At 66.6% G+C, this 227,389-nt stretch carries 206 protein-coding genes and 2 tRNA genes (2 of these 208 running past the window's edge); 110 read left to right on the forward strand and 98 right to left on the reverse strand.

Features of this window, described 5'->3' with window-relative positions; all coding sequences use genetic code 11:
• The 4 genes from AC1RJ5_RS05815 to AC1RJ5_RS05830 form a co-directional block, all read left to right on the forward strand.
• Positions 1–590, forward strand: the 3' portion of a protein-coding gene (locus AC1RJ5_RS05815; RefSeq protein WP_342249449.1) for a class I SAM-dependent methyltransferase. The gene continues 256 nt to the left of window position 1, outside the view; 590 of the gene's 846 nt are visible here — the last part of the coding sequence; the start codon falls outside the window, past its left edge; its stop codon occupies positions 588–590.
• A 389-nt stretch (positions 591–979) separates the two neighbouring features.
• Entirely contained in the window at positions 980–1,702 is a 723-nt protein-coding gene (locus AC1RJ5_RS05820; RefSeq protein WP_184168350.1) for a hypothetical protein, read from the forward strand.
• Between the two features lie 50 nt (positions 1,703–1,752).
• A complete protein-coding gene (locus AC1RJ5_RS05825; RefSeq protein WP_269574713.1) occupies positions 1,753–2,097 on the forward strand; it encodes a hypothetical protein in 345 nt (114 codons plus the stop codon).
• 38 nt (positions 2,098–2,135) lie between these two features.
• Positions 2,136–2,393, forward strand: a complete 258-nt coding sequence (locus AC1RJ5_RS05830) for a hypothetical protein (RefSeq protein ID WP_493112217.1) — start codon at positions 2,136–2,138, stop codon at positions 2,391–2,393.
• 21 nt (positions 2,394–2,414) lie between these two features.
• On the opposite strand, the gene AC1RJ5_RS05835 is transcribed toward AC1RJ5_RS05830, so the two are convergent.
• Positions 2,415–2,822 (reverse strand): (deoxy)nucleoside triphosphate pyrophosphohydrolase, encoded by a 408-nt coding sequence (locus AC1RJ5_RS05835; protein WP_342249446.1) that lies wholly within the window; start codon positions 2,820–2,822, stop codon positions 2,415–2,417.
• 61 nt (positions 2,823–2,883) lie between these two features.
• On the opposite strand from AC1RJ5_RS05835, the gene AC1RJ5_RS05840 reads away from it, so the two are divergent.
• The 4 genes from AC1RJ5_RS05840 to AC1RJ5_RS05855 all read left to right on the forward strand — a co-directional run bounded on the left by AC1RJ5_RS05840 (position 2,884) and on the right by AC1RJ5_RS05855 (position 3,855).
• Positions 2,884–3,072: a Flp family type IVb pilin gene (locus AC1RJ5_RS05840; protein WP_269574710.1), complete on the forward strand. Its 189-nt coding sequence runs from the start codon at positions 2,884–2,886 to the stop codon at positions 3,070–3,072.
• A 144-nt stretch (positions 3,073–3,216) separates the two neighbouring features.
• The gene (locus AC1RJ5_RS05845; protein ID WP_184167918.1) at positions 3,217–3,384 is read left to right on the forward strand and encodes a Flp family type IVb pilin; all 168 of its coding nucleotides are present in this window, start codon (positions 3,217–3,219) and stop codon (positions 3,382–3,384) included.
• Between the two features lie 80 nt (positions 3,385–3,464).
• Positions 3,465–3,635 carry a Flp family type IVb pilin gene (locus AC1RJ5_RS05850; protein WP_184167920.1) on the forward strand — a complete coding sequence of 57 codons (171 nt, stop codon included), beginning with the start codon at positions 3,465–3,467 and terminating at the stop codon, positions 3,633–3,635.
• A gap of 67 nt (positions 3,636–3,702) precedes the next feature.
• Complete coding sequence (locus tag AC1RJ5_RS05855; protein WP_184167922.1) at positions 3,703–3,855, forward strand: hypothetical protein; 153 nt, start codon at positions 3,703–3,705, stop codon at positions 3,853–3,855.
• Positions 3,856–3,874: 19 nt separating this feature from the next.
• On the opposite strand, the gene AC1RJ5_RS05860 is transcribed toward AC1RJ5_RS05855, so the two are convergent.
• The 4 genes from AC1RJ5_RS05860 to AC1RJ5_RS05875 form a co-directional block, all read right to left on the reverse strand.
• Positions 3,875–4,822, reverse strand: coding sequence for an acetyl-CoA carboxylase carboxyltransferase subunit alpha (locus AC1RJ5_RS05860; RefSeq protein WP_184167924.1), 948 nt, complete (start codon positions 4,820–4,822; stop codon positions 3,875–3,877).
• A gap of 188 nt (positions 4,823–5,010) precedes the next feature.
• A complete protein-coding gene (locus AC1RJ5_RS05865; RefSeq protein WP_342249445.1) occupies positions 5,011–5,928 on the reverse strand; it encodes a tyrosine-type recombinase/integrase in 918 nt (305 codons plus the stop codon).
• Positions 5,925–7,685 carry a hypothetical protein gene (locus AC1RJ5_RS05870; RefSeq protein WP_493112222.1) on the reverse strand — a complete coding sequence of 587 codons (1,761 nt, stop codon included), beginning with the start codon at positions 7,683–7,685 and terminating at the stop codon, positions 5,925–5,927. Before AC1RJ5_RS05870 ends, AC1RJ5_RS05865 begins: the two co-directional genes overlap by 4 nt.
• A 28-nt stretch (positions 7,686–7,713) precedes the next feature.
• Complete coding sequence (locus AC1RJ5_RS05875; RefSeq protein ID WP_165828499.1) at positions 7,714–7,851, reverse strand: hypothetical protein; 138 nt, start codon at positions 7,849–7,851, stop codon at positions 7,714–7,716.
• 75 nt (positions 7,852–7,926) lie between these two features.
• On the opposite strand from AC1RJ5_RS05875, the gene AC1RJ5_RS05880 reads away from it, so the two are divergent.
• Entirely contained in the window at positions 7,927–8,466 is a 540-nt protein-coding gene (locus AC1RJ5_RS05880) for a shikimate kinase (RefSeq protein WP_184167925.1), read from the forward strand.
• Complete coding sequence (aroB, locus tag AC1RJ5_RS05885; protein WP_342249443.1) at positions 8,463–9,551, forward strand: 3-dehydroquinate synthase; 1,089 nt, start codon at positions 8,463–8,465, stop codon at positions 9,549–9,551. The genes AC1RJ5_RS05880 and aroB overlap by 4 nt, the downstream gene beginning before the upstream one ends.
• A gap of 51 nt (positions 9,552–9,602) precedes the next feature.
• On the opposite strand, the gene AC1RJ5_RS05890 is transcribed toward aroB, so the two are convergent.
• The gene (locus tag AC1RJ5_RS05890; protein WP_493112225.1) at positions 9,603–11,537 is read right to left on the reverse strand and encodes a TonB-dependent siderophore receptor; all 1,935 of its coding nucleotides are present in this window, start codon (positions 11,535–11,537) and stop codon (positions 9,603–9,605) included.
• A 141-nt stretch (positions 11,538–11,678) separates the two neighbouring features.
• On the opposite strand from AC1RJ5_RS05890, the gene AC1RJ5_RS05895 reads away from it, so the two are divergent.
• The 3 genes from AC1RJ5_RS05895 to AC1RJ5_RS05905 all read left to right on the forward strand — a co-directional run bounded on the left by AC1RJ5_RS05895 (position 11,679) and on the right by AC1RJ5_RS05905 (position 16,605).
• Positions 11,679–12,524, forward strand: a complete 846-nt coding sequence (locus tag AC1RJ5_RS05895; RefSeq protein WP_493112227.1) for a LytTR family DNA-binding domain-containing protein — start codon at positions 11,679–11,681, stop codon at positions 12,522–12,524.
• Between the two features lie 96 nt (positions 12,525–12,620).
• Positions 12,621–14,633, forward strand: coding sequence for a hybrid sensor histidine kinase/response regulator (locus AC1RJ5_RS05900; protein ID WP_493112229.1), 2,013 nt, complete (start codon positions 12,621–12,623; stop codon positions 14,631–14,633).
• An 88-nt stretch (positions 14,634–14,721) separates the two neighbouring features.
• Positions 14,722–16,605: a M1 family metallopeptidase gene (locus AC1RJ5_RS05905; protein WP_493112231.1), complete on the forward strand. Its 1,884-nt coding sequence runs from the start codon at positions 14,722–14,724 to the stop codon at positions 16,603–16,605.
• A 120-nt stretch (positions 16,606–16,725) separates the two neighbouring features.
• Here AC1RJ5_RS05905 and AC1RJ5_RS05910 read toward each other — a convergent pair whose 3' ends face one another.
• From AC1RJ5_RS05910 to radA, 8 genes are all read right to left on the reverse strand, one after another.
• Positions 16,726–17,364: a class I SAM-dependent methyltransferase gene (locus AC1RJ5_RS05910; protein ID WP_269574703.1), complete on the reverse strand. Its 639-nt coding sequence runs from the start codon at positions 17,362–17,364 to the stop codon at positions 16,726–16,728.
• Entirely contained in the window at positions 17,346–17,684 is a 339-nt protein-coding gene (locus tag AC1RJ5_RS05915; RefSeq protein ID WP_269576588.1) for a DUF423 domain-containing protein, read from the reverse strand. Before AC1RJ5_RS05915 ends, AC1RJ5_RS05910 begins: the two co-directional genes overlap by 19 nt.
• A 5-nt stretch (positions 17,685–17,689) precedes the next feature.
• Positions 17,690–19,471 (reverse strand): cation:proton antiporter domain-containing protein, encoded by a 1,782-nt coding sequence (locus AC1RJ5_RS05920; RefSeq protein WP_269574702.1) that lies wholly within the window; start codon positions 19,469–19,471, stop codon positions 17,690–17,692.
• The gene (locus AC1RJ5_RS05925) at positions 19,471–19,896 is read right to left on the reverse strand and encodes an iron-sulfur cluster assembly scaffold protein (protein ID WP_493112234.1); all 426 of its coding nucleotides are present in this window, start codon (positions 19,894–19,896) and stop codon (positions 19,471–19,473) included. The genes AC1RJ5_RS05920 and AC1RJ5_RS05925 overlap by 1 nt, the downstream gene beginning before the upstream one ends.
• 42 nt (positions 19,897–19,938) lie before the next feature.
• The gene (locus AC1RJ5_RS05930) at positions 19,939–20,511 is read right to left on the reverse strand and encodes a CvpA family protein (protein WP_269574700.1); all 573 of its coding nucleotides are present in this window, start codon (positions 20,509–20,511) and stop codon (positions 19,939–19,941) included.
• Between the two features lie 213 nt (positions 20,512–20,724).
• Positions 20,725–21,288: a lipocalin family protein gene (locus AC1RJ5_RS05935; protein WP_269574699.1), complete on the reverse strand. Its 564-nt coding sequence runs from the start codon at positions 21,286–21,288 to the stop codon at positions 20,725–20,727.
• 39 nt (positions 21,289–21,327) lie between these two features.
• Complete coding sequence (locus tag AC1RJ5_RS05940; protein WP_269574698.1) at positions 21,328–21,876, reverse strand: hypothetical protein; 549 nt, start codon at positions 21,874–21,876, stop codon at positions 21,328–21,330.
• Positions 21,877–22,009: 133 nt separating this feature from the next.
• A complete protein-coding gene (gene radA, locus AC1RJ5_RS05945) occupies positions 22,010–23,380 on the reverse strand; it encodes a DNA repair protein RadA (RefSeq protein WP_493112237.1) in 1,371 nt (456 codons plus the stop codon).
• Positions 23,381–23,501: 121 nt separating this feature from the next.
• Here radA and AC1RJ5_RS05950 point away from each other — a divergent pair, with 121 nt between their 5' ends.
• Positions 23,502–24,653, forward strand: a complete 1,152-nt coding sequence (locus tag AC1RJ5_RS05950; RefSeq protein ID WP_269574696.1) for a glycosyltransferase family 4 protein — start codon at positions 23,502–23,504, stop codon at positions 24,651–24,653.
• Positions 24,654–24,696: 43 nt separating this feature from the next.
• Here AC1RJ5_RS05950 and AC1RJ5_RS05955 read toward each other — a convergent pair whose 3' ends face one another.
• The 3 genes from AC1RJ5_RS05955 to ubiM all read right to left on the reverse strand — a co-directional run bounded on the left by AC1RJ5_RS05955 (position 24,697) and on the right by ubiM (position 27,098).
• On the reverse strand, positions 24,697–25,020 hold the full coding sequence (locus AC1RJ5_RS05955) for a DUF2218 domain-containing protein (protein WP_493112240.1): 324 nt from the start codon (positions 25,018–25,020) through the stop codon (positions 24,697–24,699).
• A gap of 69 nt (positions 25,021–25,089) precedes the next feature.
• Positions 25,090–25,680 carry a PadR family transcriptional regulator gene (locus AC1RJ5_RS05960; protein WP_493112242.1) on the reverse strand — a complete coding sequence of 197 codons (591 nt, stop codon included), beginning with the start codon at positions 25,678–25,680 and terminating at the stop codon, positions 25,090–25,092.
• Between the two features lie 257 nt (positions 25,681–25,937).
• Entirely contained in the window at positions 25,938–27,098 is a 1,161-nt protein-coding gene (ubiM, locus tag AC1RJ5_RS05965; protein ID WP_493112244.1) for a 5-demethoxyubiquinol-8 5-hydroxylase UbiM, read from the reverse strand.
• A gap of 105 nt (positions 27,099–27,203) precedes the next feature.
• Here ubiM and AC1RJ5_RS05970 point away from each other — a divergent pair, with 105 nt between their 5' ends.
• The 4 genes from AC1RJ5_RS05970 to AC1RJ5_RS05985 all read left to right on the forward strand — a co-directional run bounded on the left by AC1RJ5_RS05970 (position 27,204) and on the right by AC1RJ5_RS05985 (position 30,265).
• A complete protein-coding gene (locus tag AC1RJ5_RS05970; protein WP_493112246.1) occupies positions 27,204–28,526 on the forward strand; it encodes a replication-associated recombination protein A in 1,323 nt (440 codons plus the stop codon).
• Positions 28,527–28,682: 156 nt separating this feature from the next.
• Positions 28,683–28,916, forward strand: a complete 234-nt coding sequence (locus AC1RJ5_RS05975; protein ID WP_269574692.1) for a DUF7336 domain-containing protein — start codon at positions 28,683–28,685, stop codon at positions 28,914–28,916.
• Entirely contained in the window at positions 28,913–29,260 is a 348-nt protein-coding gene (locus tag AC1RJ5_RS05980; protein ID WP_269574691.1) for a hypothetical protein, read from the forward strand. Before AC1RJ5_RS05975 ends, AC1RJ5_RS05980 begins: the two co-directional genes overlap by 4 nt.
• 141 nt (positions 29,261–29,401) lie before the next feature.
• Positions 29,402–30,265 carry a hypothetical protein gene (locus AC1RJ5_RS05985; RefSeq protein WP_269574690.1) on the forward strand — a complete coding sequence of 288 codons (864 nt, stop codon included), beginning with the start codon at positions 29,402–29,404 and terminating at the stop codon, positions 30,263–30,265.
• 116 nt (positions 30,266–30,381) lie between these two features.
• Here AC1RJ5_RS05985 and AC1RJ5_RS05990 read toward each other — a convergent pair whose 3' ends face one another.
• On the reverse strand, positions 30,382–31,038 hold the full coding sequence (locus tag AC1RJ5_RS05990) for a DsbA family oxidoreductase (RefSeq protein WP_493112249.1): 657 nt from the start codon (positions 31,036–31,038) through the stop codon (positions 30,382–30,384).
• A 198-nt stretch (positions 31,039–31,236) separates the two neighbouring features.
• On the opposite strand from AC1RJ5_RS05990, the gene AC1RJ5_RS05995 reads away from it, so the two are divergent.
• Positions 31,237–32,280 (forward strand): alpha/beta fold hydrolase, encoded by a 1,044-nt coding sequence (locus tag AC1RJ5_RS05995; RefSeq protein ID WP_493112251.1) that lies wholly within the window; start codon positions 31,237–31,239, stop codon positions 32,278–32,280.
• A 4-nt stretch (positions 32,281–32,284) separates the two neighbouring features.
• Positions 32,285–32,818, forward strand: a complete 534-nt coding sequence (locus AC1RJ5_RS06000) for a cytochrome P460 family protein (RefSeq protein WP_342251588.1) — start codon at positions 32,285–32,287, stop codon at positions 32,816–32,818.
• A 76-nt stretch (positions 32,819–32,894) separates the two neighbouring features.
• Here AC1RJ5_RS06000 and AC1RJ5_RS06005 read toward each other — a convergent pair whose 3' ends face one another.
• Entirely contained in the window at positions 32,895–33,251 is a 357-nt protein-coding gene (locus tag AC1RJ5_RS06005) for a hypothetical protein (protein WP_493112253.1), read from the reverse strand.
• 362 nt (positions 33,252–33,613) lie between these two features.
• On the opposite strand from AC1RJ5_RS06005, the gene AC1RJ5_RS06010 reads away from it, so the two are divergent.
• On the forward strand, positions 33,614–33,961 hold the full coding sequence (locus AC1RJ5_RS06010) for a hypothetical protein (protein ID WP_269574686.1): 348 nt from the start codon (positions 33,614–33,616) through the stop codon (positions 33,959–33,961).
• A gap of 95 nt (positions 33,962–34,056) precedes the next feature.
• Here the strand turns inward: AC1RJ5_RS06010 and AC1RJ5_RS06015 are convergent, their stop codons facing one another.
• From AC1RJ5_RS06015 to AC1RJ5_RS06025, 3 genes are read right to left on the reverse strand one after another with little or no spacing between them, the layout of a single operon-like run.
• Positions 34,057–34,836: an alpha/beta fold hydrolase gene (locus tag AC1RJ5_RS06015; RefSeq protein ID WP_493112255.1), complete on the reverse strand. Its 780-nt coding sequence runs from the start codon at positions 34,834–34,836 to the stop codon at positions 34,057–34,059.
• 13 nt (positions 34,837–34,849) lie between these two features.
• The gene (locus AC1RJ5_RS06020; RefSeq protein WP_269574684.1) at positions 34,850–35,263 is read right to left on the reverse strand and encodes an organic hydroperoxide resistance protein; all 414 of its coding nucleotides are present in this window, start codon (positions 35,261–35,263) and stop codon (positions 34,850–34,852) included.
• Positions 35,264–35,289: 26 nt separating this feature from the next.
• Positions 35,290–36,561: an epoxide hydrolase family protein gene (locus AC1RJ5_RS06025; RefSeq protein ID WP_493112257.1), complete on the reverse strand. Its 1,272-nt coding sequence runs from the start codon at positions 36,559–36,561 to the stop codon at positions 35,290–35,292.
• 185 nt (positions 36,562–36,746) lie between these two features.
• On the opposite strand from AC1RJ5_RS06025, the gene AC1RJ5_RS06030 reads away from it, so the two are divergent.
• From AC1RJ5_RS06030 to AC1RJ5_RS06060, 7 genes are all read left to right on the forward strand, one after another.
• Positions 36,747–37,856: a redoxin domain-containing protein gene (locus AC1RJ5_RS06030; protein ID WP_342251584.1), complete on the forward strand. Its 1,110-nt coding sequence runs from the start codon at positions 36,747–36,749 to the stop codon at positions 37,854–37,856.
• A gap of 13 nt (positions 37,857–37,869) precedes the next feature.
• On the forward strand, positions 37,870–38,703 hold the full coding sequence (locus tag AC1RJ5_RS06035) for an oxidoreductase (RefSeq protein ID WP_269574681.1): 834 nt from the start codon (positions 37,870–37,872) through the stop codon (positions 38,701–38,703).
• Positions 38,704–38,989: 286 nt separating this feature from the next.
• The gene (locus AC1RJ5_RS06040; RefSeq protein WP_493112260.1) at positions 38,990–41,758 is read left to right on the forward strand and encodes an ATP-binding protein; all 2,769 of its coding nucleotides are present in this window, start codon (positions 38,990–38,992) and stop codon (positions 41,756–41,758) included.
• 75 nt (positions 41,759–41,833) lie between these two features.
• A complete protein-coding gene (locus AC1RJ5_RS06045) occupies positions 41,834–42,211 on the forward strand; it encodes a BlaI/MecI/CopY family transcriptional regulator (RefSeq protein WP_493112262.1) in 378 nt (125 codons plus the stop codon).
• A gap of 3 nt (positions 42,212–42,214) precedes the next feature.
• The gene (locus tag AC1RJ5_RS06050) at positions 42,215–43,825 is read left to right on the forward strand and encodes a M56 family metallopeptidase (RefSeq protein ID WP_493112264.1); all 1,611 of its coding nucleotides are present in this window, start codon (positions 42,215–42,217) and stop codon (positions 43,823–43,825) included.
• A gap of 87 nt (positions 43,826–43,912) precedes the next feature.
• Positions 43,913–44,857: a hypothetical protein gene (locus AC1RJ5_RS06055; RefSeq protein WP_493112266.1), complete on the forward strand. Its 945-nt coding sequence runs from the start codon at positions 43,913–43,915 to the stop codon at positions 44,855–44,857.
• Positions 44,858–44,879: 22 nt separating this feature from the next.
• Complete coding sequence (locus tag AC1RJ5_RS06060; protein ID WP_493112268.1) at positions 44,880–46,943, forward strand: TonB-dependent receptor plug domain-containing protein; 2,064 nt, start codon at positions 44,880–44,882, stop codon at positions 46,941–46,943.
• Between the two features lie 51 nt (positions 46,944–46,994).
• On the opposite strand, the gene AC1RJ5_RS06065 is transcribed toward AC1RJ5_RS06060, so the two are convergent.
• Positions 46,995–48,314 carry an Nramp family divalent metal transporter gene (locus tag AC1RJ5_RS06065; RefSeq protein WP_493112270.1) on the reverse strand — a complete coding sequence of 440 codons (1,320 nt, stop codon included), beginning with the start codon at positions 48,312–48,314 and terminating at the stop codon, positions 46,995–46,997.
• 223 nt (positions 48,315–48,537) lie between these two features.
• A complete protein-coding gene (locus AC1RJ5_RS06070; RefSeq protein ID WP_493112272.1) occupies positions 48,538–49,284 on the reverse strand; it encodes a siderophore-interacting protein in 747 nt (248 codons plus the stop codon).
• Between the two features lie 320 nt (positions 49,285–49,604).
• On the opposite strand from AC1RJ5_RS06070, the gene AC1RJ5_RS06075 reads away from it, so the two are divergent.
• The 12 genes from AC1RJ5_RS06075 to AC1RJ5_RS06130 all read left to right on the forward strand — a co-directional run bounded on the left by AC1RJ5_RS06075 (position 49,605) and on the right by AC1RJ5_RS06130 (position 59,144).
• Positions 49,605–50,381, forward strand: coding sequence for an AraC family transcriptional regulator (locus AC1RJ5_RS06075; protein ID WP_269574674.1), 777 nt, complete (start codon positions 49,605–49,607; stop codon positions 50,379–50,381).
• A 116-nt stretch (positions 50,382–50,497) separates the two neighbouring features.
• Positions 50,498–50,866 (forward strand): YbaN family protein, encoded by a 369-nt coding sequence (locus tag AC1RJ5_RS06080; RefSeq protein ID WP_493112274.1) that lies wholly within the window; start codon positions 50,498–50,500, stop codon positions 50,864–50,866.
• Positions 50,867–50,912: 46 nt separating this feature from the next.
• Positions 50,913–50,988, forward strand: a tRNA-Thr gene (locus AC1RJ5_RS06085).
• Positions 50,989–51,248: 260 nt separating this feature from the next.
• The gene (locus tag AC1RJ5_RS06090) at positions 51,249–52,169 is read left to right on the forward strand and encodes a hypothetical protein (protein WP_269574672.1); all 921 of its coding nucleotides are present in this window, start codon (positions 51,249–51,251) and stop codon (positions 52,167–52,169) included.
• 2 nt (positions 52,170–52,171) lie between these two features.
• On the forward strand, positions 52,172–53,065 hold the full coding sequence (locus tag AC1RJ5_RS06095) for a hypothetical protein (protein WP_493112277.1): 894 nt from the start codon (positions 52,172–52,174) through the stop codon (positions 53,063–53,065).
• A gap of 14 nt (positions 53,066–53,079) precedes the next feature.
• Positions 53,080–53,586, forward strand: coding sequence for a hypothetical protein (locus AC1RJ5_RS06100; RefSeq protein WP_493112279.1), 507 nt, complete (start codon positions 53,080–53,082; stop codon positions 53,584–53,586).
• A gap of 292 nt (positions 53,587–53,878) precedes the next feature.
• A complete protein-coding gene (locus tag AC1RJ5_RS06105) occupies positions 53,879–54,256 on the forward strand; it encodes a hypothetical protein (protein WP_184168005.1) in 378 nt (125 codons plus the stop codon).
• Positions 54,253–55,671, forward strand: coding sequence for a hypothetical protein (locus AC1RJ5_RS06110; protein ID WP_269574669.1), 1,419 nt, complete (start codon positions 54,253–54,255; stop codon positions 55,669–55,671). The genes AC1RJ5_RS06105 and AC1RJ5_RS06110 overlap by 4 nt, the downstream gene beginning before the upstream one ends.
• A 164-nt stretch (positions 55,672–55,835) precedes the next feature.
• Positions 55,836–56,225: a hypothetical protein gene (locus tag AC1RJ5_RS06115; RefSeq protein ID WP_269574668.1), complete on the forward strand. Its 390-nt coding sequence runs from the start codon at positions 55,836–55,838 to the stop codon at positions 56,223–56,225.
• A 34-nt stretch (positions 56,226–56,259) separates the two neighbouring features.
• Positions 56,260–57,729, forward strand: a complete 1,470-nt coding sequence (locus AC1RJ5_RS06120) for a hypothetical protein (protein WP_493112281.1) — start codon at positions 56,260–56,262, stop codon at positions 57,727–57,729.
• Positions 57,726–58,739 carry a hypothetical protein gene (locus AC1RJ5_RS06125; protein ID WP_342248737.1) on the forward strand — a complete coding sequence of 338 codons (1,014 nt, stop codon included), beginning with the start codon at positions 57,726–57,728 and terminating at the stop codon, positions 58,737–58,739. Before AC1RJ5_RS06120 ends, AC1RJ5_RS06125 begins: the two co-directional genes overlap by 4 nt.
• A gap of 12 nt (positions 58,740–58,751) precedes the next feature.
• Positions 58,752–59,144 carry a hypothetical protein gene (locus AC1RJ5_RS06130; protein WP_269574665.1) on the forward strand — a complete coding sequence of 131 codons (393 nt, stop codon included), beginning with the start codon at positions 58,752–58,754 and terminating at the stop codon, positions 59,142–59,144.
• 50 nt (positions 59,145–59,194) lie between these two features.
• Here AC1RJ5_RS06130 and AC1RJ5_RS06135 read toward each other — a convergent pair whose 3' ends face one another.
• The 7 genes from AC1RJ5_RS06135 to AC1RJ5_RS06165 all read right to left on the reverse strand — a co-directional run bounded on the left by AC1RJ5_RS06135 (position 59,195) and on the right by AC1RJ5_RS06165 (position 67,496).
• Entirely contained in the window at positions 59,195–59,878 is a 684-nt protein-coding gene (locus AC1RJ5_RS06135; protein WP_493112284.1) for a response regulator, read from the reverse strand.
• On the reverse strand, positions 59,875–62,529 hold the full coding sequence (locus AC1RJ5_RS06140; RefSeq protein ID WP_493112286.1) for a DUF4118 domain-containing protein: 2,655 nt from the start codon (positions 62,527–62,529) through the stop codon (positions 59,875–59,877). Before AC1RJ5_RS06140 ends, AC1RJ5_RS06135 begins: the two co-directional genes overlap by 4 nt.
• On the reverse strand, positions 62,526–63,125 hold the full coding sequence (gene kdpC / locus AC1RJ5_RS06145) for a potassium-transporting ATPase subunit KdpC (protein ID WP_342248740.1): 600 nt from the start codon (positions 63,123–63,125) through the stop codon (positions 62,526–62,528). Before kdpC ends, AC1RJ5_RS06140 begins: the two co-directional genes overlap by 4 nt.
• 129 nt (positions 63,126–63,254) lie before the next feature.
• Entirely contained in the window at positions 63,255–65,267 is a 2,013-nt protein-coding gene (gene kdpB / locus AC1RJ5_RS06150) for a potassium-transporting ATPase subunit KdpB (protein WP_493112288.1), read from the reverse strand.
• Positions 65,268–65,278: 11 nt separating this feature from the next.
• On the reverse strand, positions 65,279–66,982 hold the full coding sequence (kdpA, locus tag AC1RJ5_RS06155) for a potassium-transporting ATPase subunit KdpA (RefSeq protein WP_493112290.1): 1,704 nt from the start codon (positions 66,980–66,982) through the stop codon (positions 65,279–65,281).
• Between the two features lie 12 nt (positions 66,983–66,994).
• Positions 66,995–67,084, reverse strand: coding sequence for a potassium-transporting ATPase subunit F (locus AC1RJ5_RS06160; protein ID WP_116840353.1), 90 nt, complete (start codon positions 67,082–67,084; stop codon positions 66,995–66,997).
• A gap of 106 nt (positions 67,085–67,190) precedes the next feature.
• Positions 67,191–67,496 (reverse strand): hypothetical protein, encoded by a 306-nt coding sequence (locus tag AC1RJ5_RS06165; RefSeq protein ID WP_184168019.1) that lies wholly within the window; start codon positions 67,494–67,496, stop codon positions 67,191–67,193.
• 176 nt (positions 67,497–67,672) lie between these two features.
• Between AC1RJ5_RS06165 and AC1RJ5_RS06170 the strand changes: the two genes are divergently transcribed.
• On the forward strand, positions 67,673–69,562 hold the full coding sequence (locus AC1RJ5_RS06170; RefSeq protein ID WP_342248743.1) for a potassium transporter Kup: 1,890 nt from the start codon (positions 67,673–67,675) through the stop codon (positions 69,560–69,562).
• Positions 69,563–69,822: 260 nt separating this feature from the next.
• Here AC1RJ5_RS06170 and AC1RJ5_RS06175 read toward each other — a convergent pair whose 3' ends face one another.
• From AC1RJ5_RS06175 to AC1RJ5_RS06225, 11 genes are all read right to left on the reverse strand, one after another.
• Positions 69,823–73,149 (reverse strand): TonB-dependent receptor domain-containing protein, encoded by a 3,327-nt coding sequence (locus AC1RJ5_RS06175; RefSeq protein WP_342248744.1) that lies wholly within the window; start codon positions 73,147–73,149, stop codon positions 69,823–69,825.
• Positions 73,150–73,472: 323 nt separating this feature from the next.
• Positions 73,473–74,507 (reverse strand): LacI family DNA-binding transcriptional regulator, encoded by a 1,035-nt coding sequence (locus tag AC1RJ5_RS06180; protein WP_184168023.1) that lies wholly within the window; start codon positions 74,505–74,507, stop codon positions 73,473–73,475.
• A 196-nt stretch (positions 74,508–74,703) separates the two neighbouring features.
• Positions 74,704–76,290: a carboxylesterase/lipase family protein gene (locus tag AC1RJ5_RS06185; RefSeq protein ID WP_493112294.1), complete on the reverse strand. Its 1,587-nt coding sequence runs from the start codon at positions 76,288–76,290 to the stop codon at positions 74,704–74,706.
• Complete coding sequence (locus AC1RJ5_RS06190; RefSeq protein ID WP_493112296.1) at positions 76,287–77,615, reverse strand: methyl-accepting chemotaxis protein; 1,329 nt, start codon at positions 77,613–77,615, stop codon at positions 76,287–76,289. Before AC1RJ5_RS06190 ends, AC1RJ5_RS06185 begins: the two co-directional genes overlap by 4 nt.
• A gap of 45 nt (positions 77,616–77,660) precedes the next feature.
• Positions 77,661–78,668, reverse strand: coding sequence for a PfkB family carbohydrate kinase (locus AC1RJ5_RS06195; protein WP_493112298.1), 1,008 nt, complete (start codon positions 78,666–78,668; stop codon positions 77,661–77,663).
• Complete coding sequence (gene kduD / locus AC1RJ5_RS06200) at positions 78,665–79,420, reverse strand: 2-dehydro-3-deoxy-D-gluconate 5-dehydrogenase KduD (protein WP_269574654.1); 756 nt, start codon at positions 79,418–79,420, stop codon at positions 78,665–78,667. Before kduD ends, AC1RJ5_RS06195 begins: the two co-directional genes overlap by 4 nt.
• Before the next feature lie 95 nt (positions 79,421–79,515).
• Positions 79,516–80,349: a 5-dehydro-4-deoxy-D-glucuronate isomerase gene (gene kduI, locus AC1RJ5_RS06205; protein WP_493112300.1), complete on the reverse strand. Its 834-nt coding sequence runs from the start codon at positions 80,347–80,349 to the stop codon at positions 79,516–79,518.
• A gap of 37 nt (positions 80,350–80,386) precedes the next feature.
• Entirely contained in the window at positions 80,387–81,043 is a 657-nt protein-coding gene (locus AC1RJ5_RS06210) for an RpiB/LacA/LacB family sugar-phosphate isomerase (protein ID WP_342248748.1), read from the reverse strand.
• A 63-nt stretch (positions 81,044–81,106) separates the two neighbouring features.
• Positions 81,107–82,549 carry a glucuronate isomerase gene (gene uxaC, locus AC1RJ5_RS06215; RefSeq protein ID WP_493112303.1) on the reverse strand — a complete coding sequence of 481 codons (1,443 nt, stop codon included), beginning with the start codon at positions 82,547–82,549 and terminating at the stop codon, positions 81,107–81,109.
• Positions 82,550–82,565: 16 nt separating this feature from the next.
• Complete coding sequence (locus tag AC1RJ5_RS06220; protein ID WP_269574650.1) at positions 82,566–83,876, reverse strand: MFS transporter; 1,311 nt, start codon at positions 83,874–83,876, stop codon at positions 82,566–82,568.
• A 39-nt stretch (positions 83,877–83,915) separates the two neighbouring features.
• A complete protein-coding gene (locus tag AC1RJ5_RS06225; RefSeq protein WP_342248751.1) occupies positions 83,916–84,719 on the reverse strand; it encodes a 2-keto-4-pentenoate hydratase in 804 nt (267 codons plus the stop codon).
• Between the two features lie 407 nt (positions 84,720–85,126).
• Here AC1RJ5_RS06225 and AC1RJ5_RS06230 point away from each other — a divergent pair, with 407 nt between their 5' ends.
• The 3 genes from AC1RJ5_RS06230 (at position 85,127) to AC1RJ5_RS06240 (ending at position 93,386) form a co-directional block, all read left to right on the forward strand.
• Positions 85,127–88,894, forward strand: a complete 3,768-nt coding sequence (locus tag AC1RJ5_RS06230; RefSeq protein WP_493112306.1) for a LamG-like jellyroll fold domain-containing protein — start codon at positions 85,127–85,129, stop codon at positions 88,892–88,894.
• 14 nt (positions 88,895–88,908) lie between these two features.
• Positions 88,909–90,393: a DUF885 family protein gene (locus AC1RJ5_RS06235; RefSeq protein ID WP_342248753.1), complete on the forward strand. Its 1,485-nt coding sequence runs from the start codon at positions 88,909–88,911 to the stop codon at positions 90,391–90,393.
• A 107-nt stretch (positions 90,394–90,500) separates the two neighbouring features.
• On the forward strand, positions 90,501–93,386 hold the full coding sequence (locus AC1RJ5_RS06240; protein ID WP_493112308.1) for a TonB-dependent receptor: 2,886 nt from the start codon (positions 90,501–90,503) through the stop codon (positions 93,384–93,386).
• A gap of 119 nt (positions 93,387–93,505) precedes the next feature.
• Here the strand turns inward: AC1RJ5_RS06240 and AC1RJ5_RS06245 are convergent.
• The 6 genes from AC1RJ5_RS06245 to AC1RJ5_RS06270 form a co-directional block, all read right to left on the reverse strand.
• A tRNA-Leu gene (locus AC1RJ5_RS06245) sits at positions 93,506–93,590 on the reverse strand.
• A gap of 90 nt (positions 93,591–93,680) precedes the next feature.
• Positions 93,681–94,994, reverse strand: coding sequence for a lipopolysaccharide biosynthesis protein RfbH (gene rfbH / locus AC1RJ5_RS06250; RefSeq protein ID WP_184168049.1), 1,314 nt, complete (start codon positions 94,992–94,994; stop codon positions 93,681–93,683).
• A gap of 8 nt (positions 94,995–95,002) precedes the next feature.
• Entirely contained in the window at positions 95,003–96,100 is a 1,098-nt protein-coding gene (gene rfbG, locus AC1RJ5_RS06255) for a CDP-glucose 4,6-dehydratase (protein ID WP_269574645.1), read from the reverse strand.
• Positions 96,088–96,858 (reverse strand): glucose-1-phosphate cytidylyltransferase, encoded by a 771-nt coding sequence (gene rfbF, locus AC1RJ5_RS06260; protein ID WP_184168051.1) that lies wholly within the window; start codon positions 96,856–96,858, stop codon positions 96,088–96,090. Before rfbF ends, rfbG begins: the two co-directional genes overlap by 13 nt.
• 12 nt (positions 96,859–96,870) lie before the next feature.
• On the reverse strand, positions 96,871–97,860 hold the full coding sequence (locus AC1RJ5_RS06265) for an FAD-binding oxidoreductase (protein ID WP_493112311.1): 990 nt from the start codon (positions 97,858–97,860) through the stop codon (positions 96,871–96,873).
• The gene (locus AC1RJ5_RS06270; RefSeq protein ID WP_493112313.1) at positions 97,853–98,329 is read right to left on the reverse strand and encodes a hypothetical protein; all 477 of its coding nucleotides are present in this window, start codon (positions 98,327–98,329) and stop codon (positions 97,853–97,855) included. Before AC1RJ5_RS06270 ends, AC1RJ5_RS06265 begins: the two co-directional genes overlap by 8 nt.
• Here AC1RJ5_RS06270 and AC1RJ5_RS06275 point away from each other — a divergent pair.
• From AC1RJ5_RS06275 to AC1RJ5_RS06320, 10 genes are all read left to right on the forward strand, one after another.
• Positions 98,294–99,076 (forward strand): aldolase/citrate lyase family protein, encoded by a 783-nt coding sequence (locus tag AC1RJ5_RS06275; protein WP_493112315.1) that lies wholly within the window; start codon positions 98,294–98,296, stop codon positions 99,074–99,076. The genes AC1RJ5_RS06270 and AC1RJ5_RS06275 overlap by 36 nt on opposite strands.
• A 5-nt stretch (positions 99,077–99,081) precedes the next feature.
• Positions 99,082–100,938, forward strand: coding sequence for a thiamine pyrophosphate-binding protein (locus AC1RJ5_RS06280; protein WP_269574641.1), 1,857 nt, complete (start codon positions 99,082–99,084; stop codon positions 100,936–100,938).
• Positions 100,935–101,594, forward strand: a complete 660-nt coding sequence (locus AC1RJ5_RS06285; protein ID WP_342248757.1) for an HAD family hydrolase — start codon at positions 100,935–100,937, stop codon at positions 101,592–101,594. The genes AC1RJ5_RS06280 and AC1RJ5_RS06285 overlap by 4 nt, the downstream gene beginning before the upstream one ends.
• Entirely contained in the window at positions 101,587–102,543 is a 957-nt protein-coding gene (locus AC1RJ5_RS06290) for an NAD-dependent epimerase/dehydratase family protein (protein WP_493112318.1), read from the forward strand. The genes AC1RJ5_RS06285 and AC1RJ5_RS06290 overlap by 8 nt, the downstream gene beginning before the upstream one ends.
• Before the next feature lie 75 nt (positions 102,544–102,618).
• Positions 102,619–104,598 (forward strand): SLBB domain-containing protein, encoded by a 1,980-nt coding sequence (locus tag AC1RJ5_RS06295; RefSeq protein WP_269574638.1) that lies wholly within the window; start codon positions 102,619–102,621, stop codon positions 104,596–104,598.
• Positions 104,598–105,698, forward strand: a complete 1,101-nt coding sequence (locus AC1RJ5_RS06300; protein ID WP_269574637.1) for a GumC domain-containing protein — start codon at positions 104,598–104,600, stop codon at positions 105,696–105,698. The genes AC1RJ5_RS06295 and AC1RJ5_RS06300 overlap by 1 nt, the downstream gene beginning before the upstream one ends.
• Positions 105,695–106,639, forward strand: a complete 945-nt coding sequence (locus AC1RJ5_RS06305) for a glycosyltransferase family 2 protein (protein ID WP_342248760.1) — start codon at positions 105,695–105,697, stop codon at positions 106,637–106,639. Before AC1RJ5_RS06300 ends, AC1RJ5_RS06305 begins: the two co-directional genes overlap by 4 nt.
• Before the next feature lie 4 nt (positions 106,640–106,643).
• Positions 106,644–107,033, forward strand: coding sequence for a GtrA family protein (locus AC1RJ5_RS06310; RefSeq protein ID WP_493112321.1), 390 nt, complete (start codon positions 106,644–106,646; stop codon positions 107,031–107,033).
• Positions 107,030–108,412, forward strand: a complete 1,383-nt coding sequence (locus AC1RJ5_RS06315; protein WP_269574634.1) for a glycosyltransferase family 87 protein — start codon at positions 107,030–107,032, stop codon at positions 108,410–108,412. Before AC1RJ5_RS06310 ends, AC1RJ5_RS06315 begins: the two co-directional genes overlap by 4 nt.
• A 25-nt stretch (positions 108,413–108,437) precedes the next feature.
• Positions 108,438–110,072 (forward strand): ArnT family glycosyltransferase, encoded by a 1,635-nt coding sequence (locus AC1RJ5_RS06320; RefSeq protein ID WP_493112324.1) that lies wholly within the window; start codon positions 108,438–108,440, stop codon positions 110,070–110,072.
• Here AC1RJ5_RS06320 and AC1RJ5_RS06325 read toward each other — a convergent pair.
• The gene (locus AC1RJ5_RS06325; protein ID WP_269574632.1) at positions 110,069–111,577 is read right to left on the reverse strand and encodes a YifB family Mg chelatase-like AAA ATPase; all 1,509 of its coding nucleotides are present in this window, start codon (positions 111,575–111,577) and stop codon (positions 110,069–110,071) included. The genes AC1RJ5_RS06320 and AC1RJ5_RS06325 overlap by 4 nt on opposite strands.
• A gap of 78 nt (positions 111,578–111,655) precedes the next feature.
• Positions 111,656–113,257, reverse strand: coding sequence for a glycosyl hydrolase family 18 protein (locus AC1RJ5_RS06330; protein ID WP_493112326.1), 1,602 nt, complete (start codon positions 113,255–113,257; stop codon positions 111,656–111,658).
• Between the two features lie 143 nt (positions 113,258–113,400).
• Between AC1RJ5_RS06330 and AC1RJ5_RS06335 the strand changes: the two genes are divergently transcribed.
• From AC1RJ5_RS06335 to AC1RJ5_RS06375, 9 genes are all read left to right on the forward strand, one after another.
• Positions 113,401–113,724 carry a hypothetical protein gene (locus tag AC1RJ5_RS06335; RefSeq protein ID WP_493112328.1) on the forward strand — a complete coding sequence of 108 codons (324 nt, stop codon included), beginning with the start codon at positions 113,401–113,403 and terminating at the stop codon, positions 113,722–113,724.
• A gap of 87 nt (positions 113,725–113,811) precedes the next feature.
• Positions 113,812–113,946, forward strand: a complete 135-nt coding sequence (gene rpmH / locus AC1RJ5_RS06340; RefSeq protein WP_086128886.1) for a 50S ribosomal protein L34 — start codon at positions 113,812–113,814, stop codon at positions 113,944–113,946.
• Between the two features lie 17 nt (positions 113,947–113,963).
• The gene (rnpA, locus tag AC1RJ5_RS06345; RefSeq protein ID WP_493112330.1) at positions 113,964–114,296 is read left to right on the forward strand and encodes a ribonuclease P protein component; all 333 of its coding nucleotides are present in this window, start codon (positions 113,964–113,966) and stop codon (positions 114,294–114,296) included.
• Positions 114,297–114,435: 139 nt separating this feature from the next.
• Positions 114,436–114,648, forward strand: coding sequence for a membrane protein insertion efficiency factor YidD (gene yidD / locus AC1RJ5_RS06350; RefSeq protein ID WP_184168079.1), 213 nt, complete (start codon positions 114,436–114,438; stop codon positions 114,646–114,648).
• Positions 114,649–114,670: 22 nt separating this feature from the next.
• Entirely contained in the window at positions 114,671–116,383 is a 1,713-nt protein-coding gene (gene yidC / locus AC1RJ5_RS06355) for a membrane protein insertase YidC (protein ID WP_269574628.1), read from the forward strand.
• A 17-nt stretch (positions 116,384–116,400) separates the two neighbouring features.
• Positions 116,401–117,018 (forward strand): ribosome biogenesis GTP-binding protein YihA/YsxC, encoded by a 618-nt coding sequence (gene yihA / locus AC1RJ5_RS06360; RefSeq protein WP_221416431.1) that lies wholly within the window; start codon positions 116,401–116,403, stop codon positions 117,016–117,018.
• A gap of 13 nt (positions 117,019–117,031) precedes the next feature.
• Positions 117,032–117,370 (forward strand): gamma-glutamylcyclotransferase family protein, encoded by a 339-nt coding sequence (locus tag AC1RJ5_RS06365; RefSeq protein WP_493112333.1) that lies wholly within the window; start codon positions 117,032–117,034, stop codon positions 117,368–117,370.
• A gap of 281 nt (positions 117,371–117,651) precedes the next feature.
• Positions 117,652–118,785, forward strand: coding sequence for an acyltransferase family protein (locus AC1RJ5_RS06370; RefSeq protein ID WP_493112335.1), 1,134 nt, complete (start codon positions 117,652–117,654; stop codon positions 118,783–118,785).
• 37 nt (positions 118,786–118,822) lie between these two features.
• Complete coding sequence (locus AC1RJ5_RS06375; RefSeq protein ID WP_493112336.1) at positions 118,823–120,415, forward strand: methyl-accepting chemotaxis protein; 1,593 nt, start codon at positions 118,823–118,825, stop codon at positions 120,413–120,415.
• Here AC1RJ5_RS06375 and AC1RJ5_RS06380 read toward each other — a convergent pair.
• The 3 genes from AC1RJ5_RS06380 to AC1RJ5_RS06390 form a co-directional block, all read right to left on the reverse strand.
• Entirely contained in the window at positions 120,412–121,695 is a 1,284-nt protein-coding gene (locus AC1RJ5_RS06380) for an MFS transporter (protein WP_493112338.1), read from the reverse strand. The two genes, AC1RJ5_RS06375 and AC1RJ5_RS06380, sit on opposite strands and share 4 nt — an antisense overlap.
• Positions 121,692–122,135, reverse strand: a complete 444-nt coding sequence (locus AC1RJ5_RS06385) for a MarR family winged helix-turn-helix transcriptional regulator (protein ID WP_493112340.1) — start codon at positions 122,133–122,135, stop codon at positions 121,692–121,694. Before AC1RJ5_RS06385 ends, AC1RJ5_RS06380 begins: the two co-directional genes overlap by 4 nt.
• Positions 122,136–122,215: 80 nt before the next feature.
• Positions 122,216–124,186, reverse strand: a complete 1,971-nt coding sequence (locus tag AC1RJ5_RS06390) for an alpha/beta hydrolase family protein (protein ID WP_269574623.1) — start codon at positions 124,184–124,186, stop codon at positions 122,216–122,218.
• A gap of 127 nt (positions 124,187–124,313) precedes the next feature.
• On the opposite strand from AC1RJ5_RS06390, the gene AC1RJ5_RS06395 reads away from it, so the two are divergent.
• The 3 genes from AC1RJ5_RS06395 to AC1RJ5_RS06405 all read left to right on the forward strand — a co-directional run bounded on the left by AC1RJ5_RS06395 (position 124,314) and on the right by AC1RJ5_RS06405 (position 125,984).
• Positions 124,314–124,976 (forward strand): glutathione S-transferase family protein, encoded by a 663-nt coding sequence (locus tag AC1RJ5_RS06395; protein ID WP_269574622.1) that lies wholly within the window; start codon positions 124,314–124,316, stop codon positions 124,974–124,976.
• Positions 124,977–125,063: 87 nt separating this feature from the next.
• Complete coding sequence (locus tag AC1RJ5_RS06400; protein WP_342248800.1) at positions 125,064–125,678, forward strand: glycoside hydrolase family 19 protein; 615 nt, start codon at positions 125,064–125,066, stop codon at positions 125,676–125,678.
• A gap of 81 nt (positions 125,679–125,759) precedes the next feature.
• Positions 125,760–125,984 (forward strand): DUF6289 family protein, encoded by a 225-nt coding sequence (locus tag AC1RJ5_RS06405; protein WP_269574620.1) that lies wholly within the window; start codon positions 125,760–125,762, stop codon positions 125,982–125,984.
• A gap of 25 nt (positions 125,985–126,009) precedes the next feature.
• On the opposite strand, the gene AC1RJ5_RS06410 is transcribed toward AC1RJ5_RS06405, so the two are convergent.
• The gene (locus AC1RJ5_RS06410; RefSeq protein ID WP_342248801.1) at positions 126,010–126,456 is read right to left on the reverse strand and encodes a cupin domain-containing protein; all 447 of its coding nucleotides are present in this window, start codon (positions 126,454–126,456) and stop codon (positions 126,010–126,012) included.
• 14 nt (positions 126,457–126,470) lie between these two features.
• Between AC1RJ5_RS06410 and dapE the strand changes: the two genes are divergently transcribed.
• Positions 126,471–127,601: a succinyl-diaminopimelate desuccinylase gene (gene dapE / locus AC1RJ5_RS06415; RefSeq protein WP_342248802.1), complete on the forward strand. Its 1,131-nt coding sequence runs from the start codon at positions 126,471–126,473 to the stop codon at positions 127,599–127,601.
• Positions 127,602–127,729: 128 nt separating this feature from the next.
• Here the strand turns inward: dapE and AC1RJ5_RS06420 are convergent, their stop codons facing one another.
• The 4 genes from AC1RJ5_RS06420 to AC1RJ5_RS06435 all read right to left on the reverse strand — a co-directional run bounded on the left by AC1RJ5_RS06420 (position 127,730) and on the right by AC1RJ5_RS06435 (position 132,064).
• Entirely contained in the window at positions 127,730–129,406 is a 1,677-nt protein-coding gene (locus tag AC1RJ5_RS06420; RefSeq protein ID WP_269574617.1) for a putative bifunctional diguanylate cyclase/phosphodiesterase, read from the reverse strand.
• 80 nt (positions 129,407–129,486) lie between these two features.
• On the reverse strand, positions 129,487–130,053 hold the full coding sequence (locus AC1RJ5_RS06425; RefSeq protein WP_269574616.1) for a Smr/MutS family protein: 567 nt from the start codon (positions 130,051–130,053) through the stop codon (positions 129,487–129,489).
• Positions 130,050–131,378 (reverse strand): murein transglycosylase A, encoded by a 1,329-nt coding sequence (gene mltA, locus AC1RJ5_RS06430; RefSeq protein ID WP_342248803.1) that lies wholly within the window; start codon positions 131,376–131,378, stop codon positions 130,050–130,052. The genes AC1RJ5_RS06425 and mltA overlap by 4 nt, the downstream gene beginning before the upstream one ends.
• An 11-nt stretch (positions 131,379–131,389) precedes the next feature.
• Positions 131,390–132,064, reverse strand: coding sequence for a Tim44/TimA family putative adaptor protein (locus AC1RJ5_RS06435; RefSeq protein ID WP_493112346.1), 675 nt, complete (start codon positions 132,062–132,064; stop codon positions 131,390–131,392).
• A 130-nt stretch (positions 132,065–132,194) separates the two neighbouring features.
• Between AC1RJ5_RS06435 and secB the strand changes: the two genes are divergently transcribed.
• The 5 genes from secB (at position 132,195) to AC1RJ5_RS06460 (ending at position 137,298) form a co-directional block, all read left to right on the forward strand.
• Positions 132,195–132,707: a protein-export chaperone SecB gene (secB, locus tag AC1RJ5_RS06440; protein WP_184168113.1), complete on the forward strand. Its 513-nt coding sequence runs from the start codon at positions 132,195–132,197 to the stop codon at positions 132,705–132,707.
• 183 nt (positions 132,708–132,890) lie between these two features.
• A complete protein-coding gene (murJ, locus tag AC1RJ5_RS06445; protein WP_493112348.1) occupies positions 132,891–134,459 on the forward strand; it encodes a murein biosynthesis integral membrane protein MurJ in 1,569 nt (522 codons plus the stop codon).
• Positions 134,460–134,793: 334 nt separating this feature from the next.
• Positions 134,794–135,783 carry a tryptophan--tRNA ligase gene (gene trpS / locus AC1RJ5_RS06450; RefSeq protein WP_269574612.1) on the forward strand — a complete coding sequence of 330 codons (990 nt, stop codon included), beginning with the start codon at positions 134,794–134,796 and terminating at the stop codon, positions 135,781–135,783.
• A 126-nt stretch (positions 135,784–135,909) separates the two neighbouring features.
• Positions 135,910–136,950: a CAP domain-containing protein gene (locus AC1RJ5_RS06455; RefSeq protein ID WP_493112350.1), complete on the forward strand. Its 1,041-nt coding sequence runs from the start codon at positions 135,910–135,912 to the stop codon at positions 136,948–136,950.
• A 90-nt stretch (positions 136,951–137,040) separates the two neighbouring features.
• The gene (locus tag AC1RJ5_RS06460) at positions 137,041–137,298 is read left to right on the forward strand and encodes a hypothetical protein (RefSeq protein ID WP_184168121.1); all 258 of its coding nucleotides are present in this window, start codon (positions 137,041–137,043) and stop codon (positions 137,296–137,298) included.
• Between the two features lie 153 nt (positions 137,299–137,451).
• On the opposite strand, the gene dnaA is transcribed toward AC1RJ5_RS06460, so the two are convergent.
• From dnaA to mutM, 4 genes are all read right to left on the reverse strand, one after another.
• Positions 137,452–138,807 (reverse strand): chromosomal replication initiator protein DnaA, encoded by a 1,356-nt coding sequence (gene dnaA / locus AC1RJ5_RS06465; RefSeq protein WP_269574610.1) that lies wholly within the window; start codon positions 138,805–138,807, stop codon positions 137,452–137,454.
• A gap of 456 nt (positions 138,808–139,263) precedes the next feature.
• Positions 139,264–139,527, reverse strand: coding sequence for a 30S ribosomal protein S20 (rpsT, locus tag AC1RJ5_RS06470; protein WP_183994207.1), 264 nt, complete (start codon positions 139,525–139,527; stop codon positions 139,264–139,266).
• Positions 139,528–139,624: 97 nt separating this feature from the next.
• The gene (locus tag AC1RJ5_RS06475; protein ID WP_493112353.1) at positions 139,625–140,272 is read right to left on the reverse strand and encodes a hypothetical protein; all 648 of its coding nucleotides are present in this window, start codon (positions 140,270–140,272) and stop codon (positions 139,625–139,627) included.
• Positions 140,273–140,281: 9 nt separating this feature from the next.
• Complete coding sequence (gene mutM, locus AC1RJ5_RS06480; protein WP_269574608.1) at positions 140,282–141,091, reverse strand: bifunctional DNA-formamidopyrimidine glycosylase/DNA-(apurinic or apyrimidinic site) lyase; 810 nt, start codon at positions 141,089–141,091, stop codon at positions 140,282–140,284.
• A gap of 176 nt (positions 141,092–141,267) precedes the next feature.
• Here mutM and AC1RJ5_RS06485 point away from each other — a divergent pair, with 176 nt between their 5' ends.
• The 11 genes from AC1RJ5_RS06485 (at position 141,268) to AC1RJ5_RS06535 (ending at position 150,898) form a co-directional block, all read left to right on the forward strand.
• Positions 141,268–141,999 (forward strand): class I SAM-dependent methyltransferase, encoded by a 732-nt coding sequence (locus AC1RJ5_RS06485; protein ID WP_269574607.1) that lies wholly within the window; start codon positions 141,268–141,270, stop codon positions 141,997–141,999.
• Positions 142,000–142,004: 5 nt separating this feature from the next.
• The gene (gene ubiB, locus AC1RJ5_RS06490) at positions 142,005–143,540 is read left to right on the forward strand and encodes a 2-polyprenylphenol 6-hydroxylase (RefSeq protein ID WP_493112356.1); all 1,536 of its coding nucleotides are present in this window, start codon (positions 142,005–142,007) and stop codon (positions 143,538–143,540) included.
• Positions 143,537–144,652: a hypothetical protein gene (locus AC1RJ5_RS06495; RefSeq protein ID WP_493112358.1), complete on the forward strand. Its 1,116-nt coding sequence runs from the start codon at positions 143,537–143,539 to the stop codon at positions 144,650–144,652. Before ubiB ends, AC1RJ5_RS06495 begins: the two co-directional genes overlap by 4 nt.
• A complete protein-coding gene (gene coaBC, locus AC1RJ5_RS06500) occupies positions 144,649–145,833 on the forward strand; it encodes a bifunctional phosphopantothenoylcysteine decarboxylase/phosphopantothenate--cysteine ligase CoaBC (RefSeq protein WP_493112359.1) in 1,185 nt (394 codons plus the stop codon). The genes AC1RJ5_RS06495 and coaBC overlap by 4 nt, the downstream gene beginning before the upstream one ends.
• On the forward strand, positions 145,823–146,629 hold the full coding sequence (locus AC1RJ5_RS06505) for an alpha/beta hydrolase (RefSeq protein WP_269574603.1): 807 nt from the start codon (positions 145,823–145,825) through the stop codon (positions 146,627–146,629). Before coaBC ends, AC1RJ5_RS06505 begins: the two co-directional genes overlap by 11 nt.
• A complete protein-coding gene (gene dut, locus AC1RJ5_RS06510; protein WP_269574602.1) occupies positions 146,629–147,075 on the forward strand; it encodes a dUTP diphosphatase in 447 nt (148 codons plus the stop codon). Before AC1RJ5_RS06505 ends, dut begins: the two co-directional genes overlap by 1 nt.
• On the forward strand, positions 147,072–147,437 hold the full coding sequence (locus AC1RJ5_RS06515) for a hypothetical protein (RefSeq protein WP_269574601.1): 366 nt from the start codon (positions 147,072–147,074) through the stop codon (positions 147,435–147,437). Before dut ends, AC1RJ5_RS06515 begins: the two co-directional genes overlap by 4 nt.
• Entirely contained in the window at positions 147,434–148,207 is a 774-nt protein-coding gene (locus AC1RJ5_RS06520; RefSeq protein WP_493112362.1) for a HesA/MoeB/ThiF family protein, read from the forward strand. Before AC1RJ5_RS06515 ends, AC1RJ5_RS06520 begins: the two co-directional genes overlap by 4 nt.
• The gene (locus AC1RJ5_RS06525; RefSeq protein WP_342248812.1) at positions 148,204–148,410 is read left to right on the forward strand and encodes a hypothetical protein; all 207 of its coding nucleotides are present in this window, start codon (positions 148,204–148,206) and stop codon (positions 148,408–148,410) included. The genes AC1RJ5_RS06520 and AC1RJ5_RS06525 overlap by 4 nt, the downstream gene beginning before the upstream one ends.
• A gap of 90 nt (positions 148,411–148,500) precedes the next feature.
• Positions 148,501–149,499 (forward strand): NAD-dependent epimerase/dehydratase family protein, encoded by a 999-nt coding sequence (locus tag AC1RJ5_RS06530; protein ID WP_493112364.1) that lies wholly within the window; start codon positions 148,501–148,503, stop codon positions 149,497–149,499.
• A gap of 52 nt (positions 149,500–149,551) precedes the next feature.
• Entirely contained in the window at positions 149,552–150,898 is a 1,347-nt protein-coding gene (locus AC1RJ5_RS06535; protein ID WP_342248814.1) for a nucleotide sugar dehydrogenase, read from the forward strand.
• A gap of 22 nt (positions 150,899–150,920) precedes the next feature.
• On the opposite strand, the gene galU is transcribed toward AC1RJ5_RS06535, so the two are convergent.
• A complete protein-coding gene (galU, locus tag AC1RJ5_RS06540; protein WP_269574596.1) occupies positions 150,921–151,793 on the reverse strand; it encodes a UTP--glucose-1-phosphate uridylyltransferase GalU in 873 nt (290 codons plus the stop codon).
• 114 nt (positions 151,794–151,907) lie between these two features.
• On the opposite strand from galU, the gene wecB reads away from it, so the two are divergent.
• Together wecB and wecC are read left to right on the forward strand one after the other, a co-directional pair.
• Positions 151,908–153,044, forward strand: coding sequence for a non-hydrolyzing UDP-N-acetylglucosamine 2-epimerase (wecB, locus tag AC1RJ5_RS06545; protein WP_269574595.1), 1,137 nt, complete (start codon positions 151,908–151,910; stop codon positions 153,042–153,044).
• Complete coding sequence (gene wecC, locus AC1RJ5_RS06550; RefSeq protein WP_269574594.1) at positions 153,028–154,323, forward strand: UDP-N-acetyl-D-mannosamine dehydrogenase; 1,296 nt, start codon at positions 153,028–153,030, stop codon at positions 154,321–154,323. The genes wecB and wecC overlap by 17 nt, the downstream gene beginning before the upstream one ends.
• A 4-nt stretch (positions 154,324–154,327) precedes the next feature.
• Here wecC and AC1RJ5_RS06555 read toward each other — a convergent pair whose 3' ends face one another.
• The gene (locus AC1RJ5_RS06555; protein ID WP_342248816.1) at positions 154,328–155,374 is read right to left on the reverse strand and encodes a M48 family metallopeptidase; all 1,047 of its coding nucleotides are present in this window, start codon (positions 155,372–155,374) and stop codon (positions 154,328–154,330) included.
• A gap of 426 nt (positions 155,375–155,800) precedes the next feature.
• Here AC1RJ5_RS06555 and AC1RJ5_RS06560 point away from each other — a divergent pair, with 426 nt between their 5' ends.
• The 5 genes from AC1RJ5_RS06560 to AC1RJ5_RS06580 all read left to right on the forward strand — a co-directional run bounded on the left by AC1RJ5_RS06560 (position 155,801) and on the right by AC1RJ5_RS06580 (position 159,881).
• On the forward strand, positions 155,801–156,034 hold the full coding sequence (locus AC1RJ5_RS06560) for a hypothetical protein (protein ID WP_184168150.1): 234 nt from the start codon (positions 155,801–155,803) through the stop codon (positions 156,032–156,034).
• 139 nt (positions 156,035–156,173) lie between these two features.
• Positions 156,174–156,929, forward strand: a complete 756-nt coding sequence (locus AC1RJ5_RS06565; RefSeq protein WP_269574592.1) for a metallophosphoesterase family protein — start codon at positions 156,174–156,176, stop codon at positions 156,927–156,929.
• 191 nt (positions 156,930–157,120) lie between these two features.
• Positions 157,121–157,816 carry a class I SAM-dependent methyltransferase gene (locus AC1RJ5_RS06570; RefSeq protein WP_493112368.1) on the forward strand — a complete coding sequence of 232 codons (696 nt, stop codon included), beginning with the start codon at positions 157,121–157,123 and terminating at the stop codon, positions 157,814–157,816.
• Between the two features lie 71 nt (positions 157,817–157,887).
• The gene (locus AC1RJ5_RS06575) at positions 157,888–159,180 is read left to right on the forward strand and encodes a sugar transferase (protein ID WP_493112370.1); all 1,293 of its coding nucleotides are present in this window, start codon (positions 157,888–157,890) and stop codon (positions 159,178–159,180) included.
• Positions 159,181–159,206: 26 nt separating this feature from the next.
• Positions 159,207–159,881, forward strand: coding sequence for an FkbM family methyltransferase (locus AC1RJ5_RS06580; RefSeq protein ID WP_184168156.1), 675 nt, complete (start codon positions 159,207–159,209; stop codon positions 159,879–159,881).
• Between the two features lie 76 nt (positions 159,882–159,957).
• On the opposite strand, the gene AC1RJ5_RS06585 is transcribed toward AC1RJ5_RS06580, so the two are convergent.
• The 15 genes from AC1RJ5_RS06585 to AC1RJ5_RS06655 form a co-directional block, all read right to left on the reverse strand.
• Positions 159,958–161,091 carry a DUF1972 domain-containing protein gene (locus AC1RJ5_RS06585; RefSeq protein WP_493112372.1) on the reverse strand — a complete coding sequence of 378 codons (1,134 nt, stop codon included), beginning with the start codon at positions 161,089–161,091 and terminating at the stop codon, positions 159,958–159,960.
• On the reverse strand, positions 161,084–162,139 hold the full coding sequence (locus AC1RJ5_RS06590) for a glycosyltransferase family protein (protein ID WP_493112374.1): 1,056 nt from the start codon (positions 162,137–162,139) through the stop codon (positions 161,084–161,086). Before AC1RJ5_RS06590 ends, AC1RJ5_RS06585 begins: the two co-directional genes overlap by 8 nt.
• A 1-nt stretch (position 162,140) precedes the next feature.
• Positions 162,141–163,640, reverse strand: a complete 1,500-nt coding sequence (locus AC1RJ5_RS06595; protein WP_269574588.1) for a lipid II flippase MurJ — start codon at positions 163,638–163,640, stop codon at positions 162,141–162,143.
• Positions 163,641–164,951 carry a glycosyltransferase family 4 protein gene (locus tag AC1RJ5_RS06600; RefSeq protein ID WP_269574587.1) on the reverse strand — a complete coding sequence of 437 codons (1,311 nt, stop codon included), beginning with the start codon at positions 164,949–164,951 and terminating at the stop codon, positions 163,641–163,643. It lies immediately after the preceding gene.
• On the reverse strand, positions 164,951–166,078 hold the full coding sequence (locus AC1RJ5_RS06605; RefSeq protein ID WP_493112377.1) for an EpsG family protein: 1,128 nt from the start codon (positions 166,076–166,078) through the stop codon (positions 164,951–164,953). Before AC1RJ5_RS06605 ends, AC1RJ5_RS06600 begins: the two co-directional genes overlap by 1 nt.
• Before the next feature lie 28 nt (positions 166,079–166,106).
• Complete coding sequence (locus tag AC1RJ5_RS06610) at positions 166,107–167,108, reverse strand: glycosyltransferase (RefSeq protein ID WP_269576585.1); 1,002 nt, start codon at positions 167,106–167,108, stop codon at positions 166,107–166,109.
• A 2-nt stretch (positions 167,109–167,110) separates the two neighbouring features.
• Positions 167,111–168,115: a glycosyltransferase family 10 domain-containing protein gene (locus AC1RJ5_RS06615; RefSeq protein ID WP_269574585.1), complete on the reverse strand. Its 1,005-nt coding sequence runs from the start codon at positions 168,113–168,115 to the stop codon at positions 167,111–167,113.
• A gap of 1 nt (position 168,116) precedes the next feature.
• Positions 168,117–168,863 (reverse strand): O-fucosyltransferase family protein, encoded by a 747-nt coding sequence (locus AC1RJ5_RS06620; RefSeq protein ID WP_269574584.1) that lies wholly within the window; start codon positions 168,861–168,863, stop codon positions 168,117–168,119.
• Positions 168,863–170,035, reverse strand: a complete 1,173-nt coding sequence (locus tag AC1RJ5_RS06625) for a DegT/DnrJ/EryC1/StrS family aminotransferase (protein WP_342248826.1) — start codon at positions 170,033–170,035, stop codon at positions 168,863–168,865. Before AC1RJ5_RS06625 ends, AC1RJ5_RS06620 begins: the two co-directional genes overlap by 1 nt.
• Positions 170,032–170,973 carry a GDP-L-fucose synthase family protein gene (locus tag AC1RJ5_RS06630; protein WP_493112380.1) on the reverse strand — a complete coding sequence of 314 codons (942 nt, stop codon included), beginning with the start codon at positions 170,971–170,973 and terminating at the stop codon, positions 170,032–170,034. The genes AC1RJ5_RS06625 and AC1RJ5_RS06630 overlap by 4 nt, the downstream gene beginning before the upstream one ends.
• 4 nt (positions 170,974–170,977) lie before the next feature.
• Positions 170,978–172,084 carry a GDP-mannose 4,6-dehydratase gene (gene gmd, locus AC1RJ5_RS06635; protein WP_184168178.1) on the reverse strand — a complete coding sequence of 369 codons (1,107 nt, stop codon included), beginning with the start codon at positions 172,082–172,084 and terminating at the stop codon, positions 170,978–170,980.
• A gap of 85 nt (positions 172,085–172,169) precedes the next feature.
• Positions 172,170–173,378, reverse strand: coding sequence for a hypothetical protein (locus AC1RJ5_RS06640; protein WP_269574581.1), 1,209 nt, complete (start codon positions 173,376–173,378; stop codon positions 172,170–172,172).
• 44 nt (positions 173,379–173,422) lie between these two features.
• A complete protein-coding gene (locus tag AC1RJ5_RS06645) occupies positions 173,423–175,621 on the reverse strand; it encodes a GumC family protein (protein WP_269574580.1) in 2,199 nt (732 codons plus the stop codon).
• 28 nt (positions 175,622–175,649) lie between these two features.
• Entirely contained in the window at positions 175,650–176,378 is a 729-nt protein-coding gene (locus tag AC1RJ5_RS06650) for a polysaccharide biosynthesis/export family protein (protein ID WP_269574579.1), read from the reverse strand.
• Positions 176,379–176,380: 2 nt separating this feature from the next.
• Positions 176,381–177,781 (reverse strand): O-antigen ligase family protein, encoded by a 1,401-nt coding sequence (locus tag AC1RJ5_RS06655; RefSeq protein WP_493112383.1) that lies wholly within the window; start codon positions 177,779–177,781, stop codon positions 176,381–176,383.
• Positions 177,782–177,969: 188 nt separating this feature from the next.
• Between AC1RJ5_RS06655 and AC1RJ5_RS06660 the strand changes: the two genes are divergently transcribed.
• On the forward strand, positions 177,970–179,451 hold the full coding sequence (locus AC1RJ5_RS06660; RefSeq protein ID WP_493112385.1) for a glycosyl hydrolase family 28-related protein: 1,482 nt from the start codon (positions 177,970–177,972) through the stop codon (positions 179,449–179,451).
• A gap of 16 nt (positions 179,452–179,467) precedes the next feature.
• Here AC1RJ5_RS06660 and rfbD read toward each other — a convergent pair whose 3' ends face one another.
• The 7 genes from rfbD to AC1RJ5_RS06695 all read right to left on the reverse strand — a co-directional run bounded on the left by rfbD (position 179,468) and on the right by AC1RJ5_RS06695 (position 184,642).
• A complete protein-coding gene (gene rfbD / locus AC1RJ5_RS06665; protein ID WP_493112387.1) occupies positions 179,468–180,343 on the reverse strand; it encodes a dTDP-4-dehydrorhamnose reductase in 876 nt (291 codons plus the stop codon).
• Entirely contained in the window at positions 180,340–181,395 is a 1,056-nt protein-coding gene (gene rfbB, locus AC1RJ5_RS06670; protein ID WP_493112389.1) for a dTDP-glucose 4,6-dehydratase, read from the reverse strand. The genes rfbD and rfbB overlap by 4 nt, the downstream gene beginning before the upstream one ends.
• On the reverse strand, positions 181,392–181,967 hold the full coding sequence (gene rfbC / locus AC1RJ5_RS06675; RefSeq protein ID WP_342248833.1) for a dTDP-4-dehydrorhamnose 3,5-epimerase: 576 nt from the start codon (positions 181,965–181,967) through the stop codon (positions 181,392–181,394). Before rfbC ends, rfbB begins: the two co-directional genes overlap by 4 nt.
• Positions 181,964–182,842: a glucose-1-phosphate thymidylyltransferase RfbA gene (gene rfbA, locus AC1RJ5_RS06680; protein WP_269574574.1), complete on the reverse strand. Its 879-nt coding sequence runs from the start codon at positions 182,840–182,842 to the stop codon at positions 181,964–181,966. The genes rfbC and rfbA overlap by 4 nt, the downstream gene beginning before the upstream one ends.
• 164 nt (positions 182,843–183,006) lie before the next feature.
• Positions 183,007–183,627, reverse strand: coding sequence for an FKBP-type peptidyl-prolyl cis-trans isomerase (locus AC1RJ5_RS06685; RefSeq protein WP_342248834.1), 621 nt, complete (start codon positions 183,625–183,627; stop codon positions 183,007–183,009).
• 94 nt (positions 183,628–183,721) lie between these two features.
• A complete protein-coding gene (gene rpsU / locus AC1RJ5_RS06690; protein WP_010545388.1) occupies positions 183,722–183,928 on the reverse strand; it encodes a 30S ribosomal protein S21 in 207 nt (68 codons plus the stop codon).
• A gap of 147 nt (positions 183,929–184,075) precedes the next feature.
• Positions 184,076–184,642 (reverse strand): DUF3617 domain-containing protein, encoded by a 567-nt coding sequence (locus AC1RJ5_RS06695; RefSeq protein ID WP_493112393.1) that lies wholly within the window; start codon positions 184,640–184,642, stop codon positions 184,076–184,078.
• Between the two features lie 89 nt (positions 184,643–184,731).
• On the opposite strand from AC1RJ5_RS06695, the gene AC1RJ5_RS06700 reads away from it, so the two are divergent.
• The 4 genes from AC1RJ5_RS06700 (at position 184,732) to AC1RJ5_RS06715 (ending at position 189,341) form a co-directional block, all read left to right on the forward strand.
• Complete coding sequence (locus tag AC1RJ5_RS06700; RefSeq protein WP_493112395.1) at positions 184,732–186,015, forward strand: MFS transporter; 1,284 nt, start codon at positions 184,732–184,734, stop codon at positions 186,013–186,015.
• A gap of 311 nt (positions 186,016–186,326) precedes the next feature.
• On the forward strand, positions 186,327–187,076 hold the full coding sequence (locus tag AC1RJ5_RS06705; protein ID WP_269574570.1) for a response regulator: 750 nt from the start codon (positions 186,327–186,329) through the stop codon (positions 187,074–187,076).
• Positions 187,077–187,080: 4 nt separating this feature from the next.
• Complete coding sequence (locus tag AC1RJ5_RS06710; RefSeq protein ID WP_269574569.1) at positions 187,081–188,343, forward strand: ATP-binding protein; 1,263 nt, start codon at positions 187,081–187,083, stop codon at positions 188,341–188,343.
• Positions 188,344–188,429: 86 nt separating this feature from the next.
• Positions 188,430–189,341, forward strand: a complete 912-nt coding sequence (locus AC1RJ5_RS06715) for a dioxygenase family protein (RefSeq protein WP_493112396.1) — start codon at positions 188,430–188,432, stop codon at positions 189,339–189,341.
• 139 nt (positions 189,342–189,480) lie between these two features.
• Here AC1RJ5_RS06715 and AC1RJ5_RS06720 read toward each other — a convergent pair whose 3' ends face one another.
• The 3 genes from AC1RJ5_RS06720 to AC1RJ5_RS06730 form a co-directional block, all read right to left on the reverse strand.
• Complete coding sequence (locus AC1RJ5_RS06720) at positions 189,481–189,870, reverse strand: response regulator (RefSeq protein ID WP_184168197.1); 390 nt, start codon at positions 189,868–189,870, stop codon at positions 189,481–189,483.
• A gap of 74 nt (positions 189,871–189,944) precedes the next feature.
• On the reverse strand, positions 189,945–192,410 hold the full coding sequence (locus AC1RJ5_RS06725) for a tetratricopeptide repeat-containing sensor histidine kinase (protein ID WP_493112398.1): 2,466 nt from the start codon (positions 192,408–192,410) through the stop codon (positions 189,945–189,947).
• Positions 192,410–193,759 carry a GGDEF domain-containing phosphodiesterase gene (locus AC1RJ5_RS06730; RefSeq protein WP_269574566.1) on the reverse strand — a complete coding sequence of 450 codons (1,350 nt, stop codon included), beginning with the start codon at positions 193,757–193,759 and terminating at the stop codon, positions 192,410–192,412. Before AC1RJ5_RS06730 ends, AC1RJ5_RS06725 begins: the two co-directional genes overlap by 1 nt.
• Before the next feature lie 556 nt (positions 193,760–194,315).
• Here AC1RJ5_RS06730 and AC1RJ5_RS06735 point away from each other — a divergent pair.
• The 3 genes from AC1RJ5_RS06735 to AC1RJ5_RS06745 are packed head-to-tail and all read left to right on the forward strand — an operon-like array spanning position 194,316 to position 197,854.
• The gene (locus AC1RJ5_RS06735) at positions 194,316–195,632 is read left to right on the forward strand and encodes a UDP-glucose dehydrogenase family protein (protein WP_269574565.1); all 1,317 of its coding nucleotides are present in this window, start codon (positions 194,316–194,318) and stop codon (positions 195,630–195,632) included.
• Positions 195,633–195,659: 27 nt separating this feature from the next.
• Entirely contained in the window at positions 195,660–196,484 is an 825-nt protein-coding gene (locus tag AC1RJ5_RS06740; protein ID WP_493112401.1) for a carbon-nitrogen hydrolase family protein, read from the forward strand.
• The gene (locus AC1RJ5_RS06745) at positions 196,481–197,854 is read left to right on the forward strand and encodes a glutamate--cysteine ligase (protein ID WP_493112403.1); all 1,374 of its coding nucleotides are present in this window, start codon (positions 196,481–196,483) and stop codon (positions 197,852–197,854) included. The genes AC1RJ5_RS06740 and AC1RJ5_RS06745 overlap by 4 nt, the downstream gene beginning before the upstream one ends.
• Here the strand turns inward: AC1RJ5_RS06745 and AC1RJ5_RS06750 are convergent.
• Positions 197,851–198,123, reverse strand: a complete 273-nt coding sequence (locus AC1RJ5_RS06750; protein ID WP_269574562.1) for a hypothetical protein — start codon at positions 198,121–198,123, stop codon at positions 197,851–197,853. The genes AC1RJ5_RS06745 and AC1RJ5_RS06750 overlap by 4 nt on opposite strands.
• Before the next feature lie 201 nt (positions 198,124–198,324).
• Here AC1RJ5_RS06750 and AC1RJ5_RS06755 point away from each other — a divergent pair, with 201 nt between their 5' ends.
• The 7 genes from AC1RJ5_RS06755 to AC1RJ5_RS06785 all read left to right on the forward strand — a co-directional run bounded on the left by AC1RJ5_RS06755 (position 198,325) and on the right by AC1RJ5_RS06785 (position 206,423).
• The gene (locus tag AC1RJ5_RS06755; RefSeq protein WP_269574561.1) at positions 198,325–199,218 is read left to right on the forward strand and encodes a glucosamine kinase nucleotide-binding domain-containing protein; all 894 of its coding nucleotides are present in this window, start codon (positions 198,325–198,327) and stop codon (positions 199,216–199,218) included.
• Complete coding sequence (locus AC1RJ5_RS06760; RefSeq protein WP_493112406.1) at positions 199,208–200,089, forward strand: N-acetylmuramic acid 6-phosphate etherase; 882 nt, start codon at positions 199,208–199,210, stop codon at positions 200,087–200,089. The genes AC1RJ5_RS06755 and AC1RJ5_RS06760 overlap by 11 nt, the downstream gene beginning before the upstream one ends.
• Complete coding sequence (gene nagA / locus AC1RJ5_RS06765; protein ID WP_493112408.1) at positions 200,086–201,213, forward strand: N-acetylglucosamine-6-phosphate deacetylase; 1,128 nt, start codon at positions 200,086–200,088, stop codon at positions 201,211–201,213. Before AC1RJ5_RS06760 ends, nagA begins: the two co-directional genes overlap by 4 nt.
• A 247-nt stretch (positions 201,214–201,460) precedes the next feature.
• Positions 201,461–202,399 (forward strand): sulfate adenylyltransferase subunit CysD, encoded by a 939-nt coding sequence (cysD, locus tag AC1RJ5_RS06770; protein ID WP_184168367.1) that lies wholly within the window; start codon positions 201,461–201,463, stop codon positions 202,397–202,399.
• A 121-nt stretch (positions 202,400–202,520) separates the two neighbouring features.
• Positions 202,521–204,434 carry a sulfate adenylyltransferase subunit CysN gene (gene cysN, locus AC1RJ5_RS06775; protein WP_493112410.1) on the forward strand — a complete coding sequence of 638 codons (1,914 nt, stop codon included), beginning with the start codon at positions 202,521–202,523 and terminating at the stop codon, positions 204,432–204,434.
• A complete protein-coding gene (locus AC1RJ5_RS06780) occupies positions 204,431–205,156 on the forward strand; it encodes a 3'(2'),5'-bisphosphate nucleotidase CysQ (protein WP_342251179.1) in 726 nt (241 codons plus the stop codon). Before cysN ends, AC1RJ5_RS06780 begins: the two co-directional genes overlap by 4 nt.
• Before the next feature lie 115 nt (positions 205,157–205,271).
• The gene (locus tag AC1RJ5_RS06785) at positions 205,272–206,423 is read left to right on the forward strand and encodes an SET domain-containing protein (RefSeq protein WP_493112412.1); all 1,152 of its coding nucleotides are present in this window, start codon (positions 205,272–205,274) and stop codon (positions 206,421–206,423) included.
• Here the strand turns inward: AC1RJ5_RS06785 and AC1RJ5_RS06790 are convergent.
• Complete coding sequence (locus AC1RJ5_RS06790) at positions 206,420–208,270, reverse strand: sensor histidine kinase (protein WP_269574556.1); 1,851 nt, start codon at positions 208,268–208,270, stop codon at positions 206,420–206,422. The genes AC1RJ5_RS06785 and AC1RJ5_RS06790 overlap by 4 nt on opposite strands.
• Positions 208,270–210,162: a putative bifunctional diguanylate cyclase/phosphodiesterase gene (locus AC1RJ5_RS06795; RefSeq protein ID WP_269574555.1), complete on the reverse strand. Its 1,893-nt coding sequence runs from the start codon at positions 210,160–210,162 to the stop codon at positions 208,270–208,272. Before AC1RJ5_RS06795 ends, AC1RJ5_RS06790 begins: the two co-directional genes overlap by 1 nt.
• Before the next feature lie 147 nt (positions 210,163–210,309).
• Between AC1RJ5_RS06795 and AC1RJ5_RS06800 the strand changes: the two genes are divergently transcribed.
• From AC1RJ5_RS06800 to AC1RJ5_RS06810, 3 genes are read left to right on the forward strand one after another with little or no spacing between them, the layout of a single operon-like run.
• Positions 210,310–211,179: an HpcH/HpaI aldolase/citrate lyase family protein gene (locus tag AC1RJ5_RS06800; RefSeq protein ID WP_342251181.1), complete on the forward strand. Its 870-nt coding sequence runs from the start codon at positions 210,310–210,312 to the stop codon at positions 211,177–211,179.
• Positions 211,180–211,238: 59 nt separating this feature from the next.
• Entirely contained in the window at positions 211,239–213,377 is a 2,139-nt protein-coding gene (locus tag AC1RJ5_RS06805; protein WP_493112414.1) for a PAS domain-containing sensor histidine kinase, read from the forward strand.
• Positions 213,374–213,733 carry a response regulator gene (locus AC1RJ5_RS06810; RefSeq protein WP_493112416.1) on the forward strand — a complete coding sequence of 120 codons (360 nt, stop codon included), beginning with the start codon at positions 213,374–213,376 and terminating at the stop codon, positions 213,731–213,733. The genes AC1RJ5_RS06805 and AC1RJ5_RS06810 overlap by 4 nt, the downstream gene beginning before the upstream one ends.
• 148 nt (positions 213,734–213,881) lie before the next feature.
• Here the strand turns inward: AC1RJ5_RS06810 and AC1RJ5_RS06815 are convergent, their stop codons facing one another.
• Positions 213,882–222,011 carry an IPT/TIG domain-containing protein gene (locus AC1RJ5_RS06815; protein ID WP_493112417.1) on the reverse strand — a complete coding sequence of 2,710 codons (8,130 nt, stop codon included), beginning with the start codon at positions 222,009–222,011 and terminating at the stop codon, positions 213,882–213,884.
• A 508-nt stretch (positions 222,012–222,519) separates the two neighbouring features.
• Here AC1RJ5_RS06815 and AC1RJ5_RS06820 point away from each other — a divergent pair.
• Positions 222,520–223,161, forward strand: coding sequence for a phage tail protein (locus tag AC1RJ5_RS06820; protein ID WP_269574550.1), 642 nt, complete (start codon positions 222,520–222,522; stop codon positions 223,159–223,161).
• Between the two features lie 74 nt (positions 223,162–223,235).
• Here the strand turns inward: AC1RJ5_RS06820 and AC1RJ5_RS06825 are convergent, their stop codons facing one another.
• Entirely contained in the window at positions 223,236–223,523 is a 288-nt protein-coding gene (locus AC1RJ5_RS06825) for a DUF6916 family protein (RefSeq protein WP_269574549.1), read from the reverse strand.
• 145 nt (positions 223,524–223,668) lie between these two features.
• Here AC1RJ5_RS06825 and AC1RJ5_RS06830 point away from each other — a divergent pair, with 145 nt between their 5' ends.
• Positions 223,669–224,166 (forward strand): GNAT family N-acetyltransferase, encoded by a 498-nt coding sequence (locus AC1RJ5_RS06830; protein ID WP_493112420.1) that lies wholly within the window; start codon positions 223,669–223,671, stop codon positions 224,164–224,166.
• Here AC1RJ5_RS06830 and glmS read toward each other — a convergent pair.
• The 4 genes in view from glmS to glmU are tightly spaced (at most 41 nt apart) and all read right to left on the reverse strand, a layout consistent with a single transcriptional unit that may run on beyond the window.
• A complete protein-coding gene (gene glmS, locus AC1RJ5_RS06835) occupies positions 224,153–225,976 on the reverse strand; it encodes a glutamine--fructose-6-phosphate transaminase (isomerizing) (RefSeq protein ID WP_493112422.1) in 1,824 nt (607 codons plus the stop codon). The two genes, AC1RJ5_RS06830 and glmS, sit on opposite strands and share 14 nt — an antisense overlap.
• Positions 225,977–225,999: 23 nt before the next feature.
• On the reverse strand, positions 226,000–226,311 hold the full coding sequence (locus AC1RJ5_RS06840) for a hypothetical protein (RefSeq protein ID WP_493112424.1): 312 nt from the start codon (positions 226,309–226,311) through the stop codon (positions 226,000–226,002).
• 41 nt (positions 226,312–226,352) lie between these two features.
• Positions 226,353–226,760: a hypothetical protein gene (locus tag AC1RJ5_RS06845; protein ID WP_493112426.1), complete on the reverse strand. Its 408-nt coding sequence runs from the start codon at positions 226,758–226,760 to the stop codon at positions 226,353–226,355.
• A protein-coding gene (glmU, locus tag AC1RJ5_RS06850; RefSeq protein ID WP_493112428.1) for a bifunctional UDP-N-acetylglucosamine diphosphorylase/glucosamine-1-phosphate N-acetyltransferase GlmU crosses the window boundary here: on the reverse strand, positions 226,760–227,389 show its end. It continues 729 nt past the right edge of the window; only the last 630 of its 1,359 coding nucleotides appear in the window; the start codon falls outside the window, past its right edge — the gene reads right to left on this strand; the stop codon is at positions 226,760–226,762. The genes AC1RJ5_RS06845 and glmU overlap by 1 nt, the downstream gene beginning before the upstream one ends.

Below are 227,389 nucleotides of genomic sequence, written 5' to 3' on the forward strand. Positions count from 1 at the left end.
GCGGCGTCCAGGCCGATGAGGACCGCACCCCGTTCCCCGAGAACAGCTTCGACCTGGTGGTGAGCATCGGCGTGCTCGACCAGATCAACGACGTGCCGGGCGCGCTCTCGATCGCGCGCCGCGCGCTGCGCCCCGACGGGCTGTTCCTCGGCGCCTTCCTCGGCGCGGGCACGCTGGCGACGCTGCGATCGGTGTTCCTCCATGCCGAGAGCGAGCGCCCGGTCGCGCGCTTCCACCCCCAGATCGACGTGCGCGCCGCCGGCGACCTGCTCACCCGCGCCGGCTTCGCGCTGCCGGTGGCCGACGTCGAGACGCTGACCGTGCGCTATTCGAGCATCTTCTCGCTGCTCGGCGACCTGCGCGGCATGGCGGCGACCAACCTGCTGCCGGGCACCCCGCCCCTTACCCGCGGCACCCTGGCCCGCGCCGCAGCGACATTCGCCGACCGCGCCGACCCGGACGGCAAGACCCCCGAGCGCTTCGAGATCGTCTACCTGACCGGCTGGGCCCCGGACGAATCCCAGCCCAAGCCGGCCCGGCGCGGCAGCGCGGTGGCGTCGCTGGCGGAGGCGTTGAAGGGGAAGAATTGAGGCTGCGTTTCAGCAGAACCGCTTCGGCCGGATTGGTCCGGTTCGGAGGGAGTTACGCTTGTATTGTTGGAATATGTTCTTGAAATGTTCTCACCGCAATTGGGAAAGGCGGTGGCATGGGCATTTCAGGAAAGAGGCAGCCGACAGCGTTCTCGACATGGATGCGGACGGGACGATGGTCTCAGCCTGAGGCAGCGCGCGACGTCGAGGTAAAGTTCAATCCGTGGCATGATCCACGGAATGGGCGGTTCACGTTCGGGCCGGGTGGGCCGCGGTCAACGGCGCTGGATGGAACACAGCCAAGCTGGACCGTAAACGCCAACCAACCGGGCGGCGGCTCCCGAGGCGGCGGCGGACGCGGAAGCAATATCCGCGCATTCCACGATCCCATGACGCTTGAGCAGACATTCCCCGGACTGCGAAATTCACCCCTTGGAACACCGGTAGCCGTTGCCGACAACATCCTGGGGTTCAGATCTGCGGCACGCCAAATGACCACTGAAATGGCGGATCGCTGGGTAAAAACCTATCTACAGCAGATAAAATCCATCGATCCCACGTATCAATACGCCTCCCTGGGACCACCGTCCACTTTCGAGGGGCAGATGAGGCAATTGAATGATTTGAGATTCCGACGCGCTGAAGCCCATATGCGCGTAAAGGGCGACCTGCGTCCTCTACAGGTTGAGACATTGCGCTTCCTTCAAGATGCGACGAATCGAGCATACGAAAACGGCCTAAAGCTGCAACGCGCTGGCCGCCTGGAACCTCGCCTGTCGCCCAACGAAGCGCTCGGCAATTACATCGATCGAGCTGTTCGAAGTGAGTTGCGAGAGCGCTATGGCGCACTAGGCATCGCTTCATCCGGCAATGGGCTTGTCCGGGTTAACAGACGGGAGAATAACACCTCCGAGCGCACCTATCGTATTCCTGACGCGAGAGTTGGAAGTGTAGCTTTTGACGTGACATTGACCAACAAAACCATCTTAACCGCGCAAATAAGAGGATTCTTCAACACGGATTTTCGTCCGGAGATGGTCGTCATCATCCGACCAACCCAGCTCGGGGGTATATATACCTACGCCATACGCCGACCGGAGAACGTAAAATGAACGATCCAACCCCACCCTACATCCCTCCTCGCCCCTATATTCCTGCTTCGTTGAGCGAGATCTATGACCTTCTCGGATCGATGGTGCTAGATGCCCCCACCTTCATCGATCAGTCGGGTTCCTTCCCGGATCGAAACGTAGAAAGCCGCTTCCATCAATTGGCTGGAGGCTTTGAGCTCGTAAAAGCCAAGCTCGGCGAAACGCGTTACGCATCACTCGTCGAACTTGCAGCGCAAGCAAAGGCGTTGTTCGCCGACGATCCCGAAGACACCAACGGAAAAACGGATCAGGGACGTGCCCTGCTGTTCGAAATCGAGGACATAATCCAGGCAACCCGGGCCGAGCGGACCAAAGAGCGGCTACCGGACGAAGAAGGAAACGTGACCGGAGATTGAACAGACGACCCCAACCGCAAGATGAGGATGCCCAAGTCATGATGATACATCAGATCGCGCGAGCCTTGGCCAATCTCAACATCGCGCTGGAATTTTCCGGAGAGTCCATAGACGAGGACGATGTCATCCAAATCTTGGAGCGACTTGGATACGATCTACAAAATCTTGACACCGAATCCCGAAAAATATTGAGCGTTTCTTTCCGTCACATTGCGCCTGAATATGAGGGCGAGCTCCGCGATTTCGTGGCGACCCTGCCCGACACGATAGGCCTCGAAGACGAAGATCTAGACTAGTCCCAGTCAGCACAATTCGGCTCAAACCATTCCCACCAGCGCCGCCACCAGCGGCACGTCCGCCGGCGGCATCGGCATCCCGCGCATCTCCGCCGGGGTCACCCAGCGCAGCTCGGTGGCGTGATGCGCCACCGGCTCGCCTTGCCAGGTCCTCGCAGTGTAGAGCAGCAGCAGCAGGTGCCGGCCGGCCAGGGGTTCGCTGGCGAAGGCGATCGGGCTCAGGTCTTTCACGCTAAGGGTTAGTCCCAGCTCCTCGTGCAACTCGCGGGCGAGCGCCGATTCGGGGCTTTCGCCGGGCTCGATCTTGCCGCCGGGGAACTCCCACAGCCCCGCCATCGGCTTGCCCGGCGGGCGCTGCTGGAGCAGCACGCGGCCGCAATCGTCGATCAGTGCCGCCGCCACGACGAGCAACATGTCAGAAGCATCCATCAGCTTTTCATTAAGCCTCTTTGGCTAGTTTGGGGCCACCTTTGGAGAAGAAGTGCCCCCGATGCGAGCCCTTGTACGCGCGATCCGCCTGGTGATTGATGACCGCCGTGCCGCGACCGCCGTGGAATATGGCTTCATCCTCGCGCTCATCGTCCTCGCGATGATGGCCAGCCTGACGAGCGTGGCCAACCAGACCAAGAACATGTGGGGCAACGTCACCAACAAGGTCCAGACGGCCACCCAGTCCTGAGCCGCCCACGGCAAACTGGTTACGCCTTCGTAACGCTCGACCTTAGGCGTTTCTTTACTTCCGGATTGTAGCTTGATCGTGCCGAACCGGAGTCTTCCGGGGAGGCCGGGTGAATGAAGCTATTTTGAACTCTGGAGACCGGTTATGATGAAGATCCGCAACTTCCTGAAGAATTCCAAGGGCGCGACCGCCATCGAGTACGGCCTGATCGCCGCTCTGATCGCCGTCGCCGCGATTGCCGCCATGCAGGGCCTGGGCAACTCGCTGAAGTCGACCTTCACCAACGTTTCGTCGAACATGAAGGCTTCGTAAGCCTCGATCCGACAAACGGAACGAAATCGGGCGGCGGGACTTACAGTTCCGCCGCCCTTTTCATTGCTTTAGAGGGGTTTATGATTAACAGTTTGATGACTTTCCTGCGCGAGACGCGCGCCGCCACCGCGATCGAATATGGCCTTATCGCCGCGCTGATCGCAGTCGCCGCCATCGCCGCGATGCAGGGACTCGGCAATTCGCTCAAGAAGACGTTCACCAACGTCTCCTCGAACATGAAGGCCTCGTAGTTTTCCTGAACCCGGACGAACCGCGCGCTTCACCCGGTGTACATGCCGACTCTCCTATAAGGAGAGGATGAAGCAGATTATCCCCCACAAGGCCGTACGGCCGATGGAGCTGGCGCTGGTCGCGTTCCTCGCGATCTGCGCCATTCTTGCGGTCGTTCAGGGCCTGGGCATGCTCGGCGCGAGCATGGCCGCCTCGGAGCACAGCGCGCCGGTTCGCTAACCGACGCGCTTCGCCTTTCTCAGATCCGCCCCATCGCCAGGAACTTGGCGCGGCGGGCCTGGCGCAGGCTCTCGGGCGACATGCCGTCGAGCTTGGCCAGCGATTCCTCGATCGCATCGCCCAGTGCGTGGATCGCGGCACCCTGATCCCGGTGCGCGCCGCCCAGCGGCTCGCTGACGATCCGGTCGATCACCTTCAGTTCCTTGAGATGCTGTGCGGTGACCTTCATCGCCTCCGCCGCGTCGGCCGCCTTGTCGGCGGTGCGCCACAGGATCGAGGCGCAGCCCTCGGGCGAGATCACCGAATAGACCGCGTGCTCCATCATCAGCACGGTATTGCCCGCGGCGAGCGCGATCGCGCCGCCCGAGCCACCCTCGCCCAGGATCGAGGCGACCAGCGGCACGCCCAGGTTGAGGCACGCCTCGGTCGAGCGCGCAATCGCCTCGGCCTGGCCGCGCTCCTCGGCTTGCACGCCCGGGAACGCGCCCGAGGTGTCGACCAGGGTGATCACCGGCAGGTTGAACTTGTTGGCCAGCGCCATCAGGCGGATCGCCTTGCGATAGCCCTCCGGCTTGCCCATGCCGAAATTATGCTTGAGCCGGCTGGCGGTGTCGTCGCCCTTTTCATGGCCGATCACCATCACCCGGCGTCCGCGGAACCGGCCCAGGCCGCCCTGGATCGCATTGTCGTCGGCAAAGGCGCGGTCGCCGCCCAGCGGCATGAACTCTTCGATCAGCCCGGCGACATAATGCTTGAAGTGCGGCCGCTCCGGATGGCGGGCAACCTGCGTCTTCTGCCAGGGCGTGAGCTTGGCATAGGTGTCCTTCAGGAGCTTTTCGGCCTTGGCCTGAAGCGGGCCGATCTCCGCGTCGATATCGACGGCGCCGCCCTGGGCGGTCTGGCGCAGCTCGTCGATGCGGGTCTGAAGCTCGGCGATCGGCTTCTCGAAGTCGAGGAAAGTGGTCATCGAGCGGGGGCTAACCTTGGCGTGAAGCTACGTCAACGCGCAGCTGTGTCCCGGAGGTGCGCAGGACCTTCATGAAAGCTGCTCCCCGGCGAAGCCCGGGCCCCAGTTGCAACGCCTTCCGAGAGGTTCCCGCCCCTGACCAAATGCGCCGAGACTGGCCCCCGGCCTCCGCCGGGGAAGGGCTGTTTCTACGCCTTGCGCTGCTCCGGCTTCCCCAACGCTTCCCCCAGCGGATGCCGCTGGTTGACCAGCTCGACCAACCGACGACTGTCGACATGGGTGTAGATCTCGGTCGTCGCGATATCGGCATGGCCGAGCATCGCCTGCAAGGCGCGCAGATCGGCGCCGCCCTCCAGTAGATGCGTCGCAAAGGCATGCCGCAGCACGTGCGGGCTCACCCGGTCGGGCGGGATTCCCGCCTCCCCCGCCAGCGCGCGCACGAGCTGGTAGAGCCGCACCCGAGAAAGGTGCCCCTTGCCCGAAGGGAAGAGGAACGGCCGGTCCGAGGTCACGTGTTCGCGCCACGCCGCCACCGCGGCGCGGGCGCGATCCGAGATCGGCACCAGCCGCTCGCGGCCGCCCTTGCCCTTGAGGATCAAATAGGGCCGGTCGGGCGACACGGCGTTGCGAGGAAGGGAGACCAACTCGGTGGCGCGCAGGCCGGAGCCGTAGAGCAGCTCGATCAACGCCTGGAGCCGCAGGTCGTTGGGATCAGGCGGTACGCGGGCGATGCGATCGGCGATCGTCGCGAACATCCTGTCCACATCCTCGACGCTCAGCACCTTGGGCAGCGCGCGGGCAGTGCCGGGGCGCGGCAAGGCGGCGGAGGGATCGTCGCCCCGCAGCCCCTCATCGGCGAGGAAGGCGTAGAAACGGCGCAGCGCCGCCGATTTGCGGGCAACGGTGGCGCGGGACAGCGCCTGCCACTCGTCACCGAGCTTCTCCAGCTCCGGCCGCCCCGCGCCGCCCAGCCCGCCGCCGAGGAACTCGGAGGCAAGGCGCAGGTCGGTCTGGTAGGCGGCGATGGTATTGGCGGCGGCGCCCGCCTCCGCCCGCATCATCTCGAGGAAGCGCTCGATCAGCGCGCGGTCGTCCGAGAAGGTCAAACCGACCGCGTGACCGCCTCCACGGCGATCATCCGCGCATAGCTGGTCATTCCCGCCGCGCGCATCGCGGCGACGATGTGGAACAGCGCCTCGGGCGTGACATTGTCCCAGACGCGCGACTGCATGCCGACCGCCGCGAGCAGCGCGACCATGCCCGAATCGCCGCGCCGGCCGGCCGCGTCGATCGCGCGGGTCCAGTCGTTCTGCGCGCCGATCGCCACGTTGAGCGCCTGGGCGCCGCGCTGGGCATCGCTGGTCTCGAACCGGCCGAGCCCGGCAAGCCCGGCAAAGGCGAGCTGGGCGCGGCGCTGGCCCGCAGCATCCTTGAACGCATCGAAATCGCCATAGGCAACCGGCCCCTGCGCACCGGGATCGCCGAGCGCGAGCAGGCCCCAGGCGATGCTGCCACGCGGCACCACCGTGCGCCATTCCATCGCCTTGGTCTCGTAGCCGGCCGAAAGCATCGAGGCGATCAGCTTCTCGGGCTCCTCCACCTTGGCATCCGCCGGGATCCACGACGCAGCACGCGCGGTGAGGATCAGCCGCGCATATTGGGTGCGCGGCGTGCTCGCCTCGGCCCAGAGCGTGCGGATCGCCTTCACCCGCTCTGCGACATTGCCGTCGGTATAGGCGGTGCGCAGATCGCGCGCGACGGCTCCCTCGGTGCTGTTCGCATCGTCGCCCTCGGCGATCTCGCTGTAGAGATCGACCAGCCCGGCATTGGAGAAAACACCGGCGGTAGCGGCCAGCTCGGCAGCGGCGGCGCGCGCGCGCGGGCTCAGCTGCGGGGCGACCGACTGCCAGTAGCGCACCTGCGGGCCGGCGGTATTGTAGAGCGAAAGTGGCACTTCCTCGCCGGTCGCGGTGGCAAGGCCCCAGCGCCAGGCGTTGAGCCGGGTGATCCCGCCCCATTCGAGCGTGACCGCGCGGCGCCCCTGCGCGCCGGTGCCGAGCACCTTTTCGGCGAGGAGGTTGTCGATGTCGCTGGCCGGCGTGCCGCCGCGCGCCTGATCGAGCAGCTGCCCCGCCTCGTTCGGCTTGCCGGCAAGCCCCGCGCACATCGCCTTGGCGAGCGCCCAGCCGCGCTGGTGGATATACTGGTTGCCGCGATCGGCGATGCCGCACAGCCCGCCCGGATCGGCAGTGGCGAGCGAGACCTGCATCGCCACCTGCAGCATGCGCGTGGTGTAATTGTCGGTATCGACGTCGTTGATCACCGCGCGGGCGGCATTGGCCTCGCCCATGCGCAGCAGCAGCCAGGCGCGCTCGGCGGCGAAATCGGCGCCGTTGATGTGCCTGGGCGTGTTGAGTGGCGACATCAGCGCGCGGCGCAGCGCGATCGATGCCCAGCGCGAGGCGACCGGGGCGCTCAACCGCTGCATCAGCACCGCAAGCGTGCGGCCATCGGTGGCGCCGAACGCCTTGGCCGGGAACGGCGTGTTGCCGGCGGCGAGCGCGCCGGTGCGGTTCAGCGAGTGCTTGGCGTAATCGGGCAGTTCGTAGCGCGAGAGATCGACCGGGCCGGTCGGCACCTCCGCGACATCGGTGGTGTTCGAAAGCGCGGCGCTGTCGTTACCGAGCGTCGGCACGCTGGAAATCGGCGCGACGGAGGGCACGGTCGAAGCAGGAGCACTCGCGGTCGGCGCAGGCGCCGGGCGCGGCGCGGGAGCCGGTGCCGGATCGTCGAATCCCGGCGGCAGCAGCGATTCGGGCTTGTCCTGCTGCCCCAGCGCAGGCACCGCCGCGCCAGCCAGCAACAGCGCCCCAAGCGCGAGTTGGCGGCCCTTAATTCGCGAGATTTTCAAGCGGGACCACCTTCTCCATGCGCACCGGCTCCTTCTTCGTCTCGCGGCCGGCGAGGAAGAAGAGGCCGCCAACCAGGACGACGAGAATGACGATCAACGCAACAATCAAGCGGGACATGAAGGGGTCCGGTACAATGAGACTTTCGCGGGCCTTTTGCCCGACGACCGCCCTCGCTGTATAGCCCTTCCGAACATGTTACAAACACAGGCCGTGAATACCGGGTGGACGGGCAAGGCGATCGTGCTGATCGGCCTGATGGGTGCGGGCAAGACCACGGTCGGCCGGCGCCTGGCGCAGCGCATGCGCCTGCCCTTTGTCGACGCCGACCATGAGATCGAAGCGGCGGCGGGGATGACCGTTGCCGATATCTTCGAGCGTTTCGGCGAGGCGCATTTCCGCGACGGGGAACGGCGGGTGATCGCCCGGCTGGTCGATGGCGCGCCCAAGATCATCGCGACCGGCGGCGGCGCCTTCATGAACGAGCATACCCGCGCGCTGATCCTCGATCAGGCGATCGCGGTATGGCTCGATGCCGAACCGGCGGTGCTGGCCGACCGGGTGCGCCGCCGCGACACCCGCCCGCTGCTGCGCGGCCGCGATCCCGAAGTGGTGCTCACCGAGCTCGCCGCGCTGCGCAATCCCTATTACGCGCTTGCGCCGATCCGGGTGCCCAGCATAGCAGCGCCGCACGACACCACCGTCGACGCGATCCTGAAGGCCCTGAATCCGTGACAATCGTTCCCGTCGCGCTTGGCGACCGCAGCTATGACGTCCGCATCGAGGCGGGGCTCCTCGCCCGCGCCGGCGAAGCACTCGCGCCCTTCTACAAGGGCCGGCGCTGGGTGATCGTCACCGACGAGAATGTCCGCCCGCACCTCGCTACGCTACAGGCAAGCCTGGGTCCGAGCGAAGCGATCATCCTGCCCCCGGGCGAAGGCACCAAGAGCTGGGGCCAGCTCGAAGCGCTGCTCGACCGGTTGCTCGAGCTCGGCATCGAGCGCAGCGACCATGTGATCGCGCTCGGCGGCGGCGTGATCGGCGACCTGGTCGGCTTCGCGACTTCGGTGCTCAAGCGCGGCTGCAACTTCGTCCAGATCCCCACCACTTTGCTCGCCCAGGTCGACAGCTCGGTCGGCGGCAAGACCGCGATCAACACGCGTGCCGGCAAGAACCTGGTCGGTGCCTTCCACCAGCCGAGCGTGGTACTGATCGATCCGCAGGTGCTCGACACGCTGCCCGCCCGCGATCTCCGCGCCGGCTATGCAGAAGTCGTGAAATACGGGCTGATCGACGATTTCGCCTTTTTCGAATGGTGCGAGGCCAATGCCACCGCGCTGATGGCCGGTGATCCGGCCGCACGCGAATATGCCATCGCCCATTCGGTCGGCGCCAAGGCCCGCATCGTCGCGGCCGACGAGCGCGAGACCACCGGCACCCGCGCGCTGCTCAACCTCGGCCACACCTTTGGCCACGCGCTCGAGGCCGAGACCGGCTTCTCCGACAAGCTGCTCCACGGCGAGGGCGTCGCCGCCGGCATGGCGCTGGCCTTCGGCTTCTCGGCCGCGCAGGGCATCTGCCCCGGCCAGGACGCCGAGAGAGTTGCCGCGCACCTGGCCGCGGTGGGCCTGCCGGGTGGGCTGAAGGCGGCGGGGATCACCGCCTCCGGTGCGCGGCTCGTGGAGCACATGCTCCACGACAAGAAGATGAGCGCGGGCACTCTGCCCTTCCTGCTCGCCCGGGGCATCGGCCAGACGTACCTCGACAAGAATGTGGATCTCGCCGAGGTCGCGGCATTCCTCGACGCGCAGCCGAGGTAAGCCCCAACTCCAGCTTCCCTGGCTTTCGCCGGGGAGCAGTAGGCCCCAGCGCTAAATCTCCCCCGTAAGCGTCAACGTCAGCGTCCGCGGGACGATCGGCGTGATCAGCCCCGAGTTGGTCGGGTTCCAGGCGAACTTGTCGGCGAGGTTGGTCACCCGCGCCCGCAGTGTCACCGGATGACCTCCCAGCTCGAACGCCTGGCGCAGGCCCAGGTTGAAGGTCGCATAGCCCGGCAGCTCCACCCGATTCTCACGATCGGCATAGCGCGCGCCGCGTACATTCAACCCGCCATCCACCGTCAGTCCCTCCATGCCCGGCACCCGCCAGGTCAGGTTGGCCAGCGCAGTCACCTCGGGTCGCCCGATCGGTCGGGTGCCGATCACGCCCCGATCGACCAGCTCACCTTCGATCTTCGCATCGAGATAGGTCGCCCCCAGTACGGCGCTCAGCCGCGCGGTGAGCGGGCCGGCCAGGGACAGCTCGACGCCGCGATGTCGCACCTTCCCGACAAAGTCGAACGCGCCCGCCGCATCGATGCCGGGGGTCGGCTTGGACAGGTCGAACAACCCAGCGATCAGCGTCGGGCCGCCCGTGAAGCCATATTTCACTCCCAGCTCGGCCTGGCGCGAGATGGCGGCGGGCAGCACCGCACCGCGATTGCTGGCATTGGCCGGCGCGACGCCCGCTTCCTCCAGCCCGCGCGCGTAGCTGGCGAAGCCGGTTAGCCGATCGCTGATCGCCACCGACAGCGATCCGCCATAGAGCCAGGGCCGCGTCACCTGTTCGGTAACCCGGCCGTCGACGGCGCGCACGCGCTTGGCATAGTCGACCCTTTGCGCATCGAGCCGCAATTCGGCGAACGACCCGATCGACAGCCGATAGCCAAGCCCGCCGGTCCATTGCCCGACATCGTCCCGCATCCGCGCCGCGCCGCGCGAAACCGCCGGTGCCGCAACCTCGGGAATATCGTTCACATCGGCATAGGTGCCGAGCGTGTAGGCCACACCGGGATCGCTCTCCACCATCGAATCCCGGCGGCGAGCCATGGCGATGATCCGGTGCGTGAGATTGCCCGTCCGGAACTGCTTGGCCGCGGTCACCTCGCCGGAAATCGACCGGCGATTCTCGGCGCCGAACACCAGCCCGCTCTGGGTAGCCTCGCGGTCATTGCCGGTGAAACGCAGCAGATTGAACACGCTGCGGGTGTAGGGAAGCGCGTTGCGAAACAGCGAGGCCCCGAAGGTCCAGCCCTCGCCGGTATCCACATCGGCAAAGGCACCGAGCAAGTCGGACTCGTTATAACCGCGCATCCAGCTTTGCGTGCGGTTGGTCCAGCGCTTCACCTGGTCCGGCGCACCGGCCGGATTGGCGAAGAAGGTATCGCCCTCGCGCGGGAACCAGTTGTGGCTCCACAGGCCGGTGATCTGCACGCCCGGCGCCGGCGACCAGCGCGGTACAAGCCCCGCTGCCGTGAAGTCCCCGGCGGTGCCGTCGGTATATTGCTGGCCTAGACTGAGCTGCAGGCCGCCCGCCACCGACAGCTCGCCTTCCGCCGTCCCCGCCGCTCCGCGCAGCATTGCCACCGGCCCCGAACCGCCCCACCACCCGGCCTCGAGCGAGGCCCGGGCGCCCGCGCCGCCCGCCGGCAGCGTATATTGCACCACGCCCGAAGGGGCGGCGAAATCGGTGCGCAGGCCATTGGCGCCGACCCGGATCGCGGTGCCGCCGTTCAACGGCTGGAGCATGCCGGCGACGCGGACATAATAATGGTCCTCGATCCGGTAGTTCCCCGCCGCCTGCAGGTCGAAGCCGCGCACCTCGCCTTCCGAATAGAGCCCGACTTCCTCGATCCCCACGCGCCTGCCGAACGCATCGTCGGCGGCGCGCACAACATCGCCGTTGGCCGGCGACTGCGGCGCCCGCGCGGTCTGGGCATGGGCGGTCGGTACGGCGAGTACCGACAGGCAGAACAACGAATGACGCATGACTTACCCTCTTCCCTGACACCCCCTGTCGGCGCCGATCTGCCGCCGATCGAAGGAGCGGGAGAGCGTGCTGGGACGAATGCATTGCCGGTGTGACGAACGGCAGTTCGCGCGCGCGCGTTCGCGGGTTATCCTGCGTGTATGGAGAGGGCGGCCGGCGAGTCGATCTGGGACATTCGGGTCCCGCTCAGTGTAGCGGCGGCGCTGGCGCTGTTCGCCTTCCTGCTGGGCTTCGGCATGGGCGGACTGGAAACGGGTGCCGATCGCTTCTCCACCGAGCATCCCGATGAGGCGCGGCTGGCGCGAATCCTTGTCTGGGGTGCGATGCTCAGCATCGCCTGGGCCTGCCGCAAGCCGGTGCAGGAGCTGCTCCAATCGCCCCGCCATTCACCGTTGCTGCTCGGCGCACTGGCCTTTGTCCCGGTCACCCTGGCCGAGCTTGCCGCCTCGCGCTTCGCCTTCGCCATCTCGCCCTATCAGCTGTGCGGCCCCGGCGGCCCGGCCCTGCCCGCGCCGCTGGTCACGTGCCTGCCGCGCTCGGCGATCCTCGGCTCGACCGCGCTGCTCACGCTGATGGCCTGGGGTCGCCACCTCGCCAATCGCCGCATGCTCGAGAATGAGGATGAGCAGCCGATCGAACCGATCCTGCTAGCGCCACCCAGCGCGGAGGACTGGCTCGACCTGCCCGAGGCGCCGTTCCTGCGCGTGCGTGCCTGCGATGTCGCCCAGATCCGTTCGGCCGGCAATTACAGCGAGATCATCGCGCATGGGCGCGTCCATCTCGTTCGCGCGCCGCTCTCCGAACTCGCCGAGCGCTTCGCGGCGCTCGGCTTTGTCCGCGTACATCGCCAGGTCGTCGTCAACCGTGGCCATGTCTCGCAAGTCTATCGCGAGGCCGGTGGCCGTCCGGCGGTGCAGCTGCGCTGCGGCGAGATCGTGCCGCTCGGCCGCAGCTACCGCACCGCGCTTTCCACGCTCTGCCACTGATCCCCAGCTTTCCCGGGACCTGATCGCCCTCTGCCGCGTTGAGTTGGCAAGCGGGCAGATTTCGCCTGCGCAACGAGACCAACCCTCGGGACGCGGATGGCCACGGCGATCTTCCAGACGAACAGTTTCGAAAAGCTCGGGGAGCTGGGCCGCCTGACTGCCGCCATCGGCACCGAATCGCCGCTCGGCCCGGTCTCCACCTGGTCGAACGCGCTTACTTCCGCCGTACGCATGATGCTGCCCGCCCGTGCCGAGATCGTCATGTTCTGGGGTCCGGATTTCTGCGCGCTGTACAATGATGCCTATGCCCCGACGATCGGCGACAAGCACCCCCATGCGCTGGGCCAGTCGGCGCGGATCTGGTGGGGTGAGCTGTGGGACGATCTCGGCCCCCTGCTCCAGGGCGTTCGCGATACCGGCGAGACTTTCTGGGCGAAGGACCGCCCCTTCTACATCGAGCGCGACCAGGGGCGCGGCGAGACCGTCTATTTCGACGTCAGCTATTCCCCGGTGTTCGACGATGACGGATCGGTCGGCGGCGTGCTCTGCATCGTCAGCGAGACGACCGGCCGGGTACTTTCCGAGCGCGAAGCGCTGGCCGATCGCGCACGGCTCTGGACGCTCGCCCGTGACCCGTTCCTGATCGCGGACAGCCAGGGTATCTGGCGCAACGCCAGCCCGGCCTGGACCGAGATACTGGGCTGGAGCGAGGCGGAACTGACCGGCCGCACCTCCGAATGGATCGAGCACCCCGACGATCTGGAGCGCACCCGCGCCGAGCTTGCCAAACTCCAGCAGGGCGAGCCGACCTGGCGCTTCGAGAACCGCCTGCGCGGCAAGGACGGCGAGTATCGCTGGTTCAGCTGGACGAGCGCGCCCGAAGGCAACCTGCTCTACTGCGTCGCGCGCGACATCACCGCCGAACGCGAAGCGGCAGAAGCGCTCGAGACCGCGGAGGCGGCGTTGCGCCAGGCCCAGAAGATGGAGACGGTCGGGCAGCTCACGGGCGGCGTGGCGCATGATTTCAACAACCTGCTCCAGGTCGTCACGGGCAATCTCGATATCCTGCAGCGCAACCTGTCGCCCGAGCAGCCCCGCCTCGCGCGCGCGGCCGACGCGGCGATGCAGGGCGCGCAGCGCGCGGCCATGCTGACCCAGCGCCTGCTCGCCTTCTCCCGCCGCCAGCCGCTCGCGCCCGAGCGCGTCGATCCCAACCGGCTGATCTCCGGCATGTCCGACATGCTCCATCGCAGTCTGGGCGAGACGATCGAGGTGGCGTTCGCGCCCGATGTCCGGGCCTGGCCGGTCGAGATCGACGCCAACCAGCTCGAGAACGCGCTGCTCAACCTGGCTATCAACGCGCGCGACGCGATGCCCGAGGGCGGCAAGCTCACCATCGAGACCGCCAACACCCATCTCGACGCCCATTATGCCGCCCGCGACAGCGAAGTGGCGCCCGGCCAATATGTCGTGATCTGCGTGTCCGACACCGGCACCGGCATGGATGCGGACACGCTCGCCCACGCCTTCGAGCCCTTCTTCACCACCAAGGAAGTCGGCCGCGGCACCGGGCTGGGCCTGTCGATGGTCTATGGCTTCATCCGCCAGTCCGGCGGCCATGTCCGCATCTATTCGGAGCCAGGCCACGGCACCACGGTGAAGATCTATCTGCCCCGCTATCACGGCCAGGCCCATGCGCCCGAAGCCCCCGCCGCAGAGATCGCGCCCCAGGGCAAGGTCCATGAGACAATCCTCGTGTGCGAGGACAATGACGATGTCCGCGCCTACACGGTCGAGGTGCTGCGCGAGCTGGGGTACCGGGTAATCGAAGCCGGTGACGGCCCCGCCACGCTTGCCGCGCTCGATGCGGAGCAGGGCCCGATCGACCTGCTCTTCACCGATGTCGTCCTGCCGCGCGGGATGACCGGCGCGATGCTGGCCGCCGAAGCGCAGGAAAAGCGCCCCGCGCTCAAGGTCCTCTTCACCACCGGCTATGCCCGCAACACGATCGTCCATCACGGCCGGCTCGATCCGGGCGTGCAGCTCCTCCCCAAGCCCTTCACCTATACCGACCTCGCCGCCAAGGTGCGGGAGATGCTCGATCAGTGACCTTGGCGAAGGTCGCCTTCGTCTATGGCCGGGCCGGCATCGTCTCCACTCAGTTGCCGTTCAGCCGCGATCCGCTTAGCACGCGGCCATGCGCATCCTTGCTCCCGTTGCCGCCGCGATGCTGATCGCCGCCCCCGCCGCCGCCCAGACCGGCAAGCCCGCCCCGATCCTGACCACGCCCGAGGCGAAGGACGTATGGACACACGCCCAGCCCGAAGTGGCGCGCGTCACCCATGTCGACCTCAACCTCGACGTCGACTTCGCCAGTAAGACATTGTCGGGCGTCGCGACGCTCAACGTGCTGGCGGCCAAGGGCGCGAAGGAGATCGTGCTCGACGTCGACGACCTGATGATCGAGAGCGTCACCTGCCCCAAGGGCAAGGTTCTGCCCTTCACCATCGGCCCGCGCGAAACCGAGACGGGCCTCGGCTCGGCGCTCACCGTACAGCTCGAGGGCAACAAGCAGATCCTGATCCGCTACAGGACCAAGCCCGGCGCCAGCGCGCTCGGCTGGCTCCCGCCCGAGCTGACCGCAGGCAAGAAGATGCCGTACCTGTTCAGCCAGGGCCAGCCGATCAACAATCGCAGCTGGATTCCCACCCAGGACAGCCCCGGCATCCGCCAGACCTGGTCCGCCACGCTCACCGTGCCCGACGGCTTCGTCGCGGTGATGAGCGGCGATCGGCTCGACGGCGCCACCGGCACGCTGGTCCCGCACCAGAAGCGCCAGTTCCGCTTCAAGATGGACCGGCCGGTGCCACCCTATCTGATCGCCTTCGCCGTGGGCGACCTCGCCTTCAAGGCGACGGGTCCGCGCTCCGGTGTCTGGGCCGAGCCGAGTCAGCTTGATGCCGCCGCGCACGAAGTCGCCGATGTCGAGAAGATGATCGATGCCGCCCAGGCACTCTACGGCCCCTATCGCTGGGGTCGCTACGACATGCTCGTGCTGCCGCCGAGCTTCCCGTACGGCGGCATGGAGAACCCCACCCTAACCTTCCTGACGCCGACGATCATCACCGGCGATCGCTCGAACACCGACGTCGTCGCGCATGAGCTGGCGCATAGCTGGTCGGGCAATCTCGTCACCAACGCGACCTGGTCGGACTCCTGGCTCAACGAGGGCTTCACGACCTATTTCGAGAACCGGATCATGGAGGCGGTCTACGGCAAGGAGCGCGCCGCCATGTACTCGGACCTCGACTGGGACGGGCTGGTGCGCGACATCAAGAACGCCGGCGGCCAGGATGCACCGACCACCCGCCTGCACGGCGAGCCCGGCGCGACCTTCGGCCAGCTCGATTATTTCAAGGGCTCGACCTTCCTGCGCACGATCGAGGCGGCGGTGGGCCGGGCGAAGTGGGACGCCTATCTGCGCTCCTATTTCGATCGTCACGCCTTCCAGCCACAGACCACCGCCGGCTTCCTGGCGGACCTGCGCGCCAACCTGATCAAGGGCGACAAGGCGCTTGAGGCGAAGCTCGAGCTCGATCGCTGGGCCTATCAGGCCGGCCTGCCCGACAATGCCGTGCACGTCACGTCGGCGACGCTGGCGGCGGTCGACGCCAAGCTCGCCGCGTTCAACGCTGGCGGCCCGGCGAGCGCGGTCCAGCCGACCGGCTGGGCGACCCAGCAATGGCTGCGCTTCCTCAACGGCCTGCCCCGTCAGCAGACGCCCGCGCGCCTCAAGGAACTGGACGAGACGCTCGGCCTGTCGGCATCGAACAACGCCTATGTCCGCTCGGCCTGGGCCGAACTGGCGATCGCCAACCGCTACGAACCGGCGCTGCCCAGCATCGAGGCATTCGTGAAGCGCGTCGGCCGCGGCCTGCTGATCTACCCGATCTACAAGGACCTGATGGCGCAGGGCGACTGGGGCAAGCCGATCGCGCTGCGCTTCTACGAGGGCGCGAAGGCCGGGTATCACCCGAACGCAGCCGCCGGCGTGGCGAAGATCGTGGGGGCCAACGACTGACGCCAGCGGCCTACCCAAACCAAACTGTCACCCTGAACTTGTTTCAGGGTCCAACGCGCCTCAAGCGGTATCGCCGGTGGAGAGTTGGATGCTGAAACAAGTTCAGCATGACGGTTTGGCTCAATCGAACGCAAAAACCTCGCTGGCCCGCATAACCCCGCTATCCGTCTCGGCGAACGCATACTCCGCCAGCACCCGCAACCGTTCCACCGGCAACGGTGCCCGCCGCGGATCGCCGACCAGCACCTCGACTCCCGCCGCCCGGCACCGCGCCAGGAACGGCATGACCCGAGCGGCGGGCGCGGGATCGTAGAACACATCCCCTGCCAGGATCAGGTCAACATCGGGCACCGGCCCATCGGTAAGGTCGCCCAGCGCCACCTCGACCACCACGCCGTTCGCAGCCGCATTCACCTGCGTCGCAGCTACCGCATAGCGATCCACATCCACCGCCCGCACCGAAGCCGCGCCAACCTTCGCCGCCGCGATCGCGACCAGCCCCGATCCGCAGCCCAGGTCCAGCACCCGCCGCCCGGCCACGGTCTCCGGCCGGTCCAGCACGAACCGCGCCAGCGCCAGCCCGCCGAGCCAGTAATAGGCCCAATAGGGCGATCCGAACGCGTCGTCCCGCGCAGCCAGCCGCCCCAGCCCGCTGGCCGGGACCGCCTTGTGCAGCATTATCTCGGGGATGCCGGGCACGGGCAGCAGCGGCAGCCGCTCCCGGATGAAATCGGCGACGCTCAGGCCGCCCGCTTCCACGCGCCTAGCGCCAGGCACAGCCAGCCGGCGATCAGCGCCACCCCGCCGATCGGCGTGATCGCGCCGAACCAGCGCGGCGCGCCGAATGCCATCGCATAGAGCGTCCCGGCGAACAGCGCCCCGCCGCCCACGAACAGCCAGGGCGAGATCCGCTCGCCCATCCGCAGCGCGACCAGCGCCGCGACGGCGTGGATCAGCTGGTAATGCGCACCGGTCTTGAGCCATTCCGCCGCCTGCCCGCTCGCGCCATGCGCGGCGAACGCGCCTGCCGCCACCGCAACAGCGCCCGAAAGCGCCGCCAGCACCGCCACGATCCGCATGTTCGTCACCCCGAGCTCTCCAGGTCCACTTCGATCGCCGCCGCCCGGCTGGCATGGGTGATCATCCCGTCGATCCCGGCACGCAGGTCGCCGGTCTCGCGCTGCACGTCGAGCCGGGCATTGTCGCGCTTGCGATACTCCGCCTCGGTCTTGTCGATCTCACGCTGGTCGACACCCACCGCCTGCATCGCCTGGCGCGCCATCATCACCGCGCTCTCCAGCACTTCGCGGACCACGCCGCCCACCGGCGCGCCCTTCATCTTGATGACGCTGCGCCGGTCATAGGCACGGACGAACACTGTCGCCTTGGGGAAGGCATAGTGCACGGCTTCCAGGAACTCGGTGTCGATCTTGTCGCCGTCGTTGCAGAACATCACCAGCTCGGCCTCGGCGGCGCCCGCCTGGCGCAGCATGTCGATACGCAGGCCGTCGCCATAATAGACCTTCATGCCGAAGTCGTTGGCGGTCTGGATCATCTCGACATCGGTATCGATGATGGTGACGGGGATGTCCTGCGACAGCAACATCTGCGCCACCGTCTGCCCGAACCGGCCATAGCCGACCACCACCGCGTTCGATCCCTCGTGCCGCGGCAGGTCGAGCCCCGCCGCGCTCGGCGCCGGCTCGGTGCGCAGCCGCTTGGTCGCCATCATCAGGAATGGCGTGGTCGCCATCGACAGGGTGACGATCGCGCCGAAGATGCTCGCCGCCTGCCCCTCGATCAGCATCGCCGACTGCGCCTGGGCGAACAGCACGAAGCCGAATTCGCCGCCCTGGCTGAGCAGCACGCCCAAGGCAAAGGCCTGGCGCCGCGGCATGCCGAACAGCATCCCCAGCCCCATGATGATCGCGGCCTTGGCGGCGATCAGTGCCAGCGCCATGCCGATCACGAAGAAGGGCCGCTCGGCGATCGCGTGCAGGTTGAGCGTCATGCCCACGGCAAGGAAGAACAGGCCGAGCAGGATCGATCGGAACGGCTCGACATCGGCCTCCAGCTCGTGCCGATAGGGCGAGTCCGCCAGCATCACGCCGGCGATGAACGCGCCCAGCGCCGGCGACAGTCCCAGCCGCTGCATGATCGCGGCCACCGCGATCACCGTGAACAGCCCGGCGAAGATGAACATCTCGCGCTCGCCGAGATTGCCGATCAGCCGGAACAGCGGACGCAGCAGATAGCGGCCGGCCAGGACGAGCCCGACGATCGCCGCCACCGTGAACAGGCCGAGCATCCAGCCCGGCGCGCCATGCTGGTCCGCCGGATTGCGCGAGAGCGCGGCGATGATCGTGATCAGCGGCACGATCGAAAGGTCCTGGAACAGCAGGATCGCAAAGGCGCGCTCGCCCAGCGGCGTGCGCAGTCGCCCCGCCGATTGCAGCAGCGGCAGCACCTGCGCGGTCGAGGACAGCGCCAGCGGCAGGCCGAGCGCCAATGCGGCGCCGATCGAGCTGCCGGTCGCGAACCACACCATGGCGGCTACAATCAATCCGCAGATCGTCACCTGAAGCAGGCCGAGCCCGAAAATATCGCGCCGCATCCGCCACAGCCGCCCCGGGCTCAGCTCCAGACCGACCAGGAACAGCAGGAACGCGATACCGAGCTCCGCGATGCCCAGCTTGCCCTCGGCATCGCCGACCAGCCCCAGCACCTGCGGGCCGACGATCGCGCCGGCAACGAGATAGCCCAAAGTCGCACCCAGCCCGAGCCGGCGGAACACCAGCACGAACAGCAGCGCAAAGCCGAGCAGCGGAACATATTCGCCCAGCAGCGAGGTCTCGGCGTGATCCATCAGCCCTGCGCCTTCCGCGTGGCTTCGGCTACCGCCTCGAAGGCGAGCCGGATCGCGGCATGGCGGCCGCGATGCTCGAGCGCGGGCGTGAACAGGTCGAGCCCGGGCCAGTCGGGCGGGGTCGCCCGTTCGCCGGCGAGCCAGGCGGTGAGGTCGTCACGGGCCGCATCCAGCTCGTCCAGCGATCGACCCACCGCATGCGCCTCCATCAGCGCCGCCGATGCCTGGCCGAGCGCGCAGGCACGCACCACCATGCCGAGCGCGGCCACCCGGCCCGCCTCGTCGAGGTTCACGTCAACGGTGATGCGGCTCCCGCAAACCGGGGATCGCTTCTCGGAAGAGGCCATCGCCCGTTCCAGCCGCGTCTCGAACGGCACGGAAGCCGCCAGGCGCAGGATTTCGGTGTTGTAGAGCGGCGCGTTCATTCCGCTCCCGACTTAGGGGACCGGGCCGCGATGCGCGACCCCCTATCGGGTAGAATTTGTCTCGGCGCGATTGGCGATGCTGCCATTGCCTTCGTCGTCGCCGAACACCGGCTCGCCCTTGCGGCGGCGGTCGACGAAATCGGCGATGCTCGCGCTGGTCGCGTTGAGCAGCGGATAGGTGGTCGACTTCGTGATCCATTGCGGTCGGTTGGCCGGGCCGCCGCTCACCGTGTCGAACAGCAGCACGATCAGCAGGAAACCGATGCTCACCAGGATAAGCCCCTTCAAGGCGCCGAAGCCGAGGCCGAGCGCGCGGTCGATCGGGCCAAGGAAGCTTTCCCGCGTCCGCGATCCGATCGCCCGGGCGAGCAGCCGCCCGCCGAAATAGGTCACGCCGGTCAGGAGCACGAAGGCGAGCACCGCGCCACCCTGGTCGGTCCCCACCACGCCCGCCAGCGCGGCGGCGAGCGGCGTGTGGAACAGCTTGAGCGCCAGCACGATCAGCAGCCAGGCGACCAGCGCCAGCACCTCGGTGACGAACCCGCGCAGGAAACCCAGCACGGCGGCACCGCCGATGGCGAGCAGCACGATGATGTCGAGCCCGGTCAAAGTCATTGGAACACGTCCCTCCCGGGCGCTCCTATGCCTCAAGCAGTGAGGGAGCGGAAGGCGCTAAGGTTGGCGCCAGCGATTGAACCACGACCGTCATCCCCGCGAAGGCGGGGATCCATTGGCGCTAGTGACAATGAGACTCACTACAGCCAGCCAGAATAGATCCCCGCCTTCGCGGGGATGACGATGAAGAAATGAGGCAACCTGCCGGTGCCCTCACCCCTGCCGCGTGATCCTGAGCGCCCAGCGGTCATAGCCCAGCGCCTCGACCCGCTTCATCACCGTCTGCGCCAGCGCCGCCGAGGGCACTGCGTCACGGCACAGCACCCACAAATACCGCCCGCTCGGTTCCCCGACGATCGACCAGGTGTAGTCGTCGTCATGATCGAGCACCCAGTAGTCGCCGGTGTAGAGCGGCCCGAAGAACGAGACCTTGAGCTTCGCCCCGGTCTCCTCGTCCGCGACGATCGCCTTGCCTTCCGAAACGCTGCGGTCGCCGTCCGGCCAGTTGTGCGTGCCGCTGTTGGTCACGCTGACCTTGCCGTCGTCGAGCAGCGCATATTCCGCCGTCACCGCGTCGAGCCCCTTCTCGAAGCGGTTCTCGTGCCGGGCGAGCTCGTACCATTTGCCGAGATAGCGTGTCAGATCGACCGGCTTTGCCGGCTCCGGCACCTTCTTGTTGATCACCGGCGGGCGCGTGGCGCGCGAATAGAGGAAGATGCCGCCGATCGCCGCAACCGCGACGCCCGAGGCAATGGAAATGGCAGTGCTTCGCTTCATCTCTTCACTCTGCTGCCTAAGGGACGGAAAGCAAAGCCCTCAATGCCAGGGCGTGCAGCTTCGTTCCGGGCTGGACAGCGGCAGGAACCGCACCCGGCGCTTGCCGTAATAGCTCAGGTCCATCGACACGCGCACCGGCGCACCTGGATGGGTATAGATATCCTGGTCGCCCCAGCGCCCATTGCCGGTCTCGCAATGCCGCCAGCCCTGCCGCTGCAACGCCTCGACCAGCTTGTACACGGCTTCCTGATGCCCGTTCTTCCACAGGGTGAGATAGGCGAAGCCGCCCTGCCCCTTGCTCCCGATCAGGTCGACCGCCGCTTCATAGGGGCCCTCGCCGAACAGCATCACCGGTTCGCGCCGGCAGCGCAGGCGGAACGCATCGATGCGCACGCAGCGGGTGAAGCCCGCCCTTCGCGCACCTTCCGCGTTTCCGCTCACCGGCAGCCCGGCAAAGGCGAGTGGGGGCGGCGGCGTCCGCGCGGGCTCCCGGCCGGCCACCAGGATGCCCGCCATCAGCGCCAATGCGCACAAGGTCGGCACCAGCATCCCCGGCCGCGTCCAATCGGCCGCCAATTCCCGCAGCATCGGTTGCTCCGACCGCCTCTCCTTCGATATGTTATTCCATGACAATGGAAGCAATTACAAGCCCATGGCGGTGAATGGAGATCATTGCCCTTCGCCGGGAAGCAACCAGGGCAACCATGTATCCCGCCTGCTCCTATCGCCCCAGCAGATGATCCACGAACTGCGCGAGCGACTTGAACCCCGCGAGCGACAGCCCGCCCTTGTCGTTCACCTGCGCCATCGGCGCCATCGCCCGCTCGAAGCCCAGCTTCGAAGCTTCCCGGCAGCGCAGCGCGCCATGCGCCACCGGACGCACTTCGCCCGATAGCGCGATCTCGCCGAACACCACGGCATCCGCCGGGATCGGCCGCTCGCTGAGCGCCGAGACCAGGGCCGCCGCCACCGCCAGGTCCGCCGCGGGATCCTGCACCCGGTAGCCGCCGGCAATGTTGAGATAGACTTCGCAGGTCGAGAAGCTCAGCCCGCAGCGCGCTTCCAGCACCGCAAGGATCATCGACAGCCGCGCCGAATCCCAGCCGACCACCGCGCGCCGCGGCGTCGCGCCGCTCGCCAGCCGCACGGTCAGCGCCTGCACTTCGATCAACACCGGCCGGGTGCCCTCCAGCGCCGGGAACACCACCGTGCCAGTCACGCTCTCGTCACGCTGCGTAAGGAACAGCGCGGAAGGATTGGTCACTTCCTCCAGCCCCTCGGACTGCATCGCGAACACGCCGATCTCGTCGGTGCCGCCGAAGCGGTTCTTGACGGCGCGGAGGATGCGATACTGGTGGCTGCGCTCGCCCTCGAACGCCAGCACGGTATCGACCATATGCTCGAGAACGCGCGGCCCGGCGATGCTGCCGTCCTTGGTGACATGGCCGACCAGCACCACCGCCGTTCCCCGCTCCTTGGCGAAGCGGATCAGCTCGCCGGACGAGGCACGCACCTGGCTCACCGTGCCCGGCGCACCTTCGATCAGGTCCGAATGCATGGTCTGGATGGAGTCGATGATGAGCAGCGCGGGCGGCTCGCCCTCGCCCATCGTCGTCAGGATGTCGCGCACCGATGTCGCCGCGGCGAGCATCACCGGCGCCTTGCCCAGCCCCAGTCGCCGCGCGCGCAGCCGCACCTGGTCCGCCGCTTCCTCGCCGGAGACGTAGGCGACCTTGAGGCCCCGCGAGGCGATGCTGGCTGCCGCCTGCAGAAGGAGCGTCGACTTGCCGATGCCGGGATCGCCGCCGATCAGCGTCGCCGAGCCCTCGACGAAGCCGCCACCCAGCGCGCGATCGAACTCGGCGATCCCGGTCGAGGTCCGCTCGGGCAGCGCGATATCGGTGTTGAGCCCGGTGAGCATGATCGCCCGCCCACCGGACTGAAGGTTATGCTTCGCCTGGAACGGCGTCACGTTCGCGCCGGAATCCTCGACGAGTTGGTTCCACTCTCCGCAATCGGCACACTGCCCCGCCCATTGCGAGGAGACCGAGCCGCAGGCCTGGCAGACATAACGCTTCTTGAGTTTCGCCATGGCGCATGCGTAGAACAATCAGGGAACAACTGTAAACCCCGCGCATCCGCGCCCGAGCCGGGACAATTCGCCACACCGCCGCAATCTTGCTCCCCGAGCGCGCGGATTGTATGCGCCCGCCATGAAGCCCACCGAGCTCCGCGTCGCATTGTTCAGCGGCAACTATAATTATGTCCGCGACGGCGCGAACCAGGCGTTGAACCTGCTCGTCGGCTATCTGCTCGACAAGGGTGTCAAGGTCCGCGTCTATTCGCCGACCACCGAGACCCCTGCGTTCCCGCCCACCGGCGACCTGGTCAGCGTGCCTTCGCTCCCCGTTCCGGGCGGTCGCGACGAATACAGGTTCGCCAAGGGCATCAAGGAAGTGCTGCCCGATCTGGAGGCCTTCGCGCCCAATATCGTCCACATCTCGGCGCCCGAGATCCTGTGCCACCGCGCAGTGACCTGGGCGCGCGAGAACAACGTCGCCGCCGTCGCCTCGGTCCATACCCGCTTCGAGACCTATCCGGGCTATTACAGGATCGGCTTCGTCACCCCGCTGCTGGTCCGGATGCTGACGCGGCTCTACAACCGGGTCGACATGCTGCTCCCGCCCGGGCGCGGCATGGTCGAGCTGCTGCAAAGTTGGGGCGTCACCAAGCCGATGCGCATCTGGTCACGCGGCGTGAACCATGACCGGTTCAATCCCGGCCGCCGCAGCCTGGAATGGCGCCGCGGCCTCGGCATCCAGGACGACGAAGTCGCCGTCGCGTTCCTCGGCCGGCTGGTGCTCGAAAAGGGCCTCGACATCTTCGCGGAGGTGGTCGCCGAACTGCAGCGCCGCGGCGTGAAGCACCGGGTGCTGGTGATCGGCAAGGGCCCGGCGCAGGACTGGTTCGCCGAGCGCGTGCCCGATGCGGTGTTCGCCGGCTTCCAGGCGGGCGACGATCTCGGCCGCGCGGTCGCCTCGATGGACGTGTTCTTCAACCCCTCGCTCACCGAGAGTTTCGGCAACGTCACGCTGGAGGCGATGGCCGCCGGCGTGCCGGTAGTCGCCGCGCACGCGGTGGGCCCCGTGGGCATGGTCGAGGAGAATGTCAGCGGCGTGCTGGTCCAGCCCGGCGCGGGCGCGGTCGGCCGCTATGCCGATGCGATCCAGCATTATTGCGAGGACCACGAAGCGCGCCTGGCCGCCGGCAAGGCCGGCCACGAAATCGCCAGCGCCTATGTCTGGGACGCGATCAACCAGAAGGTTCTGGACGCGTATCTTGAGACGATCGAGCGGCGGGGATAACTCCCCAATCCCTCTCCCGCCTGCGGGAGAGGGAAAGAAGCATTCACTTCCAGCTATACTTCAGCCCATCCTCGCGAAACGCGAAGCGATCGAGGTGCCGCTCCACCGCGCCCTTCAGCCCGTCGAGCTGCTCGGGCGAGCTTGCGTCGATGCGGATGTCGAGCCCGGTCTCGGCGACGTTGAAGGTCACCACCGCGTCGCCCGGATGATCGGCGCCGCGCGCGTCCTTCGGGAAGATCACCGTGCCGTTCTCCGGCGTGAACTCGACCTGGAGATTGTGCTGCCAGTGCTTGCACAGCTGCTGCAGGTAGCGGCTGGCATGCTCGGTCGGGGTCAGCGTCTCGGCCGAGAAGGTGGTGAGGGTCATGTGTCCGTTCTCCATGGGCGGCGGCACGATCCCGAGCCGCCGCCGCAATAGTCCGAGCCGAGGCATGGCTCAGAGCCGTTCGATCTTCCGCGCCGCCTCGTCGAGGATCTCGGCGACGTTGTGCAGCATGTCGGGATCGACGCTTTCGCCCGCAAGGCGCTCCTGCAGCACGGTGCGCAGATTGCCCATCGCCCGGCGGATCGGCCCGCCATCGGCGCGCGCCCGCATGCCGGCCAGCTGGGTGAGCCGCTCGAACAGCGCCTCCACTTCCTCCGCCCGCTCGGCGAGATGTGCTGCGCCCGCATCGGTGATCGCGAACTGCTTCTTGGCGCCTTCGCTCTTGCTCTCTTCGATCAGGCCCATGTCGTCGAGCATGGTCAGGGTCGGATAGACCACGCCCGGGCTCGGGGCATAGGCGCCGCCGGTGCGCTCCTCGATCTCCCGGATCAGGTCATAGCCGTGGCGCGGCTGCTCCTCGATCAGCTTGAGCAGGATGAGGCGAAGCTCGGTGCCGTCGAACATGCGGCGGCGTCCGCCGCGCTCGCCATGCCCGAACCCGCCGCGCCCGCCAAAGCCGAACGCCATGGCGAAGTCCGCCCCGCCAAAGCCGCCGCGGCGGCCGAAATGCATGCCGCGATGGCCGCAATGATGATGTCGCATAATAACTCCTGTACGACTCTTGATGCGCACAAGATATATCTTTAACTGTTTTTGACAAGGGCGGTGCTTGGAGAATTTCACCCTTTTTCCTCCCCTCCCTGCAAGGGAGGGGTTGGGGGTGGGTTGCGCCCCCGGTCTTCCGGGGGCGCCCGGCGAGACGGCCTGCGGAAACAGAAAAGGCCGGGCATCGAGCCCGACCTTTTCTAACTCACCCCTAACCCCTCCCTTGCAGGGAGGGGAATTTCTAAAGCCCTGCCCTACCGCGCCATCAGCATGTTCCGAACCCCCGTCCGGAAGATCGGCAGCCGTGCCCCCAGCCGCAGCCCGGTATGCCGCATCACCCGGGCGAGCGGGCGCTCATCGGTATAGAGCGTCACCAGCAAATTGGTGCCGAGCCACAGCGGCCGCGCCGCCGCGCGGTGCCCCTCCTCGTACGACCGGATCACCTGCTCCCCCGCAATGTCCCGCCCGTGGCGCAGCGCCTCGCGGATCTCCGCCGCCAGCAGATCCTGCCCGCTCAGCCCCAGGTTGAAGCCATGCGCGGTCACCGGGTGCATCCCCACCGCCGCATCGCCGATCAGTGCCGCCCGCCGCGCCCCGAAATGCTTCGCCCAGGTGGTGACCAGCGGATAGACATGGCGCGTCCCCGCCATCTCCATCGGCCCCAATATCCCCGACGATCGCTTGGTCAGCTCCTTGGCCAGCGCCGCATCGGGCAAGGTCGCCAGCCGCGCGATCGCCCGCTCGGGCAGGGTCAGCACCACCGAGGTCATGCCGTTGTTGAGCGGCAGCAACGCGATCGTCTGGCCATGGCCGAACCATTCGGTCGCGACCTGTTCATGCCATTTCGTATGCGAAACGCGGCACACCAGCATCGATCGGCCCAGCCGGTTGATCTCCGCCGCGATCCCCAGCTGCTCGCGCACCGGCGACATCCGCGAGTCCGCCGCGACGAGCAACTTTCCGCGTATGGAGAGTCCGGTCGACAGGGTGACCTCGGCACAGTCCCGCGTCGTCCGCGCGCTGCCCAGGCCGATCCCGCAGGCGAGCCGCAGCCCCGGCTGATCCTGCACCGTCTCGAACAGCGCCTGGCGGATCAGATGATTGGAGACCAGCCAGCCGAGCGGCTGGCCGTCATGCCCGGGATCGAAGTCGAGCGCGAAGGCCGATCGCCCGTTGCGCACCCGCGCGGCCTGGAGCGGCGCCGCCTCGGGGATCCGCTCCCACACCCCCATCCGCTCAAGGATCGCCCGCGATCCGTGCGTCAGCGCGATCTCGCGCCCGTCATAGCCCGGCTCGGCCAGCGCGGCGCGCGGCTGGCGCTCGACCAGCAGCACCTCCAGCCCGGTGTCCCGCAGCGACCGGGCAAAGGCCAGCCCGGCCGGGCCACCGCCCACGATAATGACGTCGCAATCCATGGCGCTACTCCTTCGCCATGCTCATGCACCTGCGCGCGCCCGTGCCAATTGCGTTTGATCAAAGCCAAGGATGCACAATTCGTCGTCTGCGCTTATCTAGCGTGCATGGCAGACCTTTTCGCCGCCCAGGAACCGAGCTTCGCCCCCGAGACCACGCCGCCCGATGGCCCGCTGGCCGATCGCCTGCGCCCGCAGGATCTCGCCGACGTCGTGGGACAGGAGCACCTGACCGGCCCCGAAGGGGCGATCGGCCGCATGGTCGCGGCGGGCAAGCTCAGCTCGATCATCCTCTGGGGCCCGCCCGGCACCGGCAAGACCACGATCGCCCGCCTCCTCGCCAATGCCGTCGGCCTGCGCTTCGTCGCGATCAGCGCGGTGTTCTCGGGCGTCGCCGACCTCAAGAAGGTGTTCGCCGAGGCAAAGGAATATGCGCGGCTCGGCCGCAGGACGCTGCTGTTCGTGGACGAGATCCACCGCTTCAACCGCTCGCAGCAGGACGGCTTCCTGCCCTATGTCGAGGACGGCACCGTCACCCTGGTCGGCGCCACCACCGAGAATCCCAGCTTCGAGCTCAACGCCGCCGTGCTCAGCCGCGCCCAGGTGCTGATCCTGCGCCGGCTCGATCATGAAGCGCTCACCCGCCTGCTCGACCGCGCCGAGGCGGCGGAGGAACGCCCCCTCCCCCTCACGCCCGAGGCGCGCGACGCGCTGGTGGCGAGCGCCGACGGTGATGGCCGCTTCCTGCTCAACCAGGCCGAGACCCTGTTCTCGGTCCAGTTCGAGAAGCCGCTCGATCCCGCGGCACTCGGCGATTTCCTCCAGCGCCGCGTCGCGGTCTACGACAAGGATCGCGAGGGTCATTACAACCTGATCTCCGCGCTCCACAAATCGGTGCGCGGCAGCGATCCCCAGGCCGCGCTCTATTATCTCGCGCGCATGCTCACCGCCGGCGAGGAACCGCTCTACGTGCTGCGCCGGCTGGTCCGCATGGCCGTGGAGGACATCGGCCTCGCCGACCCCAATGCGCTGGTCCAGTGTCTCGCGGCCAAGGACACCTATGAATTCCTCGGCAGCCCCGAAGGCGAGCTGGCGATCGCTCAGGCCTGCCTCTATGTCGCCACCGCGCCCAAATCGAACGCGGCGTACATGGCGCAGAAGGCGGCGTGGCGGAGCGCCAAGGAAACCGGCTCGCTGATGCCGCCGCAGAACATCCTCAACGCCCCCACCAAGCTGATGAAGCAGATCGGCTATGGCGCGGGCTACACCTATGACCATGATGCCGAGGGCGGCTTCTCGGGCGACAATTACTGGCCCGAGGAAATGGCCCCCCAGACCTTCTACACCCCCACCGACCGCGGCCACGAAAAGCGCATCGCCGAGCGGCTGGCCTGGTGGAACGAGATGCGCGAGCGGAAGCGGGATGGGTAACCTCCCGCCAAACACACCCAACTTCGTCATCCCCGCGCCCTCCTTCGTCATCCCCGCGCAGGCGGGGATCCAGGGTGGCAGAGCGATGACCTTCGTGACTCTGGATCCCCGCCTGCGCGGGGATGACGGAATGGAAAAGCAAGGGTGTAGCGACGAATGAACGAGGTGTTCCTGCTCTGGCACTCCTATCAGCTCAATGAGGGTGAGGAGGAATCCAAGCTGATCGGCATCTATGCCAGCCACGCGGACGCCGAGGCCGCACGCGCGCGCAGCGTTGCGCTGCCCGGCTTTCGCGACCACCCGGACGATTTCCTCATCGAAAGCTACACGCTGGGCCAGGACAAATGGACGGAAGGCTTCGTCACCTGGCGAAACGGAGGGTTCGAATGAACAACTGGGACGAAGCCACCGCCTATGCCCGCACTCTCCCCGATGTGGTGATGGAAAGCTGGTGGGGCACGCTTTGTCCCAAGATCAACGGCAAGGGCCTGATGTCCCCGGGCCGTGAAAAGGGCAGCTTCGGCCTGGTCTGCACCATGCCCGAGAAGGAGATCCTTCTCGAAACCGATCCGGACAGTTTCTGGCAGACCGCGCACTATGCCAACTATCCGATGATCCTGGTCCGCTTCGGCACCGAGAGCCGCGAGCGGATCGAGCTCTACATCCAGCGCGCCTGGTGGGACCGCGCGAAGAAGCCCCAGCGCATCGCCGCCGGCATGCCGGAGCGGCCGTGAGCCCCGATCCCCGGAGACGCGCCCCATTTCGTCATGCTGAACTTGTTTCAGCATCCAAGGAGCCGAGAGGGATATCCTTTGGGGAGCGTTGGATGCTGAAACAAGTTCAGCATGACGGGTGGTGCTAGGCCCGCGAATCCAATGCCCTCCTTCACAACCTTCATCGCAATCGACTGGTCCGGCCAGGCGGTCGAGCGCCCCAAGGGCCTTGCCGTCGCCTGCGCACAGGCCGGCACCGCCGCTCCGGAGCTGGTCGATCGCAACTGGTCCCGCCAGGACATCGCCGACTGGCTCGCCGACCTCGCGGACAGCGGCACCCGCGCGCTGGTCGGCCTCGACCTGTCCCCCGCCTTCCCGCTGGTCGATGAAGGCGCGTACTTCCCCGGCTGGGACCGCTCCCCGGCAGACGGTCCGGCGCTCTGGCAACTCGTCGAGCAACTCTCGAGCGAAGACCCGCATCTCGCCGCCACCAGCTTTGTCGGCCACACCGACGCCCGCCGCCATTTCCGCCAGCTGCGCGATTGCGGCGACCTGTTCCCGCCCGGCCGCGGCCGCTTCCGGGTCTGCGAGCATGGCCAGGCGGCAATGCAGCTGTCGCCGTACAGCTGCTTCAACCTGGTCGGTGCCAGCCAGGTCGGCAAGTCGAGCCTCACCGGCATGCGCGTGCTGCACCGCCTCCGCGGCAAGGTGCCGATCTGGCCCTTCGATCCGCTGCCGGAAACAGGCCCGGTCCTGGTCGAGATCTACACCGCGCTCGCCGCCCGCACCGCCGGCATGCGCAAGGGCATCTCCAAGATCCGCGACGGCGAAACGCTCGACACGATGCTGGCCGCGCTGGGCTCCGGCCCCCATGCGCAGCTGCCCCGCTATGACGACCACGCCACCGACGCGATCCTCACTGCCGCCTGGCTGCGCGCCGTGGCCGACGATCCCGGCCTATGGGCACCCGAAGGCCTGACGCCCGAACTGGCCAGAACCGAAGGCTGGACCTTCGGGGTGCGCTGACCGCACGCTAGCTTCAATCGTCACCCCGGCCTCGAGCCGGGGTCCCGCTGCCTCGCCCCACCGAAGAAGAAGCGGGACCCCGGCTCGAGGCCGGGATGACGTTGTAAATCAGCCGCTTACCCCAGCTGCCCGGCGATATCGCGTAGCGCCTGCTCGAACGCCTCTGGCGGCTGGCCGCCGGAGATCAGCCATTTGTCCTCGATCACGATCGCCGGCACCGAGTTGATCCCCCGGCTCTGCCAGAGCTGCTCGGCCGCGCGCACTTCCTGCGCATACCGCCCCGACGCCAGCACCTCGCGCGCCGCTGCGCCGTCCAGCCCGGCCTTCTCCGCGGCCGCGACCAGCACCTCGGGGTCCGAAGGGTTCTGCTGGTCGGTGAAATAGGCAGTGAACAGGGCATGCTTGAGCGCCGTCTGCTTGTCCGCCCCTTCGGTCTCGGCCCAATGCAGCAGCCGGTGCGCGTCGAACGTGTTGTAGATCCGGCTGTCGGCACCCATCCGCATCTCGAAGCCGAGCGCGCCGGCGCGGTCGCGGATCATCTGGCGGTTGGCGGCGGACTGCTCGGGGGTCGAGCCGTACTTCCGAGCGATGTGTTCGCCGATATTCTCACCCTCCGGCACCATCTGGGGGTTCAGCTCGAACGGCTGGAAATGCAGCGTCACATCAACCACATCCCGGGTGCGCTCGATCGCCTCCTCAAGCCCGCGTAGCCCGATGATGCACCAGGGGCAGACAACATCGGAGACAAAATCGATCTTGAGGGGAATGGACATGGATGTTCCTTCTGACATTCCCCTCCCAGATGGGTTGGGAGCGGCCCGATGCAAAGTGCCCTTGCGTGCAACCTTTGCCCACTTCCCCGTCTAATACGTTCGGCCAGCCCTCACACGACCTCATAGCGACTAACGGGCGGCGCCCTGCGGGTGCACCTATCTCGGCCAGGTTCGTCACCCGCCAGAAAGGACCGAGTCATGTCGAAGCCCCTGTCCCTGCAATCCGATCGCCGCAGCTTCGTCCACGGCGCCGCCACCCTCGCCGCCCTGATCAGCGGCAGCACCGTCGCCAGCGTCGCCACCGCCACGCCCAGGGCCGGCGCCTCGCCTGCCGCCACGCCCTTCGGCCCGGTCAAGCAGATCGACGCCGGCCCGCTCAGCATCGGCTATGTCGAGATGGGTCCGGCGGACGGCCCGGCCGTGCTGCTCTTCCATGGCTGGCCCTATGATATCAATGCCTTCGCCGAAGTCGCACCCCTGCTCGCCGCCCGCGGCCACCGGGTGATCGTGCCCTATCTGCGCGGCTATGGCTCGACGGTCTTCCTCTCGGCCGACACGCCGCGCAATGCCCAGCAGGCCGCGCTCGCCACCGACGGCCTCGCGCTGATGGACGCGCTCGGCATCCAGCAGGCGATCGTCGCCGGCTTCGACTGGGGCGCCCGCACCGCCGACATCATGGCGCTGCTCTGGCCCGAGCGCTGCAAGGGCCTGGTCTCGGTCAGCGGCTATCTGATCGGCAGCCAGGCCGCCAACGCCGCCCCGCTTCCGCCCGCGGCCGAGCTGCAATGGTGGTACCAATTCTACTTCGCCACCGAGCGGGGCAAGCTCGGCTATGCGAAGAACACGAATGATTTCAACAAGCTGATATGGCAGCTCGCCTCGCCCAAATGGAAGTTCGACGACGCCACCTTCGCCCGCACCGCGGCCTCGTTCGTCAACCCGGACCATGTCGCGCTGGTGATCCACAATTATCGCTGGCGGCTCGGCCTGGCCGAGGGCGAGGCCAAGTATGACGCGATCGAGGCCAGGCTGGCGACAACGCCGGTAATCACCGTGCCGACGATCACGATGGAGGGCGACGCCAATGGCGCCCCTCATCCGGCGCCCGAGCAGTATCGCGCCAAGTTCACCGGCCCGTACGAGTTCCGGCTGGTCAGCGGCGGCATCGGCCACAACCTGCCCCAGGAAGCGCCGGCCGCCTTCGCCAAGGCCGTACTCGACGTCGCCAGGATGGCGGGCTGAGCCGGTGCGGCGTCTCTCCACGCTCGCACTCGCGGCCGCGACCCTGGTCTTCGGGGTCTCGGCCGTGGCCGCCGCCAATCGCCCGAAACAGGATGCGGCACCGGTCTATGGCGTGACCCTGCCCGAGGGTTATCGCGACTGGAAACTGATCAGCGTCGCGCATGAAGCCGGCAAGAACAACGACATACGCGCGATCCTGGGCAATGACATCGCGGTGAAGGCTTACCGCGAGAACATCCGCCCCTTCCCGGACGGCACGGTGATCGTGCGGCTCGCCTGGCAATACCAGTCCTCACCGCGCAATGACTCTGTGTTCCCCGCCCCCCAGTCCTTCGTGGCGGGGCCGCCGACCAATGTGCAGGTCAGCGTCAAGGATTCGAAACGCTACGCCGCCAGCAATGGCTGGGGCTATGGCCAGTTCGAGAATGGCGTGGCGGACCAGAATGTGACGCTCACCCAGTCCTGCCATGCCTGCCATGTGAAGCTCGACGCGATCGACAAGAAGGCCGACCTGGTCTTCACCAGCTACTCGCAATAACGCCGCGCGCCGGCGCCGGGGTCTGCGGATCCGGGCGCCGGATGCTGCCGGATGCTGCCGGATGCTATGCCGGATACTATTGATAGCGCAGCGTCTTCTCGAACCCTTCGTTCGCCTTGGTCATCTTGGCGATCTTGCGCAGGTGGCCGCGCACATGCCGCTCGAACTTGGCATCGTCATAGATGCCGGTCTGCGGATAGTCCTCCTGCGCGATCAGTTCCTTGATCCGCTTGGCAAAGGCCGTCTGATCGTCGGCGCAGTCTCCGGCGCTCAGCGCGCGGCACGCCCATTCCTCGGCGGCCGCCTTGTCGTAATCGTCCTGCGCTTCATAGCCGCGCCGGTCCGCCGCCGCCTGGTCGAGCCGCGACGCCGCCAACCGGCGCTCGAGCCATTTGCGGACCAGCGCGCCGTCCCAGGCCTTCGGTGCAGTCATCGGCATCCCTTTTTCCAGATCGAGCCCGCCATGCCCGAATAGGGACCCGTCCGATACGCAGTTGATGCACAAAAAAATGCGCGCGATGCGCCGGCAGGAACAACGATATCCGCGCCATCCTGGGCATCAGGCAGGCCGACCTGGTGTTCACCAGCTACTCCGAGTGCCCCTCGGATGCCGGCATCCGGATTCACGAATCAGGGCACCGAAACCGATCGCGCCAAATAATTCCCTAAATATAGCACCATATTGAAATGAAATTCGTGTAATTATTTGCAGCGATTTCCGCCAACACTACACTCAACGCGCCGAATCTTCGGCGAATTAATATTGTATCGAATCATTTAAATCGGAGGATTTTCATGATCACGAAGAGCTTTGCGGTCGCACTTGCCTATGTTTCCATGTTCGGAATTCACGCCGCGAAGGCGGACGATGGTTCAAGCCAATCCGCCGCCTGCTATCAGGGCGGGGCAAATTGCGCGGCAAATTATGCGGCGTATGGCTTTTCGACCGGGGTGGAATGCTTCGACGCCTGGTATGCGCCTTTCTGCCCCATTCCGGTCGACGCCGGGATCACCACCCCCTTCGAAGCCTATCAATACTATGCCAATCCCGGAAGTGATCGGTCGGGTGGTGACGGCGTGCACTATTGCAACGGCCGGCTAGGCTGCATGGACAGGCCCGAGGATCCCGACAAGCACGACTGAGCGAAATCAAGAACGCCCACGGCCGGCGACGCTGGATGCCGGCCGTGGGCGTGGGCGCCGGCGCAGGGGGCGCTGGGGATCGCCGGCGCCTCAGCTCACTGCGCGGTCGCGGCCTTCTCGATCAGGCTGGCCACCGCGGCGGCATGCGACACCATCACGACGTGCGAGGCGCCCTTCACCACCACGGTGCCGCGCGAGCCTGCGCGCTCGGCCATGAACTGCATCGCCACCGGCGGGATGTTCTTGTCCTTGTCGCCATAGATGAACCACGAGGGCACATGCTTCCACGCCGGCGCGGTGGTCGCCTCGCCCAGCGCGGTATCGGCGATCGGGCGCTGGCCGGCAGCCATCAGCTTGGCCTCGGCCACCGGCACGTCCGCCGCGAACTGGTCGTGGAAGCGTGCCTGGAGGATGTAGAGGTCGTTGCCGCCGCCCGCGAGCTTCACCGGCGGGGCAAGTGCCGGCGCCAGCGTGCTGCCCGGAAACTTGCCGGTAAGGCCGAGCGCGGTCTCGCCCTCCTCCGGCGCGAAGGCCGAGACATAGACCAGCGCCTTGACGTTGGGCGCGCCCTCGCCCGCTTCGCTGATCACCGAGCCGCCATAGCTGTGCCCGACCAGCACGACGGGTCCGTCGATGCTCTTCACCAGGTCGCGCACCTCATCGGCATCGGTGCGCACGCTGCGCAGCGCGTTGGGCGCGGCGATCACGGTATAGCCGTCGCGCTGGAGGATCGGAATCACCCCGTTCCAGCTCGACGAGTCCGCGAAAGCGCCGTGGACGAGGACGATGGTCGGCTTGGCAGCCTGCGCCTGGGCCACCAGCGGCAGGGCGGAAGCGGCGAGCAGCAGCAGCCCGCCTGCAATGAGCTTCTTCATCTCAGGTCTCCTTTCAGACGAGTGCGACGACGGCGTCGATATTGCCCTTGATCGCCTTGGAGTACGGGCAGGTGCGGTGTGCCGCCTCGATCAGCTGGCGGGCGATCTCCGGCTCGATACCGGGCACGCTGACGTTGAGCCGCGCGGCGAGCGAATAGCCCTCGTCGCCGTGGCGCAGGTCGACCTCGGCATCGATCGCGAGATCGGCGGGCAAGGTGATGCCCTTGCTCTTCGCCGCGATCGCCATCGCGCCTTCGAAACAGGCGGACCAGCCGGCGGCGAACAGCTGCTCGGGGTTGGTCCCGGCGCCGGCGCTGCCGGGCACGGCGAGCTGGACGTCGAGCCGCCCGTCGCTGCTGCGCGCGGCGCCTTCGCGGCCGCCGGTGACATGGACCTTGGCGGTGTAGAGGGTCTTGGTATCGGACATCGATATTCTCCTGTGGATCGGATGGCTCAACGCAGCGGACGGAAGGCGGCGCGCACTTCCTCGGCGAAGATTTGCGGCTGTTCCCAGGCCGCGAAATGGCCGCCATTGCTGGCTTCGTGGAAGTAGGTGAGGTTGGTATAGCAGCGCTCCGCCCAGCTCTTCGGCGCGCGGAAGATCTCGCCGGGGAACACGCTCACCGCCACCGGCAGGTCGATGATGCCGCGCGCGTTGAAGTTGTTGCTGTGATCCTCCCAATAGATCCGCGCGGCCGAGGCGCCGGTGCCGGTCAGCCAGTAGAGCGACAGGTCGTCGAGGATCGCATCGCGGCCGAGCACCTTCTGCGGATCGCCGGCCGGATAGGCCCATTGGTCGATCTTCTCGTACATCCAGGCCGCCATGCCGACCGGCGAGTCCACCAACGAATAGCCGATCGTCTGCGGCCGCGTGTTCATCATCGCCGCATAGGCCGAATTGTCGCGGTAAAAGGCCACGAGCTGGTCGAAGGCGAAGCGTTCCTTCTGCGACAGGCTCGCCGGGGCGGGATCGCCGGCGGCAAGGATATGCGCGATCTCGGCGGGGACGACCGCCGGCATGTTGAGATGGATGCCGATCAGCCCCGGCACATGCTGGAGCGCCATGCGCTGCGAGATCACCGATCCGCAATCGCCGCCCTGGCTGACGAAGCGCTGATAGCCGAGCCGCCGCATCAGCACGCTCCACGCCCGGCCGATATGGTCCGAGCCCCAGCCCGGCACCGTCGGCTTGGCGGAGAAGCCGAAGCCGGGGATCGAGGGGATCACGACATGGAAGGCGTCCTCCGCCTTGCCGCCATGCGCGGTGGGGTTCACCAGCGGATCGATCGCGCCAAGGAACTCGAGGATCGAGCCCGGCCAGCCATGCGTCAGGATCATCGGCATCGCGTTCTCGTGCCGCGAGCGGACATGGATGAAGTGGATGTCGAGCCCGTCGATCTCGGTCAGGAACATCGGGAGCGCGTTGAGCCGCGCCTCGACCTTGCGCCAGTCATAGCCGCGCGCCCAGTAGCGCATCAGCGGCTCGAGCGTCTGGCGGCGCACGCCCTGGCTGTCGTCGGCGACCGGCTGGGCATCGGCCCAGCGGGTCTCGGCGATCCGGCGCTGCATCGCGGCGATCTGGGCGGCGGGGATGTTGATCCTGAACGGACGGATGTCGCTGTTGCCGGCCGCCTGGGCCAGCAGCCGCGAGGGCAAGGCGCTCGCGGCGCCTGCCAGCGCGGCACCGGCCACGAACTGGCGGCGCGAAGGTTGATCTGCGGACATGGGCTTTTGCTCCCTTTCTGGTTGAACCCAGATTTAGGGGAATGGCGGCGCGGCGCCCGTTAACTGGAGTGATGCGCTGTTAGGCGCTGCTTGCAGCAACTAACGCGCGGCGGGCGAACCCTAACGGGCATTCCCGCGCCAGGCGCCTAGATCGGTGGTGACCCGCAAGATGAGGCAGGCACCCAATGACCTATAAACGCTCCCTAGGCTTCGCCGTCGCCGCGATCGTCGCGGCCGGCGCCACCACCGCGATCTGCTTCGGCGACGCGCTCGGGCTGGTGCATGCGCCGGCCCAGGGCGCCGAGCTGATCGTCTCCGCGCCCTTCGGCGCAACCTCACAGCCCGTCGGCGTGCTGCAGGGCGCTAAACCTTGGCTCACCCCGGTACCCGGCGGTCCCACGGCGCTGCGCGGCAAGGTCGTGCTGGTCAATTTCTGGACCTATTCCTGCATCAACTCGCTGCGCGCCCTCCCCTATCTGCGTGCCTGGCAGCAGCGCTATGGCGGCAAGGGACTGGAAGTGATCGGCGTCCACGCGCCCGAATTCGGCTTCGAAAAGGACCCCGCCAAGGTGCGCCTCGCCACCGAGCAGCTCCGCGTCGCCTGGCCCAATCTCCAGGACAATGATTATGCGGTGTGGCGCGACTACGCCAACCAGGGCTGGCCCGGCATCTATTTCATCGACGCCAGGGGCAAGATCCGCGGCTACCGGCTGGGCGAAGGCGGCTATGGCGAAGGCGAGCGGCTGATCCGCAAGCTGCTGACCGAAGCCGGGCAGAATGTCGCGGACGTGCCGGTGGCCCCGGTCCCGGCCAGCGGCGTCGAAGCCCAGGCCGACTGGGCTGATCTCGCCTCGCCCGAAGCCTATATCGGCTATGAGAAGGCCCAGAACTTCGCCTCCCCCGGCGGCCTGCGCAACGACCGGCCGTACGGCTATGCCTCCGCCGCGTCGCTGTCACTCAACCAGTGGGACCTGGCCGGAAGCTGGAATGTCGGCGGCGAATATGCCGCGTTGGAGAACGGCCCCGGCACGATCCGCTTCCGCTTCCACGCCCGCGACGCGCATCTGGTGCTCGGCGGCGCGCAGGACGGCCAGCCGGTCCGCTTCCGGGTGACGCTAGACGGCAAGGCGCCAGGCGCGAGCCACGGCGTCGATGTCGATGCGAACGGCTGGGGCGAGGTGAGGGAGGACCGGCTCTATCAGCTGATCCGCCAGTCCGGCACGATCACCGATCGCACCGTCACGATCGAGTTCGCCCGCCCCGGCGCGCGCGCCTATGTCTTCACCTTCGGCTGAGGAGTATCTACCCATGCCACGCACCTGGCTGGTGACCGGCAGCTCGCGGGGCTTCGGCCGCGCGCTGTGCGAAGCCATTCTCGACAGCGGCGACAATCTGCTCGCTACCGCCCGCGACCCCGAACAGCTCGCCGGGCTGGGAGACGGTCGCCCCGGCGGCCTCGCCACCGCCCCGCTCGACGTGACCTGCGAGGAAGACGCCAGCGCGGCTGTGGCCGAGGCGATCGCCCAGTTCGGCGCGCTCGACGTGCTGGTCAACAACGCCGGCTATGGCGATATCGGCTCGGTCGAGGATACCTCGCTCCACAGCTTTCGCCGCCAGATCGCGACCAATCTGTTCGGCACGATCATCATGACCAAGGCGGTGATCCCGCACATGCGCACCCGGCGCAGCGGCCATATCGTGCAATTCTCCTCGGTCGGAGGCCGGCTCGGCGCGCCGGGCCGCGCGGCCTATTCGGCGGCGAAATGGGGCGTCGAGGGCTTCTCCGAAGTGCTCGCCCAGGAAATGAAGCTGGTCGGCGTGCGCGTGACGATCGTCGAGCCGGGCGGCTTCCGCACCGATTTCGCCGGTTCCTCCACCACGCTGGAAGCCGGCCGCGCCGACTATGACGCGGTAGTCGGCAATGCCGCCCGCATGCAGGCGGCCTATAACGGCAAGCAGCCGGGCGACCCGCATCGCGGCGCCCGCGCGATCCTGGAAGTGGTCCGCTCGGATGCACCGCCGCTCCGCCTCCCGCTCGGCAGCGACGCGGTCGACGCGATCGAGCGCGGCGACCGGGCGCGGCTGGAAGAGCTGGAGCGCTGGCGCACGCTCAGCCTCTCCACCGATTTCCCGAAGGATTAGAAGTTCATGGGGCACGCCCTGCGCAAAACCCTCGTCACCCCGGCCTTGTGCCGGGGTCCACGGTGCCGCACGCGCTGAACTGGAACCTTGAGGCCCGCCCTCGCCGCCCGGTGGACCCCGGCACAAGGCCGGGGTGACGGCAGAAGGAAGGGGATAGCGCGCAGATGGAAATCGCCAAGGAAGCCCCTCGAACCGCCTGAACGCAAAGAATAACACCTAGGTAGGATTGAGGCGCATCCCCCCACGCGGCATGGAACACTCGACCATAGAGGGGTAATGGCAGAACGTGGCGGACGTGGATCAACAGCTTGGCGAACGCATCTGCTTCGGCCCCTTCGCGCTTTCTCCAGGCGCAAGGCTGCTGACGCGCGACGGCGCGCCGGTCGAGATCGGCGGGCGCTCCTTCGATCTGCTGGTGGTGCTCACCGAGCAGCCGGGCCGGGTCCTGTCCAAGCGCGAGCTCCTCAAGCGCGTCTGGTCCGATGTCGTGGTCGAGGACGGCAGCCTCCGCTTTCACATGGCCGGGCTGCGCAAGCTGCTCGGCGACGGCGTGGATGGCGCACGCTACATCGCTACCCAGGTCGGCGTCGGCTATGCCTTTGTCGCGCCGGTGGAGCGCCAGGGCATCGGCGGCACCCAGGCGCCGGAACCCGCTGTCGAAGCGCCCCGGCCCGGCACGGTGCTCAACCTGCCCGCGCGCCTTCCCCATCTGATCGGCCGCGAGCGCGATCTTGCCTTTCTGGAAACGCGCGCAGTCGACACGCCGGTCTTCAGCATCGTCGGCCCGGCGGGCGTCGGCAAGACGTCGCTCGCGATCGAGATCGGCCACCAGCTGGCGCCTGCCTTCGATGAGCGCGTGGCCTTCGTCGACTTCAGCATGCTGGAGAACCCCACCGTCGTTGCCTCGATGATTTCGGGCGCGATGGGCCTTTCGGCGCAGAGCGGCGATCCGCTGGCGGTGATCCTCGCCCATATCCGCGACCGCCCCTTCCTGCTGCTGCTCGACAATTGCGAGCACGTCATCATCCAGATCGCCGAGATCGTGGAGCGGATCGTCGAGGAAGCGCCCGGCGCGCGGGTGCTGGCGACCTCGCGCGAGCCGCTGCGCGTGCGCGGCGAGCATGTGTTGCGCCTCGATGCGCTCGCCTATCCCGAGGAGATCAGCGGGCTCAGCCGCACCGAACTCCTCGCCTTCCCCGCGGTCGAGCTGTTCTGCGAGCGCGCCGGCGCGGCCGACAGCACGCTCGTCATCGATGACGAAGCCGCCCGGCTGATCGCCGAGCTCTGCCAGCGCCTCGACGGCATGGCCCTGCCGATCGAGCTGGCCGCCGTCCGCGTCGCCACCCACGGCCTTGCCGCCACCGCGCGCCAGCTCGGGGACCGGTTCAGCCTGGGCTGGTCCGGCCGTCGCACCGCCCAGCCGCGCCAGCAGACGCTGCAGGCTACGCTCGACTGGAGCCACGACCTGCTCTCCGAAGCCGAGCGCGTTGTGCTCGAACGGCTCTCGGTATTCGTCGGCCCCTTCTCGATCGATGCCGCGCTGGCGGTCGCCGCCGATGCGGAGATCGGGTCGGATGCCGTCGCCGTCGCGCTCGACGAACTGGTCTCCAAGTCGCTGGTCGCGCCCGATCGCTCGCGCCGTACCGATACCTATCGCCTGCTCGAGATGACTCGTGCCCATGCCCGGGAAAAGCTGCGTGCCCGCGGACTGCCGCTTTATGCCGCGGCGGCGCGGCGACACGCCGCCTTCTTCCTTGCGGAACTCGAGGCGGTGGCGGAGCAGGACGAGGATGTCCTGCAGGACACCCGCCCGCTGCGCATGCAGCTCGGCAATATCCGCAGCGCGCTCGACTGGGCCTTCGGCCAGGAGGGCGATGCCCGGATCGCCTTCCGCCTCGCCGCCGCCAGCGCGCCCGTCTTCCTCAACCTGTCGCACATGATCGAATGCCGCACCTGGACTGCCCGGGCGCTCGCGGAGATCGACGACAGCCAGCGCGGCACCGCGACCGAACTCGAGCTCCAGGCCGCGCTCGGCATCACGCTGATGTTCACCCGCGGCAACAGCGAAGCGGCAGGCCATGCGCTTGTCCGTGCGCTGGAGATCGCCACCGCGCTCGACGATCGCTGGAACCAGCTGCGCCTACTTGGCCGGCTCCACATCTTCCATGAGCGGATCGGCGAATATGACATCGCCATGCGCCAGGCCGAGCGCGCCGTGGAAGTCGCCGAAGCGATCGGCGCGCCCGAGGCGATCGGCGTCGCCTATTCGCTCGCCGGCATCTCGCACCACCTGCACGGCGACCAGAAGCGCGCACGGCCGGCGCTCGAATTGTCGATTCGGCAGAGCCCGCCCTCGATCCGCAGCCGGACGATCCATTACGGCTTCGATCACCGCAACCGCTCGATCATCGCGCTGGCGCGCACCCTGTGGCTCGTCGGCGATACCGAGGGCGCGAACCGCCTCGCCCGCCAGGCGGTGGACGAAGCCACCCGGCTCAACCACGCGGTCACCCATTGCATCGCGCTGATCTGGTCGCTCTCGGTGCATCTCTGGATGGCGGACCTCGCGGCAGCGGAAGCCGATCTGGCCGCGTTCAATGAGTGCGCCGAGAACAATGCACTCGGCCCCTATGTCGCCGCGGCAGCCGGTTTCCGGGGCGAGCTTGCGATCCGGCGAGGCCAGACCGGCGAGGCGCTGGACATATTGCGCGACAGCCTCTCCCGCCTGCGCGCCGCCCGCTACGATCTGCTGACCACCACTTTCTCGATCGCGCTGGCACGCGGGCTGGTCCTCGAGGCGCGTTATCCCGAGGCGCTTGAGCTGATCGACGCGACGATCGTGCGCTGCACCGCCAATGGCGAGCGTGTCTCGCTGCCCGAATTGCTGCGCCTCAAGGCCGGCATTGCGGCGCGTTGCACGTCCGGCGCCGATGCCGGTCGGGCATTGCTGGAGGACGCGCTGGCCCTTGCCCGCACGCAGGGCGCGCTGGCCTGGGAACACGCGATTTCGGCCGATCTCGCGGCCTTGTCCGTTCCGTCAGGGGGCACCGGCTAGCTCCGGATTCAGATGGCGCTTGCATGCGCTACAATTGTAGCCTAGAACTACAAATGTAGCGTAGAGAGATTCGTCATGCTGAACAACTTGCCGCCCCGCGAACGCCAGATCGTCGACCTGCTCTACGAGCGTGGCGCGATGGCCGTGTCCGATGTCTGCGACGCCCTGCCCGACAAGCTGTCGGCCTCGGCGGTCCGCGCGATGCTGACCCGGCTCGAGCAGAAGGGCGCGGTCCAGCGCGAGCATAGCGACCGCGGCTTCCTGTTCTCGCCGACCATCGCGGAGAACAAGGCGAGCGTGAACGCGCTCGGCCATGTCGTGCGCACGTTCTTCAACGGCTCGACCACCCATGCCGCCAGCGCGCTGCTCGGCATGAGCGAGAAGCTCGACGACAACGAACTGGACGAGCTGGAAGCGATGATCGCCGCCGCCCGCGCCAAGAAGGGAGCCTGATCGATGACCGCCCTGCTCGGCCTTGTGCTCAAGTCGCTGGTGATCGCCGGCATCACCCTGCTCCTGCTCCGCCTCACCCGCAGCCGCTCCGCCGCCGAGCGCTCGCTGATCGCCCATCTCGGCCTGGCCGGGCTGGTGATCCTGCCAGTCGCGACCTTCATGCTGCCTTCGCTCAGCCTGCCGCTGCCCCAGGTGCTGCAGAGCCGGTTCGAGGCCCCCGCCACCAACATCGTACCCGAGCCGGTCACCCCGCGCGAGACGGTCACCACAACCGCTACGCCGCAGGTCAGTGCATCGGCCGAGCAGCCGGGCTTCACCCTGCCCCAGGGCTGGGAGCGCTTCGCCTATGCGCTGCCGGTCATCGCGCTGCTAATGCTAACCATTATCGCACTTCTCCGCCTCGTGCGCCTGCGCGCCGGTGCCGAAGTGCTGGTCGATCCGGTGTGGCTGAGCGCGCTCGCCCATGCCCAGCGCCGCATGGGGATGAAGAGCGGCACCGCGCTGCTGGTCAGCGACGCTTTGCCCTCGCCGATCTCCTGGGGCCTTGCCCGCCCGACCATCCTGCTCAGCGCCGATGCGCTGGCGGCGACCGACGAGGCCGAGGCGATCATCGCGCATGAGCTGGCGCACGTCTCCGCGCTCGACTGGGCCAAGCTGATGCTCGCCCGCATCGCCACTGCGATCCACTGGTTCAACCCCCTCGCCTGGCGCCTCGCCCGCGAAGCGCACCAGCTGCGCGAGGAAGCCGCCGACGACGCGGTGCTCGCCGCCAATATCGATGCGCCCGACTATGCCCAGCTGCTCGTCCGCGTCGCCCGGCACGAAGCCCGCGGCCTGCTGATCGGCGCGCACGGCGTCGCCCCCGGCAAGGGCAGCCTCAAGCGCCGCGTCGGCCGCGTGCTCGACGCCACCCTGCCGCGCGGCCGCGCCCAGGGCTCGTGGATCGCGGGCTTCGGCGCCGGCATGCTGGTGATGGCCGCCCCGCTCGCCGCGCTCACCGTCGGCGCCACCGAGCGCCGGGACGACACCATCGCCGCTGCCACGCCCCCCGCCACCCCGGCGGCCCCCAGCGTCGCCGCCCGCCCGGAAACCGTCGAACCGGCCTCGCCCGCCGCCCCGCACGCCGCCGCCACCCCGGCCGCGCCGCAGGACCACCGCGACGACCGCAAGCACAACGAGCTCGACACGATCATCGGCGCCAAGGCGCTGGGCGTGACCGGCGACTATATCGCCGAGCTCCGCCAGGCCGCGCCCCAGCTCGGCCCGCTCAGCCTCGACGACGCCAACGGCATGCGCGCCCTCGGCGTCACCCCGGAATATATCCGCGCGCTGCTCTCCACCGGCCTGCGCATCCGCTCGTACGACGATGTGATGGGTGCCCGCGCCGTCGGCGTGAACCCCGCCTATGTCCGCAGCATCATCGCGGCCGGCTATCACGGCGACATCGACGACTACATCGCCCTGGCCGGCATGGGCGTCACCGCCGACGATGTCCGCCGCCTGCACGCCGCCGGCATGAACGTCGACATGGACTCGCTCGCGCTGAGCAAGACGCTCAAGCGCGGCCCGAAGCCCCATCCGGATCCCCGGCCGGCCCCGGATCCCGACAACTAAGACGACCACCCCCAACCCGCCGAAGCGCTGACACCCCGGCCCGGGGTGAACGCCCCCGGCTTGCCTTCTTCACCCAGGAGAAATGTCATGCGCCGCACGATCATTGCCTTCGCTTCGCTTGCCCTGCTCGCCACCACCGCCATCGCCGGCGATCGCGCCCGCGATCCGGTCACCGCCTCCACCCCGATCGGCTTCAAGCTCCAGCTCGAGGCGGGCCGCGGCCATTTCCAGCTCAGCCTGACCATGGGCGAACGCCACAACATGAACACCAGCGTCTCGGGTAGCCAGATCGGCCTCGACACCCGGGCGCTGGAGGGAAACGGCCCGATCCGCTTCGCCATCGCCCGTGAACCCGGTCGCCTCGACTGCACCGGCGCTACCGAGCGCAAGGTCGCCATCGGCAGCTGCAGCTTCACGCCCGATGCCGAATTCGCCGGCTACCTCGCCAATCGCGGCATCGGCCGGCCGAGCTACCAGGAATCGCTCGATCTCACCCTGGTCGGCGCCAACAAGGAACTGGTCGAGGCGCTGGCCAGGGCCGACTATCCCAAGCCGACGATCGACGAGCTGACCGCGCTCTCCGCGCTGCAGGTCACCCCGGCCTATATCGCCGATCTCGCCCGCCAGGGCTTCCGCCCGGACAATCTCGACGACCTCACTGCCTTCGCCGCGCTCCGCATCGACGCCGACTATGCCGGCCGCATGCTCCGCGCCGGGCTCGGCAAGCTCAAGGCCGATGAGCTGATCCAGCTCAAGGCGCTCGACGTCTCGCCCGAATATCTCGCCGAGATGGCCGGGGCGGGCCTGCGCAACCTCTCCGCCGACGACGTCACCCAGCTCAAGGCGCTGAACGTCACCCCCGCCTTCGTCCGCGAGATGGCCGCGATGGGCTATCCGGACCTGCCGGCCGAGCGCCTCGTCGAGCTCAAGGCCGTCGGCGTCACCGCCGAGGATGTCCGCCACGCGCGCAAGATCGGCATCACCGATCCCACGCCCGAGCAGCTCGTCCAGATCCGCGTGCTCAAGCACTGATCGCCAGGAAAGCGCCCCAGTGATGCGTTTCGCAGCCCTTCTCCTTGCCGGCACCGCGCTCCTTCCCTCGAGCGCGGTCCGTGCCCAGACCGCCGTGCCGCCTGCAACCGGCACGGCGGCCGCCAAGCAATCCTTCACGCCGGAGGACTTCGCCCGCTTCGCCCCGCGCACTGCCTATGACATGCTGGTCCAGCTTCCCGGCTTCACCATCCGCAGCGCGGACCAGGAGCGTGGTCTCGGCCAGGCATCGGAGAATGTGCTGATCAACGGCACCCGCATCGCCAACAAGACCGGCGGCGCGATCGCCGAGCTCCAGCGGGTTGCCGCCGGCAATGTCGAGCGGATCGAGATCGTCGATGCCTCCACCCTCGGCATCGCCGGCCTCTCGGGTCAGGTCGCCAACATCATCCTCAAGAACGCGCGCAAGGCCGGCGGCCAGTTCGAATGGAAGCCCGATTTCCGCGCCCATTATTCGCGGCCCAACCTGTTCCGCGGCAATATCAGCTACACCGGCAAGACCGGCGCGGTCGATTACACCCTGTCGCTCGAGGACCAGGCCGGCCGCGGCGCGATCGGCGGGCCCGAGCTGTTCTACGCCGCCGACGGGTCGCTGATCGAGCGGCGCGAGGAAGTCTTCCACCAGGAATCGGACACGGTCACCGCCAAGCTCCGCCTGGCGATCGACGGCCCCGGCACGTCCAAGGGCAATCTCGTCCTCGGCTATTCGCCCTATTGGAACCCGGTCTATGACTTCGAGCAGCGCTTCCGCGCCGACGGAAACGACGGCACCCGCCTGCGCCGCCAGCGGCTCAACGGCTGGTTCTACGACGTCAACGCCGATTATGAGTTCGCGCTCGGGCCGGGCCGCTTCAAGATCATCGGCCTGCGCCATTTCGATCACGAGCCGGTGATCTCCACCCAGATCGACAGCTTCGCCAGCGGCGCGCCCGACCAGGGCACCCGCTTCACCCGCAACTCGCACATCACCGAGACGATCGCCCGCGCCGAATATGGCTGGAAGATGGGCAAGGCCGACTGGCAGGTCTCGCTCGAGCGCGCGGTCAACGGGCTCGACCAGCGCGGCGCGCTCGCCACGCTGAACCCGCAGGGCGATTTCATCCCCGTTCCCTTCCCCGGCGGCAGCGGCATCGTCCGCGAGGTCCGGCATGAGGGGATGGTCACCTATAGCCGGGCGCTAGGCGCCAAGCTCAGCCTGCAGGTCGCCGGCGGCGGCGAGACCAGCGTGCTCGAGCGCGTCGATGGCGATCTGTCCGCGCGGCGCTTCTTCCGCCCCAAGGGCAGCGTCACGCTCGGCTGGAAGCCCGATGCCGCCTGGGACCTCAGCCTCAAGGTCCGCCGCCGCGTCGGCCAGATCAGCTTCTATGATTTCCTCGCCCAGCCCAATCTCAAGTCCGAGCGCCAGAATGCCGGCAATCCCGATCTCGTCCCGCCGCAGAGCTGGGAAGCCGAGATGGAAGTCGGCCGCACGCTGGGCGCGGCGGGCAAGACCCGGCTGCGCGCCTATTATCACCGGATCGACGACATCATCGATATCGTCCCGATCGGCGCGGACGACGAAGGCGTCGGCAACCTGCCCCGCGCCACCCGGATGGGGCTGGTCAGCACCAGCACGATCCAGTTCGCCCCGCTCGGCCTGCCCGGCGCCAAGCTCGACGCGACCGTCGGCATCGAGCGTGCCCGCGTCCGCGATCCGCTCACCGGCCAGATGCGCACGATCAGCGGCACCCAGGATCGCTGGGCGGAACTCAACTTCCGCCACGACATCCCGAAGAGCGCGCTGGCCTGGGGCGTCGACGCCAGCTTCTATCACTATTCGCCGTACTATTACCTGACCGAAGTGAACCAGGAGAATGAGGGGCCGTGGTTCGTCAACGTCTTCGCCGAGCACAAGAATGTGCTCGGCCTGACGGTCCGCGCCACGGTCGGCAACATCTTCAGCGCCCGCCATTATTACGACCGCGAAGTCTATGCCGGCCGCCGCACCACCAATCCGCTGGTCTTCCGCCAGTCGAACAACCAGCTGATCGGCCCGATCTTCACCTTCAAGATCAGCGGGAGTTTCTGAAACCTACTTTCCCCTCCCTGCAAGGGAGGGGAGCAAGAAGGGTTCCAGCCCTCACCCAAACCACCGCGAAACCAGCCACAGATTCGCCCCGGCGATCAGCCCGAACAGCCCCCAGGCAATCACCTTCACCACCACCCCGTTGGCGAACTCGCCCATCACGGTGCGATCGCTGGTGAAGCGGATCAGCGGCCAGATCGCGAAGGGCAGCTGGAGCGAGAGCACCACTTGGGTCAGCACCAGCAGCTTGCCCACGCCGCCCTCGCCCATCCACACCACGCCGATCAGTGCCGGGATCAGCGCCAGCCCGCGCGTGATGATCCGGCGCAGCCAGCACGGGATGCTCAGGTTCAGGAAGCCCTCCAGGATCACCTGCCCGGCGATCGTTCCGGTAAAGGTCGCGCTCTGCCCCGATGCGAATAGCGCGATGCCGAACAGCAGGGCGGCAGCCGCAGCACCCGTCAGCGGCTCGAGCAGCCGATAGGCATCGTCGATCTCCGCCACGCCGGTATAGCCATTGGCATGGAAGGTCGCGGCCGACAGCGCCAGGATCGCGCCGTTCACCAAGGTCGCCAGGAACAGCGCCACCACGATGTCGATCGTCGCGAAGCGGATCGCCTCGCGCGTCGCCGGCACGCTGGCCCCGGTCACCCGCGTCTGCACCACCGAGCTGTGTAGATAGAGGTTATGCGGCATCACCGTCGCGCCGAGGATGCCGACCGCGAGGTAGAGCGCATGCGGATCGGCGAAGATCGCGGCCTTGGGCACGGCGCCGTGCAGCAGCCCCGCGAAGCTGGGCCCCACGATCGCGAGCTGCACCGCGAAGCAGATCGCGATCGTCGAGATCAACCCCAGTACGATCGCCTCGAGCTGGCGGAAGCCCTGCCCCTTGAGGCCCAGCACGATCACCGTGTCGAGCCCGGTCAGCAGCACGCCCAGCCATAACGGCACGCCGAGCAGCAGGTTGAACGCCAGCGCCGAACCCAGCACCTCGGCAACGTCGGTGGCGATGATCGCCAGCTCGGCGAGCAGCCACAGCGTCCGCGTCGTCGCCAGGCTGTAGCGTTCACGCGCCATCTGGGCGAGGTCGCGCCGGGCGACCAGGCCCAGCCGCATCGCCAGCCATTGCAGCAGCATCGCCGCGACACCGCACAGCAGCACGACGAACAGCAGATCATAGCCGTAGCGCGAACCCGCCTCGATATCGGTCGCCCAGTTGCCCGGGTCCATATAGCCGACCGCGACGAGCAGCCCCGGCCCGCCCGAGCGCAACAGCTTGCGCCAGCCCGGCAGCCCGGCAGGCACCGCGACGCTCCCCTGCACTTCGGCGGGGCAGAAGGGTGCGGTGGCGACGCGGGGAAGCGAGATGCGCATCGCCGTTTCCTAGCGCGCAGGCATGGGCTCGCCCACCGCCAAAGCGCTGCCGCTACCCCCAACCAAGGTAGTATGGCGGCCACCCGTGCGGGGGTGCATATCGGCCAGGCAGGTCATCGCCGAAACGCCCCCCACCGGCGCTGGCCTACAACAAAGCTTCCGCCCCCTTTGGAAGCCGCGGGAGCGCCCACCCCCCTCCGGGCGCTCCCGCACTTTCCCAGCCTCAGTCGAGCCCGGTCTTGCCCGGCGCCCAATAGGCCTTGGTCGCGATCCGCGCCGCCGGCACGCCCAGTCGCTTGAGCGCCTGGCGCAGCCGCTGGATCGTCCCCGCCTTGCCGGTCAGCACGAAGCTGGCGCCGCTCGCCGCCAGCGCTTCTAGCCGCGCTTCCATCTCAGCGAGATGGGCGTCGTCCGCCGAGCGTTCGAACAGCGAGACGCGCTCCAGCCCCAGCTGCTCGGCCACCCGGCAGCTCGCCTCGACATCGCCGACCTCGAAATAGCTCGCCACCGTCCGCGCGCGATCCTGCCAGGCGAGCGCATAGCCCAGGCCGATCGACGTCTCGTCGCCGAACAGCGCCAGCGGACCCGTCAGCCGACCGGTATCCAGCGAGGCGCGCGGCCCGAAGATGTCGCAGCTGTCGCCCGGCGCGGCGTCGCGCACCCAGGCGCTGCCAGGCCCCTCGCCGTGCGTGTATCCCAGGATGCATACGCGTCCCGTTTCGGTGTTCCATTCGATGGGCGTATAGGTGCGCGCGGTGAAGGCCGATCCCATCGCGATCTGGATCTTCTGCCCCGCGGTCCAGGCCACGCCCTTGAGCGCCGGCCCTTCGAGGGTGATCAGCGCGAAGCCCTCGCCCAGACGCTCGCTGGCGGTGATGGTTGCACGCTTCATCAGCAGGCGGATCAGCGCCTGGCTGATCCGGCCGGGGGCCTTGGTGCCGGGGCGTTCGGGGGATTCCATCGGCAGCATCACGACGTCCTCATCTCTTGCGCGGAGCGTTCCGTCCCCCGTTGCTTGCGCAGGACGCGGGATCACGAATTTCATAGCCATGGCAGCGGGTTACAGCGCCGAACCGGGCTCGTCGCCGCGCCGTTCCGGCGCCGCGTGCAAACATCGGCGTCCGGAACGTCCAGTCCGTCAACTTTCCCGCCGCGACCGGCTGGTTCGCTTGGAATAATCGGTTGGACTCATGGCGTCACTGCGAAGTATGGACAGAATATTATCCGATTCAGCCAATCTGGCCGGAGCCCCGCATGCCCATATTGCGCAACCTTGGTGCTAAACAGGATATGGAGGATCCAGACGCGGTGCCGCGTCCGGTGGTCACCTATGGCTTCATCACCGACGACTTCGGCAGCTTCGAGCTGGACCTCCACCGGCACGAGAAGGGCCAGATCATCCTGGCCCAGCGGGGGGCTCTGAGCTGCGAGGTCGAGGGCGGGCTGTGGATCGTCCCGCCCCGCAGCGCCATCTGGATCCCGGGCGGCGCCCTCCATTCGATCAAGGCCTCGGGCGCGCTGGAGGGTTATAACGCCTTTGTCTCGCCGGAGGTCGATGCCGGCCTCCCCCAGGGCTGCTGCGCCCTCGCCGCCACGCCCCTGCTCCGCGAGCTGATGGCTCGCGCCGCCACCCTGCCCGAGCTCTATGAGGAGACCGGCGCCAATACCCGGCTGATCGCCGTCCTGGTCGACGAGATCGCCTCCGCCCGGGTCGAGGACCTGCACCTGCCGATGCCCGCCGATGCCCGCCTGCGCCGGGTCGCGGATCTGATGATCGCGGCGCCGGCCGAGCGCGGCACCATCGATGCCTGGGCCCGCCGTGCCGGCCTGAGCGAGCGCACCCTCGCCCGGCTGATCCTGCGCGAGACGGGCATGAGCTTCAGCCGCTGGCGCCAGCAGCTGGGCGTCATGCTCGCGGTCAAGTGGCTCGCCGCCGGCGCCTCGATTCAACAGGTTGCGGGCGACCTTGGCTATGAGAGCGTGCCCAGCTTCGTCACCATGTTCCGCAAGGCGCTGGGCACGTCGCCCGGCCGCTACATGGCCGAGCGCCATGCCGCGCACCATTGATCCCCATCGGGCCCGCTGGCACAAACCCCGCCGGTACCAGGGAGAAATCATGACCGCCGCCGCGCCCGCCCGGGTCGTTCGCCATCCCGCCTGAGCCACGCCTCGCCAGCCGCGCGGTGCGCCTGTTCTGGGTCGCGCTGGGCTGTTTCTTCGTCGCGCTCGGGGTGATCGGCGCGCTGCTGCCGGTGATGCCGACCACGATCTTCCTGATCCTCGCCGCCGGCTGCTTCGCCCGCGGATCCGAGCGGCTGGAGGCCTGGCTTCTCGACCATCCCAGGGTCGGCCCGCCGATCCGCCAGTGGCGCGAACAGGGCGCGATCCCGCGCAAGGGCAAGATCGCCGCCTGCGCCGGCATCGCCTTCGGCTACGGCGTCTTCTGGCTCACTGCCCGCCCCCATTTGCCCCTCGCGCTGGGCGCGGCGCTGGGCATGGCGGCCTGCGCGCTGTGGATCGTCACCCGCCCGGCACCGGTCGGCCCGGCCTAGTTCGGCCTTGACCGGCCGCCCGAAGCCGATCAAGGGCAGGCCCGTCGCCGGGTTAGCTCAGCTGGTAGAGCAGCGGTTTTGTAAACCGAAGGTCACGGGTTCGATCCCTGTACTCGGCACCACCGCCCTTTGATCGCTCAGGGCAGTATTGTCTTCAATCGCGCTGCAGGTTGCCTTGCACCCGGCTGATGGCCGGCTCCCGCCATGGCGCGCCCATTGGAAACGACGCCCCCGAGACAAACCGCAAATCATCCATTTTGGATTGATTGTAAAATCATAACCCACTGTGAATTCTACCCAATAAATACTCCCGCCACCCTTGACGAATCTGCACAACTTCGAAGACAATTAATGCAACAGCCAGTGCATTCGGGGGGATGCCGTGCGAGCAATAATTGCAGTTTCACTGATTTCTTGTGCTTTACCTATCGCAGCCGCGGCCCAGCAGAATGGAAATACCGAAGCGATTCAGAAAGTAGTCGAAGGTCACCCGACCTTTGCCCGCTATGTTAATCCACTTTGCAACAAGCGCGCGAAACCCGTGCTTACAACTGCCGCGGAGCAGAGCTTTGCGCGCCTCGGCGAACTGAATAGCGCAAGCACTTCGTTCATCGCCGAAATACGGCAATGCCTCAAAAAGGCGCCCATCCAGCTCCAGGCCGCGGGGATATTCGACAGAGTCGATGTCGAGGGCGCCATTACAACTGCCGGCAGGATCGGCGGCGGCATATTCTATTATGCCAAGGCACCGGATGAGGACGCCACGTCCCGCGTATCCACATTTGGCATCCGCTTGTCCGGCTATGCCGGATGGGAAGATTTCGACATTCCGTCAGTGACTTCGGGCGGCCCCGTGCAACATCGTCGCGGCAAGCGCGCGGCCAAGATCGCGGAGACGAGCCTGATCTACACGATCCAGGATCTGACCGGCGACAGCAAGTTCCCGCTCTTTCCTCTCGGGGCAGCCACGATCCACGTGACCGGCAGCTACATCGACAAGCGCACACCGATGGCCAATGTGCCGGCCTATCTCAACGAAGGCTTTTTCGACCTGAATGCCGGCGTGTCGCTCGATCAGTTCCTCGACCACGATCCCTTTGGCAGCAAGCTGAATTACTTCGTCGGCTACGAGCATATCTTCAACCGCAACTATGCGGTGCGCGATATCGGCGCGGTCAGGGTGCAATGGCGGCCGCAGAAGAACCCCGCCTTCGACAATCCCGATGTGCTCGCGGTTCACGTACAATACCGCTTCGGAAAGGACTATCGCGGCATTAGCGCCGGCCTCTCCAAGAGCTTCTGAGGATGAGCGAGCTCTTCTCCGCCGAACAGGCCCGCAAATGTCCGGTAGCAGGGTTCGCATACGCCTCGATCGCGTTGCTCGCGGGCGCGGCTGGCATCTACATGAACAACCCGAAGGAGGAGCAACCGCTCCTGGGAGCAGCCATCGTGCTCTTCATCCTCTTCACGCTCTGGTTTCTTAGCTGGGACAGCCGCGCAAGGCGGGCAGCAGGCACACCTTCCATCGACGCGAGCGGGCATCTGGTGGCCCGCAATCCGGTTCAGATCTTCCTCATCTGCCTCCTCCTGTCGGGCTGCACGATCACGATCAATCTGTACGGCACCAAATATATGGGCTCCAAAACCGGAACCCCGCCGGGCCAGCCCCCCGCGCCCACCGAAACGCCGCCTCCCACGCCCATGCCAAGCGCATCGGGCATGGCGGTCGACGACAAGGCGGAACCCCGCCCCGCCGGCCCGGCGCCAAAGATGAGCGCCCCCAGCATCGCGCGCGCTTCGCAACCGCCCGCCGGGGAGCTCAGCCTGACGCAGAAATTCTTCCCTGGTGTCGGCCGGATACTCGGCACCGACCAACCGGCGCCCGTGGAGCCAAAACCGGCCCCGGAGCCGAGCCAACCGGCGGCAGCGGGTACGATCTGGGTTCTCGTCGGCGACAAGATGCGCGCGTCCCACTATGACAGCGACATGCGCGCCCTGGCCGCATTCGACAGCCTCGCCGAAGTCCAGCGCGCGAAAGAAGGGCGCCGGGCTTTCTCGACCACAGGCCTGACCGCCCGCAGCTGCGCCCCACAGCAATCCATCGAGGCGTGCACGCCGCGATCGCCGCTCCCGGGGAAGCACCAGGCCACCGATTTCAAGGTCGCCGCCAATGGCGGCGTATGGGTTCAGATCGACTAGCAGGAGACATTGTGATGAGGTTGGCCCTGGTCCCGTTTGCGCTCGCGCTCTGCGCTCCCGCCCCGGTGGCGGCGGAGCAGGATTACCCAAAGCATGTCTGCCTCTCGACCAAGGCCTATGGCCAGGTGCAGGGCTTCGGCAACTTCATCTTTTCCGGCCGCGTATCCGGCAGCGGCACGGCGGGAAGCTACGGCTATTGGGTTGTTGCGATCGACGCCGGGGAAGCTGCCTGGGCGCAGAGTGGCGGCGGCGTGCGCGGTCAGACGGGTGACGTTCGCTTCGGGGTCTATAATGGCTCGGCCTATCCGCTCAGCTTCGTCGTGATCGAGGTCCCGAACGAAGGCCAATATAGCGATCTGCGCCTGCGCGCGCGTACGGGTGATCCATTGACGGTAAGCGACGGAAAGGTCGGCCCGTACCGGATAATGTCCCGCCTCAACGACTGCACCTTCGATCTGTCGTCCTCGGACCTGGCCACGGCCGTGCCGACGGTGACGTCCAATCGATGCACTTGTCCGTGACACCGGGATGACGGGTGCGCGGAATGCTCGAGCAATATCCGAACACCCACAACAGCTCCCTTAAAAATGAAGCAAACTAATAATATATTCTCAAATCCTCACATGACTAACACAACGATCCGAAAATAAATCATCCAGTGTAAATTTAATAACCACAGAATCGGATCAATTATTACACGCAGATCGACTCGACCGAAACTATACACTCGATTACCATGGCGGGAGGACGGGGATCGCGTGACGCCGGGGAGACGTCAGCCCATCGCCTCGTTCTCCGAAAGGGGGGACCATCATGGCCGGGATCCACATATCGAACCGGCGTGCGCTGAAGAAGCTCGAGCGCGCGCATGGCGGCGAAACGCACAAGGCCAATATCATGCTGGCCAAGGTGGGCTTCGACTATTTCGAGAAGCTGGAAGCCGTGCGGAGAGCGACAAACCTGCCACTCGAAAATGGCTTTGGCCCTTCACCGCATAATCCTGCCGGCGTGCTCGGCACGACCTATCGCAAGGACGTGAACACGCTTCCACTCTATTTCGTGGAGGTGGCCCAGGCACTGAGCGCCACGAGCCAATACAGCTTCGATCCCAATGCCATTCCGGTCGCCGCGGCGATCAAGGAGACCTTGTCGGCCTTCCAGGTTCGCATCTTCAAGCTGGCCAAGCCGTGAGGCGCGCCCGGCTTTCGGCATCGGCCGCCGCTTCGCTCGCACTCGCAAGCCAGGCCTATGCGGCGAATCCGCTGCACAAGGATGTCTGCATCCTGGATCCGGTCACGCAGCGCCAGGTGCTGGACCGCGAGAAGCTCGCGCTCTTCGTCCTCAAGGACAAGGGTATCGGCTGGCAATTCGGGCAATGGGCGCAGGCCCAGGCCACCGCGGAAGAAGCCGCCCTCGCGGCAGCTCTGCCGCCGGGAACCACGGCCCCGCCTTCGGCCCGCCCCTCGCTCGCCGTCCGCATACTCCTGTGCAACGCGATCACCGACTGCAACTTCGACGGCAGCGACAAGCTGATCGCGGCGCAGTTCCAGATTTCGGATATCCTGGGCGACAAGAGCGGCAGCTTCTCCAATCCGCGACATGCCAAGATCGGGGAATTCTACAGCGACCCTTCAATCGTCGTGGAATGCGTGGAGCGTTCGCCGGGAAGGCCGGTCGAGATCGCCGGCAGCGCACCGCCGCCGCCGGAGTTCAATCTTCCGTTGAAGCTGCGCGGCAACACCGATTCCCTGATGTTCCTGCGCGGGCAGCCCGACTTCAAGGCTGCCGAGAAGGTGAATGTGAGTTTCACCGATGACGGGATCGCCAGCAAGAAATCCGTCAAGCTGGTCGGCGTGCTGGGATGGGCCTTTCCCTTGATCGAAGGCGCGCCGGTGGCACCCGCCGACGATCCGCGCCCCCATCCGCCTGCCTATGCCAATCTCGAGTTGATCCCCTATGCCGGGATCAACCACGACTTGTCGCGCGTGACTGGCCAGGCCCGGAAAGTCACCTCCAAGGACTGGCGCCTGGGAGCCGTCCTGATCGGACGCCAGAGTTCCAGTTTCGGCTCCGGCGACAAAGCCGGCTGGTCCCTGATGCACGTCATGGAGATGCGCCCGGAGCTGCTCTTCGACGACGTCAACCATGCCCAGATCGCCAGCGTCAATCTTCGCTATATGCCGGTTGCGAGCGAGATCTTCGGACTCCCGGTCGGTCTCAATGCCTATCGGCGTATCGTCCCCAGCCGGGAATATTTCTTCTCCTATCGCCCGATCTTCGACATTCGCTTCAACAACGGCACCTTCACGAAGCAGGGGGATCGGCCCGATCTTCAGGCGCAGGATTTCAGCCGTATCGGCACCCAGTTCGGTTTCGCGATCAGCCACGACAATTTCCGCTTCCCGATCGATCTGACCGTCACCGAAACCTATATGCACGCATTGTCGGGCTATCCCCGGGACCTGTCGCAATTCCGGTCCGTGCTCTCCCTGAGCTTCGACACGAACAATTATTTCGGCCTCGACCTCAGCTATGTGAAAGGCAAGCGGGAAGACCTGCTTGCCCGCGAGGAGAAATGGAGTGTGGCCTTCACTGCCCGCTACTAGGACAGCTTCCGTCGCCAGCACGCCATAATAACGCCTGCGCCGGGAATGCCCTGAGAACAGACGCATGGAATTGGCCCCATTCCAGAACAACCTGCTGCACGGCTATTGCATGACATCCCGCGGGCGAACATCATGCACTTCAAGCTTGAACGAGCGGGGGCCACATGGATGTAGTTGTGCTGGCGGGAGCCGCGGTTGCGGTGATATTGCCCTTCCTTGGGCAGGTGACAGGCGGCGTCGCGGGAAAACTGGGCGAGAAGGCAGTGGAGACTGGCGGGCAATTGGTCGCCTGGATCCGCACGAAAGCCAGTGGCGATACCGTGGCAGCGCTCGAGCATCTGGAAGCAGCTCCCGACGATCCCGCCCTTCGCAAGAATCTGGAAACCGCCCTCACCCGCCAGCTTGAGGCCGCGCCTGTCGACGCCGCGGAGCTGGAGGCGCTTCTCAGAGTCTACCAGGTCACGATCGACAATCGCGGTGCGGTAAGCAATTCGGGCACCATGACCGGCGTGGTCACCAACTCCAGCAACGTATCCGTTCAGATCGGAAACTGAAGCCGCGACATCGGCCGCGTGCCGGGGGTGATCCATGAAGAATTCCGATGCCCCCGCCGGAACGTCGGCGAGTGCGGCGAAACATGGCGGCGGCGAACCGGACAATGTCGCGCAGCTCATCGACGCCATCCAGCCCTTCCTGTCAGGTGCAGAGAGGCAGGGCGCGCTCCCGCAGGGCGCGTCGATCATCATCAATTTCCACAATCAGGGTGGCATCTACAATACGGGTACCGCGCAGGGGATCGTCCTGGGCTCATCGGACGTAGACCTGACCCTCGGCCAGCGATCGGATCGAAAGGACGCCCCGGCCGCCGCGCAGGAAGCGGATCTCGACACCTGGTTCGACACCGATCTCGAGCCGCGGGAGCGCTGTCTCACCCTTGCCGTCGCCTTCCTGCCGGGTGCGTCCTTTACGGCGATACTCGATGCCTGCGACCGGCTCGCGACGGCCCTTCTTCCCGATGCGCAACGCGCCGGCGCGGGAGGATTCGGCAAATCGCGCTCGGCCCAGCTGCGCCGGATCCAGGCCGTCGTTGAGGACGGAGACGCCGGGGAACAGGTCCGTTTCGCCGAGGCCGAGCGCTACGATCTGATCCGGCGATATATCTGGGAGGAACGGACCGACATACGCGGCCGCCTGGTCCAATGGATGGCTGAACTGGCACGCGAGGGAGACACCCGAACCGCCTTGGCCTTGGGCGTGGGCGTGGGCGCCTGCGCAAGCTTCGCGTTCGCGAGCATGTTCGATTCGATCCTGATGCCCTGGGTTCGGAAGCCCATGGAGCAGTCGCTGCTCGCCACCGGCGAAGCGCTTGGCGTGGCCGTGCAGACCTCACCGCGATCGAAGGAGCAGATCGTTCGCCGGTTGCAGGAATGGGCAGGCGCCGGAGCGACGGACGAGGAACGGATCCGGGCAATCCGGCTTTGCGCTTCGTCATGGGGCGCGATCGAGCTCGACGAGGCGCTCGCCCTTCTGCACCGCGCGGAGAGCCTGGCCCCGCACCGTCTCTTCGAACCTGTCCAGCGCGCGATCGACTTCTACTGGGCATGGGCCTCGCTGGTCCCGGATACCGCCGCACGGATCGCCGAACAGTTGGCAAAGGGGCTGGAACGCTGGGATAACGGCGATCGCCAGTCGGTGGTCTGCATCCTTCCGATGGTCCACCTCGCCCACGCGATCCACGCGGAGACGGGCTATCTCAAGGACGAGCAGGCCAGCACGGCCCCGCTATTGCTGCGACGCCCCTTTCGGGATTCAGGTGGCCTGGAAGCGGTTGCCCCCTGGCTCGAGCGCGGCGTTCGGAACCGCCACACCAGAGGCTTTGTCCGGTCGGTTCTCGAAAGCCTGCTGGAGCGCGCGCGCGAACTCGGTCTGCGGGACGACTTCGCCATGGTCGCCACCGCGATGCTTAACGCCGCGACGGATGAGGATGGTCGCGCGCGCATCCGCTATTTTGCCGAAAGCTGGAAGATCACGCTTGGCCAACAGGATCGGGGGACATGAATATGAGTTCCGAAGACTCGCTGCTCGTCGATCGCGGCCAGAAGCTGCCGGAAGCCAGGGTGGGCTGGGCGCTGATCGCCATCGGCAAGGGAACGCCCAAACGGATCACGGACTATCGCCTCTCGATCAGCGAGAAGCTGCTAGCTCGATACAGCTTTGTCGAGGTCGACACTTCAGACAAGATCTTCGAAGAGAAAATGAAGCTGCCGACCTGGACGCCGGGGCTTCATTATATCGCTGAGCTGACGGTTGAGTATCGGGTCGAAGACCCCGTCGTCGCGGCACAACGGGGCACAAGGCTGATCTGGCCGAGAATCCGCTCGACCGTGCTGGCCAAGCTGTCCGAGGCGAGCCAGCTGGCACCCGAACGGCCGGCGGCCGCCCCGGACGCCAAGCCGCCGGCCCGCAGGAAAGGCCGGGCCGTGGCCGTGAACAACTCGGAAAAGGCAGCCCCCGCAAGCGAGAGCCATGCCACGCTTCAGCTCGGCGATCTGAGCAACGCGCAGCAAAAGGTCAACGCGGCGTGCGCGCACTTGCTGTCCACCGATCCCCTGCTGGACCGCGGGATCACGTTGCTCGCCCTGAGCGCGACGCTGAGCCTGGAAGGCGAGGCGGCAAAGCACGCCGGTACGATTGGCATGACCGGATTGCGGATCGCAGCGCAGGATGCCGAGCATGCGGTGGAGGAGGAACTCCGGAAGAAGAAGGAAGTCCTGCTGTCCAAGGGCGTTCGCGGGATCTTCGCCGAAGCGTTGCGCACCACACCGAACATGCTCAGCAACCTGCTGGAGCAGCTGTCGAGCCTGGAGCGCGAACGGTATGGAAACGAGCTCTCGATCATGCGCGAGCTATTTGCCCAAGGGCATCTGGAGGGCCACCACCTCCCACCGGACGTCCGCGACGAATTCCTGAAGAGCGTGCTCAACAAGGCATCCCTGGGCGAAATTCTCATGCTCGGCGAGGCGGCGAAAGGCACCGTCGCCTCGATCGAAGACAAATCCGCAAGCTGATCGGTAGGCCCGTTGTTCAACTGGATCGCAGACCTTGCGCTGGCCCTGGACTTCCCCTTGGGGTTCCTCCTTCTGTGCGCGGCCTTGGGCGGTGCGCTATGGCTGGGCATTGGGCTGGCCAGGCGAGGCTATCTCCACGCCAGCTATTATGTGATCACCTGGCAGCGTGAGCGCGGCATGGCGCCTGTCCAGCTCCAATATGATCTCGAACAATTGGTGGATGGCGCGCCCAGGGTCGTCAGAGCGGTTCTGCGCATCCTCGCGATCCTGCTCGTCTTCGGGCTGATACTCCATCTGCTGCGCGAATATCTGCCATTCGCGTTCCTGCAACGCCTGGAACTCGTGCTGTCAGGCAGCGCAGAAACCGTCTTCCGTCAACTGACCGGAACGCCGACCACCGGCTGACGGCGGGTGCCGATGTGCCTCGCCGATCTGGTCCTCGCACGCAGCACCGCTCACGCCATCAGGCGATAGCCCACCCCAGGCTCGTTGCGGATCGCCGAAGGCACCGCCGGATCCTCCTCCAGCTTGCGGCGCACGCCCCGCGCGGCAACCCGCAGATACTCCACGTCATTCTCGTGCCCCGGCCCCCAGACGGTGCGGAGAAGCTGGCTGTGCGTCACCACCCGGCCGGGATGCTTGGCCAGTTCGGCGAGGAAGCCGAATTCCTTCGGCGTAAGGTGCACCTCCGCCCCGGCCTTGCGGACCAGCCGGGCGCCGAGATCGACCTCGACCGTGCCGAAGCGGACCACCGGCATCTCGGCCTCGGCGGAGAGGCGGTGGCGCAGCGCGGTGCGGATGCGGGCCAGCACTTCCTCGGTATCGAAGGGCTTGGTGACATAGTCATCCGCGCCGAGATCGAGCGCGGTGACCTTCTGCTCGGTCGCATCGCGCGCCGAGACGACCAGTACCGACGCGCCCGCCGCCTTGAGCAACGGCACCAGCTCCAGCCCGTCGCGATCGGGCAAGCCGAGGTCGAGCAGCACCGCCTCGGGCTTGTCGATCTGCACCGCGGTCAGCGCATCGCGCGCGCTGCCGGCCTCGACCACGCGGTAACCGACGCGGGTGAGCCCGGCGCTCAGCAGGCGGCGGATGGCGGGCTCGTCGTCCACCACGAGGATCTTGGGCTGCTGGCTCATTCGCCGGCGCTTCCTTTGCGCAACAGGGTTTCGGGAAAGCGGATCGTGAACACCGCGCCGTCGCGATCGGTGCGGTTGGCCGCATAGACGGACAGGCCCATCGCCTCGGCAAAGCCCTTGACGATGGCAAGGCCCAGGCCCGTGCCACCCTTGCGGTCCGAGCCCTCGATCCGGGTGAAGGTCTCGAAGATCCGCGCCTCGTCGCCCGGCGGCAGGCCGGGACCTTCATCGGTGACGCTCAGGGTCATGCTGCCCGGCTGGCGGCGCGCGGCGATCAGGATCGGCGAGCCGGGGTCGCCATATTTGCCGGCATTCTCGATCAGGTTGATCAGACAGTGGTGGAACAGCTGCGGATCGACCGAGACGAACGGCAGCTCTGGGGGCACGTCGAGCCGGATCGGATGATCCTCCAGCACGCGGCGCAGGTCATGCACCGCCGCCGCCGCCGCCTCGGCGAGGTCGACCGGCTCGATCGACTGGTGGAGTGCACCCGCCTCGATCCGGACCATGTCGAGCAGATTGGCGACGAAGCGGTTGAGCCGCTCCGCCTCGGACCGGGCAGCGGAGAGCTGCTCGCCCTGCAGGTCGCTCGCCGGCTGCATCTCGCCGAGCATGCCGAGGATCGTGGTGAGCGGGGTGCGCAGGTCGTGGCTTACCGAGGAGAGCAAGGCGGCGCGCAGCCGGTCGCGTTCCTTGAGCTGGGTGATCGTCGCCATCTCGGTCTCCAGCGAGACGCGCTCCAGCGCCAGCGCGGCCTGGTCGATCAGGCTGAGCAGCAGCGGCAGCTGGTCCGAGCGGAGCGGTGCCGTCGCATCGGGATTGGCGAGACCGAACACGCCGAGGACACGGTCGCCGGTGGCCAGCGGGTTGAACAGCCATTCGGAGGCCGTGAGCGTGTCCGAGCCGCGGCCCGCGGGCTGATTCTGGTCATAGGCCCATTGCGCTGCAGCCAGTTCGAGCGTTTCCAGCCCCGGATCGGCAGGGTGCGCGGCGGCGAGGTCGAGCCGGCCGCTCTCCGGCAGGAGCAGCACCGTATGGGCGCCGAACAGGCGGGCGACCTCAGCGCAGAGCACCGCGCCCAGCTCTTCACGGGTGCTCAAGCCCGTAAGCATCCGGGCAAAGCCGGCGAGCGAGCTGTTCTGCGTGGCGCTGCGTCGCGCCAGGTCCGCCTGCACGCGAACACGCGCGGCGAGCTGGCTGGAGACGATCGCGACGCCGAGCAGCACCAGCACGGTCAGGATGTTGCGCGGGTCCTGGATGGTGAAGGTGTGGGTCGGCGGGATGAAGAAGAAATTATAGGCGAGCGACGAGACCAGCCCCGTAATCACGCCCGGCCACACTCCATAGCGCGTCGCGGCGACCATCACCGGCAGCAGGTAGAGCAGGCCGATATTGGTGATCGCGCCCTCGGGGAACAGTGCGCCGACCAGCGTCACCAGCGCGGTGAGGCCAAGCGATACGACATAGCCCTCGCGCGATCCCAGATCGATCGCGGGCCGCATGGTCGCGGCACGCGCCTCCACGGCCATTGGAAGCACGTGCACCGCCATCCCCGGCGTCTCGCGCACCAGCTTGTCGACCACCGAACCGTGGCGCAGCTCGAACCAGCGCGAACGCACCGACTTGCCGACGATCAGCTGGGTGGCGCGGGCTTCGGTGGTGAAGCGCTTGAGCCCCTCGATCACCGATTCTGCCGGCACTGTCGCCACCTGCCCGCCCAGCTGGCTGGCGAGATGGAGCGAGGCGGCAACCTGGGCATTCTCGGCATCGCTCAGCCGGGCGGTGCGCGGCGTCTCGATATGCACGGCGGTCCAGGGCGCGCGCAGGCCGTCGGCGATGCGCTTGGCGGCGCGGACCAGCTCGGCCGAGCCCGGCAACTCGCTCACCGCCACCACCAGCCGCTCGCTCGCCGCCCAGGTGCCCGCCAGCGCATGGGTCCGCAGATAATCGAGCATCTGCGCATCGACCGCCTGGGCAGCCCGGCGCAGCGCCAGCTCGCGCAGCGCGGTGAGGTTCGACTTGGAAAAGAAATGGCCGAGCGCCCGCGTCGCTTCCTCGGGCACATAGACCTTGCCCTCGCGCAGCCGCTCGATCAGCTCGTCGGGCGGCAGATCGACGATCTCGATGTCCGCCGCTTCAAGCACGCGGTCCGGCACCGTCTCGCGCACCCGCACCTTTGTGAAGCTGGCGACGACGTCGTTCAGGCTTTCGAGGTGCTGGATGTTGACCGTCGAGAAAACGTCGATCCCCGCCGCGAGCAGTTCTTCAACATCCTGATAGCGCTTGTCGTGCCGGCTGCCGGGGGCGTTGGTGTGGGCGAGCTCATCGACCAGCACCAGCGCAGGCGCGCGAGCGAGGATCGCGTCGATATCCATCTCGGTGATGCTGCGGCCATGATACTCCACCGGCCGGCGCGCCACGATCTCGAGGCCATGGACCAAAGCCTCGGTCTCGGCTCGGCCATGCGTCTCGACCACCCCGATGACGACGTCCACACCCGCCTTGCGCCGCGCCGCGGCCTCGGTGAGCATTTCATAGGTCTTGCCAACCCCTGGCGCCGCGCCGAGGAACACCTTCAGTCGGCCAACGCCCTCCTGCGCGGCGGCGCGCAGAAGGGCATCAGGATCGGGTCGATTGTCTTCCGCGCTCACTCGGCCGCTTTTGCGCCCGAGGCCACCCGCTTGTCGAGGTCGCGATTGAGCGCGAGTACATTGACACGCGGCTCACCCAGGAAGCCGAGCAGCGGCTGCTCGACATGGGCGTTCACGATCGCGCGCACCTTCTCCACGCTCAAACCGCGCGCCTTGGCTACGCGATCGACCTGGTAAAAGGCCGCCTCGGGGCTGATTTCAGGGTCGAGCCCCGAGGCGGAGGTGGTCACCAGATCGGCGGGAACCGAGTTTCCTGGTGTGGTGCGGGTCGCGGCGATGTCCTTCGCCACGCGATCGGAAAGGGCCTGGGAGGCCGGGCCGAGGTTCGAGCCGGCAGAAGCGGTCGGGTCGTTGCCATTGGCGCCAGCGGCGGAGAGGCGGCCGTGGAAATAGCCGGGGCTGGCGAAGTTCTGGCCGAGCAGCTCGGAGCCGCGGATCTGGCCATTCTCCTCGATCAGGCTGCCATTGGCCTGATGCGGGAAGGCGACCTGGCCGATGCCCGTGAGCGCCGCCGGATAGGCGATGCCGAGCAGGGCGGCGAAGAGCAGCGTCAGGACAAGTGCCGGACGGAGCGCGGTGGTGAAATCCTTGAGCATTGGTTTCTTCCTTCAAAGCCCCTCCCCTTCAGGGGAGGGGTTGGGGTGGGGTCTGTCCGCGAGGTCAGGTCTCGGTGAGACACCTGCCCCACCCCCATCCCCTCCCCTGAAGGGGAGGGGCGATTTTGGTCACGCCAGTCCCAGTCCGGCGACGACCAGATCGATCAGCTTGATCCCCACGAACGGCGCGAGCACACCGCCCAGGCCGTAGATCGCCAGGTTGCGGGCAAGCAGCGGGCCTGCGCCGATCGGGCGATACTTCACGCCCTTCAGCGCCAGCGGAACGAGGCACGGGATGATCAGCGCGTTGAAGATGATCGCCGAGAGGATCGCGCTTTGCGGGCTCGCGAGCTGCATCACGTTGAGCACGCCGAGCGACGGATAAAGCGCGATGAACATCGCCGGGATGATCGCGAAATACTTCGCGATATCGTTCGCCACCGAGAAGGTGGTCAGCGCGCCACGCGTCATCAGCAGCTGCTTGCCGAGGCCGACGATCTCGATGAGCTTGGTCGGATCGCTGTCGAGATCGACCATGTTGCCCGCCTCGCGCGCGGCCTGGGTGCCGGTGTTCATCGCCACGCCGACGTCCGACTGGGCGAGCGCCGGGGCGTCGTTGGTGCCGTCGCCGCACATCGCGACCAGGCGCCCGCCCTGCTGCTCCTTGCGGATCAGCGCGAGCTTGTCCTCCGGGGTGGCTTCCGCGAGGAAGTCATCCACGCCTGCCTCGGCCGCGATCGCCGCAGCGGTCAGCGGGTTGTCGCCGGTGATCATCACCGTGCGGATGCCCATCCGGCGCAGCTCGCCGAACCGCTCGCGCACGCCGGCCTTCACCACGTCCTTGAGCGCGATCACGCCGAGCAGCCGGCCATCCTCGGCCACCGCGAGCGGGGTCTGCCCCTGGCGGGCAATCTCTTCCGAAACGCGGCGCATGTCGCCGGCCACTGCGGTGTCGCCCAGCCCCGGATGGGCGCGCAGGATCGCATCGACCGCGCCCTTCTGGATCAAATTCTCGCCCATGCGAACACCCGAGATGCGGGTCTGCGCGGTGAACGGAATGATCTCCGCGCCTTCGGGCAGTGCCTTGGTCGCGACCGCGTACTTGCCCTGGGCGAGCGTGACGACCGAACGACCTTCGGGCGTCTCGTCGGCAAGGCTGGCGAGCAAGGCAGCCCGTGCCAGCTCGTCGGTCGAGATGCCGCCCAGCGGGCGGAACTCGCTGGCCGCACGGTCACCGATGGTGATCGTGCCGGTCTTGTCGAGCAGCAGCACGTCGATGTCGCCGGCTGCTTCCACCGCGCGGCCCGATTTGGCGAGCACGTTGAAGCGGACGAGACGGTCCATGCCGGCGATGCCGATCGCCGAGAGCAAGGCCGCGATCGTGGTCGGGATCAGGGTGATCAGCAGCGCCGCCAGGATCGCCACCGGCACCTGGCCACCAGCGTAGGACGCGAAGCCCGGGATGGTCGAGACGGCAATCAGGAAGATGATCGTCAGGCCAACGAGCAGGATCGTCAGCGCGATCTCGTTCGGGGTCTTCTGGCGCTCGGCGCCTTCGACCAGCGCGATCATGCGATCGAGGAAGCCCTGGCCCGGCTCCTGGGTGACGCGGACCTTGATCTGGTCCGAGATCACCCGGGTACCGGCGGTCACGGCCGAGCGATCGCCGCCCGCCTCGCGGATCACCGGCGCGCTTTCGCCGGTGATCGCGCTTTCGTTGACCGAGGCGACGCCTTCGATCACCTCGCCGTCCGCCGGGATCAGGTCACCGGTATGGACGAGGACGATGTCGCCCTTCTTGAGCTGCGAGGCGGGAACGGTCTTGCCGTTCGGGAGCTTCGCGGTGAGCTCGGACTTGGTGGCGCGCAGCGAAGCGGCCTGGGCACGACCCCTGCCCTCCGCCAGCGCCTCGGCAAAGGTGCCGAACAACACGGTGAGCCAGAGCCAGACGATCAGCTGGATCTGGAAGGCCAGCGTCAGGCTGGTGCCGCCGATGAACAGCAGCACGGTGAGCAGCAGCGCGACCACGGCGGTGGTGAAGAGCACGGGGTTCTTCACCAGCTGGCGTGGATCGAGCTTCTTGAACGCGTCGCCGATGGCAGGGCCGATCAGGGACGGCGTGAACATGGTTGCGGTCGTCATGGAATTGGACCTCAGAAGAGCTGGCCATGGATCATCGCGAGATGATCGGCGATGGGACCGAGCGCGAGGCTGGGGAGGAACGTCAGGCCGCCCAGCACCAGGATGATGCCGACGAGCAGGCCGATCCAGAGCAGGCCGGTGGTCGGGAACGAACCGGCGCTCTCGGGGTGCACCTTCTTCGCGGCCAGGCTGCCGGCGATGGCGAGCACGGGCACGATGATGAAGAAGCGGCCCACCCACATCGCGACGCCGAGCAGCCCGTTGTAGAAGGGCGTGCCCGAAGTGATGCCGGCGAATGCCGAGCCGTTATTGGCGGCAGCGGAGGTGAAGGCGTAGAGGATCTCGCTGAAGCCGTGCGGCCCCTTGTTGAGCGGCCCCGCCAGGCCCGCGGGCAAGACCGAGGCAAGCGCGGTTCCGCCCAGGATCATCAGCGGCAGCACCGCGATGGCGAGGACGGCGAACTTCACTTCGCGGCTCTCGATCTTCTTGCCGACATATTCCGGCGTGCGCCCGACCATCAGGCCCGCGACGAACACCGCGAGGATGGCGAAGAGCAGGAAGCCGTAGATGCCCGCGCCGACACCGCCGACCACGACTTCGCCGAGCTCCATGTTGAACAGCGGCACCAGCCCGCCGATCGCGGTGAAGCTGTCGTGCATCGCATTGACCGCGCCGCACGAGGCCGCGGTGGTCACGGTGGCGAAGAGCGCGCTCGCGGCGATGCCGAAGCGGGTTTCCTTGCCTTCCATGTTGCCGCCCGGCAGGCCCAGGTGATGCAGCACCGGGTTGCCCGCGGCTTCCTGCCAATAGGTCACGCCCGCGCCGATCAGGAACAGGGTGAGCATCGCGGCGAGGATCGCCCAGCCCTGGCGGGTGTTCCCCACCGCCTTGCCGAAGGTGTAGGTGAGGCCGACGCCGAGGACGAAGATCGACAGCATCTGGATGAAGTTGGTCAGCGCGCTCGGATTCTCGAACGGATGCGCCGAGTTGGCGTTGAAGAAGCCGCCGCCATTGGTGCCGAGCATCTTGATCGCTTCCTGCGAAGCGACCGGTCCGAGCACGATCGACTGCTTGGCGCCCTCGAGCGTGGTCGCATCGACGATCGTGCCGAAGGTCTGCGGCACGCCGCTGGCGATCAGGTAGATCGCATAGGCCACGCAGATCGGCAGCAGGACGTAGAGCGTCACGCGGGTCATGTCGGCCCAGAAATTGCCGATGCCCGAGGCCTGCTTGCGGGCGAAGCCGCGGAACAGCGCGAAGGCGATGGCGATACCGGTGGCCGCCGACAGGAAGTTGTGGATGGTCAGCCCCAGCATCTGGCTGAGGTTCGAGAGCGCACCCTCGCCTGCATACCATTGCCAGTTGGTGTTGGTGGTGAAGCTGATCGCCACGTTCATCGCGCCGTCGGGCGAGAGGCCGGCGAGCCCGCGCGGGTTCATCGGCAGCACGTCCTGGAAGCGCAGCACGAGATAGGTGAAGAGCAAAGTCACCAGCTGGAAGGCCAGCATGTGCAGCGCATAGCGACGCCAGCTCTGCTCGGCGTTGGGATCGACGCCGGCAAGCTTGTAGAAGCCGCGCTCGACCGGGCCGAGCACGGTGTGGAGCGGCGTGCGCCGCCCTTCATAAATGGCGAACAGCCACAGCCCCACCGGCTTTGCGAGCGCGACGAGGATGAGCGTGAAGACGAGGATCAGCATCCAGCCCTGGACGGTCATGGAAGGCTCCGATCAGAAACGCTCGGGCCGGACGAGCACGGCCACGAGATAAAGGAGCAGGCCCAGCGCAGTGAGCCCGGCGAGAAGTAGCGGTAGCGGCATGGTGGTTCTCCTCAGGCCTGGTCGCAGAGGCGGACACAGGCGAGGGTGAGCAGGAACAGCCCTGCCAACACCCCCAGCCAGATCAGGTCGGTCATGGTTTTCTTCCCTATTGGCGGCGATCGAAGCGGGTCTTGTCGAAGCGAATGTGGCGGGGCGGCACCGGTATCAGCCGGAACAGGCCGGGCCCCTCGATCAACAGCGCCCAACCGAGCGTCCAGGCGACGACGCCCGAAAGGGCTTCGCCAAATTCAGCCGGAGTGGCGTTGTGCTGCGGTGGACGATTCATCGAAACGACGAGCGTCCAAACCGCAAGCGCGCAGGCGCCGAGCAGCAATACGCCGCCGAAGCGCAGCCAAAGCTGCGCAGGCCAGCCGCCCTCGCCTTGTTCCATCCGACGCAACAACACCCACACGGTGAGACTCCCACATTGGTCGGCTCGCGATGTGGTCTCGGGGGGAGTTAAGGTTCCACGGGGAAGTTGGAACCCACCATAAAGATTCCATAAAATCGTTGGCTGAGGCCGGAACCTCTGGATACTAGGCGGGTTCGACGGCGCCGAGGGCGGTGCCGGCAAACGAAAGATTCGCCTTGGAAGCGACACAAGCGGCCGATCAGCACGGCCATCAGGATCGGCTCGGCACGCTCGCAGTGGGTGCGATCGGGGTCGTGTTCGGCGATATCGGCACCTCGCCGCTCTATTCGCTCAAGGAAAGCTTCATCGGCCACCATCCGCTGGCGGTGGATCGCGCGCATATCTTCGGGGTGCTGTCGCTGGTCTTCTGGACGATGATGCTGGTGGTCACCGTCAAGTACGTCTTCATCATCCTGCGCGCCGACAACAAGGGCGAAGGCGGCAGCCTGGCGCTGCTGGCCCTCATCCAGCGCAAGCTGGGCGAAACCCGCTGGACGCCCTGGATCGTCGCGCTCGGCGTGATCGCCACCGCGCTCTTCTATGGCGATGCGATCATCACACCTGCGGTCTCGGTGCTCTCCGCGGTCGAGGGCCTCGCCACGGTCCAGGGTTCGCTGTCCCAGCTCGTGCTGCCGATCAGCATCGTCATCCTGATCGGCCTGTTCGCCATCCAGTCGCACGGCACCGCGCGGGTGGGCCGGTTGTTCGGCCCGGTGATGATCTTCTACTTCATCGTGATCGCGGTGCTCGGCGTGGTCGGCATCGCCAAGAGCCCCGACATCCTCTGGGCGCTCAATCCCTGGTACGCGCTCCATTTCTTCACGCTCGATCCGCTGCTCGCCTTCCTGGCGCTGGGATCGGTGGTGCTGGCGGTGACCGGCGCCGAAGCGCTCTATGCAGACATGGGCCATTTCGGGCGCAAGGCGATCATGGTCTCCTGGCTCTACATCGCCTTCCCCTGCCTGATGCTCAACTATCTCGGCCAGTCGGCGCTGCTGCTGAGCAGCCCGGCCTCGGTAGAGAACCCGTTCTTCCTGCTGGCGCCCGAATGGGCCCGCCTCCCCCTCGTCATCCTCGCGACCGCGGCAACGGTGATCGCCAGCCAGGCGGTGATCTCGGGCGCCTTCTCGGTCACCCAGCAGGCGGTCCAGCTCGGCTTCCTGCCCCGCCTGCGCATCCTCCACACCAGCGCGAAGGCGGCGGGGCAGATCTATGTGCCGCTCGCCAACTGGCTGCTGCTGATCATGGTGATCCTGCTCGTCCTCGGCTTCCGCAGCTCGAGCAACCTCGCCGCCGCCTATGGCATCGCGGTGACGGGCACGATGTTCATCACCGCCTGCATGCTCGGCGTGCTGACCTTCGCTGTGTGGAAATGGCCGCCGGTGCTGGCCGGCCTGGTCACCGGTGGCTTCCTGCTGATCGACGGGCTCTACTTCGCCTCGAACGTCACCAAGATTCCCGATGGCGGCTGGTTCCCGCTGCTCGTCGCCGCGATCGTCTTCATCCTGCTCACCACCTGGGCGACCGGCCGCAAGCTGGTCCGCGCGCGGCTGCACGAAGGTGCGATGCCGATCGAGATCTTCATCCAGTCCGCCGGCCATTCGGTCCAGCGCGTGGGCGGCACCGCGGTGTTCCTCGCCAGCACCGACGACATCCCGCCGGCGCTGCTCCACAACCTCAAGCACAACAAGGTGCTGCACGAGCGCGTGATCATCCTCACCGTCGCGATCGAGCAGGTGCCGCATGTCGCGCCCGAACAGCGCGCGGAAGTAAAGCCACTGGGCCAGGGCTTCTACCGTACGATCCTCCACTATGGCTTCATGGACGAGATCGACATTCCCCTGGCGCTGCACGCGCTCGGCGATGCCGCGGGCGAGAAGTTCAAGGCGATGGAGACCAGCTATTTCCTCGCCCGCCAGACGCTGATCGCCTCGTCGCGGCCCGGCATGGCGATCTGGCGCGAGAAGCTGTTCGCCTGGATGGTTCGCAACGCCGAAAGTGCGATGGAGTTCTTCAAGCTGCCGACCAACCGCGTCGTCGAGCTGGGCAGCCAGGTGGAGATCTGAAAGGCCCCGGGCCAATATTCAACAGTTCGTCATGCTGAACTCGTTTCAGCATCCAACCTTCTTCCAGAGGGTATCGCCGATGGAGAGTTGGACCCTGAAACAAGTTCAGGGTGACGGTCCAGATGGTCGGGCCAAAGCTTCCCCACCGGACACAAAACAGCCGGCGCACGGAGGCGTGGCGCCGGCCAGGAAGTCAGGGAAACATGCCGGGGAAGACTGGAGCGACGCCTGGGCGCCGCTCCACTCCCTCCCCCCGAAGATCAGAAGATCATGCGCAGGCCCGCGGTGATGATCCGGCCGGTGCTGGCATAGGTCTGGGTCACCGGGCTCGCGGCGTACATGGTGCGGTACTGCGGCTCGTTGGTCATGTTGCGGCCCTCGAGCGACAGCTTGGCGAACTTCGTGACCGCGTAGGAGACCGCGAAGTCGATGTTCAGCTGGTCCTCGTTATAGCCGAAGTCCGCGAACACCGGCGAGTTGCAGGGGCCGCCGCCGACGGTGGTGGTGCCCACCGAGCAGGTGCCGGTCGCCAGCGGGAAACGGTTCACATAGCGGGTGCGATAGGCGCCCGAGACGCGCGCCGAGAACTTGCTGTCCTCATAGTAGAGCGTCGCGTTGAACGAGTCCGGCGAGGTGTTGAGGAACGGCCCTTCGGCATAGCTGTTCACCGCGGTGCCCGACACCGTCTGGCTGGTGTTGAGCACGGTACCGGTCAGGTAGCTGAGGCTGGATTCGATGTGCGTGTAGTTCGCGGTCACGCCGAAATGCTTCAGGAAGCCCGGCAGGAAGAAGAAGTCGGTCTGCAGATTGACTTCGATGCCCTTGATGTCGCCGCCCGGCGCGTCCTGGTACTGGCGCACCGCCCAGGTACCGCCGCTGGTGGTGTAGTTCAGCAGCGCCGGGTTGGTGATGAAGGTCAGCACCTGCTGGTAGACATCGGGCTCGAACACCGCCGATAGCGGGGCCTCGAGCGCGATCTGCTGCGGGAAGGTATCGATCTTCTTCTTGAACAGGTTGACCGCGAGCAGCCCGTTGTGCGCGAAATACTTTTCGAAGCTCAGGTCGAGGTTCGTCGCGCGGAACGGGTTGAGATAGGGGTTGCCCACCGTCAGCGACGGCGCCGTGCCGTTCGCGTTCAGGCTGGTGGTGAAGGCCGTGGTGCCCGGCGTCAGGCTCGCGAGCTGCGGGCGCGACATCACCTTGGAAGCGGCGAAGCGGATCAGGAAGTTGTCGGCAACTTCCCAGTTCGCGTTCATCGAGGGCAGCCAGTCCCAATATTCGTTCTTGGCGGTCACCGCGAGGCCGGCGACGCCATCGGCGCCGCCGACATTGCCCGAGCCCGAGACCCGGGTATTGGCAACGCGCAGGCCGACATTGCCGCGCAGCGGACGGCCGAGCAGGTTCACGTTATAATCGACCTGGAAGAAGCCCGAGACATCGGTCTCGGTCACGCCCGAGCGCTGACGCCCGTCGACCACCGCGCGGAAATCGCCCCACTTGTTCACGCAGTTGCAGTTGATGCCGAACTGATTGATGAACTTGTTGATATCCGGCGCATAATAGCTGGTCGGCGTGCCCTGCGACACGGTCAGCCCCTTACCGAAGCCGATGGTCTGGCCAAGATCGGTGATGCTGAGCTTGGATTCCGCCAGCGTCGGGTTGATCGCCTCGATCGACTGGTTGCGGCGGCCCTGGTCGCCGACATAGGCGAACTCCTTGGCCGTGCCGCCGAAGCGGATCGACATCTCCGGCAGCGCTTCATAGGTGAAGTTGACCCGCGCCACCTTGAACTCATTGTCCACGCTGTTGGTGAAGTAGCGGATCGTCGAAAGACCCTTCACCAGCGTCCAGTTGTTCGGGTTCGCAACGTCGAAGCCCGGGTTGAACACCGGCATCTTGCCGTCGCCGCGCGCGTCGAAGGTGTAGCCGTCCTTGTCGATCGCGTTGAACTCGGCGAGCAGGCCATATGCGCGGAATTCGGACTTGGACCAGCCGCCGGTCGCATCGGCATAGAAGCCCGGCGCGAACTCCTGATGGACGTTCAGCGTCACCTGCTTGAAGTCGGTGCGGCCATACTGGGTGTCGGCGAAGCTGCGCCAGTCGACATCGTCGAGCACCATATAGTCGGCCTGGCCGGCGCCATTGACATGCGCTTCGCGGATCTTGGTGTTCGGGCGGCCGAGCAGCTCGTTGTAATAGCCGGTCTGGTTCGCGGTCGCGACATAGCCGGGCGAGGCCGGATTGTTGTAATAGTCGAACGGGTTGAGGTTGTTCGGGTTGAGGCTGTTGAAATAGCCCGTCAGCGGCGTCTGGCCGACGCCGTTGCCCGCCTGGTCGCCGTTGCAGTCGATGATCGCGCTCGGCACGCAGTTCGCATAGAGCGCGACGCGGTCGGCATAGCCATTGGCGGTGCCGACGGCGCGCAGGCCGGCGGTGCCGGTGCCGACGACGCGGGCATTGGTGCCGTTGCGGTTCAGGCCGATCGGCGTGATGCCGGTGTTGTTGCTGTTCTGGTCGTAGCGCGAGAAGACGCCGTCGAGCGTGATCTCGGTGCCCGGGCCCGGCTTCCACTGCATCGTCGCGGTGGCGCCGATGCGCTCATAGTCGAGATACTGGCGGCCGACCGAGGGCAGGCCCGGGATGATCGTCGTCGGGGTGACCGCGGCATAGGCGGTCGGGTCCGAGCCGAAGGTCGCGCCGGTGCCCTGGTTGCTCGGGCGGGCGAAGCCGAAGACGTTCGGCGTGATGCCGGCGATCTGCGAGTTGCGGTAGGTGTATTCGAACACGCCGATATTGCGGCGATAGGCGTCGATCTGCTGGTCCTGCTTCTGGTACGCGCCCGAGACCAGGATGCCGAAATTGTCGGTCACGCGCACCGAGGCGAGGCCGGTGAAGCGCGGGTTCCAGCTCTTGCCGTTCTCGCGATACTCGGCCTCGGCGCCCACGGCGAAGCGGTTCTTCTTGTACGAGAGCGGGCGGCCGGTGGTCAGGTCGATGATCGCGCCCAGCGAGCCTTCGTCATTCTCCGCCGCGGTCGACTTGGTCACCTTGATGCCGCCGAACAGTTCCGAGGCGAAGGTGTTGAAGTCGAAGCCGCGCGAGCGGTTCGCGCCGGCGTCGGACTGGTTGCCGCCCGCGATGTTCTGGGCATCGGCGCCGTTCAGGCGCACCGCCTGGAAGTCGCCGCCCAGGCCGCGCACGGTGATCGTGCGGCCTTCGCCATTGTCGCGGTCGATCGAGACGCCCGGCAGGCGCTGGATCGATTCCGCCAGGTTCGCGTCGGGGAAGTCGGCGATGTCCTCGGCGGTGATCGCGTCGACGATCTGGTTCGAGTTGCGCTTGATGTTGACCGAATTGGCCAGCGAGGCGCGGAAACCGGTGACAACGATCGCATCGCCGCTCTCGGTCTGGTCCTGCGGCCGCGCCTGCGGATCGTCCTGCGTGGTCGCGGCCACCGCCGTGGTGGCTTCGGTGGTCTGTGCCCAGGCCGGCGCCGCCATCAGCAGCGCAAGGCCGAGCGCGCCGAGCGCCGTCGTGCCGCGCAGCGCCGAACGGCGTGCAACCAGGGTGTCAGCGGTAGAAAGCATAATTCCTCCCCCAAAGGTCTTTTCATCGACAAGCACTGGTCGATGCGCCCATTGGGAAGCCTGGAATCAGGGTGCGACGCAGCATCGCGGAAAACGACATGAGTCGCCCCGCAAGTTCCAGCCATGTCGCGACTTGCCCCCTCCCACGCCCCGCATGCAGATCTTCGTGTCCACTTGGGCGCAAGCGTATCAGTCACGCTTGTTCACGCTATCAATCTCGCGCCCGGCCACCGATGTCAACCGGTGTCATTGAACTAAATGTCACAATTCCGGGATTGCGGCATTTCAGCAACATCGGGGAAATGCTGCTGTGCAGCGCAGGCTCAGCCCTCGCGCGGCGGCGCCACCGAAGCGCGGTGGATCAGCGTCGAGGGGAAGAGCGAAGGCTCCTCGACGGCATTGTCGTCCCCGCCGAAAAAGTCCGCGAGCAGCTTGAGCGCAGCCGAGCGCGCCATCGAGATGATCGGCCAGTGCACCGTCGTCATCGGCGGCCAGATATGCGAGGCGATCGCGGTATCGTCGAAGCCGATGATCGACAGGTCCTCGGGCACGCTCATCCCCCGCCGGCGCGCGGCATGCAGCGTCGCGGCCGCCATCTCGTCGTTCGAGGCGAAGATCGCGGTCGGTCGCGGCGACAGGTCGAGCAGCCGGTCGGCCGCCGCCAGCCCGGTCTCGAACGTATAGTTGCCGTCCGCGATCAGGCTGCGCGGCAGCTTGATCCCGGCCACTTCGAGCGCGTTCTCGAAGCCCTTGCGCCGTTCCCGGGCGGAGCGGAAGCCGTGCGGCCCGGCGATCAGGCCAATGCGGCGATGGCCGAGCGCGATCAGGTGGTTCACTGCCTCGGTCACCACGTCGCAGTCGTTCGAGGCGACCATATGCTCGGAGGAATCCAGCGTCGCCGAGCCCATGCGGACATAGCGGATGCCCAGCTCGCGGCAGAGCTCGGCCACCATCTCGTTCTCCGAGACCGGCGGCAGGAACATCACGCCGTAGAGCCGCTGGCGCTCGAGGAAGTTGCGCACATCCTCGAGCATCGTCGAGCTGCCGCGGTCGATCGGGCGAACGATCAGCTCGAACTCGGTATCGCGCATCGCCTCGAGCATGCCGGCCTGCACGTTCATCACCATCTGGGCGTTGGGATTGTCGTGGATCAGCCCGATCAGGAAGTTGCGCCGCAAGGCCAGCGCGCGTGCCTGGACATTGGGGACATAACCCAGCTCGCTGATCACCTGCTCGACCCGGGCACGGGTATCGCCGTTGAGCAACGGCGAGCGGTTGATCACCCGGCTGACGGTCTTCTTCGAGACGCCCGCAATACGCGCGACGTCGTTGATGGTGGGCTTTCCGGTTCTCTCCATCGGCCGAGCATAATGGCTCGCGGGACAAAGCGATACTTCATTATCGGCGCAGCAATATGGAAACCGGTGTCAAACGCTCTTACCGTCATCCCCGCGCAGGCGGGATCCAGAGTCACGGGCGAGCCGGCAGAGACCCTGGATCCCCGCCTGCGCGGGGATGACGGTGAAAAGAACGCAGGGGATGACGATCGCAGTGTCAGCTCCCCGGCTGGATATACGGCACCCTGCCCCACAGCTCGCGCTCCCATTTGCGCGGATCATGGACCAGCCGGCTGGGCGCATCGAACACCATCGTCGCGCGACCGGGCAGCGTATAGGGCGCCCATGCGGGCAGCCCCTTCGCCACCGGCCGGCCGGTGCGCGCCAGTGCGGCAAAGGCACCCATCACCTGCGCGCTCAGCTTCTGCGCGGCGGCACCGGTGCCCGTGAACGATCCCGGTGCGTCGAGCGTGCCGAAGGCGAGCGCGATGTCCATCGTGTGCGGTGCGCCGCGCTCCGGCTTTGTCGGTGACTGGAAATCGACCTGATAGACCCAGGTGGACTTGGCGCCCGCCGCCGCCCGCGCATCCGCCTCGAGCCACTGGCCCGGCCAGCTGCGCCCCGCGGTGGTGGCCCGGTAGAAGAGCTGCTCCGGCGTATCCTGCGGGAAATGCGCGCGATACTGGGCGACCGCCCATTCGGGCAGCAGGTCCATCCGCAGCTCCGGGGCCATCCGCTCGGCGATATTGTCCCAGGTCAGCCCCTTCACCTTGGCCGAATTGGGATCGATGAAGGCGCGTGTCTCGTCATGCGTATTGCCCAGGATCATCGGGATCGACAGGCTCTGCGGATTGGCATCCGGCCAGAACGGGTGGCGGGTGAGCCACTTCATGTCGAGCACCGGCCCGAAATAGAGGCCACCGCCCAGGATCGGATCGGTCGCGTCGAGCGCATCGACCAGCTTCTCCACCGGCATGTCGAGCAGCGGCTGGAGATTGTCCTCCTTCACCCCCAGCTTCGCCAGATAGGCCTGGGCGCGCCTGGTGGCGTTCATCGGACCCGAAGCGGTCACCTGCTGCCCGCTCATCGTCGCGGCAGAGTGGAACAGGCCCTTCGCCGCCGGCATGCCCATCAGCGTCGCGATCTTGGCACCGCCGCCCGACTGGCCGAACAGAAAGACACGCTTCGGGTCCCCACCGAAAGCGGCGATATTCTCCCGCACCCATTGCAGCGCGAGGATCAGATCGAGCTGGCCGAGATTGCCGCTGTCCGCGAAACGCGGATCGAAGCGAGCGAGATAGAGATAACCGAGAGCGTTGAGCCGGTGATTGACCGTCACCACCACCACATCCTCGGTCGCGGCGAGCTTCGCGCCATCGTTGAGCGGCACGGTGACGGTGCCGTTCGAATAGGCGCCGCCGTGGATGTAGAGCATCACGGGCTTCGTCGCCCGCGGGTCGGCGCCCTCGGGCATCCAGATGTTGAGGAACAGACAGTCCTCGGACGCCGGCTGATCGCCCTTCCCCTGCGGGCAGATCGGCCCGAACTTGTCGGCGCGATAACCCGTCACCCGCGGCGCCGGCCTGGGCGCGCGGAAGCGCTCGGCGACACCGTAGCGAATGCCCTTGAACGACCAGACCTTCCGCGCCTCGTCATAGCCGCCGGCGGAGAAGTCTCCGGCAGGGCATCGCACAAACGCGGCACGGGCATCCGCACCATAGCTGTCCTGCGCCAACACCGCGCGCGGCGCCATTGTGAGCGCGGCCCCACCCGCCAGAACAGAACGCCTCGATACGCCACTCATTGACCCGCTCCCGTGATGATATGTCCCGTCGCTTCCTCGATCCGGCCGAGTGCCTCGCGGGTGAGCGCCGCCTGGCGCCCCGCCTCCTCGGCCTCGCCGGCAAGCCGCCCGACCTCCAGGCTGATCGTCGCGATCAGCGCGGCGATCTCGCGCGAGGAGACCGCCGTCTCGTCGATCGAGGCGAGGATGCCCGCCACGGTCGCCATCTGCGCTTCCATCTCGCCCGATACCGCGCGCACCCGTGCCAGCAGCTCGGTGACCACGCCCAGGATCGCGCGATTGGTCTCCGCCATCGCGCCGCTCGCGGCCTGGGCCTCGCGGACGGTCGCGGTGATGTCGCCGCTCGCATTGGCCGCCTGGTCGGCGAGGCTGCGCACTTCCTGCGCCACCACCGCGAAACCGCGTCCGCTATCGCCTGCCCGCGCCGCCTCGATGCTGGCGTTCAAGGCAAGCAGCTTGGTCTGATGGGCGATGCGCGAGATCAGCGTGACCACGTCCTCGATCCGGGCATTGTGCGCGGCAAGGCTCTCGGCGCTCTCCTTGCCCTTGAGCGCGATCGCATCGGCATTGCCCGCCACTTCGGCGGCGGCGGACGCATCCTCGCGGGCGCGTTCATAGGCGGTGATCAGCCCGGCGGCACTGCGCGCGGATTCCCCCATCGCCACCGCGGCCTGATCGGCGGCAGAGGCCACTTCCGAAGCGGGTGCCCGCAGGCTGAGCAGATCGGCGGCGCTGCGTTCGGTGAACTGGGCGATCTCGCGGCTTGCCCGCGCGGTGCTGGCGATCGATTCGGTGAGCTCGGCCCGCACTTCCGCCAGCTCCTGCCGGCGCACGGCCTGCGCGCGCAGCCGGGCGATCTGGCGAAGGCGGCTGGCGATGATCTCGAACTCGATCACTGCAAGCTTCTGGGTTGCCCGCGTCAGCCGCTCGAGCTGGTCGGGATCGCGGCTCAGCTCGAAGAACAGCGCATGGATATGCATCTGCGCGACCAGCATCGAGGCCGCGACGGTGGAGAATTCCAGCCCGTCCTCGGCGATGCGATCGGCCTCGGCGACGATCCGGTCCAGCCAGGCCTGGTCGATCGACCGCGACAGCTTGGCGCGGGCATAGTCCACCCGGCTCTGCACCAGCGCATCGGGCACGGCCGTGCCCGCGCGCCGTTCCAGCAGCTCGCGCGCCACGCCCGCGATATGCGGCTCGATGAAGCGCCAGGCCTCGGCCAGTTCGGCCTCGAACTGCGCGTCGATCGCATAGGCAGTGCGCAGCTGCGCGGCGTCACGGTCTTCGGACGCCGCCTCAGCGGCGAGTAAGAAATGCTCTCCCATCGGCTATCCCCACCCTCTCCGGGGCGATATTTCGCCTCCGGCAGATCATCGGCGGACGTCGAACCCGCCTTCACTGAATGCCGCCAGATCGGCACGCGTGAACAGGCTCGCATCGCCCGGCAGCGAATGCTTGAGCGCGGTGAGCGCCAGCCCCGCTTCGGCCGCGGCCTTCGCGTCGCCGCCGCTCTCGATCAGGCCGTGCAGCACACCAGCAGCAAAGGCATCGCCCGCGCCGATACGATCCACGATGCCGGCGATCAGAACTTCGTCGGTCTGGTAGCCGCCGGCGCGCGTATCGACCCGTGCCGAGACGCGGTGGCTGTCGGCATCGTCGACATGGCGCGCGGTGTTGGCGATCGTCTGGAGCTTCGGGAAAGCGGCGAACGCAGCCTCCGCCGCCTCGCGCCGGCGATCGGCGCCGTCGCCCGAGAATTCGCGCCCGAGCAGCAGCGAGATGTCGCGGTGGTTGCCGAACAGCAGGTCGGCATGGCCGATCAGCTGGGTCAGCACCGCCTTGGGATTGCTGTCCCAGCTTTCCCACAGCTTCGCGCGGTAATTGCCGTCGAACGACACCGGGATGCCCCGGGCGGCGGCAGCTTCCGCCGCGGCGATCGCGGCGCTGGCGGTATTGTGGCCAAGCGCGGGCGTGATGCCCGACAGATGCAGCCGGGTGGCGCCTTCGAGCAGCACGTCCCAGTCCCAGACATCGGCCGGGCGCTCGGCGAACACCGAATGCGCACGATCATAGACGATATCGGAAGCGCGCAGCCCCGCGCCCTGGGTCAGGAAATACAGGCCGAGCCGGCCGGGTGCCGAGACGATCGTCGAGGTATCGACACCGCGCCGGCGCAGCTCGCCGATCGCCGCCGCGCCCAGCGCATTGTCCGCCACCACGCTGATCATCCGGACCTTGTGGCCAAGACAGGCCAGGCCGGTGGCGACATTCGCCTCGGCCCCGGCGACGTTCACGTCGAGCTTCGGCGTCTGCAGCAGCAACTCGCGCCCGGGCGCCGAGAGCCGCAGCATCAGCTCACCGAAAAAGACGATGCTCATCGCGCCAGCCACCCGCCGTCGACGGCAAGGATATGGCCCTGGATATAGTCGGCCGCCGAGGAAGCGAGGAAAACTGCCGCGCCGCCCATGTCTTCCGGCGAGCCCCAGCGTCCGGCGGGAATGCGTTCCATGATCTGGCGGTTGCGCGTCTCGTCCGCCTGCAGCGCCGCCGTGTTGTTGGTGGCGATGTAGCCCGGGGCGATCGCGTTCACGTTGATGCCCTTGGTCGCCCATTCATTGGCGAGCAGCTTGGTGAGGCCGCCGATGCCCGATTTGGACGCGGTGTAGCTCGGCACGCGGATGCCGCCCTGGAAGGTGAGCATCGACGCGATATTGATGATCTTGCCGCCGCCATTGGCGACCATGTGCCGGCCGGCGGCCTGGCAGAGGAAGAACACCGACTTGAGGTTGGTGTCGACCACCGCGTCCCAATCCTCCTCGGTGAAGTCGAGGCTGTCGTTGCGGCGGATGATGCCGGCATTGTTGACCAGGATGTTGAGCCCGCCCAACTTATCCACAGCTTCATCCACAACCCTGCCCACAGGCTCGATGCTCGAGAGATCGGCCGAGATGATCTCCGCCTTGCGGCCGAGCGCGCGGACCTTCTCGACGGTTTCCTGCGCCGGGGTGCGGCCCACGGCGGCGATATCCGCGCCAGCGGCGGCGAGCGCCAGGGCGATGCCCTGGCCGATGCCGGTATTGGCACCGGTCACCACGGCAACCTTGCCGGAAAGATCGAAGGGATTGGTCATTGCTTCTCTCGCTCGCCTCCCGTGCGGGAGGTGTCGGGTGGGTATTTGGAAGGGTAGCGGGCGCCGATCGGCGCCGCCCGCTCCGGGGTCTCGGCTCAAGCCAGCTGGCAGATGTCCATGACGTTCATGTCGGTATAGTCCTGGTTCTCGCCCGCCATCGCCCAGATGAAGGTATAGGCGCGCGTGCCCGAGCCCATATGGACCGACCAGGGCGGCGAGATCACCGCTTCCTGGTTCGCGATCACGATGTGGCGAAGCGCGTCCGGCTCCCCCATATAGTGGAAGACGCGGTCGTTCTCGCCCAGGTCGGTGTAGAGGTAGATTTCCGAGCGCCGCTCATGGACGTGGCACGGCATGGTGTTCCACACCGAGCCCGGCTTGAGCGTGGTCAGGCCCATCACCAGCTGTGCGCTGTCGCACACGCCGGGGATGACGAGCTGGTAGATCGAGCGCTCGTTCGATTCCTCCAGGCTGCCGCGGTCGAGCCGGTTGGCGTCGGCGATGCCCAGCTTGCGGGTGGTGAATGCCTTGTGGGCGGGGCAGGATACCAGATAATAGCGCGCGCCGGCGCCCACGAACCGCACATCCGCCGCGCCCATGGTCACATACAGGCAATCCTTGTTGCCCAGTTCGAATCCCTCCCCATCAACGGTGACCGTCCCGGATTCGCCAATATTGACCACCGCCAGCTCGCGGCGCTCCAGGAACGGATGCCCCGCCGCAGATGCCGGCTCGACCTGGTCGGGCAGCTTGATGCTGCCCGAACCCGGCGTCGCCCCGCCGATCACCATGCGATCCGCATGGGTGTAGTTCAGCACGACCTCACCGTCCCGGAACAGGTCCGTGATCAGATAGCGGTCGCGCAGTTCCTCGTTCGATACGCACTCCATCATGTCGGGGTGCGTGGCGTAATAGGTCCGTTCGAACATGGCGGGGCTCCGTTGGGTCAACCGGTAACGAGAAGGTTCAGGCGGGTTCGGCTTCGCGTGCGGTCACGCTCTTCAGATACGCGCTGATCTCGGCGTCCTGCGAATTGGCGTAGAAATACTCGGCGAACTTCTCGCCTGCGATCGCGGCACGCAACAGGTCCTGGTCGACGTTCTTGAGGACGGTCAGCATGTCGTTGCAGGTCACCGCCTTGAGATCCTTCAGGATGCCGCGGTTTTTGCGCATGATCTCGGCGCGCTCCTTCGGGTAGCCGAGGCCGCGCTCGCCGTCGAACAGCTTGGCGTAGACGTCCTTGAGGTTCAGCTCGGCGGCCCAACCGAAACCCTTGGCATAGGGCATCGAGATGGCGTTGCCGTCGTTGATCTGGCCGAACAGGAAGGCGTCGGTCGGGTCGATGACCAGGCCGCAGAACACGCCGGGCATCGCGTTGCAGGCAAGCATCGCGCCCATGCCGGTGCCGCAGCCGGTGACGACGAAGTCCGCCGCGCCCGAATTGAGCAGGATGCCGGCGAGCAGGCCGTTCATCACATAGGTCAGCGAGGCATCGTCCTCGGCCGAATACATGCCGTAATTGAAGACCTGATGGCCCAGCGGCTCGGCAACGCTGGTCAGCGCATCATGGATGATGCTGTTCTTGGCGGCCTGGCTGTTCTCGTTGATCAGCGCGATCTTCATGGTGCGGTTCCTCTAGTAACTGTCCGGCGGGGCGACCGGCTTGGGAGTGCCCCTGTGAATGGGTCAGGCGGCTTCCGCGCGGCGCGGCGCCTCGTCGAGCTTGTACGCCTTGCGCACCAGCCCGTTGGTGAGTTCGTGCGCCAGTTCGGCGGCCTCCCAGTCGAGCAGCCGTCCTTCGGCGACCAGTCGCGCGAGGAAGGCGCAATCGACGCGGCGGGCAACATCATGCCGCGCCGGGATCGACAGGAAGGCGCGGGTATCGTCGTTGAAGCCGACGGTGTTGTAGAAGCCGGCGGTCTCGGTCACCTGCTCGCGGAAGCGGCGCATGCCCTCGGGCGAGTCATGGAACCACCAGCTCGGGCCCAGCTTGAGGCACGGATAATGGCCGGCCAGCGGTGCCAGCTCGCGGGCATAGACAGTCTCGTCGAGCGTGAAGAGGATGATCGAGAGATCGGTCGAAGTGCCGAACCGGTCGAGCAGCGGCTTGAGCGCATGCACATAGTCGGTGCGCATCGGGATGTCCGCGCCCTTGTCGCGGCCATGGCTCTCGAACAGCCCGCCATTATGGTTGCGGAAAGAGCCCGGATGGATCTGCATCACCATCCCGTCCTCGACGCTCATCGCCGCCATCTCGGTCAGCATCTGGGCGCGGAACAGCTCGGCATCCTGAGGGGCCCAGCTGTCGGACAGGATCGTGCGGAACAGCCGCTCGGCCTCGTCCTTGCTCAGGTTCGCGGTGGCCGCCGTCGGGTGGCCATGGTCGGTCGCGGTGGCGCCGGCGGCCCGGAAGTCCGCACGACGCTTACGATGCGCGGCGAGATAGCCGTCCCAGCTGTATACGTCCTCGCCGGTCTTCTCGGCGAAGATCCGCATCGCGCCGGCGAACTGCTCATGCTCGACATCGATCACCGCGTCCGGGCGATAGGTGGTGACCACTCGTCCGTTCCAGCCGCTGTCATGGATCGCATGGTGTGGCGACAGATCGTCCTGCGGCCCCTCGGTGGTGGCGAGGAAACCGATGTTGAAGCGATCGAACAGGGCGCGAGGCTTGAACGCGTCGGTCGCCAGCTTGGCGTTGATCGTGTCGTAATAGAGATCGGCGGTAGTGGCATCGAGCGCCACGTCGAAGCCGAACACCTCGCCGAACACATGGCTCAGCCACATCGACGACGGGGTGCCGCGGAACAGATAGGTGTGCTGGGCAAAGGTCCGCCATGCCTCGCGCGGGTCGGTCGCCGGCATGCCCGCCTTGCTCGGCACGCACAGCGCATCGAGCGACACGCCCTGAGAATAGAGCATGCGGTAGATATAGTGATCCGGCGAGAGCAGCAGCTCGGTGGCGTTCGACCAGTTGGTGTTGGTCGAGAACCAGGTCGGATCGGTGTGCCCATGCGGGCTGATGATCGGCAGCCCGGCCACTTCGGCATAGAGCGCACGCGCGATACTCCGCGAACGATCCTCCGCCGGGAACAGCCGGTCAGGGTCTAGCTTCAGGGGCCGGGCCATCTCTCAATCCTCTCGTTTACGCGACGTCCGCGCGCTCGAGGCGCGGCGAAAGCAGGTGGATCGAAAGCAGCGCCAGGAAGTACGCCGCACCCGCGACGATGAAGAGCGGCGCGTAGCTGCCGATCACGTCGAGCACATAGCCCGCGTATTTCGAGAAGACCATGCCGCCTACGGCACCGACCGTGCCACCAATGCCGATGACCGAACCCACCGCGAAGCGCGGCACCGTGTCCGAGGGAATGGTGTAGAGCGTCGCCGAGAAGCTCTGGTGCGCAGCGGCGGCGACCCCAACGAAGAACACGCTGATCCAGAGGTTGCCGTAGAAGGTGGTGAACACCACCGGCAGCACGAAGCAGGCCGAGATCAGCATGGTCAGCTTGCGCGCCTTGTTCACGCTCATGCCGGTGCTCATCAGCTTGCCCGAGAGCCAGCCGCCCGCGACCGAGCCGACGTCCGAGATCAGGTAGATCGCGCCCAGCGCAATCGCCGCCGTCGGCGAATCCCAGCTCGTCAGGTTCAGGCCATATTCCTTGCCCAGCCAGCTCGGCAGCCAGAACAGGTAGAACCACCAGATCGGGTCGATGAAGAACTTGCCGAGCGCGAAGGCCCAGGTCTCGCGCTTGACCAGCAGCTTGCCCCACAGGTTCTTCACCTCGACCACGGGGTCGGCGGGATCCTGGGTGATGTAGGCAAGCTCAGCCTCACCCACCTTGGGATGATCGGCCGGCTTGTCGCGGAAAATGGCAAGCCAGGCGATCAGCCAGATCACGCCGAAAATACCGGTGATTACGAAAGTCATGCGCCAGCCGACCGCCGGCACCATCGCCCAGATCAGCAGCGGGGTGAGGATCGCGCCGACGTTCGAGCCCGCGTTGAACAGGCCGACCGCGAAGGCGCGCTCCTTGGCCGGGAACCAGTCCGCGACGGTCTTCACGCCCGCCGGGAAGTTGCCCGATTCACCGATGCCCAGGCCGAAGCGTGCCAGGGTGAACTGCATCACCGAGTGCACGCCGCCATGCGCCACGTGCGCGATCGTCCAGATCACGACGGCGATGGCATAGCCGAAGCGCGCGCCGATCGCGTCGACGATCTTGCCGAAGGCGAGATAGCCGATCGCGTAAGCGGCCTGGAAGTAGAAGACGATGTTGGCGTAGTCGGTCTCGGACCAGCCGAGTTCCTTGGAGAGATCGGGCTTGAGCACCGCGATCATCTGCCGGTCGACATAGTTGATGGCGGTGGCGGCAAAGAGCAGCCCCACGATCACCCAGCGGTAGCGACCGACGCGCGAAACCGCGCCGGAGACTGCCGCCTCTCCCTTACTCGCCATCATTCTCTCCCTATTATTTTATGCCGCGCGACCGCCGAATCAGGCGTCGTGGATGCCGACAATACGGCACTTGACGCTGTAGTCCTGCGCGAACCGAGCATCGACCAGCTCACCGACCCGAACCGGATGCACGCCGGTGACGGCGCCGGTGGAGATCCACTGCCCCTGGGCAAGCGGCAACTGCCGGCTGGCGGCAAGCTCGAACAGGAAACGGACAGCACCGAAGGGACCGTCGAGCATCGTGCTCGCGGTGGCCTCGCCGGCTACTTCGCCCTCGATGACCAGCGAAACCGGCCAGTCGAGGAAATCCGCGTCGAGCGGGATCGCCGCGCCGATCACCAGGCCGTTATTGTTGCCGAAATCCGAGACGGTCACCGCCGGGCCGTGCGCGTTGATCCCCGGGAAGGGCGAGCTGGCCACTTCGATGCCGACATGGATCGCATCGACATATTCCGCGACCTCTTCATTGGTCCAGGCGCGGTCGAAGCTCTCGGGCAGCGGGCCCAGGCGCAGCAGATATTCCGCCTCGCCGGCGGCAAAGCCCTGCTCGAACACCGGCATGTCGGGCACTTCGCCCTCGCCGGCGGTCACCACCGAATCGGCGAAGATCGGGCCAGCAAGGCGGTTCGCACCATAGGTGGCGTCGAGCGGCTCCGGAATCTTGCCGACCTTCCAGCCGACGACCTTGTCGCCGAACAGCTCGATCGCACGCTCCTGGATGCCATAGGCTTCGTCGAGCGTGCCGGGCAGATCGCCCGGATAGTCGTTCAGCGCATTGCCCGCCTGACGAGCTGAAACAAATGCCTGGGCGATGGCGTCAGCCGGTTCCCGTCCTTCGATCAACTTGAAATTCCCCATTGTTCCGGTCGCGTGAGGGCCGCTCGCCACGCGCGGCTGGCACAAATGCAGCCGCCGCCCGACATCGCCGCTCCACCCGCTTCGCCTGCCCCGATCACCGCTCGCCTCCAACGGTTTCTCAGGATCCGGGAAAGACAGGCCGGAGCCGGTGCCGGACCATGTCGAGTAACTTGCGCGCGATCTCCTCTCCGAGTGGCCGCGCCCCGGCTTTGCTCGGGTCCGCGGAATGTCGCCCAATGCTACCGGTGTCACGCTGGCCCGTCAACGCACCTAAAGTCGGATCGTCGAAATAGGCCGGAAACGAGAAAGGGATTGCCACCGGTGTCAGCCGTCGCCATGCTTGACAACAAAGGCGGCCGAGACCGTCCTGCTATGGTTCAGAGAGGCATGTCATGATCCGCACGTCCACCAGCATTGCCCTGGCATGGGCTCTCGCGCTCTCCGCCGGCCCCGCCTTTGCCCAGACCGCGGACGACGGCCTGCTCTTCCGCGCCTCGGGCGACAAGAACGGCACTGCGGAGCAGGCGCGTGGCGACGCGGTCCCCAATTTCCAGACCAAGGTCACCAACGTGCCGGACGGCGCGATCGGCGGCGCGTTCCGCTGGGCCGATGACGGCTATATCGCCTGGAACGCGGCCGGGAATATCCAGGCGCAGCGCGGCACCCTCTCCTTCTTCTGGCGCAGCCGCGAGCCGGTAGGCGAAGCACCCTTCGTGATCTTCCGCGTCGGCTATGCGGATCATAGCAGCTGGGACATGGCGTTCCTGCGCATCGACTGGAACGGCCACGGCTTCGATGCCTTTGTGACCGACGCCAATCTCTCGCGCGTCCGCGTCTCGTTCAAGCTGCCCGAAAAGCCGGCACCCGACGCCTGGCAGCATATCGCCTTCGCCTGGGACGAGAGCGTCGGGGTCAGGCTCTTCGTCGATGGCAAGGAAGTCGCACGCAGGGACCAGAAGGCCGATCTCGATACCGGGCTCGACCAGTTCGGCATGGCCGGCCGCGTGATGGCGCCGCATCAGGTGCAGAGCCGCTACAATTTCATGCGTGGCAGCGATCTCGACGAGATCCGCGTCTATGACCGCATGCTCGACACCGCCGGCATCGCCGCGCTCGCCGCCAAGGCTGAGCCCGCCCCCTCGCCCGCCATCGCCGATGCCGGCAAACGCGCCGCCTGGCTCCACCGCTTCGGCTGGGACGCAGCCTCGCCGCCGGTGCTTGCCGACAAGGTCACCAGCGTCCGCAAGGTCGAGTTCGCCGACGCGAAGGACCTGAAGGAGTGGATGTGGAAGGGCGTGGACGGCATCGCCGAGACCACCTGGCCCGGCGTCTACAACCGCTCGAAGCTCCCCGGCCGCGACGATTATTTCGAGCTGCCCGACTGGAACGTCTATGTCGAGGGCGGAAAGACCTACACGCTCACGGTCCCCAAGGACGAGAAGTTCAACCGGCTCGAAATCCGCGGCGCCGCCTATGGCGCGCTCGATTATGCCGCCGACGGCGGCAGCTTTCGCAGCCTGGCCCGGCGTCCGCAGGGCGTAGTCCGCAGCGTCACCTCGCTTGGCGAGGCACAGGGCGGCACGCTGCGCTTCACCAATGTGATGCAGGAACAGCCGATCCAGGAAATCTGGGCCTATGACGTCGGCACCGGCAAGGAGCCGGAGGGCGCGTTCAAGCTCAACTACACGGTGGACGCGAAGGTCTCGGCCGATCTCGCCGCGCTCGCGCCGCTCAACAAGTTCATTCGCGGCCGCTATCCGGCTGACGAGCGCAACACCGTGCTCGCCTTGCCGCCCGGCGCCAGCTCGGCCGCCGCGGGTGCGGGCAGCGCCGCCTCGACCGGTGCCGCCGCGCATGTCGAGGGCGCGATGCCGATCGTCCATGTGCTGATCCCGTCGGGCTTCGGCGATGCCTTTGCCGGCCGGGCGCTGGCGCGCGCCTGGAACTATGGCTGGGAGAATAGCCGCGACGGGCTGGACGGCATCGCGCTCGACATCCCCGCGCTCAAGGCGACGCCCAGCAAGGACGGGCTGATCCCGCTCAACATCAAGGTGAAGGATCCGATCTGGCCGGGCCGCGACATGATCGACCTGTCGATCTCGGTCCGCCCCGGCGAGGCGCGCACGCTCTGGCTCGACCTGCGCGACCGCATCCTCACCAACGATAGCCTCTATCTCTCGGTCGCCTCCGCCGCGCCCGACTTCGGCCCGACGTCGCTCGACGGCATGAACATCCGGCTGGTGTTCAAGGACCGCAAGGAAGCGCTGCGCGAGCACATCGCCGACCGCTTCAACCAGGTGAAGGACAATTGGGGCTTCCTGGTCGAGGAACACACCGCCTCGAAGCGCGCCGCCATGTATGCCCGGGTCTTCGCCGATGTGCAGGACCTGCTCCGCGTCGACCCCGACAATATCGAGGGGCGGCGCTACTGGGCGGATATCAGCTACGGCCCGCAGAACCTGCCCGACTTCAAGCAGCCCGAAGCGCCGGCCGACGTGCCGCTCTGGGCCTTCCGCCAGCTTGAGGATCTGAAGATCACCCGCCAGTTCGTGAACTGGTGGATCGACAACCGCCAGGTGCCCTATGGCGATTTCGGCGGCGGCATCTCGGACGATACCGATCTGCTCCAGCAATGGCCCGGGCTGGCGCTGATGGGCGTCGATCCGGACAAGATCAACACGTCGCTGCGCGCCCTGTCCGAGGCGGTCTACAAGAACGGCATGATGGTGAATGGCCTCGGCTATATCACCACCGACGAGCTCCATGCCTATGAGGAAGGGATGAACTCGGACGCCGAGCGCCTCTATCTGAACTGGGGCGAGCCGCTTGCGGTCGAGCGGCTGATGGCGACGGTGAAGGCGTTGAAGGGCGTGATCCTGCCCAATGCCGCCGGCCACATGCACTTCGCCAGCAACTGGTATGGCGCGCGCAAGATGTACCGCGAGGGGCCGTTCGAGTGGCAGAAGCCCTATAGCTGGGTCGTCCTCCACGCCCCCACGCTGGTCGGTCTCTACAACGGCAATCCCGATGCCCAGGGCCTGATCACCGGCGTCACCGACGGGCTGCTGGCGCATGGCAAGCAGGATGCCAAGGGCAACTGGTCCTGGCCGAACGAGATCAACTGGCGCACCGATGCCGAGCGCGCCGGCGATGGCGGCGGGGCCTCCACCCCGATCCAGGCGGCCTGGTCGGCCTGGCGCTTTACCGGCGACGCGAAATATCTGAGCCCGATCCTCGCCCGCGTCGGCAAGAGCGGCCCCGCCTCGGTGCAGGACATCAACGAGAACGTCATCAAGCTGCTCGGCGGCGACAAGGACTGGTCGAAGACGCTCACCGACAAGGCGAAGAAAGGCGGCGCTTTCGAGCAATGGGCCGCCTGGGACGCGACCGGCGATACCAAATATCTGGAATCGCTGCATGCCGCGGCGATCGAGGACAAGTCGCAGCGCCAGTACATGTACACCGAGGGCCATTGGTGGTCCGACCGCGTAGACCAGCCCAACGAGATCCTCCAGCGCGAGCGGCTCGGCGGCATTGCGCTTCGCCGCAACCAGACCTGGCCGGGCAACGCGGTCAGCTGGCGCTTCGACGATCCCGAGGGCGCGCTGAAGACCGCCATCCTCGTTCCCGGCGCCACGCCGACGCATTTCAAGGTGATCGCCTATAACACCGGCGACACCCCGCAGAGCGCCGACATGTCGACCTGGAACGTGGCCGCCGGCGAATGGGAAATGGTGACGAACGGCGCAACCACTGCGCTCCATCTCGAGCGCAGCGCCTCGACGCGGGTCACCTTCGCGCCGCACGCCACCACCGAGATCGAGTTCACACTCAAGACGCCGGGCGAGGACGTCGCCACGCGGCCGGATCTCGGCATCGGCAGCGATGACGTGGTGGTGAAGGGTGGCAAGCTCGCCGTCACGGTCCATAGCCTGGGCGCGAAGGGAGCGGCCGGCGGTACGCTGACGGTCGAGGATGCATCGGGCAAGGCACTGGCTACCGCCGCCATTCCCGCCCTCGCCGCCCCGCTCGACCTTACCCCGAAGACTGCAACGATCCGCCTGAGCCTGCCCAGGGGCGCCGCGCGTGTGCGTGTAGCGCTGCCGGGCAATGCGGCGGAAGTGACGCAGCTGAACAATGTGGTGACGCTGACCAACTGAACCGGAGGATCGCGATGCAACGCCGCCAGTTCCTCGCCGCCGCCGGAGTCGCCGCGCTCCCTCGTCTTGCCCTGGCCGCGCCGGGACAGGACGAAGCTTTGCGCGCAGCACTGGACGGGCTGGCGAGGCTCGACACGCCCGAGGCGAAGCTGGCGCAGCTGAAAGGCTTCGCGCCGGCGTCGCTTTCTCCCTCCGCCCGGATCGACCTGGAAACGGTCCGCGCGGGACTCGTGGTGGATGCGCAGCTCCTGCGTCGCTTCCCGATCGGCCGGCTCGGCCGCTCGCCCTATACAATTGCGCCCAATGCCGGCGCCTGGCGCGACACCGTGCCGGATGCTCGCAAGGTCAACGCGGAGAGCGAGGCAATACGGACCGACGCCGCCCGCGGCGCAATCCTCCCTCTCCCGCTGCTCGAAAAGACCCGCGCCGGAATCGCCGCAGCAGCGGAAAAGGCATCCGGCCCCCAAGCCGAGGCCTTGCGCCGCCAGGCGGCCCTGCTCGCGGAGCTCGCCCCCAAGGCACCCGCCGAGCCCGGCACCGGCCGCTTCCCCGGCGGCACCGACTATTTCGCGCTGCTGCTGGAACGCCATTACGGCGCGCGCATCGCGCCTGCCGAGGCGCACCGCATCCTGCTCGCCAAGGCGCAGGAGCTTACCGCGCGCACCGACACCGTCCTCAAGCGCCTGGGCTATACAAAAGGCAGCGTCGGCGCCCGGATCAGCGCCGCGTTCACGGATAACCGCTTTCTCTACAGCGACGATGATGCCGGTCGCGATCGGCTAGTTGCCGATATGAACGCCACCCTCGCCCGCGTTCCTGCCCGCCTGCCCGCCCTGTTCGGCCCGCTGCCGCCCGAGTGCCTGAACGTCGCCACCGTGCGGATGACGCGCGCCGAGGAAGCCGAGGGCAAGCAGGGTTATCGCACCGTGCCCACCCCGACCTCACCCGGCGCCTATTATCCGGACCTCAAGCGCATCCGCGACCGCCCGTCCTGGACCCTGCCCGCCGTGGTCCATCATGAACTGCTGCCCGGGCACATGATCCAGATGCCGATCGAGGCAGCCGCCAATCCGCACCCGCTGCGACTCGAATATGCGCCGGCCTTTGCCGAAGGCTGGGCGATCTACACCGAGCAGCTGATGGCAACCGACGGCGCCTTTGCGGGCGATGACCGTGCGCTTCTGGGGCATTTGCACTGGCTGCTCTTCCGCATCGGCCGCGGATTGGTTGACACCGGTGTCCATATCGGACAAGAGACACTGGCACAGACGAGCAGCAAGCTCGCGAAACTGCAGGGAGAGGCGGCCTATTTCGCGCCAATGGCGCAGGATATCGAGCGAATCTGCATAGACCCCGCCATGCGCGCCGCTGAGGCGCTCACCTGGTTGGGCTTGGCTCGCATTGGCGCCACCGAGCGCCGCAAAGGCACAGAATCGCTCAGGAAATTTCACCGCAGGCTGCTCGCCAACGGGCGCAAGCGCTTCGCGATGATTGCCTGAGGCAGGCGAGAGCCCGCCCGGGATCGAACAGAGAGCCGGTGTGAACCGGCCGATAGCCAGGCGCCGCCCGCGGCCGGCCTGGAAACACTGAACATGGGAGAATTGGGATGCGTAAAGGGTTTTTGAAGCGGAATATCTGGTCGGCCGGCGCCTCGCTGGCTGTGATTGCCGGTGCGAGCATCGCGACTCCGGCGCTGGCGCAGGACGCGGCCCAGACGCCGCCTGCCGACAGCAGCCAGGGAACCACCGTGCAGGAGCAGGACCAGGGCACCGATGGCGCCATCGTTGTCACCGGTTTCCGCCAGTCGCTCCAGAAGGCGCTGAACCTCAAGAAGGAGTCGGTTTCCTCGGTCGACGCGATCGTCGCAGAAGACATCGCCAAGTTCCCGGACCAGAATCTCGCGGAATCGCTGCAGCGTATCCCGGGCATCTCGATCCAGCGTGACGCCGGCGAAGGCCGTGCGATCACCGTGCGCGGCCTCGGCGCGCAGTTCACCCGCGTCCGCCTCAACGGCCTGGAGACCGTTGCCACCTCGACCGACGGTGCCTCGGCCAACCGCGACCGCGCCTTCGATTTCAACGTGTTCGCTTCGGAACTGTTCAACTCGCTCGTCGTCCACAAGACCGCCGAGGCTTCGCTCGACGAAGGCTCGCTCGGCGCAGTCGTCGACCTGAACACCGGCAACCCGCTGGGCGGCAAGGAAGGCTTCACCTTCGTCGGCTCGGCCCAGGCCAGCTATAACGACCTCTCCAAGAACTGGGGCCCGCGCTTCGCCGGCCTGCTTTCGTGGAAGTCGCCGAGCGGCGCGTTCGGTGCGTCGCTGTCGGCAGCCTATTCTAAGACCGACAATGTCGAGCTCGGCAACAACTCGGTGCGCTGGGCCCAGGCGACCTTCGACCAGGTCAGCGGCACCAATTGCTGGACCACCGCCAATTCGGGCGGCACCTATGTCCCGAGCGCAGTCTGCTCGCAGGCCGCCCTCTCCTTCCACCCGCGCATTCCGCGCTACGGCATCGTCGGGCATGACCGCGAGCGCCTGGGCATCACCGGCAGCGTCCAGTGGGCGCCGAGCGACGCGACCAAGATCTCGATCGACGGCCTCTATTCGCGCTTCAAGGAAACCCGTGAGGAGAAGTGGCTCGAGGTGCTGCTGCGTTCGAACGAGCGCTCGATCAACGTCGTGAACCCGGTCTACGACAGCAACAACAACATGATCTCGGCCACCCTCAACGACGCGTGGGTGCGCACCGAGCATTATCTCCGCAAGTCGGACACCGAATTCTACCAGATCGGCGGCACGTGGGATCAGGAGCTGGGCGACAGCTTCCGCTTCACCCTGCTCGGCGGCATCTCCAAGTCGAATGCCGACATCCCGGTCGAGACGACGCTCATCCTCGATGACCGTGACGCGCAGAACTACAAGTACGACTATTCCAATATGCGTCAGCCGGTGCTGACCTTCGGCACCAGCGTGACCGATCCGGCAAACTTCCAGCTCGCCGAGATTCGCGATCGCCCGTCGAACGTCACCAACAAGTTCCGCACCGCGCAGCTGCGCACCGAATGGGACGTGGCCGAGGGCTTCCAGATCAAGTCGGGCGCGATGTATCGCCGCTTCGACTATCAGGTGAAGGCCTATCAGCGTGATACCGCCGTGTGCGGCAATGGCGGCCTCGATCTGGTGCTCAAGACGATCACCTGCTCGACCACCTCGACCTTCGGCCCGACGGCTGTCTACGGCTTCCAGGCCACCCCGCAGCTGACCGAGCTGGTCAACCTCGGCAATGCCGGCCAGCCGGCGGGCACCACCACCAGCTGGGTGGTCGCCAATATCGACGCGGCCGCGGCCTATACCGGCCTCTACAACCGTCCGCTGGCGCTCGACGTGGGCAACAACCGCAACGTCACCGAAGAGGTGAAGGGCGGCTATCTCCAGTTCGACGCCAAGGGCGATCTGTTCGGCCTGCGCTATGCGCTCAACGCCGGCATCCGCTATGCCTCGACCGACCAGAGCTCGACCGGCATCAACGGCACCCTGCCCGTCACCGTGAAGCGGACCTATGACGACTGGCTGCCTTCGGTGAACGTCGCGCTGTTCCCGGCCGAGAACGTCATCCTGCGCGCCGCCGCCGCCGAAGTGATGACGCGCCCGACGCTGGGCAGCCTGACGCCGGGCGGCTCGGCCGACGGCTTCAACTACCGCGTGTCGTTCGGCAATCCGAACCTCGATCCGTATCGCGCCACGGCCTATGATCTCGCGGCGGAGTGGTATTTCGCGCCGCAGTCGATCTTCTCGGTCGCGGTGTTCAAGAAGAATGTGAAGAGCTTCCCGGTCAGCGCCACGCTCACCGGCCAGACCTTCCTGTCGACCGGCCTGCCCGCCACCGTGCTCGCCGCCTCGTCGCCGGCCTTCCTGAACCCGGCCCAGCTCGCCCAGCCGATCTGGACGGTAGTGACCACGGTCAACGGCACCGGCGCATCGCTCAAGGGCGTCGAGATCGCGGTGCAGGCGCCGTTCCGCTTCCTGCCGGGCTTCCTGAAGAACTTCGGCGGCATCGCGAACGCGACCTTCATCGACTCGAGTGCGACCTACAGCCAGTCGGCACCCGCCACCGCGGTGAACGCCAACGGCTCGCTGACGCTGCCGAACCGCGCCTTCAACTCGACGCTCTACGGCGTGTCGAAGAAGGCGTTCAACGCGACGCTCTACTATGAAGACAAGAAGTTCAGCGCACGCGCCTCGGTCAGCTATCGCGGGCCCTATGTCGATGCCGGCTCGGGCACGGGCAACGTGTTCGAAGGCTATAACGCGATCACCAATGTCGACGCATCGGTCCGCTACAAGCTCACCGATTGGATCGAGCTGTCGGTGGAAGGCACCAACCTGACCGACGCCTATCGCGACCGCTACACCGACACCGCCGCGAACCGGAACTACGAGTTCAATCATTTCGGCCGCACCCTCCTGGTCGGTGCGCGCCTGAAGCTCTGATCGCCTCCGCGATCCACTATGGGGCCGTCGCGTCACCCGACGCGGCGGCCCTTTCTTTGTGAGCCGGCGGCAAAACAAAAAGACCGCGGTGCCGATGGCGCCGCGGTCTTTTTGTTTGTTGGTGCCCCTGGCCGGACTCGAACCAGCATGCCTTGCGGCAACCGATTTTGAGTCGGTCGCGTCTACCAATTTCGCCACAGGGGCAGCGAAGCCCGGGTGGCTAGACGATGGAAAGCCCCGGGGCAAGCACTTGCGCGATCCGCGCGAACGCGGATCGCGGCATGTGCGTCTGTCTTAGAAGTTCAGGCCGAAAAACTCTTCGAGCTTCTCGCCGACATAGTCGAAATGCTCGGCCCCTAGCGCCGGGAACAGGCCGATCCAGAAGGTGTTGTTCATCACCTGGTCGGTGCGGGTCAGGTCGCCCACCACGCGATAGTTCACATGCTCGAAATAGGGCTGGCGGGTCAGGTTGCCGGCGAAGAGCAGGCGGGTGCCGATCTTGTTCTGGTCGAGATAGCGGGTCACGTCGACGCGCTTGGCATCCACGCCATCCCGGATAGTGATGGGGTAGCCGAACCAGGAGGGATTCGAATTGGGGGTGGCTTCCGGCAGAATGAACACTTCCTCGAGGCTTTTCAGCCGTTCGGTGAGCAATTCGAAGTTCCGCCGCCGCGCTTCGACGAAACCCTGGGCCCGCTCGAGCTGGGCCAGGCCGCACGCCGCCTGCATGTCGGTGATCTTCAGGTTATAGCCAAGGTGCGAGTAGACATATTTGTGGTCGTAGCCGAACGGCAGCGTGCCGTGCTGCTGGCCGAAGCGCGAGCCGCAAGTATTGTCGCAACCCGGCGCGCAATAGCAGTCGCGGCCCCAGTCGCGGATCGACTCGATGATCGGCTTCAGCTCCATCGAGCTGGTGAACACCGCGCCGCCCTCGCCCATCGTGATGTGGTGCGCCGGATAGAAGCTCACCGTGGCGACATCGCCCCAGGTGCCGACCAGCTTGTCCGCATAGGTGGCGCCGAGCGCATCGCAGCAATCCTCGACCAGCCACAGGTCGTACTTGTCGCAGATCCGCCGGACCTCGGCGAGGTTGAACGGGTTGCCGAGCGTGTGGGCGATCATGATCGCGCCGGTCTTCTCGGTGATCGCCGCCTCGATCAGGCTGGCGTCGATATTGTAGGTCGGCACGTCGACATCGACGAACACCGGCACCAGCCCGTGCTGGATCGACGGGTTCACCGTGGTCGGGAAGCCCGCCGCGACGGTGATGACCTCATCCCCCGGCTTCAGGCGGCGATCGCCCAGCTTGTGGCTGGTCAGGCACGACAGCGCGAGCAGGTTGGCCGAGGAGCCCGAGGTGGTGGTGAGCACGAACGGCGCACCGACCAGCTTGGCCAGGCCCGCCTCGAACTCGGTGTTGAAGCGGCCGGTGGTCAGCCAGCCGTCCAGCGCGGCTTCGACCATCAGCTCGATTTCGGGGGCGCCGATCACCTTGCCGGCGGGCGGGATCACGCTCTCGCCCGGCACGAACGGCTTCGGCGCGAACTGCGCCTCGGCATAGCGGCCCACCAGGGTGCGGATTTCCTTGCGAAGATCGTCAGCAGTCATGAAACGGATTATCCTTGGTCGTGTGCGGTGCCGGCCGCGACGAAGCGGGCCAGCTCGGAAAGGCAATAGGCGTGCATGTCGTCGCCGGCGGTCCAGGCGCGCTGCCAGTCGACGATGCTCTCAAGCGCCCGGGCGAGATTCCAGCGCGGCTCCCAGCGGAGACCGGCGCGCGCCTTGGAGATATCGAGCTTGAGGAAATTGGCCTCGTGCGGCTGGACGCTCGGGTCCCGCACCCACGACGCGCCCTCGCCCCACAGCGCGCACATCTTCTCGACGATCCACTGGACCGGCCGCGCATCCTCGTCGCGCGGGCCGAAGTTCCAGCCCTCGGCAGCGGCCGCGGGATCGTTCCACAGCGCCTGGCAGAGCACGAGATAGCCCGAGAGCGGCTCGAGCACATGCTGCCACGGCCGGGTCGCCAGCGGATTGCGGATCAGCACCGGCTCGCCGGCGCTCACCGCGCGCAGGATATCGGGCACCAGACGATCGGCAGCCCAGTCGCCGCCGCCGATCACATTGCCGGCGCGGCCCGATCCGATCGCGGCCTTGCCTTCGCCGGTGAAGAACGAACGACGATAGGCCGAAGTGACCAGCTCCGCGCAGCCCTTGGAATTGCTGTACGGATCATGGCCGCCCATCGCTTCGTCCTCGCGATAGCCCCACACCCATTCGCGGTTCTCATAGCATTTGTCGGTAGTGACCACGCAGACCGCGCGCACCCCCGCTGCCTTGCGCACCGCCTCGAGCAGATGGACGGTGCCCATCACATTGGTGGCATAGGTGCCGACCGGATCGTCATAGGACGCCCGGACCAGCGGCTGCGCGGCCATGTGGATCACGATCTCGGGATCCGCGGCGACCAGCGCCGAGGTCAGCGCTTCCGCATCGCGGATGTCACCGATGATCGAGTTCATGCCCGTCGCGACATCCGCGACCTGGAACAGCGCCGGATCGGTCGGCGGCGCGAGCGCGAAGCCGGTCAGCTCCGCGCCCATCTGCTGCAGCCACAGCGACAGCCAGCTGCCCTTGAACCCGGTATGCCCGGTCAGGAAGACGCGCTTGCCCGCCCAGAATCCAGGATCGACGCCGGCTTTCACCAGATGCACCAGGGCGCCTTGCCGCTTTCCCACAGGCTCTGGAGCATCTGCTTCTCGCGCAGCGTGTCCATCGGCTGCCAGAAGCCGTGATGCTCATAGGCCATCAGCTCGCCGTCCGACGCCAGGTTGCGCAGCGGCTCCTGCTCCCACAGCGTCGCGTCGCCCTCGATATAGTCGAGCACCTTGGGCGAGAGCACGAAGAAGCCGCCATTGATCATGCCGCCATCGCCCTGCGGCTTTTCGAGGAACTGCTCGACCTGGCCGTTCTCGATCTGCAGCGCGCCGAAGCGACCCGGCGGATAGGTGGCGGTGAGCGTCGCGGCCTTGCCATGGGCGCGGTGGAATTCGAGCGTCTTCGCGATGTCGATGTCGCCCACGCCGTCGCCATAGGTGAAGAAGAAGAACTCCTCGTCCTTCACCAGATCGCCGACGCGCTTCAGGCGGCCGCCGGTCTGCGACTCGTCGCCGGTATCGACCAGCGTGACCTTCCACGGCTCGGCGCGCTTCTCGTGCACGATCATCTTGTTCTCGACCATGTCGAACGTCACGTCCGACATGTGGAGGAAGTAGTTCGCGAAATATTCCTTGATGATGTAGCCCTTGTAGCCACAGCAGATGATGAATTCCGTCACGCCGTGCGCGGCGTAGATCTTCATGATGTGCCACAGGATCGGGCGACCGCCGATCTCGATCATCGGCTTCGGACGCAGGCTGGTCTCTTCAGCGAAACGCGTGCCGAGCCCCCCAGCCAGAATGACTGCCTTCATCGGTTCTTACCCTCAATTCGAGCTTACGAAAGCATCTGAAAAGAAGCGCTTGGCCGGCAGGCCGAGCGCCAGCAGCGCGGTGCGGGCCGACGCGATCATCGCGTTGGATCCGCACGCATAGACAACAGTATCTTCCGGATCGATCCCGTCCCGGACAGCTGCATCCTGAACATAGCCGCGCGCCCCTCCCCAGGCGGCTTCCCTATCCGAAAGCAGATGATGCACTGCGATGTCCAGCCCCAAGGCAACCGGATCCCAGCAGAAGCTCTCCGCCTCCCGGTTGCCCCAGAACACGCGGAGACGGTGCCGGGCGGCACGTTCCGCATCCGCGGCGAATTCCTCAAGCAGCGCCTTCACCGGCGCGATGCCGGTGCCGGTGGCGAGGAAGACGATGTCGCGCGGCCCTTCGTCGCGCAGGAAGAAGGTGCCGAACGGCCCCTCGATCCGGATCAGGTCGTTGGGCTTGGCGCGCTCGAACCAATATTCGCTCAGCCGCCCGCCGGGGTAGCGCTTGATGATGAGTTCGAGCAGGCCGTCCGCGCGCGGCGCGTTGGCCAGCGAATAGCTGCGCCGCACGCCTTCGGCGAGCACATCGACATATTGGCCGGGCAGGAAGCGCATCGGCGAGGCCGGCGGCGTGCGCAGGATCACCTTCACGATATCCGGCGCGAGGCGCTCGATCGAGGCGATGCGGCTCGGCATCGTCTTGATCTCCAGCCCCTGGAGCCGGTCGAGCGGCTCGATGTCGAGCGCGACGTCGTCGGTTGCCGCGCGGCAGCAGGTCAGGATCAGGCCGGCGGCCGCTTCCTCGGCCGTCAGCCCCTCGGCTTCGGACTTGAGGACCGCGGTCTCGCCCGAGAGCAAGGGCGCCTTGCAGATGCCGCAGCGCCCGGTCCGGCAACTATATTCGAGCGTCACGCCCTGGGCGCGGGCTGCGTCCAGGATCGTGACCGCGGGATCGGCGGAAAAGGTGCGCCCGGTGTTGAGCGTGACGTTAGGCATAGACGGCGCGCTGATAGTTGTTTCTCGTTTCTAGTCCAACATCCAAAAACTTAGCTGCAACGGATTCGGGCTGAATGTTGACGGAAAAACCATTGACACCGCTTCGGTTGTGCCTGCAAAATTCGCACGCACTCGGAATATTCGGCCATTTCGGGGTAAAAAATGGTAGCCGATCGAGGGAGAAATCGTTGAGATAGAGGCGCTTGTTGCAGAGCGCGTCATCCGCCTGCCGTCCTTTCTGCGCCTTGCGCCAACCGCTTCCCAGAGCCATTGGCGTTGCAGTTACGGACTTTGCAACCTGGATCCGTCTCGGACGACAGGCGCTATCCTGACTTAAAAGTTTCATACCTTTGAAGCAGCCGAAGGAATGGCCAGCTTCGATTATTTGAGTTTGGTGCGGGGAGATTTGCACGTGAATGAGTACGAAAAGCGGATGCTTGCGCTCTTGGAGGAGGGCAAGGCCAAGCATCAGATCGTTGCCATCAAGGCCGAATTCGAGGCCGAAGGCACGCGCGTCGACGAGCTGCTGCGCCTCCTGGAGATCACCCGTCGTGCGGGCCTTAAGGTCGCGATCAAGATCGGCGGCTGCGAAGCGATCCGCGATCTGATCGAGTGCCGGCTCTACGGTGTGGACTACATCATCGCACCGATGGTCGAGACCCCCTATGCGCTTTCCAAGTTCATCGCGGCGAAGGACAAGTTCTATCCGCGCGACGAGCAGGACGATGTGAGCTTCCTGTTCAATCTCGAAACCCACAGCACGTTCGAGAAGCTGGACGAGATGGCCGAGATCGCCCGCAAGGGCCGCGTCGGCATGGTCTTCGGCCGCGTCGATTTCGCCGGCTCGATGGGCCACACGCGCGATTTCGTGAACAGCGACGACATGCGCGCCTTCGTCGTGAAGAGCGGCCAGGTCGCTCGCGAGAACGGCCTTGAGCTCGTCGTCGGCGGTGGCGTCAGCCCGGATTCGATCCCGCTGCTCAGCGCCGTGCGCGAACAGCGCCTGGACCGTTTCGAGACCCGCAAGGTCATCTTCGACGGTGGCGTGCTCGCCAACCCGGCCTCCGCGACCGCGGGCATGGAGCTGGCGATCCAGTTCGAGCTGCTCTGGCTCAAGAACAAGCGCGACTATTACAAGACCATCGCCGCCGAGGACGAAGTCCGCATCGCGATGATGGAAAAGCGCCAGAAGGGCGCCATCAAGGCCGCTGCCTAACCGTCATGACCAAAATGCGCGTTGCCGATTTGATCGCCCGCCTGCTCGTCGAGCACGGCGTAACCGACATGTTCATGCTCACCGGCGGGGGTGCGATGCACCTCAACGATGCGTTCGGACGTGCCGAAGGCCTGCACAAGGTCTTCGTCCACCACGAACAGGCCGCCTCGATCGCGGCGGAGAGCTATTGCCGCCTGTCTAACCGTCCGGCGGCGGTGAACGTGACCACCGGCCCCGGTGGCGTCAACGCGCTCAACGGCGTCTACGGCGCCTATGTCGATTCGATCGCCATGGTCGTCGTGTCGGGTCAGGTGAAGCGCGAGACCTGCGCGTTCAACTACCCCCTGCCCCTGCGCCAGCTCGGCGACCAGGAAGTGGACATCGTCGAGATGGTCCGCGGCATCACCAAATATGCCGTGGTGCTCGACGATCCGCTCCAGGCGCGCAAGGTGGTCGAGAAGGCGCTCTATCTCTGCACCCGCGGCCGTCCCGGCCCGGTGTGGATCGACGTGCCGATCGACGTACAGGCCGCGCCGGTCGATTTCGACGCGCTCGAGCGCTTCGATCCGGCCGAGCTCGATCATGAGGGCGAAGCCGCCAATACCAGCGCCGAACTCGGCGCGCTGACCGGCGATGCGCTGGACAGTGAAGTCGCGGCGCTGATGGCGGAGCTGCATGCCGCCGAGCGACCGGTCGTCCTGGCCGGCGCCGGCGTGCGCCTCTCGGGCCAGCATGCCGAGTTCCTCCGTTTCGTCGAGCGCCTCGGCGTGCCCGTCGTCACCGGCTGGAACGCGCATGACGCGATCCCGAACAGCCATCCGCTCTATGTCGGGCGCCCGGGCACGGTCGGCGATCGCGGCGGCAATTTCGCGGTGCAGACCGCGGATTATGTGCTGGTGCTCGGATCGCGCCTGAACATCCGCCAGATCAGCTACAACTGGAAGAGCTTCGCGCGGAATGCCCGCGTCGCCATGGTCGATATCGACAAGGCGGAGCTCTCCAAGCCCACTTTGTCGCTGCACCGCCCGGTCCATGCCGACCTGGCCGATTTCTTCGCCGCGGCGGAGACGGTCGCGGCGCCGGCCGACGACGCGGTCGCCGCGCGCAGGGCGTTCCTCGACCGCAGCCGCGCGCTCGCCGCCCGCTATCCGGTGGTGCTGCCCGAGTATCGCGACACCGAATCGCCGATCAATCCCTATGTCTTCGCCGAAGCGCTGTTCGACGAGCTCGAGGAAGGCGACATCATCGTGTCGGGCGACGGCACTGCCTGCGTCACGATCTTCCAGGCCGCGAACCTCAAGCCCGGCCAGCGGCTGTTCACCAATTCCGGCTGCGCCTCGATGGGCTATGACCTGCCCGCCGCGATCGGCGCCTATTATGCCGGGGGCGGTCGCCGCATCATCTGCCTGGCGGGCGACGGCAGCATCATGATGAATCTGCAGGAGCTGCAGACCATCGTCGGCCAGAAGCTGCCGGTGAAGATCTTCGTGCTCAACAATGACGGCTATCACTCGATCCGCCAGTCGCAGCAGAACCACTTCCCCGACAACATCGTCGGTTGCGGTCCGGACAGCGGCCTGAGCTTCCCCGATTTCGCGCGGCTGGCCCAGGGCTTCGGCTTCCCGGCGGCGCGGGTGGACAGCCATGGCGGGCTGCCCGAGACGATCCGCGCGACGCTGGCCGGCGACGGTCCGCAGCTGTGCGAAGTGATGATCGACAAGCGCCAGGAATTCGCGCCCAAGCTCAGCTCGCGCCGGCTCGAGGACGGCACGATGGTCTCGCCGACGCTGGAAGACCTCTCGCCCTTCCTCCCGCGCGAGGAGCTGGCGGAGGCGATGGCGGCGAGCGAAGTGGCGGCGTGATCCGCCACGTTATCTTCGATCTCGACGGAACCCTGGTCGATAGCTGCGCGACCTGTGTCGAGATCCTGTCGGGCATGCTGGCCGAACGCGGGGATGCCGCGGCGATCGATCCGGTCGCCGCGCGCAGCTATATGAGCCGCGGCGGGCTGGATATGGTCCGCGGGCTGCTGGGCGATGCCTGTGTCGACGGCGAGGCGGATCTCGCCGACTTCCGCGCGCGCTATCATGCGCACGAAACGTCGGTGGAAACGCTGTTCCCCGGCGTGGCCGAGGGGCTGGCGCGGCTGCGCGCGGCCGGGCTGACGCTGTCGATCTGCTCGAACAAGCCGCAGGGCCTGTGCGAGAAGGTCCTCGCCGATACCGGGCTGGCCGAGCATTTCGCGTTCGTGGTGGGCGGGCAGCCGGGCATGCGCCCGAAGCCTGCGCCCGACCTGCTCGATGCCCTGCTCGCCCGCATCGGCGGCGACGCGACGGCCTGCGCCTTTGTCGGCGACAGCGAACTCGACCACCGGATCGCGGCGGATGCGGCGATCCCCTTCCATTTCCTGACGCACGGCTATGCCGAACCCGGCTGGGAAGCACGGGATTGCGCGAGCCACGACGCCTTCACGCCCCTGATCGACGCGCTTCTGGCGCGAGCGGCAGCGCATGCTTGAGCCGGCCATAGCGCATGCGCTGGCCGATACCGATCGCCCCATCGTCATCACGGGGGCGAGCGGATGGCTGGGACTGGCTACGCTCGACCTGCTGGAACGCGCATTGGGAGAGGCCTTTGCCGATCGGGTACAGTGCTTCGGATCGGCCCCGCGCGATCTCGACCTGGGCGACGGGCGCGTCGTGCGCCAGTATGCCCTGGCCGACCTCGCGGCGGTGGCGCGGCCGGGTGCCTGGGTGCTCCATTTCGCGTTCCTGACCAAGGACCGCGCCGAGGCGATGGACGATGCCGCCTATCGCGCCGCCAACCAGCAGATCAGCGATACGGTGCTGGCCGGGCTCGACGCTGTCGATGCCGCCGCGGTGTTCGTCGCGTCGTCAGGCGCTGCCTACAAGGCCGAGGATCCCGCCGCCTCGCCCGCGATGCGCCTCTACGGCGCGATGAAGCGCGAGGACGAGGATCGCTTCGCCGACTGGGCCACCGCCCGGGGCAAGCGGGCGGTGATCGGCCGGATCTTCAACATCACCGGCCCCTTCATCAACAAGCACCAGGCCTATGCGATGGCCAGCTTCATCCTCGACGCGCTCGCTACGCGCCCGATCGAGGTCCGGGCGCCGCGCGAGGTGATCCGGGGCTATGTGGCGATCCGCGAGCTGGTCTCCCTGATCTTCGCGCTGCTGGGCGATGCCCCTTCGGGCGTGACGCGCTTCGACACCGGCGGCGAGGCACTCGAACTGGGTGCCGTCGCCGCGGTCGTCGCCGAAGCGCTGCAGGGACCTGGCGTCAGCCGCGCCCCGGTCACCGATCCGGTCGCGGACCGGTATGCGGGCGACGGCGAAGCCTATGCCGCACTGCTCGCCCGGCACGGCATTACGCCCGTCCCGCTCGGGCAGCAGGTGCTTGAAACCGCCGACTATCTGCAGGCTGCCGGACACCATGTTCGGCGGTGACTTGACGACCCTCAACAACTATACGGCGGCGCAATTCTCGCCCTCCGCCGAACCCAAAGGCAATCGGATCCCAGTATGACCCATTTCCCGACCGGCACGCAGCGCCAGTTCGCACCCTCCCAACGGATCCGCACCGCCCTGACCGCGACTTCGGCGGCGCTGGCGCTGTTTGCCTATTCGGCACCGGCCTGGGCGCAGACGATCGATCAGAACACGCCCTCGGGTTCGCCGCTGAGCCCCGGGACGAACACGACCCAGGGGCAGAGCTCGTCGAGCCAGAGCCAGAACCAGAACACCACTTCGACGCCGACGCCCTCGACGGTGTACGAGCCGATCTCCGTGGATCGCTCGGGCAACAGCCGCGACACCGTCGGCACCACGCAGAACAGCGGCGTCCGCACGAATGACGGGCTGCTGGACACCGAGGCGATGCGCCTTCGCCAGCCCGTGAAGCCCGGCGAGTTCGAAAGCTGGGCGCGCGACGTCACCGGCCGCAACCTCAAGCGCTTCGGCAGCGACCTGCTGCTTCCCGGCTCGCGCGACTTCGCGACGCCGGCAACCTCGACCATCCCGCCCGATTATGCGCTCAACGTGGGCGACACCGTCTCGATCGCGCTGACCGGCTCGATGGAAGGCAGCGTCGATGCCGAGATCGATCGCGACGGCAAGATCTTCCTGCCCAACGTCGGCAGCGTCAGCTTGGTCGGCGTGCGCTACCGCGACCTGCGCGATCGCATCGCGGCGGCGATCGGGCGCAAGTATCGCGGCTATGACGTCTCGGTCTCGCTCACCAAGCTGCGCGGCGTCCGCGTCTACGTCACCGGCTTCGCCGCGCATCCGGGCGCCTATTCGGTCAACAGCCTGTCGACGCTGGTGAACGCCATACTCCAGGCCGGCGGCCCGGCCGCGGGCGGCAGCTTCCGTTCGGCCAAGCTCTATCGCAACGGCCAGGAAGTGGCCGATTTCGACCTCTACCAGCTCCTGCGCGACGGCGACCGCTCGCACGATCCGCTGCTGCAGAACGAGGACGTGATCTTCATTCCCGCCGTCGGCCGTCAGGTCGCGGTGATCGGCAGCGTCAACGAAGAGGCGATCTACGAAGTGCGACAGGGCGAGAGCCTTGCCGACACGCTGCGCATCGCCGGCGGGCCGACCAACCTGGCCGATGACTCGCGCCTCATCCTCTATCGCCTGTCCGATCAGGATTCCGTGGGCAGCCGCCAGATCGAGCGCACCGCGGCATCGAACTTCGCCACCGAAGCCGGCGACATCATCCAGATCCTGCCGCAGGGCAGCCTTGCCCGTCCGCTCGAGCGCCAGCAGGCGATCGTCCGGATCGAAGGCGAAGTGAACAAGCCGGGCAACTATTATGTGGCGCCGAATACGCCGCTGGCCGAGGTCGTCGCGATGGCCGGCGGCCTGACCCCGCGCGCCTATGTCTATGGCACCCGCTTCTCGCGCGAGACCGTGCGCGCCCAGCAGCGCCGTGGTTTCCTGGATGCCGTGGACCAGATGGAGATGGCCCTCGCCGCCGCGCCGCTGACCGGCAACGGTCTGGGCGACCAGACGCAGCGCCAGGCCCAGGTCGCCTCGGCCAAGGCCTTCCTCGACCAGCTGCGCAAGAAGGAGCCGGACGGCCGCCTGGTGCTCGACGTGACGCCGGTCGATGCCGCGCTCCCGAATAATCTCCTCGTCGAGAACAACGATCGCATCGTGATCCCGCCGCGCGTGGAGACGGTCGGCGTGTTCGGCGCGGTGTACCGCCCGGCCTCGTTCATCGTCGGTAACGGCAAGGCCATCCGCGTCCGCGACTATGTCGAGCAGGCCGGCGGCGTCATCCGCGGCGCCGATCGCGGCAACATCTTCGTGGTGCGCGCCAATGGCTCGGTGCTGACCCGCAAGCGTGGCGCGATGAGCGCGCAGGTGCTGCCGGGCGACACCATCTTCGTGCCGATCCGCACCGAGAACTACTCGCTGCTCGCCAAGATCCGCGATATCTCGCAGGTCGTCGCGCAGTTCGGCATTGCGGCCCTCGCGATCGCGGCGATCAACTGATGACGCCCTATCGCTCCCTCACCGGCACGCTCACCCGGCTTCCGGTGCTCCGCAATCCGTGGCTGCGGCGCGGCCTGTTCGTGGTGCTGCTCGCCATCTGCGCGGCGCTCACCCTGTTCCCGCAGAAATATCGCGCCGCCGTCAGCCTGACGCCGACCGATCCGGGCACCCTCGGCCTCAGCGGCACGCTGGGCCAGCTCGGCGCCGTGAACAGCGTGTTCGGCAACCAGGCCGCGATCGAAGTGAGCCAGAAGGTCGCGAACAGCGAATATGTCCGCACGATCGTCGCCAAGCAGACCAACCTCGAGCAGCACCTCAAGCTCACGCCGATCGAAGTGCATCGCTGGCTCGATCGCCATATCGACATCACGGTACTGCGCGGCGGCATCATGCAGATCGAGCTCAAGCAGCGCGATGCCGAGTTCGCCCGCCGGGTCGTCTCGGCTTATGGCGAAGCGGTCCGCAGCCAGCTCGCGCTGATCGCCCGCCGTCAGACCGAGCAGAAGCGCGCGATCCTGCAGCAGCTGTTCGAGCGAGCGGGCGAGCGCCTGTCCAAGGCGCGCACCGCCTATGACACCTTCCGCCTTTCGACGCGCTACAGCAGCCCGCAGGCCGCCTTCTATGCGGCAGGCGACCGGATTCCGGCGCTCGAGGCCGATATCCGTGCGAAGGAAGTCGATCTCAACGCGATGCGGCAGTTCGCGACGGACGACAATATCCGCGTCCGCCAGATGATCGCGGCGATCGACGCGCTGCGCCAGCAGCTGGCAGTGGCGAAGTCCACCTCGCCGCAGCAGGACAGCTCGGTCGGCCAGGTCGTCCGCCAGACGACGGAAGCAGAGCGTCTCTCCCGCGAGCTCGACATCGCCCAGGGCCTGTACGAGAACTACAAGCGCTTCCTGCAGGGCACGTCCGTCGAGGACCTGACCTCGGGCGTCACGATCCGTATCCTCGAGCCGGCCTATATCGACAGCGAGCGCCAGCTTAACTTCGGGCCTCTGGCGCTGGGCGTGCTGATCCTGCTGCTTGCGCTCGCGCTCGAATTCTATCCGCTGCGCCCGCCGCTTTCCGAGACCAGGCTCGCCGAGAAAGAGGCATGATCGACACGAGGCAGCCCGATCTATCGGTCGTCATTCCCTGCTACAACGAGGAGGAGAATGCCGAGGCGATCTGCGCGGCGGTGATCGCCCAGCTGGAGCCGCTGGAGCTCCTCTTCGAGGTGATCTTCATCGACAATGACTCGACCGATCGCACGGTCGAGATCGTCAAGTCGATCTGCGCGCGCGATCCGCGGGTCCGCCTGATCGTCAACACGCGCAACTTCGGCCAGATGCGTTCGCCGACCTATGGCATCTACCAGGCACGCGGCCGTGCCGTCGTGGGCATGTGCGCGGATTTCCAGGACCCGCCCGAGCTGCTCCCGCGCTTCGTGGAGCGCTGGCGCGCCGGTGTCGACATCATCCTCGGCATCCGCGCGGGCGAGGAGCGCAACAGCCCGATGCTGCGCGCTACCCGTGGCCTGTCCTATTGGCTCGCGCGCAATTTCGGCGACTATCCGATCCTGCCCGGCGCCACCGGCTTCGGCCTGTACGATGCCCGCGTGGTCCGCTCGATCCGCCAGCTGGCGGAGCCGGAGCCCTTCTTCCGCGGCATGCTGGTCGAGACCGGCTACCGGCTCGAGACCATCGCCTATCCGCGCCCGCCGCGTGCCGGTGGCCGCTCGAAGAACAACTTCTTCGCCCTGCTCGATTTCGCGATGTCGGCGCTTGCCGGTTCGTCGAAGCGGCTGCTGCGCATTCCGATCTATATCGGCGCGTTCGGCGCGCTGATGACGCTGGTGATGCTGCTCGGCGGAACGCTGGCCTTCTTCCTCGATCGCCCGATCGCGGGCTGGTTCATCGCCGCGGTGGTGCAGGCGCAGCTGGCCATGCTGTTCGGGTTCCTGGGATTGCTGGGCGACAATGTCCGGATCATCTCGGAGCGCACGCGCGGCACTCCGCTCGTGCTCGAGCGCGAACGCATCAACTTCCCGCCGGAATGAGCGCATGGCATTTTCCATCTCTCGCGAGCGGCTGATCGAACTGTGGCGCTATTACCAGGCCGGGGTGATCAACACCGCCTTCGGCCTGGGCGCCTATGCGTTGCTCGTCTGGCTTGGCCTCAACATGTTCGTCGCGCAGCTGGTCGCCCATGTCGCCGGAGTCGCGTTCAACTACATCACCTATAGCCGGCACGTGTTTCGCGATGCCGGGCCGGCCAAGCTGCGCTTCACCATGTCCTATGTGGTCAACTACCTGATCGGCCTGGCCACACTCGCCTGCGTCGCGCTGGTAATCAAGTCGCCCTATCTCGCCGGCCTGATCACCGCGGTGCTGGTGTCGATCCTCAACTATTTCATCCTCAAGCACTTCATCTTCGTGAGGAAGACCGCGTGACGGAGACGCCACGTCCGGTGCGCCAGTCCGTCTGGATGGAATATGCGCTGATCCTGCCGATCATCGCCGCGATCGGCTACACGACATGGTTCTTCTTCTATTATCACTATCTGCCCCAACCCTTCTTCTACGAGCCGAGCGGCACGTGGATGGACTGGTATTCGCTGACTCGATGGTCGCAGAAGCCCGGGGCCTATGAAATCGAGCGGACCATCTATCCGCCGCTTTCCTTCGTGCTCATGCGGATGTTCTCGATCCCGCATTGCTATGCGCTGACCTATTCCGAGGAAGCCCGCGCCTGCGACTGGCTTGGCGGCGTGGCGCTCACCGCGATGTGGCTGGGCACGGTCGTGCTCACCTTCCTGAGCTATCGCAAGGTCGATCGGCGCACCGCCCTGCCCCGCGCCTTCGCGATGACCTTCGGCTTCCCGATGATCTACGCCTTCGAGCGCGGGAACCTGCTGATCTTCTGCTATGCCTGCATCCTGCTCGGCTTCGGCCCCTTGCTGAAATCCGCCTGGCTGCGCTGGTTCTTCGCCGGCCTGGCGGTGAACTTCAAAGTCTATCTGGTCGGCGCGATCGTCGCCCCCCTCCTGCGCCGCCGCTGGGTGGCGTTCGAAGGCATGCTGCTGTTCACGGTGCTGATCTATCTGGCGAGCTGGTACATCCTCGGCGAGGGCAGCCCCTCGCAGATCTACCGGAACATCACGAGCTATTCGACCGGCTTCGGCGCGCAGGCCGCGCTCGATCTCTGGTTCCCCGCCACCTATCTGCCGCTCAAGACGCTGATGACCGGGACCTTCCCGATCTACACGGTCGTGAGCTCGACCATGGCCGACGGCCTGGTGATCGGCGTGACGATCTTCACCCGCGTCATCCAGGCATCGATCCTGATCGCGGCGGCGGCGGCCTGGCTCCGGCCGGAAGCGGTCCCGCCCCGGCGCGTCGTCTTCCTCGCGATCGCCTTCGCGCTCAGCGCTTCGGAAGCCGGCGGCTATACCGAGATGCTGACGCTGGTGTTCGTCTTCATGGAGAAGCGTCGCGGCTTCGAGCGGACGACGGCGCTGTACATCGCCTATTTCCTGTCGATCCCGTTCGACTTCACGCTGGGCCTGCTGCCGCCGCTGGTGCGCTACTCCTATCTCGCCAATGTCGAGGTGATCGCCCAATATGGCGTTGGCGTGATGTCGCTGCTGCGCCCCGGCCTCAGCATGATCATCGCCGGCTTGCTGTCGATCCAGACCGTCCGAGAGGTGGTGGCCGACATCCGCAACCAGGGCTGGCAGAATCGCTGGCGCTACCGCTTCGACTGGCCGGTCCTGCCCGGCGTGCTGCGCCCCAGCCGGCCGCGGCAGGCGGGCGAAGAAGGCCCGCGATGACGGGCCCCGCCTGCGGGACGATCTGATGGCCACCACAGACCTGCGCCATCGCTGGATGCTGCTGGCGATCCTCCTTGTCGCCTTCTATCTGCGCGCCTCGAGCATCGCCTTCGGCCTTCCCGGGCTGAACGATCCCGACGAGATGATGTTCGAGCTCGGCGCAATCCGCATGCTGCGCGGACCGACGCTCGATCCGGGCTGGTTCGGTCACCCGGCCACCACCACCATGTATGTGCTGGCGCTCGTCAATATCGGCGTGCTGGCCTTTGCCTTGCTGACCGGCGTGGCGAGTTCGGCCGGCAAGTTCGTCGAGCTGATCTACGCGGATCCCAGCTGGATGATCCTTCCCGGCCGCGTCGCCATGATGCTGTTCGCGCTGGGCACGATCTGGATGAGCTGGCGGCTCGCTTCGCGTTTCTTCGGCCCTGCCGCCGGCCTTGTGGCTGCGCTGCTGATCGCGTTCGATCCCGTGCACATCGCCTGGTCGCAGGTGATCCGGTCGGACATCATGGCCTGCTTCTTCATGCTGCTCTGCCTGCAGGCCTGTTGCGACATCGCCGAGAACGGGCGCTGGCACGGCTATCTGCGCGCGGCCTTCTGGCTCGGCGTCGCCATCGCGACCAAATGGCCCTTCGCGCTGACCGGCATCGCGATCGCCGGCGCCAGCCTTGTCGCGGTGCGCACCAACGTCCTGCCCGCGCGCACCGCGATCGTCCGGCTCGCCGCCAGCGGGGCGGCGGCGATCGGCTTCCTGCTGCTGGTCTCCCCCTATCTGCTGATCAACTACCGCACGGTGGTGCGCAATCTCCAGGGCGAGAGCCAGCCGCACCATCTGGGCGCGACCGGCGGCGACTTCCTCCACAATCTCTGGTGGTATCTCTCCGGCCCGATCGCGACCGGCCTCGGCATTGTCGGGCTTGTTTTATTCCTGCTCGGCGTCGCGCGATTGCCGCGACACCGCCTGCCGCTCTTCCTGCTGGCGCCGCTGGCCCTCGCCTTCCTGCTGCTGTTCTGCGCGCAACAGCTGGTCTGGGAGCGCTGGGCCCTGCCGCTGCTGCTGATCGGCGCGATCATTGCCGGGGGAGGATGGGTCGTTCTTCAGGCGCTCCTGCGTCGAACGCTCGCGGTGCCGGTGGCGCGGACCGCGATAACCATCGCCGTGGCGTTCGCTGCCGTGCTGCCGCTCGGGCTGCGCGCCTGGTCCGATGGCGTCGAGCGCATGCACGACACCCGCCAGCAGGCCTCTGCCTGGGCACGCCAGCATATTCCGCCGGACGCTACCATCCTCATCGAGCACTTCGCCTATGACCTGATGAACGCGCCGCAGCATTTCCTGTTCCCGCTGGCCGACGCCGGTTGCGTGGACCCGCGCGGACTGGTCCGCGGGACGATCCCCTATTCCGTGATCGACCGGGCCCGCGGCAGCCGCTCCAACCTCGACTATGGCACGCTCCCGCCCGAAAAGGCCGCCCTCTGCATCCCCGACTTTGCGATCCTCACGCAATATGACCGGTACCGCGCCGAGCGCACCACCTTCCCGAACGAATATGCCGCCTATCAGCGGCTGATCGCGCGCGGACGCATCGTCGCGACCTTCGCCCCGAGCCCGGGCCGGCATGGCGGCCCCATCGTGCGGATCGTCGATCTGCGCAAACCCTAGCTGCGTGGCGCCTGGCGGCGATAACTGAGCGCCTCGGCGACATGGATCCGCCCCACGCCCTCAGCCCCGGCAAGGTCAGCGATCGTGCGCGCCACGCGCAGCACCCGCGTATAGCCGCGCGCCGATAGCCGCATCGCCTCGGCCGCCTGCGCCAGCAACTTGCGGCCCGGCTCGTCGGGCGTGGCGTGGCTGGTGAGCAGGTCGCCTTCCGCCTCGGCATTGGTCCGCGCCGGCACGTCCCTATAGCGCGCCACCTGCACCGCCCGCGCCTCGGCGACGCGCACCGCCACTTCGGCCGAGCTTTCCGCCCGCCGATCGAGCACCAGGTCCGCCGCGGTCACCGGCTGGACCTCGACATGCAGGTCGATCCGGTCAAGCAGCGGGCCCGACACCTTGGCCTGGTAGTCCGCCGCGCAGCGCGGCGCTCGGGCACAGGCCAGCGCCGGGTCGCCCAGATGCCCGCACCGGCACGGGTTCATCGCCGCGACCAGCTGGACGCGCGCCGGGAAGGTGACATGCGCATTGGCGCGCGCCACGCTCACCACCCCCGCCTCGATCGGCTGCCGGAGCGAATCCAGCACCGCGCGCTGGAATTCGGGCAGCTCGTCGAGGAACAGCACGCCGAGATGCGCCAGGCTCACTTCGCCCGGCTTCACCCGCAGCCCGCCGCCGGTGAGCGCCGCCATCGAGGCGGAGTGATGGGGTGAGCGGAAGGGCCGCGTCCGGGTCAGCCGACCGCCCTGCAGCGTCCCCGCGACCGAGGCGACCATCGACACTTCCAGCGCCTCGCTTGCATCCAGCGGCGGCAATATGCCCGGCAGGCACGATGCCAGCAGCGACTTGCCCGCCCCCGGCGGCCCACACATCAGCAGGTTATGTCCACCCGCCGCCGCGATCTCGAGCGCGCGCCGCGCCGTCTCCTGCCCCTTCACCTGGGCAAGATCGGGCCCGACCACCGGCGGATCGACGGTACCCGCCTCGGCCGCGGGCAGCAGCTGGTGCCCCTTGAAGTGGTTGAGCAGCGCAATCAGGTCCGGCGCGGCGATCACTTCCACCTGGCCCGCCCAGCTTGCCTCGGGGCCCTGCGCGGCAGGGCAGACCAGCCCCTTGCCCGTCTCGGCAGCATGCAGCGCGGCGAGCAGCACGCCGGGGCTCGGCGCGATCCGCCCGTCCAGCGCCAGCTCGCCGACCACGACATAGCCCGACAACGTCTCGGCATCGACCACGCCCATCGCCCCCAGCAGCGCCAGCGCTACCGCAAGGTCGAAATGCGAGCCTTCCTTGGGCAGGTCGGCCGGCGAGAGGTTGAGGATGATGTGCTTGGGCGGCAGCGCCAGCCCGATCGCGGCCATCGCGGCGCGTACCCGCTCGCGGCTCTCCGCCACGGCCTTGTCGGGCAGGCCGACGACCACGAACTTGGGAAGCCCGGCAACGAGGTTGCACTGCACCTCCACCGCACGGGCCTCCAGCCCCAGATAGGCAACCGTCGAAACGCTCGCGACCAAGCCCGCCTCCCCCGACCGGACGCCACGATAGCGGGGGTTGGCCGGGTTGCGCGCCGGGATGCGGCCGGAACGGATCAATCAGGGCGCGTTGGTGCGGAAGTTGCGCTTCACCGCGCTCAGCAGCGGATTGGTGCCGTCGGGCAAATGATCATAGTTGATCGCCCAGATGATCGCCCCGCCCAGGCCCGTCTGGCGCACATATAGCCCCTTCGCCGCGATCGACAACTCGTCCTCATAGCTCAGGAAGCCAGCCTGGCTGAGCCCGGAGCCCGCGGGCGAGAACCCGCCGGGATAGCTGCGATAGCCGACCTGCGAGGTCTCGTCCCAGCTATAGGTGCCCCGGTTCAGATAGCCCCAGCGCACCAGCTCGGAATAGCGCAGCGGCGTATCCTGGATCTCGAAGATGTTGTTGTGCTCGGTGTCCTGGCGCGGCCCGGTGATCGTCGGGCCGTAATAGATGCCGTAGAAGCCGATGCCGATGCCGATCTTGCTGCGCGGAACCCCGGTCTTCACATAGGCCCGCACGCTGGTCTCCAGGTCGCGCGGCGTGGTGCCGGTGGCGCCATAGATCGGGCTGGAGAACCAGGAGAACCACCCCGCCTGGTTCCAGGCGCTGCCGACGCCGTAGCTCATCACATTATACTGATCGACGAGGTTGGCGATGTCCGCCTGCCACTGTTCGACCATGCCTTCGCGGGGGCCGTCCCTGGGCAGGTCGTTGATCGAGACGAGATAACCCGGGAAGGTGATCAGGAAGCGCCGGCCATTCTGGTAGCGCGGCCGTGCGTTCGCCTCGGCGCGCAGATCGGTGATCAGTGCGATCGCCCGCCGCCGGGCTTCCTCGCCCGTGACCTTCAGCGCCGCGCTGCCCTCGAGCCGATCCTCCCAGTCGACGTCGATCCCGTCATAGTCATGCGCCACGAGGTAATCGACAAGGTTGCGCACGAAGGTCCCGCGCACCGCATCGGTGCTTGAGCGCAGGAAGCCGTCGCCATCGCCCTCGCCGCCCAGCATGAGCAGCGCCTTCTTGCCGGCATCGTGGGCCCGCTTGACCAGATAGTCCTCGACGCTGCGGACGCCGTCCGGTGAGAGGCCGGCGTCGTGCGCGGTGCCGGCGCCCTTGACGACCTGCCCCGCCTGCCCGCCCAGCGTCCCGCTGCCCGGCGCGACGCGGGCGAACATCAGGTGGGTAAGCGCCGTCACGTCCACCTTGTCGGGCGGATAGCTCCAGTCCCAGTAATAGCCGAGATAATAGCCGGTGACCCAGGGTCTGTCGTTGACCGGCGTGGTCACGGTGATCGTCGCGGTCGCCGTCGCATTCGGATCCGCCGCGCTTCTCGCGACGAGGTGATAGACGCCCGGCACCGCCGGCGCGGCATAGATCCCCGCCGCCGAAACCGTGCCGCCATTCGCTTCCTGCACGGTCCAGGTGCAGTTCTGGTCGCTCGATCCGGTCACCTGGCAACCATAGTGACGGGTCGCATCGGTCGGCAGCGAGAAGCTGCTCGGCGCAACCCGAACGCTCAGCGCCGACGTGGGCGACGGCGTGGGAGACGGCGATGGAGATGTGGATGCGGTGGGTGTCGGGGTCGGCGCCGGCGATACGACACCGCCCCCTCCGCCGCCGCTGCAGGCGGAAAGGAGGAGCATCGGGGCGAGCATGCGGTTCGTGCGGAACATGGCGGCGACATGCCCACCGCGGGCCCGACCAAACGACGACGCCGCGATGAAGGCCGGTCATGCGGCGACGAAACAAGGCTAATCCAGGATCAACCGTTCCAACGTGTCTTGCAGGCACAACACACACTCCCCACCTCCTCCTCATGGCAGGCGCACGAAGCCCTTTCCTCCGCACCGCCCTGTTCGTCACGGGGCTATTGGTGATCGCCGTATCGCCGGTGGTCGGCATCCTGCCCGGCCCGGGCGGGCTCTTCGTCTTCGCCGCCGGCCTGGTGCTTGTCCTCCAGAACTCGGCTCGCGCGCAGAAGGTCTTCTGTCGGGCAAAGAAGCGCTGGCCGCGATTCGGGCATTATGCCGACATGGCGCTGCGCCGGCGCAGTGCCCGCCGTCGTCGCTTGCGCGAAAAGGAGGCCGAAATCGCCCGCGCGGAAGCGGAACTGCTCGGTTTGCGGAACACAACGCGTTGACTCACGCAAATCGCCCCACTATGGGCACCCGACACGCGGCCGCCCCTGTGGTGGCCCTTTTACGTTCTAGATACTTGAGGATGAGCGATGAAGCGGACCTTTCAGCCGAGCAACCTGGTGCGTGCGCGCCGGCACGGCTTCCGCAGCCGCATGGCGACCCCGGGCGGCCGCAACGTGATCCGTGCCCGCCGCGCCCGCGGCCGCAACAAGCTGTCGGCGTAATCGCCGACGGTGCGGGGGTGGGTCTTACCCGGCTCACCCAGCGCAAGGATTATCTCGCAGCGAATGCAGGCAAGCGGGCTCCCATGCCCGGCTTTGTCCTGATCGTTCGCGCGCGTGACGATGCCGATCCGGTCATGCGGGTCGGCATTACCGTATCCAAGAAAGTCGGCAACGCGGTGATCCGCAACCGGATGAAGCGCCGGTTCCGCGCGCTCGTCCGCGAAGTGCTGCCCGAATCCGGCTTGCCCGGCGCCGATCATGTACTGATCGGCAGACATAGCGGCATCGAGCGCCCGTTCGACGATCTCAAGGCCGAGCTGGTCAAGGCGCTGGGCAAGGTCAAGCGGTGAATACCCCTTCCTTCGTCATGCTGAACTTGTTTCAGCATCCAACGCGCGGCACGGGAATCGCCAGAACCTCCTGCCTTTCGTTCGCGGCACGTTGGACCCTGAAACAAGTTCAGGGTGACGGGTGTGGGAACCGCGACGCATGATGGCGAAACTCCTGATCCTGCTCGCGCGCGCCTGGCAGATCGGCCCTTCGGCGGTGCTTCCGCCAACCTGCCGTTACCAGCCGAGCTGTTCGGCCTATGCAATCGAGGCACTTCGCCGCTATGGGGCAATGAAAGGCAGCTGGCTCGCCATCCGGCGGATCGCTCGCTGCCATCCCTGGGGCGGGCACGGCTACGATCCGGTGCCATAGAGTTTTTCCGAGGAAATCGTTCGTGAAGGATGACCAGAAGAATTTCCTGCTGTTCGCGGTAATCGCGGCACTCCTGCTGTTCGCGTGGCCCGCGATCATGCACTGGTTCTTCCCGCAGCAGCAGGCGGCCTCCACCCAGATGGTGAACGGCAAGCAGGTTGCGAAGCCGGGCGCCACGCCGGGCATCGATTCGCCCGCCGCGCTGCGCGACCGCGCGATCGTGCTGGCCGACGGCCCGCGCGTCGCGATCGAGACGCCGTCGCTCAAGGGCTCGATCAATCTCAAGGGCGCCCGGATCGACGACCTGGTCCTCCTCGGTTACGCCGAGACCACGGCCAAGAACTCCCCGCCGATCCGCCTGCTCTCGCCGAGCGGCGCGCAGGGTGCCTATTTCGCCCAGTTCGGGTGGCAGGGTGCCGGCGTCCAGGCGCCGGACCAGAACACTGTGTGGCAGGCCAGCGGGACCAAGCTGACCCCCACCACCCCGGTGACGCTGACCAGCAAGACCGCCACTGGCCAGGTCTTCCGCATCGATCTCTCGGTCGACCAGGACTATATGTTCACGATCCGCCAGACGGTCGCGAATGTCGGCCAGGCGCCGGTCTCGGTCACCCCGTTCGCGCTCGTCTCGCGCGCCGAGCGCTCCAAGGACGTCGACCAGTGGGCCGCCCATGTCGGCCCGATCGCCGTCGCGCAGGGCGCCGCCAAGTACATCAACTGGGGCGATATCGAGAGCACGCCCACCCAGCTCTCCACCACCGGCGGCTGGGTCGGCTATAGCGACCATTACTGGCTGACCGCGCTCGTCCCCGATCAGCGCGTGCCCGTCTCGCTCCAGCAGCGCGGCACCGCCAAGCAGACCTACCAGGCCGATTACAGCCTCGCCGAGCCGCTCAACCTCGCGCCCGGCAAGCAGGTCAGCTACTCGAGCCGTTTCTTCGCCGGCGCGAAGGAAGTGAAGCAGCTCGAAGCCTATCAGTCCAAGCTCGGCATCGTGCAGTTCGACCGCGCGATCGACTGGGGCTGGTTCGGCATGATCGAGCAGCCGATCTTCTACTATCTCGACTGGCTGTTCCGCCTGGTCGGCAATTTCGGCGTGGCGATCATCCTGCTGACGATCACCATCCGCGGCCTGCTCTTCCCGATCGCGCACAAGCAGTTCGAATCGATGGCGCGCATGCGCGTCATCCAGCCGAAGATGAAGGCGCTGCAGGAACGCTACAAGGACGACAAGCAGCGCCAGCAGCAGGAGATCATGAAGCTCTACAAGGAAGAGAAGGTGAACCCGCTCGCGGGCTGCCTCCCGATCCTGCTCCAGATCCCGATCATGTTCGCGCTGTACAAGGTGCTGCTGCTGACGATCGAAATGCGCCACCAGCCCTTCGTCTTCTGGATCAGGGACCTTTCGGCCCCGGACCCGGCGACGATCCTCAACCTGTTCGGCTATCTGCACTTCACCCCGCCGTCCTTCCTGGCGATCGGCGTGATCCCGGTGCTGCTGGGCGTGTCGATGTACTTCCAGATGAAGTTCAACCCGGCGCCGATGGACGAGGTTCAGAAGCAGGTGTTCGCGATCATGCCGTGGATGCTGATGTTCCTGATGGCGCCGTTCGCGGTCGGCCTGCAGGTCTACTGGATCACCTCCAACGTGATCACCATCCTGCAGCAGCAGTGGCTCTACTCGCGCCACCCGGTGCTCAAGCAGTCGATGAAGAAGGAAGCACCCGCCAAGTGAGCGCGTTCGACGACGACATGATCGAGGCTGCGCGGAAGACCTTCGCCGGCCCGATCACGTTCCTCAAATCGGCACCGAAGCTCGAGCACCTCCCCAATCCGGTGGTGCCCGAGGTCGCGTTCGCCGGCCGTTCGAACGTGGGCAAGTCGTCGCTGATCAACGCGCTCACCAACCGGAACAGCCTTGCGCGCACCTCGAACACCCCGGGGCGCACGCAGGAGCTGAACTTCTTCGACGTGGGCGAACCGCTGAAGTTCCGCCTGGTCGACATGCCCGGCTATGGCTTCGCCAAGGCGCCCAAGGACATGGTCCGCCAGTGGCGCTACCTGGTGAACGACTTCCTGCGCGGGCGCGACGTGCTCAAGCGCGCGCTGGTGCTGATCGACGCGCGTCACGGCATCAAGGAAGTCGACAACGACATCCTCGACATGCTCGACACGGCGGCAGTGAGCTACCGCATCGTCCTGACCAAGGCGGACAAGATCAAGGCGACCGAGCTCGCCGACGTCTTCGCCCGCACCGAGGCCGAAGCCCGCAAGCGCCCTGCCGCGCATCCGGACATCATCGCCACCTCGTCCGAAAAGGGCATGGGCATCCCCGAGTTGCGCGCGGCGGTGCTGGAAGCGATCGGTTGAGCCGCGGCGCCAGATGACCGACGGCGCCCTGCTCTTCTCCTATGGCACGCTCCAGCTGGAGAGCGTGCAGTTGAGCCAGTTCGGCCGGCTGCTCGAGGGCAGCGACGATGTGCTCCATGGCTACAAGCAGATCGAGATCACGATCCGCGATCCCGACGTGCTGGAAGCCAGCGGCATCGAGGTCCATCTGGCCCTCGTTCCCGATGCCGATGCGCCGCCGATCCCCGGCAAGGTCTTCCGCCTGTCGCCGGACGAGCTGGCGGCAGCGGATGTCTATGAAAGCGAGAACTATGTCCGCGTCGAGGCGCCCCTCGCCAGCGGCACCACTGCCTGGGTCTATGTGAAGGCCTGAGCGGCCCCGCTTGCAATGTAGGATCGGGCCTGATTGTTCGAGCGACCGGAAGCTCCGCGCCACTCTTTCACCTTGTTGGAAAAATAGGATCGCGGCCGCGCAATCTTGTTGCGAGATGCGTCGCGTTTCCGCCGAGGAGGTCAAAATTCGGACCGCGCAAACCCGCTCCTGGCCTGTACTTTGTGTACTTTGGCGAGTCGCGCCCGCCCCTTGTGTAGGACGCCCCTTTTGACCTCGCCCGCCAAGCGCGCCACACTCTTCCCAATCGGAGGGGATCGCCAATGAACGACGCGCCCAGCGCACCCGCACGGCTCGGCGGGCTCGACCTGTTTCGCGGTCTGACCGTGGCCTGCATGGTCATCGTCAACACGCCGGGCAGCTGGGATCATGTCTGGTGGCCGCTCGATCATGCCGAATGGCATGGCTTCACCCCGACCGACCTCGTCTTCCCGGCCTTTCTCTGCGCGATGGGCGTGGCGCTCGGCCTCTCCTTCCCGCGCAAGGTCGATGGCGCGCTGTGGAGCCGCATTGCGCGGCGCACCTTGCTGCTGATCCTGATCGGCTGGGCCTGGCAGATGCTGGCGCGGCCGGGACTGGCCGACTTCCGGGTGTTCGGCGTCCTTCCTCGCCTCGGCCTCTGCTATGGCCTCGCCGCCGCGCTGGCGATCCTCACCGCCCGCAAGCACGCCGACGGCCGCGCCCATCTCGGCGCCGCAGCCATCGGCATCGCCAGCCTTGTCCTGCTCATCGGCTATTGGGCGTTGCTGGCCTTCGTCCCCGCCCCCGGCTATGCCGCCGGCGACCTCAGCCCCGCCGGCAATCTGGCCGGCTATATCGATCGGATCACGGTCACCACCCATCACATGTATCGCTTCGGCACCGATGCGGCGGGCAACATCGTCTATGATCCGGAAGGGCTGCTCTCCACCCTGCCCGCGCTGGTCAACGTCCTGCTCGGCATGCTCGCGGCCCTGCTTTGGAAGGCGGCGCCGGAACGCGCCACGCTGCGCATCCTGATCGCCGGCATCGCGCTTGCCGCGCTGGGCTATGCCCTGTCCTTCGCCTTGCCGCTCAACAAGAAGCTGTGGACCAGCAGCTTCGCGCTGCTCACCTCTGGCCTGTCGGGCATCATCTTCGCCGCCTGCATCGTCGCCGCGCGCAGCGCTGCGGTCCGCACAATGCTCTGGCCGCTCGACGTGCTGGGGATGAACGCTATCCTCGGCTATCTCCTGTCGCTGCTGCTCTCGCTCGCCGCGATGCGCTCGGGCTTCCAGGCCTGGGCATGGGAGGGATTGGCGGCGCTGCTGCCCGGCAACCTGCTCCTCGCCTCCTTCTTGTTCGCGCTGGGGATGCTGCTGGTGGTGCTCGCCCTGCTCATCCCGCTTCACCGCCGCGGCATCCATCTGCGACTGTAAACGTGATGGTAACCATGTCCGGCTATTTGCTGGCCGGATGGGAGAGCTGGACGGAAACGCGCTCAAAGGCGCGGTCTGGGACAAATGGGCGGCGCTGCCGCCCACGCTGATGCGCGCCCACAGCATCGCCATCCAGCGCGGCTACCCCGTTTCCTTCATCGCCAGCGTCTTCGTCAGCATCACCCTGGCAGTGATGATCCACGCCAATGGCTTCATGGCCTGGCACATTGCCGCGCTGGCCCTCCATCTCGCGATCAATGTCGCCGTGCTGGTCCGCTGGCGCGACGGCAAGCGCAGCGACTGGCGGGTGGACGATCCCGCCGCCACGCTCCGCGCCACGGTGATCGAGGCGGCGTCGGTCTCGCTCGGCTGGTTCCTGTTTCTCGCCACGATCGGCCTGGGCGCGACCAGCCAGGAGCTGATCGTCACCACCACCGCGCTTGCCGGTGTCGTCGCGATCGGCGCGCTGCGCTATGCCCCGCTCCCGCCCGCCAGCCTAGCCTGGCTGGGCATCGCGGTGGTGATCTGCGCGCTCTACGCCATCTTCGCCAATATCCCGGCCGGCGTGTTCGTCTTCCTGGCGGTGTTCGTCGCCCTGCTCGCCCGCACCGTGATCGGCCAGGCGGCTCTTGTCAGCGAGCAGTTCGCCCAGGGCGAGGCACTGGCCCGCGCCGCCAGCGAGCGTGACCTGCTCCGCGCCACGGCGCAGCAGGAGGAACTGCAGCAAGTCGCCGCCGCCGCCGAGACCCGCCACCGCGCCCAGGTCGATGCCGAACGCGAGCGCCGCGCCGAGATCGCCCGCATCGCGGATCGCTTCGAAAGCCAGTTCATCGCCGCGATCAGCGAGCTCGCCGCTGCCGCCGAACAGACCCGTGTCTCGGCCGAAGGGCTCGCCGGCACCACCATGACGACCCGCGACGAGATCCGCGGCGTCGCCGGCCGCGCCGTCCGCGCCGATACCGGCGCCGCCACGCTGTTCGAGGAATCGGCCAATCTCAGCCGTACCTTGGCTACGGTCGAGGCGAGTATCGCCGCGCAGAGCGAGACGACGGCGCATCTCCACGCCCTATCCCGCTCCGCCGATGCGCGCTTCGGCACGCTCGCCGAGCATAGTGCCAGCGTCGGCAGCATTGCCGACATGATCGCCGAGATCGCGGCACGCACCAACCTGCTCGCCCTGAATGCCAGTATCGAGGCAGCCCGCGCCGGCGAAGCGGGTCGCGGCTTCGCGATCGTCGCCCAGGAGGTGAAGAGCCTCGCCGCCCAGACCGCCACCGCGACCGGCGACATCCGCGCCCAGCTCGAGCGCATGATCGGCGCGGTCCATGCGACCACCTCGATCGTCGGCGAGATGCGCGAAAGCTTCGATCGGATCGGCGAGGTCGGCGATGCCGTCGGCCAGGCGATCGCCAACCAGGGCGACGTGATCCGTTCGATCCAGAGCTATGCCGGCACCGCCGCCGCGCTTACCGCCGATCTCCAGACCGGCGCCGCCAACGCCGAAGCCGCGACCGACGCCGCCGCCCGCACGACGGCGGAGATGGATGCCGCAACCGACGAGCTGGTCGGCCAGGCCCGCCGCCTGCTCGGCGAAATGCGCAGCTTTCTCGAAACGCTGCGGGCGGCCTAAGCCAGCGCCGGTTCCGCTTCCGGCCGCTGCGCCCGCGCCGCGAGGATCGCCACCGCCGCAACCAGCCCGAAAGCGCCAGCCACCAGGAAGGCCGGCGTATAGGTCCCGGTCCAGGCCCGCACGGCACCGGCGCCGAACGCCGCGGTCGCCGCGCCGATCTGGTGGCCGACCATCACCCAGCCGAACACGATCGGGGCATCGCGCTCGCCGAAATGGACATTGGCCAGCTTTACCGTCGGCGGCACCGTCGCGATCCAGTCGAGCCCGTAGAAGATCGCGAAGAGCAGCAGGCTTGATGCGCTGAAATCAAGGAAGGGCAGCGCCAGTAGCGAGAGGCCGCGCAGCCCGTAATAGACGAACAGCAGCTTGCGCGGATCATAGCGGTCGGTCATCCAGCCCGAGGCGGTGGTGCCGAACAGATCGAATAGACCCATCAGGCTGAGCAGCCCGGCGGCCTGCACCGGCGCGATGCCATGGTCACCGCAAAATGCGATCAGATGGGTGCCGACCAGCCCGTTGGTGGTCAGCCCGCAGACGAAGAAGGTACCGAAGAGCAGCCAGAAGGTCATGCTCTTCGAAGCACGGAACAGCGCGGTGAAGGCGAGCCCCGGCGTCGCGGCCTGCTTCATCGGCGGCGGCGGCGCGCTGGCATCGGTCTCACCGAAGCGCCGCACGCCGACATCCTGCGGATGCTCGGGCATGAACAGCAGGACGAACGGGATCACCGCAGCCGCCGCGATCGACACGGCGAGCGCTACCGGCCGCCACGCTCCGCCCTCGGCCAGCCAGGCAAGCAGCGGCAGGAAGACCAGCGCGCCGGTGGCGGTGCTCGCGGTCAGCATGCCCATCACCAGACCCTGGCGCGTCGCGAACCAGCGATTGACCACCGCAGCGCCCAGCACCGAGGCGACGGCACCGCTGCCCACGCCCGAAACCACGCCCCAGCTCAGCACATATTGCCAGGGTTCGGACATCCAGAGGCTGGCAAAGGTCGCCACGGACATCAGTACCAGACCGCCCAGCATGGTCCGCTTGATCCCGACGCTGAGCATCAGCGCCGCGGCGAAGGGGCCGACCAGTCCGTAGAGGAAGATGCCGATAGCAGCGGCGGCGGAAATCGTCGCGCGGTCCCAGCCGAAATGCTGCTCCAGCGGCAACATCATCACCCCAGGCGCCGATCGCAGCCCGGCGGAGACAAGCAGCGCGACAAAGGTGATCGCCGCGACAATGCCGGCATAGCCGCGCGTGCCGAAGGGCATGCGGGAAAGCAGCGCGATCATGCCCGCCCCCCTGCACGCTCGACGCTCTGGGTGAAGCTTTCGAGCCCGGCCCGCAGCACCTTCCAGAGCGCTGCACCGGCCTCATCCTCCACGCGGTGCTGGATCGCGCTCCAGTCGGGCTCGGCAGCATGCATTGCCGCTTTGCCCTCGGAGGTGAGCGAGGCGCATTTGCTGCGCCCCTCCCCGGCCGCCGTCCGAACCCAGCCCCGCTTCTCCAGCGGGGTCAGCGCCCGGTAGAGCGAACTGCGATCCATCTCGAGCTGCTCGGCCAGCCGACTGAGCGCCAGGGGTTCGCCCCGCGAGATATGCCGCAGGATGGCGAACTGGCCGATGGACATGCCATGACTGGCCAGCGCCTCGTCATAGACACGGCCGATTACGCGGGAGGCCTTGCGCAGCAGCGTGCAGGCACAGACCGAGGGCAACGAATCTTGATGCATACACATCGTGTATATGCATCAAGCAAGCTTCACAACGCTGCATATGCATCATGTGCGTGCATCATGCATATGCAGCAAGCTCAGATCGGGTTGTATTTGGCCAGGAACGCCTCGAGCGCCTTCAGGAACTGCAACCGATCCGCTTCACGGGTGAAGTGGTGATCGCCCTCCGGCTGTTCGATATAGGTTACATTCTTTCCGGCTTCTTTCAAGCGCTTGGCCATCAGCCGCGATTGCGAGACGGGTACTCTTTTGTCTTCCTTGCCATGCACGATCAGGATCGGTGTGGAGAATTGCTCGGGAAAGTTGAGCGGTGAAACGCCCTTGAGATCCCCCACCTGCTGCCGCAGCCAGTCCTGCCGGGCCCCCGAGCCCAGGAAATTGCCGTTGAAGCGCAGCATGCGGTTCAGGTCCGACACGCCGGCATAGGATACAGCACACCGATAACGCGATCCGTCCCGCTGCGCCGCACGCATCGCCGCATAGCCGCCATAGGAAGCGCCGACCATGCAGACCCGCTTGGGATCCGCGATGCCCTGCGCCGCGAGCGCGGTCACCGCGTCGTCCAGATCGTCCTGCATCGCCAGGCCCCATTGCCCCTGGCCCTTGCGCGTGAACTTGGTGCCATAGCCCGAGGATCCACGATAATTGGGCTGGATCACCACATAGCCGCGATCGGCCATGAACTGGGCCCACCAGTCCCATTCCTCGGTATCGCGGGCATAGGGGCCACCGTGCGGCATGACGATCAGCGGCGCGTTGTGCGGATCGCCCACCGGCAGCGTCAGCACCGCCGGGATCTCCAGCCCGTCCCGCGCCTTGTAGCGGATCGTCTTCACGCGATGGAGCAGCCGCATGCCAATCGTGTTGTTGACGCTCCCGATCGACGTCATCGAGCCGTCCGCCGCGCGATACAGGAAATAGCCGCCCGGCGCCGAGGCCGAGCCGGCCCGGACGACCACGACGCTCCGATCGCGATTCATCGAGACGATCTCAGGCGAGCCGCCCTTGATCATCCCGTCGAGCTTCGCCTGCAGCGCGACCATCGAGGGATCGGTCCACACCATGCCCGGCTTGTCGCGCGTCACGTCGATGCCGAGATAGCCGAAGCCGGTGCCATCGATCCGGATGCCGTCGATGTCATAGCCCTTCGAGGCAAACAGCTGCTTGCCACGCTCCAGCTTGGTCAAGTCATATTCGTAAAGCGACGAGAACCCATCCGCATCGTCGCCGATGATCAGCGCCTTTGTCGGATCGCTGAGGAACAACGTCGGCATCTCGATCGAGTCATGGATCGAGGTGGCCTTGTCGATCACCTTGAAATTCTCGCCGCGCTGCTGGCGATAATAGAGGCGACGCTTGCGGCCGTCGTCGGAAAGGCCATAGCCCATGCGGACCACGCCATTGCCGTCGGCATACCAGTCCCATACCCCCGCCATGCCGGGCTGGACGCGCCGGGCCCGGCCGTTGGTGACGTCGATCTCGTCCACGCGCGGCCAGAAGTCCGGCTGGCTGCCATAGATCGAGTTTTGCGAGCCGAGCAGGATGCGCGGCGTGCCGTCGCGCGCGACCCAGATCAGGTCCGATGCGTTCTGGCCGGCCGTTTCCTTGTTGAGCTTCACCAGCTTGGTGCCGTCGGCGCGCACGCCATAGGCGCGCGTGAGGTACCATTCCTCGTCCTCGACCGGCACGGTCTGGCCGATGCCGACGACGAGCCACTCGTCGTTCACCCATTTCCACCAGTTGAGATCGGTATCCCCCAGCGCAATGATCGCCGGCTTGCCGCCTTCGACCGAGAAGACGCCGAAATACTGGACACCGTTCACCGCGATGCGGGCCGCCACCTTGTCGCCCTTGGGCGAAAGCACGGGCGCCTCGACCGCAGGCAGCTCGGCGAAAACCTCGGTATCGTAGCGAACAACGCGGGGCAGTGAAGCCGTGGCCGGTACCGGCGCGGCGGCGGACGCCGTCTGCGCGGAAGCACCTTCGGAAACGCCCATACCGAGAACGAACGCCGCCAACGCGGACGACACGAGCAGACAGCTACGCATGAATCCCCCCTAATCCCCGCAAATCATTCGAAGGATTTCGTTACGTTGGCAAGACAGCGATGACACCGTTTCGACTGGTCCGCGCCCGACGATTGCCCCCGGCGCACCTGCCCGCTATCCCGGCCGCATGAAGCTCTATATCGGCAACAAGGCCTATTCCTCCTGGTCGCTGCGCGGCTGGCTCGCCTGCAAGCAAGCGGGCCTCCCCTTCGAGGAGGTGGTGGTGCCGCTGTACGATGATGCCTGGGAGAAGCGCCGCGAGGGCGACGAGTTCGCCCCGTCCTCGGGCAAGGTGCCGATCCTGTGGGACGGCGATGCCGTGGTGTGGGACAGCCTGGCGATCGTCGAGTATCTCAACGACAAGACCGGCAACACGAAGTTCTGGCCGACCGAGCCCGCGGCGCGCGCCATGGCCCGCTCGATGGCAGCCGAGATGCATTCCAGCTTCGCGGCGCTGCGCCGCAAGCACAGCATGAACATCCGCCAGGTCTATCCGCCCAAGACTCCCGACGCCGACGTGATCCAGGATATCGGCCGGATCATGGAGCTCTGGGCCCAGGCCCGCGCCCGCTTCGGCGGTGACGGCCAGTTCCTGTTCGGCGAGTTCGGCGCGGCGGACATCATGTTCGCGCCCGTCGTGACCCGGCTGGTCACCTATTCGCTCCCGGTCGCCCGCTTCGCCCCCGCCTATATGAACGCGGTGCTCCAGCATCCCTTCATGCAGGACTGGATCGCCGGCGCGCAGGAGGAAGAGTGGGTGATCCAGCAATTCGAAGCCGATCCGGTCTGATCCTCTCTTGCGCAGCGCCCTCGCTGCGCGCAGGCTCCCCCAACAAGTTTCCACCGGGTCGCAGGGATCAACCGGGGGGAATAATCCATGTTCGATGTAAAGAAGCTGCAGGAGCGGCTGGGCGTGACCGCCGATGGCGCGCTGGGACGCGGCACGCTTGCGGCACTGTTCGCCAAGGCCGGCGCACCGGCGAAGATCGCGCCCGAGCTGGGGCTCGCCGCGAATGTCCATTTCCGCACCTATGGCCTGGTTGAGAACGGCCTGCGCCTGGCCCATTTCATGGCGCAGTGCGCACATGAGAGCGGCGGTTTCCTGTACAATCGCGAGATCTGGGGGCCGACTGCCGCGCAGAAGAAGTACGAGATGAACGCCGCGCTGGGCAACGACCAACCGGGTGACGGCCTGCGCTATCTCGGCCGCGGCCCCGGCCAGCTCACCGGCCGCGCCAACTACCGCCTCTATGGCCGCAAGCTGGGTATCGACCTGGAAAGCAATCCCGAGCTGTTGGAAGTCTGGTCACTCGGCCTGCTCGCCTTCTGCGCCTATTGGGACAATTGCAGCCTCAACGAATGGGCCGACAAGGATAATCTCATGGCCGTCTCCAACGGCATCAACCGCGGAAACCCGACCTCCACCAAGGATCCCAATGGCTGGGAAGACCGCAAGAACCGCTATGCCAAGATGAAGGCGCTGATCCTCTGAACCACTTCGGACCGGGTTCCGGATTGATCCGGACCCCGGTCCGATGCCTGATGCAGGCTTCCAGTAACGAGGAGTCTGCGCATGAAGAATCTTCTGAAAATCGCTGGCCTGTTTGCAGTTCTTACCGCCAGCACCACGCTCCCGGCACAGGCGATGCACGGTCAGCAGGAATATGTCGTCGTATTTTATGACGACGAGAACCACACCAACATCGTTGGGCATAACGTGGTCTATTGCGACGGTCATTTCGTCCATGTCGGCGCGCGCACTCTCTACACCGACGAGATCTATTACGGCTGCAACTGACCCACTGCATCTGGGAGCGTGGGGATCAGAACGCGCTCCCGTCCTTGCGCCGGAAGCCCTGTCCGGCCGGCAGGTGCATGTCGATGTCCGGATAATGGCAGTCGCTGGCGGACGGCCTGCCCACCGCGACATAGACGCAGGGCGCATCACTGCGGTTCTGAAGGACATGGCCGTTGCCGTCGCCCTTGGCAAAGGCGGCAATGTCGCCCGGCAGCATCAGCACCTCACCGCCGTCATCGACCAGTACCGCCTCGCCGGCGAGCATCACGACGAACTCGTCCTCACCTTCGTGCCAGTGCCGCTGCGCGGACCAGGCGCCGGGCTCCAGCGTCACATGGCTGAACCCGAAATCGCTGATCCCGCTTGCAGGCGCCAGCCGGCGATACCAGCGCCCCTGCACCGGCCCGGCAAATTCGGCCGGATAGCCGGTCGCATTGGTCTGCGGGATTGTATCGAGATCGAGCTTGGGCAATGTCGCCTCCACCAATGCCGGAGACCATCTTGCCCGACGCAATCGAACTGACCAAGGCCCTGATCGCAGCCGAGAGCGTTACCCCCGCGCGGGGCAGCGTGTTCGATGTGCTGGAGGCAGCCCTCCTCCCCCTCGGCTTCAAGGTCGAGCGCTTCATCGAAGGCGAGGCGCCGGACGGGCCGGTGGAGAACCTGCTCGCGGTGCGCGGCACCAGCGGTCGCCACTTCGCCTTTGCCGGCCATCTCGACGTGGTGCCGCCGGGCCAGGGCTGGACCAGCGGCGCCTTCGCACCCGAAATCCGTGGCGACCTGCTCTACGGCCGTGGTGCCGTCGACATGAAGGGTGCGATCGCCGCCTTCGTCGCCGCGGCGGCGCAAGTCGAAGGCGGCGTGACCACGCTGATCATCACCGGCGACGAGGAAGGCCCCGCTACCTTCGGCACGCCGCGCCTGATCGAACGGATGGCCGAGCGCGGCCTGCTGCCCGACCTCTGCCTGGTCGGCGAGCCGACCTCGCAGCACCGCCTCGGCGACATGATCAAGATCGGCCGCCGCGGCTCGACGGTGATCGATATCGTCGTGCCGGGCAGGCAGGGACATGTCGCCTACCCGCACCTAGCCGACAACCCGGTCCCGCGCCTCGTCCGCGCGCTGGCCGAGATCGATGCGATCGTGCTGGACGAGGGCAATGCCTGGTTCCAGCCCTCGAACATCGAGATCATCGACCTTACCGTGGGCAATCCCGCTACCAACGTCATTCCAGGCGAGGCGCAGGCGCGGGTCAGCATCCGCTTCAACGACCAGCAATATGGCCCCGACCTGATCGCGCGGATCGAGGAGATCGTGCAGCGCCACGCGCCCTTGGGCATCGTCAAGGGGCGCGTCTATGGCGAGGCCTTCCTCACCGAGCCGGGCGAGCTCTCCACGCTGGTCGCCGGCGCGATCGAGGCTAAGCTGGGAGTGATCCCGGAGCTTTCGACTACCGGCGGCACCTCCGACGCGCGCTTCCTGTCGAAGCTCTGCCCGGTGGTCGAGTTCGGCCTGCTCAACGCGACGATGCACAAGCTCGACGAAGCCGTGGCGCTCGCCGACCTGGAGGCGCTGACGGATGTGTACGAGGAGATTTTAAGGCGCGCGGTGGTCTGAGAGCCAACCGTCCCCCTGAACTTGTTTCAGGGTCCAGCTATCGGCAGACGAAAGACAAGCGGCTCTTGCGCTGTAACTCGATGCCCGTTGGATGCTGAAACAAGTTCAGCACGACGAAATGGGGAACCTCAGCCCGCGATGCGCTGCGGCTCTACGCCGCGTGCCCATTCGAGGAAGGCTTCCTCCTCCATCGGCGTCGCCACCGCATAGCCCTGGAGCACGTCACAGCCGATGACACGCAGCACGGTCGCCTGGTCCTCGGTCTCGATGCCCTCGGCCACCGCTTCGCAGTTCAGGCCGTGGATCAGACCGATCACCGCCTGGGCGATGGTCCGGGCCTCGGCGCTGTCGGCGACATGCTCGATCAGGCTGCGATCGAGCTTGATCCGGTCGATCGGCAGCCTGCGCAGGCGCGCGATGTTCGAATAGCCGGTGCCGAAATCGTCGATGGCGATGGTCGCGCCGTCGTGGCGCAGCAGCGCGATCGCCTCGAGCACTTCGCTGGAGCAGTGCATCGCCAGCGTCTCGGTGATTTCGAGCTCCAGCAGGTTGGCCGGCGCATTGGCCGCCAGCATCGCCTCGCGCAGCATCCGGAAGAAGCTGGCATGATCGAGCTGGCGCGGGCTGATGTTCACCGCCATGCGCTGCTGGATGCCGAGGCGGCCCCAACGCGAAATGGTCTCGGCAACGCTCTCCACCACCCACTCGCCGATCTCGACGATCAGGCCGGTTTCCTCGGCGCGCTGGATGAAGGCACCGGGCATCTTGAGCCCGTCCGGATGGCGCCAGCGCAGCAGCGCCTCGGCGGCAACGATGCGGCCATCCGTGGCGGAGACCTGGGGCTGGTAGACGAGCGTGAACTGGTCCTTGTCGACCGCTTCGCGCAGGTCGCTTTCCAGCCGGGCGCGTTCGGCGATCTCGGCGGCGAGAATCTCGGTGAAATGCTCGGCGCGGCCACGGCCCATCGCCTTGGCATGGTACATGGCGGCATCGGCGGCGCGCATCAGGTCGTGCAGCGTCGTACCGTGCTCCGGGCGCAGCGCGATGCCGATCGAGGCACCGATCGACACTTCCTGGTCGGCCAGATCGAACGGTTCGGACAGTGCGTAAAGGATGCCGCGGCCGATCCGCTCGGCTTCCCGCACATTGCGCAGCGCCGGGAAGAACATGGTGAACTCGTCGCCGGCCAGTCGGCCGATCAGCGGCGGACGTGCATCGGCTTCGGCGGCGAAGCGATCAGCGACCGCGCGCAGGCGATTGGCGACCATGCCGAGCAGCGCGTCGCCGGTGGCATGGCCCAGCGTGTCGTTGACATGCTTGAAGCGATCGAGATCGATGAAGAAGAGCACCGCGACCGCGCCCGGCGGCAGGTCCGACAGCATGCGCTCGGCGGTACGCCGGAAATTGGTGCGGTTGGGCAGCGAGGTCACCGGATCGAACATCGCGAGCCGCTGGACGCTTTCCAGATTGGCGTGGAGCTGGCGGAACAGCCCGTCCATGGCGCGCGCCAGGGTCGGCACCGATTCATGCACCTGGGGCGGGATGCCGCTCTGGAGATCGCCATTGGCGGCACCCTGGAGGCGCTCGATCGCGGCGTCGATGGCTTCGGCGGTGGAGGCGATGCTGCGCTCGGCCGAGGCCCAGCACATCACGCCGCAGACAATCGCGGCGATCAGCGCGCGACCGGCGGTCTCGACGGTGATCATGCCAGGGGTGGAGGCAGCAGCCAGCGCAAGGATGAACGCCACCGCACCGGCGCACATCGCGAAGGCTATCGCACGGCTCTTGAGCGAAAATCCTTCCACTGCGCTCGCTCTTCCCCCCAGGAATCCCTCGGAGACCGGCGAATCCCGACCTCGACCCCCGGAAACATGGCAGACAGAAGTTAAGAATTTTCCCGGGGGCGGCGCAGCACGATGTAGAGTGCACCGGCTCCGCCGTGGCGCGGATGCGCGGTTCTTACGGCAGCGATACGATCGGAATGGCGCGACGAGGCGAGCCAGTCGCCCACCGCCGCGCGGATCGCGCCGCGTGCATGCGGCCGCTCGGATTCCGGACGCGGCGGCTTGCCGGTGACGAGCAGCAGCACGCGATCGCCACGCCCGATCGCGACCTCGAGCCCGAAATCGAGCCGGTCATAGGCCGAGGATAGCGTGTGGCCGTGCAGGTCGACCGTCGATTCAGGCGAGACCAGACCGCGCGACAGGCGGCGATCCCAGGACGCGTCGAGGGTATTGGCCGCCACCCTGCGCGCCGGCGGTGGCGTCGGCGCGGGCGCGCGCAGTGGCGGCACCCGCCCCTTCACCTTGGGCGCGCCCGGTATCGGCAGCGGTGCCGGCGTTGTCGGCTTATCGAGCGCCTCGACCGACTTGACCGGACGTGCCGCAAGCGGGGTGACGCTGGCGATCACCCGTTTCCACAGCGCCGCTTCCTCGGGCGCGAGGCGCCTCACCGCTGGCGGGTCGGCGTCGGCGCCCCGGCGATCGGCGCACCGCCCAAGCGGCTGAGCGTGCCCAGCGGCAGCAGCAGCCAGGCCGTGCCGCGCGAGTTCATGCCGCCCGCGATCGCGCGCGCATCATCGCCCGCGCCCCAGAAGGTATCGACGCGGTTGGGCCCCTTGATCGCCCCGCCGGTATCCTGCGCGATCCACAGGCCATTGGCCTCGGCCCGATCCATCGAGAGGAACACCGGCGCGCCCAGCGGAATGAACTTGGGATCGACCGCGGCGCTCACCTGCCCGGTGACCGGCAGGCCCAGCGAACCATTGGGCCCGGCCCCCTTCAGCTCCTGGAAGAACACATAGCTCTTGTTCTCCCACATGATCTGGCGCCCCTCCTCGGGATGGGTGCGCAGATATTCCATGATGCCCTGCATCGAGGCCTTGCCCGGCTGGAGCAGGCCACGATCGCGCATCAGCGCGCCGATGCCGACATATTCGCGACCGTTCTGACCCGCAAAGCCGATCCGCATCACCTGGCCATCGGGCCCGCGCAGGCGGCCCGAACCCTGGATCTGGAGGAAGAACAGCTCGATCGGATCCGCCGCCCAGGCGATCTCCAGCCCGCGCCCTTCCAGCGCGCCCTGATCGATCTCCTTGCGGTCGTAATAGGGGATGAAGGTCTTGCCCGCGACACGGCCGCGGATCTTCTTGCCCTTCATGTCAGCCGAGAACTGGCCCAGATCGACTTCGATGATATCGTCCGGCTTGGCATAGACCGGCACGCCATAGCCCGAGCGATGATGCTTCGTGCCGGCGATCTCGGGCTCGTAATAGCCGGTCGCCTGAGCCCTCCCGTCGGCTATTTGGACGGATTCGAACCACCGAGAGAAGAAGGCGCGGGAATCGCGTTCGGGCCAGGTTTTCGCGGCGTCGCAGGCGGGTTGCCAGTCACGGCCCTGGGTAAGGCCGCTGACATCGGTGCGACGCACCAGCGACGGGCAGCTCAGCCGGAACGCGACCAGCGCGCGCGCCGCCGCATCGTCGCTCAGCGGCAGCGAATCGAAGGCCGGCCCCGGGATCAGCCCGGCCGAGGCCGCAGTCAGCGTGCCGGCGGGCGCGGCCGGCGCCGGATAGGCAGCGAGCGGCACGGCCGGGATCGGCTGGCGGACGGCGGGATTGCCATGCGGCTCGGCCACGCGGCTGCTGTCACGTGGACGCTCGCGCGGGACTTCGCGGGACGGCGGCGGCGCATAGCCCGGCTCGACCGAACGCGGCACCACACCACCCGAGCAGGCGCCCAACAACGCCGCGAGCGCGACTCCCCCCCAGATACGCATGTGCTGCCCCCTCAGGCTTCGTCGGTTTCGACGAGCTTCCAATTGGGATCGTTGCTGCGGAGACTCCGGGCGAACGTCCAGATGTCGTGCGTCTCGACCGCATCGCTCAGCGAGCCGGCGATGACATTGCCGTCCGCGTCGCGGGTGACCGCCGCGATATCGGCATCGAAGCGCACGGTGATGCGGGCGCTCTTGCCCTCGACCACCGCGTCCGAGATGATCGCACGCTCGATCGCGACCAGGCGATTCTCCAGCACATGGCCGGCGGCCTTGCGATCGGCGATCGCCTGCGAGAAGCCGGCGCGGACATCGTCCTCGACCAGCCAGGCCAGAGTATCCTCGTCGCCCTTCCAGAAGGCCTCGAGGATCATCTTGTACGCACTCTTGGCGCCATCGATGAACTGGGCGACGTCAAAGCTGGAATCGGCGGCGATCACGGCCTTGAGCCCGCTCTCGGCACCCGTCTCGATCACGCGCGGATTGATGTCGCGTGCTTCGGGCGCCTGATCGATGGTGCGCTGCGCCGGCGGCACCGCCACGCGCTCTTCGCTGGGCTTGGGCAGCGCCTGCTCATGACCGGTGCGCTTGCCGAGCACGGCATAGAGTCGGAGTGCCAGGAACCCGGCCACCATTGCGAACAAGATTATCGTGTACACTACGCCTCCAAACGCTTCGCCGGTTAACATAGGCCTAAGCGGCGCGCGTTTCAAATCCGGGCAATCCGTGGGAATTGAAACACGTGCGCCCGCCTGCTAGGCGCGCAACCGATCCAACGCTTCAACAGCGTGAAACTTTCCGGATAAAGAGGTAGTTGAAATGGCCGAGAACGACACGATCGCCGAATTCGGCGAGCCCGCAGCCAACGGTGTGGACACCACCCCGGCCGCCGGCCTGCTGTCGCAGTATGTGAAGGACTTCTCGTTCGAGAACCCGAATGCGCCGGCCATCTTCCAGAGCCAGACGGCTCCGGCGATCGACGTGCAGTTCAACATCGGCTCGGGCAAGGTTGCCGACGAAGTGTTCGAAGTCGTGCTCAAGATCGAAGTGCGCGCCACCGCCGAGAGCCAGACCGCGTTCATCGTCGACCTGGCCTATGCCGGCCTGTTCGGCATCCGCAACGTGCCCGAGGGCGAAGCGCTCGACGCGTTCCTGCTCGGCGAGGCTCCCCGCCTGCTCTTCCCGTTCGCCCGCCGCGTGCTGGCCGACGCGGTGCGCGACGGCGGCTTCCCGCCGCTGATGCTAGAGCCGATCGATTTCGGCGGCATCTACCTGCAGCAGCGCGCCGTGAACGAAGGCGGCCTGACCGGCGAAGTGGCAGGCGAAGCCTGAGGAGTATCCGGGGGTGACGGTTCTCAAATCCTCCCCGAGCTTGTCTCGGGGAGGGGGACCATTCGCAAAGCGAATGGTGGAGGGGCCGAGGGCGAAGCCGGCGGTGTTCCACCGCCGCCCCTCCACCACGACGCTGCGCGTCGCGGTCCCCCTCCCCCAGCAAGCTGGGGGAGGATTTAAGAAGTGAAGCTCGCACGCACACTGGGCTCGGTCGGCGGGCTTACCCTGGCCAGCCGCGTGCTCGCGCTGGTGCGCGATTCGCTGCAGGCGCGCTATGTCGGCGCCAATTTCGCGTCGGACGCGTTCCTGGTCGCCTTCCGGCTGCCCAACATGTTCCGCGCCTTCTTCGCGGAAGGCGCCTTCTCCTCGGCCTTCATCCCGATGTTCAACCGCAAGCTCGCCGAGCATGACGGCGAGCGCGGGCCGGCCTTCGAGTTCGCCGAGCGCACCCTGGCGGTGCTGTTCGCCATCCTGGCGCTGATGACGGTGGTGATGCTCGCCGCCGCCTGGCCGCTCACCGCCCTGCTCTCGGGCGGCTTCCACAAGCAGGCGCCGACGCACGACCAGTTCGCCTTCGCGGTCGAGCTGAGCCGGATCACCATCCCCTATCTGATGCTGATCTGCCTGGCATCGCTGCTGGGCGGAATCCTCAATTCGCTCGACAAATTCTGGGTCAACGCCGCCGCGCCGATCCTGCTCAACATCGCGATGGTGACGGCGCTGTTCGTCTTCCACGGCACGCCCGAGGAGACGGCGCGGGCCCAGGCGATCGCGGTGCCGCTGGGCGGCGTGGTGCAATTGCTGTGGCTGTGGTTCGCCTGCCGCGCCGCCGGCGTGTCGCTGCGCCCCCGCCTGCCCCGGCTCGATCCCGAAGTGAAAAGGCTGATGAAGCTGATCCTGCCGGCCGCGCTCGGCGCCGGCGCGGTGCAGCTCAACCTGGTCATCTCGACCGCGCTTTCGGGCTATCTGCTCGGCGAAGGCTCGATCTCGTTCATCTATTATGCCGACCGGCTCAACCAGCTGCCGCTCGGCATGATCGGCATCGGGCTGGGCACCATCCTGCTGCCGACCGTCTCGCGGCTGCTCGGCGCCGGCAAGGACGCCGAGGCGATGGAGACGCAGAATCGCGGCATGGAGCTCGCGCTGTTCCTGACCCTGCCGGCGATGGTCGCGCTGATCGTCGCCGCCGAGCCGATCGTGCGCGGGCTGTTCCAGTACGGACACTTCACCGCCGACGACACGGTGAAATGCGCCTGGGCGCTGGCCGGCTTCTCGATCGGCCTGCCGAGCTATGTGCTGGTCAAGGTGCTGACCCCGGGCTTCTATGCCCGGCAGGATACGAAGACGCCGGTGCGCTTCGCCACCATCTCGGTGGCGGTGAACATCGTGGCCAATCTCGCGCTGATCCCGCTGATCGGCCATATCGGCCCGCCGCTGGCGACCGCCCTCTCCTCCACCGTCAATGTCTGGATGCTCTATGCCGAGCTGAAGAAGCGCGGGCATTTCGTGGCGGACGCGCAGCTGCGGCGCCGGCTGCCGCGGCTGGCGCTGGCCGCGGTGCTGATGGGTGCGGCGATTTTCGGCTTCGAGGGGCTGCTCGATCCCTGGCTGAGCGGGCTGCTGTGGCAGCGCTACGCGGCGCTGGTGGTGCTGGTGGGCGCGGGCGTGGCGATCTATTTCGTGGCGTGCTTCGTGACGCGGGCCTTCCGGGTTTCGGATCTGAAGGCGCTGGTGCGGCGGCGGCGGGCCTGATCCCTCTTATTTTCGTCATTCCCGCGAAGGCGGGAATCCATTGGCATTGCCGTGACGGCTCCTTTCGAGAAGCCAGCCAGAATGGATCCCCGCCTGCGCGGGGATGACGGAGAAGAGAGAGTGCACTCGCCCTTCCAGTTCCCCGGCGAAGGCCGGGGAACTGGAAGGGCGATCAGGCGCTCCAGCCCACTCGTCACGAAATGCCTACCCCTCGCCCACCCCACCCGCTACACGGCCCCGTCCCTGACATCATCGTGCGGCTGCGTCCCCGCCGTCTCGGACCCGCGGCCCGTCCAAAGGCCGAACGGTCAGCCCGGGCGTGGAAGGAATATCTATGCGCGTCGTTTCCGGCATTCAGACCACCGGCAATCTGCACCTCGGCAACTATCTGGGGGCGATCAAGAACTGGGTGGCGATGCAGGACCAGGGAGAATGTCTGTTCTTCCTCGCCGATCTCCATGCGCTGACGGGGAATATCTCGCCGCAGGAGCTTGCCAATTCGACGATCGAGATGGCCGCGACGCTGATGGCGTCGGGCATCGACGATCGTGCGATCCTGTTCAACCAGGCGCGCGTGCCCGCGCATGCCGAGCTGTGCTGGATCCTCAACGGCACCGCGCGCATGGGCTGGCTGAACCGCATGACCCAGTGGAAGGACAAGGCGGGCAAGAATCGCGAAGGCGCGAGCGTGGGCCTGTTCACCTATCCGGTGCTCCAGGCAGCCGACGTGCTGGTCTACAAGGCGACGCACGTCCCGGTGGGCGAGGACCAGAAGCAGCATCTCGAGCTGGCGCGCGACATCGCGACCAAGTTCAACACCGACTATGAAGTCGAGCTGTTCCCGCTGCCCGAGCCGTTCATTTCCAAGGCCGCGCCGCGGATCATGAGCCTGCGCGACGGCAGCGCGAAGATGAGCAAGTCCGATCCTTCGGACCTGTCGCGGATCAACCTGTCCGACGATGATGACACGATCGCGCAGAAGTTCAGGAAGGCGAAGACCGATCCGGAGCCGCTGCCCGATTCGTTCGAGGCGCTCGCCGAGCGCCCCGAGGCGAAGAACCTGGTGACGATCTTCGCCGCCTTGTCGGACCGCGATCCGCAATCGGTGGTGGCGGAATTCGCCGGCCAGGGTTTCGGCGCGTTCAAGCCGGCGCTGGCGGACCTCGCCATCTCGGTGCTCTCGCCGGTGCGCGAACGGCTCAACCAGCTGCTCGGCGACCGCGCGGCGGTGGGCGCGCAGCTCGCCAGGGGCGCGGCGCGGGCAAGCGAGCTCGCGGCGCCGACGCTGCTGGCGGCGCAGAAGGCGGTCGGGCTGCAGGTTTAATCTTATTCCTCCCCCTCCGGGGGAGGATTCTTTAGGGTTGTCCATTACCCTCCCCCGGACATCACCGGACTTCGGGGAGGGAACAGTTATGGGTACCACCGGGTTTCTGTGCGCGGAGAGTGCCTGATGCGTAGACTGATTCCCGTGCTGCTCCTCGGGAGCGCGATCGCCGGCTGCAGCGGTGGTGGAGGCTCTGGCGGCGGCGGCACCGTCGTGACGCCGACGCCCACGCCGAGCCCGACCAGCACGCCCACCCCTACCCCGACGGCCACGCCGACGCCGACCGGCAGCGAGCCGGCGACGGGCTCGGATTTCCTGACTTCGGTCGCGCAGCTCTACAGCAGCCCGCCCAATATCGGCGCCTGCCAGGCCGGGACGCTCAAGCCCGAGGTCGGCCAGCGGGTGCTGGCGGCGCTCAACTATATCCGCGGGCTCCACAACCTGCCGGCGGTCACCTACAGCACCGCCGACGAGCCGGCCGTGCAGCAATCGGCGCTGATGATGGCGGCGAACGGCCAGCTCAGCCACAATCCGCCGACCAGCTGGAACTGCTATACCGCCGCCGGCGCCACCGCCGCCGGGCAGAGCAACATCTATCTGGGCACCGGCGGGCTGCGCTATTCGCAGGATGCCGATCTGCTGGCCGGCTGGCTGATCGACACCAACAATGTAGTGGCGAACAATATCGGCCATCGCCGCTGGCTGCTCTATCCGTTCCTGTCGACGATCGCCTATGGCCGCACCGCCGGCGTGTGGCAGACCAACAACCGGGCGGACGGCGCTTCGATCAAGGTGATCAACACCACCCAGAACACCGCCGGGCCGCTGCCCGACTTCGTCGCCTATCCCTTCCAGGATTATCCGGCGCGCTATTTCGAGACCGGGGCGCTGCTCTCCTTCGGGGTGATCGCCAACAAGAGTTCGAACTTCGGCGCGAATCAGTCGGTGAGCTATGCCGGCGCGACGATCAGCGTGCGGGTGCGCGGCGGCGCGGCGCTGACCGTGTCGAACATATCGTGGGACAATGACGGATACGGCCTGCCCAACAGCCTGCAATGGAGCGTCGCCGGGCTCGCCGCCAACACCACCTATGACGTGACGATCAGCAACGTCACGGTGAGCGGCGCGGCGCGCAACTACAGCTATTATTTCCGGATCGTGCCCTGAGCGGCGCGAAACCGCCATATCCGTTGGAGATCGGCTAGGTCGCCCCGGCGCCGCGACCTAGCCTGTGCCTTCCACGACAGGGAGGCACTCATGCGCAACAAGATCGGTTTCTCGCTTTCGCTTGCCGCCGCCGCCGGTTTCCAGGCCGTCCTCGCCCAGCCGCTCCAGGCGCGCCCGAACCTCGAATGCGCCAACCCGCCTTCGGTCACCTGCACCAGCTACCAGGCGCGCGGCTTCGCCAGCTATGGCGAGTGCGTGACCTATTACAGCGAATATTGCCCGCTGCTGGAGAGCGGCGAAGGCGGCTGCGTCTATGATCCGCGAATCGGGCAGACGATCTGCTGGTGAGTGGGTCGCTTCATTATGTCTAGACAAAAAGGCCGGAGCCCCTGCGGGCCCCGGCCTTTCCGTTTTGAAGGGTGGAGGCGTGACCGATCTGCGTTGCCCCGCTCTCAGCTCCTCCACCCCGCCCGCCCCTGAAAGAGGCGGGAAGTTATCCTTTTAGCCCTCCAGCGTGCGCATCAGCGTGCGCACGGCGGTGTCGATCTCCACGTCCTTGGCGCGCAGATCCTCGATTCGCTTGACCGCGTGGATCACCGTCGAGTGATCGCGGTTGCCGAACTTGCGGCCGATCTCCGGCAGCGAGCGCGTGGTCAGGCGCTTGGCGAGGTACATCGCGATCTGGCGCGGCCGGGCGATCGCGACGGCACGGCGCTCGGAGATCAGGTCGATCTGCTTGACCTCGAAATGCGCCGAGACCGCGCGCTGGATCTCGTCGATGGTGATCCGGCGCTGGGCCGAACGCAGCACTTCGCCGAGCACGTTGGTCGCGAAGTCGATCGTGATGACTTCATTGTTGAGCTGGGCATAGGCGACGAGGCGGTTCAGCGCGCCTTCGAGCTCGCGGATGTTGGTGGTGATTCGCGCGGCGAGCAGATCCATCACCTCATGCGGCATCGAGACGGCGGGCATCTCGAGCAGCTTGCGGCCGACGATCGCGCGGCGCAGCTCGAGCTCGGCCGGCTTGATGTCGGCGACCAGACCCGAGCCGAGACGGCCGGCGAGGCGTGGCTCGAAGCCCTCAAGCGCCTGGGGCGCACGGTCGGCGGCGATCACCAGGCGCTTGCCCGACGACATGAACTCGTTGACGGTGTGGAAGAATTCCTGCTGCGTCGCGTCCTTGCCGCCGATGAACTGCAGGTCGTCGATCATCAGCAGATCGACCGAGCGCAGCCGCGCCTTGAACGCGTGCGTGTCCTTGTTGCGCAGCGCCTGGACGAACTCGAACATGAAGCGCTCGGCGGTCACGTAGATCGCTGTCGCATCCGGATTCGCGGCGAGGAAGGCATGGCCGATCGCGTGCATCAGGTGCGTCTTGCCCTGGCCCGTGCCGGCATGAAGGTAGAGCGGGCTGAACTGCGGCGAGCCCGGCTGCGCCATCGCCTTGGCGGCGTTGCAGGCGACGCGATTCGTCGCGTCGATCACGAATCGCTCGAACGTGAAGCGCTGGTCGAACTGCGGGCGCTCGATCGCAGCGGCCGCCACGGGGGCCGAATCGGCGACCGGAGCCACCGGCGCCGCGCTGAGCACGCGCTTCGGCTCCTCGGCCAGCGTCTCGATCGACACGCTGCGCACGGCCGGAATCTGGCCGCGGAACTCGAGCAGCAGACGCTCGGCATAGTGATTCTTGACCCACTGGGTCATGAACGCCGACGGCAGCCCAAGGCGCACGATCTCGGCATCGCTGCCCTCGATCAGGACAACCGGCTTCAGCCATTGGTCGAACAGACGCTGGCCCGCCGAGCGACGCAGATTCGCGCGCACATGCGACCAAGCCTTGGCAACCGCTGCTTCCATTCCGTCCCGTTCCAAGGCCTGAACCTGAGTCACCGTGACGCACCCCTCCTTCGCGGGAAGCACTGCTTCCCGTGCGCAAATTCGCTCCGACATGAGGCCCCCCGACACCGGACATCCCCGGTCCCTGTGCGGCAGGCTTCGACTACACCCAGGCGAGAACCCGCCTGGGAGGTCTGTTGTAGGTACCCCTTTCTGAGTCGAGCAAGGGGGTCCGGTGTAAAGATACTGAAATAGTTTTGTTGACTCGCCGTAACCCACGGAAAACCGTGCCCATGGCCACTAACTATCTGAAAAGAATAGCGCCTTCAAATTATTGCAAGTCGAAGACACCGCGACTCGCGCGAATCGTAGGGTTCCAGGGTGCTAACCACGATTCGTTCCGCAAGCCTCTGTCGAACACGACAAAAACCCCGCGGAACTGGTGTCCCGCGGGGCTTTGTTACGGAAAAGTGACGATTATGCCAGCGCTTCGACGCGCTTGTTCAGACGCGCAAACTTGCGCGAGGCCGTGTTCTTGTGAAGCACGCCCTTGGCAACGCCGCGCGCCATTTCCGGCTGCGCAGCGGCGAGCGCGGCAGCGGCCGCAGTCTTGTCGCCGGCTTCAAGGGCCGACTCGACCTTCTTCACGAAGGTGCGGATACGGCTCACGCGGGTGCCGTTGATCTCCGCGCGGCGCGCATTGCGCCGGATACGCTTCTTCGCTTGCGGCGTATTCGCCATGCCGTGTCGTTCCTGCTCGTAAAATGGTTTGGACCCGGAGACGAAACGCCGTCCACGTCCGGAAAGACGGGCCCCTTAGCGGCACCAGCGATTCGGGTCAACCAAGAACGATGCGGCACGGCGGAGGCAGTATCTCGCCCGGCCCCGGTACGTACGCAGAATCGAAATAGGGACCCACCATCACGAGGCGCCTGCCTTCGAACCGCGCGGTGCCCCGCCATTCCCCACCCAGCGACAGCGCGCCGCTGGCCTGGTGCCAGGTGTAGCTGCCACTGCCGCTGGTCATCGTCTCCACCATCGCTTCCGGGTAGGTGAAGTCATATCCGCCATTGTCGAAGAAGCGGATTTCGGAAGGCAGCTTTGTGCGGCAATGCTGCGATTCGACCACATGCCAGGTGCCGGTGAGCACTTGCTGATCCCGCCCTGTGACCTTCACCGTGCGGCTGTACGGCATCCCGCCTATGCGCATCGAGAGGGCAATCTCCTCGCCGCCCTTGGCATCGGACCGTACCAGCAAGCGCTGCCTGCCACGCAAGCGGGCCGGACCTTTCACCGCCAGATCGGCGATGCAGCGCTGCGGGATCACCTTCTCTCCGTCCGGACCGTCACGGTAAACATATTCGATGTTCGTCTCGTCACCCGGCCGCAGGACCTCGCGGTCATAGCGCGCCGCCCGCAGCGATTCGCCGATATGACGGCAATCCGCCGCACCGGCGGCGAGCAGGGCAAGGGCAGTCAGCAGCATGGCATCTCCCTATTTCTGGCAGGCGGGGCACCAGAAGGTCGACCGCCCCGAATCGATTCGCCGCTCGACCAGCCCGCCGCAGCCGCACGGCTCCCCTTCCCGGCCATAGACGCGCCATTCCTTGGCGAAATAGCCGAGCTCGCCGTCCGGCCGGGCATAATCGCGAATCGTCGAGCCGCCGGCGCGGATCGCGCTTTCGAGCACGTCGCGAATCGCCGCGACCAGCTTTTCCAGCCTGGCCTTCGAGATCGAGCCGCCTTCGCGGGTGGGCGCGATGCGGGCGATATAGAGCGCCTCGCACACATAGATATTGCCCAGCCCCGCCACGACGCGCTGATCGAGCAGCAGCGCCTTCACCGGCGCGATCCTGTCCTTGAAGACACGCGCCAGGTGCGCGGCGTTGAAGTCCGGGCCCAGAGGCTCGGGGCCAAGTGCGACGAAGGGCGCCCAGGCACTCACCTCCGCGGTCGGCACCAGGTCGACCGAGCCGAATCGCCGGGGATCATTGAGCGCGAGACGGTGCTGCTGCGTCTCCAGCACCATGTGATCATGCTTGCCGATCTCGCCCGGATCGATCCGCCAGCGCCCGGACATGCCGAGATGGAAGATCAGCGTGTCGCCGCGATTCGTCTCGATCAGCCCATATTTGGCGCGGCGGCCCATGCCAGTGACCGTCGCCCCGGTGAGCCGCTGGCCGAGCCCTTCCGGGAAGGGCCGGCGCAGATCGCCGCGGTGGAGGGTGACGCGCTGGATCGTCTCGCCCTTGAGCACGGGCTCCAGCCCGCGAACGGTCGTCTCTACTTCGGGGAGTTCTGGCATAGGCCTCCCTACCGCGCCCACCCCCCTTTCGTCATCCCCACGCAGGCGGGGATCCAGGGTAACCGAGCGAGACCCTTTGCGACTCTGGATTCCCGCCTGCGCGGGTATGACGATGGAGCGGGGGATAACGTGGAGTGGGGATGACGCGCGCAGAAACCCCCGCTAGAGCCCGTCGCATGACCGACACCGTCTCCTTCGGCTACGAGGATGTGGCCCCCGAGGAAAAGACCCGCCGCGTCGGCGAGGTCTTCTCCAGCGTCGCGGCGAAATACGACCTGATGAACGACGCCATGTCGGGCGGACTTCACCGGTTGTGGAAGGACAAGTTCGTCCGCCGGGTGAAGCCGCGCGAGGGCGAGCATATCCTCGACATGGCCGGGGGCACCGGCGACATCGCCTTCCGCATGGCGCCTTCGGGCGCATCGATCACGGTGGCGGACATCAATCCCGAGATGCTTGCCGTCGGCGTAGAGCGCGCCGCCGAGCGCGGGATCGACGGGCTGGTATGGAGCGAGGCCAATGCCGAGACGCTGCAATGGCCCGACAAGTTCTTCGACGCCTATACCATCGCCTTCGGCATCCGGAACGTGACCGACATTCCCAAGGCGCTGCGCGAGGCACACCGCGTGCTCAAGCGCGGCGGGCGGCTGTTCGTGCTCGAATTCTCGACCACCGAGTGGCCGGGCTTCTCCGAAGTCTATGACGCCTATTCGCACAAGCTCGTCCCCAAGCTCGGCCAGATGCTGGCGGGCGATGCGGAGAGCTATCGCTACCTGATCGAATCGATCCGCCGCTTCCCGAAGATGCCCGAGTTCGAGCGGATGATCCGCGAAGCAGGCTTCACCCAGACCAAGGTCGAGCCGCTGCTCGGCGGGCTGGTCGCGATCCACAGCGGCTGGAAGATCTGAGCTAAGTGACCGCACCCGCCGTTCATCTCTGGCGCCTGCTGAAATGGGGCCGCATCCTGGCGCGCCACGGCGCGCTGCGCGGTATCGAGCAGGATCCGCACACGCCCAGGCCCGTGCGCCGCGTGGCGCGCATCGCCCGCTTCGGCGCGCGCGTGCCCAAGGTGCCGCATTATGCCGATGCCTTCCAGGCGATCGGCCCCGCCGCGATCAAGCTCGGCCAGACGCTGGCCACCCGTCCCGACCTGGTCGGCGATGAGGCGGCGCACGACCTGCTGCGCCTGCAGGATGCGCTGCCGCCGCTCCCCTTCCCGGTGATCCGCCAGCGGATCGAGGGCAGCTTCGGCCGGCCGCTCGAGAGCTTCTTCGCCGAATTCGACGAGCATCCCGTCGGTGCCGCCTCGATCGCGCAGGTCCACCGTGCGATCACCACCGATGGCCGCCAGGTCGCCGTGAAGGTGCTGCGCCCGGGCATCGAGACCGAGTTTGCCAAGGCGATCGACACCTATGAATGGGCCGCCGCCCAGGTGGAGAGCATGGGCGGCGAGGCGTCGCGCCTGCGCCCCCGAATGGTGATCGAGACGTTCAAGCGCTGGACCGCGCGCGAGCTCGACCTGCGCCGCGAAGCAGCCTCTGCTTCCGAACTGGCCGAGGGCATGCAGGCCGAGCCGGACTTCATGGTTCCCCAGATCGACTGGCAGCGCACCACCGGCAAGGTGATGACGCTGGAATGGATCGACGGCATCAAGCTGTCGCACCGGCAGAAGCTGATCGAGGCCGGGCACGATACCAGCGCGCTCGCCAGCCGGCTGATCAAGGCGTTCCTGCGCCAGGCGATCGCCGAAGGCTTCTTCCATGCCGACATGCACCAGGGGAACCTCTTCGCGCTCCCCGATGGCCGCATCGCCGCGATCGACTTCGGCATCATGGGCCGGATCGATCGACGTGCAAGGGTCTGGCTGGCCGAGATCCTCTACGGACTGATCACCGGCAACTACAAGCGCGTCGCCGAGATCCATTTCGAGGCGGGCTATGTGCCGCCGCACCACAATGTCGCCGAGTTCGCGACGGCGCTGCGTGCGGTCGGCGAGCCGATGCGCGGGCTGGCGGTGAAGGACATGTCGATGGGCGCGATGCTCGACGGCCTGTTCTCGATCACCCGCGACTTCGACATGCAGACCCAGCCGCATCTCCTTCTGCTCCAGAAGACGATGGTGATGGTCGAGGGCGTGGCGCGCGGGCTCGATCCCGATATCAATCTGTGGGACGTCTCGGCCCCGTTCGTGCGCGAATGGATCCGCACCGAGCTGGGCCCGGAAGCCAAGATCGCCGACCGGCTGGTCGAGGATTTCCGCACGCTTGCCCGCCTGCCCGACCTGATCCGCAACATCGAGCTGCGCTTCCCGGCTCCGGGTGGCGCGCCACCCGCGCCGCCGCTCAAGGAGATCGAGCGGATCCGCGTGGTCGGCGGCTGGCGCTATGCGCTGGTTGCGGTCTTCTCGGGCGCGGTGGGTGCCGCGATCATGATGTACCTGCTCTCGTGAAGCTGCCCGCGGTCCAGTGGCTGGCGGAACCGACGCGCTTCGCCGCGCTGGCCCGCCCCCGCGCCCGGATCGTTCTTGGCATTCTGCTGCTGTTCCTGCTGCTGTCGCTGACCGCGCTGGTCACGGTCGGGCCGCCGCCGGTGAGCGGCGATCCGGCGAAGCGTGCCGACGACCAGAGCGACGTGGTGCTCTATGAGAGCATCGTCGCCGGCGTGCGGCACGGCGGCGACTATTACGAAGTGACCGCCGATGCGCTGCGGGCCGGCAACTACCCGCTACGCCCCTTCGTCACCTTCCGCCTGCCCGGGCTGGCGATGGTCGAGGCGCATGTGCCGCGTGCCGGCATGCTGGCGCTGCTCTTCGTGCTGGTCGCCTCGGTCTTTGCCGTGTGGGGCATGAAGCTGCGGAGCGGGATGACGCGCTGGCCGCCGGTCCTGATCGGCCTCGCCCTGCTCGCCGGCGGGCTGATGGCGTTCGTCCAGACCGACCTCTGGGCGTTTCACGAGATATGGGCGGGGCTGCTGATCGCCCTGTCGCTCGGCATCCGGCGGCAGGGGCGCTGGATCGAGGCCGTCGCGATCGCGCTGCTGGCCATGCTGGTGCGCGAGCTGGCCGCGCTCTACGCGATCATGATGCTCGCCGCCGCCTGGTTCGAGGGACAGCGGCGCGAGGCGATCGGCTGGGGCGTGGCGCTGGCCTGCCTCGCGGTCGCGGTCGGCTTCCATGCCCATGCGGTGGGCCAGGTGACCAATGCCGCCGATCCGGCCTCGCCGGGTTGGGCCGGGCTGCACGGCTATGGCTTCTTCGCCAAGGCTATGGTGCTGTCGACCGCGCTGCAGCTCTTCCCGATGGCGCTGGGCGTGCTGCTGTTCACGTGCTCGCTGTTCGGCTGGTCGGCTTGGAAAGACCAGGCGGCGGGGCGCGTGTTCCTGACGCTTGCGGCATATTGCGTGGCCCTGGCCCTGTTCGCGCGGCCCGATACCTTCTATTGGGGACTGATGGTCGCCCCGCTCTCGCTGATCGGCCTCGCCTTTGTGCCCGACGCCCTGCGCGACCTGTTCCGGCAGGCGCTCGACAGGCGCAGGATCACCGTGACAAAGGTCACACGATGAAGAAGATCCTCCTGATCGTCGGCGGCGGCATCGCGGCCTACAAGGCGTGCGAGCTGATCCGGCTGTGCCGCAAGGCCGGGATCGAAGTGAAGTGCGTGCTCACCGAAGGCGGGCAGCATTTCGTCACGCCGATGACGCTCGCGGCGCTGAGCGAGAACCAGGTCTATACCAACCTGTTCGACCTCAAGGACGAGGCCGAGATGGGGCATATCCAGCTCAGCCGCGAGGCGGACCTGGTGGTGGTGGCGCCCGCCACCGCCGACCTGCTCGCCAAGATGGCCGCGGGGATTGCCGACGATCTGGCGACCACGCTGCTGCTCGCCACCGACAAGCCCGTCCTCGCCGCGCCGGCGATGAACGTGCGGATGTGGCAGCACGCCGCGACCCGCCGCAATGTCGCGACGCTGCGCGGCGACGGGGTGACGGTGCTGGAGCCCGACGAGGGGCCGATGGCCTGCGGCGAGTACGGCCCCGGCCGGCTGCCCGAGCCCGAGGCGATCCTCGCGGCGATCCAGAAGTTCTCAGAACCTAAATCTGGTGCGCCTCGTCCGCTTGCCGGCAAGCATGTCCTCGTCACCGCCGGCCCCACCCATGAGCCGATCGACCCGGTGCGCTACATCGCCAATCGCTCCTCGGGGAAGCAGGGCTATGCGATTGCCGGGGCGCTCGCAGCCTTGGGAGCGAAGGTCACGCTGGTTTCGGGGCCGGTCACGCTGGCCACGCCGCCGGGCGTCACCCGCATCGATGTCGAGACCGCGCAGGAAATGGCCAATGCCGTCGCCCAGGCGCTGCCCGCCGATGCCGCGGTGATGGTCGCCGCGGTCGGCGACTGGCATGTCGAGCGCGCCGGGCAGAAGCTCAAGAAGCAGGGCGGCGCCCCGCCCCGGCTCCAGCTCACCGAGAATCCCGACATCCTCGCCATGCTCGGCGCCAGCCCGCGCCGGCCGGGGCTGGTGGTGGGCTTCGCCGCCGAAACCGAACAGGTGCTCGAACATGCTGCCGCGAAAAGGACTCGCAAGGGCGCAGACTGGATTGTCGCCAACGATGTTTCCGGCGATGTGATGGGCGGTGAAGCCAATGCCGTTCATCTCGTCACCGCCGACGGTGTCGAAAGCTGGGAAAGACTGCCCAAGGACGAAGTCGCCCGCCGTCTCGCGCAGCGGATTGCCGATGCGCTCTAGCCTTGCCCTTTTGCTGCTCGGCGCGAGCCTGGCCGCCTGTACGCCGGGCGAGCGCATTGGCGCGCCGGAACCGGGCCCGGGCCTGTACAGCCAGAGCTTCGGCAACACGCCCGCCAAGCAGGTGCGCACGCTGATCGTCGTGCTGCACGGCGACGCCCCGACGACCAAGCCCGACTATCACTATGCCTTTGCCCGCAGCGCCGCCGCCGCAGTGCCACAGAGCATCGCCGTCGCGCTGCTCCGCCCGGGCTATGAGGACCCGCAGGGGCATGTCTCGCCCGGCGAGCGCGGCCTGACCACGGGCGACAATTATACCGCGGACCGGATCGGCGCCGTCGCCGCGACGATCCGCCACCTGCAGCGCCGCTACGGCCAGGCACGCACCGTGGTGGTCGGCCATTCGGGCGGCGCCGCGATCGCCGCCGACCTTGCCGCGACGCATCCGGGGCTGGTCGACGGCATCGTCCTCGTTTCCTGCCCCTGCGCGCTGCCCGAGTGGCGCAAGCACATGAAGACCGTGTCGCCCACCCCGCTCTGGGACGCGCCGGTCACCAGCCTCGACCCGGTCAAGCTGGTCGGCGGCATGCAGCCCTCGCTGCGCGCCGCGGTGCTGGTCGGCGGCGACGACAAGACCACGCCGGTGCGCTTCTCGCGCACCTATGCCGAGGCGCTGTCGCTGCGCGGCATCGCCACCGATTTCCGTATCATCCCCGGCAAGGACCATGAGCTGCTGAGCGATCCCGAAGTGATCTCCGCGCTCCAGCGCCTTGCCGCCGCGCTTCCAGGAAAATCTTGATGCTCGCTCCGATCCGCATTGCCCTTCAGCGCCTGCCGCATGGCGAGGGCCTGCCGCTGCCCGCCTATGCGACGGCGGGAGCCGCGGGCATGGACGTGGTCGCGGCCGAGGATGTGGTGCTCGCCCCCGGCGCGCGCCATGCGGTGGCGACCGGCTTCGCGATGGCGATCCCGGTCGGCTACGAAGTCCAGGTCCGCCCGCGCTCGGGCCTGGCGCTCAAGCACGGCATCACCTGCCTCAACACGCCCGGCACGATCGACAGCGACTATCGCGGCGAGGTTAAGGTGATCCTTGCCAATCTCGGTGACGCGGCGTTCACCGTCGCGCGCGGAGACCGTATAGCACAACTCGTGCCCGCGCCGGTTCAGCATGCGGAGCTCGAGGAGGTGGGGACGCTCGACGAAACGGCGCGAGGCATCGGGGGCTTCGGATCGACGGGCACGTGATAGCGACGGTTCTTCTTGCTGCGGCGCTCCAGACGGCGCCGATCGACTGGGACGCCCTGCCGCCCCTGCCCTGGCGCGCACCCCCAATCATCACCGCCGAGATGCAGACCTTCGTCCAGCGCGAAGTGAAGCTGCGCAAATGCGTGCTCGCCAAGCCGGGTGTCGCCGAAGTCTCGATCGCCGTGCTGGTCGACGAGGGAGGCAATATCCGGACCACCGTACCGCGCGCCATCGCCTGCCCCTCGGTCGAGCAATATGCCGCCGCGCTGGCAGCCGGCTTCGCGCGCAACAACCTGCTCCCCCGCCCTGGTGCGACCGAGCAATGGTATCGCACGACCATCAGCTTCACCCTGACCAAATGACACTCTCCGACACGGAGCTGGAGCGCTACGCCCGCCATATCGTGCTGCGCGAGATCGGCGGCGGCGGGCAGATGCGGCTGAAGGCCGCGCGCGTGCTGGTGATCGGCGCGGGCGGCATCGGATCGCCGGCGATCGAATATCTGGCGGCCGCGGGGATCGGCGCGCTCGGCGCGGTGGACGACGACACGGTCTCGCTCTCCAACCTCCAGCGCCAGACGCTCTATGCGACCGGCGACGTAGACCGCCCCAAGGTCGAGGCCGCCCGCGCCCGCGTCGCCGCGCTCAACCCCGAAGTGGTGTTCACCGGCTTCCAGCAGCGCATCGACGCGCGCAATGCCGATGCGCTGATCGCCGAGTTCGCGCCCGACGTGATCCTCGACGGCTGCGACAATTTCGCCACCCGGCTGGCGGTCGCAGACGCCGCGCTGCGTCATTGTATCCCGCTCGTCTCCGCCGCCGTCTCCGAATTCGAGGGACAGCTGGGCGTGTTCCGCGGCTGGGAGCCGGACAAGCCCTGCTACCGCTGCTTCGTCGGCCATGATCCCGAGCGCCCGGGCATCAGCTGCGCCGAACAGGGCGTGCTGGGCGCGCTTACCGGGGTGATGGGCAGCCTCGCCGCGCTGGAAGTGGTCCGCGCCATCGCGCCGTTCGGCGAGGAGACCGCGGGTAAGCTGCTGCTGGTTGACGCGCTGGCCTTCCGCTTCCGCACGCTGACGCTGCCGAAGGACCCGGGCTGTCCCGCTTGTGGTGATCTGGAGAGGCCGGAGTGATCGGTCCGCTCCCCGAGGTGACGTTCTACGGATTGGCGACAGCCTATTTCGTCCTGTGCACGATCACCCCTCGCGGAGTGATCCTTTTGATGAGCTTCGGGCAATCGCGCATCAGCGATACCGGTGAGCGTGTGCTTCGCTGGCTGTCCGGCTTCTTTGCCCTGGCATCTTTCGCAAGTTTCCTTTGGGCGTTGCTCACCTAACGCCTTTCCCGACCGTAGAGGTCAGTGACTCGTCACTACCTGATGCGTGAAACTGGACTTCCCCGCGCCCTTGAGGCACCTGCCCTCCCCATGACGCGCGTCCTGGTAACCGGCTCGGCCGGCTTCATCGGCTTCCACACGGCCAGCAAGCTCCTCCAGCGCGGCGCCACCGTGCTCGGCGTGGACAATTTCAGCGCCTATTACGATCCGGCGCTCAAGGAAGCGCGCAACGACATCCTGTCGAACCACCCGAACTTCAAGGTCGCCCGCGTCTCGATCGACGACATGGGCGCGTTCGGCGCGCAATGGGCCGAGTTCCAGCCCGATGTGGTGATCCACCTCGCCGCGCAGGCCGGCGTGCGCCACTCGATCGACAGCCCGGAATCCTATGTCACGGCGAACCTGATCGGCAGCTTCAACGTGCTGGAGCTGGCGCGTCAGCACAAGACCAGGCACCTGCTCGCCGCCTCGACCAGCTCGGTCTATGGCGCGAACACCGACATGCCGTTCACCGAGACGCAGCGCACCGCCACCCCCTTGAGCTTCTACGCCGCCACCAAGGGCGCGACCGAGCTGATGGGGCACAGCTACGCGCATCTGTTCAAGACGCCGATGACCTTCTTCCGCTTCTTCACGGTCTATGGACCGTGGGGCCGGCCGGACATGGCGCTGTTCAAGTTTACCAAGGGCATCATCGCCGGCCAGCCGATCGACATCTACAACAACGGCAACATGGTCCGCGACTTCACCTATGTGGAGGATCTGGCCGAATCGATCGTCCGGCTGACCGAGGCCGTGCCGGGCGACACGCCGGTGGAGGGCGACAGCCTCTCGCCCGTCGCCCCCTTCCGCGTCGTCAACATCGGTGCGGGCCAGCAGACCCAGCTGATGGACTATATCGGCGAGATCGAGCGCGCGCTGGGCAAGGAAGCGATCAAGAACTTCATGCCGATGCAGCAGGGCGACGTGCCCGCGACCGAGGCGTCGCACGCGCTGCTCAAGACGCTGACCGGCTATGCCCCCACCACCCCGCCGAGCGCCGGCGTGCCGGCATTCGTGGATTGGTATCTGGAGCATTATCGAAACTGAAACCCCTGCGGAGGCATGAAGGGCGCGACAGAGCGTACTTCACGGGGTTTCTATGAGCATCGAATGGCCCGCCCATGGCTTGAAGCTGCAGGCGCGGATCGAAAGCGGCACCGCGATCATCGGCGTGATCGGCATGGGCTATGTCGGCCTGCCGCTCGCCGTTGCCTTTGGCGAGGCGGGCTGCCCGGTCCTCGCTTTCGACGTCGACCAGGCCAAGATCGACGCGCTCGAAGCCGGTGAGAGCTATATCAAGCATATCGACGGCGCCCGCATCGCGCCGCTCGTCGAAAACGAGAAGCTGCGCGCCACTGCCGACCTGAGCCGGCTGGACGAAGCCGATGTGGTGCTGATTTGCGTGCCGACGCCGCTCACCCGCCATCTCGAGCCCGACCTGAAATATGTCGAGCTGACCACCCAGGCGATCGCGAAGACGCTGCGCCGCGGCCAACTCGTCATCCTCGAATCGACGACCTATCCGGGCACCACCAGGGAGGTGATGCAGCCGATCCTCGAGGCCGAGGGCCTGGTCGCCGGCAAGGACTTCTTCCTCGCCTACTCGCCCGAGCGCGAGGACCCGGGCAACCCGACCTTCTCGACCACCAAGATCCCGAAGGTCGTCGGCGCCGACGACACGGTCTCGGCCGACCTGGCGCTGGGCGTCTATCGCCACATCGTGCCCCAGGCGATCCAGGTCTCGTCCGCCGCGACCGCCGAGGCGGTGAAGATCACCGAGAATGTGTTCCGTGCGGTCAACATCGCGCTGGTCAACGAACTCAAGCTCATCTTCACCGCGATGGACATCGACGTGTGGGAAGTGATCGACGCGGCGAAATCGAAGCCGTTCGGCTTCATGCCCTTCTATCCGGGCCCGGGCCTGGGCGGGCACTGCATCCCGATCGACCCCTTCTACCTCACCTGGAAGGCGCGCGAGTATAACCAGCACACCAAGTTCATCGAGCTGGCCGGCCAGATCAACGCGGACATGCCGCAGCATGTCGTCCGGGTGATGGCGGACACGCTGGACGCGCGCTTCGGCCGCGGCCTGCGCGGCGCGCGCATCCTGGTGATGGGCGTCGCCTACAAGAAGAATGTCGAGGACATCCGCGAGAGCCCGTCGCTCCGCCTGATGGAGATGATCGAGGCACGCGGCGCCACCGCCGACTTCTTCGACCCGCATGTCGCCCAGATCGACAACACCCGCGAGCACCCGACGCTCAACTTCCGCAACGGCGTGGCGTGGGACGAGGCCGAGATCGCCAGGTACGACGCGGTGCTGATCGCCACCGACCATGACGCGGTGGACTATGCGGCGCTGGTCGATGCCGCGAAGCTGGTAATCGACACCCGCAATGCCTGTGGCAAGGCGGGTGTGGTTTCGGAGAAGGTCGTCCGCGCCTGAGCCCCCAAGCTCAGCCCGGGCCTCAGCCCGGGCAACGGCTCGTCATGAAATCGCGGATCGCCGGCGCGATATCCTCGCGCTCAAGCGCCACCGCGATGTTCGCCTGGATGAAGCCGGCCTTATCGCCGCAATCATAGCGGGTGCCCGCGAAGGTGACGCCGTGGAAGCGCTGGTCGCCGATCATCTGGGCCATCGCATCGGTCAGCTGGATCTCGCCGCCGGCACCCTTGCCCTGCTTCTCGAGCACCCGCATCACTTCGGGCTGCAGGATGTAGCGGCCGATCACCGACAGGTTGGACGGCGCCGTGCCCGGGGCCGGCTTCTCGACCAGGCCCTTCACTTCAGTCAGCGCCCCGTCCTGCGCGCCCGGCGTGATGATGCCGTAGCGATGCGTCTGGTCGTCCGGCACGATCTCGGCGCAGATCAGGTTGCCGCCCACCTTGTTATAGGCATCGACCATCTGCTTGAGGCAGCCCGGCTTGCCGAGCATGAAATCATCGGCGAGCAGCACCGCGAAGGGCTCGTCGCCGACGATGTCGCGCGCGCACCACACGGCATGGCCCAGGCCCATCGGCTCCTGCTGGCGGACATAGGCGACCGCGCCGGGCTTGAGCCGGGTGGCGTCGAGGATCTCGAGCGACTTGCCGCGTGCCGACATGGTCGTCTCGAGCTCATAGGCGATGTCGAAATGGTCCTCGATCGCGCTCTTGCCGCGGCCAGTAACGAAGATCATCTGCTCGATGCCGGCTTCCAGGGCCTCGTCAACCGCGTACTGGATCAACGGACGATCGACCACCGGCAGCATTTCCTTCGGCATCGCCTTGGTGGCGGGCAGGAAACGCGTACCGAGGCCGCCCACGGGAAACACGGCCTTGCGCAACGGCTTGATGGTCATTCGGGAAATGCCTTTTCAGATCAGTCGGGCGCCCATAGCGATGGCTATAAGCTTTCGCAATTATGTCCGCGACCGTAACCTGATGGTGACGGGATCGGCGATAGGAGAATGCGCATGACCGGTACCAGCAAGCGCGTTCTCCTGATCTTCGGCACGCGTCCCGAAGCGATCAAGCTCTTTCCCGTGGTCCGCGCGCTGGCGGCCGTGCCCGGGCTGGACGTGCGCACCTGCGTCACCGCCCAGCATCGCGGGCTGCTCGACCAGGTGCTGTCGATCGCGGGCCTGACGCCGGACATCGACCTCGACCTGATGGAACCGGGCCAGACGCTCGATCAGCTCACCGCGCGGCTGCTCACCGGCCTCGGCAAGGTGATGGACGACGAGAAGCCCGACCGGGTAATCGTGCAGGGCGATACCGCCACCGCGATGGTCGGCGCGCTGGCAGGCTATTACCGCAAGGTGCCGGTGAGCCATGTCGAGGCGGGCCTGCGCTCGGGCGACATCTACCAGCCCTGGCCCGAGGAAGTGAACCGCCGCATCGTCGCGCCGATCGCCGACCAGCATTTCGCTCCGACGGATACCGCGGCCGAGGCGCTGCGCCGCGAGAATATCGGCCCCGCGACGATCCATGTCACCGGCAATACGGTGATCGACGCGCTGCTCGCCACGCGCGCCCGGATCGAAGCCGAGCCGGAGCTGGCCGCCGGGCTCGATCCGATCGCCGCGCGCTTCGCCGGCAAGCGGATCGTGCTGGTCACCACGCACCGCCGCGAGAATTTCGGCGGCGGCATGGAGGACATCGCCCGGGCGCTCGGCCGCATCGCCGACCGCGACGACACCGCAATCCTGTTCCCGATGCACCCCAATCCCAATGTCGTGGCGGCAATGGACAAGGTGCTGGGCGACCGGGCCAATGTCGCGCGCATCGAGCCGCTCGACTATCCCCACTTCATCCGCGCGCTCGAGCTCTGCGACGTGGTGCTCAGCGACTCGGGCGGCGTGCAGGAGGAAGCGCCCGCGCTCGGCAAGCCGGTGCTGGTGATGCGCGAGACCACCGAGCGCCCGGAAGGGGTCGTCGCGGGCACCGCGAAGCTGGTCGGCACCGACCCGGAGCGTATCGTTTCCGAAATCTCAACCCTCCTCGACGTACCATCCGCCTATTCGGCCATGGCCCGCGCCCACAATCCGTTTGGCGACGGCCATGCCTCTGAGCGGATTGCGGGGATCGTCGCACATGGTTTCGGATTCTGAGCTCAAGGTCTGTGTTCTCGGCCTGGGCTATATCGGGCTTCCCACGGCAGCGGTGATCGCGCGCACCGGCGCGAAGGTGCTGGGCGTCGACGTCCACCAGTCGGTGGTCGACACGGTGAATTCGGGCAAGGTCCATATCGAGGAGATCGACCTGGACGGCCTGGTCTCGGGCGTCGTCGCGCGCGGCAGCCTGCGCGCCTCGCTCCAGGTGGAGGAGGCCGACGTCTTCGTCATCGCCGTCCCCACCCCCTTCGGCGAGAACCATGCGCCCGATATCGGCTATGTGCTCAAGGCCGCGACCAATGTCGCGATCACGCTCAAGGCCGGCGACGTGGTGATCCTCGAATCGACTTCGCCGGTGGGCACCACCGAGAAGGTCGCCGCGCTGCTCGCCCAGCTCCGCCCCGACCTCAAGATCCCCGGCCACTGCACCGGCAGCGCCGATGTCGCCATCGCCTATTGCCCCGAGCGCGTGCTGCCCGGGCGCATCCTGGTCGAGCTGATCGACAATGACCGCGTCATCGGCGGCATCACGCCGCGCTGCGCCCGCAAGGCACTGCAATTCTATCGCCGCTTCGTGCGCGGCGCCTGCGTCACCACCACGGCCAAGGCTGCGGAGATGACCAAGCTCACCGAGAACGCCTTCCGCGACGTCAACATCGCCTTCGCCAACGAGCTGAGCCTCGTCGCCGAGAAGATGGGCGTCGATGTGTGGGAAGTGATCCGCCTCGCCAACCGCCATCCGCGCGTCAACATCCTGTCGCCCGGCCCGGGCGTGGGCGGCCACTGCATCGCGGTCGATCCCTGGTTCCTGGTCAGCGCCGCGCCCGAGCAGACCCCGCTGATCCGCACCGCCCGCGAAGTGAATGACGGCAAGACCGACTATGTCATCGGCCACGCCGCAGCGATGCTCGAATCCAACCCCCATGCCCAGGTTGCGTGCCTGGGCCTCGCGTTCAAGGCGAACATCGATGATTTCCGCGAGAGCCCCGCGCTCAAGGTCGCGGCGGCGCTGGCCGAGCAGTTTGGAGAGCGTATCCAGATCGTAGAGCCCTATGCCGACGCGCTGCCCAAGGCATTCGACGGCACCGGTGCCGGGCTAATCGACATCGACAGCGCGATCGAGAGCTGCGGCATCTTCGTGGTGCTGGTCGATCACGACGTGTTCAAGTCGGTCCCGCTCGACGAGCGCGCCGACAAGCTGGTCTACGACACGCGCGGCATCTGGCCCGACCAGCCGCGCGGCGTCCCTGGCGAGCCGCTCCGCCTGGCGAGCTGAAGCGCTAGTTCCGCACCAGGATCGACTGCCAGTCGCCATCCAGCGGCTTGTCGCGTTCGCCGAGGATCGGGGGCACGACCGGCCGGGCCGAAATGGTCTCGGCCTTGGCAATCTCGGCCTCGAACGTGGCGACCCGGTCCCGCCAGGCCGGATGCGAGCGGCTGCGCAATATGCCGCCGGCCTTGCTCGGGCCGAAGCGCTTCCAGAAGGCCGTCGTCGCGCGCAGCGGATAGCCGGCATTGGCCAGCAGGTAGACCGAAAGGAGATCCGCCTGGACCTCGGTCTGGCGGAAATACTTCACGTTCGCGCCAAAGCCGGAAAGCAGGCCGTAATCGACGCCGCGCGCAATCAACCGGTCACGGTGGCGCAGGATATTGTGCGCGAATTCATGCGCGACCACCACGGCGATCTGCTCGTCGGGATAGTCCTCGAGGAAGCCGGCTCCGACCTGCACCGCGGTGCCGGTGCTGGCCGCGTTGAAGTCATCGGTCATCTCGAATCGGCTGTTGCAGGTGCGGATCGGGCGAATCGTCACATGGACCGGGCGACCGGCTCTAAGTGCGTCCACTTCGATCGATGCATCGACGGGCAGTGCCGCGATTGCGAGGTGCGCGGCATCCAGCCGGTCCGCCTTGCCAGCCTTGCCAGGCAGTTTCGCGATCTCGACCGAACCGACCCGAACGAGCGAATCATCGGCGCGCAGTCCCGCCTGCTCCGCCGGGCTGCCGGGCAAGACCCCTTCGACCGCGACCGGCGTGGCGAAACCGAAATGCCGGGCAGCAGCCTCGCGCTGCGGCCCGCCATATTGATCGAGCACGTGAAGCTGCATGCCGGTGCCGGGCTCGGTCCGGTCGCACAGCCGCGCATTGGCCACGGCGAGCCGCCAGCCGATCGCCGCGATGCGCATGTCGGCAGCGCGCACCCCTTCGAACAGGGCGGCATCATCCGCGCGCGTCGACAGGGGCAGGAAAAGCAACGGCAGGACGATGGCCGGAAAGCCGCGGCGACAGGCATGAGCGAGGCGGCGGAACGCGGATGATACGGGCTTCATTCCAGCCATCCTACGCGCGGCCCGCCCCATCGACAAACCCCGGCACGCCCATTCGAGACTCCATCGCCCGATTCGCTCTGCACTACGGTGTTTTTGCACCGCAACTCGAACCGGGGCCGGTCTTCCGCAACATATCAGTCACAAAAAAACCCTCCTAACCATCACGAAACAAGGCCATTTCGACGAAGACACTTCATTAACCCCCTTGGCTATATTGGTGCAGCGCGTTAAGGACGGCTGCGTAACCACTTGGTGCGGGTCGCCTGGGTAACAGAAGTGATCCGGATCAACCGGGCCTGTGTTGCCAAAGGGTCACGTCGGGAACTTTCTCGCCGTTACCAAAGTTTGAGGTGTTGCGACGGGTTTGGTCCTATGGCATAGGACTGCCCGACGAGAGCACCAGAGCTCGAAAGAGGGAGAAAAAGAGTGTTCACTAAGCTTCTTACGGCGGCCGCTATCGCGTCGATGGCGACTGCTCCTGTTCTGGCCGCTCCGACGAGCGCTTCGAAGCTGTCGCTGTCGGGCGTTCGCGCCTCGACCTCGACCAGCAAGAAGAGCGAGCTGGCTCCGGCCGTTCTGATCGGCGTTCTCGCCACCGTCGCCATCATCGGCGGCGCCGTGGTTCTCGCCGACAGCGACGACACGCCCGACAGCCCGTAGGATTGTCGGTCGGTCAGCTGACCGAGTTTCAAGTGGCGATCCTTCGGGGTCGCCACTTTTTATTTGCCCGTCGCACGCGTGGCGAGTTGATCTCGCCGGGGCATGAGGGCGAACGGGTTATTTGAGTTTGCAAGTCGGTATGGCGTTCGGCTTATCCCTCTTCAAGCGCCCTGCCAAAGGGAACTCCGCCCTCCCCTCGGGAGAGCGATATTACGCGATCGGCGACATTCACGGCCGCCTGGATCTCCTCAACGAATTGCTCGCACGCATCGAGGAGGATGACCGCCAGCGCGCGCCAGCCGCCACGACGCTGGTCTTCATTGGAGACCTGATCGATCGGGGCCCCGATTCCGCCGGCGTGATCGACGCCCTTATGGCGCTCCGGGAGCGCTTGCCGAATTCCCGGTTCCTGCTCGGAAATCACGAAGAACTGTTTCTTGGCGCCCTTGAGGGCAGCATCGAGATTCTGAAATTCCACCTCCGCGTGGGCGGCAAGGCCACCGTGCTCAGCTACGGCATCTCCGAAGAGGAATACGCACCGGCGAGCCATACCGAGCTCCTCGAGCTCCTGAAGGCCAGGGTCCCCGAGGCCCATGTCCGCTTTCTCGAAAGCTTCGAGGACATGATCATCGCCGGCGACTATGTCTTCGTGCACGCCGGGGTAAATCCGAACCTTCCCCTGGAAAAGCAGCGGGTGAAGGATCTGCGCTGGATCCGGGACAGCTTCCTCGATCACAAGGGCGCCCTGGAGAAAACCGTCGTCCACGGGCACACCATCGTCCCGGAGGCGCAGTTCAAGTCCAACCGGATCGCGATAGACACCGGCGCCTATGACTCAGGCCGCCTGACCGCGCTCGGGCTCGAAGGCGAAGAGCGCTGGCTGCTGCAGACCTGATTGCCTCCCGGTTGCCCGCTCCGGCAGCGCGCGCGACCAAGCCGACTTGACTGGGCGTGCGCGCAAGAGCACGGGAATCTTCCGTTCATCTCCTCGAAAAGGTCGCCCCGGCGACCTCGCTGTGCAAAGTGGGGCATGTTCGCACTGGAGGGCAAATGACTGACGTTCCGGCCAATTTCCGTATCCAGACTTTGAAGGAAATCGTCCGTCACGGGTTGCGACTGGTCGGCCTGGGGCGCCGCCCCTCCCATCTTGGCTCCGGCAATATCCGCGAACGGTTCTCCGAGATCTACGCGTCGGGCGTCTGGCAGGTCGGCAATGACGATGCCCCAGGCTCCGGCGCCGGATCCAGCCTGCAGGCGACGCAGAATATCCGGACCGAACTCCCTCGGATTCTCGACACGCTTGGTGCCGAGAAGCTGCTGGACATCGGTTGCGGCGATTTCACCTGGATGCGCGAAGTCAGCCTGTCGCAGCGCTATATCGGTGCCGACATCGTCCCCGCGGTGATCGAGAGCAACACGGCGAATTTCAGCTCGGACCGGCGCGAATTCCATTGCCTGGACGCAATCAGCGGAACCTTGCCCGACGCGGATGCGGTGCTGTGCCGCGAAATGCTGTTCCACCTGAGCTTCGCCGATGCCCGGCGCGCGCTGCAGAATATCCTGAGCAAGCCGCGCAAGTTCATTCTGCTGACGACGGATGGCTCCACCGGCTTCAACCGCGACGTCGATACCGGCGACTTCCGGCTTCTGAACCTTACCCGCCGCCCGTTCGGCTTTCCGACGCCGGCCCATGTCATTGATGACAGCTTCGTATCTCCAGGGCGCGCGATCGGCGTATGGCATGCCGAGGACATCGCCGCCGCCTTGCGCACGCACGCTTGATCTGAACGGCTGACGCCGACATCCAGACAAAATAGTCCAGTACAGAGTAGCCCAGTACGAGAGGGGCAGCGATGAATGTCGACAGAGGGCGCCTAGCGACCCGCTCCGTTTCCCAGACGCTGGGTCGAACACGGTACCAGGTTGCCCTGGCTTTCCTCATTGCCATCCTGGTGCCGGTGGTGCTCCGCCAATATTGGTTTGGCGCGGCGGTGACGTCGCCGAACCAGTTCAACACCGCAGCGGGCGGAACGCTGGCCCTCGTACTCGGCTATCTCGGCTATCGGCGGCTGCATGTGTTTCCCGGCATTACCGCCGGCGGATATATCGTGGCGAGCGTCTCCTTCACCTTCGCCATGCTGGCCACGATGCTCGTGGTCCTTCGCCTCGACTACAGCCGCGTCCAGTTCGCCATCAGCTATGTGCTGACATCGGTGATTTTCACGCTCATCCACCTGATCGTGCGGCGACGTCGCAGGGTTTGCTTCGGCGTGATCCCGGGCGGCAGGACAAACCGGCTCCCGCAGCTCGGCTCGGTAACCTGGCATCGTATCGAGACGCCGGACGCCCCCACGCCGCCCCTGCACGGCGTGGTCGTCGATCTGAGCGCCGACCATAGCGCCGCGTGGGACAGCCGGATCACGTCCTTCGTGCTGCAGGGCGCTCCCGTCTATCATGTGAAGCAGGCGATCGAGCAGCTCACCGGCCGGGTCGAAGTCGATCATCTGTCCGAGAACACCCTGGGCTCGCTGAACCCGAACGACGTCTTCTTCAAGATCAAGGCGACGGTCGATATCCTCGCGGCGCTCTGCATGCTGATCGTGCTGTCTCCGGCGATGCTGCTGATTGCGGTGCTGATCCGGCTGGACTCTTCTGGCCCGGCCCTTTTCCGCCAGTGCAGGACGGGTTTTCGCGCCCGCCCGTTCACGATCTACAAGTTCCGCACGATGCGAATTGCGACTGCCGCTTCGAGCGATGAGGAGGCACGCCGACGGGCGATGACCCAGGCCAACGATCCCCGGATCACCCGGCTCGGCGCCTTTCTGCGCAAGAGCCGCCTGGATGAACTGCCGCAGCTGATCAACATCGTGCGTGGCGAGATGAGCCTGATCGGCCCGCGCCCGGAAGCGGCCGAGCTGACAAGCTGGTACGAGAAGGAAATCCCGTTCTACCACTATCGCCACATCATCAAGCCGGGCGTCACCGGCTGGGCGCAGATCAACCAGGGTCACGTCTCCGAGGTTGAGGCCATCAAGGAAAAGCTCAACCTCGACTTCTATTATGTGAAGAACTTTTCGCTCTGGCTGGACATCCTGATCATCCTCAGAACCGTCCACACCATGTTCACCGGCACTGGTGCGCGCTAGCCCTCGATAAGACTAAAGGCTTGAAGATGATCACTTTTCGACGTGTGGCCCGCGGCCTCAAGAATCTCTATCGCCGGGAAGTACTTCGCGATGGCCCCCTTCTGGAGGCAAAGCGCTGGTTCCGCGACAAGGGCGATACGACGCTTCGCCTGGACTATCCGCTCGATGAAGACAGCATCGTCGTGGATCTGGGTGGCTATATCGGCCAATGGGCGCTCGACATCCACGAACGCTATGGCTCGACCGTGCATGTCTTCGAACCGGTGCCCTCGCTCCACGCCACCTGCGTCGAGCGCTTCTCCGGAAAGCCGAAGCTGCACGCCCATCGCTATGGCCTGAGCGACAAGGACGGCACCTTCGCGATCACCGACGATGGCGACGCCTCCAGCTTCGTCAGCCTCGAGAAATCGGATTCGCACATCAATTGCGAACTCCGCTCGGCACCCGCAGCGCTGGATGCGCTCGGGCTCGATCATATCGACCTGCTCAAGCTCAATATCGAGGGCGGCGAATTTGCCGTTCTGCCCGCGCTTATCGAGGCGGGCTGGCTGCCCCGGATCCGCTTCCTGCAGATCCAGTTCCATACCGTCGGCGACTATGATGCGATGCGCGACGCCATTCGCGCAAAGCTGGCGGAAACCCATGATGAGCAGTGGTGCTATCGCTTCGTCTGGGAAGGCTGGGAGCGAAAGCCGGGCTGAACCCGGCACTGGCTCTGTCCATAGCCGCTTGCGATATCCCCGATGGCGCCGCCTGCCCGGCTGCGCCATCGGCGTTTCAGGCTTGGCTATCCGCGCCCAGGCCTTCGCTGGCCAGCTGGAAATACCGGTCTGCGATGATACCCCAGCGATAGGTGTCGCGCAGCGCCGCCAGTGCCTGCGCATCGATCGACACAACCACTTCGCCGGCAAGCGCCTCCGCCAGCTGCCCGGCATCGGCAAAATAGCTGCCCGCGTTGCTGAGCGTGGCGCGATTGAAGGCACAATCGAAGCTGAGCAGCCTGTCCGTGTGAAACAGCGCCTCGACCAGCGACGGATTGGTCCCGCCCACGCTATGGCCGTGGATATAGCCGATCGCGCCGCGTCGGTAGCGCTCCAGCACCCGCTGATCATAGATGGGGTCGAGCAGCCGCAGGTGCGTGCTGGCGCCGAAGCGCTCCCGCAACCGGCGGCCATAGTCGCTTCCGTTCCAGTTTCCGATGAACACCAGGCCCGCGCCGGCCTTGTCGCAGGCCTCGAGGATCATTTCCGTATTGTTCTCGGGCTCGATACGCGCGACCGCGAGATAATATGCCCCTTGCGGCGCGTCGAGCGGCGCGGCGTCGGCGGGCACCGGCGCCTCGGGCAGGACCGTGTGATCGCCGCCATAGGCAATCACCGTCGCCTTGCGCCGGTATCGCGCCTCGAAGATCTCCGCGAGCGCCGAATTGTCGGCAATGATCTTCTGGCTGAAGACGGCCGCGAAATATTCGAGCCCCTTCAGCAGCAGCTTCGAGGAGGCGGAGAACTTGTCGCGCCGCCACTCCATGCCGTCGACATTGGTGATGTAGCAGGTGGAAGGCGACAGGAGGCGCAGCAGCGGGAGGATCCAGCTGCCGGAATAGCCGAACAGGAACACGACCGGGCTGCGCTCGACGAAGCGCGCGTGCAGCAGCGCGGCTGCATCGTACAACATGCTCATGGGGCCATTGGCCCGCAGCGGGATGAACACCCGCCTATGGCCGCAGAAATCCTCGGACAGGTCCTCGCTATAGACCTTGCGCTCGCAATAGACCGCGAATGTCATCCGGCCAGGCTCGATATGCCGACACAATTGCTCGGCCAGCGTCTCGAAGCCGCCATAGCGGCCGGGAACGCCCACCGTGCCAACCAGAGAAACGCGCCTCGATCGGCGCGTCCGTGCCCTATTCACGCTCTTCCCCCTGCAAAATCACGCGCAGCGCCTCGCGGAAACGGTCCATGGTGTAAAGCCCGCGCCGCACCTCGCAGGCGGCGCGCAGTTCGGCTTGTCTCGCCGGGTCTCCGGCGAGCGCCGTGATCCGCGCGGCGATCTCCGCCGGATCCCGGGATGCGATGTTGAACGCCAGCGCCGGGCCCAGCACTTCGTCGAGCACCTCGGCTCCCGCGCCTCCCACGGGCACCAGGAACGCGCATGATTCGACCGCTACCAGCGAGAAGGTCTCCACCCACAGTTCGGGATCGGTGGCCAGCAGGGTCAGGAAGCCGTCGGCGAACAAAGTCGATGGCGCGGTTTCGCCGAAATGCACCGCCACGCCAAGCGCGCGGGCCTTCGCCAGCAGCCCGGCATCGTGCCGCTCGAGATCGGCCAGATAGGCAACGGGCCGCAGTCCCGTCCCGCCCAGCCGCGCCGCGACGTCGAGATAGAGGGCGAACCCCTTCATCGGCGCCGTCGTGCCGATATACAGGAACCGATCGCGCGCCGAAGCCGGCGGCAGGTCCGGCACCGCCACGGGATTGGCAAGGATCGTCGCGTCGATGCCCAGCCCGGAGGCATGGACATGGGAAACGCACATCACCCGCACGCCCCGCCGCATCGCCAGCCGGAGCAGCGGCCGGAAGACGCCGGGAAAGGTCAGCTCATGTAGGTGCAGGAAGACCTGCCGCGGCCGGACCAGCGCCGCGAGCATCGCCGGCGGCAGCGCATAGATGGTGTTGCCCCAGATCCGCTCCCCGCGCAGCACGCGCAGCAGCAGCAGCGGCGCCAGGGCGAGTGACCATAGTGGGAAGAGCAGCTTGCGCACCCGTACCGAGCCGCAGACCAGGTCCGCGCGTACGTCCGGCAGATCCGAGACGAAGCCATGGCCGCCAAAGCCCAGCTGCACCCGGACCCTGGCGCCCAGCGCCTCGAACGCGGCAAACAGCTGCGTGGCCACGCGCTGCGAGCCCGCATAGGCATCGAACGGGTTGAGCAGGGTCACGGGCGGCATCGCGGCGCGCATGTCAGGACTCCGCCGCGGCGGTTCCGGAAGCGAACATCCGATGCTCGACGAACCAGACAATGCCCGCCAGCAGGGCGAAGACCAGGCCGGAGAACACGATCCTGACGGTCAGCGCCTGGGCATCGAGGGCAAGCAGCAGGTCGATCTCGCGCAGGCCGATCGCGGCCAGGGCCATCACCGCGAGTCGGGGGAGCGCAAGCACGCCGAGGTCCCGCAACGCTCCGCGCCCCGCCGCACGGAACATCAGCGCCGCCGCGATGGCGTGCGACACGCACAGGGCGAGCGGCAGCGCGACGAGGCCGAGCCGCGGGAAGAAGCCGACGACCATCGCCATCGATACCACCTGCCCGAGCGACCCGGCAAAGGCATAGGACTTCCCCTTCCCCGCCGCGAGCAGGCTCACCCCGCCCAGCAGGTACAGGATCACCGAGACCAGCGCGGGCGCGTACCAGCGCAGGAGCGGCGCGAGCGCCAGCGCGGAATTGCTCAGGCCGTGCTTCCCGAACAGAATCGTCACTGCGATGTCCGAAAAGCCGTAGAGGAACACCACCGCGGCGCCGCCAACCAGCAGGCACTGCCGCACCCATATGTCGGTCACGCCGCGAAACGCCGCCTCTCCGTCGCGCTGGAATGCATGGGAGAGCTGGGGCAGCGCGAGCGATGCCAGCGCGCTGGTGAACACCGCCTGCAGCGTCGAGCGCGCGAACAGCGCATAGCTGAGAACCGACAATCCGCCGACGCCGGCGAGCGCCGCATATTGACGCTCCAGCAGCCCGCTCGCCTGCCCCAGCAGATAGGGCACGAACAGCGGCAGCGCGACCAGCGTGGCCGCCCTGACATAGAAGCGCAGCTCGCTCCATTTCAGCTGCCGTAGCCGGGAAACCACTGTGCGAAGGAAATCGAACGAGACGGCGAGCGGCGCGAGGACGCCGAGATAATAGGAGACGAGGAGCAGCTCCACCGCCGGCAGTCGCGGAAAGAGCACGATGAAGGCAGTGCCGATCGCCCCCCCGAGCGTTCCGGCGATTTCCGGCCGATAGACCACGCCGACGCAATTCATATAGGCGGTGAGCACCGCGACCAGCTGGGAAAGCACCAGGCCCGGCAGCAGCAGCAATACGAACCTGGTCGCGTCCCCGGTCAGGCCGCCGGTGGACGCGAGCCCGAACATGTCGTCCGACAGGCTGAGCAGCGCGACCAGGCCGAGGCCGATCACCAGCGCGCCCACGACCACGCCGACGCTGACCGACGCTATGTACTTGTCGGCGGCCGCCTGCCCTTCGCCGTGCTGGAACTTAGCATAGGTGGCCCGAAAGGTCTCGACGAAGGGGCCGAACACCATCAGGCTGATCGCGTTCACCAGGCCCAGCGACCAGACCCAGGCGTCGTACATGGCACTTACGCCGAAAATCCGGGCGAACACGAAGATGGTGACCAGGCCGACGCCAAGCTTCAGCCCGCGTACCGTGATCAGGCCGACGAAATCCAGCTGGACCGCCATCTAGCGCCCCTTGGCATGATAGGTTGCGATCGCCGCCTCATAGGCCTCCAGGATCACCTTCTCGCGGCTGTCCCAGCGGAACACGGTGCATTCGCGGGCACAGGCCTCGGCCATCTCGCGGAGCTTCTCCGGGCGCTCCGCCAGCGCCTCCAGCGCCTCCGCCATGTTGCGCTCGATCGCATCGAGGCTCTCGACCGGCAGCTTGATCCCATAGCCGCCGCCGACGGTGTCGTGCATGCCGCAATGGTCCAGGGCCATCAGCGGGACGCAATTCTCCATCGCTTCCCAGATGGTGGTCGGATTGCCCTCGTTGAGCCCGGTCACGACGTGCAGATGCGCGCTGCGGAACAGCTCGGACACCGTCTCCCGCGGAATCTGGCCGTGCCAGGTGATCACGTCATCGATACCCGCCTGGATCGCGGCTTCCTGCATCGACGACATCATCGGGCCATCCCCGATGATGTCGAAATGATAGGCGTGGCGATCCTTCAGCTGCCCGATCGCGCCGAGCAGGATCGGTAGCCCCTTGCGCGCCTCGATGCTGCCGATCCAGGCAACGCGGATCGGCTTTGCCGGGAACTTGCTGGTATCCAGCGTCAACGGCCCCACGATGCCGTTCTCGGGCATGTAGCGGCTGGATACGCCGTGTATCCGCTTGAAGATCGCCTGGTTCTCGCTCGTGGCGGTGAACAGGAAATCGGCGCGCTTGAGCGCCTTGCGCACCCGCCCGCTGAAGCGGAGTTGAAAACCGTTGACCATCGCCCGCAGCGAGAGCTTGGCCAGCCCGCTCGCCGGCATCGCGCGGCGCAGCTGCCAGGGGAAATTCGTGGCGCCGCCGATCGGGCCCCAGACATAGGGTTTGTCCAGCTTCCACAAATGCCCCGGCTCGCGATAGCCGATCGGCCCGAGATAATGGACCAGGTCGAAATCGCGCTCGGCGCAAAGGCGCCTGGCCACCCTGCCCGCCTCGCGATGCCACACCGCATAGGCCAGGTAGAAGCTGTAGAGGAGGAAACCCTTGCGGTTGAAGCGGTTCAGGATCGACGCCAGCCGCGGGGGCTGGACGAAGACATAGTCGACATCCTTGTCGAGCACGTCGCGGACCGCGGCCATATCGTCGTCATCGCCCATATGCGGCCCCGACGTGCCGTACAGCAGGGTGATGTCGCACCATTTCTTCATCGCCTGGATGTGATTCCAGGTCACCGAATATTCCGAGCCCCGCCGCGGCGAGATCATATAGGCCAGCAGCAGCACCCGCCGGCGCGGCGGTGGCGGATCATCCGAACTGGTTTCGGCCAGGCCGTGCATCAGAAGGCGAACTGATAGGGAGAAGCCCAGGCGGCGCCGCGCGCGATGCCGACGACCAGCCACGCCGTGAACATCACCAGCAGCGCGGCGGCGAAACTCGCATCCCGAAGCGACCTGCGCGACAGGAGGTCTGCGGTCAGGAACGCCAGGCAGATCGCGCGCATGCCGTTGAAGTAGAACAGCGCGCGCGCGAACGGGATGAAGCCCCAGCTGGTGTTCACCGGCGTCAGGATCGCGGCGACCAGGAAGAGATAGTGATAGCGCGCATAGCCCTGATCGGCCCAGCGCGCCGCCGTCCTGCGGGAGAACAGGATCAGGATGATATCGACGATCATCCAGAAGAAAGCCGCGATGCCGTAGGAATCATAGCCCCCGGTCAGCAGCAGGTCCGATCGGGAGGTCCGGCCATAGGAGGTATAGTCCAGCATCGGCGCGAGATAGGAGAACAGGAAGATCACCTGGTCCGAGAAGAGCTGGGTCATGAAATAGGCGAGCATCAGCCCGCCCAATTGCAGCGAGACCGGCGGCAGCGAGACGCGCCAGAGCATCAGGCCGATCGGGAAGAAGACGATGGCGCTGCGGTGAAACAGAAACGCCAGGAAGATCATCGCGCCGAAGAGAAACACGTTGCGGCGATTGATCGCGTCAAGCGCGACCAGGATCGCGAAGAACGCCACGCCCTGCCGGATCGTGCTGTTGACCTCGAAGATCAGCAGCGTGGAGAAAATATAGAAGATCACGAGCGCGGCGAGATCGACCCGCTTGCGAAGCCAGGCCACCAGCAGAATGCACTGGACGCAGGTGGTGGCGGCAATGATCGCCTGTGGCGGGAACGAAAAGAGCTTCAGAAACTGGATTAGATAAAGGAACCCCGGCTCGAAATACACCGTCGACGGCGTGTCGTACATGGTGGTGTAGGTGTAATAATCGATATAGCCGAAGAAGTCTCCGCCCACCGCGTAGCGGAAACCGATCACCACCGTGACCAGCACGACGGTGATCACGGACGCGATATTGGCTCCCGATTGGGAGAAGTCTCCGCTCGCCGTCGAATACCATCGCGGCAACTGCCAGACGAGCGCCAGCGAGATGATAAGGCCAAAATAAACAATATATGCGAGCGTCATGTCTCAATCCCAGGCAGCGCTGCCGCGGTCACGCCAACTTGCCGCCCGCCCGCTTCAGCCGGGCGAGAATCCATTGAACGCTCATCAGTGGAAGGAACAGCATGGCCACGCCGAGGTGCTTCGCGGTGAAGCCGCTCGAACTCGCGGTCACCGCCTGCACGAATTCGGGAACCCGCTTCACGCCCCGCCGCTCCACTCCACTAGTCCTGCGCCAATAATATCGCACGCCGCTGACCGCAAATCCGATCTGTCGCTCGATGGCCTGGCGGCCGGCCCGTCCGACGTCCGCCCGCATCGCCACCCCGCGCAGCTTCAGGACGATATGGATCATGTCCCGGACATGCTTCACCGGATTGCTCGCCGCCATGATCGAGCCGGGGCGCATCCGATAGAGATAGGCCGGCCGCTCGATCCTCAGCAGTTTCCTGGCGCAGAGCATCGCCTGAGGTGTGAACAGCGCATCCTCGTGATAGATGCCGGGTTCGAACCAAAGGTCATGCTCGGCCAGCAAGCCCCGCCGGAAGACATAGAATTGCACGGGCATCGGCGGATTGCCGCTCATCAGGAAATCGGTGCCCGGGATCGCCTGCTCGCAATTCTCGCTGAACACCCCGCGCACCAGCGTGCCGCCGATCGTCTCGAAATTCAGCGCGAGCATGTCCACGCCGACCGCCGCGCGATCGAGGATCTGGCCGGTCGCGCCGGGCAGCACCTCGTCATCGCTGTCGACGAACCAGATATAATCGCCCCGGGCGGCGCGTATGCCGGTATTCCGCGCTTCGCTGAGCCCCTTGTTCTCCTGGGTTATGATCGTGACGTTCGGCAGCATCCCACAGATCGCCTGCGCGATGCGGATGCTGTCATCGGGGCTCCCGTCATCGACCAGGATCAGTTCGCACCGATCGGCGAACTCCGGCTCGCGGATGATGCTCTCCACGCATGCGGCGATGAATTCCTCGACGCGGTAGACCGGGACCACGAACGACAGCCCCGGCGTACGCTGCGGTGCTGGGCTGTGTCCTTCCGGCATGGTCACCAGCCCCGTAGGCGATATGCGGCCCGCGTCGCGAGCGTCCGCATGCGTCGGTGCATCCTCGAGCCCAGTTCCCGCCAATTGAAATCGGCAAAGGCCTGGGGCGGCGCAAGCCGCACCGTGCGCGGCGGCGCGTCCTGAACGCGGCCCAGTTCCGCCAGGATCAGGGCCGTGAGATCATGCTCCTCGATCAGGCGCCGGCGTGCCTCGATCAGCGCCGGCAGGCGCGCCTGGTAGATCTCCTCGGCATGGTCGAGCACGTTCGCCACCACGGCCTCCGCCGCGGCCGGATCGTCTAGGTCGAGCCGGATCACCGCGCCCGGGAAGAATTTCTCGATATCGGGGGCGCCGGCATAGATGGGCACCGCATAACCCAGGATCGGATCGGCGATCTTCTCCGTCCAGAGCCCCGGCACGCCGCTGTTCTCGAAGCAGAGATGGAAGCGATAGGGCAGCAGCGCTTCGTCCTTGTACTCGACGAACCGGTGCGGGCGGCCGAAGAAGTCGATGCGCTCGCCAAAGCGCTGCCGGAACCGCTCGATCAGGCGCAACCGCTTGAAATGGTTGGGCAGGTAGGAAAGGTTCGACGTCACGACCGAGATGTCGCGCGTCTTCTCGGGTATCGGCAGTGCCCGGAGCGCCGCGTGGTCGTAGCGATAGCTCTGCTCGCTGCCATTGTAGCCGAAATGCCAGTTGTTGAAGTGCTGGATGCGCACCGCATCGGGGTGGCGCCCCGGCTTGGCCGAATAGACGCGATCGAACTGCGCGAGGAAGCCCGGCGGATAGATGCCGATCTCCGGCGGCTCGCCCGAAACGAAGACAAGCCCGCCTTCGCGCACCGTCAGCGCTGCCGGGACCGACATGCCTTCGAATACGATCGCGAGGTCCCAGTCGCCGCCGTCTCCATTCTCGACGAGCTCGACCTTCTCGGAAAATTGCGCGCCGATATGCTGGGTGTACAGCGGATAGGCATGCCGGGTGAGCAGGTTCACACGCGCGCGCATGTCAGGCCTTCTCCCCGGCCAGGGTAGCACGCAGCAATGCCTGGGTCTCGGCAAGCCTCGGGTCATCGAAGCTGGCGTCGGTGTCGCCGAGCACCGAAGCCCAGAACAGCAAGGTGCTGTTGTTCCCGTCGATCGCACCGAAGCGGCAGAAGGTCCGCAACACGTCCTCGCTCTTCATGCCCGCCGTCGTCACGACATGGGCTTCGCGCTCGGCCAGCAGCGGCGCGAGTTCGGGCGACGAGAGCAGCGCTTCATCGTTGGTAAGCAGGGCGGCTCCTCTCGGGATCGCTGCCATGCGCGACTGGACATGCGCGATGGCAGCGGCGCGGTCGGCGAAAAAGTCGCCGAGGCGCAGATGCACGCCGAACGGATAGAGCTTTTCGCCCGGAATGGCGAGATCCAGGCGCAGGTCGGCCAGGGCGCTCGCGACCGCCTGGGGCGAGAAGCGGGCATAGTCCCGGCTCGACTGGAAATAGCCGTCGAGCAGCGTGACGCCCGGAAGCGCGATCCATTCCCGCTTCGCGCCGAGCCGTGCGGCGATCTTGGGCAGCCGGGCAGCCGAGAGCGCGCGCATCCAGCCGGCGGGCGCCTCGTACGGGAGTTCGTCGCTCTGCGTGAAGCGGTGCGGGTAGTTCAGGTCGTGGATCTGGTACAGCCGCTCGCCCCGCTCCGCCGCGAACAGGCGGGCGAAGAGCAGCTGGAACAGTTGATTGCCCAGGCCACCATGGGTTCGAACGACAACCGGCATCAGATCTCGAGCGAGGCGAGCGCCTCAATGGCATCGGGTATCGGATAATGGTGGTTGCCCACGAACACGCCGTGCGCATCCACATGGTCCGCGGCGGTCAGCCGGCCGTGCACTTCGTGATCCATGTACTTCACCACCTCCTTGGCAGCGAAATTCCCGGCCACGATCGGGCGGCATTCGAATCCCTTCGCATGCAACGCCCCCAGCAACCGGCTGCGCGTGAGATTCCGGCCCGGCCGCACGACGAGGCTGAAGCCGAACCAGCTGCTCTTTCCGGTCTCCCGCTGTATCATCAGGTCCGGATGCTGAGACAGGGCAGCCTGCAGAAGCGCACCATTTTCCCGCCGCGCGGCGATTAGCCCCGGCAGCTTCTCCACCTGGCAGATGCCCAGGGCACCAGACATCTCCAACGGGCGAAGATTGTAGCCCGGAAGGATGAAGCGGAAGGCTTCCTCGAAATAGTCATCCGACTTGTCGGAGCAGATATGGTTCACGCGCGGCAGATTGCGCGTCCAGCCATGCGCGCGAAGCGAGAGGAGGATGTGGTACAGCTCCTCGTCGTCCGTCGAGACCATGCCGCCTTCCATCGTCGAGATGTGATGGCTGAAGAAGCAGCTATAGGTCCCCATCAGGCCGAAAGTGCCTGCCTGCTTGCCGTCGAATTCGGCGCCGAGGGATTCACAATTGTCTTCGAGCAGGATCAGGCCATGCGCGTCACAGATCTTCTGGAGGCGCGCAAAATCGTTCGGATTGCCGAGAAGATTGACCGCGAGGATCGCGCGCGTCGACGGGCCGATCGCAGCCTCAACCGCATCGAGATCGAGATTCAGCGTCTCGAGATCGATGTCCACGAACTTCATCTTCAGGCCATACTGGTGGAGCGGGTAGTAGGTCGTGCTCCAGGAAACCGCCGGAACGATCACCTCGTCGCCACGCTTGAGCCGGCGCTTCTCGTCCGACGTGTAGAACAGCGCCGCGATCATCAGGAGATTGGCCGAGGAACCCGAATTGACCATCACGGAGTAGCTCGCCCCGAGATAGTCCGCGAAGGCGCGCTCGAACGCCTGCACCTTCGGACCCATGGTGAAGTGTCCGGAAGCGATCACGTCCTGCAACGCCTGGTATTCAGCTTCGTCCCAGGTGGAATTCGCCAGCGGGAAAACAAAGCTCATACTGCGCTCCTCAGAAAGAACTCATAAGTCAGACCCACTGCCTGCTTGAGGTCATGGCGGGGCTTCCACCCCATTGCGTCGAGACGCGACACGTCGACGACTTTCCGCGCCATCCCGACCGGACGGTCCAGGTCGTGGTGGAAGCCGCCGGAATATCCGAGGACATCCGCCACGGTCTGATAATATTCGTTGATGCTGTAGTCGAAGCCCAGGCCGATGTTCATCAGGTCGGGCATCGCATCGAAATTCTGCAGGCAGTGCACCACGGCATCCGCGAAGTCGGTCGCGAACAGGAATTCCCGCCGCGCCGTGCCGTCGCCCCAGATCTCCACCGATTCCGCGCCCGTCTGGATCGCGCCGTGCACCTTCTGGATGATCGCCGGCAGCAGATGGGAGCTGGCCGGCTTGAAATTGTCATGCCGTCCGAAGAGGTTGCACGGGATGACCGACTTCAGCGAGGTCGCCTCGCTGGCTGCGTCGAGATAGGCCGCGAGCTTGAGCACCGCGATCTTGGCCAGCGCATAGCCTTCGTTCGTCGGCTCCAGCGGACCGGTCAGAAGGTCCTCCTCGCGCAGCAGCGTCGTGCGGTCGCGCGGGTAGATGCAGGAGCTGGCGAGGTTCAGCACGGCCGAGGCGCCCGCCTCCACCGCCGCCGTGATCACGTTGCGACCGAGATCGAGATTCTCGATCAGAAAGCCGGCGGGGTCCCGCATGTTCGCCTGGATGCCGCCCACCTTGCCGGCAGCATGGATCACCGTGGCCGGCCGATGCAGCTGCATATAGGCGCGCACCGCGGCTGCGTCCCGCAGGTCCAGCTCGGCACGCCCCGGCATGAGTAACCGCGCCCCGCTCAGGGCCGGATGCTCGCGCAGATTCTGCCCGACCATCCCCGTGCCACCGGTTACAAGGATGGGCTCCAGCAGTCCCGATGCGGCCATGCCTTCAATACCCGGAATGGGCGATGAGCGCAGCGCGACGCGCCGCCTTGAGATCCGCCTCGACCATTTCCGCGCAGAGATCGCGGGTCGAAATCTCGGGCAGCCAGCCGAGGTCGTCCTTCGCCAGGGCCGGATCACCGAGCAGGGTCTCGACTTCGGCCGGACGGAAATATTTCGGATCGACGCGCACGATCACGTCGCCCGGCTTCACTGCCGGCGCATTGTCGCCGCTGACCGCCTCGACGATGCCGCGCTCCTCAACGCCCTCGCCCTCGAAGCGCAGCGTGATCCCGAGGCCTTCGGCGCTCCAGGTCAGGAATTCGCGGACGCTGAACTGCACGCCGGTCGCGATCACATAGTCCTTGGGGGTTTCCTGCTGCAGCATGAGCCACTGCATCCGCACATAATCGCGCGCATGCCCCCAGTCGCGCTTCGCATCGAGATTGCCGAGATACAGGCAATTCTCGAGCCCCTGCGCGATGTTGCAAAGGCCGCGGGTGATCTTGCGGGTGACGAAGGTCTCGCCGCGGCGCGGGCTCTCATGATTGAACAGGATGCCGTTGCAGGCGTACATCCCATAGGCCTCACGATAATTCACCGTGATCCAATAGGCGTAGAGCTTCGCCACCGCATAGGGGCTGCGCGGATAGAAGGGCGTCTTCTCGGTCTGCGGCACCGTCTGCACCAGGCCATAGAGCTCGCTGCTCGATGCCTGATAGAAGCGCGTGCGCTCCTGGAGCCCGAGCAGGCGGATCGCCTCGAGCACGCGGAGGGCGCCCACGCCGGTGACGTCGGCGGTATATTCGGGCAGCTCGAACGAAACCGCGACGTGGCTCTGCGCGCCGAGATTATAGACCTCGTCCGGCTGGATCTGCTGCATCAGCCGAATGAGGTTCGTGGAGTCCGCCAGATCGCCATAGTGGAGATGCAGGTTCACATCCTGGGCGTGCGGGTCCTGGAAGATATGGTCGATGCGCCCGGTGTTGAACGAGCTGGACCGGCGCTTGATGCCGTGGACGACATAGCCCTTCTGCAGCAGAAACTCGGCAAGATAGGATCCGTCCTGCCCCGTGATTCCGGTGATCAGCGCAACCTTTTGACCAGAACTCATAGATCTTACCGAGCCCGAAGGCTCTCTCCGCTAGAAACGTTTGGGAAACCGCCGTCCGAAAAAGCCGCGGGAAATCAGGAGCAGCCTAACGAGGAGCGACGCGCGTCAGATCGATCTTCACCACGTCGAAAGTCACCCCTTGCCGGTCTTCGCCCCCGCTCACATCAAGCTCCAGAAACTGGTGCGGGCACCCTTCGTCGATAAGGATCGAATCGTCAATCTCCTCGGATTGCGCTCCGTTGACCGGACGGCCCTGCCACACGATCCGGCTGCCTTCGCCGATTCCGCAGCGTAAAATCCAATTGGCCTTTGCCCGCGCGGGCAAGGCGATGTTGTCGTACTTGGCCTGGAAGCGATACCGCCCCGGCGCGAGGAACAGCAGCTTGCTCGCGGCCGTGCCGCCATGCCCGGGATTGGCATAGGCACTGAATCCGGTCTGGCCATTGGCGGCACTGGAGAATTCCGCGCCGGCATCGGGATCGCTGACCAAACGCCATCCCAGCGCGCCGAACTTCCTGCTTGCGTCGCGCTCGCCGATCGCGGCGCTGCGCAGAACGGTTAGATCGGCATAAGGCAGCGAGCGATAGAAGCGCTCGAGCTCGTCGAAAGCCGCTGCACCGGCCAATTTGTCGACCAGCTGGATCTCGATGATGCGATAGACGGAATCACGCGGAAGCGGCCCGTCCTCGAGGATCATCGCCGACAGCACGCGAGGATCCTGGTCCGGCGCAGCGACGCGCGTGATCAGGAACGGCACGAGCCACGGAGCGCCGGCCTTCACATAAGGCTTCATCGCCTTGCGGATTTCCGGATCCGACAAGGCATTGCCAAGCGCGGGCAGCAACAGGTCGCGCGCGCCCTCGCTGGAACGCAGCGCGAGATCATATTGCACGAGGACCTGGGGCAGCTGGTTGTGCGCGGCGTGATATTCGATCAGCCAGAGCTGGGCGAGACGCGTACGCTGGCCCACGCGCTGCGCGAGATTGATCAGGCGGGCGGCGCCGGCCTGATCCCCGCGAAGATCCCTGGCGATACCCAGCGCGGCGATCGCGCTGGGATTGATCGCCTGCGCCCGGATCGAGCGAAGCGCCAGGTCGCTCACCCGCCCCGCCGAGGCAGGATCCGGCGTCGTCAGTACGCGCTGCGCCATCCCGGCGAGCGCGCCACTGTCATGCGGTGCGAAACGCAGTGCCGCGGACGGATCGCTCCCGCGATAGACAGAGCCCATCGCGGCGGCGAAGCTCGCATAGCCGATTCCGGCTGCCAGGATCCCAAGTGCAATGCCCCGGCCCATTCTGGCCCTGTCGGAAAAGGCATCACGAAGGGATCCCCGACGGCTCATCGCGCGTCGCCGCCCTCATCGTTTCCGTAGCCATAGCCATAGCCGTACCCATAGCCATAGCCCGCCTGGCGGCGCTTGAGCTTGGTCAGCACCACGCCGAAGATGTGCGCGTGGACATCCTGGAGACGGCTGAGCGACGACTTCACGCCGCGCACCGCCACGCCCTCGGCCTCGACCACGAACACGCTGCCCTCAACCGAGCGCGACAGCAGCGGCGCGTCGGCCAGGCCAAGGATCGGCGGGGAGTCGACGACGACATGATCGAACTCTTCGAGCAACTGACGGACCAGAAGGCCCATGCGGTCGCTGCTCAGCAGCTCGGCGGCGCTCGGCGGGATCGGGCCCGACGACATGATCGACACGCCACGCAGCGGCGTCTCGACGACGAACGAACGCCAATCATTCTCGCCGGCCAGGAAGTTGCTCAAACCGCGCTCGTTCTTGACCCCGAACAGGCCATGGACGGACGGACGGCGCATGTCGGCATCGACGAGGATGACCTTCTTCGAGGTACGACCCAGCACGGTAGCGAGCGCGAACGCGGTCGTGCTCTTGCCTTCCGCAGGCCGGGTACTGGTGACCATGAGCGATCGCGGCACACCGTGATCGGTCGAGAAGGACAGGTTGGAGCGAATACTGAGATAGGCTTCGGAAAGCTCGGACTTCGCATCGGCCAGCGCCTTCGACGCGTCCTCTCCCTCCACGTCGGGCACGCTGCCCAGCAAGGGAACCTGCAGGACCCGGTTGACCTGGCTCGGCTCGCGCAATCCCTCGTCGATCTGATCGAGTGCGATCGTCGCAATGCCCGCAAAGGCAAGGCCGCCCAGCATCGCCAAAGCGAGATTGAGGAACAGGCGGGGCGAGGAAGGCTTCGCCGGCACCTTCGCGGTATCGACGATCGCGATGTTGCTCGGGGTCACCCCGGCGACGCCGATCTCCTTGTAGCGCTGCAGCAGCGCATCATAGAGCTGGCGATTGGTGTCGGCCTCGCGCTGGTAGATATTGTACTGGATGCTGTCGCGCTGCTCGACATCGAGCCGCTTCTTCAGCACCGAGACCTGTTCGCGCAATTCCGCCTCGCGGCGCGTTGCCTCGCGGAACGCATTGCTGTCGAGGCCGGTTACGCGACGCTCCTCACGGGCAATGCTCGCATCCAGAACCCCGAGCTGCTCGTGCAGCGCCCGCGCCGCCGGATATTGCGGCTCGAACTGCACCAGCATGCGGGCATATTCCGACGCGACTTCCGCGCGGCGCTGCCGCAGCTGCGACAGGGCGGAGTTGGCGAGCGCAAGCGGATTGCTGTCCGCGGAGCCGCCGCTCTTCATCCGGCTCTCCGCCGCGATGCGATCGGCAATCGCCTTGCTCAAGGCATCGTTCAGCGCTTCGAGATCGACCGCCGTCAGCGTCCGCTCGGCCTGGGTCTTGCCATCGGCGCCCTGCGTCCGGTGGAGCGTCACGATGTCGCGCTCCGACGCATAGGAAACCAGGTCCCGCTCGGACTTTTCGAGCTTGCCGCGAAGATCGTTCAGCTGGCGCTCGAGGAAGGAACGCGCGTCGGCAGTCGACGAGAAGCGACGGTCGGCGCTGGCTTCGATGAACTGCTGCGTCCAGGCATTGGCGATTTCCGCGGAAAGCGCAGGCGACCCGCTGGTGTAGCTGACGTCGACAAGCGCGGAGCCGCGAACCGGCGCGATGCCGATATGCGCGAGCACCAAGTTGGTCGCGGCCTTCTCGCGCTCATCGGCGATCGACGACGCCGCGCCGGCAGGCTTGCCGGCGGCAAAGGCGGCGGGATCGATCCCGTGCGCGGCAAAGAACGCATCGTTGCTCGCCAGCCGCAGCCTGCGCACGACGCGCTCGCCCAGCGTGCGCGCCTCGAGTAGCGCATACTGGGTCTGGTAGAATTCCAGGTCGCGGCCCGCATCGGCCGGCTCAAGACCCTCGACCTTCGTGATATTCTTCTGATCGCGGCTGATCTCCACGCGCGCACGCGCGGTGTATTGCGGCGTCATCATCATCGTGGCGACAAAGCCGAGGACAACCGAAACGACCAGGATCGACGCGATCACCCACTTCCAGCGGTTGATGATCTGCCAATACTGAAGCAGCAGCGGCGGCGCGAGCGAGGATACCCGCTTCACCTCACCCTGGCCCCCAGCAACCTGCGCGTGCCCTTCAGTATCTGTCTGCGACATGTGGGAAAATATCCGAGTGTCAGTTTGATTAGTTTTGAAGGGCCACGACCAGCGGAGTCGTCACCAGCGGAATGATCGAGATGAAGTCGCGGAAGAGGCGGCGCGCGTAGGATTCCCCGACGACCACGACGTCGTTTGCGTAGACCTCAGGGTCCGCATAGGCGCCCTGACGAATGGCCTTCAGGTTATACAGCGCGGCATATTTCTGCCCCTGCACCGTCCGGAACACGACAACATAGTCGAGCTTCGCATATTCGGTGGCGCCCTTGGCAGTCGCGACCGCGCGCATCAGCGTCATCCGGCCCACCACGGGATACAGGCCCGGCTCGCGAACCTGGCCGTCCACGGTGACGACCTGGCTCACAGTCTCCTTGAGATTCACCGTGACCTGCGGATCCCGGATATGCGCGGCGCGAAGGCGATCGCGGAGAATGTCCTGGATTTCGGCCGGCGTGCGGCCGGCAGCCTCCACCACCCCCGCCAGCGGGAACGAAATTCGCCCGCTCGCATCGGTCTGGACTTCCTTCTTGCTCAGTTCCTCGACGCCGAAGACGTCGATCTCCAGCTTGTCGAACGGGCCGACAAGATAGGGACGGTCTTCGCCGACGATATCCACGCGCGAAGGCGGCGGCAGCTCATTGCCGACCACCACCTGCGTACCGGCATCACCACCAAGTGCACGACTACCGGCACAGGCCGAGAGCGCGGAAACGGCGACCAGCAGCGCGACCCCGCGAAAAGCACCAAAACTCAGCAAGATTATTTCCCTCCTACCTCATCGTCGATGAGGCCCTTGCCGTCCTTTACAGCGCGTCTCTCGCCGGAAACCCACAAAACCGCAACAACGAAAAGGCAAGAAATCGACGGGACACGAAGCGGATAGTCCCCGAGACTCGCAAGCGCAACAAAAACCACGAGAAATGCGCCCAGGCGGCCAAATAGATCACCATCGGCGCGCACCGGAGCACGGAAGCGGCTCCATATCCTGCGCCCCAGCAAAACCACCGCCAGCAAGAGCAGAATTACGCCCGGCACGCCTGCAGTCAGCCAGATCTCCAGGAAATCATTATGCGCGTGGTTGGTGTAGGTCAGCGACAGCAGGTTTCTAGGTTCATCGACCTGATATACCTCGACGAACGAGCCGACGCCGGACCCGAACGGGAAGTATTTCCATGCCATTTCGGCAATGGGCCCCCACATCTGGAAACGGCGATCATTGCCCTGCCCCGCCGCCAGCAGGCGGCTCAGCGCCTCGGCCTTCGAGCTCAGCGCCGCGATCGCGACCATCGCCGATACGACGGCGGCCGCGGCCCAATAGCGCCAGTCGCGCCACAGCGCCTTGGAACGCCCGCCGCGGCGCGTGCTGGGCAGCCGATATATCATGGCGATGCTCAGCAGCCCGCAGATCCCGATCAGCAGGCCCGCGCGCGATCCGGTGATCAGCAACAGCGGCACGAGGACCAACCCGGCTCCAGCGGCCAGCAGCGAACGCCCGATGCTCCGCTCTCCCTTGTCCCCGCGCAGCATCGCGTAGGTGGCAAGCATCGGAAACAGCAGCGCAAGCAGCAACGCCTGGTGATTGCGATTGGCGAACATGCCGACCGCGGCGCCGTCATTGGTGACGCGGTAGAGATACAGCGACCCGTGCGGGGGGCCGAGTATCTGGAGGATACCCAGCACGCCGCTCAGCAGGCCCAGCGCCACGAACAGCGGCAGCAGCGCGTGCAACTCGCGCTGCCGAAGCTGCACGCCCATCAGGAATATCGCGAAGGGCACCAGCAGGCTGTACAGGGCGTTCCAGCTATCGTCCGGCGCCAGGCTCAGCGGCCGCCACACGCCCTGCAGGCCGGCAGCTGCATCGACCTGAACCGCGAGCTGCCGCCCCGGCAGGTTCTGCCAGAGCGCGGGCGGCAACGGGATGAGGTGCAGGATGCAAAGCCCGGCAACTGCCGCGGCGATGCCAAACGCGAACCGATTGGCCCGAACTTCTTCCATGCGCAGGGAGAACAGGGCGAAGCAACACATCAGCGCCGCAGCAGGCCGCAGGATCAACAGGGATTCAACATCGTCCCGCGAGCCGCCGCCGATGAAGAAAACAAGCACCAGAAATGCCGCTATCACCCAGAACTTCGCCCGGAACTGACGAATATATTGCATCATCGCGCATTTTCTTTCTGACGCCGGCAACGCCTGCCGAGAAGGATGGCGGCACGGCGTTAGATGCGGCCATTACGAGCGTCAACCGCACCCCTGCGCCGCCCCGGCCCGGCTCCACCCCGCACGGGGAAGACGTCGGCGCGGAATCGTGGCAGGGCCACCCGCAAACGCCACAAGGAAAGCCTGCCCGAATGCCGATCGATGCCCCTCACGCCTCGCGGCGCATGCTGCTGGCCGCACTCGCAGGCTCGGCCGCGCATCCCGTGGCAGCCCGGGCGCTGTACAGGAATGGCGGCCCCGACATAATCGGCGCACCGCAGGACGCACCGCAGCCCCGGCCGATCCAGGGCTTCGTCTCGGTGCTTGATTTCGGCGCCACCGGCCACGGCACCTCGGACGATACCAGCGCCTTCCAGAAGGCCATCGACTTCGTTTCCGAGCACGGCTTTGCCCTGCACGCTCCCGCCGGACGCTACCGGCTGACCAAGACCCTAGAAATCAAGGAAAACATCACGATTTCAGGCGACGGATCGGACAACACGCTGCTGCACCTGGACAGTGACGGCCCGATCCCGGCGATCCGCATATCCTGCCGCGACAATTCCAGCATTATCGGATTGCGGATCCAGGGCCTGAAACTGATCTGCGGCACCCCCGGCTCCGCCAGCGACGGCATCGAGATCATTACGACGAAGGTCAATTCGAGCGTCAATCAATCCGTCTTCGAAGATCTGTTCATCATCAACCCGCGCATCGGCATCCGCATTGGCGGCGTGGTCTACCGATCGATCTGGCAGAACATCACCATCTCCGGCCGCGTATCCAGATATGGCATATATTGCGAGGACGCGTTCATCGACGTCACCTACAATACATTCTGGAATATCGAGGTCACCGGCGTAACCGACAAGGCATATGCCTATTACATCCATTCGAACTTCTCGAATTTCATCAACCTGACCTGCGATGGCTGCTGTTATTTCTCCTCACCCGGAGGATCCATCATCAACCTCGCGGTCGAGACGATGACCGCCGACCATCCGCCGAGCGACAGCGTCGTGACCCTGAATCAGGTCCAGACGGCAAGCAACTTCAACCTGCTCAGCATCCGCCCCACCCAATGCCTGTATGCAGTCAAGGTGATTGGTCGCGCCGTCACGATCGCGGGGCTGCGCTTCGGCGGCGCCCAGCCCTCCCGCCCGATCTTCTTCGATCACGGGTCCTCGGGCGTCGTGAATGGCATCTACATGGATCCGCCATTCGAGAAGCTGGACAGCTATACGCCCGCCGCGGTGCTCAACAACTGGGCGCTGCTCGGCTGCGATGGGGTATCTTCCCGAACGCTCACCTACGCCGAAGACGATTGGACACCCAAGTTCATCGGCTGGGCCAAGCCCCCGAAGCTTCGTTCGGCAACCTATGAGCGGATCGGTCGCCGCGTGTTCGTCACGCTGGAGGCCGAAGGCGGGGTGAGCTCGGCCATTGCGCGCATCGAGGGCATGCCATTCGCCTGCGCCACCGGGGCGGCGGCCACGGTGAGCCTGAATGCCGATGGCGCGCCCCTCGCCGCGCGCGCCAGCCTTGCGCCGGGAAGCAACCGCATCGGCGGCATGGGCCAGCACGATCTCTCGCAGAAGGTCTGGCAGATGTCGGCATCCTATCGCAGCGCCTAGCCCGACGGCAGGACACTCAGGCCAGCAGGCGCCTCACCACCGGAGCGAGCGAGGCTCGCCATTCCGGCGCGACATAGCCGAACAGCTGGGCAAAGCGCCGACTGTCGAGCCGGGAATTGGAGGGCCGCCGTGCCGGCGTTGGATAGTCGGTGGCGGGGATGCCGCGCACCTCGGCGTCCTTGCCGCCATGCGCGATGCTCATCGCCAGGATCTCGCGCGCGAACTCCGCCCAGTTGGTCTCGCCACCGCCGGCAAGATGATAGATCGCATCGGCGCCGTGCTGCGGGTCCACCGCCCAGCGGTCCGCGATGCGGAACAGCGCATCGGCAATGTCGAAGGCCGAGGTGGGGCATCCCCACTGGTCGTTCACGATCGTGAGCTCGTCGCGCTGCGCGGCGAGGGCCAGGATGGTCTTCACGAAGTTCCGGCCGAAAGGACTATAGACCCAGGCGGTGCGCAGGATCGCGTAGCGGGCGCCCGATGCGGCAACGGCCTGCTCGCCGGCCAGCTTAGTCTCGCCATAGACATTGATCGGCGAGACCGGATCGGTCTCCAAATAGGGGCGGTCGAGCGTGCCGTCGAAGATATAGTCCGTCGACAGGTGCACGATCCCGGCGCCGATTTCCGCGGCAGCCCGGGCCAGCACGCCGGGCGCGGTTCCGTTCACCGCCATGGCAAGCGCCGGCTCGGACTCTGCCTTGTCCACCGCGGTATAGGCGGCAACATTGAAGATCAGGTCCGGCCGCTCGGCTTCGATCACCCGGTGTATCGTGTCGAAATCGGCGAGATCGAGCTCAGGCCGCTGCGCGAAGATGACGTCATGCTGCGACGGCGCCCGTTCGGCCAGGCTCCTGGCGACCTGTCCGTCCCTGCCGGTAACCAGGATCCTCATGCGCCTCCCAGCCGTTCGCCGGCATAGGTTCCCGACCGGATCGGCTCCCACCACCAGCGATTTTCGAGATACCAGTCGATCGTGCGATCGAGACCCGTCTCGAAACTCTCCTGCGGCGTCCAGCCCAGCTCCCGGGCGATCTTCGAAGCATCGATCGCATATCGCCGGTCATGGCCCGGGCGATCGGTCACGAACCGGATGAGCCCCCGGCGCGCGCCGCCTTCGGCCAGCGGGACGCGACGATCCAGCGCGTCGCAGATCGCCTCGACCACCGAGAGGTTGGCCCGTTCCTGATTGCCGCCGATATTGTAGCTCTCGCCGACACGCCCCTGGGTGAGCACAAGCTCGAGCGCCCGCGCGTGGTCCTCGACGAACAGCCAGTCGCGCACATTCTCGCCCTTGCCGTAGACGGGCAATGGCTTGCCCTCGAGCGCATTGAGAATGGTCAGCGGGATCAGCTTCTCTGGGAAGTGATAGGGCCCGTAATTGTTCGAGCAGTTGGACAGCACAACCGGCAGCCCATAGGTCTCGTGCCAGGCACGGACGAAATGGTCCGAAGCCGCCTTGGAGGCCGAATAGGGCGAGGAAGGCGCGTAGGACGTCTCCTCGGTGAAGATGCCGCTGTCGAACGGCAGGTCCCCGAACACCTCGTCGGTGGAAACATGGTGGAAGCGGAATCCCGCCCTGGCGTCGCCTTCCAGCCCGCGCCAATATTCCAGAGCGGCGGAAAGCAGCCGGAACGTCCCGACGACATTGGTCTCCACGAACGCCCCGGGGCCATCGATCGAGCGATCGACATGGCTCTCCGCCGCAAGATGCATGATCCCGTCGACCCGCTCCTCGCGCAACAAGCCGAGCAGCAGGGGAATATCGGCGATATCGCCCTGGACGAAGCGATGGTTCGCGGCGTTCTCGATGGCCTTCAGCGAGGCCGGATTGCCCGCATAGGTGAGCTTGTCGAGGTTGATGACGCGAAGGCCCTTGCGGACCAGATGGCGCACCACCGCCGAACCGATGAAGCCTGCGCCTCCCGTGACGAGAATGGTCTTCATGCGCGCGCTCCCTCGTAGACGAATGGAGAGTCAAAGGCACTCAGCGGCAATGCCACGCGATCCTTGTCCGACAGCGTCGGCGCGACACCGAGATCGGGCCATTCGATGCCGAGCGCCGGGTCGTTCCAGAGAATGGCCCCCTCATTCTCCCGCGAGTAAGGCGCGCTCACCTTGTACATCACTTCGGCATCCTCGGTGAGCGTCATGAAGCAATGCGCGAAGCCGATGGGAACCAGCAACTGGTTCCACTTCTCCGCCGAAAGCTCGCAGCCGACCCATTTGCCGTAGGTCGGCGAGCCCTTCCGTATATCGACGGCAACGTCGTAGATGCGGCCGCGCAGCACCCGGACAAGCTTGTCCTGGGCAACCGGCGGAAGCTGGAAATGCAGGCCCCGCACCGTCCCCAGGTCGGTCGAGAGGCTGTGATTGTCCTGGACCCAGCTGATGTCGATCCCCTCGGCCTCGAACGCCGAACGCTTGTAGACTTCAGAGAAGAAGCCGCGATGATCGCCATGTTTCGGGGGAATGATCTCGATGACGTCGGGAATGGCCAGCCGATTGAAAACCGTCATATCGTACTCGCCACCCGTCGCTTGAGATAATCGGCATAGCCGGTCTTGCCCAGCATCGCGGCCCGCGCGAGCACCTGCTCCCCGCTCACCCAGCCCAGTTCGAGCGCGATTTCCTCGGGACATGCGATCTTGATGCCGGTGCGGTGCTCGATCGTGCGGACGAACGCGCTGGCTTCCTGCAGGCTGTCATGCGTGCCGGTATCGAGCCAGGCATAGCCGCGGCCCAGCCGGGTGATGTGAAGGTCGCCGCGCTCCATATAGGTGCGGTTGACGTCCGTGATCTCCAGCTCGCCCCGCGCCGACGGCCGCAGCGACCGCGCGATATCCACCACGTCCTGGTCGTAGAAATAGAGGCCGGTCACCGCCCAGTTCGACTTGGGAGCGGCGGGCTTCTCCTCGATGCTGGTCGCCCGCCCATCCGGATCGAACGCGACCACGCCGTAGCGCTCGGGATCATCGACATGATAGGCGAAGACGTTCGCGCCCCCACGCGCCGCCTCTTCCGCCGCGACCCGGCATTTCTCGCCCATCTTGTCGCCATGATAGATGTTGTCGCCCAGGATGAGCGCGCTCGGCTTGCCGTCGATGAAATCGGCACCGATCACGAACGCCTCGGCCAGGCCATTGGGCTCGGGCTGCACGGCATAGTGGAGATTGATCCCGAACGCCGAGCCGTCCCCGAGCAGCGTCTCGAACAGCGGAAGGTCACGCGGCGTGGAGATAATCAGGATATCGCGAATGCCGGCAAGCATAAGCACCGACAAGGGATAGTAGATCATCGGCTTGTCGAACACAGGCAGGAGCTGCTTCGAAATCGCAAGCGTCGCCGGGTAGAGCCGGGTGCCGCTGCCGCCGGCCAGAATAATACCCTTCATTGGCGCGTCATCCCCTAAGGCCCACGCCCGGCGCCTAATCAAGCACCGCATGGCACGCAACCGTTTTGGACCGCGGCCGAACGCTCCGTGCGAGAAATGGGGCGGAAAGCAAAAACACCGGCGGAGCGATCCGCCGGCGTTTTGCTGTTCACTGTGTCGGGAGCTTACTGACCCTCGGGACCACCCGGCTGCGGGCCGCCGGGGCCGGCCGGACCGCCGGGAGCGCCGCCGCCCTGGCCCTGCTGCTGCATCATCTGCTGCATCATCATCTGCTGCAGGACCGCGGCGGGGACGATTTCCTTCACCTCGAGGTCGAACTGCAGGAGCTTGCCGAACAGCGGATGCTGCGGGCCGGCCTTCTCATAGGCGATGTTCGCCGGAATCCAGATGCGCAGCTTCGAGCCCTTGCTCATCATCTTGAGCGCTTCGTCGAAGCCGGGGATCGCGCCACCGACCTGGAGGCGGATATCGCCGGCCGGCTGGAAGACGGTGCCGTCACGCATCGTGCCGACGGTCCACACCGAAACGCCGTCGCCTTCCTGCGCCTTGGCGCCGGAGCCTTCCTTGAGCACCTGATACTGCAGGCCCGAAGCCGTGGTCTGCACGCCGGTCTGCCCCTTGTTCCAGGCGAGGAACTGCGCGTCGCTGCCCTTGGCAGCGACAGGCGCGCGGGTACCGGTCCAGGCCAGCGCCACCGCAACGGCGATCGCCAGCACCACACCGGCCCAGAGCCAGGTCTTGTAGCTGCGCTTGACGGGCTGGAGCGGAACGGCGGTCACGGACATGCGATAGGCTCCAGGCGCGGGTATTCAGGCTACCCGTTAGTCAAGAAGGTCACGACGGCCACGCGCGAGGTCCGCGCATGGCCGATTCGCGAAATCAACGGGCGCTGTCGCGCTCCATGCGCTTGCGCTCGAGCTTGCGGGCGCGGCGAACCGCGGCGGCACGCTCGCGAGCACGCTTCTCACTGGGCTTCTCGTAGTGGCGACGGAGCTTCATCTCGCGATACACGCCCTCACGCTGCAGCTTCTTCTTGAGTGCGCGCAGTGCCTGGTCGACGTTGTTGTCGCGAACGATGATCTGCATAAACCCGTCAGTGCTCCGGTCTAATCAATAGAAAAGGGTTCGCCGGAACACGAGAGTTGCGGCGTAAGGGCGGCCACCTAACAGCGTGAATCCAATTTTACAAGGGCGAACCGGCCCCGCCTCCCCTGTGATGCGGCGAGCCGCACCTCAGGCAGCCGGCTTGCCGGTGCAAAGCCCCAGCCGCTTGCCATAGACGCGCATGCGAATCGCCGCATAGTCGGGCTGCCCCCTGGCGCCGCTCTTCTGGTCGACGGTCACGTCATAGGCGTCCTTGCCCATGGTGCCGGCATAGAGGAGAGTGGTCTTCGCGCCGCTCGCCTGGGTGCACTGGATCTCGACGTCGAGCTTCCCGCCCTTCTGGATGAAGCGCGGGAAGGTGCAGGTGCCGGCGACCTTCTCCAGATTCTCGATGTCGAGCGGCTTAAGGTCGCTCGCCGTCTGGCACTTCACCGCATGGCGCTCCTGCTTGCGCACCGCGGCAAGCTGGTCGGCCTTGTCCGGCCCGTCGGTGAAGTCGGCCGAGATCACCTGCATCCCCGAGTCCCAGGTGCCCGGCTGCATCAGCATCTTCGAATGCGCCGCCTTGGACAGCGCGGCGACTTCCTTCATCGAGCCATTGTGCACTTCGAACTCGCCCGTGGCGGCCGCCTGGCGCTCCGCGGCGGACTGGCAACCGGCAAGCGCAAGGGCGCCGACGAGCAGGATGGCACGCATCTTCAGGAAATCCCTCTCCAAATTCGTGGCGCCACTCAGCCGATATCGCAGCCAAAGACAAGCGCGATTCCTGGCGCCATAGTGGCGCGATGACAGCAGCCGACGCCACCACCCCGCCCCGCCACCGCCTGCGCTCGATCCTGGGCGGATCGGCCGGCAATCTGGTCGAATGGTATGACTGGTATGCCTATGCGGTGCTCGCCAGCTATCTGGCCCCGCACTATTTCCCCAAGGGCGCCGGCCAGGACATCAGCGCCTGGATCGTCTTCGCGATCGGCTTCTTCATGCGCCCGATCGGCGGCTGGCTGATGGGCATCTATGGCGACCGGCGCGGGCGCAAGGCGGGACTGACCCTGTCGGTCACGCTGATGTGCGCCGGCTCGATCATCATCACGGCAACGCCCAGCTATGGCGAGATCGGCGTGGCGGCCACCGTCGCGCTGGTCACCGCGCGGCTGCTCCAGGGGCTCAGCCTGGGCGGCGAATATGGCGCCAGCGCCACTTATCTTTCGGAAATGGCAGGCAGGAAGCATCGCGGCTTCTTCTCCAGCTTCCAGTACGTCACGCTGATCTCGGGCCAGCTCGTCGCACTGCTCGTGCTGCTGGTGCTCCAGGCGGTGATGAGCGAGGCGGACCTGAAAGCTTGGGGCTGGCGCATCCCGTTCGCCGTGGGCGGCGTGCTGGCGCTCGGCGTATTCTGGCTGCGGCGCCGGCTGGCCGAGACCGAGAGCTTCGCCAAGCGCGAAACGGCCAAGAAATCGAGCGCACTGGCACTGGTCCGCGAGCATCCGCGCGAGGCGGCCGTGGTGATGCTGCTCACCGCCGGCGGCACCCTCGCCTTCTACGCCTATACAATCTACCCGATCGCCTTCCTCAAGAAGACCGCCGGCTTCTCCGATTCAGCGGCGACCCAGGTGAACGCGGCCGCCCTGTTCGTGTTCATGGCGATCCAGCCGCTCGCCGGCGCCCTGTCCGATCGGATCGGGCGCAAGCCGCTGATGATCGCATTCGGCGTGCTCGGCACCCTGCTCAGCTATCCGATCTTCGTCGCGATGGAAGGCGCACGCGACGCGCTCACCGCCTTCCTGCTGATGACCGGGGCGCTGGTGATCGTCACCGGCTACACTTCGATCAACGCCGTGGTGAAGGCCGAGCTCTTCCCCGCCCATATCCGCACCCTGGGCGTCGCCCTGCCCTATGCGCTGGCCAACGCCCTGTTCGGCGGCACCGCGCCCACCGTGGCGCTTTGGTTCAAGCAGGAAGGGTGGGAGCGCGGCTTCTACTGGTATGTCACCGCGATGATCGCCATCTCGCTGGTCACCTATCTGCGCATGCGGGACACTGCGAAACACTCGCAGATCCTCGAGGATTGATGAGCTATTGCTAATCATTAGCGCATCGAACTCGTCGAATTGCAGGCCGGCATCACAGCAACCGCTTCGTCATGCTGAACTCGTTTCAGCATCCAATGCGCCTCCAGCGATATCGCCCGTGGAGGGTTGGACCCTGAAACAAGTTCAGGGTGAAGGCGTGAAGGGCTCACGGTCCCGACACGCCCGGCCTCCCCGCGAAAGACAAAGGCAAAAAAGCCCCTTACGGCTTTCCCCGTCCCGCTCCGTCATTATGTTTCCGTGCGTTGCAGCCGTGCAATACCGGCGTTAGGCTCGGCACTTAAACCGATGGGATGCCACAAGCAGCTTTAGCCCCCGCCTTGGACATCGAGACCCGCCTGCTGATCGTCGATGACGATCCCGGAATCCGCGAGCTTACCGCGGCCTTCCTGTCGCAGCATGGCTATGTCGTCGACACCGCATCGGGCGCCACCGAGATGCGCACCCTCACCGCGCGCAACGATTACGACCTGATCGTACTCGACGTGATGATGCCGGGCGAGGACGGCCTTTCGATACTCCGCTCGATGGATCGTGAGACCGGCCCCGCGGTGATCCTCCACTCGGTGATCGGCGAGGATATCGACCGGATCGTCGGGCTGGAAATGGGCGCGGACGATTATGTGCCCAAGCCCGCCAATCCGCGTGAGCTGCTGGCCCGCATCCGCTCGGTGCTGCGCCGCAGCCAGGGCGACCGCAGCGCCGCGCCGGCCGCGATCACCACCCGCGCCTTCATGCGCTTCGCCGGCTGGCGGCTCGATCCCGTGGCACGCCAGCTCTGGGATCCGGACGACGTCATCATCAACCTGAGCGACGGCGAGTTCCGCCTGCTGCTCGCTTTGGTCGAGCGCCCACGCCGGGTGCTGACCCGCGACATGCTGCTCGATCTCTCGCGTGGCCCCAATGCCGAGCATTTCGATCGTGCGATCGACGTGCAGATGAGCCGCCTGCGCAAGAAGCTGGCTCGGCCGGGCTCCGAGGACCTGATCCGCACGATCCGCAACGAAGGCTATATGTTCGTCACCGAAGTGACGACCAAGTAACCCCGTGACGCGGCGTTCGATCACCGTTCCGATCGTATTGCTCGTCATCGCCGCGGCGCTGATCGCGACGACGACGCAGTTCACGATCATGTTCAACGGCCCGCCGCCCGGGCCGGGGCCGTTGCCGCTTGCCCGCGTCGCCGAGGCGCTGCGTACTGGCACGGTGGCGCCCACCGCCCAGGCGCGGATGGCGATCACCCGCACCAGCGAGGACAAGTTCGGCCGCGAGGACGAGCGCCCCTCGCCGGCGCGCGACGCGGCGATCGCCCGGCTGATCGGCGTGCCGGCCGAGCGTGTTCACGGCCTCTACCAGTTCCCCGCGCGCGACCCCGAGCAGGACATGCACGGCAGCTTCACCGTCGCGCTGGAGGACGGCAATGGCTGGATCGTCGCCTCGAGCCTGTTCCGCCCCGCCTTCACCCGCTGGCACCTCGCCCGACTGCTGGGCATGCTCGGTGTGCTGCTGGTGCTGTCGCTGCTCGCCTGGGGCGTGGCGCGCCGCATTTCGCGCCCGATCCGCGATCTGGCGGGCGCCGCGACGCGCGTACGGCTCGGCGCCCGCCAGCCGATCCCGCACAACGGCCCGCGCGAAGTCCATGAACTCGCCCGCGCGCTCGATTCGATGCAGGAGCGCATCCTGGTCGAGGCGGAGAACCGCAGCGCGATGCTCGGCGCGATCGCGCATGACCTGGGCACTCCACTCTCCCGCATCGCCTTCTGGGTCGAGCAGCTTCCCGACGATGCCCGGCTGCGCGCCGAGGCGGACATCGAGGAGATGCGCGCGATGCTCAAGGCCGCGCTCAGCTTCACCCGCGACGGCCGCGACGGCGCCCCCCACGAGAAGCTCGACCTGGGCAGCCTGGTCGAGAGCCTGGTGGATGACCTCGCCACCGCCGGCAAGCCGGTGAGCGTGGAGCCTGGCCCACGCGCGGTGGTGCGGGGCGATCCCGCGGCGCTGCGCCGCCTGTTCGCCAATCTGATCGAGAATGCGGTGCGTTACGGTGAGCGCGCGCGTCTCGGCTGGAGCCTGGCCGAAGGCAAGGTGGACGTGGTGATCGAGGATGACGGGCGCGGCTTCGATCTCAGCCGGGCCGAGGCGCTGTTCGCGCCCTTCGTGCGCGGGGAGAGCTCGCGCAACCGCGAGACGGGCGGCACTGGCCTCGGCCTCGCCATCGTCCGCACGATCGCCGAAGCGCATGGCGGCGAAGTCACGCTGGAGAATCGCGCCGCCGGCGGCGGACGGGTGCGGGTGCGCCTGCCGGCCTGACTGCAACATGCTGCAACAATCGGCGACGCGGGGAAATCCCCGCGTGTGTCCGGCATGTGACTGAAGCCTCTGACCAAGGAGGCAGAATGGAACATCATGACGAGCACGACCTGGGCCTCGCCCACGACCTGAAGGCAATGACGCAGCTCGCCAGCCGGCGCCGGGCGCTGGGCTGGTTCGCCGGCGCCAGCGGCGCGGCGATGCTCGCGGCATGCGACGGCGGATCGAGCGGTACTGCCAGCAGCACGAGCAGCTCGGGCACCACCACCACCGCAACACCCACCCCCACAGCGTCGGCCACCGCCACGCCGACCCCGACCGCGACCTCCACCAGCAGCACCTGCGTCGTCGACCCCACCGAGACCAACGGCCCCTATCCCGCCGACGGCACCAACACCTCGAGCGGCGCGACATCGAACGTGCTCACCGCCAGCAACGTGGTGCGCAGCGACATTCGCTCCTCGTTCGTCGGCAGCTCGACCACGACGGCGGCGGGCGTGCAGGTCACGCTCACCCTCACCCTGGTCAATGTGAACGCCGCCTGCGCCCCGCTGGCCGGCTATGCCATTTATATCTGGCACTGCGACCGCGACGGGAAATACTCGCTCTACGACCTCCCGGCCGAGAGCTACCTCCGCGGCGTCGGCGTGACCGACAGCAACGGCCAGGTGACCTTCACCACCATCTTCCCGGGCTGCTATTCGGGCCGCTGGCCGCACATCCATTTCGAGGTATTCTCGAGCCTGGCCAACGCCACCGGCGGACGCTACGCCACGCTGATTTCGCAGCTCGCCATGCCGAGCGCCGCCTGCAGCACGGTCTACAACAACGCCACCGGCTACACGACGAGCATCCGCAACTTCGCGAGCGTCAGCATCAACAGCGACAATGTGTTCGGCGACAATACCAGCGCCCAGATCGCCCAGCAGACCCCGACGATGAGCGGCAGCGTCGCCGCCGGCTACACGGCGACCGCCGTGATCGGCATCGCACGCTGAACTCGGCCCGGCATCCCTGGTCACCCTGAACTTGTTTCAGCATCCAATTCTCCTCGAGCGGTATCGCCTGAGGAGCGTTGGATGCTGAAACAAGTTCGGTATGACAAAGGGGGCCGTCAATAGCCCCCTTCAAGCCGCTTTAGAGTATCATCCCGCCGCCGCCGCGGATCGCGAGCACGCGGCCGATCGAATCGAACAGCGCGTCCATCGCCACCGGCTTGAACAGCACGTCGTCGGCGCCCACCGCGAGGCAGCGCTCGCGCAGGTCCACCGCCGTATCCGCAGTGACCACGATGATCGGCAGCTCGCCCTTCTCGTCGCCGCGCGCGCGGATGCGCTCGATCGTCTCGAACCCGTCCATCCCCGGCATGCGCAGGTCGACCAGGATCACGTCGAAGCTCTCGGCATCGAGCATCGCCAGGCCTTCCTCGGCCCAGCTGGCCTCGGCCATGGTGGCCCCCGCAACGTCGAGCATGTCCTTCACGACCCGACGGTTCATCGGATCGTCCTCAATGAAGAGGATGTTCATGCCCGCCCGCCCGTGGCGACCGGTTTCCTCGAGATACGCGCGACCATTTCTGTCATGTCAGGTGTGCTATCGCCCTAAGCCGCCCGAGATACAAGCGGGTCCCCATCCCTCTTGTCGGAATTTTCTTCCGTCGGCGGAATGATAGCATCAATCAGGCTCGCGCCGGTAATAGGTTTTTCCAGTATTTTGCCGTCACTTGCCGCAATCAGCTCAGCCACGGTCTCCGCATCGGGCTTGAGCCAGAGAATGGTGTGGGAAACGCTTCCATCCGCCGCCCGCAGCGCGGTGAGCGCCTGGACGGGACCGTCGCCCTCGGCCTTGAGCGTGGCTTCGTCGGCGAGCAGGTGACCGACCCCGCCCTCCTCGAGCATCGGCAGCGCCTCGCCGACATTCGCCGCGAAGCGCAGCCGGGCGACGCGCGGCTCGAGCAGGGTGCGCAGCATCGAGCGGGCGATGGGGTTGCGATCGAGCACCACCAGGTCGATCCCGGTGCTGCTTTCGGCCGTCGCGGCAGTCTCCGGCGCCTCGGCGGGAACCAGCGGCAGATCGACGACAAAACGCGATCCCTTGCCGTCCTCGCTCTCCACCATGATGTCGCCGCCCAGCGCGCGCGCCAGGTTGCGGCAGATGGCCAGGCCCAGCCCGGTGCCGCCGAAGCGGCGCGTGGTGCTGGTATCGACCTGGCGGAAGCTCTCGAAGATCTCCTCGAATTTCTCGCGCGGGATGCCGATGCCGCTGTCCTCGATCGCCAGCTTGAGGCGGCGGGCATCGCCCTCCCCCTCGGCCACGGCACGCAGCGTCACGCCGCCCTTCTCGGTGAACTTGATCGCGTTGGAGAGCAGGTTGAACACCACCTGGCGCAGGCGGGTGGCGTCGCTGACGATCCAGTGCGGCGCATGGCTGAGCTCGAGCTTGAAATTCAGCCCCTTGGCGCGCGCCTGCTCCTCCCAGAGCTTGGTGACGTCCCGGAGCGTGGCGCACAGGTCCATCGGCGACGCCTCGACGCTGAGGTTGCCCGTCTCCATCTTGGCCACGTCGAGAATGTCGTCGACCAGCGTGCGCATCGTCACGCCGGCGCTGTGGACGATGCCGATCCGGTCGCGCGTCTGCGCTTCCAGCTTCGGGTCGGACAGCATCACCTGGGTCATGCCCAGGATGCCGTTCAGCGGCGTGCGGATTTCGTGGCTGGTCGTTGCCAGGAACTCGGTCTTGGCCTTGAGCGCCTTCTCCAGCGCGACATTGGTCTCGCCGAGCACGATGTTGGCGGCGCGCACCTTGTTGCGGCTCCGACGAATGGTGACGAGGCCCCAGCCCAGCGCGCCCATGACGATTACCGTCGCGCCGCCGATCAGCAGGAACATCGTCAGCTGGGTACGCGCGCGGTTCTCGGCCTCGCGGTTCTGCAGCGTCAGGATGTCGTTCTGCTGCTTGGCGTACTGGAACTGTGCCGCCATCAGCGCCGCGCTGGTCGTCGTCGCCACCTTTGAGGCTTCGTCGCCCAGCCGCTTCGCCGCCTCGAGATGGATCAGCGCCTCGCGGGTATCCCCGGCTCGGCTGAAGACCTGATAGGCGTACATATGGTCACCGCGGAACTCGACCGTCGTCTTCGCGATGTCGAAGCCCGCAAAGGCCTCGCGGATCAGACGCACCGCCCGTTCGGTGTTGCCCCGCTCCAGCTCGAGCGCCGCCGCGGTCGACAGGAGGTGCCGGCGCAGGAAATCGGCATCGACGCCCTTCAGCAGCTCGAACCCGCGCGAGATCAGCCGGCCGGCGACATCGAAGCGCTTCAGCTCGATCTGGCTGCGCGCATAGTTGCTGAGGATACGCGCCTCGAGCACGGGCTGGTCCATCTCGCGCGCGATGCGCAGCGCATCCTCATATTCCCGCCCCGCCTCGACGTTGCGGTCCATCGTGAGCAGCACGTTGCCACGATTGTTGTGCAGCGACAGCGAGAGCACCGGATCGCCGTCATACAGGTCGGCGGCCTGGCGGTAATATTGCTCGGCCCGGCCATTGTCGTTGGCCGAGCTGTAGAGCGATGCGATGTTCTGCAGCGCGATCGCCTGGCTACGCAGCTCCTTGACGTCGCCGAAGATGCGGAACGCGTTCTGGTAGCTGTCGAGCGCGCGCACCGCCTGGTCGCGCGCCATGAAGAAGGTACCCTGCGACATCAGCAGGTCGCCGCGCAGCTTGATCGGCTCCGGGATCGTCTCGATCAGCTTCAGCCCTTCGACGATCAGCGGCTGTGCCTGGGCGGGCTCGTCATTGCGCAAGCGCGCTTCGGCGGCGAGCCAGCGCGCGGTTGCCTGGGCGAGCATGGACTGGCGCGCATCGGGCAGCTGCCGGGCAAGCTTGTCGATCGCGTCGGCGTGGCGCAACGCCTCGGCCTGATCGCTCATCATGCTGCCCTTGGCCGCCTGGATCTCGGCCTGGATCGCAGGGGTGAATTCATTCGCCGGCTTGGCCGGTGCCTGGGCGAGCGCGGGGGCAGCCGTCAGCAGCGCGAGGAACGTCAGGAAAGCGTGGAGGCGCACGCGCATCAGGCGCGCTTCCAGAAGCTCTCGGGCCGGACGAACGACTGAAGCTGGCCGTTCGCAGTGTCGAGATGGCCGTCGTCCGCAAGGAACTTGCGGAACGCATCGAGCCCGAGCGGGCGGGAGATCAGGAAGCCCTGCACCATGTCGCAGCCCATCACGCTGAGCAGCGCCAGCGCCGACGGTGTCTCCACGCCCTCGGCGGTGACTTCCATCTCCAGCGCATGGGCCAGGTCGATCGTCGAGCGGACGATCAGCGGATCGCGATTGCTGCTGGTCAGCTGCATCACGAACATCTTGTCGATCTTGAGCTCGCGCGCCGGCAGCTTCTTGAGATAGGCGAGCGAGGACAGGCCCGCGCCATAATCGTCGATGGCAAGCGTCACGCCGCTGTCGGCGAAGAACTGCAGGTGGCGGATCGCGCTTTCCGGATCGCGGATCACCGCGGTTTCGGTGATCTCGAAGCCGAGCTTGGCGTCGGTGCTCGCCAGCATCTCGCAGACTTCGTTCACGAAGGCGGGGTCGGCCAGGAGCTGGCCGGAGATATTGACGAAGAGCAGCAGGTCGAAGCCGTCTTCGCGCAGCTTGCGCTGGTCCTCGATCACCTGGCGCAGCGTCCACAGCGTCAGCTTGGAGATTTCGCCTGCCTGCTCGGCGACGGAGATGAAGTCGCCCGGCAGGATCAGCCCGCGCGTCGGATGCTGCCAGCGGACCAGCGCCTCGGCGCTGGCGATCTCCTGGCGGCGGACATGCACCTTGGGCTGGTACTGGAGGAACATCTCGCCATTGGCGATCGCGCGCGGCAGTTCGCGCATCAGGGTCAGCTTGTCGAACGCCAGGTCCGCCCGCGACAGGTCGAGCATCACCACCCGGCCATCGACACGCGCCTGCTCGAGCGCGGATTCGGCGGCCTCGGAGAGGAGCACCTCGTCGTCCTCGACCGTGGGCGCGGCGGCGACGCCGATATGCATCTGGAGCTGGTGCGGCTCGCCGTCGATATCGAGCGTGGTCAGGAACGCCTTGTAGATCCGGTCCATATCGTCGGCGGCGACTTCGGGGGATTCGCGCTCGAACGCGATCTCCACGACCGCGCGGCCGGCGGCGGAAATTCGAACGTCGGGAATCAGCGAAGAGATTCGCCGCGCGACGTCCAGAACCAGCGAATCGGCCCTCGCGCGGCCGATATGGCGGCGCAGCGAAGCAAAATTCGCAATTTCACAAAGTCCGAGAACGCTCCAGTAACGCCCCTCGACGTGGCGATCGTTACTTGCCCGGTGCAGTTCGCGCTTGCCCGGCGCCTGGCGGCTGCGCGGGCGTGCGCGGATATCCATCGCGGCGTCCTGCGAAGCTCGCACTTGCACAAATTCCCTCGTGATTTCCGTATTTTCCACGGACCTCACGACTGCGCTCGAGATAGCGCTGGCCTGGTTAGCCAAGGGCTCTTTGCGTGCCGACATGCCCCGACGGTCTAGCCCGAGACCATTGAAGGAACCGTTAAATCCCGGGCGCTTCGGCATTTTCGATCACGCCAACTCCGCAGAAATCCGGATTGATTCATCGTTAAGCAGTCTTTAACCACGTGAATCGCGCACATGTGCGCACCGATGGGAGACTAAAAATGTTCGCGTTCTTTGAACTTATGTTCCGTGACGGTGCGAGCGGTAACGACATCCGCCCGTTCTAACCGGAACACTCATCCGGGCCGGCGGTGAAGCGACCTCCTGTGAGGCCGTGCTGACCGGCCCGGACGACAACGGAAGACAAAACCAAAAATGGCGGCCTTGGGCCGCCTTTTTTGTTGCCCGCGCCCTTCTCGCGCACGGCACCGGAGAAGCGGTTTGATCCAGCCCCTTGCCCCGGGCGCTGGCGTCGCTATCTGCGCAGCATAGTTTCTTCCCAAGGGGATCCACGTTGCGCATCGCTATGATCGGCACGGGCTATGTCGGCCTGGTTTCCGGCGCCTGTTTCTCGGACTTCGGCCATGACGTCGTCTGCGTCGACAAGGACGCACGCAAGATCGAGCTGCTTCACCAGGGCGTGATGCCGATCTACGAGCCGGGGCTCGACGCGCTGGTCGCCTCGAATGTGAAGGCCGGCCGCCTCTCCTTCACCACCGATCTGGCCGAAGGCGTCAAGGATGCCGATGCGATCTTCATCGCGGTCGGCACGCCCAGCCGCCGTGGCGATGGCCATGCCGATCTCAGCTATGTCTTCGCCGCCGCGCGCGAGATCGCCGAGAACCTGACCAAGGGCAGCGTGATCGTGACCAAGTCGACCGTGCCGGTCGGCACCGGCGACGAAGTCGAGCGTATCCTGGCCGAGGTCGCACCGAATATCGGCGCGAAGGTCGTCTCCAACCCCGAATTCCTGCGCGAAGGCGCCGCGATCGAGGACTTCAAGCGCCCGGACCGCGTCGTCGTCGGCACCGATGACGAGGGTGCGCGCGAAGTGATGCGCGCCATCTATCGCCCGCTCTCGCTCAACCAGTCGGCGCCGATCCTGTTCACCGGCCGCCGCACCAGCGAGCTGATCAAGTATGCGGCGAACGCGTTCCTGGCGGTGAAGATCACCTTCATCAACGAGATCGCCGATCTGTGCGAAGAAGTCGGCGCCGACGTGCAGGAAGTCGCGCGCGGTATCGGCATGGACAACCGCATCGGCGGCAAGTTCCTCCATGCCGGGCCAGGCTATGGCGGCTCGTGCTTCCCCAAGGACACGCTGGCGCTGCTCAAGACCGCCGGCGACAACGAGACCCCGCTGCGCATCGTCGAGGCGACCGTGCAGGTCAACGACGCCCGCAAGCGCGCCATGGGCCGCAAGGTCATCAAGGCGATGGGCGGCGATATTCGCGGCAAGACGGTCGGCCTGCTCGGCCTCACCTTCAAGCCGAACACCGACGACATGCGCGACGCGCCCAGCCTGTCGATCGTCGCGGCGCTGGAAGATGCCGGCGCCACGGTTAAGGCCTATGATCCGGAAGGCTTCGAGCAGGCCCGCCCGCTGCTGCCGAACGTCGAGTTCAGCGACAGCGCCTATGCCGCCGCGGACGGCGCCGATGCGCTGGTGATCGTCACCGAATGGGATGCATTCCGCGCGCTCGACCTTGGGCGGATCAAGTCGCTGCTCAAGGCGCCGCTTCTCGTCGACCTGCGCAACGTCTATCCGGCCGCGGAGGCCGAGCGTGCCGGGCTGACCCTGGTCGGCGTCGGCAAGCCGAAGCGCGGCTGATCCCGGCCGGACGGGGGGAGTAGATCGATGAAGGCCAGCCTGCTGCAGATGACGAGCGGGATCGATCCGGCCGCCAATGCGCGCACCATTTCCGATGGGGTTGCGCAGGCGGCGGCTGCCGGCAGCGCGATGCTGTTCACCCCCGAAATGTCCGGCCTGCTCGACGGCAATCGCGAGCGCGCCCGGGGCCATGTCGTGCCGGAAGACCAGGATCTGGTCCTCGCCGCCACGCGCGAGGCTGCCGCGAAGCACGGCATCTGGGTCCATCTCGGCTCGCTCGCGGTGAAGGGCGAGGGCGACAAGTTCCTCAACCGCGGCTTCGTCATCGACGATACCGGCGCGATCCGGGCGAGCTATGACAAGCTCCATCTGTTCGACGTCGATCTCGCCACCGGCGAGAGCTGGCGCGAGTCCAACACCTATCAGCGCGGCGAGCGGGCGATCCTGGTCGATACGCCGATCGGCCGGCTCGGCCTGGCGATCTGCTACGACATGCGCTTCCCGGACCTGTTCCGCGCGCTGAGCGACGCCGGCGCCACCGCCCTCGCCGTCCCCGCCGCCTTCACCCGCCCGACCGGCCAGGCGCATTGGCACGTGCTGCTGCGCGCCCGCGCGATTGAAGCCGAAGCCTTCCTCATCGCCGCCGCGCAGACCGGTGAGCATGCGGACGGCCGCGCCACCTATGGCCATTCGCTGGTGATCGATCCCTGGGGCGAGGTGCTGCTCGACATGGGCGAGCAAGCCGGGCTTGGCACCGCCGAGATCGATCTTGCGCGCATCGAGGACGTCCGTTCGCGCATCCCGGTGCTCCGCCACCGCCGCCCCATTCCTCCCGTCGAGACCTTCGCATGAGCACCAAGACCGAGAACACCAAGGTGTCGGCACCGATCGAGGACCGGCAGCAGCTGATCGACTATTTCGCCGGCGGCGAGAAGCCGAAGGAGCGCTGGCGGATCGGCACCGAGCACGAGAAGTTCGTGTTCGCGAAGAGCGACTTCCACGCCCCCAGCTACACCGAGCAGGGCGGCATCCGCGACCTGCTCGACGGGCTCACCGCCTATGGCTGGAAGCCCGTGCTCGAAGGCGACAACGTCATCGCCCTGTCCGGCCCCGACGGCACCGTCAGCCTCGAGCCCGCCGGCCAGCTCGAGCTCTCCGGCGCCCCGCTCGAGAACCTCCACGAGACCTGCAACGAGACCGGCCGCCACCTTGAGCAGGTCAAGCAGGTCGGCGAGCGGCTGGGGATCAACTATCTCGGCCTCGGCATGTGGCCCGACAAGACCCGCGCCGAGCTGCCGATCATGCCCAAGGGCCGCTACGAGATCATGCTGCGCCACATGCCGCGCGTCGGCAATCTCGGGCTCGACATGATGCTGCGCACCTGCACGATCCAGGTGAACCTCGACTATGCCTCCGAGGCGGACATGGCGCAGAAGTTCCGCGTCGGCCTCGCGCTTCAGCCGCTGGCGACCGCGCTCTTCGCCAACTCGCCCTTCACCGAGGGCAAGCCCAACGGCTTCCTCTCGTTCCGCTCGAACATCTGGTCGGACACCGATCCCGCGCGCACCGGCATGCTGCCCTTCGTGTTCGAGGACGGCTTCGGCTATGAGCGCTACGCCGAATACGCGCTCGATGTGCCGATGTACTTCGTCTACCGCGACGGCAAATATATCGACGCCGCCGGCCAGAGCTTCCGCGACTTCCTCAAGGGCGAGCTGCCCGCCTATCCCGGCCACAAGCCGACGATCGACGACTGGGCCGACCACCTCTCCACCGCCTTCCCCGAAGTCCGCCTCAAGACCTTCCTCGAGATGCGCGGCGCCGATGGCGGCCGCTGGGGCCGGATCTGCGCGCTGCCCGCGCTGTGGGTCGGCCTGCTCTACGACCAGGGCGCGCTCGATGCCGCCTGGGACCTGGTGAAGGGCTGGTCGATGGAGGAACGCGAGACGCTGCGCAGCTCGGTGCCGAAGCTCGCCCTCGACGCCCCGCTGCCCGGCGGCGGCAAGCTCAAGGACATCGCCGGCGAAGTCCTCGACATCGCCGCCGCGGGCCTCAACGCCCGCGCGCGCTTCAACGCCTCGGGCGACAACGAGTCCGGCTTCCTCGATCCGCTGCGCGAAGTGGTCCGCACCGGCAAGGTGCCGGCGCAGGTCCTGCTCGATCGCTTCAACGGCGATTGGGGCGGCGACATCCGCCGCGTCTATGAGGAAGCGCGGTTCTAGCCTCCCCGACCCGGGGGAGCACCGCCGGGAAGGCTAGTCCCTTGCCGAAGCGATATCCGCTCGACTTCGCGCAGCCGTCCGTCGATCGCGGCGACTTCGTCGTCGTCCCCCTTGCGGATGGCCGCAACGATCAGGTCGATCAGCTGCTGCGGGGCCGCGTCCCCGAAGCGCAGGAGCAACTCCTCGCCCGAGAGCACCGCGACGTCCCGAAGCACCATCCGCCCGCACTGGCCGATCTTCGGGGCGGATTCGGCCTTTCCACGCTTCACGCTCGCCATCATCGCTTCGTCTCACTGAACCGCCGCAAAGCCTGCTCCCGGCCCCGAAACCCGGAAATTGGTAAATTTACGTATTACCGTCCCCGGCACCCGAAAGGCGCCGACGGACCTTGCCCAGCCATATCTGTGGATTATGCCCCCCTGCGGGTTCGGCATGGCAAGGCCGGGCATCGCTGCTGTTAGGGAGCAACCATGGCCTTTTTCCTGGGGATAGACGCAGGCGGCAGCCATTGCCGCAGCCGGCTGGTTGACGAACACGGGACGATCCTCGGCACCGGGGAGAGCGGCCCCGCCAATACCCGTATCGGGATCGAGCGGCTCCACGCCGTGCTGAGCGAGGTCGTCCAGCAGGCGATCTCCGCCGCCGGGCTCGACCAGGGCCAGGCCGCGACGATCCGCGCCGGCATGGGCATCGCCGGCATCACCCGCACCGGCATGCGCGAGCAGCTCGCCGCTCTGCCCTTCCCCTTTGCCGACATCATCTTCGCCACCGATGCCGCGATCGCCAATCTCGGCGCGCATGCCGGGGCCGAAGGCGCCACGCTGATCATCGGCACCGGCAGCATCGCCGAGGTCCGCGTCGGCACCACCAGCTTCGCGATCGGCGGCTATGGCTTCCCGATCTCGGACGAGGGCAGCGGTGCCGCGCTCGGCCTCAGCGCGATGCGCCACGCGCTTCGCGCCCTCGACGGCCGCAGCGAAGTCACCGCGCTCAGCCACGCCGTCACTGCGGGCTTCGGGCACGACACCGCCCGCGCCGTTGCCTGGATGGATGCCGCGACCCCGAAGGACTATGCCGCCTTCGCCCCGCTCGTCATGGACTATGCCGAGAATAACGACGCGATCGCCCGCTCGATCGTCGAGGATGCCGCCCAGCATATCGAGCGCTTCATCGAGACGATCTTCGCCCGCGGCGCCGTCCGCTGCGCGCTTGCCGGCGGCCTCGCGATGCGGATCAAGCCCTGGCTGCGCGCCCGCACCGTCGCCCGGCTGACCGACGCCATCGCCGATCCGCTCGACGGCGCGCTGCTTCTCGCCGGCCTGTCCGCCTCTGTCCTCCCGACCCGGAAGCCGCATGTCGACTGAAGCCACCGACCCCCGCTATCGCGAACTCGATCGCTGGCCCACCGAGGCCGCCGTCGAGGCGATGCTCGAGGCCCAGCTCGCCGCGATCGCCGCGCTCAAGGCCCAGACCGCCCCGATCGCCGCCGCGATCGATGCCGCCGCCGAGCGGCTGCGCAGCGGCGGCCGCATCGCCTATGCCGGCGCCGGCACTTCGGGCCGGATCGGCGTGCAGGACGGGGTCGAGCTCACCCCCACCTTCAACTGGCCGTTCGAGCGGCTCGCCTTCCTCATCGCCGGCGGCCCCGCCGCGCTCACCCGCACCCAGGAAGGCGCCGAGGACAGCCGCGAAGCCGCGATCCAGACCGTGGCCGCCGAAGCGCTCGGCCCCGATGACGTGCTGATCGGTGTCGCCGCCAGCGGCCGCACCCCCTATGTCATCGCCGCGCTCGAAGCCGCCCGCGCCGCCGGCAGCCTGACCATCGGCGTCTCCAACAATCCCGACACCCCGGTCCTCGCCGCCGCCGAGCATGCGATCCTCGCCGACACCGGCAGCGAAGTCGTCGCCGGCTCCACCCGGATGAAGGCCGGCACCGCGCAGAAGGTTACGCTCAACCTGATCTCCACCGGGATCATGCTGCGCCTCGGGCTCGTTCACCACGGGCTGATGGTCAACATGCAGGTGTCGAACGCCAAGCTGCGCACCCGCGCGATCCGCATGGTCGCCACCCTCGCCGGCACCAGCGAGACCGTGGCCGAGGCCGCGCTCGACGCCGGGCGCCTCAACATCAAGCGCGCCGTGCTGATCGCCCGCGGTCTCGACGCCGCGGAGGCCGAGACCCTGCTCGCCGCCACCCAGGGCAGCCTCGGCGCGGCGCTGGACACGCTCGCGTGAAAGCCCTGGTCAACGGCCGCATGCTGCTGGCCGAAGGCTGGCGCGACGATGCCTGTGTGGTGATCGAGGGCGAGCGGATCGCCGCGATCCTGCCCGAGCCGCCCGCCGGTGCCGAGCAGGTCGATCTTGCCGGCCACACCCTGCTCCCCGGCTTCATCGATACCCAGGTCAATGGCGGCGGCGGCCGGCTGTTCAACGACGATCCGAGCGTCGAGACCCTGCGCATCATCGCCGGGACCCATCGCCGCTACGGCACGACCGGCCTGCTCCCTACCCTGATCAGCGACGATCTCTCGGTGATCGAGGCCGCCATCCAGGCGGTCGATGCCGCGATCGAAGCGGGTGTGCCCGGCATCCTCGGCATCCATATCGAGGGACCGTTCCTCAACCCGGTGCGCCGCGGCATCCATAGCGAGAGCAAGATCCAGCCGCTGCAGGACGGGTTCCTCGCGCTGCTCGAATCCGCCGGCCACGGCAGGACGCTCGTCACCCTCGCGCCCGAGGCCGCCACGCCCGATCAGGTCGCCCGGCTGGTCGCCGCCGGGGTGATCGTCTCGGCCGGCCATTCGGACGCCCCCTATGAGACGGTCCGCGCCGCGCTCGACAATGGCGCCACCGGCTTCACCCATATCTTCAACGCGATGTCGCCGCTCACCAGCCGCGCGCCCGGCATGGTCGGCGCCGCGCTCGAGGCACCGGACGCATATGCCGGCATCATCGCCGATGGCCACCACCTCCACCCCGCCACGCTGCGCGTCGCGCTCCGCGCCAAGGGGCCCGACCATCTGATGCTGGTCACCGACGCGATGCCCAGCGTCGGCAGCGACGAGGACCATTTCCTGATCCACGGCCGCGAGATCCACCGCGACGGCGACCGCCTGGTCGGCGCCGACGGCACGCTGGCCGGCTCCACCCTCACCATGGCCGGCGCGGTGAAGGGGATGATGGAACAGGGCCGCGTCCCGCTGGAAGTCGCTTCCCGCATGGCCTCGGCCACCCCGGCGGCCTTCCTCGGCCTGGCCGGCCAGCTCGGCCACATCGCCCCGGGCTACCGCGCGGACCTGGTGCTGCTCGACGATACCCTGGACGTGCAGCGCAGCTGGATTTCCGGCCTCTCCAGCTAGCGCTCACCGCTGGACCTATCCGCTCCCCGGCGAAAGCCGGGGCCCAGGGTTTCTCTGCCGTTTCGCTCTGTTACCCTGGGCCCCGGCTTTCGCCGGGGAACGGAGGAGCTTCGTCCAATCCATAAATCCTCCCCCGGAGGGGGAGGATTTGATCAGAGCCCCCCATCCTACTCCCCGCTAAACATAAACTAGATCGCGCTCCCTCAGCCCGCTTCCTAAATCGCCCCCCATGCTGCATTCCGGGAACATGACGGAGAACCAGGCTCAAGCGACCGCATCGCTCGCCCCCGCGCGCCTGACGCACCTCCAGCGGCTCGAGGCCGAGAGCATCCACATCCTGCGCGAAGTCGTCGCCGAGGCCGAGCGCCCGGTGATGCTCTATTCGATCGGCAAGGACAGCGCGGTGATGCTGCACCTCGCGCGCAAGGCCTTCTACCCCGCGCCGCCGCCCTTCCCGCTGCTCCATGTCGACACGACCTGGAAGTTCCGCGCGATGTACGATCTGCGCGACAAGGCCGCGCGCGACGCCGGCATGGAGCTGCTCGTCCACAAGAACCCCGAGGCCGAGGCGCTGGGGATCAACCCCTTCGATCATGGCGGCCGCCATACCGACATGTGGAAGACGGAAGGGCTCAAGCAGGCGCTCGACAAATACGGCTTCGACGCGGCCTTTGGCGGCGCCCGGCGCGACGAGGAGAAGAGCCGCGCCAAGGAGCGCGTGTTCAGCTTCCGTACCGCCTCGCATCGCTGGGACCCGAAGAACCAGCGCCCCGAGCTCTGGCACCTCTACAATGCCCGCAAGGAGAAGGGCGAGAGCATCCGCGTCTTCCCGCTCTCCAACTGGACCGAGCTCGACATCTGGCAGTACATCCTTGCCGAGGGGATCGAGATCGTTCCGCTCTATTTCGCCGCCCCCCGCCCGACGGTGGAGCGCGACGGCCTGCTGCTGATGGTCGATGACGAGCGCTTCCGCCTCAATCCCGGCGAACAGCCGGTCACCCGCTCGGTCCGCTTCCGCACCCTCGGCTGCTACCCGCTCACCGGCGCGGTCGAGAGCGAGGCGGATACGCTGGAGGCAGTGATCCAGGAGATGCTGCTGACCACCACCTCGGAACGCCAGGGCCGCGCGATCGACCACGACCAGGCGGCGAGCATGGAGAAGAAGAAGCAGGAGGGGTATTTCTGATGGCCCGCGTCCTTCTTCTTCGTCGCCCTGAACTTGTTTCAGGGTCCAACCCTCCACAAGCGAAGGCATCTGTCGTTGCGCCTTGGATGCTGAAACAAGTTCAGCATGACGGAGTGTGGGCATGACCTCCTACCGCCCCGACGCGCTCATCGCGTCCGACATCTCCGCCTATCTCCAGCTGCACCAGAACAAGTCGCTGCTGCGCTTCATCACCTGCGGAAGCGTCGATGACGGCAAGTCCACCCTGATCGGCCGGCTGCTCTACGATTCGAAGATGATCTTCGAGGATCAACTCGCGTCGCTCGAGGCAGACAGCAAGCGCGTCGGCACCCAGGGCGGCGAGATCGACTTCGCGCTGCTGGTCGATGGCCTCGCCGCCGAGCGCGAGCAGGGCATCACGATCGATGTCGCCTATCGCTTCTTCGCGACCGAGAAGCGCAAGTTCATCGTCGCCGACACGCCCGGCCATGAGCAGTATACCCGCAACATGGTGACCGGCGCTTCGACCGCCGATCTCGCGGTGATCCTGATCGATGCGCGCAAGGGCGTGCTCACCCAGACGCGGCGCCATTCCTATCTCTGCCATCTGCTGGGCATCCGCCACATCGTGCTGGCGGTGAACAAGATGGACCTGATCGGCTACGACCAGTCCGCCTATGACGCGATCGTCGAGGACTATCGCGCCTTCGCCGAGAGCATCGGCATCACCAGCTTCACGCCGATCCCGATCTCGGGGTTCAAGGGCGACAACATCACGGGCTCCAGCCCGAACACGATCTGGTACACCGGCCTGTCGCTGCTCCAGCATCTCGAGAGCGTCGAGATCGACGCGGACGCCGATGCCGCGCGCCCCTTCCGCCTGCCGGTGCAGTGGGTGAACCGGCCGAACCTCGATTTCCGCGGCTTTGCGGGGATGATCGCGGCGGGCACGGTGCGGCCGGGCGACAAGGTGCGGATCCTGCCCTCGGGGCAGGTCACCGAGGTGGCGCGGATCGTCGCTTTTGGTGGCGATCGGGAGCAGGCGGTTGCGGGCGAGAGCGTCACGCTTACATTGGCGGACGAGGTCGATTGCTCGCGCGGCAACGTGATCGCGGCGGCGGATGCGCCGCCCCAGGTCGCGGATCAGTTCCAGGCGACGATCGTGTGGATGGACCAGGCGGAGCTGCTGCCGGGGCGGGCCTATTGGCTCAAGCTCGGCACCCAGACGGTCAGCGCGACCGTCCAGCCGCCGCGCCATGCCGTGTGCGTCAATACGATGGCCGAGCTGAGCGTGAAGACTCTGGGCCTGAACGACATCGGAATTGCCGAGGTTTACACCGACCGCGGAGTGGTTTTCGAATCCTACGCCCAAGGCAAGGACCTTGGTGGATTCATCCTGATCGACAAGGCCACGAATGCGACTGTGGCCGCCGGAATGCTCAATTTCTCGCTGCGGCGAGCCCAGAATGTCCATTGGCAGGCCGTGGAAATCAACCGCGAGGCCCATGCCAAACAGAAGCACCAGGCACCCCGGCTGCTCTGGTTCACGGGCCTTTCCGGCTCGGGCAAGTCGACCATCGCCAATCTGGTCGAGAAGAAGCTGCACGCCATGGGCAAGCACAGCTTCCTCCTCGACGGCGACAATATCCGCCACGGCCTTAACAAGGACCTTGGCTTCACCGATGCGGATCGCATCGAGAATATCCGCCGCGTCGGCGAAGTCGCGAAGCTGATGACCGATGCGGGCCTGATCGTCCTCACCGCGTTCATCTCGCCCTTCCGGGCCGAACGCGAACTGGTCCGCCGCATGCTTCCCGAAGGTGAGTTCTTCGAGATCCATGTCGATACGCCGCTGGAAGTCGCCGAAGCGCGGGACGTGAAGGGCCTCTACAAAAAGGCCCGCGACGGCCAGATCGCCCACTTCACCGGCATCTCCAGCCCCTATGAGGCACCGGAGGCGCCGGAAATCCGGGTGGACACCACGCGCGAGAGCCCCGAGGACGCAGCCGAACGGATCGTGGAGACGATCATGGGCACGTGGAGTCCGGTGATTTGAACGACGCTGAACTGGCCAGGGAAGTCGCCGAGGAGGCCGGCGCGCTGCTGCTGCGCATCCAGAACGAATGCGCCGGCGGAGATCGCGGCGACCGCGAGGCCAATGCGATGATCCTCGCCGCGCTGGCGCTGGCACGGCCCGACGATGCGGTCCTCTCCGAGGAATCAGCGGACGATCCCGCGCGGCTGTCTGCCAGCCGGGTGTGGATCGTGGACCCGCTCGATGGCACGCGCGAATTCGCCGAGCGACGCGGTGACTGGGCAGTGCACATCGCCCTCGCCATCGATGGCGCGCCGGCAGTAGGCGCGGTCGCCCTGCCCCGTCTTGGCTGCACGCTCTCGAGCGATTGCCCGCCCGCCTTGCCCGAAGGTGAGCTGCCGCCCCGCATGCTGGTGAGCCGCACGCGCCCAAGCCAGCTCTGCGCCGGCGTGGGCGAGCGGATCGGAGCGGTGCATATCGGCATGGGCTCGGCCGGTGCCAAGGCAATGGCAGTGGTGCGCGGCGAGGCCGAGATCTATCTCCATTCGGGCGGCCAGCACCAATGGGACAATTGCGCGCCGGTCGCGGTAGCGCTCGCAGCCGGGCTCCACGCTTCGCGGATCGACGGCAGCCCGATCGTCTACAATCAGGCGAGCACAAGCATTCCGGACCTGCTGATCTGCCGCAAGGAATGGGCACCGATCGTGCTTGAGGCAGTGAAGGACTGCGGCGCGGATCTCTGAGATTTCGCCGCTAAGTGTGTCGCGCTGATTCCCAGCGACTCGCGGATTCAACGCGAGTCGCGCGTAGACGCCGATTCCAGGACATGGTAAACGCTCCGTTTGGGAGGGGCGTTTTTTGACTGCCGATATCTGGTTCTTTCTGGCGATCGGATTCAGCTTTGCGGGCTATGCGACCTACCTGATCGGGCTGCGTCGTGAGCTGGTGGAGCCGAACCGTGCGTCATGGCTGATCTGGAGCGCAGCGACCACGCTCGAGGCACTGACCTATGCCGCCGTCAATCCCGGCGCGCCGCAGGGCTGGGTGTTCGCGCTGTCCTCGATCGCCTGCATCCTGGTGACGATCGGCATCTGGCGGCGCTCCTCCTGGGCCCCGCCCTCGCCCACCGAGACCTTCTGCATCGCCGCCAGCCTGAGCGCGTTGCTGCTGTGGCTCGTCTTCCGCGAAGCCTTCTGGGCGCACATGCTGGTAGTGCTCGCGGTGCCGGTAAGCTTCTGGCCGACCTGGGCCAGCGTCTGGACCGATCGTAACCGCGAACGCTCCCCGGCCTGGGGTCTGTGGACCTTCGGTGACCTGGCCACGCTGCTGATCGCCGTACGCGGCGCCGAGCCGAGCGTCGCCGAACTCGCCTATGTGATCGTCGAGTTCCTCTGCCATGCCAGCGTCTGGTTCCTGATCGGCCTGGCGACGATCAACCCGCTGCGCTCCTTCGGCACCCGCCGCGGCGGGCTGCGCTGGCTCGATCGCTACCGGCCTTCAGGCAATCTCTTCAAGGTGGGTGACAACCATCTGGGCAAGGCTGTCTATGCCGCAAGCGGCTTTGCCGAAGGCGACGTGCTGATCGAGTTCACCGGCCGCCGCTTCCGTGCCGACCAGATTCCCAGCCTGATGCGCGGCAGCAACGACCGCTTCGTCCAGGTGACGCCCGACCATTATATGGGCCCGTCCGGCCGGATCGACGACCTGGTCAACCATAGCTGCGATCCCAATGCCGGACTGCGCTTCACCGATCGCGGCGTATTCCTGGTCGCCGTGCGTGCGATTCAACCGGGCGAGGAGATCGCCTGGGACTATTCGACGACGCTTCGGGAATCGAACTGGCACATGATCTGCCAGTGCCGTTCGGAACAATGCCGCCGGGTGATCGGGAACTTCGACAGCCTCGATCCGGACCGGCAGGAGTGGTTCCGGGCGCGGAACCTGGTCGCACCCTATCTGCGGCGGAAGGATGAGGTGGCGGGTCCCCACCGCGCCGCCGGGCAGCGTTAGGCCGCCATCCCGCTCGGCTGGGCCAGTTGGGCAGTCCCCAGCGTCAGGATCGCCTTGGCGCCCGTGCCCCTGCCGTCGCTGAGCAGGTCGAGCCTGCCTTCCATCGCCAGCATCGAATTCGCGCACCAATGCAACCCCAGCCCGCCCGACTTGTGCGCGCGGGTGGAGAAACCGCGCTGGAACAGCGTGGGTGCAGTCGATGGATCGAAGCCCTCGCCATCGTCGCGGATATGGATTTCGGTGTTCTCGCCCTTCTGCTGGATCGTCACCGCGATCGAACCGCTGGTCCGCCCCGTCGCCGCGATTGCCTCGGCAGCATTCGCGAATAGGTTGCCGACCACCTGGCTGAGGATCACCCGGTTCGCCATCACCCATTGCGGCTTTGACGGGAAGCTGAAGGCAATCGAGTTCTCGCCCGAATACCGCGCGATCGTGGCGTTCTGGGCGACGATATCGGTGATATCGCAGGCATCGAGCGGCGGACGTTCGTGCGCCGCCTCCTGCTGCTGGCCGATGATCTCCAGCACATGGTGGAGCGCCTCGCGACCGATCGTGATCTGCTCGCGCCGATCGCTGCGTTCCTGCTCCACGCTTTCGATCGCAGCAGCGAGAAAGGCGACCAGCTTCTGCCGGCGCACCGCCGGGATCTCCTCGCCCGCCAGCTCGCCGAGCGCGCGATCGAGCAGTGCGCGGTCCATCGGCGCCCCCGTTCCCAGCCCCTGGCTGAGCACCGTGCTGATCGGGTTCAGTGCGTTGCGGACATTGTGCATCACCGCGACCGCGCTTTCGCTGCGGCCGAGCGAGAAGCTCTGCACCTCGAGCTGCTCGCGCAGGTCCTTGAGCTGCTTGAGCATCGAATTGAAGCTGGTGACGAGGCTGCCGATCTCGTCATCGCGCTCCTTGTCGGTGAGCAGCCCGAGCGTGCCCGACGCGCGAACCACGCCCATATGCTGCTCGACCCGCTTGAGCGGCCCGAGCACGAGCCGCGCGATCATCCGGCGCAGCACCAGCAGGACGATCGCCAGCAGGATCGACGACCCGACCACCGCGAGCACCAGCATACGGGTACCCAGCGTAGAGAGGTCACGCGGCACGGTGTAGGTGGCGGTGGCGACCGAGCGGCCATCCGGGCCCGGGACCGGCACGGCGATACGGGTGCGGGTGGTGCCGGGCGTCTTGGTGACTTCGGCTACGGGATTGTCGAGCGCGAGGCTCGCCTTGAGCTGGAGCAGGGTGCTGAGCTGGCTTGCGGTGACGGCGCGCGCCATTAGCACATAGCCGCGCGGACTTCCGCTGCCATCGCTCTTGCGCACCTGCGCGACGCCTATTGCGGCCAGCCTATCGCCCAGCCGCATGAAGAAGCCGGCCGAACTCTGGCCGTGCAGTGCCCCCGAGAAATCGAGCTTGGAGATAGCGGTCGTCAGCTGCGCGCGCATCGCCGGCACATCGGCCTGTTTCTCGAGATCGAGCCAGCGGGCGATGACGATCGAGCGGTCCGGCCGGACATAGGCCATGCCGTTGACGTCGAGATTGACCATGGCGAGCGTCGAGAAGCTCTCTTCCTCGAATGCCCTGGTCGGGTTCGCCATGTAGTCGTAGGACGAGTTCCAGTCGCCATAGTCACGCACGGCGTTCTCGACCTTGGCCGAGACGTCGTGAACCACCGCTTCGGTGCGCGCGACATGCGCATTCACGGCGTCGCGCTCGAGCTGGTTGAAGCTCGGCGTGATGACGGTAGCCAGCATCAACGTAAGCGCGGCGGCGCCGACCACGCCGACGCCGGTGAGGATCAGGACCAGTTTCGCGCCGAGCGAGGCCGGCGCCTTGAGGCGCCCCCGGGTTGGCATCAGCCGTGCGTCCCGTTGCTCAGTTCGGCCTCAGGCTCCTCGATGCCCATATAGCGCTTGTTGGCGAGCACCAGCGCATCCTCGGCATCCATCGGACGGGCGAGATAATAGCCCTGGAGATGGCTGCAGCCGGCCAGGCGGAGCGCCTGGAGCTGCGCTTCAGTCTCCACGCCCTCGGCCACCACTTCCATGCCCAGCGCACGGCCGAGATGGATGATCGAGTGGACGATCGCCGCGCTCTCGCGCTCCCGGCCCATGCCGTCGACGAAGCTGCGATCGATCTTCAGGCAGTCCAGCGCGAAGCGGCGGATATTGTAGAGGCTCGAATAGCCGGTGCCGAAATCGTCGAGCGCGATGCGGAAGCCCATCTGGCGGAGCTTGAACAGCGTCTCGGCGGCACGTTCGACATCGTCGAAGATCGCCGTCTCGGTGATCTCGATCTGGAAGCGGCCGGGCTCGACGCCGGCATTGGCGACGCGCTCCATCACATGCGCCACGAAATTGTGGCGGCGGAACTGGCGCGGCGAGAAGTTCACCGACACATATTGCCCCGGCCAGGTCTTGAGCGTCTCGACGGCACGGTCGATCACCCAGTCGCCCAGTTCGTGGATCAGGTTCGATTCCTCGGCGATCGGGATGAACATGCCCGGCGAGACCATGCCATATTCCGGGCTGCACCAGCGGATCAGCGCCTCGAAGCCCGTGATCTCGAGCTGGTCGCGACCGACGATCGGCTGGAAGACGAGCTTGAGCTCGCCCTTCGCGATAGCCTCGGAAAGCCCGCCTTCGATCTGACGGCGGAATCGGATCGATTCGTCCATCGCCTCGTCGAACAGGCGAACGATACCGCGGCCATTGTGCTTGGCCTCGTTGAGCGCGAGGTCGGCACGGCGCATCACGTCGATCGGATCATGGATCGTGCCGGGCTCGACCACCATAAGGCCGACCGAGGCCCCGCCCTGCACCGAGTGACCGAACACCTTGAAGCTGACCGAAACCGCCTTAAGCAGGCGCTCGGCGACCATCGTCGCCTCGTCCTCGCCGGTCACGGGATAGAGCATCGCGAACTCGTCGCCGCCCAGCCGCGCGACAAAACCTTCTGCCGGCACGTTCGTCTGGAGAATCTCGCAGACCATGCGAATCAGCTCGTCGCCGGCGAGATGGCCGAGCGTATCGTTGACGATCTTGAACCGGTCGAGGTCCATCATCGCCATGGCGAAGCACTGGTCGCCCTTCACCGCCTTGCCGAGCATGTGGAGGAACGAGAGGCGGTTGGGCGCGTCGGTGAGCGAATCATGGTTGGCGATGTGGACGGCGCGGGATTCATTGGCGGCCAGTTCGAGCTTCTGCTCCTCGAGCAGCGCGATGGCGCTGCGCAGCTTGCCGTCGGCTTCCCAGCGATGCGCAAGCGCGGTCGCCGTCTGCATCACCTCTTCCGCCTGGAAGGGCTTGGCGATGTAGAAGATCTTGTCGGCGGGGCCGGCGGCGCGGCTGATGTCGAGCGGGGAGAAGTCGGAATAGCCGGTGACGATCACCAGATTGATGTCGGGATCGAGCGCGCGGATGCGGCGAGCGGTTTCCTTGCCATCGATGCCCGGCGGCATGCGCACGTCGATGAACGCGACGGCGAAACGCTTACCGGTCTCGATCGAGTCCTGGATCGCCTCGACGGCATCCAGGCCCTGGTTGAAATGGGCACAGTCGAAGTCGATCGCGTCATTGGCGGGCTCTGACGGTGCGTCATCCTCGTCGCCGAACAGCTCGGCCGCCATGGCGCTCAGCGCGGTCGCGTTGCCGCCCCGGCGGCTCCCGAACACCTGGCGGTACGACTCGTGCATCGCCGGTTCGTCGTCCACGATCAAAATGCGCACTTGCGAAATCCCCTCGCTCATCCCTGCAAACGAGGTAAGCGGACAGCGTTAAGGAGCGGTAAAATCATTACGCCTCCGAGAGGGAAAGGCGCCGGACAAGGTTAAGGATGACGCGCGGTTTACCCGTCGATCCGGCCACGATAGCAAGGCTGGATAACAGGAGGATGCATGACCGACCCGCTCGCCGCCCGATCGCTGCTGTTTGCACCGGGTGATTCCGAACGCAAGATCACCAAGGCAGGCGCGAGCGAAGCGGATCTGGTGCTGCTCGATCTGGAAGACGCGGTGGCCGAGGCGAACAAGCCCGCCGCCCGCACGCTGGTCGCCCAGCATCTCAAGACAGCCGAGCGCGCCCAGCAGCAATGGGTACGGATCAACCCCCTCGACACCCCGCATGCCCTGCCCGACCTCGCGGCGATCGTGCCCGGTCGCCCCGACGGGATCATGCTTCCCAAGGCCAGTCGCGCCGAAGCGGAACTGCTTCATCACTATCTGACTGCACTGGAGGCCGCGCATGGCCTTCCCCAGGGCGGCATCCGCACGATCGTGGTGGCAACGGAGACCGCGCAGGCGATCTTCGGGCTTGGTGACTATGCCGGCTGCCCGCGCCTCGCCGCGCTCACCTGGGGGGCCGAAGATAGCGCCACGGCGCTGGGCGCGACGCACAACCGCGACGAGGCGGGGGAATATGATTTCCCCTATCAGGTCTTCCGCGCCCTCGCCCTGACCGGGGCGGCAGCGGCAGGCGTAACGCCGATCGAAACGATCCATGGCGATTTCCGTGACCTGCAGGGGCTGGAGAAGGTCGCAACCAAAGCGCGCCGCGCGGGTTTCCGCGGGATGCTCGCGATCCATCCCGATCAGGTGCCGGTGATCAACCGCGCCTTCTCCCCTTCCCCGGCCGAGATCGAGCGCGCCGAGAAGATCGTGGCCGTCTTCGCGGCTAATCCGGCTATGGGTACGATCGGACTGGAGGGCGAGATGCTCGATATGCCGCATCTGAAGCGCGCCAAGGCCGTGCTGGCGATGCGCCGGTGATATGCGTTGATTTGCCGTAGCCTGGCTAGGACATTGCTGATGCAGCTCGACGGGGTACGATGATCGAAGCACCTGCTGAACCATTGCCGGTTGGCGAGGACGAGTTCCGCCTGATCGCGGACAGCGCCCCCGTCGCCGTGTGGGTCACGCGGCTCGATCGCCGTCGCAGCTTCGTCAATCGCGCCTATGTCGCCTTTCTCGGCGTTTCCTATGCGGAAGCATTGGAGTTTGACTGGCGACGGATCATTCACCCCGATGACGCCGCGCGACTGCTCGCGGAATCGGTGGCGGGCGAAGCGAGCCTCCAGACCTTCGAGCTGGAGGGCCGGTATCGCAACGCCGAGGGCGAATGGCGCTGGCTTCACTCGACGTCGCAACCTCGCCGCGACGCCGAGGGGCGTCACATCGGCTTTATCGGCGTCGCGCATGACGTGACCGAGGCCAAGACCGCCGAACTGGCCCTGCGCGAGCGCGAGGCACAGCTCTCCGCCTTCATCAGCCAGACCACCGCCGGCTTTGCCCAGGTCGATCTCGAAGGCCGCTTCACCCTGGTCAATGATCGCTTTTGCGACATCACCGGCTGGAGCCAGGAAGCGCTGATGGGCATGACCATGCAGCAGATCACCCATCCGGACGATCTGGTGCGCAACGTGCCGCTGTTCGAGCGGGCAGTGCGGGAGGGCACGCCCTATACTCATGAGAAGCGCTATATCCGCAGGGACGGCGGCATCGTCTGGGTGAACAATTCGGTCGCGGTGATCCGCCGTGCCAATGGCGAGCCCTTCGGCGTGCTGGCAGTAACGCTGGACGTCACCCAGCGGCGCGAGAGTGAGGAGGCACTGCGCAAGAGCGAGGAAACGCTTCGCCTAGCCACCGAGACCGCGGGCATGGCGACCTGGGAACTCGATCTCGAGACGATGGAGGGCACCTGGTCGCCCAATCGCTTCGACCTGCTCGGCATGGCGCGCCGTCCCGATGCACGCGGTACCTTCGAGGAGTGGATCGAACGCGTGCATCCCGCCGATCGCGAACGGACGCGCGAGGCGGCGCTGCGCTGTTTTACCGAGGGCACGCCCTATACGATCGAATATCGCATCCTGCGTGCCGACGATGGCGCCGAACGCTGGCTGCAAAGCCATGGCAACCGGATCGACTATGGCGACAGCCGACCCAGCCGCTTCGTCGGCGTCTCGTTCGACGTGACGGCGCGCCGACGCGCCGAGGACGAGCTGCGCGAGAGCGAGACGCGCTTCCGAACGATCTTCGAGCAGGCCAACGACTTCCTGATCACCACCACGCTCGACAATCGGGTGACGTCGGTGAACCCGGCGGTGGTGGAAGCGATCGGCTATGACGAGAGCGAGATTCTCGGCCACTCGATCGCCGAGTTCATGGACCCGGACCAGTTTGCGATCAGCATGGACGCGTTCAACCGCAAATTGCAGCATGGCGGATCGACCCGGCTCACCGTCAGGCTGCGCGCCAAGGACGGGCGCGAGCTGATCTGGGAAGTCAATTCACGGCTCAGCCTCGACGATCAGGGCCAGCCCGTGGCACTCCATGCGATCGGCCGCGACATGACCGAGGCGAAGCGCGCCGAGGCACATCTCCGCCTGCTGATCGATGAGCTCAACCACCGGGTGAAGAACACGCTGGCGATCGTCCAGGGCATCGCCCAGCAGAGCTTCAAGGACGACGTGCCGCCGCGCCAGGCCCGTGCCGCCTTCGAAGGCCGGCTGGCCGCCCTGTCCGAAGCGCACAACCTGCTCACTCGCGAGTATTGGAGCCTGGTGTCGATGCGCCAGATCATCGAGGACGCGCTGCGCCCGCACGGCGAGGCCTGTCGCTTCACGCTCGACGGGCCGGACCTGACGATCCTGCCCAAGACCGCGATCAGCCTGGCTCTGGCGATCCACGAGCTCGCGACGAACGCGGTGAAACACGGCGCTCTGTCGCGGCCAGAGGGCCGGATCGCCGTGCATTGGCAACGCGTCCATAATGACGGCCCCGCCCGCCTTTCGATGCGCTGGGAGGAAACCGGCGGGCCGACCGTGTCGGCGCCCAGCCGCCGCGGTTTCGGTACCAGGATGATCGAGCGCGGCCTGGCGGCCGAGCTGGGCGGCAGCGTGAAGATCGAGTTCCGGCCCGAGGGGCTGGTCTGCGTCGTCGATGCCCCGCTGCCGGAGGGCGCCGAATGAGTGGGCTGGAGGGCCTGCGCGTGCTCGTCGTCGAGGACGAGCCGGTGGTGGCGATGTACCTCGAAGACCTGCTCGAGGCGCTGGGCTGCCAGACGATCGGACCGGCGAGCCGGCTGGCCGAGGGGCTGGCGCTGGTTGAGGAGCAAGGCTTCGACGTGGCGATCCTCGACATCAACCTGGGCGGCGAGCGCAGCACCCCGATCGCCGAGACACTGCGGGCACGCGGGGTGCCCTTTGCCTTTGCCAGCGGCTATGGCGCGCCGCCCGAGGGCTTTGGCGACGAAGTGCCGATGATCGAGAAGCCCTATCGCGAAGCCCAGGTGGCCGCCGCACTCGACCGGCTGCTGGCCCGGTAGCTCAAGACCTCCCAAAGTACACGAAGTACAGGCCAAGAACGGTTTTCAGCGGCCTGCCTCGCAACATTGCTGCGCGAGACCGCTCCTATCTTTCCTACATCGGAAGAACACTCCGGGACGGCGTGAGCCGCCCCGGAGGTCGTTCCCGTTACCAGCGCTTGGACAGCCGGATCTGCAGGGTGCCGGCACGTTCGCCCTGGCCGGCGCGCAGGCCGGTCTCGAAGTCGAACGACCAGCCGCTGCTCAGGATGTCGAAGCGCGTGCCGATGCTCAGCTGGAGCTGCTCGCGCTTCCAGCCATTGCCCGCCAGATCATAGAGCGCAGCACCCGGGATATCGGCATAGTCGAGCCACTGGGCATCGACATCGGCGAACTCGTGGTTCCACTCGGCGCGGATGCGCGGGGTGATCGAACCGAAGCTCACCTTCTGGCGATATTCGAGGCGCCCGCCCAGCGTGCCGGTGACCGAGCGCACCTGGCGCGCATCGAAGCGCAGGTTGTAGCGCCCGGCACCGCTCTCCGCATAGGCGTCCAGGTCCGCATCGAGATACTCGGCGCGGCCATAGAGCGACCATTGCAGCGGGCCGCCCGCCCGGTCGATGCCGAGCGAGATCGCGGCGACCGTGTAGCTGCCATCCCGGCTGCCGCGCGCCGTCGCGTTCACCGCCGCGGCAAGGCGCCGGGTGGTGAAGTCGAGCTGGCCGCGGCCGACCATGCCGTCGATGAACGTCCCGCTTGCCGGCTGGATGCTGGCATAGGCGGCATAGATGGTGCTGGTGCCGCGCACCTGCGCCGCCGTGCCGATCCGGCTCAGGTCATTGCCATAGCCGCCACCCAGGCCGACGAGGATATCGTCGGACAGCTTGATGTCGGCGCCGGCGCTGAGGCCCGCGGTGGTGGCGGTGATCTTGCTGCGATCGGTGCGCTTGTCGCGCGTGCCGATGTCGATGGCACCGCCCGCCCAGGTCGCGACCGACCCGTTCCGGCGCTTGCCGTCCTCATCGACACCCGAGGCCGCCTTGGCCGGCCCTGCCGTGCCGCCGACCCCGCCCGTGGTCGCGACCGTGCGGCCATAGCCGAGCTGGTCGGCCCGCGAGAGCGGCGACTGCGGGTTGTTGGCGAACTGGCCGATCGCCGGATCCTCGCCCGAGACGCGCATCCGGTCGGTGATGGCGAGGCCCCAGTTCTTGTCGTCGGGCCGCTGCAACGCCATCGTCCCATCGCGCGAGCCGAGCGTCACGCCCATGGCGAGGCCGGTCGCGCCGCCCCCGTTATGGAGCTGCTCGGTGCGCCGCATGAAGTTGGACACCTGTGCCCGGGCGAAGCGGCGTGCCGTCTCGGCCTGGGCATCGCTGATCGCCGCGATATCCGGATCGTTGCGCGGATCGGGGCGGGCCTGGACGGTGAGCGTCACGGTCGACGGCGCCGAGGCACCGAAGATGTTGCTCAGCGTATAGTTGACCACGATCTGCCCGCCGAAGCGGTTGTTCGGCGTCACATCCAGACGATAGGTGCCGTTGCCCGCCGCCACGATCGTGGTGGTTGCCGAATTGGCCGGCGAGATGCTGACCACGGTCGCGCCGGTGATCGGCCCGCGCGTGGCCCCGTCGGTGAGCATCACCGACACCATCTGGCCGTCGCCCGCCGTCGCGGTCTTGGGCGTCGCGATCGGCACCTGGCCGACCACGGTGATCGTCACCGTGCCCGGCGACGAGGTGCCGCCAGGGCCGGTCGCGGTGAAGGTGAAGCTGTCGGTGCCGGCATAATTGGCTGCCGGGGTATAGGTCGCGACATAGGGCGAGACCGGTGCCACCGCGGTCGGCGTCAGGCTGGGCCCTGCCCCGCCGCTCAGCGTGACCGTGCCGTGCGCCGGCTGGCTGGCGATCTGGATCGAGTCATAGACGCCGGTGACCAGCGACGAGAGGTTGATCTGGACACTGGTGCCCGCCGTGGTGGTGCTGCCCGGCACCGTGCCGGTGCCCGGCGCCGCGCTCGGCGGCGGCGGGGTGGCGACCGTCAGGCCCACCGTCGCCGCGGCCGAAGTGCCGCCCGGACCGGTCGCGGTGTAGGCGAAGCTGTCCGCACCGTAATAGCCGGTGGTCGGAACATAGGTCACGACATCGCCGCTGACCGTCGCGGTGCCGTGGGTCGGCGCCGTGCTGATCGTGATGCTGGCATGCACGCCGGTGATCGAGGGCGCGAGATCGATCGCGGTACCTGCGCTGTTATAGCCCACCGCCACGCCGGTCTTGTTCGCCGCCACCGGGGCCGGCGGCGTCGCCACCGTGATGCTCACCGTCGCCGGCGCCGAAGTGCCGCCGGGGCCGGTCGCCGTGAAGGTGAAGCTGTCCGCGCCATAATAGGTCGCGGCCGGGGTGTAGGTCACCACATCGCCCGCGATCACCACCGTGCCGTGCGTCGGCGCCGTGCCGATCGCGATCGCCGAATGCACGCCGGTGATCGAGGCGCTGAGGTCGATCGCCGTGCCCGTGCTCGCATAGGGCACCGCCACGCCCGGCTTGTCGGCTGCGACCGGTGCCGGCGGCAGGCCCACCGTGATGCTTACCGTCGCCGGCGCCGAAGTGCCGCCGGGGCCGGTTGCCGTGAAGGTGAAGCTGTCCGCACCGTAATAGGTCGCGGCCGGGGTGTAGGTCACCACATCGCCCGCGATCGTCACCGTGCCGTGCGCCGGTGCCGTGCCGATCGCGATCGCCGAATGCACGCCCGTGATCGAGGCGCTGAGATCGATCGCCGTGCCCGTGCTCGCATAGGGTACCGCCACGCCGGTCTTGTCCGCCGCCGTCGGAGCCGCCGGCGTCGCCACCGTCAGGGTTACGGTCGAGACGTTCGACGCACCACCCGGGCCGTTCGCCACATAGGTGAAGCTGTCCGCGCCATAATAGGTGGCGCTCGGGGTGTAGGTGGCAACGTCACCGGCAACGGTCACACTGCCATGCGCGGGTGCCGTGCCGACTGCGATGCCCGAATGCACGCCCGTGATCGAGGCGCTGAGATCGATCGCAGTGCCGGTGCTCGCATAGGGCACCGCCACACCGCTCTTGTCGGTAGAGACCGGCGCGGGCGGCAGGCCCACCGTGATGTTCACCGTTGCCGGCGCCGAAGTGCCGCCCGGGCCGGTCACCGTATAGGTGAAGCTGTCCGCGCCGTAATGCGTGGCGTTCGGGGTGTAGGTAGCGACGTCACCGGCGACGGTCACCGTGCCGTGCGCGGGTACCGTGCCGACAGCAATGCCCGAATGGACACCGGTGATCGACGCCGACAGGTCGATTGCCGTGCCGGTGCTCGCATAGGGCACTGTCACGCCGTTCTTGTCGTTCGCCACCGGTGCCGGCGGGTTGGCCACCGTCACGGTCACCTGCGCCGGAGCGGAAGTGCCGCCCGGGCCGGTCGCCGTGAAGGTGAAGCTGTCGCCGCCATAATAGTTGGTGGTCGGCGTGTAGGTGACGACATCGCCCGCGATGCTCACCGAGCCATGCTGCGGCGGCGTGCCGATCGCGATGGACGAATGCACGCCGCTGATCGAAGTGCTGAGGTCGATCCCCGTGCCCGCGCCGTTGTACGGGATCGCGACGCCGCTCTTGTCGGTTGTGACCGGAGCGGCCGGCGTCGCCACGGTGATGTCCACCCGCGCAACGTTCGAAGTGCCGCCGGCACCGGTCGCGGTGTAGGTGAAGAAGTCAGCGCCGAAATAACCGGCGGTCGGGGTGTAGGTCACCACATCGCCCGAGATCGTCGTCGTGCCATGCTGGGCAACGGTGCCGATGGCGATGCTGCTGTGCGGGCCGCCGGTGATCGAGCTCGACAGGTCGATGGCGGTGCCGGCGCTGTTGTACGGCACCGAAACGCCCGGCTTGTCCGCGGCGATCGGCTTGTCGATGAAGGTGAAGGTTGCCGAGGTCGTGCTGGTCTGGCCGTTGACCGAGACCGTCACGGCCTTCGCACCCGAACCGGCCGCCGGGGCGGTGACGGTGAGCGAGGTAGCGCTCGCCGCCGTGACGTTGCCGTTGCCGGCCGAGCCGAAGGTGACCGTGTTGTTGCCCGGGGTCGTGCTGAAGCCGGTGCCCGAGATCGTCACCACCTGGCTGACCGGGCCCGTGTTCGGCGAGACGCCGGTCACGGTCGGCACGACGGCGAAGGCGCTGCTGCCTGCCGCCGACGTGGTCGGATAACCGCTCGGGGTGAAGGCGCCGAGCGAGAAGCCCGCCGACGAACCGGCGGTGGTGCCGGTATAGCTGATCGTGACGGTGCAGCTGCCCGAAGGGATGCTGAAGCCGTTGAACTGGAAGTTCGCACCGCTGTCCGAACCGCTGGCGCCGCAGCTGCCGCCCAGCGCGCCACGGCTGACCAGCGCCGAACCGCTGAACAGCGGCGCGATGTTGGGCGATGCCGAGGCATTGGGATTGGTGAAGGTGATCGTCGCGGTGCCGGTCTGGCCGACGCCGAGCGTGCTGGTCGAGAAGTTGACCGTCACGCCGATCGCGCCCGCCGCACCGACGGTGACGCTCTGCTGGGCCTGGGGCGCGGCGTTCCAGTTGGAGTCGCCCGCCTGGTTGGCGTTGATCAGGCAGGTGCCGGTCGCCTGGAAGGTCACCGAGCCGCCCGAGATCGTGCAGATCGCGGTAGCGCTGGCGTCGATCGAAAGGATCGGCGTCAGCCCCGAGGTCGCCGAGGCGGTCACATTATATGCCGCACCACCCACCGACGCGCTCGGCGCGGTCGAGGGATTGAAGCTGATCGTCTGGTTGCCCTTGGCAATGTTGACGGTGGTGACGGGGGTATCGGCGGTGTCGGCGGGCCCCTGGGCGTCGGTCGCCCGGATGATGTAGCTGAAGGAGCCCGCGACGGTCGGCGAGCCCGAGACGACGCCGGTCCCTCCGTTGAGGGTGGTGCCCGGCACGAAGGCGCCGGCGCTGAGCGCGTAGGTATAGGGCGCGACGCCGCCCGAGGCGGTGTTGGCCTGGTTGTAGCTGGCGCCGACCTGGAGGCCGGTAGCGGCGCTGGCGTTGATCGTCAGATTCGCCGGGGTGACGGTGAAGCTGCGCGAGACGTCGGGCGCGGCGGTCCAGTTGCCGTCGCCACCCTGGCTGGCGGTGACCGAGCAGGTACCGGTCTGGTGCAGGGTCAGCGTGGTGCCCGAGACAGTGCAGACGCTGGTCGTGGTCGAGGCGAAGCTGACCGTCAGACCCGAGGATGCGGTGGCCGACAGGGTCAGCGGCGAATCATCGAGCGAAGCGTTGGACAGCGTGCCGAAGCTGATCGTCTGGGCGCCCTGCGAAACGGTGACGCTGTACGACTGGGTCCGGGTGTATGGGCCGCCGCTGCCGGCAGTCGAGCCGTCGGTCGCGGTGATGTCGAAGTTGAAGGTGCCGGTCGTGGTCGGGGTGCCCGACAGCGTGCCGCCCGAGAGGGTCACGCCCGTCGGCAGCGTGCCCAGCGTGCGCGCATAGGTGTAGCCGGCGGTGCCACCGCTCGCGGTGAAGCTCTGCGAATAGCTGGTGCCGACGGTGGCGCCCGGCAGCGCGCCAGAGGCAGGCGAGATGCTGATCGTCGGCGCGCCGATGGTCAGCACCATCGGACCGGTCGACATGGTGTAGGGGCCGGTGCCGAGCGAGCTGTCGGTCACGGTGGCCGTGAAGGTGAAGGTGCCGCTCGCCGCCGGCGTGCCGGTGATCGTGCAATCGGCGTTGAGCTGCGTGCCCGCGGGCAGCGAGCCCGTGTTGAGCGTGGTCCCGCAGGTATAGGGCGCACGGCCGCCGGTGGTGTCGATTCGCACGTTCGAGAGCGCGACGCCGCGCGTGCCGCTGCCCACCGGGAAGGTGAAGAGCAAGGTCGGGTTGTTCACCGGCACGGTGACCGTCGCCGGGGCGGACGTGCCGCCCAGGTTGGTCGCGGTGAAGGTGAAGCTGTCATTGCCGCGGAAGCCGCTCGGCGTGGTGTAGGTGACCGTGCCCGAGGAATCGACCGAGACCGATCCGCCCTGCGCCGTGGTCGCCGAGCCGACCGCATAGTTGGTCGGGCTGTTGGTCGCATGGCTGGCGACGCTGAAGGTCGTGTTGCTGATATCATAGGCGACCGCCGCGGCCGTGTACGAGCTGGCCACCGGCGGGGCGATATAGGTGTACTGGTCCGCCGCGCTCGTCGCGCTGGTGCCGCCGGGCGTCGCGACCGTGATGTCGTACGTGCCCGCGGCGCTCGCCGGCGAGGTCGCGGTGATCTGGGTGCTGCTGTTGATCGTGTAGGTCGCGGTGGTCGCGCCGAACTTGACCGCACCCGTGCCCGGCGCCGCCGCGAAGCCGGTGCCGGTGATCGTCACCGTCGTGCCGCCGCTGGTCGGGCCCGCTGTCGGCGAGACCGACGTGACCGTCGGCGCCGAGACATAGGTGTACTGGTCCGCCGCGCTGGTCGCGCTGGTACCACCAGGCGTGGCGACGGTCACGTCATAGGTGCCCGCCGCATTGGCCGGCGAGGTCGCGGTGATCTGCGTGTTGCTGTTGATCGTGTACGTCGCGTTGGTCACGCCAAACTTGACCGCACCCGTGCCCGGCGCCGCCGCGAAGCCCGTACCCGTGATCGTCACCGTCTGGCCGCCGCCGGTCGGGCCGGCGATCGGCGAGACCGAGGTCACCGTCGGTGCCGCGATATAGGTGAACTGGTCCGACGCGCTCGTCGCGCTGGTCCCGCCAGAGGTGGTGACGCGGATGTCCACCGTGCCTGCGCTTCCCGCGGGCGAAGTCGCGGTGATCGTGGTCGCGTTGACGAAGGTGAAGCCGGTCGCGGCGGTCCCGCCAAAGGTGACTGCCGTCACGCCGGTGAAGTTGGTGCCGGTGATCGTCACCGAGGTGCCGCCACCCGTCGGGCCCGCGGTCGGCGAGATCGAAGTGATCGTCGGCGCCGGGATATAGGTGAACTGGTCCGCCGCGCTGGTCGCGCTGGTACCGCCGGGCGTGGCAACCGTGATGTCGTACGTGCCCGCGCTGTTCGCCGGCGAGGTCGCGGTGATCTGCGTGTTGCTGTTGATCGTATAGGTCGCGGTGGCCGCGCCGAACTTGACCGCGCCCGTCGGGTTCGCCGCCGCGAAGCCGGTGCCGGTGATCGTCACCGTCGTGCCGCCGGCCGTCGGACCCGCCGTCGGGCTGACAGACGTGACCGTCGGTGCGGTGACATAGGTGTACTGGTCCGCTCCCGACGTCGCGCTGGTGAGGCCGGCATTGGTGACGGTGATGTCATAGGTGCCGGCGCTGTTCGCGGGCGCCGTCGCGGTGATCTGCGTGCTGCTGTTGACGGTGTAGCCCGTCGCATTGGCCGCGCCGAACTTGACGCCGGCCGCGCCGGTGGTCCCCGAGAAATTGGTGCCGGTGATGGTCACCGAGGTACCGCCGCCCGTCGGGCCTGCGGTCGGCGACACCGACGTGACGGTCGGCGTCTGGTTGACCACAGTGGAATCGGTAGCCGTCGGTGAGTTCGAAGCGCCGCCGCCCGACAGCTGCACCTGTGGCACAAGCGGAGTCGTGGCGTTGCTCGCGAAACTGGTGTTCAGCGTGATCGTCGGCCCAGTGCCCGTGCCGATCGAGGTGGTGCGCGTGCACGAGCCGGTCTGGCCCGAACCGCTGCAGCTCCAGCCGGTACCGGTCGCGCTGCTGTAGGTCATGCCGGTGGGGAGCGTGAACGCGGCGGTCAGCGTCGCGGTGCTGGTCGGGGCAGTCGTCGTCGACGGAGTGATCGTGTAGGCCAGCGAGCCACCCTGCGAAGCGTTGCCGCTATGGGTCATCGAGACGCCGAGCACCGGCGTGGGCGCCGAGCAGCTGATCGTGACGCTGGCAGTGCCGTTGGTCGGGCCGCTGATGTTCGGGCCGCCGCCAAAGGAACCGGCATCGAGGCGCACACCGACGATATCGCCCGAGTTGACGATCGTGAAGGAGCCGCTGCCCGAAGCCGCGGTCCGATCATAGGAATTGGTCCCGGTGATCAGATTGTAGTTCGAGTCGGTAAGATAGATGTGGAGGTATACGTTGGTGGTCTTCGTATAGCTCCAGCTGATGATCTCACCGGGCGCGAAGGTATCGACCAGATTCGCGCTGGTGGTGATGTTCTCGTCATTACCGTTCGGCGCGATGAACCCGTAGGTTCCGGACATTGCCGTCGGATTCTGGCCGCCCGCGCGCCCGTTGTTCACATATTGGCCGCTGTTGATCGCGGTGCAGGCACTAGAAAGCGCCCAGGCGGTATTAGGCGCGACGAAGAGAAGTGCGGCAGCCACCGCCCCGCCGACGCGGGTGCGTAGTCGCCCGAGGGCCGAAGGATGATTGGCCGGGGTCGGCGTCTTGCGCCCCCCGATTCGCTGCTTACCAGAGATCCCCGCAACGATCCGACCACAGGCGGAACGCGCCTTCCCCAAGCCCCACGACATGTGCAAACCTACCCCCAACGCCCATGACGGACGAGCGCGCTGTATATATCGCGCGAACGTTGAACAAAAGTCACTAAAATCAGGAATTAGTTCCGAATTAAGGAACTAGTTACTTTTCCACCAAAATGACTTGAAGCGCATCTGGAGGATTATTCGCGCCGATAGCTCCCAAATGGCACCTTGAATTTTGCAAATTACGACTTTTCGTCAGCCCACTCTTCCCCACCGAGGCGAGATAGAACGGAATTGAAGTAATAGCCGCTTGTCTGCCCTTGCGATCGCGTATCTAAAAACCCCGCCTTAGGAACCGGCGCGGCATTCCGGCGCGCTGGCCATCGCTAACTTGGGGGGTAGGACAATGTCTGAACCGTTTATGGGCCAGATCATGCAGGTCGGCTTCAACTTCGCGCCGCGCGGCTGGGCCTCGTGCAATGGCCAGATCCTCGGCATCTCGCAGAACAATGCGCTGTTCGCGCTGCTCGGCACGACCTTCGGCGGCAATGGCGTGAGCACCTTCGCCCTGCCGAACGCAGCGGGACGCGGCTTTGTCGGCCTTGGCCAGAGCACCGCCAGCGGCCAGACCTATGTGTGGGGCCAGGTTTCCGGCACCGAGACCGAGACGCTGACGATCGCCAACATGCCGGCGCACAATCACGTCGCCACCTTCACCGGCATCGCCGGCCAGACCTCCGCCACCGGCTCGATCTCGGCGATCAGCGACGTCACGGGCGGCCAGCAGGTCAACACGCCGGCAGCCGGCTCGCTGCTCGCGAACTGCGCCAATGCCGGCACCCAGGCCGTGAAGATCTACGTCCCCTCGGGCACCACCGGCACTTCGGTGAACCTGGGCGGCGTCAACATCACCGGCGGCAACTTCACGCCGCAGGGTTCGGTGCAGGTCGGCATCACCGGCAGCAACATCCCCTTCTCGATCATGAACCCCTATGTCGCGGTGCAGACCAACATCTCGCTGTCGGGCGTGTTCCCGTCGCGCAACTGATCGGCGCGACGACCAAACAGAACCGGCTCCGTCGCACCCTGCGGCGGAGCCGGTTTCGTTTCAGGCGTCCTGGATCAGGAGAAGACCGCTTCGTAGATTCGCCGGTCGGGCAGCGGCTGGAGCTGGGTGATCAGGATCGCGTGCGGGCCGCCCCTGCCGCAATCGAGCTCATAGGTGGCATCGATCAGATAGACGTCCATCGGCGCTTCGAAGAACAGCGAGAAGGGCGCACGCACGTCGATGCCCCGCAAGGGACTGCGCCGAAAGATCTGGGCAAGCGTGATCTCCACCGGCTCGGGCAGGGTCGAAACGCGGACCTTGCGCCCAACCCAGGGTTCGAAATCTTCCGGCTTAAGTTCCATGTCGTCGCTTTCCCCTCCTGCATAATCAAAGCTATCCTGCCGGTACGGACGCAACACGGGAAGACGGTCCACGCCGTTTCGGGGCAAAATGACGCGGAATAAGCTACCTCCCTTCCCCGCGGCACGGGCCCTCCCGCCCTTGCCCATGGAGTTGCCGGCACAGGGGATCGCGCTGCCCGCAGCCGATGTCGGCAACCTGCCCGAGCTTGCCGATCTTCACGCTCAGGCGCGCATCGCGGAGCTGCTGTTCGCGCCCTGGGCTCCCGACCAGAAACGCGCGTTCCTCGACGAACAATTCGCGCTCCAGCACGCGCATTTCGTGAAGGCCCACCGCAAGGGAGACTTCCGGCTGGTGACGCGCGGCGATGCTCCGATCGGCCGCTTCTATTTCGACAGGAGCGGGCCGGAATGGGTGCTGATCGACATCCTGCTCGCGCCCGGGGCACAGGCCAGGGGGCTCGGCACGACGCTGGTCGGCTGGCTGCAACAGGCTGCACGGGACGCGAACGCGGACCGACTGCGCCTGAGCGTCGCCTATAACAACCCGCGCGCGCAGGCACTCTACCGACGGCTGGGGTTCGAGGATGCCGGCGACGTGGCCGGCACCCATCTCTCGATGCTCTGGCGGCCTATTCGACCGTGACCGACTTCGCCAGGTTGCGCGGCTGATCGACGTCGGTGCCCTTGGCCACCGCGACATGATAGGCGAGCAGCTGCACCGGCACCGCATAGACCAGAGGCGCGATCAGCGGGTGGACCTTGGGCATGGTGATCGTCGCCACGGTGCCCTCGCCCGCCGCTTCGATGCCGTCATAGTCCGAGATCAGGATCACCTTGCCGCCACGCGCCTGAACCTCCTGCATGTTGCTGACGGTCTTCTCGAACAGCGGGCCCGAAGGGGCGATCACGATCACCGGCACGGCATCGTCGATCAGCGCGATCGGCCCGTGCTTCATCTCGCCGGCGGCATAGCCCTCGGCGTGGATGTAGCTGATTTCCTTGAGCTTGAGCGCGCCCTCGAGCGCCAGCGGATAATCGGTGCCGCGGCCGAGATAGAGCACGTCGCGGGCAGCGGCGACCACGCCGGCCATCGCCTGGATCGCCTCGTCATAGGCCAGCGCGCCGTTGAGCGCGGCCGGCGCCTCGGCGAGATGCTTGACGATCGCCTTCTCCTCGGCGTCGGACAGCTTGCCCTTGGCCTTGGCGAGATTGGCGGCGAGCGCGGCGAGTACCGCGAGCTGGCAGGTGAACGCCTTGGTCGAGGCGACGCCGATCTCCGGCCCGGCATGCGTCGGCAGCAGCAAGTCGGCCTCGCGCGCCATCGAGCTGGTGGGGACGTTGACCACCGCGGCGATCTTCTGGCCTTCGCTGCGGGCATGGCGGAGCGCGGCGAGCGTATCGGCGGTCTCGCCCGACTGGCTGATGACGATCATCAGCCCGCCCTCTTCCATCACCGGCGCGCGGTAGCGGAACTCGGAGGCGACATCGAGATCGACCGGCACGCGGGCGAACTGCTCGAACCAGTATTTGGCGACCATGCCGGCATAGAAGCTGGTACCGCAGGCGACGATGGTGACGCGCTTGATCGCCGACAGATCGAAGTCCGGGATCGGCAGCGTTACCTGGTCGTCCATGCGCTGCAGATAGGCGCGCAGCGTCTGGGCGACGACGATCGGCTGCTCGTAGATCTCCTTGAGCATGTAGTGGCGGTGATTGCCCTTGGAGACGAGATCGCCGGTGACGCCGGAGATGGTGACCGGGCGCTCGACGGGGTTGTTGTCCTTGTCGAAGATCTGGGCGCCGTCGCGAGTGATGACGACCCAGTCGCCTTCCTCGAGATAGGCGATGCGCTGGGTGAGCGGCGCCAGGGCCAGCGCGTCCGAGCCGAGATAGGTCTCACCCTCGCCATAGCCGACGACCAGCGGCGAGCCGAGGCGGGCACCGACCAGCAGATCCGGATGCTGGCGGAACAGGATGGCGAGCGCGAAGGCGCCATGCAGGCGCGGCAGCACCTCGGCGACGGCCTCGGCCGGGGCCATGCCGGCCTCGACCTTCTCGCTGACCAGATGGGCGACGACTTCGGTATCGGTCTCGCTCTCGAACTTGCGGCCGCGGGCGATTAGCTCGTCGCGCAGCGCCTTGAAGTTCTCGATGATGCCGTTGTGGACCAAAGCGACTTCGCCGGTGGCGTGCGGATGGGCGTTGTTGGTGGTGGGACCGCCATGGGTAGCCCAGCGGGTATGCGCGATGCCGGTGGTGCCGGGCAGCGGGTTCTCCGCCAGCTCCTTGCCGAGATTGACCAGCTTGCCCGAGGCGCGGCGGCGCTCGATCCGGCCATCGACATCGGTGGCGATGCCGGCCGAGTCATAGCCGCGATATTCCAGCCGCTTGAGGCCGTCGTACAACCGCTCCGCAACGTCTTCCCGGCCGACGATTCCAACGATTCCGCACATCTCAATTCATCCTTCAGACCGCATCAATGCGGGAATTTGGTATCGACAAAGACCTGGGTGAACTCGACCGGATCGGGCTCCCGGCCATTGGCCGCGACGAACCGGTCCCGCCCCTTGTCCCAGACCTGGCGGATCGCGCCCGCAATGCCGTCGGGGAACTGCATCCGGGCAACCACGATCGCCCGCCAATCGCCCTCCTCGCCGAAGACCTCGCGGAACCGGGGCTCCATCGCCGTCAGCCTGGTATCCTGCTCGGCGTCGAGATGACCGATCGCATCGAGCACATAGCTGTCGAGCAGCCGAAGAAAGGGTTTGCCGGCGTAGCGGTCGGTCATGGCGTTGCGGGCTTCCTCGTCAGGCAAATGGCGGCCGAAAATCAGCCCAGGATTTCGATCTGGTCCGCCGTCTCGACGGCGATGCGGGTCTGGAAATGCGAGCCGACCGGCACGCGGCGGGCGATGCCCTTCACGCGCACGCGCTTGCCGACAAGGACGTCTTCGGCGTGCCCGCCGAGCTTCTCCTTGAGCCCGTTGCGTGCCCCGGTATGCAGCTCGATGGTGAGGTTGCCGGGGTCGCGGTAATTGGCGGCGGAGTTGAGATAGGCGCTGAACCCGCCCGCGCCGGACGAAGCGACCACGAACTCGAACACGCCCTCGACCGCACCGGTCTTCGAGGCGGCGACCGCCTCGATCGCCTGGGCCGGCGTGAGCGGCGCGGCGGTCTGGGCGATCGCCGGCGCGGCGAGCACCAGGGAGAGCATCGCGACCTGGCTGCGCATACGCATCATTTCTTCCCCGCTTCCTTAAGAGCCTTCATCTTCTCGCGGAACTTGCGCGCCCAGCCCGGCTTCACCTGCTGCTCGGCCCGCACGATCCCCAAGGCGTCGCTCTCGACATCGCGGGTCACCACCGATCCGGCGGCGACGATCGCGCCATCACCGATGGTGACGGGCGCCACGAGCGCGCTGTTGCTTCCTACAAAAGCGCCGTTTCCTATGACTGTCCGGTACTTTAAAAATCCGTCATAATTGCAGGTGATCGTGCCCGCGCCGATATTCGCCCCCGCCCCGACAGTGGCATCGCCGATATAGCTGAGGTGGTTGGCCTTGGCGCCGGGGCCGATCACGGCCTTCTTGATCTCGACGAAATTGCCCACCTTGGCACCCTGCTCGATCCGCGCGCCGGGGCGCAGCCGGGCATAGGGGCCGATATCGGCACCGGACAGTATCTCGGCGCCTTCGAGGTGGCTGAAGGCATGGATGACCACCCGGTCGGCCACGCTCACGCCGGGACCGAACACCACGTTGGGCTCGATCGTCACGTCGCGGCCGATCACCGTGTCATAGGCGAACCACACCGTCTCGGGCGCGACCAGGGTGGCGCCCTCGACCATCGCGCGGGCGCGGCGGCGCTG

The organism is Sphingomonas sp. GW822-FHT03G08, from assembly GCF_058801135.1.

Bases quoted from the DNA above. Each gene is read 5' to 3' on its own strand.
- AC1RJ5_RS05820 (WP_184168350.1), top strand. From the start codon at position 980: ATGACGCTTGAGCAGACATTCCCCGGACTGCGAAATTCACCCCTTGGA.
- AC1RJ5_RS05830 (WP_493112217.1), top strand. From the start codon at position 2,136: ATGATGATACATCAGATCGCGCGAGCCTTGGCCAATCTCAACATCGCG.
- AC1RJ5_RS05835 (WP_342249446.1), bottom strand. From the start codon at position 2,822: ATGGATGCTTCTGACATGTTGCTCGTCGTGGCGGCGGCACTGATCGAC.
- AC1RJ5_RS05840 (WP_269574710.1), top strand. From the start codon at position 2,884: ATGCGAGCCCTTGTACGCGCGATCCGCCTGGTGATTGATGACCGCCGT.
- AC1RJ5_RS05845 (WP_184167918.1), top strand. From the start codon at position 3,217: ATGATGAAGATCCGCAACTTCCTGAAGAATTCCAAGGGCGCGACCGCC.
- AC1RJ5_RS05850 (WP_184167920.1), top strand. From the start codon at position 3,465: ATGATTAACAGTTTGATGACTTTCCTGCGCGAGACGCGCGCCGCCACC.
- AC1RJ5_RS05855 (WP_184167922.1), top strand. From the start codon at position 3,703: ATGAAGCAGATTATCCCCCACAAGGCCGTACGGCCGATGGAGCTGGCG.
- AC1RJ5_RS05860 (WP_184167924.1), bottom strand. From the start codon at position 4,822: ATGACCACTTTCCTCGACTTCGAGAAGCCGATCGCCGAGCTTCAGACC.
- AC1RJ5_RS05875 (WP_165828499.1), bottom strand. From the start codon at position 7,851: ATGTCCCGCTTGATTGTTGCGTTGATCGTCATTCTCGTCGTCCTGGTT.
- AC1RJ5_RS05880 (WP_184167925.1), top strand. From the start codon at position 7,927: ATGTTACAAACACAGGCCGTGAATACCGGGTGGACGGGCAAGGCGATC.
- AC1RJ5_RS05890 (WP_493112225.1), bottom strand. From the start codon at position 11,537: ATGCGTCATTCGTTGTTCTGCCTGTCGGTACTCGCCGTACCGACCGCC.
- AC1RJ5_RS05895 (WP_493112227.1), top strand. From the start codon at position 11,679: ATGGAGAGGGCGGCCGGCGAGTCGATCTGGGACATTCGGGTCCCGCTC.
- AC1RJ5_RS05900 (WP_493112229.1), top strand. From the start codon at position 12,621: ATGGCCACGGCGATCTTCCAGACGAACAGTTTCGAAAAGCTCGGGGAG.
- AC1RJ5_RS05905 (WP_493112231.1), top strand. From the start codon at position 14,722: ATGCGCATCCTTGCTCCCGTTGCCGCCGCGATGCTGATCGCCGCCCCC.
- AC1RJ5_RS05915 (WP_269576588.1), bottom strand. From the start codon at position 17,684: ATGCGGATCGTGGCGGTGCTGGCGGCGCTTTCGGGCGCTGTTGCGGTG.
- AC1RJ5_RS05920 (WP_269574702.1), bottom strand. From the start codon at position 19,471: ATGGATCACGCCGAGACCTCGCTGCTGGGCGAATATGTTCCGCTGCTC.
- AC1RJ5_RS05925 (WP_493112234.1), bottom strand. From the start codon at position 19,896: ATGAACGCGCCGCTCTACAACACCGAAATCCTGCGCCTGGCGGCTTCC.
- AC1RJ5_RS05930 (WP_269574700.1), bottom strand. From the start codon at position 20,511: ATGACTTTGACCGGGCTCGACATCATCGTGCTGCTCGCCATCGGCGGT.
- AC1RJ5_RS05935 (WP_269574699.1), bottom strand. From the start codon at position 21,288: ATGAAGCGAAGCACTGCCATTTCCATTGCCTCGGGCGTCGCGGTTGCG.
- AC1RJ5_RS05940 (WP_269574698.1), bottom strand. From the start codon at position 21,876: ATGCTGCGGGAATTGGCGGCCGATTGGACGCGGCCGGGGATGCTGGTG.
- radA (WP_493112237.1), bottom strand. From the start codon at position 23,380: ATGGCGAAACTCAAGAAGCGTTATGTCTGCCAGGCCTGCGGCTCGGTC.
- AC1RJ5_RS05950 (WP_269574696.1), top strand. From the start codon at position 23,502: ATGAAGCCCACCGAGCTCCGCGTCGCATTGTTCAGCGGCAACTATAAT.
- AC1RJ5_RS05955 (WP_493112240.1), bottom strand. From the start codon at position 25,020: ATGACCCTCACCACCTTCTCGGCCGAGACGCTGACCCCGACCGAGCAT.
- AC1RJ5_RS05960 (WP_493112242.1), bottom strand. From the start codon at position 25,680: ATGCGACATCATCATTGCGGCCATCGCGGCATGCATTTCGGCCGCCGC.
- ubiM (WP_493112244.1), bottom strand. From the start codon at position 27,098: ATGGATTGCGACGTCATTATCGTGGGCGGTGGCCCGGCCGGGCTGGCC.
- AC1RJ5_RS05970 (WP_493112246.1), top strand. From the start codon at position 27,204: ATGGCAGACCTTTTCGCCGCCCAGGAACCGAGCTTCGCCCCCGAGACC.
- AC1RJ5_RS05975 (WP_269574692.1), top strand. From the start codon at position 28,683: ATGAACGAGGTGTTCCTGCTCTGGCACTCCTATCAGCTCAATGAGGGT.
- AC1RJ5_RS05980 (WP_269574691.1), top strand. From the start codon at position 28,913: ATGAACAACTGGGACGAAGCCACCGCCTATGCCCGCACTCTCCCCGAT.
- AC1RJ5_RS05985 (WP_269574690.1), top strand. From the start codon at position 29,402: ATGCCCTCCTTCACAACCTTCATCGCAATCGACTGGTCCGGCCAGGCG.
- AC1RJ5_RS05990 (WP_493112249.1), bottom strand. From the start codon at position 31,038: ATGTCCATTCCCCTCAAGATCGATTTTGTCTCCGATGTTGTCTGCCCC.
- AC1RJ5_RS05995 (WP_493112251.1), top strand. From the start codon at position 31,237: ATGTCGAAGCCCCTGTCCCTGCAATCCGATCGCCGCAGCTTCGTCCAC.
- AC1RJ5_RS06005 (WP_493112253.1), bottom strand. From the start codon at position 33,251: ATGACTGCACCGAAGGCCTGGGACGGCGCGCTGGTCCGCAAATGGCTC.
- AC1RJ5_RS06010 (WP_269574686.1), top strand. From the start codon at position 33,614: ATGATCACGAAGAGCTTTGCGGTCGCACTTGCCTATGTTTCCATGTTC.
- AC1RJ5_RS06015 (WP_493112255.1), bottom strand. From the start codon at position 34,836: ATGAAGAAGCTCATTGCAGGCGGGCTGCTGCTGCTCGCCGCTTCCGCC.
- AC1RJ5_RS06020 (WP_269574684.1), bottom strand. From the start codon at position 35,263: ATGTCCGATACCAAGACCCTCTACACCGCCAAGGTCCATGTCACCGGC.
- AC1RJ5_RS06025 (WP_493112257.1), bottom strand. From the start codon at position 36,561: ATGTCCGCAGATCAACCTTCGCGCCGCCAGTTCGTGGCCGGTGCCGCG.
- AC1RJ5_RS06030 (WP_342251584.1), top strand. From the start codon at position 36,747: ATGACCTATAAACGCTCCCTAGGCTTCGCCGTCGCCGCGATCGTCGCG.
- AC1RJ5_RS06035 (WP_269574681.1), top strand. From the start codon at position 37,870: ATGCCACGCACCTGGCTGGTGACCGGCAGCTCGCGGGGCTTCGGCCGC.
- AC1RJ5_RS06045 (WP_493112262.1), top strand. From the start codon at position 41,834: ATGCTGAACAACTTGCCGCCCCGCGAACGCCAGATCGTCGACCTGCTC.
- AC1RJ5_RS06050 (WP_493112264.1), top strand. From the start codon at position 42,215: ATGACCGCCCTGCTCGGCCTTGTGCTCAAGTCGCTGGTGATCGCCGGC.
- AC1RJ5_RS06055 (WP_493112266.1), top strand. From the start codon at position 43,913: ATGCGCCGCACGATCATTGCCTTCGCTTCGCTTGCCCTGCTCGCCACC.
- AC1RJ5_RS06060 (WP_493112268.1), top strand. From the start codon at position 44,880: ATGCGTTTCGCAGCCCTTCTCCTTGCCGGCACCGCGCTCCTTCCCTCG.
- AC1RJ5_RS06065 (WP_493112270.1), bottom strand. From the start codon at position 48,314: ATGCGCATCTCGCTTCCCCGCGTCGCCACCGCACCCTTCTGCCCCGCC.
- AC1RJ5_RS06070 (WP_493112272.1), bottom strand. From the start codon at position 49,284: ATGCTGCCGATGGAATCCCCCGAACGCCCCGGCACCAAGGCCCCCGGC.
- AC1RJ5_RS06075 (WP_269574674.1), top strand. From the start codon at position 49,605: ATGGAGGATCCAGACGCGGTGCCGCGTCCGGTGGTCACCTATGGCTTC.
- AC1RJ5_RS06095 (WP_493112277.1), top strand. From the start codon at position 52,172: ATGAGCGAGCTCTTCTCCGCCGAACAGGCCCGCAAATGTCCGGTAGCA.
- AC1RJ5_RS06100 (WP_493112279.1), top strand. From the start codon at position 53,080: ATGAGGTTGGCCCTGGTCCCGTTTGCGCTCGCGCTCTGCGCTCCCGCC.
- AC1RJ5_RS06105 (WP_184168005.1), top strand. From the start codon at position 53,879: ATGGCCGGGATCCACATATCGAACCGGCGTGCGCTGAAGAAGCTCGAG.
- AC1RJ5_RS06115 (WP_269574668.1), top strand. From the start codon at position 55,836: ATGGATGTAGTTGTGCTGGCGGGAGCCGCGGTTGCGGTGATATTGCCC.
- AC1RJ5_RS06120 (WP_493112281.1), top strand. From the start codon at position 56,260: ATGAAGAATTCCGATGCCCCCGCCGGAACGTCGGCGAGTGCGGCGAAA.
- AC1RJ5_RS06125 (WP_342248737.1), top strand. From the start codon at position 57,726: ATGAATATGAGTTCCGAAGACTCGCTGCTCGTCGATCGCGGCCAGAAG.
- AC1RJ5_RS06135 (WP_493112284.1), bottom strand. From the start codon at position 59,878: ATGAGCCAGCAGCCCAAGATCCTCGTGGTGGACGACGAGCCCGCCATC.
- kdpC (WP_342248740.1), bottom strand. From the start codon at position 63,125: ATGCTCAAGGATTTCACCACCGCGCTCCGTCCGGCACTTGTCCTGACG.
- kdpB (WP_493112288.1), bottom strand. From the start codon at position 65,267: ATGACGACCGCAACCATGTTCACGCCGTCCCTGATCGGCCCTGCCATC.
- kdpA (WP_493112290.1), bottom strand. From the start codon at position 66,982: ATGACCGTCCAGGGCTGGATGCTGATCCTCGTCTTCACGCTCATCCTC.
- AC1RJ5_RS06160 (WP_116840353.1), bottom strand. From the start codon at position 67,084: ATGCCGCTACCGCTACTTCTCGCCGGGCTCACTGCGCTGGGCCTGCTC.
- AC1RJ5_RS06175 (WP_342248744.1), bottom strand. From the start codon at position 73,149: ATGCTTTCTACCGCTGACACCCTGGTTGCACGCCGTTCGGCGCTGCGC.
- AC1RJ5_RS06180 (WP_184168023.1), bottom strand. From the start codon at position 74,507: ATGGAGAGAACCGGAAAGCCCACCATCAACGACGTCGCGCGTATTGCG.
- AC1RJ5_RS06185 (WP_493112294.1), bottom strand. From the start codon at position 76,290: ATGAGTGGCGTATCGAGGCGTTCTGTTCTGGCGGGTGGGGCCGCGCTC.
- AC1RJ5_RS06190 (WP_493112296.1), bottom strand. From the start codon at position 77,615: ATGGGAGAGCATTTCTTACTCGCCGCTGAGGCGGCGTCCGAAGACCGT.
- AC1RJ5_RS06195 (WP_493112298.1), bottom strand. From the start codon at position 78,668: ATGAGCATCGTCTTTTTCGGTGAGCTGATGCTGCGGCTCTCGGCGCCC.
- kduD (WP_269574654.1), bottom strand. From the start codon at position 79,420: ATGACCAATCCCTTCGATCTTTCCGGCAAGGTTGCCGTGGTGACCGGT.
- kduI (WP_493112300.1), bottom strand. From the start codon at position 80,349: ATGTTCGAACGGACCTATTACGCCACGCACCCCGACATGATGGAGTGC.
- AC1RJ5_RS06210 (WP_342248748.1), bottom strand. From the start codon at position 81,043: ATGAAGATCGCGCTGATCAACGAGAACAGCCAGGCCGCCAAGAACAGC.
- uxaC (WP_493112303.1), bottom strand. From the start codon at position 82,549: ATGGCCCGGCCCCTGAAGCTAGACCCTGACCGGCTGTTCCCGGCGGAG.
- AC1RJ5_RS06220 (WP_269574650.1), bottom strand. From the start codon at position 83,876: ATGGCGAGTAAGGGAGAGGCGGCAGTCTCCGGCGCGGTTTCGCGCGTC.
- AC1RJ5_RS06230 (WP_493112306.1), top strand. From the start codon at position 85,127: ATGATCCGCACGTCCACCAGCATTGCCCTGGCATGGGCTCTCGCGCTC.
- AC1RJ5_RS06235 (WP_342248753.1), top strand. From the start codon at position 88,909: ATGCAACGCCGCCAGTTCCTCGCCGCCGCCGGAGTCGCCGCGCTCCCT.
- AC1RJ5_RS06240 (WP_493112308.1), top strand. From the start codon at position 90,501: ATGCGTAAAGGGTTTTTGAAGCGGAATATCTGGTCGGCCGGCGCCTCG.
- rfbH (WP_184168049.1), bottom strand. From the start codon at position 94,994: ATGACTGCTGACGATCTTCGCAAGGAAATCCGCACCCTGGTGGGCCGC.
- rfbF (WP_184168051.1), bottom strand. From the start codon at position 96,858: ATGAAGGCAGTCATTCTGGCTGGGGGGCTCGGCACGCGTTTCGCTGAA.
- AC1RJ5_RS06265 (WP_493112311.1), bottom strand. From the start codon at position 97,860: ATGCCTAACGTCACGCTCAACACCGGGCGCACCTTTTCCGCCGATCCC.
- AC1RJ5_RS06275 (WP_493112315.1), top strand. From the start codon at position 98,294: ATGCTTGCGCTCTTGGAGGAGGGCAAGGCCAAGCATCAGATCGTTGCC.
- AC1RJ5_RS06270 (WP_493112313.1), bottom strand. From the start codon at position 98,329: ATGCTTGGCCTTGCCCTCCTCCAAGAGCGCAAGCATCCGCTTTTCGTA.
- AC1RJ5_RS06280 (WP_269574641.1), top strand. From the start codon at position 99,082: ATGACCAAAATGCGCGTTGCCGATTTGATCGCCCGCCTGCTCGTCGAG.
- AC1RJ5_RS06290 (WP_493112318.1), top strand. From the start codon at position 101,587: ATGCTTGAGCCGGCCATAGCGCATGCGCTGGCCGATACCGATCGCCCC.
- AC1RJ5_RS06295 (WP_269574638.1), top strand. From the start codon at position 102,619: ATGACCCATTTCCCGACCGGCACGCAGCGCCAGTTCGCACCCTCCCAA.
- AC1RJ5_RS06300 (WP_269574637.1), top strand. From the start codon at position 104,598: ATGACGCCCTATCGCTCCCTCACCGGCACGCTCACCCGGCTTCCGGTG.
- AC1RJ5_RS06305 (WP_342248760.1), top strand. From the start codon at position 105,695: ATGATCGACACGAGGCAGCCCGATCTATCGGTCGTCATTCCCTGCTAC.
- AC1RJ5_RS06310 (WP_493112321.1), top strand. From the start codon at position 106,644: ATGGCATTTTCCATCTCTCGCGAGCGGCTGATCGAACTGTGGCGCTAT.
- AC1RJ5_RS06320 (WP_493112324.1), top strand. From the start codon at position 108,438: ATGGCCACCACAGACCTGCGCCATCGCTGGATGCTGCTGGCGATCCTC.
- AC1RJ5_RS06330 (WP_493112326.1), bottom strand. From the start codon at position 113,257: ATGTTCCGCACGAACCGCATGCTCGCCCCGATGCTCCTCCTTTCCGCC.
- AC1RJ5_RS06335 (WP_493112328.1), top strand. From the start codon at position 113,401: ATGGCAGGCGCACGAAGCCCTTTCCTCCGCACCGCCCTGTTCGTCACG.
- rpmH (WP_086128886.1), top strand. From the start codon at position 113,812: ATGAAGCGGACCTTTCAGCCGAGCAACCTGGTGCGTGCGCGCCGGCAC.
- yidD (WP_184168079.1), top strand. From the start codon at position 114,436: ATGATGGCGAAACTCCTGATCCTGCTCGCGCGCGCCTGGCAGATCGGC.
- yihA (WP_221416431.1), top strand. From the start codon at position 116,401: ATGATCGAGGCTGCGCGGAAGACCTTCGCCGGCCCGATCACGTTCCTC.
- AC1RJ5_RS06365 (WP_493112333.1), top strand. From the start codon at position 117,032: ATGACCGACGGCGCCCTGCTCTTCTCCTATGGCACGCTCCAGCTGGAG.
- AC1RJ5_RS06370 (WP_493112335.1), top strand. From the start codon at position 117,652: ATGAACGACGCGCCCAGCGCACCCGCACGGCTCGGCGGGCTCGACCTG.
- AC1RJ5_RS06375 (WP_493112336.1), top strand. From the start codon at position 118,823: ATGGGAGAGCTGGACGGAAACGCGCTCAAAGGCGCGGTCTGGGACAAA.
- AC1RJ5_RS06380 (WP_493112338.1), bottom strand. From the start codon at position 121,695: ATGATCGCGCTGCTTTCCCGCATGCCCTTCGGCACGCGCGGCTATGCC.
- AC1RJ5_RS06385 (WP_493112340.1), bottom strand. From the start codon at position 122,135: ATGCATCAAGATTCGTTGCCCTCGGTCTGTGCCTGCACGCTGCTGCGC.
- AC1RJ5_RS06390 (WP_269574623.1), bottom strand. From the start codon at position 124,186: ATGCGTAGCTGTCTGCTCGTGTCGTCCGCGTTGGCGGCGTTCGTTCTC.
- AC1RJ5_RS06395 (WP_269574622.1), top strand. From the start codon at position 124,314: ATGAAGCTCTATATCGGCAACAAGGCCTATTCCTCCTGGTCGCTGCGC.
- AC1RJ5_RS06400 (WP_342248800.1), top strand. From the start codon at position 125,064: ATGTTCGATGTAAAGAAGCTGCAGGAGCGGCTGGGCGTGACCGCCGAT.
- AC1RJ5_RS06405 (WP_269574620.1), top strand. From the start codon at position 125,760: ATGAAGAATCTTCTGAAAATCGCTGGCCTGTTTGCAGTTCTTACCGCC.
- dapE (WP_342248802.1), top strand. From the start codon at position 126,471: ATGCCGGAGACCATCTTGCCCGACGCAATCGAACTGACCAAGGCCCTG.
- mltA (WP_342248803.1), bottom strand. From the start codon at position 131,378: ATGCGTATCTGGGGGGGAGTCGCGCTCGCGGCGTTGTTGGGCGCCTGC.
- AC1RJ5_RS06435 (WP_493112346.1), bottom strand. From the start codon at position 132,064: ATGTTAACCGGCGAAGCGTTTGGAGGCGTAGTGTACACGATAATCTTG.
- secB (WP_184168113.1), top strand. From the start codon at position 132,195: ATGGCCGAGAACGACACGATCGCCGAATTCGGCGAGCCCGCAGCCAAC.
- trpS (WP_269574612.1), top strand. From the start codon at position 134,794: ATGCGCGTCGTTTCCGGCATTCAGACCACCGGCAATCTGCACCTCGGC.
- AC1RJ5_RS06455 (WP_493112350.1), top strand. From the start codon at position 135,910: ATGCGTAGACTGATTCCCGTGCTGCTCCTCGGGAGCGCGATCGCCGGC.
- AC1RJ5_RS06460 (WP_184168121.1), top strand. From the start codon at position 137,041: ATGCGCAACAAGATCGGTTTCTCGCTTTCGCTTGCCGCCGCCGCCGGT.
- dnaA (WP_269574610.1), bottom strand. From the start codon at position 138,807: ATGGAAGCAGCGGTTGCCAAGGCTTGGTCGCATGTGCGCGCGAATCTG.
- rpsT (WP_183994207.1), bottom strand. From the start codon at position 139,527: ATGGCGAATACGCCGCAAGCGAAGAAGCGTATCCGGCGCAATGCGCGC.
- AC1RJ5_RS06475 (WP_493112353.1), bottom strand. From the start codon at position 140,272: ATGCTGCTGACTGCCCTTGCCCTGCTCGCCGCCGGTGCGGCGGATTGC.
- mutM (WP_269574608.1), bottom strand. From the start codon at position 141,091: ATGCCAGAACTCCCCGAAGTAGAGACGACCGTTCGCGGGCTGGAGCCC.
- AC1RJ5_RS06485 (WP_269574607.1), top strand. From the start codon at position 141,268: ATGACCGACACCGTCTCCTTCGGCTACGAGGATGTGGCCCCCGAGGAA.
- coaBC (WP_493112359.1), top strand. From the start codon at position 144,649: ATGAAGAAGATCCTCCTGATCGTCGGCGGCGGCATCGCGGCCTACAAG.
- AC1RJ5_RS06505 (WP_269574603.1), top strand. From the start codon at position 145,823: ATGCGCTCTAGCCTTGCCCTTTTGCTGCTCGGCGCGAGCCTGGCCGCC.
- dut (WP_269574602.1), top strand. From the start codon at position 146,629: ATGCTCGCTCCGATCCGCATTGCCCTTCAGCGCCTGCCGCATGGCGAG.
- AC1RJ5_RS06520 (WP_493112362.1), top strand. From the start codon at position 147,434: ATGACACTCTCCGACACGGAGCTGGAGCGCTACGCCCGCCATATCGTG.
- AC1RJ5_RS06530 (WP_493112364.1), top strand. From the start codon at position 148,501: ATGACGCGCGTCCTGGTAACCGGCTCGGCCGGCTTCATCGGCTTCCAC.
- AC1RJ5_RS06535 (WP_342248814.1), top strand. From the start codon at position 149,552: ATGAGCATCGAATGGCCCGCCCATGGCTTGAAGCTGCAGGCGCGGATC.
- galU (WP_269574596.1), bottom strand. From the start codon at position 151,793: ATGACCATCAAGCCGTTGCGCAAGGCCGTGTTTCCCGTGGGCGGCCTC.
- wecB (WP_269574595.1), top strand. From the start codon at position 151,908: ATGACCGGTACCAGCAAGCGCGTTCTCCTGATCTTCGGCACGCGTCCC.
- wecC (WP_269574594.1), top strand. From the start codon at position 153,028: ATGGTTTCGGATTCTGAGCTCAAGGTCTGTGTTCTCGGCCTGGGCTAT.
- AC1RJ5_RS06555 (WP_342248816.1), bottom strand. From the start codon at position 155,374: ATGAAGCCCGTATCATCCGCGTTCCGCCGCCTCGCTCATGCCTGTCGC.
- AC1RJ5_RS06565 (WP_269574592.1), top strand. From the start codon at position 156,174: ATGGCGTTCGGCTTATCCCTCTTCAAGCGCCCTGCCAAAGGGAACTCC.
- AC1RJ5_RS06575 (WP_493112370.1), top strand. From the start codon at position 157,888: ATGAATGTCGACAGAGGGCGCCTAGCGACCCGCTCCGTTTCCCAGACG.
- AC1RJ5_RS06580 (WP_184168156.1), top strand. From the start codon at position 159,207: ATGATCACTTTTCGACGTGTGGCCCGCGGCCTCAAGAATCTCTATCGC.
- AC1RJ5_RS06590 (WP_493112374.1), bottom strand. From the start codon at position 162,139: ATGCGCGCCGCGATGCCGCCCGTGACCCTGCTCAACCCGTTCGATGCC.
- AC1RJ5_RS06595 (WP_269574588.1), bottom strand. From the start codon at position 163,640: ATGGCGGTCCAGCTGGATTTCGTCGGCCTGATCACGGTACGCGGGCTG.
- AC1RJ5_RS06600 (WP_269574587.1), bottom strand. From the start codon at position 164,951: ATGCACGGCCTGGCCGAAACCAGTTCGGATGATCCGCCACCGCCGCGC.
- AC1RJ5_RS06605 (WP_493112377.1), bottom strand. From the start codon at position 166,078: ATGACGCTCGCATATATTGTTTATTTTGGCCTTATCATCTCGCTGGCG.
- AC1RJ5_RS06610 (WP_269576585.1), bottom strand. From the start codon at position 167,108: ATGCCGGAAGGACACAGCCCAGCACCGCAGCGTACGCCGGGGCTGTCG.
- AC1RJ5_RS06615 (WP_269574585.1), bottom strand. From the start codon at position 168,115: ATGCGCGCGCGTGTGAACCTGCTCACCCGGCATGCCTATCCGCTGTAC.
- AC1RJ5_RS06620 (WP_269574584.1), bottom strand. From the start codon at position 168,863: ATGCCGGTTGTCGTTCGAACCCATGGTGGCCTGGGCAATCAACTGTTC.
- AC1RJ5_RS06625 (WP_342248826.1), bottom strand. From the start codon at position 170,035: ATGAGCTTTGTTTTCCCGCTGGCGAATTCCACCTGGGACGAAGCTGAA.
- AC1RJ5_RS06630 (WP_493112380.1), bottom strand. From the start codon at position 170,973: ATGGCCGCATCGGGACTGCTGGAGCCCATCCTTGTAACCGGTGGCACG.
- gmd (WP_184168178.1), bottom strand. From the start codon at position 172,084: ATGAGTTCTGGTCAAAAGGTTGCGCTGATCACCGGAATCACGGGGCAG.
- AC1RJ5_RS06640 (WP_269574581.1), bottom strand. From the start codon at position 173,378: ATGGGCCGGGGCATTGCACTTGGGATCCTGGCAGCCGGAATCGGCTAT.
- AC1RJ5_RS06645 (WP_269574580.1), bottom strand. From the start codon at position 175,621: ATGTCGCAGACAGATACTGAAGGGCACGCGCAGGTTGCTGGGGGCCAG.
- AC1RJ5_RS06655 (WP_493112383.1), bottom strand. From the start codon at position 177,781: ATGATGCAATATATTCGTCAGTTCCGGGCGAAGTTCTGGGTGATAGCG.
- AC1RJ5_RS06660 (WP_493112385.1), top strand. From the start codon at position 177,970: ATGCCGATCGATGCCCCTCACGCCTCGCGGCGCATGCTGCTGGCCGCA.
- rfbD (WP_493112387.1), bottom strand. From the start codon at position 180,343: ATGAGGATCCTGGTTACCGGCAGGGACGGACAGGTCGCCAGGAGCCTG.
- rfbB (WP_493112389.1), bottom strand. From the start codon at position 181,395: ATGAAGACCATTCTCGTCACGGGAGGCGCAGGCTTCATCGGTTCGGCG.
- rfbC (WP_342248833.1), bottom strand. From the start codon at position 181,967: ATGACGGTTTTCAATCGGCTGGCCATTCCCGACGTCATCGAGATCATT.
- rfbA (WP_269574574.1), bottom strand. From the start codon at position 182,842: ATGAAGGGTATTATTCTGGCCGGCGGCAGCGGCACCCGGCTCTACCCG.
- AC1RJ5_RS06685 (WP_342248834.1), bottom strand. From the start codon at position 183,627: ATGTCCGTGACCGCCGTTCCGCTCCAGCCCGTCAAGCGCAGCTACAAG.
- rpsU (WP_010545388.1), bottom strand. From the start codon at position 183,928: ATGCAGATCATCGTTCGCGACAACAACGTCGACCAGGCACTGCGCGCA.
- AC1RJ5_RS06695 (WP_493112393.1), bottom strand. From the start codon at position 184,642: ATGCGTGCCATCCTGCTCGTCGGCGCCCTTGCGCTTGCCGGTTGCCAG.
- AC1RJ5_RS06700 (WP_493112395.1), top strand. From the start codon at position 184,732: ATGACAGCAGCCGACGCCACCACCCCGCCCCGCCACCGCCTGCGCTCG.
- AC1RJ5_RS06705 (WP_269574570.1), top strand. From the start codon at position 186,327: ATGCCACAAGCAGCTTTAGCCCCCGCCTTGGACATCGAGACCCGCCTG.
- AC1RJ5_RS06715 (WP_493112396.1), top strand. From the start codon at position 188,430: ATGGAACATCATGACGAGCACGACCTGGGCCTCGCCCACGACCTGAAG.
- AC1RJ5_RS06720 (WP_184168197.1), bottom strand. From the start codon at position 189,870: ATGAACATCCTCTTCATTGAGGACGATCCGATGAACCGTCGGGTCGTG.
- AC1RJ5_RS06725 (WP_493112398.1), bottom strand. From the start codon at position 192,410: ATGCGCGTGCGCCTCCACGCTTTCCTGACGTTCCTCGCGCTGCTGACG.
- AC1RJ5_RS06740 (WP_493112401.1), top strand. From the start codon at position 195,660: ATGAAGGCCAGCCTGCTGCAGATGACGAGCGGGATCGATCCGGCCGCC.
- AC1RJ5_RS06745 (WP_493112403.1), top strand. From the start codon at position 196,481: ATGAGCACCAAGACCGAGAACACCAAGGTGTCGGCACCGATCGAGGAC.
- AC1RJ5_RS06755 (WP_269574561.1), top strand. From the start codon at position 198,325: ATGGCCTTTTTCCTGGGGATAGACGCAGGCGGCAGCCATTGCCGCAGC.
- AC1RJ5_RS06760 (WP_493112406.1), top strand. From the start codon at position 199,208: ATGTCGACTGAAGCCACCGACCCCCGCTATCGCGAACTCGATCGCTGG.
- cysD (WP_184168367.1), top strand. From the start codon at position 201,461: ATGACGGAGAACCAGGCTCAAGCGACCGCATCGCTCGCCCCCGCGCGC.
- cysN (WP_493112410.1), top strand. From the start codon at position 202,521: ATGACCTCCTACCGCCCCGACGCGCTCATCGCGTCCGACATCTCCGCC.
- AC1RJ5_RS06790 (WP_269574556.1), bottom strand. From the start codon at position 208,270: ATGCCAACCCGGGGGCGCCTCAAGGCGCCGGCCTCGCTCGGCGCGAAA.
- AC1RJ5_RS06795 (WP_269574555.1), bottom strand. From the start codon at position 210,162: ATGAGCGAGGGGATTTCGCAAGTGCGCATTTTGATCGTGGACGACGAA.
- AC1RJ5_RS06800 (WP_342251181.1), top strand. From the start codon at position 210,310: ATGACCGACCCGCTCGCCGCCCGATCGCTGCTGTTTGCACCGGGTGAT.
- AC1RJ5_RS06805 (WP_493112414.1), top strand. From the start codon at position 211,239: ATGATCGAAGCACCTGCTGAACCATTGCCGGTTGGCGAGGACGAGTTC.
- AC1RJ5_RS06810 (WP_493112416.1), top strand. From the start codon at position 213,374: ATGAGTGGGCTGGAGGGCCTGCGCGTGCTCGTCGTCGAGGACGAGCCG.
- AC1RJ5_RS06820 (WP_269574550.1), top strand. From the start codon at position 222,520: ATGTCTGAACCGTTTATGGGCCAGATCATGCAGGTCGGCTTCAACTTC.
- AC1RJ5_RS06825 (WP_269574549.1), bottom strand. From the start codon at position 223,523: ATGGAACTTAAGCCGGAAGATTTCGAACCCTGGGTTGGGCGCAAGGTC.
- AC1RJ5_RS06830 (WP_493112420.1), top strand. From the start codon at position 223,669: ATGGAGTTGCCGGCACAGGGGATCGCGCTGCCCGCAGCCGATGTCGGC.
- glmS (WP_493112422.1), bottom strand. From the start codon at position 225,976: ATGTGCGGAATCGTTGGAATCGTCGGCCGGGAAGACGTTGCGGAGCGG.
- AC1RJ5_RS06840 (WP_493112424.1), bottom strand. From the start codon at position 226,311: ATGACCGACCGCTACGCCGGCAAACCCTTTCTTCGGCTGCTCGACAGC.
- AC1RJ5_RS06845 (WP_493112426.1), bottom strand. From the start codon at position 226,760: ATGCGTATGCGCAGCCAGGTCGCGATGCTCTCCCTGGTGCTCGCCGCG.